We start from the raw sequence: 230,686 nt of genomic DNA on the forward strand, positions 1-230,686 counted from the left end.
TCGACAGCTTCAAACAGGCCGAGCATCAGGCGATTTCCGGCGGCCTCGGCGATGGCGCGGTGAAAGGCGCTGTCCCACAGTTCGTGCTGGTCGCCATCTTCTGGCGCGACAATGCCCTGCATGCGTTCAATCAGGCGTTTCATCAGGGCGATTTGTTCTTTGCTGGCGCGCAGTGCGGCGAGGCGCGCCAGCCCTGGCTCCAGTTGCAGACGCGCTTCCATCACCTCCAGCAGGTTCGACTGCTGCGGCAAATCCTGTAATACCAGCGGCTGCACCGGGGCGGCCGGGCCGACAAAGGTGCCTTTGCCCTGTTTACGCCAGATGCGGCCCTCTTCTTCCAGCACATCCAGCGCGCGGCGGATTTCGCGGCGACCCACGCCAAAGCGTTCGGCCAGTTCGCGCTCGGTCGGCAGTGCGCGATCGGGCGTGTGCTCCTGCTGCTGGATCAGCTGGCGCAATTGCTCCAGCGCCGAGCTGGAGTTGATGGCAGATTTTGGCGTGTCACTCATGATTGGTTCGCTTGTTTATTCATCAGTTGGAATCGCGTAAAGCCTAATGTCTGTCATAAACCGACAGCCTGCACAAACTCGTAGCGGCGCGATTTATCGCGCTGTTTATGCATGTTCTGTTAAAAGGCGCGCGATAAATCGCGCCGCTACAGCCTGTGCGTTCGTTAAACGAAGGCTGTTCTCAGCTTAGGCAAGAAGCGAACCAATATTTAATTGGTTCGGCGGCGGGGAAAGGGATTCAGGAATAACCCTATGATCGTTAAGTAAAACTTTTTTTCGTGCCAGGTGAAAACTGAGAGGTGCATCAACCTGGGCCTGGGGGGCCTGCGTCATGTTGGTGCGCGGATGCTGCACCGCTGTGCAGAACCTGACAGCCAGAGAACCTGTTTTTTATAAAAGTCCATATTTTTCATGGCTATATAATATTGGCACTTTTTTTGCCTGACTTTAGCCAGATGCAGGAGCGATAGCGGGTAACCGATGTCGCCAGACAATTTGCAATGGGTCACTAGGGTTCCGATCGCGAGATGCTGGTCCGAGAGTGACCGACCGTCCTCTGACGGTTACACGGCGGGATAAAAGCCCGGGAGGAAAGCGAGATCGTTACTCGCCGCCTCCTGCTTTTATTCGTCCGCTAACGTCAGAGGAACCACCATGATCAAAGCCTGCCTTCGCTTGCTGTTGCTTTGCACCATCGCGCTGTTCAGCGTTAACGCGCTTGCCGCCGCGAAACCTTCCTTCAAGATTTGCTGGTCCATTTATGCAGGCTGGATGCCGTGGGATTACGCCCAGCAGAATGGCATCGTCAAAAAATGGGCCGATAAATACGGCATCGACATTCAGTTTGTGCAGGTCAACGACTATATCGAGTCGGTCAACCAATACACCGCAGGCGGCTTTGACGGCTGCACCATGACCAACATGGATGCGCTGACCATTCCGGCCACCGGCGGCGTCGATAGCACCGCGCTGATCGTCGGCGACTACTCCAACGGCAACGACGGCATTCTGCTGAAAGGCGCGGACAGTGTGGCGGCGCTGAAAGGCAAACCGATCAATCTGGTGCAGCTGTCGGTGTCCCATTACCTGCTGGCGCGTGCGCTGGAGAAATCCGGCATGAGCGAAAAAGATGTCAAAGTGGTCAACACCGCCGATGCCGATCTGGTGGCCGCCTTTGGTACGCCAGACGTCAACTCCATCGTCACCTGGAACCCACTGCTGGCAGAAGCGAAGAAGGTGCCGAACAGCCATCTGATCTTCTCCTCGGCGCAGATTCCGGGCGAAATCCTCGACCTGCTGGTGGTCAACACCAACACCCTGAAGAAATACCCGCAGCTGGGCAAAGCGCTGACCGGCGCCTGGTATGAAACCCTGAAAACCATGTCCGGTCCGGGCGCGACCGCCGTCGCCGCACGCACGCAAATGGCGCAGGCATCCGGCACCGACCTCGCCGGTTTTGACCAGCAGCTGGCCGCTACCCATCTGTTCAGCGATGGCAAAACCACCCTCGATTTCGTTGATAGCCCGCAGCTGAAAGCCACGATGCAGCTGGTGGCGGAGTTCTCCTTCAAGCATGGCTTGCTGGGTGAGGCCGCACCGAGTGCCGATGTGGTGGGGGTGGAAACACCGGCGGGTAACTGGGGTAACGCGGGCAACATCAAACTGCGCTTTATCGATACCTACACCAAACTGGCGGCCGCAGGCCAGCTGTAAGCGGGAGCAAAGCCGATGCGTAAACTGATTAACTATCAACCGCTGCCGATGGGCCGCCTGTTGCTCGGTGTGCTGCCGCTGCTGGCGTTGCTGCTGGTGTATCTGTTCGCGTCGGATGCGCGTCTGAGCCTCAACGCGGCGGATAAATTGCTGCCGGGGTTTAACGCCATGGGCGACGCCATCAACCGGATGGCGTTTCAGCCCAGCCCGCGTACCGGGGAATATCTGCTATGGACCGACACCGCCGCCAGCCTGATGCGTCTGCTGAGCGGCGTGTTAATCAGCGCCATGCTGGCACTGGCGATTGGTCTGTTCACCGGCGCGTTGCCGGTGGTGCGTGCGGTGCTGGCTCCGCTGGTCACCCTGTTCGCGCTGGTGCCGCCGCTGGCGATTCTGCCGATTCTGTTTATCTGCTTTGGCCTCGGTGAAGTGTCGAAAGTGGTGCTGATTGTCATCGGCATCACCCCGTTGATTGCCCGTGATTTGCAACTTCAGGTGGAGAAAATCCCGCGCGAGCAACTGGTGAAGGCGCAGACGCTGGGCGGCAATAGCGCACAGATTTTGTGGCGGGTGATCCTGCCACAGCTGATGCCGCGTCTGTTCGATGCGGTGCGCCTGTCGCTTAGCTCGGCGTGGCTGTTCCTGATCGCCGCTGAAGCTATCGTCGCCACCGAAGGTCTCGGCTACCGCATCTTCCTGATGCGTCGTTATCTGGCGATGGATGTGATTTTGCCTTACGTCGCCTGGATTACCCTGCTGGCCTTTGCCCTCGACCTGCTGCTGCGGCTGATTAGCCGTCGCTGCTGGCCGTGGTATTACGCCAAATAAGGAACGCAGCATGCCCTTACTGCAACTGAAAAACCTTGAGAAGCACTATGGCCAGCAGGTGGTGCTGGAGCGTCTGAACATCAGCGTGGAAGAGGGAGAATTTGTGGCGATTGTCGGCGCTTCCGGCTGCGGCAAAACCACCTTCCTCAATATGCTGCTCGGCACTGAAGCCCCGACCAAAGGCGCACTGCTGCTGGATGGTGAACCGATCCCCGATGAACCGGATGCCCATCGCGGCGTGGTGTTTCAGCGCTACTCGGTGTTCCCGCATCTGACGGTGCTGGGCAACGTGATGCTGGCGGAAGAGTTCAGCACTGCCCGCTGGCTGGGACGCGTCTGGGGGCGCAAACGTCAGGCGATTCGCCAGCGCGCGCAGGCGATGCTGGCGCAGGTGGGACTCGAACATGCGCAAAGCAAATATCCGCATCAGCTGTCCGGCGGGATGCAACAGCGTCTGGCGCTGGCGCAGGCACTGATGAAGCGCCCGCGCATTCTGCTGCTGGATGAACCCTTTGGCGCGCTCGATCCCGGTATTCGCAGCGAGATGCATCAGCTGATCACCCAGCTGTGGCAGCAGCATGGCCTGACCATCTTTATGATCACCCACGATCTGAAAGAGGGCTTCAGCCTCGCCTCGCGCCTGCTGGTTTTCGACAAGCTGCGCCACGACCCCCACGCGCCGGAAGCCTGGGGTGCAACCATTACCTACGACCTGCCGCTCGATCGGCAACGGCCCGCTGATGCACCGCTGGCCGCATCGCAGGTCGCCTGAAGGAGAGAATCATGACTACCTCATACCAAACAACGTTACCGGCTGGCTCGCACTGGTCGTTTGTGATGCGCAGCGGCACCGCGCTGACCCTCACCGATGTGGCGGGCGGCGCGAATGTCGGCATGCTGTTTTACAACCCGGAAAACCTGCTGGAGCGTTATAACGCGCCGGACACCCTCAAGTGTCAGCACACCTTCCGTCTCACCGCCGGGCACTGCCTCTACTCCGACATGGGGCGCATCTTTTGCGGTATTGAAGCGGACAGCTTCGGCTGGCACGAGAGCGTGTGCGGCACGCTGAACGCCGCGCAAACCGCCGCGCGGTTTGGCGCCAGCGATTATCAGCAGGCGCGTAATCAGCGCCATCAGAATGGCTACGACAGTTTCCTCGTGGAGCTGGCGAAATATGGTCTCGGCAAGCGTGATATGGCCGCCTGCATCAACTTTTTCGCCCAGGTACGCGCCGACGATAACGGCACGCTGCAACGGGAACAGCAGGGTGCGGCTGGCGCTCAGGTGCGGCTGCGTTTCGCCATGGACACCCTGGTGCTGCTGCATACCTGCCCGCATCCGCTCACGCCCGCCGGTGATTATCCGCGACCGCCGGTGGAATTGCAGATCGATGCGCAGCGCGCGCCGCTGCCGGAGATTTGCCTGCAACGCGCCGAGAACCAGCGCGGCCTGCGTAATAACGCCCTTTATCAATTGCAGGGAGAATTGTGATGATCAAAGAAAGTTTACTGAATCCTGCCGGGGCGCATTTTCAGCAGCAGATTGGTGCCGGTGATTACTGGCTGCACCGCATCGAAAAAGGCGCAACGCTGCGCATCACCGATCTGGAAGGCAATCAGGCGGCGGATACGTTGTTCTTCAACGCTGACGACACCGCTGAACGCTACAGCATGACTGACACGCTGCGCGGCCAGCAAAATGTGTTTCTGACGGCGGGCAGCGTGCTGCGGTCCAATGACGATCGTCCAATGCTGACCATCGTCGCCGATACCTGTGGCCGCCACGACACCCTCGGCGGTGCCTGCGCCACCGAGAGCAACACCGTGCGTTATGACCTGGAGAAACGGCATATGCACGCCTGCCGCGACAGCTGGATGCTGGCGGTGGCGGAACATCCTGAATATGGCCTGACGCGCCGCGATATCACCCACAACATCAACTTTTTTATGAACGTACCGGTGACGCACGAAGGCGGGCTGACCTTTGCCGATGGGATTTCTGCGCCGGGTAAATATGTCGAGATGGTGGCAGAGATGAACATCCTGGTGCTGATCTCCAACTGCCCGCAGCTCAACAACCCCTGTAACGGTTACAACCCGACGCCGATTTTAGTCAGCGTGTGGTGATCTCCTGACGCAACGGGACGACCCGTTATTTGCCGTCAAGGCCAGCGCAGGACGACCTGCCGGAAAGAGAGTAGAAGTCATGATTGAGCGTGTATTGATTGCCAACCGTGGCGCAATTGCGGTGCGTATTATCCGCACCTTGCAGGCGATGAATATCCGGGCGATTGCGGTGTATGCCGAAGCCGATCGCCACGCGCGCCATGTGCGACTGGCGGATGAAGCCTGGTCGCTGGGCGAAGGCCAGGTGCGCGATACTTATCTGAACCAGGACAAGCTGCTGGCGATTGCCGCGCAGAGCGGCGCACAGGCGCTGCATCCTGGTTACGGTTTCCTCAGTGAAAACCCCGAATTTGTGAACCGCTGCGAGGCGGCGGGCCTGCATTTTCTTGGGCCGAATGCGCAGCAGATGGCGGCGTTTGGCCTGAAGCACCGTGCCCGCGCGCTGGCGCAGGACAATAATGTCCCGCTGCTGCCCGGCAGCGGCCTGCTGACGTCGCTGGAGCAGGCACAGGCTGCCGCACTCGACATCGGCTATCCGGTGATGCTGAAAAGCACCGCAGGCGGTGGCGGCATTGGCATGCAGCGTTGCGATGATGCGCAGCAGCTGGCCGATGCCTTTACCCGCGTAAAACGCCTCGCAGGCAATAATTTCGCCGACGATGGCGTCTTTTTAGAGAAATTTATCGCCAGGGCGCGCCATATCGAAGTACAGATCTTTGGTGATGGGGCGGGTGAGGTGATTGCGCTCGGCGAGCGTGATTGCTCGGCGCAGCGCCGTAATCAGAAAGTGATGGAAGAAACCCCGGCACCGGGCCTGAGTGACGCGGTACGCGCCGAATTGCAGGCGACAGCGGTGCGCCTGGGACGCGCGGTGCAGTATCGCAGCGCCGGGACGGTGGAATATGTCTATGACGAGGGCAGCCAGCAATTCTGGTTCCTCGAAGTCAACACCCGTTTGCAGGTGGAACACGGCGTGACCGAAATGGTGTACGGCGTGGATTTAGTGCGCTGGATGGTGGAGCTGGCACAGCAGACGTTGCCGCCGCTCGCCAGCTTGCCGCGGGTGGCAACCGGCCATGCGATTCAGGTGCGTTTGTATGCGGAAGATCCGGCGAAGCAGTTCCAGCCGAGTGCCGGTCTGCTCAGTCATGTCGCCTTTCCTGAGGAACTGACAGCCACCACTTTGCGGGTCGATAGCAGCGTTGAGAGCGGCATGGAGGTTTCTCCGTTTTACGATCCGATGCTGGCGAAAGTGATTGTGCATGGGGCGGACCGCGACCAGGCGCTGGCCGGGCTGGCACAGGCGCTGGACGCCACGGTGTTGTACGGCATCGAAACCAATCTGCTGTGGCTGCGCCATTTGCTGACTCAGGCGGCAGTGCAGCAGGGACGCATTATCACCGCCACCCTCGGGGGCGTGCAGTGGCAACCGCCGACGCTGGATATTATCAGTGGTGGCACCCTGACCACGGTGCAGGATGCACCGGGCCGTACCGGTTACTGGCATGTCGGCGTGCCGCCCTCCGGGCCATTCGACAGCCGCGCCTTCCAACTGGGTAACCGACTGCTGGGGAATGACCCTCAGGCGGCGGGACTGGAAATTACCTTGCGTGGCCCGACCTTACGTTTTAATCAGGCCTGTAGCTTTGTGCTGACCGGCGCACCGCTGGTGGCGCAGCTCGATCAAAAACCGTTGGCGATGAACCAGATTATCAGCGCTGAGGCCGGGCAAACCCTGACGCTCGGGGAAGTTCACGACGGCAGCCGCAGCTACCTGCTGCTGGCGGGCGGGCTGGATACGCCGCGCTACCTCGGCAGCCGCAGTACCTTTACGCTGGGCAAATTTGGTGGCCATGCCGGACGGGCGCTGCGCGCCGGGGATGTGCTGCACCTCGCCGCTCCTGCGCAGTTACCGCAGGCGGCGTTGCCAGAGGCGTTGCTGCCGGAACTCAACGGAAGCTGGCAGCTGCGGGTGATTTATGGGCCGCATGGCGCGCCCACTTTCTTTACCGATAACGACATCAGCGAATTCTTCGCCGCCGAGTGGCAGGTGCATTACAACTCCAGCCGCACCGGCATTCGCTTAATTGGGCCGAAACCCACCTGGGCGCGTAGCGATGGCGGCGAAGCGGGGATGCATCCCTCCAATATCCATGACAACGCCTACGCATTCGGCACCGTCGATTTTACCGGCGACATGCCGGTGATCCTGGGTCCGGATGGGCCGTCGCTCGGCGGTTTTGTTTGTCCGGCCACGGTGATCGAGGCCGATCTGTGGAAGCTCGGCCAGCTGAAAGCGGGCGATCGAGTGCAGTTTGTGCCGATCGATCTGACCAGTGCCGATCAACTGGCGCAGGCGCAACGGGCAGAGATCGCCACACTCCAGGCACAGCCGCTGAACGTAAGCGTAGCGCTGCCCCTGATTGATCCGGTGTTGCACCAACATGCAGCAACCGGGGGGTTGCCGTCGTTGTGCGTACGCGCCGCCGGTGACCGTTTTCTGTTGGTGGAATATGGCGATCTTCTGTTAGATATCGCGCTGCGTTTTCGTGTCCATGCGCTGATGCAATGGCTGGAGGCGCATCCGCTGCCGGGTCAGCTGGAACTCACCCCTGGGATCCGCTCGTTGCAGATTCATTATGACGCGCAGACCTGTGCAAGAAGTGAGCTCCTGGCGCAGATATTGCACGCTGATAACTTACTGGGAACCTTAGCAGATGCGGCTGTTCCTTCACGCACCTTGTGGCTGCCGCTCAGCTGGGATGATGAAGCCTGCCGTGTGGCGATTCAACGTTACAGCCAGTCTGTCCGCCCCAATGCACCCTGGTGTCCGAGCAATATCGAATTTATCCGTCGTATCAACGGGCTGGAAAGCGTTGAGGCGGTGAAAGACATTCTGTTCAGCGCCGCGTATCTGGTGATGGGGCTGGGCGATGTCTATCTCGGTGCACCGGTTGCCACACCGCTCGACCCACGTCATCGCTTAGTGACCACCAAATATAATCCGGCGCGTACCTGGACGGCGGAGAACTCGGTGGGGATCGGTGGAGCCTATCTGTGCGTGTACGGCATGGAAGGGCCGGGCGGTTATCAGTTTGTCGGACGTACCCTACAGATGTGGAACCGTGACCGTCAGACGTCAGTGTTCACCCAACCCTGGCTGCTGCGTTTCTTCGACCAGATCCGATTTTATCCGGTCAGCGCCGACGAGCTGCTACAGATTCGGGAACGTTTTCCGTGGGGGGATTATCCGCTGCGGATTGAGGAGGGAGAATTCCGTCTCGCCGATTATCAGGCGCTACTGACGCAGCAGGCCGACGAGATTTCTCACTTCCAGCAGCAGCGTCAGCAGGCGTTCGACAGCGAACTGGCGCGCTGGCGTGCCGAGGGGCAGTTTACCTTTGACAGCCAGCTGCCGGAGCAGAGTAGTGAAGAGACCAGCATCCCGGCCGATTGTTGTGGCGTGGAGAGCCAGGTGGCAGGCAGCGTCTGGCAGTGGCTGGTGGCAGCAGGCAGTGACATTGAAGCGGGAGCTACAGTTGGCATTCTCGAATCAATGAAGATGGAAATCCCGATCGTCGCGCCAGTCAGCGGAAAAATCCATAGTCTGCAACGACAGGTCGGGCAGCAAGTGCAGGCAGGACAGCTACTTATGGTGATTCAACCTGTTTAGCTATAATTAAGATTAAAAAATAATCAGGAATATGGCAGCAAAGCCGGGGTTCTGACCCATACTTAGAAACCCGGTCAATTGTTGCATTGCCCTGGCATCTTTTGCAGTGTGCACCCAGGCTGTGTCCCGTAACGGTTTCAAAAAAATTCTTCTTAAACCGTTGCGGGATGCAGCCTGAACTGGCCGGTTTCAGCGTCTGCGGACGCTTTACCTCTCTACTTTCACGTGATTCATAGTGAGTTTTAAGGAGTTCTCTATGGAAATAAAAGATCCAATGGTCGAGTTACTTAGTAGTCTTGAGCAGATTGTTTTGACACGTGATGCACAGCCTTCTGTATCTGAAATCGCCCTTCACAAGGCGTCAGTTCCCGAGCCGCAGCGTTTACGAGAGATGACCGGCATGCAGGTTGATGAATTCGCCCGCGTGATGGGGGTGAGCGTCTCTTCAGTGAAAAGCTGGGAGGCGCAACGCACGCGCCCTTCCGCTACGGCACGTAAATTGATGAAGCTGTTGCAGGCCAATCCCTATCTGGGTCGACAATTACTTGAGTAACACCGACTATTCGGTTCTGACCCGCCATCACGGCGGGTTTTTTTTAACTTAAACCGCCGTATTTGGCCGCCTGTTTGACAAACCAACTCTCCGGTACGCTGTGCGGTGGCTGCGCCAGCTGGGCAATGCCCTGACGAATAATGCTATCCGCCTGCCGCCATAAACGCTTGTCTCCTTCATTTAACAGCTGAATCTGCACCTGCTTCTCCACCAGGTAAACACGGGCGAAACTGGGATCAAATTGCACGATGGCACGGGTGTTATCGATGATGTCGGCCAGTTTGATGGTCTGCGCCTCGGGGGAGGCCTGTGCGGTATGGCGGAAGTGCGCCAGCTTACGGGCGGTGCGGTTTTTTGCCTGCGGCTGGGCGCTGTCAGTCAACATATCCACCAGTTCAGCCACGCGCGGGCCAAAGTGGCTTTCAATATCCTGTAATGTGCTGGGTGTATCTTCTACCGTGTCATGCAGCCAGGCGGCAGCCAGCATCGCTTCGTCATCCGTGACGCTGCGCACCAGCTCAGCGACCGCTGCCGGATGGACGATATAAGGCTCATCGGTATATTTACGACGCTGTCCGGCGGCAGCATGGGCCTGGGTGGCATAGCGGCGCGCCTGATCTTCCAGTGAATCCCGCATATTGTGTTCTCCGGGAAAAAGTAGCTTGCAATTGTCTAGCGCGCTATCTATATTAAATCGCATGAACAGTAACCAAGATGACAAAAAAGTGTCGCAGACGCCACTCCAGCTCGATCAGCATCTCTGTTTCGCTCTGTATTCGGCGAACCTGGCGATGCATAAAGTGTATCGGCAACTGCTGGCGCAGCTGGAAATCACCTACCCGCAATATCTGGTGATGCTGGTGCTGTGGACGCAGGACGACCTGACGGTGTCTGAGATTGGCGAGCAGCTTTTCCTCGATTCCGCCACCCTGACGCCGTTGCTGAAACGGCTGGAAAGCGCCGGGCTGTTGCGTCGTGCACGTTCGCGTCAGGATGAACGCCAGGTGGTGGTCACGCTGACGGATGAGGGACGCGCCTTACGCCAGAAAGCGGAATCCATCCCGGAAGCGATCAAATGTGCCTCAGCCTGTGATGATGACACGTTGCTGGCGCTGAAAAATCAGCTGGACGATTTGCGCGATAATCTGAATCGCGCTAAGTAAAAAAGGGCGGGTGCGATGCACCCGTGTCATGTGTATCAGGACAGTGCTAAATAAGTAGCACGCGATCATATAGCGAATTAGTGAGGTTATCATGTCTTTAGAGAAAGTTGTTTATACCGCAAAAGCCAAAGCCACCGGTGGCCGTGATGGTCGTGCCACCTCTTCTGATGGTGTGCTGGATGTGAAACTCGGCGTACCAAAAGAAATGGGTGGCGCAGGCGGTGAAGTGACCAACCCGGAGCAGCTGTTCGCAGCAGGTTATTCCGCTTGTTTCCTCGGCGCGATGAAGTTTGTCGCCGCGCGCGACAAATTCGCCATTGCTAAAGATGCGTTTATTGAAGGTGAAGTGGGTATCGGTCCGATCCCGAACGGCTTCGGCATTCAGGTGACCCTGAATATTAATCTGCCGGGTATGGACGCGGCTGAAGCACAGAAACTGGTGGATGCTGCGCATATCGTTTGCCCGTATTCTAATGCTACACGCGGCAATATTGACGTGACACTGAATATCATTAATTAATGACTCTTTTTAGTTATTCAGGCCATAAAAAAGACTCCTTGCGGGGTCTTTTTATTTTTGGGGATTTCATTTCCTGGGGTTTGATCAATTTTTTCTGTTGGGGAACACGATTTAATAGCCAGCATCATGGACAGCCGGTTACAGGGAGTAACTCCGCATGGCAATGGCAACCTTTCCGCAAACGATTTATACCACGCAACGTTCTTTTAATGACTATGGCGCAGATGATATGCGTTATGGCGATATGTGTGAAAAGCGTTTAAAGCATGAGTTTGGCCTTATTCATCTATCCAGCCAGGTCGATCCTTATACCCTGACACGGCTGACAACCTTCCATAATCCCCAGTCACGTTTCCATGGTGTTTACGGCGGCAAACGTGGAGCAGCGGTCAGCGTGCAGGAATGCGCCCGTATATTGTTTGAGGAGATGCAGGTGACTTCGCTACCCTATGCCTGTGTGGGGCCATATAAACACCTGATCAATAAAATGCTCAGGCATTTCCAGCAATCGACCGGAGCCCCGTTTCGCGATATGCAACTGGATATGGCGTACAGGGAGAGGATTCTGAGGGATAATTCTGACAGCAGTTCCAGGCTTGCTATCATTACAGGATTAAATACCTGTATTGATTATACTAATAAAGTACTTACTAAACAGAGTGTTGATGGTTTGGGTTTCTATATTCGAGACAGCATTTTGCCCAAGTTCGATTCATTGATACTCGATAAAATTAATGGAATGGGTATTACTGTACATGATGTTCATTCGACACGAATTGAGCTTTTGAACCTGGAAATTGATGGAAATCACTGGCGTGCAAAAGTGAAATATCTGGGGCAGGATCATTTTGGCCTGGATGTAAATGATATTCGAAAGAAAAAATTTAATCAGTTCCAATTTTTTCGCATTTGGTTCATCCTTCAACGTTTTGACAGGTTCGGTTTTCGTCCATTTTTAACAAATATGGAAGCAGTCATAGATATTGAAGGAGGACGTTGATGAGAAGAAGGTTTTTTCTATTAGCTGGTGTCGCCGCAGCTATCGCCGGATTCTTGTTATACCTGAACAATCGGGATGTCAGCATTATGGGGGGACATCATAATCAATACACTGCGGAAATTCTCGTAGATCACTTGCCTTTGTCGGAAGCGGCAAGCATTCAATGGTGGATGAAGAATCAGCGTGAAATTCGGTCAAAATATCAAATCGTTCCTGAAGATGAAGGGGGGCCAAGATTAATTTCAATTTTTGCATTTGGTGATGGTTATAAAGAATTGGGTAAAGAAGATCGTTTATGCTTCGATGATGTGCAGCCGCCTAAAAATTGTATTGATAAAAAAAGGCTTATGGCCGTTTATTTCACAAGAGATGGCATGACGCAGTTTAGATTTGATTATTCAACCTACCAGCTCACAGATGATGGCAGGATCATCAAAGTGAAGTAGGCACTCCCCCATAAATTAAAATTATCCAGGCCACGGTCAAAAAAATTCTCTGGTCTTACCTGTGGTGAAATGTTCTACTGCCTGGCTTCGCATCATCGTGTTTTCTCCGTTCAGATTCGTCCCGATCCTGCACGTTTCATCACGTTTTTAGCAAACTGTGCGAACTCTACTCTCTTTACATAGTCACATTTAGGGTTATAGCTCCGACACCAGGCCGGGAATAAGTAAATTCATGAATTATATTAAAACCTTAACGCAGCAGAAGCTGTCATTGCTGCTCGCGCTGTATATCGGCATCCTGTTGAATTTGCCGATTTTTTATCGACGTTTTGACAGTTATCTGACGAAATTCACACTAACCGAATGGGCCTCTGCTGTGGTAGAAGTGGTGGCGGCAGTGCTGCTGACCTTCTTCCTGATGCGGTTGTTGTCGCTGGGCGGTAAATGGGTTTATCGCGTGCTCGCCAGCCTGCTGGTGGTCATTTCCGTCGCCTCTGCCTATTACATGGCGTTTTTTAACGTGGTGATCGGCTACGGCATCGTCGCTTCGGTGATGACTACCGATGTTGATTTGTCGAAAGAAGTGATTGGCCTGCATTTTGTGCTGTGGATGGTGCTGGTCAGCGCCTTACCGCTGCTGATGATCTGGCGTAATAACCTGAGCCAGACACTGATTAATCAGTTGAAAACGCCGGGCCAGCGTCTCAAACCCACGGTGATTCTGCTGCTGAGCGTGGCGCTGGTGTGGCTGCCGATTCGCTATTTCGACAGGCTGCAAAAAGCCAATGAAGAGATCACCAATATCGATTTACCCAGCTATGGTGGCGTGGTGGCGCATTCTTATCTGCCTTCCAACTGGATTGCCGCGCTTGGATTGTTTGCCTGGACCAAAGTGGATGAGCAGTTGGATAGCCAGGAACTGCTCGACCCGGCAAAGCAGTTTACCTACGTAGCCCCTCCCGGCATTGATGATACCTACGTGGTGTTTGTGATTGGTGAGACCACGCGCTGGGATCATATGGGCATGCTGGGTTATTCACGCGATACCACGCCGAAGTTATCGAAAGAGAAGAACCTGGTGGCGTTCCGTGGCGAGTCCTGCGATACCGCGACCAAATTGTCACTACGCTGCATGTTCGTGCGCGAAGGTGGCACCATGGATAATCCGGGGCGCACCCTGAAAGAACAGAATGTTTTCGCGGTGATGAAAGAGCTGGGTTTCACATCGGAACTGTTCGCCATGCAGAGTGAAGTCTGGTTCTACGATAACGCCGATGTGAATAACTTCTCGTTCCGTGAGCAGATTGGTTCTGAGAAGCGTAACCAGGGCAAGGCGGTGGACGATATGCTGCTGGTGCCGGAGTTACAGGCGTCGCTGGAGCGTTTCCCGAAAGGTAAGCATTTGGTGGTGCTGCATACCAAAGGTTCGCACTACCTTTATTCGCAGCGTTATCCGCGCAGTTTCGCCCGTTATCAGCCGGAGTGCATGGGCGTCGATGAAACCTGTAGCAAAGCACAACTGATCAATGCTTATGACAACTCGATTCTTTATGTCGATACCATGTTGGATAGCGTGTTAGACCAGCTGCGCGACAAGAAGGCGATTGTGTTCTATGCCGCCGATCATGGTGAGTCAATTAGCGAGAATATGCATTTGCACGGTACGCCGCGCGAAATGGCACCGCCGGAGCAGTTCCGCGTCCCAATGATGGTCTGGGCCTCGGATAAGTATCTGGCTGACCCCACCAATCGCAGTAATTTCGAACGCTTGCAGGCGCAACAGCGCGTCGGCAAAACGCATCGTCATGTTGAGTTGTTCGACACCATCCTCGGCTGCCTCGGTTACAGCTCGCCGAACGGCGGGATTAAAGCGGTGAATAACTGGTGTCAGGCTCCGGCGACGACGACAGAAGCCAAAACGCTGTAATTTTTGCCTGGAATTTATTGAGCAGCAGAGGCTTTTTCCCTGCTGCCTGCTTTCCAGGCGATCGCGTGGATTTGCACAAAAAGGGATTGACGCTCCAGAAGTGGCGCAGTAAGATGCGCCCCCATCGGTGAGTGGCGCAGCCTGGTAGCGCACTTCGTTCGGGACGAAGGGGTCGGAGGTTCGAATCCTCTCTCACCGACCAGATTTAAGAAACCTGCTTGTAAAAGCAGGTTTTTTTTCGTCTGTCATTATCCGTAGCGGCGCGATTTATCGCGCGGTTTTTCCCGGTGCCGTACACAAAATTGCGCGATAAATCGCGCCGCTACGACCAGGTCGTGGCGAATGATGAAAGATCAAAAGTCCATAATTCACCCTTTACGTCCGCCATTTACAAAATAGTCGTCATTATTCCTGCTCACGGCTATCAATCCCTTGCCGTTACTTAGCTGTCTGCTTAATTCGCGACACATTCTTCTTATGACCGCTTTTTGCTTTTTGCTGATTTCTTATGCCAATAGTCCAGCATATTTCGCTGCCTGAACGTCATAACGCACGGGGAATCGTTCATATATTCAACATTTACTGGCAATATTTGTATGTTTTTTAGCGGTGATAATCACTGTCATTTGGCTATATATCCAGATAATCGCTCGGTGTAGATGGCTTTATCACCTTTTTAAATATTGGCTTACCGGTTGAAGGGTATTTTTTATCGTTGCTTGCGGTTACTCACACTCTCTGTAAATAACCCCACCTTGTATTGACGTTCTTTGCAACTGTTGACAAATTGATGCGTCAATAGATGCAGAGTCCGACGCATCTGGCAGATTCCACGGTGCCAGTGCAACAACAACAACGGCTCGCATTTTGGTCACAAACGTGACTTGCCTGAACCGCATAAAAAAATCAGAGGTCAGGCGCAACGCACACAACATCACATCACAATGGAGCAAAACATGATCAACTCCCTGGCTAAATCCAGGATGCTGAAGGTCGGTCTAAGCCTGATTGCTATGACCGTTGCCGCAGGTGTTCAGGCGAAAACCCTCGTTTACTGTTCAGAAGGTTCGCCGGAAGGCTTTAACCCTCAGCTGTTCACCTCTGGTACCACCTACGATGCCAGCTCCGTACCGATCTACAACCGTCTGGTTGAATTCAAAATCGGCACCACAGAAGTGGAACCGGGCCTGGCCGAAAAGTGGGATGTGAGCGCTGACGGCAAAACCTATACCTTCCATCTGCGCAAAGGCGTGAAGTGGCAAACCACCAAAGACTTCAAACCGACGCGTAACTTCAATGCTGATGACGTGATTTTCTCCTTCGAGCGTCAGCTCGATAAAAACAACAAGTACCACGGCGTCTCTGGCGGCAGCTACGAGTACTTCGAAGGCATGGACATGCCGAACTTGATCAGCAAAATCGAGAAAGTGGACGACAACACCGTGCGCTTCGTGCTGACACGTCCGGAATCACCGTTCCTCGCTGACCTCGGTATGGACTTCGCTTCTATCCTGTCCAAAGAGTACGCTGACAACATGCTGAAAGCCGGTACGCCGGAAAAAGTGGACCTCAACCCGGTCGGTACCGGTCCGTTCCAGCTGCTGCAATACCAGAAAGACTCACGCATCCTCTACAAAGCTAACCCGGATTACTGGGGCACCAAGCCGAAGATCGATCGCTTAGTCTTCTCCATCACGCCGGATGCTTCTGTGCGTTATGCCAAGTTGCAGAAAGGCGAGTGCCAGGTGATGCCGTACCCGAACCCGGCTGATATCGCCAGCATGAAGAAAGACAAAAACATCAATCTGATGGAGCAACCGGGTCTGAACGTCGGTTACCTGTCGTTCAACACCGAGAAAAAACCGCTGGATAACGTGAAAGTGCGTCAGGCACTGACCATGGCGGTGAATAAACAAGCCATCATTGATGCGGTGTACCAGGGCGCAGGCCAGGCGGCGAAGAACCTGATTCCGCCGACCATGTGGGGCTACAACGATGCGGTTAAAGATTATCCGTATGACCCGGCTAAAGCGAAAGAACTGCTGAAAGAAGCAGGCATGCCGAATGGCTTCACCATCGACCTGTGGGCGATGCCGGTTCAGCGTCCTTACAACCCGAACGCCCGTCGTATGGCGGAAATGGTTCAGGCTGACTGGGCGAAGATTGGCGTGAAAGCCAACATCGTGACCTACGAGTGGGGCGAGTACCTGAAGCGCGCCAAAGCGGGTGAACACCAGACAGTAATGATGGGCTGGACCGGTGACAACGGGGATCCGGACAACTTCTTCGCCACCCTGTTCAGCTGTGCAGCGGCGAAAGACGGTTCGAACTACTCACGCTGGTGCTACAAGCCGTTTGAAGATCAGATTCAGCCTGCACGCGCTGAAGCCGATCACAACAAACGTATTGAATACTACAAACAGGCACAGGTGATCATGCATGACCAGGCTCCGGCGCTGATCATTGCTCACTCGACTGTGTATGAGCCTGTCAGCAAGAAAGTGACCGGCTATGTGGTTGACCCGTTAGGTAAACATCACTTCGAAAACGTCGATATCCAGGAATAACCTTTCGGATTATGGCGGTCAGGGCCGACGCCGTCGGCCCTCGGGCGGTATCTTTACCGCCCGCACTCCGCACTTTTTTTCCGGCTAAATTTCTTATATTGAAGCGCTTCTGGCGTCGCGTTCGGCTATGTGCCGGATGCTTGTTTTGAGCAATGTAGTCCCCGGCGGCAACGCTGTGGGAAATGACTGAGAGTCCGGCTTATGCTGCAGTTCATACTCCGACGTCTGGGACTTGTCATCCCGACATTTATCGGTATTACCCTGTTGACCTTCGCATTTGTCCATCTGATCCCCGGTGACCCGGTGCTGATCATGGCGGGCGAACGCGGTATCTCGCCAGAACGCCATGCGCAGTTGATGGCGATGTTTGGTCTTGACCAACCCCTGTGGAAACAATATCTCACCTACATCAACGGTGTGTTGCACGGCGATTTAGGTATTTCATTGAAAAGCCGCATCCCGGTGTGGGACGAATTCGTGCCGCGCTTTAAAGCCACACTGGAGCTGGGCATCTGCGCGATGATTTTCGCCATTGCCGTCGGTATCCCGGTGGGCGTGCTGGCTGCGGTGAAACGCGGTTCGGTGTTCGATCACACCGCCGTTGGCATCTCACTCACCGGTTATTCGATGCCGATTTTCTGGTGGGGCATCATGCTGATCATGCTGGTGTCGGTGCAACTCAACCTGACACCGGTTTCCGGGCGCGTCAGTGACACCATCTTCCTCGACGATAGTCATCCGCTCACCGGCTTTATGCTGATTGACACCCTGTTGTGGGGTGAACCGGGTGACTTCAAAGATGCGGTGATGCACATGATTCTGCCCGCCATCGTGTTAGGCACCATCCCGCTGGCGGTGATTGTGCGTATGACGCGCTCCTCGATGCTGGAAGTGCTGGGCGAAGACTACATCCGCACCGCGCGCGCCAAAGGGCTGACGCGGATGCGCGTGATTGTGGTGCACGCGCTGCGCAACGCCATGTTGCCGGTGGTGACCGTCATCGGTTTGCAGGTGGGTACCTTGCTGGCGGGCGCGATTCTGACAGAAACCATCTTCTCCTGGCCGGGCCTTGGGCGCTGGCTGATTGAAGCGCTGCAACGCCGTGACTATCCGGTGGTGCAGGGCGGCGTGCTGCTGGTGGCGATTCTGATCATCCTGGTCAACCTGCTGGTTGATCTGTTGTACGGCGTGGTGAATCCACGTATCCGTCATAAGAAATAAGGGGGCATCATGTCTGCTGTTGATCCCGCAAGCGTAAGCGCTGCACCCAAGCCGATGACCCCGATTCAGGAATTCTGGCACTACTTCAAACGTAACAAAGGCGCGGTGATTGGCCTGGTCTACATCGTACTGATGCTGCTGATCGCCATCTTTGCTGAGTTTCTGGCTCCGCATGCACCTGCTGAACAGTTCCGTGATGCACTGCTGCATCCGCCGGTCTGGCAGGACGGCGGCAGCTGGAAATTTATCCTCGGCACCGATGACGTTGGTCGCGATATCCTGTCGCGCCTGATGTATGGTGCGCGCCTGTCGCTGCTGGTCGGCTGCCTGGTGGTGGTGCTGTCGCTGATCCTCGGGGTGGTGTTTGGTCTGATGGCCGGTTACCTCGGTGGGGTGGTTGACGCCATCATCATGCGCCTGGTCGATATCATGCTGGCGTTGCCGAGCCTGTTGCTGGCGCTGGTGCTGGTGGCGATTTTTGGCCCGTCGATTGTTAACGCCGGACTGGCGCTGACCTTCGTGGCGCTGCCGCACTATATCCGTCTGACGCGCGCCGCAGTGCTGGTGGAAGTGCACCGTGATTACGTCACCGCGTCCAGCGTGGCGGGTGCCGGTACGCTGCGCCAGATGTTCGTCAATATTCTGCCTAACTGCCTGGCACCGCTGATCGTGCAGGCATCATTAGGTTTCTCCAACGCCATCCTCGATATGGCGGCGTTGGGCTTTCTCGGTATGGGGGCGCAACCGCCGACGCCGGAGTGGGGCACCATGCTCTCCGACGTGTTGCAGTACGCGCAAAGTGCCTGGTGGGTGGTGACCTTCCCCGGAGTGATCATCCTGCTGACGGTTCTGGCATTCAACCTCATGGGCGATGGTTTGCGTGATGCACTCGACCCGAAACTCAAGCAGTAAAGAGGCACCGAGATGGCGTTATTAAATGTAGAAAAACTGTCGGTGCATTTTGGCGACGAAAAAACACCGTTCCGTGCGGTTGACCGCATCAGTTATCAGGTTGAGCAGGGCCAGGTGGTCGGGATTGTGGGTGAGTCCGGTTCCGGCAAATCCGTCAGCTCACTGGCGATTATGGGCCTGATTGATTATCCCGGTCGGGTGATGGCAGAGAAGCTGGAGTTTAATCAGCGCGATCTGCAACGCATCTCCGAAAAAGAGCGTCGTCAGCTGGTGGGGGCGGAAGTAGCGATGATCTTCCAGGACCCGATGACCAGCCTCAATCCGTGTTACACCGTGGGCTTCCAGATTATGGAAGCGCTGAAAGTGCATCAGGGCGGCAGCCGTAGCACCCGCCGTCAGCGGGCAATTGATCTGCTGGAGCAGGTGGGGATTCCCGATCCGGCCTCGCGTCTGGATGTGTATCCGCATCAGCTGTCCGGTGGTATGAGCCAGCGCGTGATGATCGCCATGGCGATTGCCTGCAAACCGAAGCTGCTGATCGCCGATGAGCCGACCACCGCGCTTGACGTGACCATCCAGGCGCAGATCATTGAACTGCTGCTGGAGTTGCAGAAGCAGGAGAACATGGCGCTGATCCTCATCACCCATGATTTGGCATTGGTGGCCGAAGCGGCTCAGCACATCATCGTGATGTATGCCGGCCAGGTGGTGGAAAGCGGCAAAGCGGTGGATATCTTCAAAGCACCGCGTCATCCCTACACCCAGGCGCTGCTGCGTGCGCTGCCGGAGTTCGCGGCAGATAAAGCGCGTCTGGCGTCATTGCCGGGTGTGGTGCCGGGCAAATATGACCGCCCGACCGGCTGCCTGCTGAATCCGCGCTGCCCCTATGTGACTGACCGTTGCCGTCGCGAAGAACCTGAGCTGCGCGATATTCCGGGCCGCCAGTCCAAATGTCACTTCCCACTGGATGATGCCGGGAGACCGACTTATGAGTCATGAAAATTCACAGCAGGATTACCTGCTGCAGGCGATTGACCTGAAAAAACACTACCCGGTGAAGAAAGGTTTGTTCGGCCAGGAACGTCTGGTGAAAGCGCTCGATGGCGTGTCGTTCAATCTGGAACGCGGTAAAACGCTGGCAGTGGTCGGGGAGTCGGGCTGTGGTAAATCCACCCTTGGCCGCCTGCTGACCATGATTGAAACCCCGACGGAAGGGCAGCTGTACTGGCACGGTCAGGATCTGCTGAAGCACGATCCTCAGGCGCAGAAACTGCGTCGCCAGAAAATTCAGATCGTGTTCCAGAACCCCTATGGCTCACTCAATCCACGCAAGAAAATCAGCCAGATTCTGGAAGAGCCGCTGGTGATCAACACCACGTTGACCAAAGCGGAACGTCGCGAGAAAACGCTGGAGATGATGGCGAAGGTCGGCCTGAAAACCGAACATTACGACCGTTACCCGCATATGTTTTCTGGCGGCCAGCGTCAGCGTATCGCCATTGCGCGTGGTCTGATGCTTGACCCGGATGTGCTGATCGCCGATGAGCCGGTATCGGCGCTTGACGTGTCGGTGCGTGCGCAGGTGCTGAACCTGATGATGGACCTGCAACAGGACCTCGGCCTGTCGTATGTGTTTATTTCCCACGATTTGTCGGTGGTGGAACATATCGCCGATGAAGTGATGGTGATGTACCTCGGTCGCTGTGTGGAAAAAGGCAGCAAAGAGGCGATCTTCAGCAACCCGCGTCATCCGTATACCCAGGCGCTGCTGTCGGCAACGCCGCGTCTCAATCCGGATGAGCGTCGTGAACGTATTAAACTGACCGGCGAGCTGCCCAGCCCGTTAAACCCACCGCCAGGCTGTGCTTTCAATGCGCGCTGTCGCCGCCGTTTTGGTACCTGCGTGCAATTGCAGCCGAAACTGAAAACCTATGGTGAACAGCAGATTGCCTGCTTCGCTGTCGATCAGGATGAGAACCAGCCCCTCACGGGCGCATAACAGCAGTATGATGATTGTTTAAGGCCCCGAATGGGGCCTTTTTCATTTGCTCGTCTATACTTCAAAAAAATTAACGGGCGAAGCATTCATTATGGAAAATCAGAAAAATTCATTACAGCATTTCATTCGTCTTCGGCTGGCCTTAAAAATTCTTTTCAGTGTTAAGACACATTCTGAATTTTATCAGGATTGTGTGAGGCGTATCACATTGGTGAAAAATCGGTAAATTGCAGAGGGTTGGTGATTTTTCAGTGAGTTATGAAAAGATTATCACCGTGATTATTTCAGTTAACCGATATTAATTAATTCCGGATAATAAGCTTATGGATCGTTATATTGCTACCTTTTTTTCAATCAGAAAGATAAAACTCTTTTATTGAATTCGACGTTTTAATAATCAGAATTCTCTCACTGTGTTTTAAGGTATGTGATATATTCGCGAAAATTTACCCCCTCCTTAACAGGCTCCCGGTCATGAAGAACTACGACGATTTGCAGCGTTTTAAGGAAAAAACGCAGACGCTGGATATCGCTTTTAAGGATATGTCTGGGCAAACGCAGGAAGCCGACCAAAGTCAGTGGGCGATTATCCGTCAGCTGGCTGCGGACGAAGAACAGGAAACCTTAGGTGGCGGCCAGCGTATTGATTTACCGCAGCCGCAGCCGATTCGTGGCAACGAATTTAGCGCGCCGCAGCCGTCGCCGCAGGTAACGCCTGTCGCCAGCAGCGTGCGGGGTTCAATTCTCGATAGCCTGGCAGCCACCCCGGTAGTGACAGCTGCGCCTGCGGTGGCTGAGCCTCAGCCAGCATCATCGCTATTTCCACCTGAAACATCCCGGCCTGCGCCATCGATCACACCCGTGGCACCCAAAGCGACCCATGTTGAGCGCCAGGCGACCACCTCGCTGTTTCCGCCTCCGCCAGCCAAACCGGCTGAAGCCCCGGCGGCTCCAGCTCCGGTTCAGGCTGTTGCGCCTGAACCTGCACCCTGGACGGCACCTGCTCCCGTTGTATCAGCCCCGGCTGCCGTTGCGCCTGTGCCAGCCTTTGTATCACCGGCCGCGCCTGCACCTCAGCCTGCTGCGGCACCGTCACGTTTTGGCGCGCTATTCCGTTCACGGCCAGCTGCGCCCGCGAACCTGTCGAAAGATACACCACTGAAACCGTTACTGGAGAAGATTGCGCTATGCCGTTAGTTTGTGTGTGCTCGCCTAAAGGGGGAGTAGGGAAAACCACAATGGCAGCCAACCTGGCCTGGAGTCTGGCCCGCGCAGGCAGCAAAGTTTTGGCAATCGATTTTGACGTACAAAATGCACTGCGTCTGCATTTTGGTGTGCCGCTGCATGATGGTCGCGGCTTTGTGGCGCGCTCGGATGAGCAGGCCGACTGGAGTCAGTCGATTCTCACCACCGGCGGCAATATTTTTGTCATGCCCTATGGTGACGTGACCGAAGAACAGCGTGAGCGTTTTGAAGAAAGGCTGGCAAAAGATCCGCATTTCCTGCGGCGTGGTCTGGATACCGTGCTGAATTATCCGGGACTGGTGATCATTGCTGATTTTCCGCCTGGTCCGGGTCCGGCATTAAAGGCAATGACGGCACTGGCCGATATGCATTTAGTGGTGATGCTGGCAGATACCGCATCCGTCTCGTTGCTGCCGCAAATTGAAAACGACCGCATGATTGGTCAGCCACTGAATAATAAACGTGGGCACTATTTTGTTCTCAACCAGAGCGATAACCGCCGCAATATAAGCCGTGATGTCACTGCTTTTATGCAGCAGCGTCTGGGGGACAATTTACTGGGTGTGGTGCACCGTGACGAAAGTGTCGCGGAGGCCAATGCGTCGCAGCAATCTGTTTTTGATTTCAGCCCTGCATCTGCGGCAGCGTTTGATATTGAGCTGGTTGCCAGACGTGTCTCCAATATTCTGAATATCACCGTGGGTAACGGCGAAGTTCAGGCACCCATTCGCAGCCATTATTAATAGCCTGACATTGTCAGGACGCGAATAAAAACAACACAGCTCCGCAGGTGAATCATGAGAAAACTCGGGTTTTACCTGCTGCTGCTGGTGCTTGCACCGGTCGCAGCGGTAATCATCATTACGCCGATGGATAGCCAGAAACAATATATCTTTGGCTTAATCAGCATCGCTATGATGTTTTTAATGGGCTTCAGTAAAAGCCGCAAAATAACGGTGGTGATGGTCATTCTCTCCGCGCTCATGTCAACCCGATATATCTGGTGGCGCACCACGGAGACTCTGCAATTTAATTCAGAGGTTGAAGCCATTCTTGGCATCGGCTTATATCTTGCCGAGCTTTATGTCTGGCTGATCTTAATTCTCGGTTTCCTGCAAACCACCTGGCCATTAAAACGCACCATCGAACCGCTGCCCGATGACACCAGCCTGTGGCCGACAGTGGACGTTTATGTGCCTTCGTACAACGAAAGTCTCGATGTGGTTCGCGATACGGTGCTGGCGGCACAATGTATTGATTACCCGCGCGACAAACTCAAAATCTATTTACTGGATGATGGCAAACGCAGCGAATTTGCCATGTTTGCTGCGGATGTTGGTGTCGGCTATATCACCCGTGACGACAACCGCCACGCTAAAGCCGGTAACCTTAACCACGCGATGAAAATCACCAAAGGTGAGCTGATTTGCGTATTTGACTGTGACCACGTTGCCACCCGCACCTTCCTGCAAGCGACGGTCGGCCCGTTCCTGAAAGATCCGAAACTGGCGCTGTTGCAGACGCCGCACTACTTCTACTCGCCGGACCCATTCGAGCGTAACCTGCGCGCTGCGCGCAGCATCCCGAACGAAGGTTCGCTGTTCTACGGCCCGGTGCAGCAGGGTAACGATAACTGGAACGCCACCTTCTTCTGCGGCTCCTGTGCGGTGATTCGCCGTAGCGCGCTGGAACAGATTGGGGGTTTTGCGGTAGAAACCGTGACCGAAGATGCGCACACCGCGCTGAAGATGCAGCGTCTGGGCTGGGGCTCCGCGTTCCTGTCGATTCCGCTGGCCGCCGGTCTGGCCACCGAGCGTCTTGGTTTGCACGTTATTCAGCGTACCCGCTGGGCGCGCGGTATGACGCAGATTTTCCGCGTCGATAATCCGCTGCTGGGCCGTGGTCTGAAATGGCAGCAACGTCTGTGCTACCTCAACGCCATGCTGCATTTCCAGTTTGGTCTGCCGCGTGTCGCGTTCCTGACCGCGCCGCTGGCGTACCTGCTGTTTAACCTGAACATCATTCATTCGTCGGCATCGCTGATCTTTGCCTACGTATTGCCGCATCTGGTGATGTCGTTGTACGTCAACTCCCGCATGAATGGCCGTTTCCGCTACACCTTCTGGGGTGAGATTTACGAAACGGTGATGTGTTTCCACCTGGTTATCCCGACCATCCTGACCATGTTTTCGCCGAAACACGGCAAGTTCAACGTTACGGATAAAGGCGGGGTACTGGATCAGGGCTTCTTCGATTTCCACATCGTGCGTCCCCATGTGATTGTGGCGACACTGCTGACGGTGGGCATCGTGGCAGGCGTGGTGCGTGCCACCATGCACAACTATTTTGGCGTGGACCCTTACGTTATCGCCCTGAACGTTGGCTGGGCGGTGTTCAGCCTGATTATCCTGATGGCGGCGATTGCGGTGGCGCGCGAAACCAAACAGGTGCGTAAAACCATTCGTATTGAGGTAGAAATCCCGGCGATTATTCACTACGCCAGCGGTATCTCATCGCGCACCATGACCAGCAACCTGTCGATGGGCGGCGCGCAGCTCGATGCCCCGGATGGTCGCCATGAATTTGATGAAATTGAAGAGATTGATCTGCTGCTGAAATCGGGTGCCATCACCATTCCGGTGAGCAAAATTTCCGGTGATGAAGAAACCATTCGTCTGCGTTTCGAAGCCATGCCGCTGTCGCGTCGCCGCGAACTGGTGCGCGTGGTGCTGGCGCGCGCCGATGCGTGGATTCAGCCGCAGTACAAGCAAGACAACCCGCTGCTGTCGATCGGCACCATTGTGCGTACCGTTTTTGAGCTGTTCTGGCTGACATGGAAAGATCGTCGCAACAAAGGCAAGCAGGACGCTCAGCCTGCCGTGAAAGAGGACAGCGCAGCATGAAGAATCTGACGCAAACGTTGCTGGCAAGTTCGCTGGCAACCGCGCTGTTGCTGGTGCCTGCCTGGGCGGATACCCCGGCAACGGTGACGCAGGATAGCTCTGCCCTGGGACAGGTGCCCCCGCCACAGGGGCTGGATAGCAACGCGGATGCCCAGCTGAAAGCGGCGGCAGGCAGCGCCCCTTACGCCCCGGCAGAAAATGCCCCGGCGACGGAAAACGATGCGCCTGCGGCAGCCAGCGGGGCACCGGCAGCGGATATCGTATTGCCGACCCCCGCGCCGCTTCCCGCTCCGGTAGCGGTACCGGAGGTGGTGGCGGCACCGCTGAATCAGCCGGTAAGTACGATGATTTCCGTGGCGCAGATGGGCCAGCCGCAGGGCATTGTGCTGACCGGTGGTCAGCTGCAATCCGGTATCGTCTTCACCCTGCCGGGTGATGAAGTGATCACCAATGCGCGCCTCAACCTGTCGCTGCGTGTCTCTGCGGCGCTGGCGTCACGTAATACCTCGCTGCAACTGATGCTTAACGGCCAGCCGCTGGGTACGCTGCCGCTCGGCTCCAGCGACAGCGATGTCAGTGATTATCAGCTCGATATCCCGGCAGCAATGGTGGTGTCCAGCAACAACCTGAGCTTCAAGATTAACGACGCCGACAAATTGCTGTGCGAGAAAGATAGCGCCCGCCAGTATCAGGTGACGATTCTGCCGAAAACCACCCTGAGTATGGAAGGGCAGCAGCTGAACATCGGCACCGCCCTGCGTAACTTCCCACGTCCGTTTCTTGATCCGCTGCGCATGACCCCTGCCACTGTCACCATTGGCTTTGCCAATGATGTGGCTCCGGATACCGTCAGTGCGGCGGCGCTGGTGGCTTCGTGGCTGGGTATTCAGTCAGATTACCGTGGCATTCGTTTCCCGGTGGTGCGCGGCGATCTGCCGGAGCACAACGGCATCCTGTTTGGCCATCCGGGCGATAAAATTGGCTCGCTGACCTTCCCGGCCGCCAACGGTCCGACCCTGCAAATGGTCGATAACCCGAACAACCCGGTGTACAAACTGCTGCTGGTGAGTGGCGCGGATGACGCGCAGCTGCGTCAGGCGGCGAACCGTCTCACCACGCATCCATTGACCACTGACGCCAGCAGCATGAATGTGCAGACGCAGCCAATTGCTTTGCGTAAGCCTTATGATGCGCCGCGCTGGATCAACACCAGCCGTCCGGTGCGTCTGAGCGAGCTGCTGCGTAAAGATCAGAGCCTGACCACCACCGGCATCTGGCACGACGCGCTGAGCGTGAACTTCCGCGCCGCGCCAGACCTGTTTATGTGGGACGGCGATACCATTCCGGTGAACCTGCACTATCGTTTCCCGTCAGAAAGCTGGATCGACGAGAACAACTCGTTCCTCAACGTGATGCTGAACGGCACCTTCCTGCGTAACCTGACGGTGAATAAAGTCGGCCTGCTGGAGAGCGCATGGCACCGCCTGGGTGGCGATGCGCGCCAGGAAAACTACACGCTGAAGCTCGATCCCTATCTGATTTACGGCGATAACCAGCTGGCGCTGTACTTCAACATCAAGCCGAAAGCGGATGCCCCGTGCGGCGTGTTGCTGAACAACAACATCAAGAGCCGCATTGAAGATGACTCGTCGATCGACCTGAGCCATACGCGTCACTTCACCATGCTGCCGAACCTGTCGTACTTCGTTGGTGCATCCTTCCCGTTCTCGCGTCTGGCCGATTTCTCCCAGACCACGCTGATGCTGCCGGAAAAACCGAGCGACGCGGAGATCTCGACCCTGCTGGATATGGCTGCCCGTGCCGGTAACGCCACTGGCGTACCGCTGGCGCAAAACCAGGTGTTGTTCGGCATGCCGAATGGCGGCACCAACCTGACACGTCTGGAGCATAGCGATCTGCTGGCAGTAAGCACCACGCAAAACAGCGCCTTTAACCAGGCGATGCTGGCGGGGACACCTTATGAGACCAGCGGCAATACGCTGGGGGTGAAAGAGCCGACCACCTGGGACAAGCTGCGTGGCTGGCTGACCGGCGACTGGTATCGCCAGCAGCTGGATGCCGATCGTTACTTCTCTTCGAATGAAGCCTGGCGCGGCTTTCTCAGCTATCGCTCACCGTGGAACCCGGATCGCCTGGTGGTGATGACGGTCGCCACCAGCGATGACCAGCTGACACGTCTGCATAACGACCTCAGCTCGGCACGGATTAACGCGGGTATTCGCGGCGATACCGCCATCATCACCGATGAGAACGGCATCCGCAGTTTCCGCGTCGGACCCCAGTTCCCGAGCGGTGAAATGCCCTGGTACATGATGGTGGTGTGGTATGCCAACCAACACTCGGTGCTGATGGCACTGGCCGCGCTGCTGGTATCGGCACTGGTGGGGGGAAGCGCCTGGGCGATGCTGAAACGTCATGCCTGGCGACGTCTCAATCCGCAGGGTGATAGCAAGTCCGGCAAGAAGTAAGGATAAAAACAATGAAAAAACATCTGATTAGCGCCGGTATTCGCCACGCCCTGATTCTCGGCGGGGCACTGACACTCTCTCAGCCGCTGCTGGCGGCCGAGAGCACCAATCCTGCGTTACAGGCGCTGTTCGATCAGGCGGCTTACTGGCATCAGAAAGCGCATGACGACCTGGCGCAGGCTTCGCTACAGAAAGTGCTGATGGTGGAACCGAATAACACCCAGGCACTGTATCTGCTGGCGCTTTACGCACAACAAAGCGGTGATAACGTGGCGGCTTCACAATGGCGCGCGCGCCTGAGCCAGGTGTCACCAAACGATAGCCATCTCACCGAGCTGGACAACGCGCGTCAGCTGCAAAGCATTCCGCAGTCGCAGCTGTCACTGGCGCGTCAGCAGGCGCGCAGCGGCAATATCGCCGCCGCGTTACAGACCTGGCGCAACACCTTCAGCGGCAACGAGCCACCGCCGAGCGTAGCAGCCGAATATTATCTGACCATGGCGGGTGACCGCACGCTGCTGCCGCAGGCGGTTGAAGCGCTGCGTCAGTTCGCGGCCGCGCATCCGCAGGATACCGGGGCCAAACTGGCGCTGGGCAAGGCGATGACGTATCAGGAGTCCACCCGTCGCGAAGGGATCGATGTGCTGGCAAGTATGGCGGATGGCAACAAAGATGCCGACCGTTCGCTGCGTCAGGCATTGTTGTGGCTGGGGCCGCAGGCATCTGATGCTTCTCTGTATCAGACCTGGCAGCAACGTCACCCGCAGGACAACGCGGTGCTGGATTACTACCGTAAAAATGTCGGCGGTGCCGAGAAAGGCGCAGGCTTTACCGCCCTCAACAGCGGTGATGTCAGCAGCGCCCAGAACAACTTCGAAAAAGTGTTGCAGGCGAACCCGCAGGATGCCGATGCGCTGGCCGGTATGGGTTACGTGGCGCAGCGTGCCGGACGTTATTCCGAGGCCGCCGATTACCTGACGCGCGCGGCGCAAATGGGCGGCGACCAGAGCGCAGAACGACAGAAGCAGGCTACCGATGCGCGTTTCTACGCGCAACTGGCAACCGCACAGCAGGCACTGAAAAATGGCGACAGCGCCCAGGCGCTGGCACTGAGTGAACCGCTGACTCAGGCCGCGGGTGAGCAGGGCACCTCGGCCAAACTGTTCCGTGCGGATGTGCTGCGCCGTACCAATCAACTGCCACAGGCAGAGCAGACTTACCGTTCGATCCTGCAAGGTGACCCGGATAACCGTAACGCCAAAGAAGGGTTGTTCTACGTGCTGCGCCAGCAAAACCGCAGCGCCGAGGCCAACACCCTGCTGGGATCGCTGCCGGAGAGCGTGCGTCAGAGCGTGGCACCGCGTGGCAGCAGCACCGACCCAATCCGTCAGCAGGCGAAGCGGGAGCTGGCGGCAGGCAACAACGCGGCGGCGATTGCCACTCTGCAACAGGGCATTGCCCGTTTCCCTAACGATGGCTGGCTGCGTCTCGACTTAGCGCGCATTTATCGTGGCCAGGGCGACAGCATGATGGCGGCAAATATTATGCAGCCAGCGATGCGTACCGGTGCCAGCACCAATGAACTCTACGCCGGTGCTTTGAATGCCAGCGAAAGCGGTGCCTGGCAACAGGCCAGCCTGTTGTTGTCGCGTATTCCCAACAGCAGCAAAAGCAGCGATATGCGTGAGCTGGCGCAACGCGTCAACTTCAACCTGCAAATGAACACCGCCGATCAATATCTGGCGCAGGGTTCCAACGCGGCGGCAGCCAATACGCTGCGCGCGCTGGCCTCCAGTCCGCCTGCTAACCCGGTGGATGCCGGTAATCTGGCGCAGAAACTGGCGAAAGCCGGGGACCTCACCACCGCAGTTTCCGTGGTGCGCAGCAATATGCAGCGTGGCGTGCAGGGCAATGCCGGTGATTATGCCGCCCAGGTGGCGGTACTGAATCAGGCTGGTCTGACTACCGAAGCGCAGAGCTTCCTCAGCAGCCCGGAATTGCAGGCGCGCAGTACGCCAACCCAGCTGGCCGGTATTCGTAACGGCTACGTTATCAACGAAGTGGATCGCCTGCGCGAGCAGAAACAGTACGCTGCCGCCTATGACAAGCTGGTGGGTGCGCTGCAACATGATCCGCAGAACCGCGATCTGATGTTTGCCATGGCGCGTCTTTATCAGTCCGGCAAGATGAATAAAGAAGCGGGCGTGGTGTATGACTACCTGATGACTCAGGACACCCCGACTCAGGATGCACGCGAAGGGGCTATCAACGTGGCGCTGGCGCAGAACGACGTGCAGCGCGCCAATACCCTGTCGCGTGGCCTGCGTAATGAACAGTCGCCGGATCGCCTGCTGTTGCTGGCGCGAGTGGCGGAAGCCAACGGCGAGCATAGTCAGGCGATGAGCTATCTGCGTAGCGCGCGCGGCCAGCTGATTGGCTTGCAGGGCGCGCAATCCGGCAGCGTACCGACCGTGGGTGGTCTGGCGCTGGCCGACAACCCGTTTATCAACCGCAGCACTTCACCGGTGGGGCGCACCCCGTCCAGCTATGGTGCGGTGATGCCGTGGCAATCCGCCCCGGATGCGACCAGCAGCGCCAGTGGCGTGACGCTGGCGAGCAATACTCCGGCGGTGCAGCAGAGCCGCACGCTGCGCCAGATCGACGATATGATGGACGATTTGCAGGAGAAAACCGGTACCTGGACGCAGGGTGCCGTGCAGGTTCGTGGGCGTGATGGCGAATCGGGTCTGAGTAAGCTGACCGAAGCCAAAGCACCGCTGACCTTCTCCACCGTACCGTTCGGCGATTCACGCTTCGACTTCACCATGACGCCAATTTCGCTGTCGGCAGGCAGTGCGGCGGGCGATGCATGGCGTCGCTTTGGTACTAACTCGCTGATTCAGGGCGCGGTGGTGGCGGCGGGTGATGCCGAAGTTACCGATGTGCCGTCCTCCTCGACCAATTCGCAGAAAGGCAACGGGGTTGAGCTGAATCTGGCACTGAAAGGCGACAGCTATAAAATTGACCTTGGCAGTACGCCGCTCGGCCAGGATCTGAGTACCATGGTAGGTGGCGTGCAATGGTCGCCGAAACTGACGGATTTCCTGACGCTGATCCTGACCGGTGAGCGTCGTGCGGTGACCGATAGCCTGCTGTCGTACGTGGGAGCAGAAGATACCGCCACCGGCAAGAAATGGGGTCAGGTGACCAAGAACGGCGGCAACGCGCTGCTGAGCTACGACAATGGCGACGCCGGTTTTTATGTTGGCGGCGGTGCCTACAGCTATCTGGGTGAGAACGTCGCCAGCAACAACAGCGTGCAGGCCACGGCGGGTGCTTATGTGCGTCCGTTCCACTACGATGACCGCGAACTGAAAGTGGGGATGAGTCTGTCGTGGATGGATTTCTCGAAAAACCTCAGCTACTTCAGCTATGGTCAGGGGGGTTACTTCAGCCCGCAGAATTACGCGTCGATCTCGTTCCCTATCGACTTCTCGCGTAAGTTTGACGACCTGAAGGTGAATATTGGTGGCTCGATTGGTTACCAGTCTTACAGCCAGGACCGGAGCGCTTACTTCCCGAACGATCCGACATTGCAGGCCGAGCTACAGGCCCTGGCGGATGCGGGAGACGTGAAAAGCGCTTACTACGATGGCGACAGCAAGAATGGTATTGGTTATAACCTGCACGCCGGTGCCGATTATAAGATCAATAGAGATCTCACCGTGGGTGGTCAGTTAGGTTATGACACCTTCGGCGATTACAACGAGACCACCGCGAATCTGTACTTCCGTTACATGTTCGGAGACAACTAATGAGTGAGCAATTGGCAGCGCGCGTCAGCCACCCGCATCAGCCGGGTTGGTTTGATCTGGTTAGCGTGATGATTGAAGGCATGCTGGATAATGCCGGTGAGGAAGCCGAAGGTTTCCTGAACCAGATGGGCGAATCGCTGGCTGCGCGCTATCCTTTGCCGGAGGCGCGCACCGTGCAGGATCTGGAGCGCGAAATCAATTTGCAGCTGGCGCGTTTTAGCTGGGGCTTTGCCCAGTTACAACCGATGGAAAACGCCATTCTGATTCAGCACCATGCGTTACCGGCGGGTGACAACCTGGTGGAAGCGGAACGCTGGCAGCTGGCTTTTAGCGCGGTACTGGCGGGTGTCTATGCCCAATGGTTACAGGCGCAGGGTGGCAGCGCAGCCGTTCCGGTTACCCTGGAAAAACTGGATGGCGGCACGCTGCACTACCGATATCAATAGGATGCTGAGATGAGAGTTAAGCCGTTCTGGCGTCAATGGATGCTGTGTTTGATGGTGATGTTTTTTAGCGCCCAGGCGGCCGCCAATGGCTGGAGTACCTTCAAGAGTCGCTTTATGAGCAGTGATGGCCGCATCATCGATACGGCCAACAACAATGTCAGCCATACCGAAGGCCAGGGCTACGGCATGTTACTGGCGGTGGCGAATGATGATCGCGCCACCTTTGATAAGCTGTGGCAGTGGACGCAGCGTCATCTGCGTAATCCGCAAAACGATTTGTTTTACTGGCGTTACACGCCGGGTGCTGCCGATCCGGTTGCCGATAAAAATAATGCCTCCGATGGCGATGTGTTGATTGCCTGGGCGTTGCAGCGTGCGGCGCAGAAGTGGGGCGGCAATTATCAGCAGGCCTCGGACCGCATCCAGCGCGCCATCGTGAAGGACAACGTGATCACCTATGCCGGGCATACCGTGATGTTGCCGGGCGCGCAGGGTTTCAATAAAACCAGCTTTGTCGTGCTCAATCCCTCCTATTTCCTGTTCCCCGCCTGGCGTGAGTTTGCCGAGCACAGTCATCTGCGCGTGTGGAACCAGTTGATTGATGGCGGCATGGATTTGCTGGGAAATATGCATTTTGGCAAAAGTGGTTTACCGCTCGACTGGGTGGCGCTGAATGCTGATGGTTCGGTGGCACCGGCGGTGGGGTATTCCAATCGCTTTAGCTACGACGCGATCCGTATCCCGCTCAATATCTGGTGGTACGACCCGCAGAGCCTGCATCTGGTGCCGTTCCAGCGCGTCTGGCAGGGCTATGGTCGCTTAACCACGCCAGCGTGGTTTGATGTGCTGGCGAACACGCCTGCGCCTTATAACCTTGATGGTGGTTTGCTGGCGATTCGTGATTTGACCCTGAGCGAAACCGGGTATCTCAGCGACCAGCTGGCCGCGGATCAGAATTACTTTTCGGCGAGTTTGCAGTTGCTGACGTGGATGGCGTATCAGGAGAGGCGCTGACGCTTAGGGTTTTTTTCGGATCGAGATAGTTTCGTTCGCTATAGGCACTGGCAGTTTCAGCTCGCCAGTGCGGCGACCGAGCAAAGGGGACCTGGCCGTCCCCTTTGCATTCCCCGGCCCTGCGCCGCCTTTTTTGCGCGATAAATCGCGCCGCTACACACTGGCTTTTTCGCGCGATAAATCGCGCCGCTACACGCCGCCTTTCGCCGCATCCTTGCGGCTCATCCTGGAATCGCTCCCGCGCTCAGCGAGTTCGGATGGCGCTCACACCCCCGCTGCACCACCGATGACTTTCTGGTTTTTTTCCGTTGTTGTTGTTGTTGTTGTTGTTGTTGTTGTTGTTGTTGTTGTTGTTGTTGTTGGTGTTGGTGTTGGTGTTGGTGTTTTTTTCTTTTTTCTTCGGGCTTGCAGACGGGGGGTGTGGGCGGCATTCGCAGCGCCGAGTGCAGAGGGAAGGCCAGGACGAGTCGCATGGATGCGACGAGAGCGCGGCATGAGCCAGGACGGCGAATCCGCGCGGTCCGTCAGGCCTGAGTGATAAGCGAGGGAACAGCGCGAAGCGCTGCGCGAGGACGCCGCAGGGCGCGGATTGCAAAGGTCCGCGCCCTCGGACCTTTGCCCGTCCGCCTGTACAGGTGGTCCTGAAACTGCCTAAAGCCTGGCGGGCGGAACCCCTGCGGAGCCAAACCGCTGCTGGCAGGCGGAACCCCTGCGGAGCCAGACTGCTGCATCGTTACTTAAAGTCCGCATAAGGGATCAACGGCTGTGGCGGCATATCCATATCACCGTTCCAGCCCGCCATCGAATACCTTACATACAACAACCCATGACTTGGGGTGTAATCCTTCGCCTGCTGAATATCCATCGCTACCCCGACAAACCAGTGCGGCGTTAAACGACGCTCAACAATCGCCTGCAAGGTATAACCAAAACCGCTGCCGGAGCTGCTGTCCGACATCGGGTTCGATGCCAGCACAAAGCCGGGATTGACCGGGTAGCGTTGCTGCGCGTCGGTCTGCGAATGCGACCACGACAGCGATCCGCCCAAATCAAATGACCAGTTTTCGGTGCGCTGACGCCAGGTGACCGGCACCGAAAACGACAAATATTGCTGCGGGCTATAGTAACCACCCTGACCAAAGGTGTAATCGCTTAAATCCTTCTGGTAGTGCCACAGCATCGTGTTCAGGCCAACCGTGGCGCGGCGATTGTCTTCGTTAATCAGCTTGTAGTAATAACCGGCCATCAAACGTTCACGGGTGTTATCCGCGACGTTTTCACCGGTGAGCTGATGCGCACTGAGATCGGCCCATACCCCGTTTGCGCCGCCCTGATCGTAACTCAGACCGAGCGAACCGCCGGTGGCGACCACGCCGCCCCAGGTTTTGCCGCCGTTGGTGGCCGGATCGCGCGCACCGGCATATGCCAGCAGCGAACTGGAAATCGGACGACGTGAAGCCGTCAGCGTCACGCCGATATCATCGACATCGGTTTTCCAGCTCAGGCCGCCAACCCAGTTGGTCACCTCAAAGCCGAGCGGGGTGGTGCCCAGGTCAGCTGACCAGCGATCGTTATGCCAGCCAACACCCAGTGCGGTGCCTTCGTCGCGCTGGGTAAAGTCACGGCGACAGCCGCCGGAGTTGTCATCGTTACAGCTGCCGAAACGATCGGTGTGGCTGCCGTTCTCTGTAGCGAAAGTGCCAGCCGAAACCAGCACATGATCGACGCGCACAAAGCTGCGACCATCGGCGAGCGGTGTTTCTGCCTGCATCATGGTGGTGTGGGCGGTGAAGTCTGAGCGTCCGCCGCTGCCTTTATCGCGCGAGTAATCCTGTTCCAGCGTGAAGGTGGTGTCCTGCTGGCGATAAAGATCGGCGGCGTCGCTGCGGATACCGCGCTTCAGCCAGTCATCGTCCGGCTGGTTACGGGTTAGCCGGGTGTAGCTGTCGTTATCTGTGGGGACGACATCGCTGATGCCGCTGGCGGCCATCGCCAGTCGATAGTCCTGCTGCGCCTGGGCGGGTTGCTGCAACTGCGTTTCCAGCCGTGCGGCATCGCGATACACCAGCGCTTTCCCCTGCGATGGCGCTTCGTTGGCCGCGCGGGTTTTCAGCTCGCTAAACAACTGCTGTGCTCGTGCGCTGTCGCCGCTGTTCTGCCAGGCAAGTGCCACGCGACGGCCGCTGTTGAGGCTTTCCTGCGCCACGCTGGGCGGTAATTGCTGCAACGCCTGACGCGCTTCCTGTGGGCGATGCAGTGCCAGCAAGGCTTCGATGCGTCCCAGCGCAGCGTCAGTGTTGTGTGCATCCTGTTGCAGCACCTGCTGATAAGCTGTCAGCGCACTGCGCGCATCGCCGCGCTCCAGCGCCCGGTCGGCGCGGGCGAGGACTTTCTGCTGATGAAGGCGCTCAGCCAGCCCACGCATATTGTCATCCCAGCGCGCCTGCGGCAGACGGTTGAGCGCCGCCAGTGCGGCGTCATCCTCATCACCGGAGGACAGCCACAGCGCCTGCGCGTAGGCAGCGCCGGGGTCCTGCGGATGCTGGCGCACCATATTGTCGATGACTGCGCGGCCCTGGGCAGTTTCCCCGCTGTTGCGCAGCGCCCCCGCCAGCCGGTACGACAGCCAGATGTCATCAGGATTGTCCTGCACTGCCTGGCGATATTTCACCACCGCCTGATGCCACTGACCCTGCTGCGCCAGTGCATCCGCTGCGGCGAGCAAGCGGTCGTTACGTAGCGTCGTCAGGCGGCGTTGCGCTGTGCTGTTGCTGCGATCGACCCGCAGCGCCTGCTGCCAGTATTGTTCCGCCAGCGCATCGTTGTGCCGTGCCTGCGCCACATCACCCAGGCCAATCAGCGCCCAGCTGTCTCGACTGTCGATGGCCTGGGCGTAGCGATATTGGCGCTCCGCCCCGGCGATATCGCCTTTCTTCAGGGCGTTATCCCCGTTGTTGATCGCCAGCCAGTAACGGTTGGTTTGCAGCAACGATTGCCATTTGCCGACCTGAGTACTGGACTGGCCGTTTTTGATCGCTTTTTCCAGCCAGCTAATAGCGGCGGCGCGGTTGTTGGCGCGTGCCTGGGCCTGGCCCATCGCACCCATCAGTTCGGCATCGTCAGGTGTGGCTTTCAGCGCTGCGCTCAATGAGGCAATCGCCCCTGCGCCACCGCCAGCATCGACCAGCGCCAGCCCACGCATGCGCTGACGGTACGCCGGATCGGCCAGCAGTTTTTGCTGCCGTGCCAGCTCCTGCTGTCCGCGCTGTTGCGCATCGCCGGAGGTAAAGATGCTGAGATATTGTTGCAGGCTGGCGACGCTGCGATCGCTGACCGGCTGATTCTGAATCTGTTGCAGCCAAAGCTCGGAAGCGGCATCACGGCCACCGTCGCGTTTGGCGAGGCTACGCAGCTGCGTCAGTGCTTCGCCTGGCTGATTGTTATCAAACGCCATGCGCGCCAGTTGCAGTTCCAAGCCAATATTGCCGGGGTAACGCTGCTCCAGCGCCTGCAATTGACGGTAGGCCGTCATCTGCTGGCCGGGCAGACGCGCCACCAGTTGCCAGTACTCCAGCTCGGTGGTGACATCCGGGAAGACGCCGTGAAAAAGCGCGTCCCAGGCGGCTTTGGCTTCAGGCAGGCGGCCCGCAGCGGCCAGCAGTCGTGCCTGTTGCAGCTGCTGGCGGCCAACGCTGGTGGTCAGCGCCAGACCGGCTGCGGATTCCCGGGCGGCAGCGGATTGTGGTGCCACGCGTTGCAGTTCATCCAGCAACTGCCGGGCTTTGGTTTGATCCCCCTGACGCAGCGCCATACGGATCTGCGCCGCTAATACCTGGGGATTATCCGGGTCGATTTTTTCCAGCCGGTACAGCGACTGCTGTACCAGGTCGTACTTGTTGGTCGATTCGCCGGTGCGAATCTGCATCAGCAGCCATTCGACCGGCGACACCTGCGGGCCAGCCGGGGCGGCGAGCGCACCTGCCAGCATGCCCAGCGTGCTGCTCAGCAGCAAGCTGACCCGCAACGCGCGTGTTTTATTCATCGTCTTCGTCTTCAGCCAGACGACGGCGACTCACCATGCGCATCAGACGCCATGTCATCAGCGCAAACAACAGCACAACCAGGGTCGCGCACACCGCCAGCCACACCGGATGGGTCGCCAGCATATTCCACAGACGCTCCCACCATGGCAGATGGCCGACGTAGTAGGTATCGCCGACGCGCAGGCTGTAAACGCCCGATTCACGGATGATCGAGGCGGCACCAAAAATGGCGGCGCGCTTGCCGCTATCCTGCATCGCGTTGTTGAGCAAATCCCAGCCGCGCGGGCTGTCGGCCAGCAGCGCCACCACGCTGCGCTGATCAAAGAACGGAGACTGGAAGCCGACAATCACCCCCATTGGCCCACGTGAGCTGATGGTGGTCTGGCTTTCGACTGCGCGGTCAGCGGCGGAGGCACGAATATTCGGTGCGCTGACCTGGCGGGTTGGCATATTGATCCAACTGCGGGCAGCAGCGACCAGCGCGTTGATCTTGCGGTCGTCCTGGAGATCGTCCGGGATGCTGCCGATCATCAGTAGATCGGCATCGGTGTTTTTCGCTTTGCTCCAGTCATCGCTGACCTGCACGCGCAGCGCCGGATAACCGGTTTGCGCACCGATGCTGCCAATCGCATTCAGCAGGGTAGTGACTTCGCTGTTGTTCGGTTTCGGCTGCACCAGTACCAGCGTTTGCGCCAGATCGGCATAGCGGCTGTACGGGAAACCCGCGTTGGCCCAGGCACGCAGCGACGGCATTTCGATGTAATGACGATAGCCGGAGAAATCGATGCTGGAGTGATCGTCAATCACCACATGATGGTCAACGGCGGTGACGGTTTCGCAGCGGCCATCGGCGGTGCCGCCAATAAAGGTATTGGCGTAGTCGAAGTTGAAACGCAGCTGGTTGACCACGCCAAGGCGCAACGCCGGGATGGTCAGCTGGCGGCTGCTATCCTGCAATCCCTGAATCAGCGGAATGTGCAGCATCTGTTTCGCCGCAGTGTCTTTCGGCGTCAGCGGGTAATCCTGCATAAACTGGTTGTTCAGATAGACGGCCAGACGCGAGCCATCCTGCTGAATCGGCGAGGTGTAGCGGTAAATCAGGTCCATATCGATACCGCGCGCCCGCACCAGGAACAAATCCGGCGGCAGGTTGAGCGTCAGGGCGATCGGGTTCGGTTGCAGGCCGTCTGCCTGGAGCTGGTTCTGGTACTGCGTCAGTTCGCCAAAGGTGGTACGACGGTCGGTGCGTACCCAGTTCGGCGCATCGTAGGCCTGGCGCGGTGCCAGCAGTTTGACGTTATCCACCGTCGAGCTATCGCCGCGCAGCAGCAGTTCACCCTGGGAAATACCTTCCACCGCCGTCAGCAAATCTTTGTCATCACGGCCAAGGATCAGCAACATTTTCTCATACGGATTATCCGGCTGGCTGACCATCATCACCGTGGGTTTATCCACCGGCGGCATATCCTTCAGGAAATCGGGGCGCTGATCGTTGGTGGCGAACACCACCGCGTGCTGTTCCTTCGGCAGCTGGTTATACAGCACCGGGAAGGTCTGGCCGCGCCATTGCGCTTTGCTGCCAAAGTAAGAGGCGAGGATGGCGGCGGCGCGCTGTTGTTGCAGGTCTGGTGCGCTGCTGAACACCATCGGCAGCTGCAACGGTCGGCTGTCGCGGCTATCAAAGAAGGGTTCCGGGAAATGCGACAGATCGTTTTTCAACGGCAGTTTTTGCAGCGTCAGGTCGAGCTTGCTCTCTTTACCTATATCCAGCCAGATGGTGCTGTTGGCCGGGTTTTCACACACGTTGGCGTAATGGCCGACCAGTTCCAGTCGTATGCGGTTAAAGTCGCCGATAAAGCGCGGATCAATCGCCAGCTGAGCCTGGTTCTCTTTGCCCAGCTGATCGGCGGTGAGGGTGATCAGGCTGACCAGTTCATCGTTGAGATAGACCTTAAGCTGCGACAGCGTCGGGATTAACGCCGGTGACGGACGATAGTTGAGGGTCAGCAGGGCGCGCGTCACCACTTCATCACTGCGCACGCCAAATTCTATCTGACCGGTCGGCCCTGTGCCGCGTAACGTCATGCTGCCCGGTGGTGGCGCAACCTGATTGAACAGCAACTGGCTGGCACGCAGCGGCGCATTCGGCATCAGCAGGTCATTTGCCACTGGCAGCGCGGTCTGAACGGCGGCCTGGGGCGCAACCGGGGCGGCGGGCTGCGGTACGGCCTGCGCCACAGTGGCGGTGCCCAGCAGCAAGGCGGTGAACCAACTCAGTTTTCTCGTCATGGTCATATCACTTAATGAGTGTTTTCTGTTTTCACGCGGCCAATACCCTGCGGCAGCAGTGATGCCAGCCAGCCCAGAAGTCGGGTGAGCAGGCTGAATAAACGACGCAGCGGCGGTGGCCCATACTCCGCCAGACGCAGATAGCCTTTAAAGCCCAGTACCATAATGTCGGCGAGGCTTTGCACCGGTTTGTCTTCCGGGAATCCGTCCTGCCACAGCGCCCAGGTATCGGCGCGGGCAAAGGTACATTGAATAAATTCAATGTGTTGTTCGGTGGTGAGTTGATGCAGGCGGATACCGGCGCGGCGACCGAATACGCGTTGCACCTGGCAGGGGAAGCTGAACTCCTGCTGACCGCGACGCAGCAGCAGCCATACCGGTTCCTCTTCCTGCAAGGCATCAGGCTCGCGTAGCTCGACGCCGACGCCACCGTCTGAATAGTCGCGCAGCGTGCACGGCACCATATGACCATCTTCACGCGCAATGGCGGCGGGCATGGCAATTTCGACGCGATGGGCTTCGCGAATCTGCCGGGCTTCAACCGATACCGCCACCGCCCCCCCAAGGATGATCATGTTGTAAATCACCCAAACCAGGCTGACCCAGATGGTGAGGATTTCGTTGGACGGGCCGTAAGCCATACGCCAGAAGGCCATCACGATGCCCGCCAGATTCAGCAGCACCAGAATCATGTAGGGTTTGGTGATCACCCAGTCGAGATGGCGTTTTTCCACCAGGCCACCCTTGGCGGTGACATTGAATTTACCTTTGTGTGGATTGAACAGCGCCACCGTGGTGGGGCGGGCGATATACCAGGCCAGCACCGTTTCATACACTTCACTCCAGAAGGAATGTCGCCAGCGTCCCTGAATGCGCGAGTTGGTCAGGCTGGTGTGCAGCATATGTGGCAGCACGTAGATAGCGATTGCCAGCGCCGGGGCGTAGATGATGTAGGCGTGACACAGCAGGAATGCCAGCGGGGCCAGCAGAAAGATCAAGCGCGGAATACCGGCGAGAAAATGCAGCATGGCGTTGGCGTAGCACAGGCGCTGCACCAGTTTTAACCCTTTGCCGAACAGCGGGTTATCCAGACGGAAAATCTGCACCATGCCGCGCGCCCAGCGAATGCGCTGACCGATATGCGCCGACAGGCTTTCGGTTGCCAACCCGGCAGCCTGCGGGATGCGGATATACGCCGAGGTATAACCGCGCCGGTGCAGGCGCAGCGAGGTATGCGCATCTTCGGTGACGGTTTCCACTGCGATGCCGCCAATCTCATCCAGCGCGCTACGACGCAGCACCGCACAGGAGCCGCAGAAAAACGCCGCGTCCCAGGTATCGTTACCATCCTGCACCAGACCATAAAACAGCGAACCTTCATTCGGTGTCTGACGGAAGCGTCCGAGGTTGCGCTCAAAAGGGTCGGGGGAGAAGAAGTGGTGCGGCGTCTGCAACATCGCCAGCTGGTGATCTTGCAGGAACCAGCCCATAGAAAGTTGCAGAAACGAACGGGTCGGCACATGGTCGCAGTCAAATATCGCCACGTAGTCGCCCCGGCAGCGGGTTTTCAGCGCATGGTTGATGTTGCCCGCTTTGGCATGTTCATGGGTCGGGCGTACCACGTATTGCACGCCGACCGTGGCGGCAAACTCGCGGAACTCGTCACGCGTACCGTCATCGAGAATATAGATATTCAGCTTATCGCGCGGCCAGTCGATGCCCATGGCGGCATAGATGGTCGGTTTCACCACGCTGAGCGGCTCGTTATAGGTCGGCACAAGGATATCGACGCTCGGCCAGCTGGAAATATCCGCAGGCATCGAAAGCGGCTGGCGATTGAGCGGCCATAATGTCTGGAAATAACCCAGCACCAGTACCGTCCAGGAGTAGGTCTCTGCGCCAATCAGCAGCAGGCCGAACGCCAGGCTGAGGGGATCATCCCAGTTAAGGGTTTCGGTATAGCGCCACCACAGATAGCGGCAGGAGACGGTGAGCGACAGCACAATCAGCATGATGGTCGACAGTCGCCCCGGTACGCGTCGCACCAGCATCGCCAGGCTCCACAGCAGCAGCACGAAAACAAACTGCGTCATGATGCCGAATGGCTGCGAAATACACAGCAGCGCCAGCAGGCTGGCAGCCATCGCGGCGGTAATAAACAGCAGCTGGCGCAGGCGCGGCGGCAAACGTTGCAGGCGCTGTTCGCAACGCAGGGTCAGGCGATGCTGCTCCAGCCTGGTCGGCAGCGCGCCAAGCCAGCGGTACAACTGCTGACGCCAGCGGAACAGCGGCCGAAACGCGTTGAAGCGCTGACGTTCGCTGCGTGGGTTGTCATCCAGCGGCAGTACCAGCAGCAGCCACAGGCTTTGCAACAGATAACGCAGGAAATCGAGCGGACGCGGGCGTTGTGGCGAAATCTGCGGATAGTAACGCTGACGCTGTTGCAAAATACGCTGCCAACCCGGCGTTTCCAGGCGCAGCAGCGACCAGGCCAGCACGCACCACATCAGATGTAAAATGATGGTCGGCCAGCTGGCACCCTGCTGGCGTGCGGAGCGGGCGCGCCGTTGCAGCGCCTGCCACGCCTGTGGCACCAGCAACCAACGCAGCGGATTCATTTATCCGTTCCCGCCACGTTGAGCAGCAGCCAGTTGGCCAGAGTGTTGATCTCTTCGCTGGCGAGGGCGTGCGGGCGATATTCACCCACCGGCTGCTTCATCATCAGCGCTTCTGCCAGCGCCTCATCCCGATGGATCACCTGGGGAATCAGGTTGTTTAGCGAACTGATCCACAGCTGATGCAGATCCTGCTGTAGCCTGCTATTGGCATTGAACTGGTTGATTAAAAACAGGGTGTGCGGCAAAAAATGTGGATGATGCAGACGCAGCTGGCAGTTGGCATCCGGGGTCAATACCTGCACCAGCCGGTCAGCGGCAGGCAAAAAAGGCAGATGCCAGAGCGACACATCCGCCGGGATATCCATAATCAACCAGCGGTATTGTGATTGCAGTGGCGGTAAAGCATTAAGCAACGGTTCAGCAAATTTCTCTCCGGCCGTGCGAATGCTTAACCCCTGCTGATGGGTTAATGCGCCGAATGGCAGAAAATCCAGCCCTGGCAGGTAACGCTGTGCCTGGTGTTGCCACGGCTGATTAGCGAGCCGTGCGGGTGCCCAGCCAGCCGGTTCTGTGACGGGAAGATTAAAGTGAGTAGCCAGTTGATTTGCAGGGGAAAGATCGATGACCAGCACCGATTCCTGCAATGCGTTCAGCGCCCAGCCGAGCGCGGCGCAGAGCGCAGTGGCACCGCAGCCGCCGCGCAGTCCCTGGAGAGCAATCACCGGCATTAGCGTTCAGGCTCCTGTGCGGCGGTTAATTCCTGAAGTAGCGGCCAGCATGACACCAGGGTATTCAGACGCTCTGCGCGGGCAATATCAATGTAGCGAAATGCCTTTAAAGAAAAGGCCTCACTCAGGGCATTTATGTCATCCTGCTCGCCACTGGTATGTGATACCAGCGAAAAGGCATTTTCTGTTTTCATTACTTTTTTGCCACCGGAAAAACGACAACGGATGAAAAATGATTATATTTATTTGAGATAAGTTTAGCGTTGACAAAAACGTTAAACACCCACACAGATCAATGTGATTTGAGTTAGTGCGCTTATTTTTTATTTCAACAGTTCCAATCGCTGCCGTCTATAATAAACTAGCCTGGATTGTACAGATCGCGAATCAAATATGAAAAATCTCTATGCGCTCGGCCTGCAACAGGTTCAGCAGGAATTAATTACGCTGCAAACGCCAGGGCTTTACTGGATAACCTGCCAAAGGCCGGAGGATGCGCGATCGTTGCTGCGTCAGGTGGTTAGTCACCAGCAGACGGTAACCCTGATAAGCTCGGGTGAGAAACCTCGTGCGTTGCTGACCCCGGACCCGTTAAGCGGACCGGCACGCATTCCGTTATTTTCGCTGCCGTCGAATAAATCCAGCTTGTTACAATTGGTTAATGATTTTGCGCGCGTGTTGAATAGAAAAAACGGGCTGCTGCTGTTTTTTAGTAATACTGCGCAATGGGAAAAATTATCGTCAGAGGAGTTGACGTTCTGGCTCAAACGTATGCGTCGTCTTTTAATGGAAAAACAAATGACGCTGCTGGTAATAACTTCCGGCACATCAATAATTAACCTGCGCAATCATTTGCAGCGTTATTTTCGCCAGATTGATGGTGTCGCGCATTTAGAGTATGAACAGGATAGCTGGCAATATCGAATTAACTGGTGGTATTCCGCCGATCGTTTGTTAGCCGACCGCGCTATCCGGCTCAATTTCGTCGATCAGCAATTTATTGCTGCCAGCGAGTCAGAACAAAATATTCCGCTGAGCCTCAATGATGAGAATCAATTTCTCGCCGAGGAGAGCGTGCTGGAAGGTGCGCCACCGCTGTCCGCCCAGTGGCGATTGTTTAGCAATAATGATGGGGTGTATACCCGTGCGCAGCAGGCCAATGCGGCCACGGTGATCTTCAGCCTCGCCAATAACCACGACATCAATACGCTGGCGAAGATGGTCCATAGTTTGCGTCGTTCACGCGGTAACGCCCTGAAAATTGTGGTGCGCGAGATGAACACTAGCCTGCGCTACAGCGATGAACGCCTGCTGCTGGCGTGCGGCATCAATGCCATTGTGCCGACAGCGGCAACCCTGTCGCGTTTTCTCACTACGCTGGAAGGCATTCAGGGCCAGCAATTTACACGCCATGTCCCGGCAGATCTCCCGGCGCTGATGCAGGCGTTGCAACCGTTACAGCAACGCGGTTATCTGCCGCTGGAAGTTTTTTGCGGTGCCGTGCAGAAACTGATGAAAAATACGCTGCTGCCGGAAAACGATAAAGGTTTGATGGTGGCGCTACGCCCGGTACCACAGCTGAAGCCGGAACAGGTCCTGACCCTGTGCAAACCACGTCGCTTTGGCGACCTGGTGACGCAGCGTGAGGATCGTATTTACCTGTTTCTTTCTTCCTGTCGCTTTAACGATTTGGATATTGCGCTGAAATCTATTTTTTCTCTGCCCCATGACGAGTTGTTCAGCAACCGTATGGTGTGGTTTGAGGACAACCAGATTGTGTCGGAAGTCCACAAAATGCGGCAGCTGACGCCGGTGACGCAGCATGATCTGCCTGCCGTGCCGGTGGCGGTAAACCCGGATCCGTCCCCCTCTGCGCCCCATGCACGCGCGGCGCAGGTTCCCCAGCCGATTAGCCTGAATATTGAGGGAGCGCCGCGCTGATGACACTAATGGACTGGGTGCAGGTCATCATCCTGCTGTTATTGATTCTGCTGTTTCTTAAATCCCTGTTGGCCCGCTGGCTGCCGCGCAGCAGCAATAGCCTGCTGATGCGCCTGCTGCCTGCTCGTGCGCTCAAGTCGGAAGGGGTCTGGCAACGGAATACGACGAAAACGGATACCAAACCGTAATGAGTGATAAAAAATCTTTGGCAAGCAGCGGGTGGCGTGGACTTGGCGGCTGGAATTTCTATTTTCTGCTTAAGTTTGGTCTGCTGTGGTATGGCTACCTGAACTTTCATGCGCTGAGCAACCTGGTGTTTCTCGCCTGGCTGCTGTTTCCGCTGCCGTCGCTGCGCTGGCACCGGCTGCGCAACTGGGTATCGATACCGATTGGCTTTGGCCTGTTCTGGCACGATACCTGGCTGCCGGGTCTGAGTTCGATTCTCAGCCAGGGTGATCAGGTAGCGGGGTTCTCCACCGCTTACCTGCTGGATCTGCTCGACCGCTTTATCAATTGGGAGATGATTGGTGCAGCCTTTGTGCTGCTGGTGCTGTATCTGTTTGTAGCCCAATGGATCCGTATCACGGTGCTGGTGGCGGTGGCGCTGATTTGGCTGAACGTGATCAACATTGCCGGTCCCTCTTTCAATCTGCTGCCCGGTAAAGCGGCGACGCCAGAAGTGGTGCTGAATAACCCACCCGCTGCTGGCGGTAAAACGCCGGATGCACTCGATCAATCTGCGCCGCCGACCAGCGCCAATCTTACCGCCTGGCTCAATCGTTTCTACGACAGCGAACGGCAGCGCGTTACCCATTTCCCGGACAGCCTGCCTGCGGATTCGCAGCCGTTCGATATTCTGGTGATCAACATTTGTTCGCTGTCGTGGTCCGATCTGGATGTGGCGCAGCTGCGCAATCATCCGCTGTGGCACCACTTCGACATCATGCTGGATAATTACAACTCGGCCACCGGCTATAGCGGCCCGGCGGGGATTCGTTTGCTGCGCGCCAGCTGCGGACAGACCTCGCACAGCAACCTGTATAAAGCCACCGATCAGCGTTGCTACCTGTTTGATAACCTGGCAAAACTCGGTTTCAAGCAGGAACTGATGATGGACCATACCGGCGTGTTCGGTAACTATCTGCAAGAGCTGCGTGATTATGGTGATATGCAGGCTCCGCTGATGTCGCAAAACGGCATCGCGCCGGAGCTGACCTCGTTTGACGGCTCGACGGTGTTTAATGATGGTCAGCTGATGCAGCGCTGGCTGGATGAACGCAGCAAGAGTAACGATGCGCGCAGCGCCACCTTCTATAACCTGATCCCGCTGCATGATGGCACACGCGAACTGGGCAGCACCCGCACCGCGCCCTGGCAACCGCGCGCCAAGGTGTTGTTTGACCAGCTCGACACCTTCCTGACCAATCTGGAGAAATCCGGGCGGCGTGTGATGGTGCTGGTGGTGCCGGAGCACGGTGCAGCGTTGCAGGGCGATAAGATGCAGATGTCCGGTTTGCGTGATATCCCCAGCCCGTCAATTACCCATGTGCCGGTGGGGATCAGCTTTGTGGGAATGAAGGCACCGCATCAGGGCCAGCCATTGACCATTAATACGCCCACCAGCATGCTGGCCCTTTCGGAGCTTATTTCCCGCGTGGTGGATGGTCAGGTATTTAATGCGCCGAATGTGAATATGTCAGCGCTGACCGATAATCTGCCGCAAACGCCGGTGGTATCGGAAAATGATAATGCGGTGGTGATGATGTATCAGGGCAAACCCTGGATTCGTCTTAATGGCGGTGATTGGGTAGCGTACCCGCAATAAATATATAACGGCACAACCAGCGCGATTTATCGCGCTGGTTGTGCCGGTACGTTAATTAGTCCGAATAATGTCTTTTATCCCCTCTCCAGCCGATTTTGCGACTTTCTCCCGGCGAAAAAAAACCGTGATCTGGGATATACTTGCTGCGCATTTTCCTGTCTGATAACACGGCTAAGAGTTGCCGGGAGAGATTTTGTTGCGCGTCAGTCGTTCCTTAACGATTAAGCAGATGGCCACAGTCTCCACCGTGGCGTTGGTTACCATCTGTATTTTCATCGTCATCCAGTTATTTCATTTTGTGCAGCAGCGCAGGATTGACTACGCCCAGCAGATGGAGAATGTGGCGCATACCGTGCGTCAGCCGCTGTCCGAAGCGGTGTTAAAAGCCGATATCCCCCAGGCAGAACGCATACTGAATACCCTGAAACCCTCCGGCATTCTGTCACGCGCCGATGTGGTGCTGCCCAATGCGTTTCAGGCGCTACACGCGGATTTTGAAGTTGAGAAACCAATTCCACGACTGGTGGCGCGTTTGTTTGAGTTGCCAGTACAAATTACGCTGCCACTGTATTCGGTAGAACGGACCGGGCTGCCGAAGCCGATTGCCTACCTGGTATTACAGGCAGATTCATCCCGGGTGTATCAGTTCATCCTCAGTACTCTGGCAACAATGATCACCACGTATCTGCTGCTGGCACTGATTTTGTCGGTATCCATCAGCTGGTGTATCAACCGGTTGGTGGTGCACCCGCTACGTAATATTTCGCGTGATTTGCAGGAGCTGCCGCCGCAGTCAATCCTGACGCATAAGTTGCCGCTGCCCAACAACCATCGCGACGACGAAATTGGTATGTTGATCCGCAGTTATAATCGCAACCAGCAGGTACTGGAGTCGATTCACGATGAAATGAGCCGACTGACGACGCACTTTGCCGTCACCGATTTACCGAATCGCGCGCTGTTTCTGGCGCTGCTTGATCAGCACCTCAGCCATCCGCATCGTCATAACCCCTGGGGGGTGATGGTGATCCGCATCGAAACCTTGCAGGATGCGAACGGGGTGTTGAGCGATGAGCAGCGCGATATCCTGATGCTGACACTGGTGGAGAAAATCCGCAGCACTATCGATGATCATACGCTGCTGGCACAAACCGGACCCAGCGACTTCGCGCTGCTGATGAAGCGCGCGCACAATCCTTTTCGATCGATGCGACTGGCGCGCAATCTGATGCTGCGCATCAACCAGCCGGTCAATCTGCAACAATTGCAGCTGCGGCCTAACGCCAGCATCGGTCTCGCGTTGCATGACGACACGCCCATTTCCGCCAGTGAACAACTTGATCGTGCCACTTCCGCGATGATGTCGGCGCGCCATCAGGGTAAAAACCAGATCCTGTTCTTCGACCCGGCACTGACTGAGCGGGCGCAGAAGCGCCTGACGCAGGAGCATGACATTTTGCAGGGGTTGCAGGATGAAGAGTTTGCGCTGTATCTGCAGCCGCAAATCAATATGGCGACCGGGGAGCTGGCCGGAGCGGAAGCGCTGTTGCGCATGCGTCAGCCAGATGGCAGCTGGGGGTTATCGGAAGAGTTTATCGCCAGCGCCGAGGAGATTGGCGTGATTGCGTCCATTGGCCGCTGGGTGTTTGAAGAATCCTGCCGCATTATCGCTGCGTGGCAGAAGCAGGGCATTAATATCCCGCTCAGTGTCAATATCTCGGCGGTGCAACTGCGCGACCCCAGCGTGGTCAGCCATTTGCAGGGGCTGCTGGCGCGTCATCGTATTACGCCGGGCAACTTTGTGCTGGAAATTACCGAAACCGCGCAGATTGGCGATGCTGAACAGGCGATGGCGTTGCTGCGCATGTTGCAGCAGACCGGGGTGGCCGTGGCACTGGATGATTTCGGTATGGGCTACTCCAACCTCAACTATCTGCATCAGTTTAAGGCGTTGCCGGTCAATAAGTTAAAGATGGACCGCAGCTTTGTCGCCGTCCTGCCGGATGATGACACCATGGTACGCATCGTGGCCGCCATCGCGGACATTATCCATCTGGATGTGATTGCCGAAGGGGTGGAAACCGCCGAACAACGTGACTGGCTGCTGGCACGCGGTATCACCATTGGGCAGGGCTATCTCTATGCCGAGGCGCTGCCGCTGAATGTCTTCAACCAACGCTGGCTTGACAAGTTATCACCCGCCGAATAATCACCTGATTTATTGATTTTCCTTGCGAAATTGCATAACTCTCGCTTGCTGAAGCGTTTCAGTTCATAGTTAGAGTTTTGTAACTTTTGTAAGGAATGTAACCCTATATTAATCCTGTTAACCGGATGTTATTTTCCCTGAGGTCGGCAGGGTCTTCCCGGACCCCGCAACGACCTCATCAAATTATTAAATAAATGACGGTGAAATCCGTCTTCACTGGACACCTGTTATGAAAACCTCGCTGTTTAAAAGCCTCTATTTTCAGGTGCTGGTTGCCATAGGCATCGGCGTTCTGTTAGGCCATTTTTATCCTGAGTTAGGCGCGCAGATGAAGCCGCTCGGAGATGGCTTTGTTAAGTTGATCAAGATGATCATCGCCCCCGTGATTTTCTGTACGGTGGTGACCGGTATTGCCGGCATGGAGAGCATGAAAGCAGTTGGGCGGACTGGCGCGGTTGCGCTGCTCTATTTTGAAATTGTCAGCACCATCGCGCTGATTATCGGCCTGATTGTGGTCAACGTGCTTCAGCCGGGTGCGGGAATGAACATTGACCCTGCCACGCTGGATGCCAAAGCGGTTGCGATGTATGCCCAGCAGGCGGAACAGCAGGGTGTGATTGCCTTCCTGCTGGATGTGATCCCGAACAGCGTGATCGGTGCCTTTGCCAGCGGCAACATCCTGCAGGTGCTGTTGTTTGCGATTTTGTTCGGTTTTGCCCTGCATCGTCTGGGAGATAAAGGCACGCTGATTTTTAACGTGATTGAAAGCTTCTCCAAAGTCATCTTCGGCATCATCAATATGATTATGCGTCTGGCCCCGATTGGTGCTTTCGGCGCGATGGCGTTCACCATCGGTAAATACGGTGTCGGCTCGCTGGTGCAGCTCGGCCAGCTGATTATTTGCTTCTATATCACCTGTATTTTGTTCGTGGTGGTGGTGCTGGGGCTGATTGCCCGCGTTGCGGGTTTCAACATCCTTAAATTCGTGGCTTACATCAAAGAAGAGTTGCTGATCGTGCTGGGCACCTCTTCTTCAGAATCTGCGCTGCCGCGTATGCTGGATAAGATGGAACGCCTCGGGTGTAAGAAGTCGGTGGTGGGGCTGGTGATCCCAACGGGTTACTCATTTAACCTCGATGGCACCTCGATTTATCTGACGATGGCCGCCGTGTTTATCGCTCAGGCGACCAACGCGCATATGGACGTCTTTCATCAGATCACCCTGCTGGTGGTGCTGCTGCTGTCATCGAAAGGGGCAGCGGGTGTGACCGGCAGTGGCTTTATCGTGCTGGCCGCCACCTTGTCGGCGGTGGGGCATCTGCCGGTGGCCGGTCTGGCGTTGATTCTCGGCATTGACCGTTTTATGTCCGAAGCCCGTGCATTAACTAACCTCGTCGGTAATGGTGTGGCGACGGTGGTGGTGGCGAAGTGGGTCGGTCAGCTGGATGAGAAGCAATTGCAGGAGACGCTTTCTTCAGCGAAAAAGGTAAAAAACGCGCCAGAATCTTCACTGTAAAGCAGCAATTGCGTTAATTTGCCGGGAAATGCCCGCTGTGACTTGCCCTCACAGCGGGCATTTGCATAATAAACCCCATTGATTTTTTTCCCGGTTTTTCACCTCGTTGCGCGACTTCCTGGCCATCTTGTGGTCAAAGAGTCAGTTGAAGAATAAACGTGGCGGTAAACTGCCGCACCGGTCGCGGTTATGTGCGACCGAACGTGCCGTGATAACGAGTGTTGATCTGTTTGATAGGGGTTCACATGCAGGGCACCAGAATTCGGCTTTTGGTTGGCGGATGGCTGCTGGCGGCATCCGGTTTCAGCGTACACGCCGAAACGCTCCAGCCTGATCCCGCCTGGCAGGAAGGCAAACTGGACAATGGTTTTAGCTGGCAGCTGCTGACTACGCCGCAGCGTCCCAGTGACCGTATTGAGCTACGCCTGATCGTTAATACCGGTTCGCTGGTGGAGAGTGCACAGCAAACCGGTTTCAGCCATTTGTTACCACGTCTGGCGTTGGTGCATAACACCGCGCTCGACACCAATCAGCAACGTGCGCTGTGGCAGCAGGCGATGGATCCCCATAGTCCATTGCCACCGGCGATTTCGTCGTATGATTTCACCCAATACAATCTGAGCCTGCCCAATAACCGGCCGGAATTGCTGAAAGAAGCGCTGAGCTGGCTGTCGGCAACCGCAGGCAAAATGACGCTGAATGAACAGGTGGTGGCAAGCGCTCTGAGCGCGTCCGATCCCATCGCCACCTGGCCACCCAATACCCAGGATGTCTGGTGGCGCTATCGTCTGAAAGGCTCCGCGCTGCTGGCGCACGACCCTGGCCAGCAGCCGCGTGCGCCGGTGGACATTGCGCAGCTGAAAACGTTTTATCAACAGTGGTACACGCCTGATGCTATGACGCTGTACGTGGTCGGTAATGTCGATAGCCGCGGTCTGGCGGAGCAGATTAATAAAGCGTTCTCGGCCTTACAGGGCAAACGGCTGTCACCGGCGGCGATGCCGACGCTGTCGCCGCTGCCGCATCAGCCAGTGAACCTGGTGAATGGTGGGATGAGTCAGGATCGCTTATCGCTGGTGTGGGACACCGCGTGGCAGCCGATTCGTGATTCGCAAAACCTGGAACATTACTGGCAGAGCGACCTGGCGCGTGAAGCGTTGTTCTGGCATGTGCAGCGTGCGCTGGGCGATAGCAAAGCGCAAAGCGTGCAGGTCGGCTTTGATTGCCGTGTGCTGTATCAGCGTGCGCAGTGCGCCATCAATATGGATAGCCCTAACGCCTCGCTGCAACAGAATATGAATCTGGTGGCGAAAGAGCTGGCGGCGGTACGTGATAAAGGCTTACCGCAGGACGAATTTGATGCGCTGATGGCGCAGAAACTGCTGGAGCTGAACAAGCTGTTCGCTACCTACGCGCGCACCGACACGGATATTCTGATGGGGCAGCGTCTGCGCTCGCAGCAAAATGCGGTGGTAGATATCGCGCCAGAGCAGTATCAGAAGCTGCGCCAGGCGTTTCTCGGCGGTTTAACCCGTGACCAGCTCAATCAGGAATTGCGTCAGCAACTGTCGCAGGAACTGACCATGGTGCTGATTCAGCCGGAAGGTGAAGCGGAAACCAATGTGAAGATGTTGCAGGAAGGCTGGGATAAAGTGATGGCCCCGCCAGCTACCCCGGCAACGCCTGTTAGCCCGGATGATGGCAAAAGCGACGGCAATGCCAGCGGTAGTGAACTGGCCCCGCCGTCGTCATAAGTTTCAGGTTTTGGCCCGCAGCCACTCGGTCACCAGCATTGGCCAGCTGGCTAACGGCAAATCAGCGACGCCACGGATGCCAAATCCGTGGCCGCCTTTCTGATAGAAATGAATTTCTGCCGGAACCTGGTTTTCGCGCAGCGCGCTAAAGAACACCATGCTGTTATTGACCGATACCGTCTCATCGTCCGCCGCGTGGATCAGCAACGTCGGTGGCGTCTGGTTGTGCACCCTGGTTTCCAGCGAATAAGCCTCAATGGTTTTCTCATCCGGCCAGGCGCCCAGCAGGCGGGTGCGCGAACTCTCGTGCGCCAGACCATCACGCATGCTGATCACCGGGTAAATCAGTACCATCGCGTCGGGCCGTGGGGAAAAGCTGTCCGCCTGATCCTGCACCGGATAAATCTTCTCGGCGAACCGCGTGCCGAGGCTGGCGGCGACATGTCCGCCTGCGGAGAAGCCCATCATCACAATATATTTGCCGTTCATCCCACGCTGCGCGCGTTCGCGCAATACCCGCACCGCCCGTTGCGCATCTGCCAGTGGGGCGTCGGGGCCTTCATGATGGCCGTCATAGGGTAAACGGTAGGTCATCACCGCCAGCGTATATCCCATCGAGGTGAAGAAGGTTGCCAGTGCGCTACCTTCCCGATCGATAAGTACCCGCTGATAACCGCCACCCGGTGCGACCAGCAGCGTGATGCCGTTGGAGTCCTGTGGATGCCAGATCGCCATTTCCGGGCAGCGTACGCCCGTGGCGGCGCGATCGTAGGGTTCATATTCTTTGGCGAGATCGACAATTTGCGGCTGTGCGCGTGAGTCGCTGGCACCGGGGGCATCACCGTGCGGCCAGATATTAATAATTTCTGTGTGCATAAATCAGTCCTGAGCGAGTTATGTTGTCTTTCTTGTTGTCGCGGCCGGATCAACAGCCTCCTGCTGTTGTTGATTAAAACATGGTCTTTTTTACGGCGATCGTCCAGCCGAAAACCGGCGATCAGCAGAGATTCGGACAAAACCTGGCGCACATTTTTTTTGCCATAACTCGTTGAATTTAAAATTAGATCTTAAGTATGGCTAAAGTGCTGTTACCCGTTCTGGCGGGGTTTTGGATTGCATCAGGCAATAAGCAAAATTTACCGGGATAAATGCGGATTTAAGGGAAATTTTCAGGGCGGTGTTGTTAGCCGGGATGATGATTGGTTGGCGAAAAAACGCCCTGGCTGGCAGGGCGTGGTCCTGTTACTGCGGCATGGCACTTAGCGGGATAATTGCGCCACGATGCTGAATCACCGTGCTGGCGGTAAGATGGCCGCGCGCGGCAGCCGCATCCGGGTCGGCACCCTGCAGGCGCAGCGCCAGATACCCCGCGCTAAATGAATCCCCAGCGGCAGTGGTATCGATCACTTTTTCTTTCGCCAGTTTAATGGCGGGCACATCAACCAGCGGCGCATCACCCACCGCCACCAGGCAGGATTCCGCCCCACGTTTGATGACGATTTCCGCGACACCCGCCGCGCGCGTGCGGGCAATCACTGTTTCCAGCGGCTGCTCGCCCCACAGCAGATGCTCATCATCCAGCGTCAGGAAGGCGATATCGGTGTTTTGCAGCATGGCGGCATAGGCCTGCTGCGCGCTGGCCTTATCTGCCCACAAGCGCGGACGATAGTTATTATCGAAAATCACTTTGCCGCCGTTGCGGCGACAGGCACTGAGCAGTGCCATTAACTTCTCGCGGCTGGCGGCAGGTAAAATCGCCAGACTGATGCCGCTCAGATAGAGGTAATCGTAATGTGCCAGCTGCTGGCAAATCGCGTCAGATTGCGGGCTATCGAGCCAGTAGCGTGCGGCGGCATCGCTGCGCCAGTACCAGAAGGTACGCTCGCCGTGTTCATCGGTTTCGATGAAGTACAGGCCGGGCATTTTATTGTCGAGCCGCTGGATTAAATCGGTCTGCACCTGTTCCTGTTGCCAGGCGGCAATCATCTGGTCACTGAAGCTGTCGGTGCCGAGTGCGGTAACGTAATCCACGCGCAGCTGCTCTGTGGCAGACTGGCGCGCCAGATATACCGCGGTGTTCAGCGTATCGCCGCCAAAACCGCGTTTGATGTTCTCACCTTTTTCGGACAGCTCAATCATGCATTCGCCAATGATGGCGATTTTCTTCTGCGTCATGGTCTTCGGCCTGTAGTGAATTCTGCCTCTAGTCTCGCGTCTGGTATGGCAGTCGTCAATGTTTTTCAAAACGGCGTTTTAATTCCACTTAAGGTTTCAAAGTGGGGTTTCTGCGGTGATTTAGCGGTCAAACCGCCGTTTGTTTTACCGATTAAGCGCGACATGCGCTGTTACACTCAAGAGCTCGTGTGGCTGCTCGGTTGATAAAGTTATCCAGGTGATCGCCGATAATTGCCGCTGAGATGCTATTTGCAGGCACTCACCACCTACCAGGAAAAAACCATGGTGATGAAGAAATTAAGTCATCGGCTGCCTTCTTCAATTGAACTGGAGCAACAACAGGAAACGCGTCTCTTCTGGCAGCAGTGCCAACGATTCTATACTTTCCAGCCGATCTACCAGGTCTCAGGCCGCTTGCTGGCTATTGAATTACTGACTGCGGTGACACACCCATCCGCACCAGAAAAAAGGCTTTCGCCGGAAATCTATTTTGACGCGCTGGATATTGCGCAGCGTCTCGACGTGGTGCAGGAACAGCTTGAGTTGCTGATGCAGTGGTCGGTGCTTTTTAGCCAGCGTCAGCTGGTGGCATCGGTCAATATTGATGGCCCGACGCTGCTGGCAATTCAGCAACATCCACAGATCCGCAGCCTGATTGCCCAACTGCCATGGGTACGTTTTGAACTCACCGAACACCATGTGTTGCCGCAGGAAGAGATGATCGCGCAAATGCCAGAACTTGGCCCGTTGTGGCTGGATGATTTCGGCTCCGGTATGGCGAACTTTTCAGCACTGACTGAACTGCGTTACGACTATATCAAGCTATCGCGTGAGCTGTTTATCCTGCTGCGTTCTACCGAAGAAGGGCGCACGCTGTTTTCCATGTTGCTGGCGCTGATCAATCGTTATTGCAACGGCGTCATCGTCGAGGGCGTGGAAACCGAGGAAGAGTGGCAGCAGGTGCGCAGTTCGCCCGCGATGGCTGCGCAAGGTTATTTCTTCTCCCGCCCGGTTCCGTTTAGCGAGCTGGAAAACATGGCCTTAGCGCTTCCCTGATGCGTTCCTTAACGTCTCGACTATCTTTAAATGAGACGTGGAAGGGCAAGGAGGAAGCAGCATGTCTCGAACAGGAAAAGTCCTGAGCTGGGTTATCGGGATTTTTTTGTTGCTGGTTGTGGTGGTCGTGGTTGTGATTACAACCTTTGACTGGAACCGCCTGAAGCCAACCATCAACCAGAAAGTCTCGGCAGAACTGAATCGACCTTTCGCCATTCGCGGCGATTTAGGTGTCAGCTGGGTGCGCAATCGCGCAGAACCCGGCTGGCGCAGCTGGGTGCCATGGCCGCAGGTCCATGCCGATGACATCATGCTGGGCAATCCCCCGGCGATTGCGGATGTCACCATGGTGCATTTACAGCGGGCCGAAGCGACCTTAGCGCCGCTGGCGTTGCTGCATAAGCAGGTTTATCTGCCGTGGATCAAACTGCAACAACCGGATGCCCGCCTGGTTCAAACCGCCGACAAACAAAACAACTGGACTTTCAACCTCGCCAGCAGCAGCAACAGCGATGCCAATGCTGCTCCTTCGGCGTGGTCGTTCCGCCTCGATAATATCCTGTTCGATCAGGGGCAGATTCGTTACCTCGATGCCATCAACAAAGCCGATGTCAGCGTCACCATCAACCCGCTGGGTAAACCGGTGCCTTACGCGCAGGTGGCGGGCGGCAATGATCAGCAGCAGGGTGCGGGTGACTTTGTGTTTGGCTGGAAAGCCAGCGGCACTTACAACAATCAACGCCTCGATGGTGAGGGCAAAATCGGTGGCATGCTGTCGCTGCGCAGCCAGACCACGCCATTCCCGTTGCAGGTTGATGTGCGTAATGGCACCACGCGGGTACGCGTCGATGGCACTTTGCAGGACCCGCTCAATCTCGGCGGGCTGGATGTGCGCCTGCGCTTCGCGGGCGACACGCTGGCGAATTTGTATGGTTTAACCGGCGTGTTGTTGCCGGATACGCCGCCGTATGAAACCGATGGGCACCTGATCGCGCGCTTCAACGAGGACAAAGGACCATCGTTCCGCTATGAAAACTTTAACGGTCATATCGGTGACAGCGATATTCATGGTTCGCTGGTTTATCGCCAGCAAAAAACGCGTCCGATGCTGACCGGCGAACTGTCCTCAAATCAGCTGCGCATGGCCGATTTGGGGCCGCTGATTGGCGTCAACTCTGGTAAGGGCAGCGAGAAAACGCAACAGGCGAAAGCGCAGCGTGGCGAAGCCTCTACGCAACCCGCCGATCGCGTGCTGCCGCATGACAAGTTTGCCACCAAAAGCTGGAACGCTATGGATGCCGATGTGAAGTTCAGCGGCAAACGCATCGAACACAGCAATTCGCTGCCGTTAAGCGATCTTTATACCCATTTGCAGCTGAATAACGGCGATTTACGTCTTGATCCGCTGCGCTTCGGTATGGCCGGAGGGACGCTTAACTCCACCATCCATCTGGAGGGCGATCGCACGCCGATGCGCGGTCGCGCGGATTTGCATGTACGCAAACTGAAGCTGCGCCAGCTATTTCCTGGCGTGCAGGCGATGCAGAAAAGCCTCGGCCAGTTAAATGGCGACGCGACGCTGAGCGGCACCGGTAATTCGGTGGCGGATTTGCTGGCAACCAGCAACGGTGAGCTGAAGCTGCTGATGAACGACGGGCTGATCAGCCGTAGCCTGATGGAAATCGCCGGGTTGAATGTCGGCAACTATGTGGTCGGTAAGATTTTTGGCGATGATGAAGTGCGTATCAACTGCGCTGCCACCGATCTCAACATCCGTAACGGGCTGGCGACGCCGCAGCTGTTTGTGTTTGATACCGAGAATGCGGTGATTAATGTGTCAGGCAGTGCCAACTTCGCCAATGAACGCCTCGATTTAACCATCGATCCTGAGAGTAAAGGCGTGCGTATCATTACGCTGCGTTCACCGCTTTACGTGCGCGGCACCTTTAAAAACCCCGACGCCGGAGTGAAAGCCGGGCCGCTGATTGCCCGTGGTGCCGCTGCCGTGGCGCTGGGTACGGTGCTGGCACCGGCTGCGGCATTGCTGGCGCTGGTTTCGCCGAGCGACACCGATAGCAATCAATGCAGCAATGTATTGCAGCAGATGAAGCAGAAGAAATGATCAGTTACGCCACAGCACCTTGATGATGTGGTAACCAAAGGCGGTTTTCACCGGTCCGTAAGGTTGCAGTAACGGGCAGCTGAACACCGCCTTATCAAAGGCTGGCACCATCTGGCCTTTGCGGAATTCGCCCAAATCGCCGCCGTTACGTCCGGAGGGGCAGGTGGAGTGTTTTTTTGCCAGCTGCTGGAAGTTTGCGCCTTTTTCCAGCTGGGCCAGCAGCGCTTTTGCCTGTGCTTCATCCTTCACCAGGATGTGTAAAGCCGCTGCAGTTTTCGCCATGATTCGGTCTCAGTTGTGTATAATCGTCGCGCATTATACCCGCCTCCTTCTGATTTAACTGAGTGAAATTCCGCTATGCGTTTAAACCCCGGCCAACAACGTGCTGTCGAATTTGTCACCGGTCCCTGCCTGGTGCTGGCCGGTGCTGGCTCGGGTAAAACCCGTGTAATCACCAATAAAATTGCCCATCTGATCCGCGAGTGCGGCTATCAGGCGCGCCATATCGCCGCCGTGACCTTTACCAACAAGGCCTCGCGTGAGATGAAAGAGCGTGTGGCGCAGACGCTGGGGCGCAAAGAGGCGCGCGGTCTGATGATCTCCACCTTCCATACCCTGGGGCTGGAAATCATTAAGCGCGAATATGCCGCGCTGGGCATGAAATCCACCTTTTCGTTGTTCGACGATCAGGATCAGCTGGCACTGCTGAAAGACCTGACCAAACAATGGCTGGAAGAAGACAAGACGCTGTTGCAGCAACTGATTTCCACCATTTCCAACTGGAAAAATGACCTGGTGGATCCGCAGGGTGCGGCAGGGCTGGCGAAGTCACAGCGTGACCAGATTTTTGCCCATTGCTACCAACTGTACGATCAACATCTGAAAGCCTGTAACGTGCTGGATTTTGACGATTTGATCCTGCTGCCGACGCTGCTGCTGAAACGTAATCAGGAAGTCCGCGAGCGCTGGCAGCAGCGCATTCGTTACCTGCTGGTGGATGAATATCAGGACACCAACACCAGCCAGTACGAATTGGTCAAACTGCTGGTGGGCGCCCGCGCGCGTTTTACCGTGGTGGGCGATGATGATCAGTCGATCTATTCCTGGCGTGGTGCGCGTCCGCAAAACCTGGTGCTGCTGAAAGAAGATTTTCCGGCGCTGGAGGTGGTGAAGCTGGAGCAGAACTACCGTTCCTCGCAGCGCATCCTCAAAGCCGCCAATATCCTGATCGCCAATAATCCCCATGTGTTTGAGAAGCGCCTGTTCTCCGAGCTGGGCGTCGGTAGCGAGCTGAAAGTGCTGATGGCCAATCATGAAGATCATGAGGCGGAGCGCGTGGCGGGAGAGTTGATTGCCCATCACTTTATCAATAAGACGCAATACAAGGATTACGCCATTCTCTACCGCGGTAACCATCAGTCGCGGGTTTTCGAGAAGCAGCTGATGCAGAACCGTATTCCCTATCGGATTTCGGGCGGCACCTCGTTCTTCTCGCGACCGGAGATTAAAGATCTGCTGGCCTACCTGCGTGTACTGACCAATCCCGAAGATGACAGTGCCTTTCAGCGTATTGTGAATACGCCGCGCCGCGAGATCGGACCGGCTACCCTGCAAAAACTCGGCGAGTGGGCCACGCTGCGTAACAAAAGTATGTTCAACGCCAGCTTTGATATGGGGCTGGGGCAAACCCTGAGCGGGCGCGGGCTGGAGCATCTGCAACGTTTTACCGGCTGGCTGAATGAGATGATTCAGCTGACGGAGCGCGAGCCGGTGAATGCGGTTCGTGACCTGATTCGCGGCATCGACTACGAAAGCTGGCTGTTCGAAACCTCTCCCAGCCCGAAAGCGGCTGAAATGCGCATGAAAAACGTCAATATGCTGTTCCAGTGGATGACGGAAATGCTGGAAGGAAACGAGCTGGATGAGCCAATGACGCTGGCGCAGGTGGTCACACGCTTTACCCTGCGCGACATGATGGAACGCGGGGAAAGCGACGAGGATGTCGATCAGGTACAGCTGATGACGTTGCATGCCTCTAAGGGGCTGGAGTTCCCTTATGTCTATCTGGTGGGAATGGAGGAAGGTTTGTTGCCGCACCAGAGCAGCATCGATGAAAACAATATCGAAGAGGAGCGTCGTCTGGCGTACGTGGGGATTACCCGTGCCCAGAAGGAGCTGACCTTCACGTTGTGCCGCGAGCGACGTCAGTATGGCGAGCTGGTACGCCCGGAGCCGAGCCGTTTTCTGCTGGAATTGCCGCAGGATGATGTGGTGTGGGAACGCGAGAAAAAAGTGGTCAGTGCCGAGGAACGGATGAAAACCGGGCAGACGCGTGTTGCCGGGTTACGGGCGATGCTGGAGAACGCGAAGAAGGGGTCGTAATGTCGCGACGCGATAAATCGCGTCGCTACGGGGTACATCAGGACAGGGTTAATAACCAATGTACATACGACTGATAATGACTCTCCTGCTCCAGCAACTCCGCTCTTAACGGATGCGCCTGCAGCCAGCCCGCTGGCAGCGTCAGATGCAATGCATCATCATCCGCCTGCAAACGTACCGCCGGTAAGGTGTCATCGCGACGACGGCTGGAGAAGATAATCGCCAGACGCAACAAACGGCACAGACGCTCAGCCAGGCGCGGTGGCACGGCATTTTGCTGCGTCAGTAGCGCGAGATCGATGCTGCCGCTCTGGTTCTGTAACAGGCAGGCCAGTAGTTTTTTCTGGGCGGGGGTAAAACCGGGAAGATCGAGGTGGCGAATCAGGTAAGCGGCGTGCTGTGAAGCCTGGCGGAAATCGACGCTCAGGCCAATTTCATGGATAGAGCAGGCACTGAGCAGGAGATCGCGACATCGATGATCCAGTTTCCAGCTGGTGCTCACCTGGCGAATAAAACTTTCCGCTAATTGCCGGACACGTTCGGCCTGATCAACATCGATGGCAAAACGACGCTGCACGTTTTGCAGGGTACGGCTGCGGATATCGCGATCAATCGGCAGATGAAGCATGCCATAGACCAGGCCCTCGCGCAGTGCGCCACCGGCCAGTGTCATGCTCTCGATACCGAGTTCCTGAAAGATAGCGATCAGGATCGACAGGCCGCTGGGGAAAACCAACGCGCGTTCCAGCGTCAGTCCCTCAATTTCCAGCTCTTCCAGCTTGCCGCACTGAATGGCGCGCTGTTTCAGCTGTTGCAGTTTGCTCAGGGTGATACGTTCATCCATCCCCTGCGCCACCATAATTTCCTGTAGCGCCTGCACGGTGCCCGAGGCACCCACACAAATCTGCCAACCTTTTTCGCGCAGAGACGCCACCACCGGACGAATCATTTCGCGCGCAGCCTGCTCGGCCTGGGCGAAATTCTCCTTTGCCAGATGACGATCGCTGAAGTAACGCTCCAGCCAGGTCACGCAACCCATCGACAGACTAAACAACGTCGTGGCATGGGAGCCAACGCCGGTGACCAGCTCCGTGCTGCCGCCGCCAATATCCACCACCAGACGTTGATCGGAACCGCCAGTGGTATGCGCCACGCCCTGATAAATCAGTCGGGCTTCTTCTTCGCCGCTGATCACATTGACCGGGCAACCGAGAATCTGCTCCGCGGTGGCGAGAAAATCCTGCGCGTTCGCGGCAAGACGCAGCGTGGCAGTCGCGACCACGCGGATCTGCTCAGCAGGAATATCCTGCAGTTGTTCGGAGAAAAGTTTCAGGCACTGCCAGCCGCGCTGCATCGCTTCTGCCGAGAGCTGGCTTTCTTTGTCCAGACCCGCAGCCAGGCGCACTTTGCGTTTAATACGCGCGACCGTCTGAATGCTGCCTGAGACTTCGCGCACCACCAACATATGAAAGCTGTTGGAACCCAGATCAATCGCAGCATAAAGTGACGATGCGCTTAGCATGGTGTGCTTAACCCGAACGTTTACGGTTGTTATTACGCGGTGCGCCACTGCGACGGTTGGCATTGTTGCCACCACGACGCGGGCCATTGCCAGAGCGGTTACGGGTCAAACGTTTCGGTGGCGGCAGATCGCTCAGCAGGGCTTCGCTGTTGTATTTGCTCACCGGAATACCGTGACCGATATACTCCTCAATGGCTGGCAGGTTCAGTGCATACTCTTCACACGCCAGGCTGATGGAGTGACCGCTGGCACCCGCGCGGCCAGTACGGCCAATGCGGTGCACGTAATCTTCACGATCGTCGGGCAAATCGTAGTTAAACACGTGGGTAACCGCAGGAATATGCAGACCACGCGCGGCGACATCGGTTGCCACCAGGATATCAACGTCACCTTTGGTGAAATCGTCGAGAATGCGCAGACGTTTTTTCTGTGCCACATCACCGGTCAGCAAACCGACGCGATGACCATCGGCAGCCAGGTGGCCCCAGATGTCTTCACAACGATGCTTGGTGTTGGCGAAGACGATGGCGCGATCTGGCCACTCTTCTTCCAGCAGGGTCTGCAGCAGACGCATTTTCTCTTCGTTAGAAGGATAGAAAAGCTCTTCTTTGATGCGATGGCCGGTTTTCTGCTCCGGTTCCACTTCCACGTATTCAGCGTTGTTCATATGCTCGAACGCCAGTTCGCGCACACGGTACGACAGCGTGGCGGAGAACAGCATGCTCAGACGCTGTGTTGCAGGGGGAATGCGGCGGAACACCCAGCGGATGTCTTTGATAAAACCGAGATCGAACATGCGGTCGGCTTCATCCAGTACCACCACCTGAATCGCGCCCAGGTTGATGTGGTTCTGTTTGGCGTAATCAATCAGGCGTCCGGTGGTACCCACCAGAATATCCACGCCCTGTTCCAGCACTTTCAGCTGTTTATCGTAACCGTCGCCACCATAGGCAAGACCCAGCTTCAGGCCGGTGGCGGCTGCCAGCGGTTCTGCATCAGCATGGATCTGCACTGCGAGTTCACGCGTCGGCGCCATGATCAACGCGCGCGGCTGATTAACCTGACGGCCTTCAGCAGCAGGGTGAGTAAGAAGATGATGAAACGTTGACGTCAGGAACGCCATCGTTTTGCCGGTACCGGTTTGCGCCTGACCCGCGACGTCACGCCCTGAAAGCGTAAGAGGCAACGCGAGCGCCTGAATGGGCGTGCAGTTATGAAAGCCTTTCTTATCAAGGGCTTCCACTACCTTTGGGTGCAGGGCGAAGTCGGAAAACTTCTGTTCTGTTAAGTGTGTTTTGCTCATAGTGTGGTAGAATATCAGCTTACTATCGCTTTACGAAAGCGTATCCTATGAAATAAAGTCAACCTACGTTGGTAAATTTTACGCCAATTCGCCAGGCATAATCTTGTGGAGTAATACATGAGCAGCGATAAAATCGTTCACCTGACCGATGACAGTTTCGACACTGACGTGCTGAAAGCAGAAGGTGTGACACTGGTAGATTTCTGGGCTGAATGGTGTGGTCCTTGCAAAATGATCGCGCCGATCCTTGATGAAGTCGCAGAAGAGTACGACGGTAAGCTCACCATCGCCAAGTTGAACATTGACGACAACCCAGGCACCGCGCCGAAGTATGGCATTCGCGGCATTCCGACCCTGCTGCTGTTTAAGAACGGCGAGGTGGCGGCTACCAAAGTTGGCGCACTGTCAAAAGGCCAGCTGAAAGAGTTCCTGAACGCTAACCTGGGCTAAGCCCAGCGCGGTGTTTCGTCCGCAGTGGCGAATTTTTTCTCCACTGCTGGACGTCTCCGTTTTAGCGTGATAAGTTGTCAATACTGCATTACGCACTTACCTTGTAGTTTGCATCTAAAGATTTCCCTTGTCAGACCCTATTCGCATTGAACGTTTTCGTGGTTTGGCAATCTGACGGCTAGTACCCCTGGCAACATTATCGACCGTCTCCTCGCTCCCTTATCGCCATCCCTGACGATATCCGTCGAGCAGAGTCGAATAAAGAGCCATTAAACAGGCATGGAATATTCGCCATACCATTCACGACAAACATTTCGAGAATTACCCCGAGTTTAAGAACCCATCATATGAATCTTACCGAATTAAAGAATACGCCGGTTTCTGAGCTGATTACTCTCGGCGAAAATATGGGGCTGGAAAACCTGGCGCGTATGCGCAAGCAGGATATTATTTTCGCCATTCTGAAGCAGCACGCCAAGAGTGGTGAAGACATCTTCGGTGATGGTGTGCTGGAGATACTGCAGGATGGATTTGGTTTCCTCCGCTCTGCAGACAGCTCCTACCTCGCCGGTCCCGACGATATCTACGTTTCTCCCAGCCAAATCCGCCGCTTCAACCTCCGCACAGGTGACACCATCTCCGGTAAAATCCGTCCGCCGAAAGAAGGTGAGCGTTATTTTGCCCTGCTGAAGGTTAATGAAGTTAACTACGATAAGCCGGAAAACGCCCGTAGTAAGATTCTGTTCGAAAACCTCACGCCGCTGCACGCCAACAGCCGTCTGCGTATGGAGCGGGGTAATGGCTCAACTGAAGATCTGACCGCACGCGTGCTGGATCTGGCTTCACCGATTGGCCGTGGCCAGCGTGGTCTGATCGTTGCACCGCCGAAAGCCGGTAAAACCATGCTGCTGCAGAACATTGCTCAGAGCATCGCCTACAATCACCCGGATTGCGTGCTGATGGTGCTGCTGATTGACGAACGTCCGGAAGAAGTGACCGAGATGCAGCGTCTGGTGAAAGGCGAAGTTATCGCATCAACCTTCGACGAACCGGCTTCCCGTCACGTGCAGGTTGCGGAAATGGTGATCGAGAAGGCCAAGCGCCTGGTTGAGCACAAAAAAGACGTCATCATCCTGCTCGACTCCATCACCCGTCTGGCGCGTGCCTACAACACCGTTGTTCCGGCTTCCGGTAAAGTGTTGACCGGTGGTGTGGACGCTAACGCCCTGCATCGTCCGAAGCGTTTCTTCGGTGCGGCACGTAACGTGGAAGAGGGCGGCAGCCTGACCATCATCGCGACTGCGCTGGTTGATACCGGTTCGAAGATGGATGAAGTCATCTACGAAGAATTTAAAGGTACAGGCAACATGGAACTGCACCTTTCCCGTAAAATTGCGGAAAAACGTGTGTTCCCGGCGATTGACTACAACCGCTCCGGTACACGTAAAGAAGAGCTGCTGACTTCTTCTGAAGAACTGCAGAAGATGTGGATCCTGCGCAAAATCATCCATCCGATGGGTGAGATCGATGCGATGGAGTTCCTCATCAACAAACTGGCGATGACCAAAACCAACGACGAATTCTTCGATATGATGAAGCGTTCCTGACGCGTCGGGTGCGGAGGGCGTCTCAGCCGTTCTTTCCGCACAAATTGCCAGGATTTATCACTAACGCCACGTCTTAACGTGGCGTTTTTCATTTCCGGGCATTAGGATTAGGCCTGTCGGGAGTATTTATAATGACTGTGGCAGAAGTGCTTATTTTTTAATCAAACGCACACTTCTGAGGCGGAATTAGGACTCGGGATCAACGGCAAAGGCGGAAAATTTGCTTATTGTTGTCCACGATTTTAGCTGAGAGCGTTAATGTGAATTTACTCACTATGAGTACTGAACTTGGTATAGTTTTTCTGTTTTCCTTAGCGTTCCTGTTTTTTGCTCGTAAAGCGGCTAAAAAGATCGGGCTGGTTGACACACCCAACTCCAGAAAACGTCACCATGGTGCCATTCCGCTTGTCGGAGGTATCTCCGTCTACGCGGGGATCTGCTTCGCTTTTATCATTTCCAACTACTATCTTCCCCATGCTTTGCTGTACCTCAGCTGTGCCGGTGTGCTGGTGTTTGTCGGCGCACTGGATGATCGCTTCGACATCAGCGTGAAGATTCGTGCTGCGGTACAGGCCGCGGTTGCCGTCGTGATGATGGCGGGTGCCAAGCTCTATCTGCTGAGTCTCGGCTTTATCATTGGACCGTTCGAATTGATTGTTGGCCCGTTTGGCTACGTGCTGACGCTGTTTGCCGTCTGGGCGGCGATCAACGCCTTCAATATGGTCGATGGTATTGATGGTCTGCTGGGGGGCTTATCCTGCGTCACCTTTGGTGCGATGGGCATCATTCTGTACTTTGATGGCCAAACCAGTCTGGCGATGTGGTGCTTTGCCATGATTGCCGCCACCATCCCCTATATTCTGCTCAACCTCGGTTTACTCGGGCGGCGCTACAAAGTGTTTATGGGGGATGCCGGTAGCACAATGATCGGTTTCACCATCATCTGGATTTTGCTGGAAACCACGCAGGGTCTGAGTCACCCGATTACGCCCGTGACGGCGCTATGGCTAATTGCCATCCCGCTGATGGATATGGTTGCCATCATGTATCGCCGTCTGCGTAAGGGGATGAGTCCGTTTTCTGCCGACCGCCAGCACATCCATCATCTGATTATGCGCGCCGGTTTTACTTCGCGGCAGGCATTCCTGTTGATTACCACGGCGGCGGCGATCCTCGCGGGTATCGGGGTATTGGGTGAGTATCTGGCCTTCATCCCGGAGTGGGTGATGTTGTTGCTGTTTCTGGTGGCGTTTTGTTTCTACGGCTATTGTCTGAAACACGCCTGGCGCGTCGCGCGTAAAGTTCGCCGTATCAAACGCCGCTGGCAGAGCGCGAGCGAAGTTAAAAAATAATTACTAAGAACCCGAATAAGGATTCCTTGTTATGACCTCTGTCGTTGTGGAGAACGAACTGGATATTCGCGGCCTGTGCTGTGCACTGTGGCGCGGCAAACGCTGGATTGTGGGTCTGGCGCTGCTGTTTGCACTGCTGGCATGGCTGGCTTCCATGCTGATGAAACAGGTATGGAGCACCACGGCGATTACCGATCGACCCACGGTCAACATGCTGGGCGATTATTTCGTCCAGCAACAGTTTATCAATAACCTTGATGCGCGTAACAACACGCTGAACCTGAATACACCCGCACCCACGGTGATGGACGAAGTGTATCAGGAGTTCACCATGCAACTGGCTTCATGGGATACGCGCCGCGAGTTCTGGTTACAGACTGACTATTATAAAAGCCGTAAAAGTGGCAATACCCGCAACGATGCGGCGTTGCTCGACGAGATGATCACCAATATCCAGTTCACGCCAGCTGATCCGGCGCATAACACCCTGGATAACATTAAACTGAACGCCGAAAGTGCCAGCGATGCCAATAATCTGCTGCGCCAGTACATTGCTTATGCCAGCGAACGGGCGGCACGCCACCTGGATGAGGAGTTGCAGGGAGCCTGGCAGGCGCGTAGCGAGCAGTTAAAGGCGCAGGTGAAGCGTCAGGAAGATGTGGCGCAGGCGGTATTCGAACGTCAGCGTCAGCGTATCGAGCAGGCATTGAAAATCGCCAGCCAGCAAGGCATTAAAGAAAACCGCACGGTTGCGAGTAGCGAGAACTTACCGGACAGTGACCGCTTCCTGCTGGGTCAGCAAATGCTACAGGCCCAGCTTGATACCCTGCAGGCAAGCGGACCCGCCTACGATTTAAGCTATGATCAAAATAGAGTGATGCTGGCGACGTTGCAGGCGGGACCCCAGCTGGATAAGCAATTCCAGACTTATCGTTACCTGCGTACACCGGAGGAACCGGTGACACGTAATAGTCCACGTCGGGCGTTTATGATGATCATGTGGGGCGTCATCGGCGCGCTGGTGGGTGCGGGGGTGGCATTGGTGCGCCGTCCGCGTCCGATGTTACCAACGAGTCATTAAGAGAAGCCGCGTGAAAGTTCTGACCGTATTTGGCACTCGTCCTGAGGCGATAAAAATGGCGCCCCTGGTGCAGGCGCTGGCGCAGGATGCTGCGTTTGAGTCGCGCCTGTGCGTCACGGCGCAGCATCGCGAAATGCTTGATCAGGTGCTGCGCCTGTTCAGCCTGCAACCCGATTACGATCTCAATATCATGCGCCCGGAGCAGGGCCTGACGGAGATCACCTGCCGCATTTTGCAGGGCATGAAAACCGTGCTGGCTGACTTCAGGCCCGATGTGGTCCTGGTGCATGGCGACACCACCACCACGCTGGCCGCCAGCCTGGCGGCGTTCTATCACCAGATTCCGGTGGGGCATGTGGAAGCGGGTCTGCGCACCGGTAACCTGATGTCACCGTGGCCGGAGGAAGCGAACCGCACCCTGACCGGCCATCTGGCAAGTTATCACTTCACGCCCACCGAAAACTCGCGCCAAAACCTGCTGCATGAAAATCTGCCGGATCAGCGTATTTTCGTCACCGGGAACACCGTCATTGATGCGTTGCTGTGGGTGCGCGATCGCGTGCTGGATGATGCCGACCTCAATGCCCGGCTGGCGGCGCGTTATCCGTTCCTCAACCCGGATAAAAAGCTGGTGCTGGTTACCGGCCACCGGCGTGAGAGTTTTGGCGGCGGTTTCGAACGTATTTGCAGTGCGTTGGCGCACATTGCCCGCCAGCATCCGCAGGTGCAAATCGTTTATCCGGTGCACCTCAACCCCAATGTCAGCGAACCGGTGAACCGCATTCTGAGTGGCATCGAAAATATCGTGTTGATTGAGCCGCAGGAGTACCTGCCTTTTGTCTGGCTGATGAACCGGGCCTGGCTGATCCTCACCGATTCGGGCGGTATTCAGGAAGAAGCTCCCTCACTTGGTAAGCCGGTGCTGGTGATGCGTGACACCACCGAGCGTCCGGAAGCGGTGGCTGCCGGTACGGTCAGGCTGGTTGGTACCGATGTTGACAAAATTGTCGCTGAAGTCAGCCAGCTGCTGGACAACGAAGACGCCTGGCTGGCGATGAGCCATGCGCACAACCCTTATGGCGACGGCCAGGCCTGCGCACGCATTTTGCAGGCCCTCAAAAATCACAGAGCATAACCATGAGTTTTCAAACCATTTCCGTTATTGGACTGGGCTATATTGGGCTGCCTACGGCAGCCGTTTTTGCTTCCCGGGGAATAAACGTGGTGGGCGTCGATATCAACGCCCGCGCGGTCGACACCATTAATCGTGGTGAAATCCACATCGTGGAACCGGAACTGGGTGACGTGGTACGTGATGCCGTCCACAGCGGCCATCTGCGTGCGACCATGCAGGCCGAAGCGGCCGATGCGTTCCTGATTGCGGTACCGACGCCTTTTATCGGCGATCATCAACCGGATCTCAGTTTTGTCCAGGCAGCGGCTGACGCCATTGCATCGGTGTTAAAAGCCGGGGACCTGGTTATCCTCGAATCCACATCACCGGTCGGCACCACCGAGCAACTGGCTGAATGGCTGGCGGCTGCGCGTCCGGACCTGCGCTTCCCGCAACACGGCGAGGCGGTGGATGTCGCCATCGCCTACTGCCCGGAGCGCGTGCTGCCAGGCAAAGTGATGGTGGAGTTGATTGAGAACGATCGGGTTATTGGTGGCATGACGCCCGCCTGTTCCGCGCGAGCCAGTGAGCTATACCGGATTTTCCTGCGCGGTGAGTGCGTGGAAACCAACGCGCGTACCGCCGAGATGTGCAAATTGACGGAAAATAGCTTCCGTGACGTCAATATCGCCTTTGCCAATGAATTATCGCTGATTTGCGCCGAGCAGGGGATTAACGTCTGGGAACTGATTGCGCTGGCGAATCGCCATCCGCGCGTCAATATCCTGCAACCTGGTCCCGGCGTTGGCGGCCACTGCATTGCGGTCGATCCCTGGTTTATAGTGGCGCAAAACCCGCAGCAGGCGCGACTGATCCGCACCGCGCGGGAAGTTAACGATGCCAAACCGCACTGGGTGCTGGACCAGGTAAAACAGCAGCTGGCGGAATGTCTGACGGCCAGCGGTAAGCGTGCCAGTGATCTCACCATCGCCTGCTTCGGTCTGGCGTTTAAACCCAATATTGACGATCTGCGCGAAAGCCCGGCGATGACGGTAGCGCATCTGATTGCGGAGTGGCACAGCGGTACCACTTGGGTGGTGGAACCGCATATCAGTGAGATCCCCGCACGCCTCAGCCGTGAAGCCACGCTGGTGACCACCACCACGGCACTGCAACACGCCGATATCCTGGTGATGCTGGTCGATCACGCGGCATTTCGCGCCATCGATACGGCGCAGGTGACGCAGTCGTGGATCGTCGATACCAAAGGAGTGTGGCGATGAAACAAGTTCGGGTTACCGGCTATGTCCGTCAACGTCAGTATTAAGCCCCTGCCGTGGGAAAGCGGCTTCTTCGCCGTGCAGACGGCGCGGCTGGATCCTGATGGCGATACGCCGCTGACGCAGGCGCTGCAACAGCCCTGCGCGCTGTGGCAAATGAAGGTGGCCGCTGAGCGCAACGATGTGATTGATGTCATCAGTCGGCACGGTTTCCAGCTGGTGGAAGGAGAAGCTGACCTTGCCATCAACATCAAACGTACCGAACGGCAAACCGGTGTGCGTATCGCGCGTGAAGCGCAGATCCCGCAGCTGCGCGCTGCCGCCGCGACGGCGTTCCGCCTGAGCCGTTTTCGTGCACCCTGGTTTCACGCCGATGACAGCAGCCGCTTCTATGCGCAATGGATTGAAAACGCGGTGCGCGGCACCTTTGATAACCAATGCCTGATCGCCTGCGATGAACAGGGCGCGTTGCAGGGATTTGTCTCGATACGCGAACAGAACGACGATGCGCGCATCGGCCTGCTGGCGGTGTTGCCTGAAGCGCAGGGCAAAGGGATTGGCCAGCGGCTACTGCTGGCGGCAGCGGACTGGGGGCGGGTGCGCCAGCTCAATCGCCTGCGTGTTGCCACCCAGCTCAGTAATCTGGCGGCGATGCGCCTCTATTTACGCAGCGGTGCGCGGCTCGAAAGCACCGCCTACTGGTTTTACAGGAACGCACATGATCCCATTTAATGCCCCGCCGGTGGTGGGCAGCGAAATTGAATATATGCAGTCGGCGATGGCCAGCGGCAAACTGTGCGGCGATGGTGGCTTTACCCGGCGCTGTCAGCAGTGGATGGAACAACACTTCGGCAGCAAAAAAGTTCTGCTGACCCCCTCCTGCACCGCCTCGCTGGAGATGGCGGCGCTGCTGATTGATATCCAGCCCGGTGATGAAGTGATCATGCCGAGCTACACCTTTGTGTCCACAGCCAATGCCTTTGTGTTGCGCGGTGCGACCATCGTTTTCGTTGATGTGCGGCCCGATACGCTCAATATCGATGAAACCCTGATTGAAGCGGCGATTACCAGCAAAACCCGCGCTATCGTGCCGGTGCATTACGCCGGGGTGGCCTGCGAAATGGACACCATCATGGCGCTGGCGGCGAAGCATAAATTGTATGTGATTGAAGATGCCGCGCAGGGCGTGATGTCGCAATACAAAGGGCGCGCGCTGGGTACCATCGGCCATATTGGTTGCTTCAGCTTCCATGAAACCAAAAACTACACCGCGGGCGGTGAAGGTGGCGCGACGCTGATTAATGAGGCAAAACTGGTAGAACGTGCGGAGATCATCCGCGAAAAAGGCACCAACCGTAGCCAGTTCTTCCGGGGTCAGGTGGATAAATACACCTGGCGCGATATCGGTTCCAGTTATCTGATGGCGGATTTGCAGGCGGCCTATCTGTGGGCGCAGCTGGAAGCCGCCGAACGCATTAACCAGCAGCGTTTACGCTTGTGGAACAATTACTTTGCGGCACTCCAGCCGCTGGCGGCAACCGGACGCATTGCGTTGCCGGTGGTGCCGGACAGCTGTCGCCACAACGCGCATATGTTTTACATCAAGCTGCGTGACAGCAACGATCGGCAGGCGCTGATCAACTGGATGAAAGAAGCGGAAATTCTCACCGTGTTTCACTATATCCCGCTGCATTCATCACCGGCGGGGGAGCGCTTTGGTCGCTTCCACGGTGATGACGTGTTTACCACGGCTGAGAGTGAGCGCGTGCTGCGTCTGCCGCTGTTCTACAATCTGTCGGACAACAATCAGCGCACGGTCATTAACTCTTTGCTGAGTTTCTTTGCCTGATGTCGCTGGCTAAAGCCTCGGTGTGGACCGCCTCGTCCACGCTGGTCAAAATTGTTGCGGGTTTGCTGGTGGTTAAACTGCTGGCCGTCAGTTTCGGGCCGGAAGGTGTCGGCCAGGCCGGTAACTTTCGTCAGATGATCACCGTGCTTGGCGTACTGGCAGGGGCGGGTATCTTCAACGGCGTCACCACTTACGTGGCGCAATTTCAGCAGCAGCCTGAGTCGTTGCGTGCCGTCACCGGTACCGCGTCAGCGCTGGTGCTGGGTTTCTCCACGCTGCTGGCGCTGGTGTTCCTGCTGGCGGCGGCTCCCATCAGTCGTGCTTTGTTCGGCCATGACCAATATCAGGGCGTGGTCAGGATCGTCGCATTTTTGCAGTTCGGCATCGCCTGGGCCAACCTGACGCTGGCGCTGCTAAAAGGTTTTCGCGATGCGCGTGGCAATGCGCTGGCGTTGATGGCGGGCAGCCTGATTGGCGTGCTGGCCTATGTGCTGTGCTGGTGGGTTGGTGGTTATGCCGGTGCGCTGGTTGGCCTGGCGCTGGTGCCCGCGCTGATCGTGATTCCGGCGCTGGTGATGCTGCACCGTCATCATCAGGTCTTGCCGTTGCGCTGGTTAAAACCGGTGTGGCAGCCGGAACTGGCGCGCAATCTGGCGAAGTATACTCTGATGGCGCTGATCACTTCGGTAACGCTACCGGTGGCCTGGGTGATGATGCGTAACCTGCTGGCGCAGCAGCAAGGCTGGGCACAGGTGGGGCTGTGGCAGGGGGTGACCAGTATCTCTGATGCCTACCTGCAATTTATCACCGCCACGTTTAGCGTCTGGCTGTTGCCCACTCTGGCACGGCTGGAGCATAAGCCACAGATCACCCGCGAAATCCTGCGTGCGCTGCGCTTTGTCCTGCCTGCCGTGGCGGCCGCCAGCTTTTGCGTCTGGCTGCTGCGCGACGTGGCTATCTGGTTGCTGTTTTCCACAAAGTTTGCCGCGATGCGCGATCTGTTCGTCTGGCAACTGTGCGGCGACGTGTTTAAAGTCGGCGCGTATGTTTTCGGCTACCTGGTGATCGCCAAAGCCTCGCTGCGCTTCTATATTTTGACTGAAGTCAGCCAGTTCATCTTGCTACTGGCTTTTTCCCACTGGCTGATTCCGTTACATGGCACAACGGGTGCCGCGCAAGCCTATATGGCGACCTATATCTGTTACTTCGCCCTGTGTTGTGGCGCTTTTACGATTTATTGCCGGAAAAAATGACGTTAACTCATGTGCTGGGATCGGATATCCCCCATCATAATCACACGGTGCTGCGCTTCTTTGATGAGGTGATCACCCCGCTGCTGCCGGTTAACACGCCGCGTCGGTTTATGGTGGTGACGCAAACCCCACAAGCATTGCAGGTGTATCAGTCACTGCAGATTGAAACCTTCCCGAACAAACGCGCGCTGGCGCAGGCAGTCATCGAACGCGCCGCCGATCGTCAGCAACGCTTCTTTTTCCACGGGCAGTTTAACCCAACGATCTGGCTGGCATTGCTGAGCGGTAAGCTACGGCGGCGGCAGGCGTTCTGGCATGTGTGGGGTGCCGATTTATACGAAGAGGGCAGTGGCCTGAAGTATCGGCTGTTCTATCTGCTGCGCCGCCTCGCTCAGGGGCGCATGGCGCGCGTATTCGCGACGCGCGGCGATTTGCACCATTATCAGCAGCGTCATCCGCATGTGCCGGGGTCGCTGCTGTATTTCCCGACGCGGATGCCGGAATGCGCGGTGCCGGTCGCGGCTGAACATGATGAATTGACCATCCTGTTGGGCAATTCGGGCGATCGCAGCAATCGCCATATTGCCGGTTTACAGGCAATCAGGGCACAGTTTGGTGAGCGGGTGAAGGTGGTGGTGCCGCTGGGCTATCCGGCTGATAACGATGTGTATATCGCTGAAATTGCTGCCGCTGCTGCACAGCTGTTCCCGCAGGAGCAGGTGACGTTGCTGCGCGATAAGATCGATTTCGATGCGTATCTGGCGCTGCTGAGCCGCTGCCAGCTGGGCTATTTTATGTTTGAACGCCAGCAGGGGATTGGTACCATCTGTCTGTTGATTCAGGCTGGCATTCCGTTTGTGCTCAACCGCAAAAACCCCTTCTGGCGCGATCTCAGCGAGCAGGGGGTGCCGGTATTGTTCAGCGACGATGCGCTTGATGAGGCGCGGGTCGCGGAGGCACAGCGCCAGTTAGCGCAATGCGATCCCTCCGCCATCGCCTTCTTTGCCCCTGGCTATCTGACAGGGTGGCGCGAGGCGCTCACTCTGAGTGAAACGGAGACATTATGACCCTCATGCAGTTTAGCGGTCTGCTGGTGGTGTATCTGTTCTCGCTGGGGTTCATTCTGACCCTCACCTGGCGGGAATTTAAACGGGTGCGTTTTAATTTCCACCTGTTCTTCACCTTATTGTTTTTACTGACCTTCTATTTCGGTTTTCCGCTCACCAGCATTCTGGTGTTCCGCTTTAATATGGCGGTGGTCCCGCCGGAGTATTTGTTGGAGGCGCTGCTGGCCGCTACCAGTTTCTATGCGATTTATTATGTCAGCTATAAAGTACGCTTACGCCCGGCCACTGCCGCGCCGCCGAAACCCTGGTTACAGATGAATCGGGTGGAAACGAACCTGACTTGCCTGCTGCTGGCGCTGGTGGCGATTGGTACAGTCACGGTGTTCTTTATGCACAACGGCCTGCTGCTGTTCCGGCTGACGGCCTACAACCAGATTTTCTCCAGTGAAGTGTCCGGTGTCGCGCTCAAGCGCTTCTTCTATTTCTTCATTCCGGCAATGCTGATCCGTTACTTCCTCAATCCCACGCAACGCCAGTGGTTGCTGTTTTTGCTGGTGTCGGTGGCTTTTGGTTTGCTGACGTATGCGCTGGTGGGCGGTACGCGCGCCAACATCATCATCGCCTTTGCGCTGTTCCTGTTTATTGGTATTACCCGGGGCTGGATTACCTTGTGGATGCTGGCGGGGGCGGGTGTGATGGCGGTTGGCGGTATGTTCTGGCTGGCGCTGCGTCGTTACAACCTCGATGTCATGGGGGAAGAGGCGTTTTACACCTTCCTCTATCTGACGCGTGATACCTTCTCGCCGTGGGAGAATCTGGCACTGTTATTGCAGCATTATCACAAGATCGAGTTCCAGGGCCTGGCACCGATGTGGCGTGACTTTTATGTGTTTATTCCCAGCTGGCTGTGGCCCGGTCGTCCTTCGATAGTGTTGAACAGCGCCAACTACTTTACCTGGGAAGTGCTGAATAACCATTCCGGTCTGGCGATATCGCCGACGCTGCTCGGGTCGCTGCTGGTGATGGGCGGCGTAGGGTTTATACCGCTGGGTGCCGTTGCCGTGGGGATGTTGATGAAAGGCTTCGATAACCTGTATGCACGCGGTCGTAATGAAACCAACCGCTATAGCGGAGCCATTCTGCAAAGCTTCTGTTTTGGCGCGGTATTCAACATGATTGTACTGGCGCGTGAAGGGCTGGATGCGTTCGGATCGCGTGTGGTGTTTTTCTGCATTATTTTTGCTGCCTGTTTGTTGGTGGCGAAGCTGCTTTACTGGCTGCTGGATCGTGCCGGACTGATTCGTCAGCGTGGTGAGCCGGTTTTACCCAGCCCCTCTTAACTCCGGGGCGTAACAGGAAGATGTTTGACGTTGAATAAGATGAATAAAGAGGCGTTGTGTTACCCCGTGCGTGGTGTCGATCTCTGCGCTTTCGGGGATATGGCCTCCTTTCTGCATTTTCTGCTGCCAGATGATAAACCGCGTTACGGTACGCTGGTGGCGATCAACGCAGAGAAAATGTTGACGCTGGAAAGCGACGCTGAAGTTCGCCAGTTGATTGAACAGGCCGAATTCAAGTATGCCGATGGCATCAGCATCGTTCGCTCGCTACGGAAGAAATACCCGCAACTCAAGGTGAACCGTATTGCCGGTGCCGATTTATGGGAAGCCCTGATGGAACGTGCCGGGCGCACTGGCATACCGGTATTTTTGATTGGTGGTCATCAACAGGTGTTGCAGGAAACCTGCGATAAGTTGCGCCAGCAATGGAATGTGAACATCGTTGGCAGCCAGGATGGCTATTTCTCCCCGGATCAACGCGAGACGCTGTTTGCGCGTGTGGCGGCAAGCAAAGCCCAGATTGTGACGGTGGCGCTGGGATCGCCGCGCCAGGAGCTGCTGATGCGCGATTGTCGCGTCCATTACCCCGATGCGCTGTATATGGGGGTGGGTGGCACCTACGATGTTTTCACCGGCCGGGTGGCGCGTGCACCTCGCTACTGGCAAAAAATGGGGCTGGAGTGGCTGTATCGTTTGATTCGTCAGCCATCGCGCTGGCGTCGCCAGATAAAATTACTTAAATATTTAGGTTATCACTGGCGCGGCGATCTCTGATATTGCTGATAAATGCAGCAATTCACGGTTGCAGGAAGGGGAAAGTGCCGCATTTATCGACGGAATGCACAAAGCGTAATCAAACGCGTTTTTTTATTAAAAAAGCACTGGACAGTCTGGTACCAAGCCCGTAGTATGCCCATCCGCAACGGCGCTACGCGCCCGTAGCTCAGCTGGATAGAGCGCTGCCCTCCGGAGGCAGAGGTCTCAGGTTCGAATCCTGTCGGGCGCGCCATTAAGTTTGTGCGCAAGAGCTTCGGTGGTTTTAAATACCGCGTTAGGTAGTAAAAAGATTTATGGTGGCTATAGCTCAGTTGGTAGAGCCCTGGATTGTGATTCCAGTTGTCGTGGGTTCGAGTCCCATTAGCCACCCCAGATTTTGCTGGGACATGCGAAGGTGGCGGAATTGGTAGACGCGCTAGCTTCAGGTGTTAGTGTTCTTACGGACGTGAGGGTTCAAGTCCCTCTCTTCGCACCAGGCAAAATATTAAGATAGATAAAAATCGGCGAGTAGCGCAGCTTGGTAGCGCAACTGGTTTGGGACCAGTGGGTCGGAGGTTCGAATCCTCTCTCGCCGACCATCTTAATATGAAAAACAACCTGCTAAGAGCAGGTTTTTTTTCGTCTATAGATCAGTGAATTTATCTGTTGTCTCCTGATGGCGACGTGTAGTTGTCTGATTTATAACGGTTTTACATATCCTTGCATTGACTGTCGCCCGACAGAGACAGCTTTATCCCGGCATGTCGCGCTTTCCCGACATGATGCGATAACACCAAAACCCTTCCATTTTTAATTCATTGATATAAAACGAATAAATTCATTTCCTGCCAACCTGGCACGACTTATGCAATAATGACACTGTAGATGCTCATTCCACCTCTTATGTCTGCTGATGCTGCATAAACCTGGGAATGATGCAGAGCCCCTTACGGTACCCGTTGTCCAGCCTGGCAGTATCGCGCAAGCCTTACTGCAGTTAGAAGGACATTACGTTGAGTCGGGTACCATCAGTTGTCTTACCGACCTGATCTTACACCTGCTTCTGGCAGGTGTTTTTTTATCTGCAAAATGCCAAATCCTGCGGTGGTCTCAATTTCGGCGCAAAAAAAAGCCGGGCGAACCCGGCGTGCACAAAAAAACAACCATAAAAAAATCAGGCGCTGGGATTGTTCTTCAGCGTCAGGAGCAGGCCCTCGCGGCGCATCTTAGCCGCCTCTTCCGGGCGATGCAGGCGATCATAAACATCGGCCAGCCATGCATAATCAAAGGCATCCGGGCGTTGTGCCAGCGCCGCCTGGAAGGCTTCTGCCGCCTGCTGCCATTCACCGTGGCGCATCAGCATCTGGCCCAGTGTGCTATGCAGCAGCGGTGTGGCGCCGTGTTGTTTGATCTGATTGCGCAGGGCTTTTTCCAGCGATTGTGGATCGCCGCTTTTGATGCGTGGCATCAGCAGCACCAGACGATCGTCATACTGACGTTTCAGGCCATCCAGCACGATAGATTGCGCGGTATCCGGATCATCACACTCAATCAAATGTTCCGCCATGGCGACCTGCAACGCGGTTTCCTGGCGGGTTTTGCGACTCTGATTTTGCCACCAGCGTTTCAGACCATCGCTGCCCTGATCGGCCATTGCCTGGTTCATCAGCCCCAGCCATGCCTGCTGCTGCAACGCTGCGCGCTGCGCGTCATTATTAATCTGCACTTTCTGCATCGATGGCAGGATATCCAGCAATGCACCCCAGGCTCCGGTACGGATGTAGGCCTGTTCAGCCAGACGCAACACTTCCGGGTGGCGCGGGGCCACTTCCAGCAGTCGATCGATACCATGACGTGCCGCGTGGTCCTCATTGCGCGCCAGTTGCAGACGAACGCGGGTGATTTCCACCGGAATGGGGTCGTTTTGCGCCAGTTCCGCTGCACGTTCCAGATGCTGGTTCGCACGGATTTCATCGCCGCGTTGCTGAGCGGCTTCGGCAGCCAGCAGATAGTTAGCAACCGGTTGATCGGCGTGGTCGGCATCTTTCGACAGCAGTTTCTCAGCCTGTTTGTAATCACCTTCCGCCAGCTTCATCAGCGCAGTTTGCGTCTGGCGCTGTGCACGGCGGCGCTTACGCCCGGTGAACCAGCCACGGGTGCGGACGCCGGTACGGAACAGACGGCGCAGTACCCATTCAACAAACAGAATCACCAGCAGGCTGAGGATCAGGATGATGCACAGACCGGTGACGCTGGTTTCAATATTCCAGTTGTCTGTCTGAATCAGCACATAACCCTGGTGACCAGCAATCATCGGGCCGAGCACTACCCCGGCAATCAGCAGCAGAAAAAGGATCAATACTTTCAGCATGCTTAGCCTCCCTGCTGATCAGCCGCAACTGATGGCTGCGCCAGCAAATTACGCACGCGGGTCTGCATCAGTTTTTCCAGCAGTGGCTGGCTTTCCAGCGTGTCCGGCACATCCATGGATATGCTCTGCTGGCTCAGCTCATCCAGCTGATCAAGGAAGGTTTTAGTGGCGGCATCGTTGGTGTCGTACCAGGCGCGTACCCAGGTGGACACCGCATCAATCGACTGTTTATAGATTTCGTCCTGATGACGTGGCACCGCCTGCGCGGCAATCAACAGGCGCGAACGGATGTTTTCGCGCAGATACACATCCTGATTGGGTGCCAGTAATGGCTGGGCGGTGTTGTCGCGACGACGGATGGTGATGAAGTCATCCATAAAGTTGTGCCAGCTTTTCGCCAGGTTTTGTCGCCACTCATGCAGGGAGCCGGAAAGCTCGCCGCCATCGGCATCCATCGGCGAATCATCGCTGTCGTTATCGGCCAGACGCAGATTATCGACACCGTTCGACAGTTGATTCAGTTTGAGAATGATGCCGTCGTAATCGACCTGACTGACCGCAGAGAGGGAACTGATATCCTGGGTCAGGGCGCGACGCACATTCATCACGCTGGGGTCGTTCATCTCAGCAAGGCTGGTGTCAGCACTTTTCAGCAGGGCAGCGGCGGTGGTGACATCCTGATCGCTCCACAGCTTACGACCCGCCAGTTTGACCAGATAGTCGGCCTGTGCCAGCAGCCAGGTGCGGGTATCGTTACCCGAAATAGTGGCGACTTTTTGCCGCAGCGCTTCAAGTTCCTTCGCGCTGGCGTCCTGTTGATTACGCGCCTCCTGTAAAGCGCTGTTGGCGCTCTCCAGTTGCTGCGTCAGCTGTTGTTTATCGCTGCCCAGTTGTTGTTGCAGCGCGCTCAGCTGCTCGTTCAGATCCTGGTTAGTCTGAGCCTGTAAGTCGGCCTGGTGTTTCCCATTCAGGTAAAGTCCCGCGCCAATCGCCAGCGCAATCACAATTGCTACCGCACCCAGTACCTTGCCATCGCTCTTTTTATTGCGAGGCGGTTTACCGGCCGGAGGGGTAGCGTTGTCACCCGCTGGGGTAGTCTCATCAACCATGGCGGAGGAGGCTTTTTGTTCCGTCATTGCGGCTCATCCCAATGTTAAGTTCAGCGTAACGCACGCAGCAGCGCATCGTTATCGGCACCATCGGCTACCTCAATATCCTGCCAGCCCATGCTGGCTGCCAGGGTAGCCAAACGTTCACTGACGACCAGCAGCCGACAGTGTAATAACCATTCCCGCCGATCGATTGGCGGAAACAGCCCAAACAGTTGTTGTAACATTTCGCCGCTGGTCACTACCAGCGTCGTAATCCCGCGATCGCGCCAGCGACGACCTTCAACCGCGCCGTCATAATACTTTTCACAGCGCTGATAACATTCACAATAACGGACATCGACACCGCGTTCCGTCAGAGTATCCGCCAGCAACTCGCGGCCTGGACTGCCGCGCAGAATTAAGGCGCGCTTGCCGCTGACTTTTTGCAGACGGTTCAGGCGCACCAGTTCTTCACTGGTTTCCCGCGCATGAGGATAGTCTACTTTCAGATTACTGACGGTATGCAGTGCCAGTGCGGTGCTGCGACCGATGGCGTAATAATCGAGCTGTGTGGGCCAGGCAAAACCCTGACGCTGCAAGGCGGGGTGGGCAAAGGTCACCACCTGCTGTGACAGCAAAAACACCAGGTCGTCAGGTTGCAGGTCAGAAAGTTGTTGTGGCAAATCATCGACATCGCGACCCGGCGTGAACTCAATCAGCGGCAGGCTCCACGCCAGTTTCCCCTGGGTTCGCAATCGCGCGACCAGTTCGCTGGCAGCAGGCTCGGGACGGGTCACGAGGATGGTCATGCGGGTGGCTGTCCCTGATAGACCTCGCGCAGAATGTCGCGTGCGCCATTTTCCAGCAGTTCTTCCGCCAGTGAAATGCCCATCTGTTCGGCCTGATCGCGCGGGCCACGGCGTTCACCGCTGATCATCTGGCTGCCATCGGGCGAACCGACCAGACCACGCAGCCACAACTGATCGCCTTCTTCCAGCACGGCAAAGCTGCCAATCGGTACCTGGCAACCGCCTTCGAGACGGGTATTCATCGCACGTTCGGCGCGTACGCAAACGGCGGTATCGCCATCATTCAGCGCCTGCAACAGGCCTATCAGTTCGGCATCGTCGAGACGGCACTCAATACCCACTGCGCCCTGGCCCACGGCAGGTAACGACAGTTCCGCCGGTAAGGCCAGACGGATGCGGTCTTCCAGCCCAAGGCGTATCAGCCCGGCCGCAGCGAGGATAATCGCATCATAGTCACCGGCATCCAGTTTGCTAAGGCGGGTACCCACATTGCCGCGCAACGAGCGAATCACCAGGTCGGGACGGCGGGCGCTGAGCTGGCATTGACGACGTAAGCTGGAAGTACCGACTACCGCGCCCTGTGGCAGGGCATCGATGGAGTCATAATGATTGGAGACGAAGGCATCGCGCGGATCTTCGCGCTCGCAGATGGTGACCAGGCCGAGTCCTTCCGGGAAATCCACCGGCACATCCTTCATAGAATGCACGGCGAGGTCGGCGCGGTTTTCCAGCATCGCCAGTTCCAGTTCCTTGACGAAAAGCCCTTTTCCTCCCACCTTAGCGAGCGGCGTATCAAGGATAACATCACCTTTGGTGACCATCGGAACCAGTTCCACGCGCAGACCCGGATGGGCTGCCATCAGGCGCTGCTGGACATATTGTGCCTGCCAAAGCGCCAGGGGACTTTGTCTTGTAGCAATTCTGAAAATTTTGTCTAACATGCTGTTAACCATTTTGATCGTTCACCGAATATCCTATCATCGATAACGGAATGCTGTCAGATTTCACCGCGTTCTCCGGGAAACATTCTGTGGTCTTAGTCCGAAAACACAGGGTAGAGTTCGGAACGTGCTAAACTGTTAGGTAGCGCAACTTTCTTTACGGTCAATCTGCCAGGTGTTAGATTGATCACGTTTCCAGCAATAATTTGCCCGACATCTTTATTATTAAGTGGCAGATTTCGGAAACAGGGTGCTTAACACTGGGACAATCAGGCGAAACGTCTTGTACCTCTACATTGAGACACTGAAACAGAGACTGGATGCTATCAACCAGCTGCGCGTTGACCGCGCGCTGGCTGCGATGGGACCTGCTTTCCAGCACGTCTACAGTCTGCTGCCGACATTACTACATTATCATCATCCGCTGATGCCGGGTTACCTTGAGGGTAACGTTCCACATGGCATCAGCTTTTACACGCCTGATGAAAACCAGCAGCAGCTGTTGCAGGAGCTGGCGGGTCGTCAGCCGCTCAACCTCAGCACTGATGCCAAAGGCGAAATGCCGATCACCGGCATTTATTCCATGGGCAGCACCTCATCGGTCGGTCAGAACAGCGTGTCCGATCTCGATATCTGGGTGTGCCACCAATCCTGGCTGGATAATGAAGAACGCCTCAACCTGCAACGTAAATGTACGCTGTTGCAGAAGTGGTGTGTCTCGATGGGCGTGGAAGTCAGCTTCTTCCTGATTGATGAGAACCGTTTCCGTCATAACGAAAGCGGCAGTCTCGGTGCGGAAGATTGCGGCTCGACCCAACATATTTTGCTGCTGGATGAGTTTTACCGTACCGCCGTGCGTATGGCGGGTAAACGCATTCTGTGGAACATGGTGCCCGGCGAAGAGGAGCACCATTATGATGATTACGTCATGTCGCTTTACGCGCAGGGCGTTCTGACGCCAAACGAATGGCTCGATCTCGGTGGCCTTGGCACCTTGTCGGCGGAAGAGTACTTCGGTGCCAGCCTGTGGCAGTTGTATAAAAGTATCGACTCCCCCTACAAAGCAGTGCTGAAAACCCTGCTGCTGGAAGCCTATAGCTGGGAATATCCCAACACCCAACTGCTGGCGATGGATATCAAGCAACGCCTGCACGATGGCGAAATCGTCTGCTTCGGCCTTGATCCTTACTGCATGATGCTGGAGCGCGTGACGCGCTACCTTACCAGCATTGACGATTTGGCGCGTCTCGACCTGGTACGTCGCTGCTTCTATCTTAAAGTCTGTGAAAAACTCTCCAGCGAAGAAAACCATCATCGCTCGGGCTGGCGACGTGAAATTTTATCGCAGCTGGTGCGTGAGTGGGGCTGGGATGATGAGAAGCTGACGGTGCTGGATAACCGTGCGCAGTGGAAAATCGAACGCGTGCGTGAAGCACACAATGAATTGCTGGATGCGATGATGCAAAGCTATCGCAACCTGATCCGCTTTGCCCGTCGTAACAATTTAAGTGTCAGCGCCAGCCCGCAGGATATCGGTGTGCTGACGCGTAAACTGTATGCCGCGTTTGAAGCGCTGCCGGGTAAAGTGACGCTGGTTAACCCGCAGATCTCCCCGGACCTGTCAGAACCGAATCTGACCTTTATTCATGTCCCGGCGGGCCGGGCCAATCGTGCGGGCTGGTATCTGTATAACCAGTCGCCGGATATGAGCTCCATCATCAGCCATCAGCCGCTGGAATATAACCGCTACCTGAACAAACTGGTGGCGTGGGCGTGGTTCAATGGGCTGCTGACCAGCAAAACCCGTCTGCATATTAAAGGCAACGAATTCTGTGACCTGCCGCGTTTGCAGGAGCTGGTGAATGATGTCTCGCATCATTTCCCGCTGCGCGTACCGGCACCGACGCCGAAAGCGCTCTATAGCCCGTGTGAAATTCGTCATCTGGCGATTATCGTCAACCTCGAACATGATCCCACCTCGGCATTCCGCAATCAGGTGGTGCATTTTGATTTCCGTAAGCTGGATGTGTTCAGTTTCGGTCAGCAGCAGCAATGCCTGATTGGCAGCATCGATCTGCTGTACCGTAACTCGTGGAATGAGGTGCGTACCCTGCATTTCAACGGTGAACAGGCGATGATCGAAGCCCTGAAAACCATTCTCGGTAAAATGCATCAGGATGCGGCCCCGCCGGATACGGTGGAAGTGTTCTGCTACAGCCAGCATCTGCGCGGACTGATTCGTACCCGTGTCCAGCAACTGGTGTCGGAATGCATCGAACTGCGCCTTTCCAGTACGCGTCAGGAGCCGGGCCGTTTCAAAGCGTTGCGCATGGCGGGACAAACCTGGGGACTGTTCTTTGAACGCATGAGCGTGTCGGTGCAGAAACTGGAAAACGCGGTCGAATTCTATGGCGCGATTTCTAACAACAAGCTGCACGGCCTGTCGATTAAAGTGGAGTCGAATCAGACGCCGCTGCCGCCAGTGGTGAATGGCTATGCCAGCGAAGGCATCATTCAGTTCTTCTTCGAAGACACCAATGATGACCGTGGCTTCAACATTTATATCCTTGATGAAAGCAATCGCGTTGAGGTGTATCACCATTGCGAAGGCAGCAAAGAGGAACTGGTGCGTGACGTCAGCCGTTTTTATTCGTCATCACATGACCGTTTCACTTACGGCTCCAGTTTTATCAATTTCAACCTGCCGCAGTTTTATCAAATTGTGAATACCGGCGATCGCTTTCAGGTGATCCCGTTCCGCAGCCAGACCCTGACGCAGCTTTGCGCCACACAGCCTGACAACGACAACGGCGATTTCCAGCCACGCTATCAAATGCACTGATCCTGCCCGCCCGCGCGTGGCAGGTGTCAGACCTGTAACGCGATTGCGGGTATTTCCTGTTGCTTTTACAACGTCAACTGCGATGATAAGCATCTAGGTAAGGACAGAAAGAGCAGACAGAATGAGACAATTGATAAGTCAGCTGGGTATGGTGCTGGCACTGGTCAGCCTGTCAGGCTGTGGCCTGAAAGGACCGCTGTATTTCCCGCCCAAAGATCAGCCGCAAAAGACCAACACACAGGTGACTGAGCAGCAGCAGAAAGCGGCTTCAGCTGCGGATGTGGGTGGTTTGGTCACCCAAAAATCAGGTATGCAGGCGAACTAATCTCCTATGAGTAATCCGGCGGAGCAGAAAATGCAGTTCTCGAAAATGCACGGTCTCGGCAACGATTTCATGGTTGTGGACGCCGTGACGCAAAACGTCTTTTTTTCGCCGGAGCTGATTCGCCGTCTGGCGGATCGCCACCTGGGGATCGGTTTCGATCAACTGCTGATCGTCGAGCCACCCTACGATCCGGACCTCGATTTCCACTATCGTATTTTCAACGCCGACGGCAGTGAAGTAGCGCAGTGCGGCAACGGCGCGCGCTGCTTTGCTCGTTTTGTCCGGCTGAAAGGTTTGACCAACAAAAGCGACATTCGCGTCAGTACGCAAACCGGGCGCATGGTGTTGAGCGTCACCAATGATGAACTGGTGCGCGTTAACATGGGTGAACCCAACTTCGACCCGCAGCAAGTGCCTTTCCGGGCCAACAAAGCCGAGAACCTGTATCTGCTGCGCGTGGCGGATCAGACGGTGATGTTTGGTGCTGTTTCGATGGGTAACCCGCACTGCGTGATCCAGGTCGAGAGCGTGAAAACCGCGCCAGTGGAAACGCTGGGTCCGATTCTGGAAAGCCATGAGCGTTTCCCGGAACGCGTCAACGTCGGCTTTATGGAAGTGGTCAATCGGGAACACATTCGTCTGCGCGTTTATGAACGCGGCGCGGGTGAAACTCAGGCATGCGGCAGTGGCGCTTGTGCTGCTGTCGCCTGCGGTATTCAGCAGGGCATTCTGGCGGAAAAAGTCCGTGTCGATCTGCCTGGTGGAACGCTGCATATTGCCTGGAAAGGGGCCGGTCAACCGCTGTTTATGACCGGGCCAGCCACACACGTCTACGATGGGTTTATTCATCTATGAAAAATGTCGAAGAGCAGACCGACAGCGCGGTGCTGCTGGACGATCAGGCGGTCAGCACGTATCTGCGTCAGAACCCCGATTTCTTTATTCGCAATGCGCGGCAGGTCGAACAGATGATGGTGCCGCATCCGGTACGCGGCAGCGTGTCGCTGGTCGAGTGGCATATGGCGCGGCAACGCAACCATATTCAGCAGCTGGAAGAGGAGATCACCCTGTTGATGGAACAGGCAACCGCCAACCATCAGCTGTTTGATCGCCTGCTGTCGTTGCAGGGCCATCTGGCCACTGCCGATAGTTTGCAGGATATGCTGACTCGTCTGCATCGCTGGGCGCGTGAGCTGGGTCTGGCGGGTGCCAATGTGCGGCTGTTCAGCGATAAATGGCACATTGGCGCGCCGTCCGATTTCACCCAACTGGGTCTGTCACGCCAGGCGTTTGAACCGTTACGGATTCAGCGCTTCGGTGACGAGCAGCATTATCTCGGCCACCTGAATGGCCCGGAACTGTTGCTGCTGTTGCCGCAGGCGAAAGCTATCGGCTCGGTAGCGATGTCGCTGATGGGCGATCGCGGTGAGCTGGGCGTATTAATCTTTAGCAGCCGTGACAACCAGCATTATCAGGCCGGGATGGGAACGCTGCTGCTGCAACATCTGGCGCTGATGCTGCCGGAATTGCTGTCACGCTGGGTAGAGCGTGCATGAGTAGTGACAGCCCGCTGCTGCCTGCCGTTGAGGGCTTTCTGCGTTACCTGAAAGTGGAGCGCCAGCTCAGCCCGTTGACGCAGGAAAATTATGCGCGCCAGCTTAAGGTGATTATCAGCCAGGCCGATGAGATGAAAATCACCGCCTGGAGCCAGCTGGAACCGGCGCAGGTGCGCAACATCGCCGCCCGCAGCCGTCGCGCGGGTTTAGGCCCGAGCAGCCTGGCGTTACGTATGTCGGCATTGCGCAGTTTTCTTGACTGGCAGGTCAGACAGGGCCAGTTGAGCGGCAATCCGGCAAAAGGGATCTCTACTCCGCGTAATGCGCGCCATCTGCCGAAAAATATGGATGTCGATGAGGTTAACCAGCTGCTGGAAATTGACCTCAACGATCCGCTGGCGGTGCGCGATCGCGCCATGCTGGAAACCATGTACGGCGGTGGATTGCGTCTGTCGGAACTGGTGAATATGGATCTGCGCCATCTCGATCTCGACAGCGGTGAGGTCCGGGTGGTGGGTAAAGGCAGTAAAGAGCGGCAGGTACCGATTGGTGGCACCGCCGTGACCTGGCTGCAGCACTGGCTGCCGTTGCGCGACAGCTTTGCGCCGCAGGATGATGCGGTGTTTGTCTCCAATCGCGGCAGCCGTATTTCTGCGCGTAACGTGCAGAAACGCTTCGCCGAATGGGGCATTAAACAGGGCGTTGCCAGCCATATCCACCCGCATAAACTGCGCCACTCCTTTGCTACCCATTTGCTGGAATCGAGCGGCGATTTACGCGCGGTGCAGGAGCTGCTCGGCCACGCCAATCTCTCGACCACGCAAATCTATACCCATCTTGATTTCCAGCATCTGGCAACGGTGTACGATTCAGCCCATCCGCGTGCCAAACGAGGAAAGTCGTAATGAAGTTTTATCGTCCGCTGCGTCAGATCAAAGCGATCACTTTTGATCTCGACGACACCTTATATGACAACCATCCGGTGATCCGCAAAACCACCGCAGAATCCCATGCCGCGTTGCAGGCTTATCACCCGGCATTGGGCGATTTCACTCCGGCGGATTACCAGGCGCTGCGTGGTGAATTGCTGGTACGCGAGCCGGAGATTTATCACGATGTGTCCGAATGGCGTCGTCGTTCGGTAGAACTGGCGCTGATCAATGTCGGTCTTTCTGCTGCGGAAGCCACCAAAGGGGCCAGTGAAGTGATGAGCGTGTTTCATCGCTGGCGGAGCGAGGTGGAGATGCCGGAAGAGACGCATGCGACGCTGACCGCGCTGGGCAACAAAGTCCCGCTGGTGGCGATCACCAACGGCAATGCCAATCCGGAAAAACTCGGCCTCTCCTGCTATTTTGAGTTCGCGCTGCGCGCCGGGCCGCATGGTCGCGCCAAGCCGTGGCAGGATATGTATCATCTGGCTTCGGAGCGGTTAGGCATTGCGCCGGAACATATTCTGCATGTCGGTGACGATCTCACCACCGATGTGGCTGGTTCACTGCGCGCCGGGATGCAGGCATGCTGGATTAACCTGCGTGACGGCAATCTGATGCAGATTGACGATGCGCGCCTGCTGCCGCACGTTGAAATTTCGCAGTTGGCATCACTGACCTCGCTGCTATAATGGCTGTAAATTCATCCAGTATTTGGATGTTCTCTTTTTAAAACGGTGCTTATGGACGTTTCTGATCTGCTTAACGGCTTAAATGACAAACAGCGCGAGGCGGTCGCCGCGCCGCGCAGCAACCTGCTGGTGTTGGCCGGAGCAGGCAGTGGCAAAACCCGTGTGCTGGTGCATCGCATTGCCTGGCTGTTGTCGGTGGAGAACTGCTCGCCTTATTCGATTATGGCGGTCACCTTTACCAACAAAGCGGCTGCGGAGATGCGTCATCGTATCGATCAACTGATCGGCACCAGCCAGGGCGGCATGTGGATCGGCACTTTCCACGGCCTGGCGCACCGTTTACTGCGCGCCCACCATCTTGATGCGGGGCTGCCGCAGGATTTCCAGATCCTCGATAGCGAAGATCAGCTGCGTTTGCTGAAGCGCCTGATCAAAGCGATGAACCTTGATGAGAAACAATGGCCTGCGCGTCAGGGCATGTGGTACATCAACGGCAAAAAAGATGAAGGTCTGCGGCCAAAACACATCGAAAGCTACGGTAATCCGGTCGAGCAAACCTGGCTGCGGATTTATCAGGCCTATCAGGAAGCCTGCGATCGTGCCGGGCTGGTGGATTTTGCTGAGCTGCTGCTGCGCGCGCATGAGCTGTGGCTGAACAAGCCGCATATCCTCAACCATTATCGCGAGCGTTTCAGCAACGTGCTGGTGGACGAATTCCAGGATACCAACAACATCCAGTACGCGTGGATTCGTATGCTGGCGGGTGACACGGGCCGGGTGATTATCGTCGGTGATGATGACCAGTCGATCTACGGCTGGCGCGGTGCCCAGGTGGAAAACATCCAGCGCTTTTTGCAGGATTTCCCCGGTGCGGAAACCATCCGTCTGGAGCAGAACTACCGTTCCACCAATAATATCCTGAAAGCGGCTAACGCCCTGATTGCCAACAACAACGGACGACTCGGCAAAGAGTTGTGGACCGATGGCAGTGATGGCGAACCGATTTCACTTTACTGCGCCTTTAACGAGCTGGACGAAGCCCGTTTCGTCGTCAATCGCATCAAAGCCTGGCATGAGAACGGCAACGCCCTGAACGACTGCGCCATTCTCTATCGCAGCAACGCCCAGTCGCGTGTGCTGGAAGAGGCGCTGTTGCAGGGCAGCATGCCGTACCGTATCTACGGCGGCATGCGCTTCTTCGAACGTCAGGAAATTAAAGACGCGCTGGCTTATCTGCGGCTGATGGCCAACCGCAACGACGATGCGGCGTTTGAGCGCGTGGTGAATACGCCGGTGCGTGGCGTCGGCGATCGTACCCTCGATGTGGTGCGTCAGACGGCGCGCGAACAGCAACTGACCCTATGGCAGGCGACGCGTGAACTGCTGCAAAACAAGGTGCTGGCTGGCCGTGCCGCGGCGGCGCTGCAACGTTTCTGCGAACTGGTGGACTCGCTGGCAAGCGAAACCGCCGAACTGCCGCTGCATGTGCAGACTGACCGGGTGATCAAAGATTCCGGTTTGTGGCTGATGTACGAGCAAGAGAAGGGCGAAAAAGGCCAGGCACGTATCGAAAACCTTGAGGAACTGGTGACGGCAACGCGCCAGTTCAGCTATCAGGATGAAGACGAAGATTTGATGCCGCTGCAGGCATTTCTCTCCCATGCCGCACTGGAGGCGGGGGAAGGCCAGGCAGACAAATGGCAGGACGCGGTGCAACTGATGACGCTGCACTCGGCAAAAGGGCTGGAGTTCAGCCAGGTCTTTATCGTTGGCATGGAAGAGGGCATGTTCCCCAGCCAGATGTCGCTGGACGAAGGCGGCCGCCTCGAAGAGGAGCGTCGTCTGGCCTACGTTGGCGTCACGCGTGCGATGGAAAAACTGACGCTGACCTACGCTGAAACCCGTCGTCTTTATGGTAAGGAAGTGTATCACCGCCCCTCGCGTTTCATTGGCGAGCTGCCGGAGGACTGCGTGGAAGAGGTGCGTTTGCGCGCCAGCGTCAGTCGTCCGGTCAGCCATCAGCGGATGGGAACGCCGGTGGCAAAAAATGACAGTGGCTTCGCGCTCGGCCAGCGCGTACGTCATGCCAAATTTGGCGAAGGCACCATTATTAACCTCGAAGGCAGCGGTGAACACAGCCGTCTGCAGGTCGCTTTTCAGGGGCAGGGCATCAAGTGGCTGGTGGCCGCCTATGCCCGCCTGGAAACGGTGTAGCGCGGTTGCGCTGCCTTGACGACTTTTTCGTCTCAGCGTAACATGCGCGCACTATTATCATGAGAGGACAACGCCTTGGACACGCCCAGTCGATGCTGGCTCAATAACCTGGTTCACAGGAATAACATCTAAGGCTACCTCTTAGCTGGTAGCCTTAGCGGTTATCAGCGACCTCCCTTTTTTTCCCGTCGCACGAGTCAGCACTGATGTACCCTTGAAGCGAAAGTTTCCGTGTTCAGGCTTTGCCGTGCCCGTTTAGCCTAAGCCAGACGGTTCACTGCCTTGTCCCATAAAGTCTGCAATGGGGAGTATTGCTATGCTGAGCGCATTTAAACTGGATCGCAGCCGCCTGACGCGCCTCGAACTGGATGACCAAAACGAAAAGCTCAACACGTCTGTGTGGGTCGATCTGATCGAGCCGGATGAAGGTGAACGCGATCTGGTGCAAAGCGAGCTGGGCCAGAGCCTGGCGACACGGCCAGAACTGGAAGACATCGAAGCTTCGGCGCGTTTTTTTGAAGATGAAGATGGTCTGCACATTCACTCATTCTTCTTCTATGAAGACGCGGAAGACCATGCCGGTAACTCGACGGTGGCGTTTACCATCCGTGAAGATCGCCTGTACACCCTGCGTGAGCGTGAATTGCCAGCGTTTCGCCTGTATCGCATGCGCGCGCGTAACCAGACGCTGCTCGACGGTAACGCCTTCGAACTGTTGCTCGACCTGTTTGAGACCAAAATCGAACAGCTGGCGGATGAGATCGAGAACATTTACAGCGCGCTGGAAAAACTCAGTCGCGTGATCATGGAAGGGCAGCAGGGCGAAGAGTATGACCTGGCGCTGTCACGTCTGGCGGAACTGGAAGATATCGGCTGGAAGGTGCGTTTGTGTCTGATGGATACCCAGCGTGCACTTAACTTCCTGGTGCGTAAAGCCCGTCTGCCCGCTAATCAGCTGGAGCAGGCACGCGAAATCCTGCGCGATATCGAATCTCTGCTGCCGCACAACGAATCGCTGTTCCAGAAGGTTAACTTCCTGATGCAGGCGGCGATGGGTTTTATCAACATCGAGCAGAACCGCATCATCAAAATCTTCTCCGTGGTGTCGGTGGTGTTCCTGCCGCCAACGCTGGTGGCGTCCAGCTACGGGATGAACTTCGAGTTTATGCCGGAACTGAAATGGAGCTTCGGCTACCCGGCGGCGATTGGTCTGATGATCCTCGCGGGACTTGCTCCCTACCTCTATTTCAAACGCAAAAACTGGTTGTAACAATTGGCGGGCCGTCTCTGCGGCCCGTAAAACTGGCGCGTTATCACATTTCTGCGTAATCTGTTCCCTCATTTTTATTAACATTTATCCTTCCACCCTATGGCGCGTCTCTCTTTGCGACAGCAGTGGACCATTCTGCTGATTGCTTCTCTGATTCTGGGCATTATCTTCCAGCTGTTTCACTTGCCTGCGGCATTGTTGCTGGGGCCGATGATTGTCGGCACCGTGATGGGACTGTCGGGTGCTGCGGTACGCATCGATAAACGCTTTTTTGTGCTGGCTCAGGCGGTTCTCGGTTGCATGATTGGGCAAACCTTATCGCCCGCCATTTTACCGCCACTGTTGCAAGACTGGCCGGTGGTGATGGCGGTGCTGGTGCTGACGCTGGCCGCCAGTGGACTGTCAGGCTTTTTGCTGGTCCGCTTCAGCAACCTTCCCGGACCTACCGGGGCCTGGGGATCGTCGCCCGGTGGTGCGTCGGCAATGGTGGCGATGGCCGGAGATTTTGGCGCAGACGTGCGGCTGGTGGCTTTTATGCAGTACCTGCGCGTGCTGTTTGTGGCGACGGCAGCCGCAGTGGTGGCGCGAATCGGTCTGGGTAACGGCGGTGGCAGCGCCGATTTGGTGTGGTTCCCGCCACTGCACAGCAGCTTTGCCCTGACATTGGTGGTGATGGTAGGCGGGGCCTGGCTGGGACAAAAACTGCGGATTCCATCCGGTGCATTGTTATTACCGGCGTTGATCGGCGCGACCTTGCAGGGAACGGGGGTGGCGACCTTGCAGGTGCCAGAGTGGTTGCTGGCGCTGGCTTATGCGCTAATTGGCTGGAGTGTGGGGCTGCGCTTTACCCGTCCGATTTTCCTGCTGGCGCTGCGTACCCTGCCGCAAATGGTGGTATCGATAATCGGCCTGATGCTGTTGTGTGGCGGGCTGGCGTGGATGCTGACGCGCGTGCTGCATGTGGATCTGATGACCGCTTACCTGGCAACCAGCCCTGGCGGGCTGGATACCGTAGCGATTATTGCGGCGGGGAGCCAGGTCGATATTGCCTTTGTCATGGCGTTGCAGACCTTACGCCTGTTCACCATTCTGCTCACTGGCCCGGCCCTGGCGCGTTTTATTTCACGCTATGCGCACGCGCGTGCGAGCTGAAACAACAACCGCATCGAGGATAAAAATGGCGAGAGCCAGCCAGATAAAGCCAAAGGTCACCAGCTTATCGGGCGTGACGGTCTCGCCATAAAACCCTACGGCCAGCAGGAACATCAGCGTCGGGCCGATATACTGGAAAAAGCCGATGGTCGATAAACGCAGGCGTGTACAGGCGGCGGCAAACAGCATCAGCGGGACGGTGGTGACGACACCGGCGGCCACCAGCTTCAGATTGAGGCTCAGCGGGTTGGCGCTCAGATGGCTGGTGGCGCTGTCGGCAAAACCAAACAGGTAGATTGCCGCTAGCGGGAACAGCCACAGCGTCTCAATCAACATGCCGCTCTGGGCATCAACCTGAATCTTCTTGCGCATCAGGCCGTAGAAGGCAAAGCTCAACGCCAGCCCCAGCGCGATGACCGGCACCGAGCCAAATTGCCACAGCTGCACCAGCACGCCAGTGGTAGCGAGAAACACCGCCAGCCATTGCAGACGGCGGAAACGCTCGCGCATAAACAACATCCCCAGCACCACGTTAATCAGCGGGCTAATAAAGTAACCCAGGCTGGCTTCGAGGATATGCTGATTATTCACGGCCCAGATATACAACAGCCAGTTGCCACCAATGGTCACGGCGGTGATCGCCAGCAACAGGACCTTCTTCGGCTGACGTAACACGCTGCACACCTGATTCCAGTTGCGGCTCAGGGTAATCAGCAGCAGCATAAACAACGCTGACCAGATAACGCGGTGCGTCATGATTTCCAGCGGGGGGACCACTTTGACCAGCTTAAAGTAGGCGGGAGCGATGCCCCAGAGAAAGTAGGCACCGAGCGCATAGCCAATGCCCTGGCGCGTTTGTTGCGTATCCATCATTTATTCCAGAAAAACGGCGATTCTCGCACGTCGTGGGTGATTAACCAATCAGGTAAGTTGCGGTAGCCGTGGCGATATAATCGCCCTGCTGGTTGTGCAGTTCTACCCGTGCCACTGCCACCTTGTTACCGGCACGCAGCAGGCTGCTGGTGGCGACGAAGCGCTCACCGCGCCCCGGGCGCAGATAATCGACACGCATATCGATAGTCCCCATACGCGACAGCCGCTGACGCAGCTCCTCTTCGCTGATACTTTCCTGACGCGTCAGCGAATGGCTGACACACACCAGGCCGGCAGCAACATCCAGCACCGAGGCGATCACGCCACCGTGCAAAATACGTTGTGCCGCATTGCCTACCAACATGGTTTTATTGGCAAAACCCAGTTCAGCGTATTCAGGCTCCAGCCGATCCAGCTCCAGCCCGAGCGCCTGATTAAACGGCATATGATAAACAAAAATTTCGCCAATCAGACGGCGTGCTTCCTGTGGTGTCAGCATGGGTGATGACATGGTGATGGCCTTCAAATGCCCCCGCATGGGGCAATAGATGTTAATGAGTTGTGTATATTATGCCGCGTTCGGGCTGCTTTCCAGTTTCAGAAATCGTCACTAATCAGGGCATCAGTTTGTGTGTAGAATGACCTGCTTTTTTAAACCGTTACTTAACGATTTTGCTATGCAGTGCCCACTGGAGAATTTTATGCGTAAGCATCGCGCCTTGCTGGCAGCGGCCCTGTTACTCCCTGCTTTGGCGCAGGCTGATGAAGCCACGGTTAAAGAGGTTCACGACGCACCGGCAGTAAAGGGCAGTATTATTGCCAATCTGCTGGAGAAACACGATAACCCGTTCGTGCTTTATCCTTACGAAAACAACTATCTGCTCTACACCTACACCAGCGACATGAATAAAGAGGCCATCTCCTCATACAACTGGGCAGACAAAGCGAAAAAAGATGAAGTAAAATTCCAGCTCAGTCTGGCCTTTCCGCTGTGGCGCGGTATTCTGGGCGACAATTCGGTACTGGCGGCCTCCTATACGCAACGTTCCTGGTGGCAGCTATCCAACCGTGGTGCATCATCACCGTTCCGTGAAACCAACTATGAGCCGCAGATTTTCCTCGGCTGGGCCACGGACTACACTCTGGGTGGCTGGACATTACGTGATGTGGAAATGGGTCTGAACCATCAGTCGAATGGTCGCAGCGATCCGACCTCACGCAGCTGGAACCGGGTGTATGCGCGCCTGATGGCGGAGAATGGCAATTTCCTCGCGGAGATCAAACCCTGGTATCGTATCCCGGAAAGCGCCAGCAATGACGACAATCCGGACATCACCAAATATATGGGCTACTACCGCGCGAAGCTGGGCTACATGCTTGGCGACAGCATCTTTAGCGTGGAAGGCAATTACAACTGGAACAGTGGCTACGGCGGTGCAACCTTCGCCTGGAGTTACCCGATCAGCGAGCATGTGCGTTTTTACACCCAGCTGTTTAGCGGCTACGGTGAATCGCTCATCGACTACAACCACCGCCAGACGCGCGTGGGTGTGGGCGTGACGCTCAACGATCTGTTCTGATAAGCAAAAAACAGGATTACCGTGGCAACATCGGCAGTGCTCAATCAGGAAACGCTGGCGCAGCAGGTATTACAGGATACCTTCGGCTACCAGCAATTTCGTCCCGGTCAGCAAACCATTATTGAAACGGCGCTGGCAGGGCGCGATTGCCTGGTGGTTATGCCCACCGGCGGTGGCAAATCGCTGTGTTATCAAATCCCGGCACTGGTGCGCGAAGGGTTAACCCTGGTGGTATCGCCACTGATCTCGCTGATGAAAGATCAGGTGGATCAACTGCTGGCGAACGGCGTGGCGGCTGCCTGTCTTAACTCGACGCAGACGCGTGAGCAGCAGCAGCAGGTGTTTGCCGACTGCCGCACCGGCCGTTTGAAACTGCTCTACATCGCGCCTGAACGCCTGATGATGGATAACTTCCTCGACAGCCTGCACCACTGGAATCCGGTGATGCTGGCGGTGGATGAAGCGCACTGTATCTCGCAATGGGGTCACGATTTCCGTCCGGAATATGGTGCGCTGGGCCAGTTGCGCCAGCGTTTCCCGGATCTGCCGGTGATGGCACTGACGGCCACCGCCGACGAAACCACGCGTAATGACATCGCGCATCTGTTGCAGATGGACGATCCGTTGATTCAAATCAGCAGCTTCGACCGTCCCAACATCCGCTACACGCTGGTGGAGAAGTTTAAACCCACTGAGCAGCTGTTGCGTTACGTGCAGGATCAGCGTGGTAAAAGCGGCATTATCTACTGCAACAGCCGCGCCAAAGTGGAAGACACGGCAGCACGCCTGCAAAGTCGCGGCCTGAGCGTAGGGGCCTACCATGCCGGTATCGACAGCGCCCAGCGTGCGCGGGTACAGGAAGCGTTTCAGCGCGATGATCTGCAAATCGTGGTGGCCACCGTTGCGTTTGGGATGGGGATCAACAAACCCAACGTACGTTTTGTGGTGCACTTTGATATCCCGCGCAATATCGAATCCTACTATCAGGAAACCGGTCGTGCCGGGCGTGATGGTCTGCCGGCAGAAGCGATGATGCTGTATGACCCGGCGGATATGGCATGGCTGCGTAAATGTCTGGAAGAGAAAGCACCGGGTCCGTTGCAGGATATTGAGCGGCATAAACTCAATGCGATGGGGGCGTTTGCCGAAGCGCAAACCTGCCGCCGTCTGGTGCTGCTTAACTACTTTGGTGAAGGGCGTCAGCAGCAGTGCGACAACTGCGATATCTGCCTCGATCCGCCACGCCGCTACGATGGCCTGGTGGAAGCGCAGAAAGCGCTTTCCGGCATTTATCGCACAGGGCAGCGTTTTGGTATGGGCTATATTGTCGAAGTTTTGCGCGGTGCCAGTAACCAGCGTATTCGCGATAATGGTCACGATAAACTGCCGGTGTACGGCATTGGTCGCGATCAAAGCACCGAACATTGGGTCAGTGTGCTGCGTCAGCTGATTCACCTCGGCATGGTGACGCAAAATATCGCCATGCACTCCGCCTTACAACTCACCGAAGCGGCGCGCCCGGTATTACGTGCCGAAGTGCCGCTGATGCTGGCGGTGCCGCGTATTGTGACGGTGAAAACCCGCAACAGTTCACCGAAGGTGTACGGTGGCAATTACGATCGCAAGCTGTTTGCCAAGCTGCGCAAGTTGCGCAAAGCGATAGCCGACGAAGAGAATATCCCGCCTTACGTGGTGTTTAACGATGCCACGCTGATTGAAATGGCAGAACAAATGCCGGTGAGCGCGTCAGAAATGCTGAGCGTGAACGGTGTCGGTCATCGCAAGCTGGAGCGCTTTGGTAAGCCATTCCTGGTGATGATCAAAGAACATCTTGATGAAGAGTAAAGGAAAAAAAGCATGTTGATGTTATTCGCTACCGTCGCGCTGGTGCACCTGGTGGCGTTGATGAGCCCCGGCCCGGACTTTTTCTTTGTTTCGCAGACCGCCGCCAGCCGTTCGCGTAAAGAAGCAATGATGGGTGTGCTGGGGATTACGCTGGGTGTGATGGTGTGGGCCGGTGTGGCGTTGATGGGTCTGCATCTGATCATGGAAAAAATGGCGTGGCTGCATCAGATCATTATGGTCGGCGGCGGCTTGTATCTGCTGTGGATGGGCTGGCAGTTGATGCGCTCGGCGCGTCAGCGTCATAAGCAACCCCAGGTTGATGCACCGGTGGTTGAGTTGCCAAAAAGGGGCATGAGCTTCCTGAAAGGTTTGTTGACCAACCTCTCCAACCCCAAAGCGATTATCTACTTTGGCAGCGTGTTCTCGCTGTTTGTGGGCAATGATGTGGGGGCACTGGAGCGTTGGGGATTATTCCTGCTGATTCTGGTGGAAACCTTTGCCTGGTTTACCGTGGTAGCGGCGATTTTTGCCCTGCCGTGGATGCGCGATAAATATCAGCGCATGGCGAAGTGGGTAGATGGTATGGCAGGTGTGTTGTTCGCCGGTTTCGGTATCCATTTAATCATTTCCCGATAAACCTGGTTTACTTGCCATTTTGGCACCGGGCAGTGCTCGCCCTCCTCACGTACTACGTGTACGCTCCGGGGGCTGTGCGCTGGCCGGCACCAAACTGGCTGCGACACCGACGGTTTCATGTTGGTGTTGTTTCTTAAGCGATACGGCGTGCGCTGGCTAACAATGCACCTACCGCCATAAACAATCCGCCGAAGGTGCGGTTCATCGCCTTCATCTGTTTCGGGCCTTTAATCCAGCCAGCAATGCGGGTCGCCAGTGTGGCGTAACCAATCATCACGATAATATCGACCACGACGGTGGTGACGCCGAGCACCAGATATTGCATCAGCTGCGGCTGGTGCGGCTGAATAAATTGCGGGAACAACGCAGCAAGAAACACGATGCTTTTGGGGTTGGTGAGGTTAACCAGCACCGCGCGCTTAAACAAACGGCGACGTGGCATCGCTTTGGCGACCGCATTGAGATCCAGCGCGCCACCTGAGCGCCACTGCTGAATACCGAGCCAGACCAGATAGGCCGCCCCTGCCCATTTCAGGATTTCGAACGCCAGCACCGACTGGGAAAACAGCGCGCCAAGACCTACGCCCACCAGCACGATATGCACGGAAAGACCAAGTTGCAGGCCGGAGATCGAGGCGACTGCGCCGCGATAGCCGTGGCTGATACCAGTACTCATGGTATTAATTGCGCCAGAGCCGGGTGACAGGCTCAGGATTGTTGTGGTTAACAGATAGGTTAACCACCATTCAATGGTCATGTGTGACATTCCCTGAAGTTAGCGAAGTGTGACACAATACGCCAGAAAATCGCGGCACGCTATGGAGTGGAGGTGCGGCGTTGACGTTTTTTTCAGGGGGGCGGATGCAGCAGATAAAACAGAGTTGGCTCAGGCGTGAAAAGGCGTTTGCTTCCTTTGCCACCGGTCCGCTGCTCGACTTCTGGCACCGTCGCGAAGAGCGTGAATTTACCGGTGTGGGCAATCTCACCATCCGCTATGTGCGCTTCACTTCTCCGCAACATCGCCGTGTCATTCTGATCGTTCCCGGACGCATCGAAAGCTATATCAAATACCCGGAACTGGCCTACGACCTGTTCCATTGTGGCTTCGATGTGGTGATCATCGACCATCGCGGCCAGGGACGTTCCGACCGTTTGCTGGAGGACTCCCACCGCGGCCATGTGGTGGAGTTCACCGATTATGTCGATGATTTGGAAACGCTGTACCTGAAAGAGATCGTCAGTGGTCATTACCGGCAACGCTATGCGCTGGCGCACTCAATGGGCGGGGCGATCCTTACGCTGTTTCTGGCACGTCAGCCACGGGCGTTTCATGCGGTGGCGCTGTCAGCACCGATGTTCGGCATCACCCTGCCGCTGCCACCGTTCCTGGCGCACCGTATCCTTGACTGGGCAGAGAAAATGCCTGCCCTGCGTGACGGTTACGCCCTGGGGACCGGGCGCTGGCGCGCGCATCCGTTCGGTATCAACCAACTGACGCACAGCCGGGAACGCTATCGCCGCAATTTACGTTTTTATGCCGATGACCCGGCAATTCGCGTCGGTGGCCCGACCTACCATTGGGTGAGGGAAGGGGTGCAGGCCGGACGCAACATCATCAGCCAGGTGAATAACATCACCACGCCAATGCTGCTGATGCAGGCCAGTGAAGATCGGGTGGTGGATAACCGCTCGCAGGATTTGTTTTGTGAGGCGATGGCGGCGGCAGGGCATCCCTGCGAAGGCGTCACGCCCTATGTGATTGAGGGTGCGCGACATGAGATCCTGTTTGAAACAGACGCGATGCGCGCCCAGGCGCTAAACGCCGTGGTCGATTTTTTTGCACGCCACGTTTAATTGATTATTGATACCTACAACCGAGGTTTACATGTACCACATCGTCGCATCCGACCTGGATGGCACGCTGCTTTCTCCGGACCATCGCCTGACACCTTTTGCCCGCAGTACCTTGCAGGAGCTGGTGGCGCGCGATGTTCATTTCGTCTTTGCCACCGGTCGTCACTATATCGATGTGGGACAAATGCGCGACAGTCTCGGCATCCCGGCTTATATGATCACCTCCAACGGTGCGCGGGTGCATAACGCCGACGGCGAACTGATTTTCAGCCACAATCTGGATGCCGATATCGCGCAGGATTTGTATGGCCTGAAATACCACGATGAGCAGGTGCTGACCCACGTTTACCGTGATGACGAATGGTTTATCAGCCGCCATCGCCCGGCCGAGCAGGATTATTTCCGCGAGTCGGTGTTTAACTACCAGGTGTATCAGCCCGGCATGTTGCCGACGGATGGCATCAGCAAAGTTTTCTTTACCTGCGACGAACCAGAGCATCTGATCCCGATGGAACAGGCGATTGAAGCGCGCTGGGGCGATCGGGTTAACGTCAGTTTCTCGCTGCCGACCTGTCTGGAAGTGATGGCGGGTGGCGTTTCCAAGGGACACGCGCTGGAAGCCGTGGCGAAACAGCTCGGCTATTCACTGAAAGAGTGTATCGCCTTTGGTGATGGTATGAACGATGTGGAGATGCTCAGCATGGCGGGCAAGGGCTGCATCATGCGCAATGCGCATCAGCGCCTGAAAGACACGTTGCCAGCGCTGGAAGTGATTGGCAGCAACGCCGAAGACGCGGTACCACATACGCTGCGTAAGCTGTTTCTGGCGTAAGTTTATCTGCGATCCGTAGCGGCGCGATTTATCGCGCTATTGCGCACTGTCCTGATTGCGCGATAAATCGCGCCGCTACGGCTGCCTGCATTTTGAACGCTTGTAAACCAGATAATTCAACCAGACAGCGACAGTTTGTTTACACTAGCGGCACTGTTCATTTTGGGGTCGTTACTGTGCCGTTATTGATCGTTACCACCATTCTGTGGGCTTTTTCCTTTAGTTTTATCGGGGAATATCTGGCGGGTCAGGTGGATTCCTGGTTCTCGGTGCTGATGCGTCTGGCACTGGCAGCCATTGTTTTTCTGCCCTTCCTGCGCTGGCGTGGTTATCGCGCCTCGACCATCCTGCTGTATATGCTGGTGGGGATGCTGCAATTGGGCATCATGTACCTGCTCAGCTTTGAAGCCTACCTCTATCTCAGCGTGACGGAATTCCTGTTATTTACCGTCATGACGCCGCTGTATGTCACCCTGATCTACGATCTGCTCAGCCGCCGACCGCTGCGAATTGGCTACGCCTTCAGTGCTTTGCTGGCGGTGGTCGGCGCAGCAATTATTCGTTATGACAAAGTCAGCGACCACTTCTGGTTAGGTCTGCTGCTGGTGCAGGCGGCGAATATCTGTTTTGCAATCGGCATGGTGGGTTACAAGCGTTTGCAGGAGACGCGCCCGATGCCGCAGCACACCGCGTTTTCCTGGTTCTACCTTGGCGCAGTGATCATTGCGGTGATTGCCTGGAGCCTGTGGGGCAACCCCAACAAGCTGCCAACCACTTCGCTGCAATGGGGCATTCTGGTGTGGCTGGGCGTGGCCGCGTCCGGGTTGGGCTACTTTATGTGGAACTATGGCGCTACCCAGGTGGATGCAGGCACGCTGGGTATCATGAACAATATGCATGTCCCGGCAGGATTGCTGGTGAACCTGGCGATCTGGCAGGAAAAACCACACTGGCCGAGCTTTATCGCCGGGGCCATTGTGATCTTCGCTTCACTTTATGTGCATAAACGCTGGGTGTTGGGAAAAACCGCGACCAGCCATTAAGCCTTTTTGGCAGGGGCCGGGCGCTGTATCAGCGTCAGCCCCTTTAAAAAGTTACGCAGAATCTGGTCACCGCATTCGCGGTAATTCTTATGATCCGGATTACGGAAAATTGCGCCGATCTCCGCCTGAGAAACCTTAAAGTTTGCCTTCAGCAAGATCTCGGGAATGTCCGTGGTTTTCAGGGCAAACGCGATACGTAACTTCTTCAGGAAGATATTATTGTTCATGCGGCGCTCAATCGATGGCGCAGGCGCATCTTCGCTTTTACCGCGACGATGGAAAATCAAACCGTTAAGGAAATAACCCATCAGCACGTCCGGGCAGGGACGAAAAGCGGCATCATCATCTTTCTTCAGCCACGCCTGCACATCTTCCAGCGGCACATCGCAACTCGCCAGGGCGAAAATCTCCACCACTTTGCTGTCGCTTAAATCCAGCATATAGCGCACGCTGCGCAGCACATCGTTATTGGTCATGGTGAAAATCTCCTGGTCACGGGTTGAGGCGGCGCATTATAGAGTAGGCCGTTTCAGGAAGACAGCGGTTGTAACGAACCGGGACGCGATGCATCGCGCACAAAAGGCAGATGATCACAGGCATGCTGGCGGGCAAAACGTGTGAACGCCTCCAGCACCGGCTGACGCTGCTCACCGTCACGCATTGCCGCGTACAAACGGCTCCACAACCCTTCACCCAGCGTTTTGGTCACCACCAATCCCTGATGCTCAAAGCTTTCCACAACCCAATGAGGCAACGCTGCAATCCCCATGCGTGCTGACACCATCTGGATCATCAGCAACGTATTATCGACGCTCTTCAGCGCCGGGCTGACTCCCGCAGGCTGCAAAAAATGCCGCCAGATATCCAGCCGCTGACGCTGCACCGGATAAATCAGCAGTACTTCATCCGCCAAATCGTCTGGTGAAATAGTCTCGCGCTGCGCCAGCGGATGATCCGGTGCCAGCACCAGCCGCACTTCGTAATCAAACATCGGGGAATAGAACAACCCGCTGCGCGGCAAAATATCGGAGGTCAGCACCACATCCAGCTCGCCCTGCTGCAACGCGGGTTGCGGGTCGAATGTCACGCCGGATTTAAAATCCATCACCACCTGCGGCCAGCTCTGACGGAAATTATTCAGCGCTGGCGTCAGCCACTGAATACAGCTGTGGCACTCAATGGCGATGCGCAGCGTCGTCTGATGCGGCTCATGGCAAGCCTGCAACGCCTGCTGAATCTGCGGCAGGATCTGCTCAGCCAGCTGCAACAGGATCTCCCCCTGTGGTGTAAACCGTAGTGGCTGGCTCTTACGCACAAACAGGCGAAAGCCCAGCCGTTGCTCCAGGTCGCTGAACTGATGAGATAACGCCGATTGCGTTTGATGAAGCTGAGCGGCGGCGGCGGCCAGAGAGCCGGTATGCCGTAACGCTTGCAGCGTCCGCAGGTGTTTGAGTTCGATCATGAGAATCCTTCACATCGAGATTGAACAATTTGCGCTTGAGGAACATACAGTACCCGCAGAAGATAGCGGTGTAAACATCTGGACGGCTAAACATCTGATTGTAACCTAAGCTGCTCAATAAAGAATACCTGGAGGACATCAAATGACCATTCTGAACCATACACTCGGTTTTCCTCGCGTCGGTCTGCGTCGTGAATTGAAAAAAGCCCAGGAAAGTTATTGGGCAGGTAACAGCTCTCAGGAAGATTTGCTTGCCGTGGGGCGTGAACTGCGTGCACGTCACTGGCAACAACAGAAAGAGGCGGGCGTGAACCTGCTGCCGGTGGGCGACTTCGCCTGGTACGATCACGTACTCACCACCAGCCTGTTGCTGGGCAACGTACCGGCCCGCCACCAGAATAAAGACGGCTCCGTTGACCTCGATACCCTGTTCCGCCTGGGCCGTGGTCGTGCACCGACTGGCGCACCAGCCGCCGCCGCCGAAATGACCAAATGGTTTAACACCAACTATCACTACATGGTGCCAGAATTCACCCAGGGTCAGCAGTTCAGACTGACCTGGACCCAGCTGCTGGACGAAGTGGACGAAGCGCTGGCACTCGGCCATAAAGTCAAACCCGTGCTACTCGGCCCGGTCACTTATCTGTGGCTGGGTAAAGTCAAAGGCGAACAGTTTGATCGCCTTTCGCTGCTGAAAGACATCCTGCCGGTTTATCAACAGGTGCTGGCTGAACTGAAAAAACGCGATATCGAATGGGTGCAGATTGATGAGCCAGCGCTGGCACTGGAACTGCCGCCGGAATGGCGTGCCGCGTTCAAACCGGCTTACGACGCGTTGCAGGGCAAAACCAAACTGCTGCTGACCACCTACTTCGACAGTATCGGCCAGAACCTTGATGTGATCAAAGCGCTGCCAGTGCAGGGGCTGCATGTTGACCTGGTGCACGGCAAAGATGATATCCAGCACATCAACCAGCAACTGCCAGCAGAATGGCTGCTGTCTGTTGGGGTGATCAACGGTCGTAACGTCTGGCGTGCCGACCTCAGCAACTGGTTCGAACGCCTGCAACCGCTGGTGGGAAAACGCAAGCAGCTGTGGATCGGCTCCTCCTGCTCGCTGCTGCACAGCCCGATCGACCTGAGCGTGGAAACCCGTCTCGATGACGAAGTGAAAAGCTGGTTTGCTTTTGCCCTGCAAAAATGTGCTGAACTGTCCCTGCTGAGTCACGCGCTGAACAGCAACGATGCAAAATCCCTTGAAGCCTGGAGTGCGCCAATCCGTGCCCGTGCCCACTCCAGCCGCGTACATAACGCCGCTGTGGCGGCGCGTCTGGCAAAAATCCAGGCCAAAGACACCGAACGTAACAGCGCCTACACCGAGCGTGCTCAGGCGCAGCGCAACCGCTTCCACCTGCCAGCATGGCCGACCACTACCATTGGTTCATTTCCACAGACCACTGAAATCCGCGGCCTGCGTCTCGACTTCAAAAAAGGCAACATTGATGGCGGTCACTATCGCACCGGTATCGCTGAACACATCAAACAGGCGATTGTGGAACAGGAACGCCTGGGGCTTGACGTGCTGGTACACGGTGAAGCCGAGCGTAACGACATGGTTGAATACTTCGGCGAAAACCTCGATGGCTTCGTGTTCACTCAGAATGGCTGGGTACAAAGCTACGGCTCACGCTGCGTAAAACCGCCGGTGATTATCGGCGACGTCAGCCGCCCGGCAGCCATCACCGTAGAGTGGGCGAAATATGCCCAGTCGCTGACCGATAAACCGGTCAAAGGCATGCTCACCGGTCCGGTCACTATCCTGTGCTGGTCGTTCCCGCGTGAAGACGTGACCCGTGAAACCATTGCCAAACAAATTGCGCTGGCGCTGCGTGATGAAGTGGCAGACCTGGAAAAAGCCGGTATCGGCATCATCCAGATTGATGAACCGGCGTTGCGTGAAGGTCTGCCGCTGCATCAGTCCGACTGGGCGGCCTACCTCACCTGGGCGGTCGATGCGTTCCGCCTCAACGCGGCGGTGGCGCAGGATGACACCCAGATCCACACCCACATGTGTTATTGCGAGTTCAACGACATCATGGATTCTATCGCCGCGCTGGATGCGGACGTGATCACCATCGAAACCTCACGTTCCGACATGGACCTGCTGGATGCGTTTAAAGAATTCGCCTACCCGAATGAAATCGGCCCAGGGGTGTATGACATCCACTCACCGAACGTACCCAGCGTGGCGTGGATGGAAGACCTGCTGCGTAAAGCGGCGCTGAGTATCCCGGAAGAACGTCTGTGGGTGAACCCGGACTGTGGCCTGAAAACCCGTGGCTGGACGGAAACCCGTCAGGCTCTGGCCAATATGGTGGAAGCGGCGAAAAAACTGCGCGGTGAAACCGCGTAATCGTTGGATAAAATGTTGTGTTGATACGTTGGGGCGCACAAGCGCCCCCTTTTTCATTACGCGTCTGGTGCAACGCCATACTGCTTAAACCAGGCAAGCATCCGCACCCAGCCATCCTGCGCCGATTCCGCGTGATAGCTCGGGCGATAATCAGCGTGGAAGGCATGGCCCGCATCCGGGTAGACCACGATCTCCGCTTTGGCATTGGCGGCACGCAGCGCCTGGCGCATTTGCTCAACGCTCTCCAGCGGAATCCCTTCATCCTGACCGCCGTACAGGCCCAGCACCGGCGCATTTAAATCGACGGCGATATCAATCGGATGCTTTTGCTGCTTCAGCGTCTTGTCGCCAATCAGGCGGCCATACCAGGCAACCGCTGCACGTACCTGCGGATTGTGCGCCGCGAACAGCCAGCTAATGCGTCCACCCCAGCAGAAACCGGTAATGCCCATACGACGGATATCACCGCCGTTGCGTGCGGCCCAGTTGGCGACGTGGTCGAGGTCCGACAGCACCTGGGAATCCGGCACCTTACTTACCAGCTCTTTAAACAGGGTCGGGATATCGCTGTAGTCGCTGGGATCGCCTTCACGGAAATACAGTTCTGGTGCCACCGCCAGATAACCCTCCAGCGCCAGCCGACGACAGACATCACGGATATGCTCATGTACGCCAAAAATCTCCTGCACCACCAACACCACTGGCAGTGTGCCTTGATACTCTTTTGGCCGGGCATAATACGCTGGCAGATTTTCCCCCTGGCTGGGGACCGAGGTTTCCCCGGTATGGATCGCCTCGCTGTGGGTAATAATGGTGGTGCTCGCGGTCGGTTGTACGGCGGGGGCAAAGCCGCCAGTTGCAGATTTTTGTGCCATATTGTCTTCGGTTTTCATTGTTCTCTCCGTGCTAACAATCGCGCAATCACGTAACTATAGCCTGGCCGCTGTGGCCGGGTGGGTGTAGGGAGCAGAGGGGTTACGCATCAGTTCTTCCTCTTCTATTAACATTGCCGTTTAAACTTACACAGCACAGCTTGTAGCAATTCAGAATGGCAGACGATTAATGTGTGATTTCGATCACGTTATGTTTTCCTGATAATGTAACTTTCATTATCGATAGTGAAATTAGTCACATATTTATCCCGCCTGCTGACGTAAAGTGGCGCGCATATCCCTTATCTACCAGGAGTCTGTTATGGCCCAGTCTGACGTTTTCCACCTTGGCATCACCAAAGCTGACCTGAAAGGAGCCACGCTGGCCATCGTTCCCGGCGATCCTGAGCGCGTAAAGAAAATCGCTGCGCTGATGGACAACCCGCAGCACCTGGCGTCGCATCGTGAATTCACCACTTACCTGGCCGAGGTGGACGGCAAACCGGTGGTGGTGTGCTCCACCGGCATTGGTGGTCCGTCAACCTCCATCGCGGTGGAAGAACTGGCCCAGCTCGGTGTGCGTACCTTCCTGCGCGTCGGCACCACCGGAGCCATCCAGCCGAATATCAATGTGGGTGATGTGCTGGTCACCACGGCTTCGGTTCGTCTGGACGGTGCCAGCCTGCACTTCGCGCCGATGGAATTCCCGGCGGTCGCGGACTTCACCTGTACCACGGCGCTGGTGGCAGCGGCAGAAGCCTGTGGTGCGAAAACCCACATTGGTATCACCGCCTCTTCCGACACCTTCTATCCCGGCCAGGAACGTTACGACACCTTCTCAGGCCGTGTGGTCAGCCGCTTCCAGGGCTCAATGAAAGAGTGGCAGCAAATGGGCGTCCTCAACTATGAGATGGAATCCGCTACACTGTTAACCATGTGCGCCAGCCAGGGGCTGCGAGCCGGTATGGTGGCGGGCGTCATCGTGAATCGTACGCAGAAGGAGATCCCGGACGCGGCGACCATGAAACAGACGGAAAGCGACGCGGTGAAAATTGTAGTCGAAGCGGCGCGTCGATTAATCTAGCGCGCCCGGTAACCGGCGATTTTCAGATTTCGTCGGTTACCTGAAACGGATGCGCGTAAATTCAGCGGATAACTGAGAATTTTCTATGCGCAAAACGGTTCCTGTTCAACGTCCTGCCTTTATGACCAGCCCCCAATCACGTGTCGAAGATGCGGCCGCGCGTTTCCGCCAGGCGATGGCGGCGGCTGATTTCCCTGTCGCGCGTCAGTGCTGTGAAGAAGTGTTGCGTGTCATGCCGCAAAACATGCAGGTGCTAAGCGATTATGCGCTGACGCTGATGCGGGTTGGCGAATACCAGAAATCCTGGAAAACCTACCAGAAAATCTATCAGGCTACGGCGGATAAGCGGGCGCAGGCGGCCGAAACCTGGCTCGACGGTTTCACCGAAGTCTGTGGCTGGCTTAACAAGCCGGATGAGGTGGCGCGTTACGGGCTGGAGTCGTTGCAGCAATCCGACCGGAAATTCAGCGCCGGGCAAAAGCACCCTCTGCCAGCAGAAGCACCACCGGCCTTTGCGGCGTCTCGCCCACAGGAAAATATCATTGCCTTCAGCCTGTATGGCGACCAGCCACGCTATTGCGAAACCCTGATAAAAAATGTCGAGGTGGCACGCGAGCTTTACCCGGCGTGGACCTGCCGTATCTGGCTGGATGACAGCGTGCCGCAGCATGTCTGGCAGCGTCTGGCGCAGCCCAATGTACAGCTGGTGGATATGTCGCACGAGAAAACGCTGTTTCCCACCCTGTGGCGTTTCCTGGTGATGGATGATGTCAGCGTAAAACGTTTTATCGTGCGGGATGCGGATTCGCTGCTTTCCGAGCGCGAAGTGGCTGCGGTCGAGGCCTGGCTGCAATCACCCTATTGGTTCCACCATATGCGGGACTACTTTACCCACACCGAATTGCTGCTGGCGGGAATGTGGGGCGGGTGTAGCGGCGTATTCAGCAATATCGAACAGCAGATGCGTGATTTTATTACCCGTTATCAGGGCAGCGAGCGTTTTACCGACCAGTATTTCCTCAAGCTGGCGTTGTGGCCAACGGTACGCGACAGCCTGCTCAGTCACGACGATATTTTTCATTTTCACCAGGCCCAGTCGTGGCCTGCCCATGATCCCATTCGCTGGCAGACCGATCGTTTTCACGTCGGCAGCAATGCGGGATTCTCCAGCATGGCAGGTAAAGCCAGCCATGCTGACGCGGCGATGCAGCAGATTGAGCTGACGTATGGTGGGCAGAGCTGGCGTTATCCGGCAAAAGTGCGTGGCGGTGAATGGGCGTTACCGATGCCTTTTTTCCTGATTGATGCATGGAAAGCGGGTGAACTTACGGTGCAGGCGCTATAAGCCTGCCATCCGGCAAAATTGTCTGGACATTTATACAGTGCGCCTCTACCTTTTCCCTCAGCGAGAGGATCCACGGGGGAATTATGGATCAGCAACTTATCATTATCAGCGGCGTACTGGCGCTGGCCGGGTTCGGCCTGGGCTGGATTGTGGCGCAGCTGCGCGCTGGCCATCAGCATGCCAGTTTTTTAACCGAACGCCGCTTGCTGGAAGATGCGCAGCAGCGTCAGCAGCAGCAACTGGAACAGACGCAACAGCAGGTACAGCAGCGTGAACAGGAGCTGCGTCAGCTGCATGGTGCGCTGAGCGGTGCGCAGGAGCGCCTGCAACAGCTTGACTACTGGCGTGGCGAAAGCGAACAGCTGAGCCGTGAACTGCGCAACCAACTGGAAGTGAACAGCGCGCAGGAAGCCGAGCTACGCGAAGTCACCATCCGTCTGGAAGAGACGCGTTTCGCCGCCGAGGAGAAACAGCGTTTGCTCACCAACAGCGAACAGCGCCTGAGCGCGCAGTTCGAAAATCTTGCCAACCGTATCTTCGAAAACAGCGGTCGTCGCGTTGATGAACAAAACCGTCAGAGTCTGAATAACCTGATCAGCCCGCTGCGCGAGCAGCTGGACGGTTTTCGCCGCCAGGTGAATGACAGCTTTGGTCAGGAAGCGCGTGAGCGCCATACGCTGGCCCATGAAATCCGTCAGCTGCAACAGCTGAATGCGCAGATGGCGCAGGAAGCGATTAACCTCACCAAAGCGCTGAAAGGTGACAACAAAATCCAGGGCAACTGGGGCGAAGTGGTGCTCAGCCGGGTGCTGGAGGCATCGGGCCTGCGCGAAGGCCATGAGTATGAAACCCAGGTTAACATTCAGCTGGAATCACAGGGCAGGATGCAACCGGATGTGATTGTGCGTCTGCCGCAGGGCAAGGATGTGGTGATTGACGCCAAAATGACGCTGATCGCCTACGAACGCTATTTCAATGCCGAAGATGAGGCCACGCGCGAGCAGGCGATTCAGGATCACGTCAATGCGGTGCGCGGCCATATTCGCCTGCTGGGACGAAAAGATTATCAACAATTGCCCGGTTTACGCTCCCTGGATTATGTGTTGATGTTTATCCCGGTTGAACCGGCTTTCCTGCTGGCGATCGATCGGCAGCCAGAGCTGATCAGCGAGGCGTTGCAACAGAATATCATGCTGGTCAGCCCCACCACCTTGCTGGTGGCGCTGCGCACCATCAACAATCTGTGGCGTTATGAGCATCAGAGCCGCAATGCGCAGCGCATTGCCGATCGTGCCGCACGGCTGTATGACAAAATGCGGCTGTTTGTTGATGACATGAGCGGCATTGGTCACAACCTGGATAAAGCGCAGCAAAGTTACCAGCTGGCGATGAAAAAACTGGCGGAAGGGCGCGGTAATCTTATCGCGCAAAGTGAAGCCTTCCGTTCGCTGGGCGTGGAGATCAAACGCCCCATCAATCCGCAGCTGGTGGCGCAGGCGCAACCGTCAGAGACAGAAGAAGATTGGGCCGATGACGACGAGCCTGATGAAAAAGCAGAAGATTCTGCCGCCGCTTCCCTGCGCCGTATCAACGAATAGCACGCCGGTCGCGTGCCCGGCCAGCGCAACTCTGATACACTTCGGGAAGAATTGTTTGTGGAACAGGTAAAACCCATGGCAGATGAATCACAGCAGGAAACTACCCACTTTGGCTTTCAGACCGTCGCGAAAAGCGAAAAGGCAGATAAAGTCGCCGACGTGTTTCACTCCGTAGCGGCAAAATATGACCTGATGAACGATCTGATGTCTTTCGGCATCCATCGTGTCTGGAAGCGTTTCACCATCGACAGCAGCGGCGTGCGCCGTGGTCAGCGTGTGCTGGATTTGGCCGGTGGTACCGGCGACCTGACGGCGAAATTCTCGCGTCTGGTGGGCGAAACCGGCCAGGTGGTACTGGCGGACATCAACAGCTCAATGCTGAAGATGGGCCGTGAAAAACTGCGTAACCTCGGCATTTCTGGCAACGTCAGCTATGTGCAGGCCAACGCCGAAGCGCTGCCTTTCCCGGATAACTATTTCGATTGCATCACCATCTCTTTTGGTCTGCGTAACGTAACGGAAAAAGAGAAAGCGCTGGCTTCTATGTTCCGCGTATTGAAGCCAGGCGGACGCCTGCTGGTGCTGGAATTCTCCAAACCGCTGATCGAACCGCTGAGCAAAGCCTATGATGCTTACTCGTTCCACATTCTGCCGCGTATTGGTCAACTGGTGGCGCAGGATGCCGAGAGCTATCGCTATCTGGCGGAATCGATCCGTATGCATCCCGATCAGGAAACCCTGAAGGCGATGATGAATGACGCGGGTTTTGAGAATACCACCTACTTCAACATGACTGGCGGCATCGTCGCGTTGCATCGCGGCTTTAAGTTCTGACAAATCATGGCCATGACTTTCACTCCTTTGATTACCGGCGGTCTTGAGACCGCCCTCAATCGTGTTTTGTATCGCGATCGCAGCCTGAAAGCGGCACGCCAGCGTCTGGCGGGCAAAGTGCTGATGTTACGGTTGCAGGAACTCTCATTCCCGCTGGTGCTGGTGTTCAGCGAAAATCAGCTGGATGTGCTTGGCGACTGGCAGGACAGCAGCGATTGCACTGTCAGCCTGCGTCTTAGCACCCTGCCGAAATTGCGTGACCGCCAGCAGCTCACCAGCCTGATTCGCAGCGGCGAGCTGGAAGTGGAGGGGGATTTGCAGGTGGTGCAGCAATTCTCGGCGTTGATGGATCTGGCAGAGCTGGATCCGGCGGAGTATCTCGCACCGTGGATCGGTGATATCGCCGCGCAGGGCATCAGCCAGGCCGCGCAGCGCGCGCTGAAGTTTGTGCAGCACGAGGTGACGCGTCGCCAGGATTACCTGGGTCAGACCCTCACCGAAGAGTGGCGACTGGCGCCGGGTGCGCTGGAACTTGCCTGGTTTTGCGAGGAAGTGGAAGCGATGGAACGTTCGCTCAATGCGTTAGAGGCGCGTTTAGCACAGCTGGAGGCGAAATGACGCTGGGAGAAATTCGGCGCTTATATTTTATCGTAAAGGTCTTTCTCAGCTATGGCCTTGATGAACTGATTCCCCACATGCGTATCACGCTGCCTCTGCGTTTATGGCGGCGCTGCATTTTCTGGATCCCTAACAAACACAAAAACGAATCGATGGGCGTGCGGATACGTCTGGCGATGGAGCAACTGGGGCCGGTGTGGATCAAGTTCGGTCAGATGCTCTCGACACGCCGCGATCTGTTTCCCCCGGCGATCGCTGATGAGCTGGCGATCCTGCAGGATCGCGTTGCACCCTTTGATGGTGTTAAAGCCAAAGCGCAAATCGAGAAAGCGATCGGCGGGCCGGTGGAAACCTGGTTTGACGATTTCGAGATCACGCCACTGGCCTCGGCGTCTATTGCTCAGGTCCATACCGCGACGCTGAAAGAGAATGGCCGTGAAGTGGTGATCAAAGTGATCCGCCCGGATATCCTGCCGGTGATCAAAGCGGATATGAAGCTGATCTACCGCCTGGCGCGTTGGGTGCCGCGTTTGCTGCCGGATGGACGTCGTCTGCGTCCGCAGGAAGTGGTGCGCGACTACGAAAAAACCTTGATTGATGAACTCAATCTGCTGCGTGAAGCTGCCAACGCGATTCAGCTGCGTCGTAACTTTGACCAGAGCCGCATGCTGTATGTACCGGAAATCTTCTCCGATTATTGCAGTGAATCGATGCTGGTGATGGAACGTATCTACGGCATTCCGATTTCTGATGTTGCCACGCTGGAGCAGCATGGCGTCAATATGAAGCTGCTGGCCGAGCGTGGTGTGCAGGTGTTCTTCACCCAGGTGTTCCGTGACAGCTTCTTCCATGCCGATATGCATCCCGGCAACATCTTCGTCAGCTACGACCATCCGGAAGATCCGCAATATATCGGCATCGACTGCGGTATCGTCGGTTCGCTGAACAAAGAGGATAAACGTTACCTGGCGGAAAACTTTATCGCGTTCTTTAACCGCGATTACCGCAAGGTGGCGGAGCTGCATGTTGATTCCGGCTGGGTGCCGCCGGATACCAACGTCGAAGATTTTGAGTTTGCGATTCGTACCGTGTGTGAACCGATTTTTGAGAAGCCGCTGGCAGAGATCTCCTTTGGCCATGTGTTGCTCAACCTGTTCAACACCGCGCGTCGCTTCAACATGGAAGTGCAGCCACAGCTGGTGCTGTTGCAGAAAACCCTGCTGTATATCGAGGGGATTGGCCGTCAGCTCTATCCGCAGCTCGATTTGTGGAAAACCGCTAAACCGTTCCTCGAAGACTGGATTAAAGATCAGATTGGTATTCCGGCCATCTGGCGCGCGGTGAAAGACAAGGCTCCCTTCTGGGCAGAAAAACTACCGGAGCTACCGGAACTGTTTTACGACAGCATGCGCCAGCACAAATTGTTGCAGCACAGCGTCGATAAACTGGTCACCGATCTGAATGCGCAACGCACCCGTCATAACAAGGCGCGTTATCTGTTCGGAGTAGGGGCTACACTGTTATTAAGTGGCACCGCAGTGCTACTGAGTCGGCCTGAGTGGGATTTGTTTCCCGCGATTTTAATGGCCGCAGGCATCGTTACCTGGCTGATAGGCTGGCGCAAGACAAACTGATTGTCAGCCAGATCTAAAACGCGTAATGTCGCATGCTAAGGCCCGAAATCATATGGGCTTTCTGTGTGTTACATTCAACAGTTTTTCACAGAATATTAGAGGCATATCTCATGGGCGGTATCAGTATTTGGCAATTGTTAATCATTGCCGTCATTGTTGTACTTCTGTTCGGTACCAATAAGCTACGCAATCTGGGTTCGGATTTAGGGTCTTCCATCCGTGGCTTCAAAAAAGCGATGGGTGACGAAGACGAGAAAAAGGATCAACCGAAAGAGCAGGACGCTGACTTCAACGCCAAAACCCTGGCAGATAAACAGCAAACCTCGGCTAGTAAAGACGACGCCAGGAACGACAAGCAGGTATAACTGTGTTCGACATTGGTTTTAGTGAACTGGTATTGGTGTTCGTTATCGGGCTGATTGTTCTCGGTCCGCAACGATTACCGGTTGCGGTAAAAACCGTAGTGGGCTGGATTCGCGCAATTCGCTCGCTGGCGGCTAACGTACAGAATGAACTGGCGCAGGAACTGAAACTGCAGGAGCTACAGGATAGCCTGAAGAAGGTGGAGGAAGCGGGCCGTGGCACGCTGTCACCGGAACTGAAAGAATCAATGGAAGAGTTGCGTAAAACCGCTGACTCCATGAAACGTTCTTATCAGCAGAGCATCGATGTAGAGAAAGCGGAAGATGAAGCCAATACCATTCATACGCCGCCGCCTGCTGCTCCTGTGCCACCGGTAACGCCTGCCACAGCAGTGACGCCCGCAACAGCAGAACATCAGGCCAGTGCGCCAGCACAGGCACCGCACGCTGCGCCGTCTGCCGTGGACAAACCCGATACCGCCAGTGCGCCTCGCAGCACAGCGCCAACTCCTTCTGCAAATGATGAACGATAAACATGGCCGTTGAAGATACACAACCGCTCATCAGCCATCTGATTGAGCTGCGTAAGCGACTGTTAAACTGCATCATCGCGGTATTTGTCATCTTTCTGGCGCTGATCTACTTCGCCAATGATATCTACCATATTGTGGCAGAGCCGTTGATCAGGCAGATGCCAGCCGGTGCCACCATGATTGCGACCGAAGTCGCATCGCCGTTCTTTACCCCGATAAAGCTCACCATCATTGTTTCGGTGTTTCTGGCCGTACCGGTGATTCTGTATCAGGTATGGGCGTTCATTGCGCCTGCGCTGTATCGCCATGAGCGCAAGCTGGTGATGCCGCTGCTGTTCTCCAGCACGCTGTTATTTTACGTCGGTGTGGCTTTTGCTTACTTCGTCGTGTTCCCGCTGGCGTTTGGCTTCTTTGCCAAAACCGCGCCGCAGGGCGTGCAGATCGCCACGGATATCACCCACTATCTCGACTTCGTCATGACCCTGTTCCTGGCATTTGGGGTGGCGTTTGAGGTGCCGGTGGTGATTGTGCTGCTGTGCTGGACCGGGATCACCACGCCGGAAGATCTGAAAAAGAAACGTCCCTACATTCTGGTTGGCGCGTTCGTTGTTGGGATGTTGCTCACACCACCGGATGTTTTCTCACAAACTTTGCTCGCTATTCCGATGTACTGCCTGTTTGAAGTCGGCGTATTCTTCTCCCGCTACTATGTGGGGAAAGGACGAAAGTCGGAGTCGGAGTCAGAATCGGTTGACGAGGAACATCACACCGAATCCTGATATCCAGGCTGAGTATCCCGCGTGCGAGCGGGATGATGATGAATCTGAACCGCCCGCTTGTTGGGCGGTTTTTATTTGGGAAAAAACATGTTTGATATCGGTGTAAACCTGACCAGCACGCAATTCGCTAAAGATCGCGAACAGGTGGTGACACGTGCGCGCGACGCAGGCGTCACCGGCCTGTTAATCACTGGCACCAACGCGCTGGAAAGCCAGCAGGCGCAACGGCTGGCTGCATTGCATTCTGGCTACTGCTGGTCAACCGCGGGTGTGCATCCGCATCATGCCAGCGAGTGGTCCGCAGAAACCGCCAACACCCTGCGCCGCCTGGCGGAAAGTGAGCAGGTGGTGGCGATTGGTGAATGCGGGCTGGACTTCAACCGCAACTTCTCCGCGCATGATCAGCAGGAATACGCCTTTGATGCGCAACTGCAGCTGGCGGCTGAATTACAGCTGCCGGTATTTCTGCATTGCCGCGAAGCGCACGCGCGTTTTGCGGCGATTCTGCAACCCTGGCTGCCGAAACTGGTGGGGGCGGTGGCGCACTGCTTTACCGGCACGCGTGAGGAACTGGAGGCCTGCCTGGATTTGGGGCTGTCAGTGGGAATTACCGGCTGGGTATGCGACGAACGCCGTGGCATGGAGCTGCGTGCAATGCTGCCATTGATCCCGGCCGACCGCCTGCTGCTGGAAACCGATGCGCCTTATTTACTGCCGCGTGATATGCATCCGCGTCCGACATCGCGTCGTAATGAACCCTGTTTTCTGCCGCACATCGTGCAGCAGGTCGCGTTATGGCGTAATGAGGATGCAGAAGCGCTGGGCGCACAGGTGGATCACAACGCGCGCCAGCTGTTCAGACTGGCTTAGACTTTGCGGAAAAGTTTGTTATCGACGCTGCGCATCACCTGTTTATTCAGCAGGTTCAGCAGCAGGATGGAACGGGTCTCGCCATCCGGCTCGGCAAAAATGGCTCGCAAACCTTCAAAGGTGCCATCGGTGATGATCACTTCATCACCGACCTGTGGCGTTTCCGGGTCCAGCAGGATCTGTGGCGCGTCACTTTGCAGTGCTTCGATCACTTCATACGGCACCGTCGCTGGCATCGCCCCGAAGCGCACGAAGTGGCTGACACCGCGCGTGCTGCTGATGGTGGTGGTATGAATCGCTTCCGGATCGAATTCAATAAACAGATAGTTGGGGAACAGCGGCTCACTTACCGTGGTGCGTTTGCCACGAACGATTTTTTCCAGAGCAATCATCGGGCTGAGGCAATTCACCTCCTGCCGCTCAAGATGCTCTTTCGCGCGCAATAGCTGTCCACGTTTGCAATAAAGTAAGTACCAGGATTCCATAACTGCTCCCAAAGAATGGACGCTAAGAATAGCAAACCTGCTTTCAGAGTTATAGCGCATCGGCCGGGGTAAACGCAGCTGTAAAACAAATTTCACTACGATTTTTCTGAGTCTGAGAGCTTTTTGATCGTTTTCTGTAAGAAAATTGACGTCTGGCAATCTTCTGTATCAGACTCCCTGACCATCTGATGAATGAAAGGACCGTCTGATGGAACTGTTCCTGTTAAGTAACGGCAAGCTGGCCGATGATGCTCCGTTGCTGAGTTATGCCCACCCACAGCTTCATGCGATGATTGCGCAGCGCGGTATTACTTCTGCGGTGCTGGTGCCCTACGCCATTATTCGTGGTGATCATGCCCAGCGCGCCCAGGACCTGAGCGATTCACTCGGCATTCAGGTGCGCACCGTGCATGAGTTCGCTTCTCCGGTTGCAGCGATTGAACAGGCAGAACTGATTCTGGTGAGCGGCGGCAACACCTGGCTGCTGAACCAGATGCTGCATGAGCATGGCCTGATTGTGGCGATTCAGCGTGCGGTGCGTGAGCGTCGGGTGCCTTACGTTGGCTGGAGCGCTGGTTGCAATGTGGCGACACCTTCCATCCGTACCACCAATGATATGCCGGTGCGCAGCAGCGTGGTGTTACCGGCGCTGGGGCTGTTCCCGGTACAGATCAATCCGCATTATCTCGATGCTCACGTCAGTGGCCATATGGGGGAAACCCGGGATGAACGCCTGGCGGAGTTCTGTGCGGTCAACCCGAGCGAGTCGGTGATTGCGCTGCGCGAAGGCAGTTTCCTGCATGTCAGCGAAGATCGTCTGCGTTACTACAGCGCGCGTGGTGAAGATTTTAAAGTTTTCCGCCACGGTGAACCCATTGCTGCGTACCACGATGTCCTGGCGTTGCAATCGCTGGTGCCATTCTCCTGTCAGCCCGCCTGACGCAGAAACCTCAACAAGCCTGCGGAATCGGCCCTATAATGGCCGATTATCTCAGGCCGGAAAGCTAACCCTACATGAAATATCAGGATTTACGTGATTTCCTTGCGCTGCTGGAGCAGCGGGGCGAGTTAAAACGCATCACTCAGGCGATCGATCCCGAACTGGAGATGACCGAAATTGCTGACCGTACCCTGCGTGCGGGCGGTCCGGCGTTGCTGTTCGAAAACCCGAAAGGCTACAACATGCCGGTGCTGTGCAACCTGTTTGGCACGCCGAAACGCGTGGCGATGGGCATGGGGCAGGAAGAGGTCAGCGCGCTGCGCGAAGTGGGTAAACTGCTGGCATTCCTGAAAGAACCCGAGCCGCCGAAGGGCTTCCGCGACCTGTTCGACAAGATGCCGCAGTTTAAGCAGGTGTTGAACATGCCGACCAAACGACTGCGTAATGCGCCTTGTCAGGAAGAAGTCTTCAGCGGTGATGAGGTCGATTTATCACGCATTCCGGTGATGAAATGCTGGCCGGATGATGCTGCGCCACTGATCACCTGGGGCCTGACGGTGACGCGGGGGCCGCATAAAGAGCGGCAGAATCTGGGGATTTATCGCCAGCAGGTGATTGGTAAAAATCGTCTGATTATGCGCTGGCTGTCGCATCGCGGTGGCGCGCTCGATTTCCAGGAATGGTGCAAGGCTCACCCCGGCGAGCGTTTTCCGGTTGCTGTTGCGCTGGGCGCTGACCCGGCAACCATTCTTGGCGCGGTGACGCCGGTACCGGATACTTTATCGGAATACGCCTTCGCGGGCCTGCTGCGTGGCAATAAAACCGAAGTGGTGAAGTGCCTCTCTAACGACCTCGAAGTCCCCGCCAGCGCTGAAATCGTGCTGGAAGGTTACATCGAGCCGGGCGATATGGCACCAGAAGGCCCGTACGGCGATCACACCGGCTACTACAATGAAGTAGATAACTTCCCGGTGTTTACCGTGACGCACATAACGCAACGTCGCAATCCGATTTATCACTCAACCTATACCGGCCGTCCACCGGATGAACCGGCGGTGCTGGGCGTGGCGTTGAATGAAGTGCTGGTGCCGATTCTGATCAAACAGTTCCCGGAAATTGTTGATTTCTATCTGCCGCCGGAAGGTTGTTCGTATCGCCTGGCAGTGGTGACGATGAAAAAACAGTATGCCGGTCATGCAAAGCGCGTGATGTTTGGCGTCTGGTCGTTCCTGCGGCAGTTCATGTACACCAAATTTGTTATTGTGTGTGACGATGACGTCAACGCACGCGACTGGAACGATGTGATTTGGGCGATTACCACGCGTATGGACCCGGCGCGCGACACGGTGTTGGTTGAGAACACGCCTATCGACTATCTCGACTTCGCCTCGCCTGTTTCCGGGCTGGGTTCGAAGATGGGACTCGATGCCACCAATAAATGGCCGGGCGAAACGACGCGTGAGTGGGGAACCCCGATTGTCAAAGATCCGGCAGTGACGGCGCGCATTGACGCCATCTGGGATGAGCTAGGTATCTTTGCCGAGCCGCCGCAGCGCTGACGGCGGTGAATAACCATAAAAACGACCCGACAGAGGGAACGCATGACAACGTTAAGCTGTAAAGTGACTTCGGTTGAAGCGATTACTGATACCGTCTACCGCGTCCGTTTAATTCCGGCCGCGAATTTTAGCTTTCGTGCCGGACAGTACCTGATGGTGGTGATGGATGAACGGGATAAACGCCCGTTTTCCCTGGCGTCCACGCCGATGGAAAAAGACATCATCGAGCTGCATATCGGCGCATCGGAGCTTAATCTCTATGCCATGGCGGTGATGGAACGTATCCAGAATCAGCGTGAAATCACCGTGGACATGCCGCATGGCGATGCCTGGCTGCGTGAAGATAGCGATCGTCCCATCATCCTGATTGCGGGAGGAACCGGATTCTCCTACGCCCGTTCCATTCTGCTGACCGCACTGGCGCAGCAACCCGATCGTGATATCGCGATTTACTGGGGCGGCCGCGAACTGACCCATCTCTATGATCTCGACGAACTGAATGCACTGGCGGTGAAACATCCCAATTTGCAGGTAATCCCGGTGGTTGAACAGCCGGAAGCGAGCTGGCAGGGACGTACCGGTACGGTGCTGACGGCAGTGATGCAGGACTATGCTTCATTGAGCGGGCACGATATTTATATCGCTGGCCGGTTCGAAATGGCGAAGATTGCGCGTGAACGCTTTTGTGCGGAGCGCGGTGCGCTGGAAGCACAGATGTTCGGCGATGCGTTTGCGTTTATCTGATTGGGAAAAAAGCCCGCCCGAAAGGGCGGGAAATCAAGCAGTGGTCAACGTATTACAGACGTTCGAATACGGTTGCGATACCCTGACCTAACCCAATACACATGGTCGCCAGGCCAAACTGTACATCGCGTTTTTCCATCAGATGCAGCAATGTGGTGCTGATACGTGCACCGGAACATCCCAGCGGGTGCCCGAGTGCAATCGCGCCGCCATTCAGATTCACCTTCTCATCTATCTGTTCCAGCAGGCCTAAATCCTTCAGGCAGGGCAGCGTCTGGGCGGCGAAAGCCTCGTTGAGCTCGAACAGGCCAATATCCTGCACTGTCAGACCGGCGCGCTTCAGCGCCAGCTTACTGGCTGGCACCGGGCCATAGCCCATAATGGAAGGATCGCAGCCGACCACTGCCATGCTGCGAATGCGCGCGCGGGGTGTCAGGCCCAGCTCGCGCGCCCGGCTCTCACCCATAATCAACATCGCGGCCGCACCGTCGGAAAGGGCCGAGGAAGTCCCGGCAGTGACGGTGCCGTTGACCGGATCAAATGCCGGTTTCAGTGCAGCTAATCCTTCCAGGCTGGCATCTTCGCGGATCACTTCATCGGCGTCATAGCGTTTCAGTACGCCATCAACATCGTGACCATAGGTCGGGATAATTTCGCGCTTAAAATCGCCGCGCTGGGTGGCCTGCCAGGCACGCTGATGTGAGCGCAACGCAAAGGCATCCTGTTGTTCGCGGCTGATATGATGCATACGCGCCAGCATTTCGGCGGTCAGCCCCATCATCCCGGCGGCTTTCGCCACCGTACGGCTCAGGCCGGGGTGGAAATCCACACCATGACTCATCGGGACATGCCCCATATGTTCGACACCGCCAATCAGGCAACTTTGCGCATCGCCCACCATAATGGCACGCGCCGCATCGTGCAGCGCCTGCATCGACGACCCACATAAGCGATTCACGGTACTGGCGGGTACGCGATGCGGGAGCTCTGCCAGCAGCGCCGCATTACGGGCAATGTTAAAACCCTGCTCCAGCGTTTGCTGTACGCAGCCCCAGATGATGTCATCCAGCGTGGCGGGATCGAGCGCCGGGTTGCGGCTGAGTAATTCACGCATCAGATGTGCTGAGAGATCCTCTGCACGTACCTGACGAAACGCACCGCCTTTGGAACGGCCCATCGGTGTGCGGGCGGCATCGATAATAACGACATTTTCCATTTTACCATCCTCAGGCAGTTTGCAGCGCGGCTTCATCAATCGGTTGAGCGGCGGGATACCAGCTTTGATGCTGATGGGCCATATGTACCAGTAACTCCGGCAGCGCATACAGCGGGCCGAGTGCGGTATAACGTTTCGCCTGATCCACCACCGTGCTGTTCCCCAGCGTATCCATATAACGGAAGGCACCACCGCGGAACGGCGGGAAGCCGAGACCATAGACCAGCGCCATGTCTGCTTCGGCGGGAGAGGCGATAATCTTCTCTTCCAGGCAGCGCACCACTTCATGCAGCATTGGCAGCATCATGCGGTTGGCAATCTCTTCATCGCTGAAGACGCGTTTCGGCTGGCAAACGTGCTGCAACAGGGTATCGACCTCGGCATCAGCTTGTTTCTGTGCCTTGCCCTTTTTGTCCTCTGTCCAGCGCCAGAAACCCAGACCGTTTTTCTGACCGTAGCGCCCGGCTTCGTAAAGTACATCGATGGCGTCGCGATAATCTTTCTGCATCCGTGACGGGAATCCTTGCGCCATCACCTGCTGGGCGTGATGGGCGGTATCAATGCCGACCACATCCAGCAGCCACGCCGGACCCATCGGCCAGCCAAACTGTTTTTCCATCACTTTATCGATCTGGCGGAAATCGGCACCGTCGCGCAGCAGCAGACTGAAGGCGGCAAAGTACGGGAATAGCACGCGGTTCACAAAGAAGCCGGGACAGTCATTGACCACGATGGGCGTCTTGCCCATTTTGCTGGCCCAGGCGACGACTTTACCGAGGGTCTCCTCAGAGGTTTTTTCCCCACGAATCACTTCAACCAGCGGCATGCGTGGCACCGGATTGAAGAAATGCATGCCACAGAAGTTTTCGGGACGTTGCAGCGCCTGCGCCAGCTGGCTAATCGGAATCGTCGAGGTGTTCGAAGCCAGAATGGCGTCATCACGCAGATGCTGCTCGGTCTCAGCCAGCACTTTGGCTTTGATTTGCGGGTTTTCCACCACGGCTTCAACCACCACATCGACGCGTCCAAATCCGGCGTAGTCCAGCGTGGGCTGGATAGTGGTCAGCACGCTGGCGAGTTTCGCACCATCAATCTTGCCGCGCTCCAGCTGCTTATTCAGCAGTTTGCTGGCTTCTTTCATACCGAGTGCCAGCGCCTGTGGATTGATATCTTTCATTTGCACCGGCACGCCTTTCCATGCCGACTGATACGCAATGCCGCCGCCCATAATGCCCGCACCGAGAACCGCCGCCTGCGCCGGGGTGCTGGTGGCATTACCGCGTTTTTTGGCTAATCCTTTGACGTATTGATCGTTAAGGAAGATGCCGACCAGCGCGCGTGCCACGTCACTTTGCGCCAGTGGCACAAAGGCAGCGGTTTCCAGTTGCAATGCATCATCACGGCCAAGGCCAGCGGCGGCTTCAATGGTTTTTACCGCCGTGATGGGGGCCGGATAATGTTTGCCTGCGGTTTGCAGCACCATGCTTTTGGCGATGGTGAAGCTCATGGCGGCTTCGATCGGGCTGAGTTTCAGCGGAGCCAGCTTCGGTGCACGACGCGCCTGCCAGCTGCCCTGGATGATGGCGTCCTGGAGTACAGTTAATGCGGCGCTGCGCAGTTTATCGCTGCTGACGACCGCATCGACCAGGCCCAGTTTCAGCGCGCTGATGCCATCGACATCTTTGCCAGCGGCGATAATCTCCAGTGCGCTGTCGGCACCCAGCAAACGCGGCAGTCGAACGCTGCCGCCAAAACCGGGCATGATGCCCAATTTGGTTTCCGGCAGACCAATGCGGGTTTGTGCGGTGGCGATACGGAAGTCGGTGGCCAGTACGCACTCGCAACCTCCGCCCAGCGCATAGCCGTCGATTGCAGCAACGGTGGGTACTGGCAGATCTTCCAGACGATTGAAGATGCTGTTGGCAAAGGCCAGCCATTGGCTCAGCTTTTCAACCGGGGCATCGAACAGGGAAAGAAATTCGGTGATGTCGGCACCAACGATAAACGCCGGTTTCGCCGAAGAGAGCAGCAGGCCGCGCAGCGCGGGTTGCTGTTCCAGTACACCCAGCGCCTCACCCAGGGAGGCAACGGTTTTGGTATCGAGTTTGTTCACCGAACCGGGTGCGTCAAAAACCAGCTCGGCGATGCCATCGTCAAGCCAGCGAACAGAAAGGGTATCGCCTTGGTAGAGCATATCCGTCTCCTGAAACCGCGAAAGTTGATCTGGTCATACCAGATGATCGTGAGTGTGGGTGTCATGTTAATTTTTTGCAAACGAGAGTTTGCTTATTTGATACAGCGATCACAGCGTGCGGGGGCACGGCAACAAGGACACGGCTATGCTACACTGCGGCCATTTTCGCGATATCGGAGACAAGTCCATGGATTCACTGAAGACCCTGTATCACGCGCATATCAACACGCTGCAACAGCGTGCGCAGCAGGTGCTGGCGCGTTTTAAACTTGATGCCATGCTGATTCATTCTGGCGAGTTGCTGACCGTGTTTCTCGACGATCATGACTACCCGTTTAAGGTGAATCCGCAATTTAAAGCCTGGGTACCGGTCACGCAGGTGCCTAACTGCTGGTTATGGATTGACGGTGTGAATAAACCGAAACTGTGGTTCTATTCGCCGGTGGATTACTGGCATAACGTGGAGCCGCTGCCCAATAGCTTCTGGACCGGGGACGTTGAGGTTATCGGCCTGAAAAATGCCGATGAGATTGGGCAACTGCTGCCAGCTCAGCGCGATAATGTGGCTTACATCGGGCCGATACCCGCGCGTGCCACGCAGCTGGGTATCAAAGCCGACAGCATCAACCCCAAAGGGGTGATCGATTTCCTGCATTACCATCGCAGCATCAAAACCGATTATGAACTGGCCTGCATGCGTGAAGCGCAAAAGCTGGCAGTGGCCGGGCATCGCGCCGCCAAAGAAGCCTTTTTCTCTGGCATGAGCGAGTTTGATATCAACATTGCCTATCTGAGCGCCACCGGCCATCGCGATATTGACGTGCCTTACGGCAACATCATCGCGCTGAATGAACATGCTGCCGTGTTGCACTACACCAAACTGGATCATCAGCCACCGGCGAAACGTCATAGCTTTTTGATCGATGCCGGGGCGGAATATCTGGGCTATGCGGCCGATTTGACCCGCAGCTATGCCGCACAGACGAAATCGCGCTATGCCGAAATGGTTGAGGCGATGAATAAAGAGGAACTGGCGCTAATCGCGACTCTCAAGGCTGGCGTGCGCTATACCGATTATCATTTGCAGATGCATCAGCGCATCGCGCGTATGCTGCTGAAGTTTGAGCTGGTGAAAGGGCTGAGCGAAGAAACGCTGGTGGCGGAAGATTTAACCGGTCCGTTTATGCCGCATGGTCTGGGTCACCCGCTCGGTTTACAGGTACACGACGTTGCTGGCTTTATGCAGGATGATAATGGCACGCATCTGGCTGCACCGGCGCAATATCCGTATCTGCGTTGCACCAGAGTGCTGGAGCCTGGCATGGTGATGACCATCGAACCGGGTTTCTACATTATCGATTCCCTGCTGTCGTCGCTGCGCAGCGGCAAATATAGCCAGCACTTTGACTGGCAGGCGATTGATGCGTTGAAACCTTATGGCGGGATTCGCATTGAGGATAATGTGGTGATCCATGCCAATCGGATTGAAAATATGACGCGCGATCTGCATCTGGCCTGATGAACGCTTATGACATTCCCGCTGAGGCTGTGAGTCTCAGCGAGGAAACCATCAAGAAAAGTCGCTTTATTACGCTGCTGGCGCATACCGATGGCGTAGAAGCGGCGCGTGCTTTTGTGCAGCAGATTAAAGCTGAACATCCCACGGCCCGCCATCACTGCTGGGCATGGGTAGCCGGTGCGCCGGATGACTCACAGCAGCTTGGCTTTTCTGATGATGGTGAACCCTCGGGGACGGCGGGAAAACCGATGCTGGCGCAGCTGATGGGCAGTGGTGTCGGTGAGATTACCGCTGTTGTGGTGCGTTACTATGGCGGCATTATGCTCGGTACGGGTGGGCTGGTGAAAGCCTATGGCGGCGGTGTCCAGCAGGGTTTAAAGCAGCTGACACGTTGCCGTAAAGTGCCGATGCAATCTTTTACTCTGCAATGCGAATATGCACAGTTCAGTGATATTGAACGTCTGCTGCAGCGCTTTGACGGCAGAGTGGAAGAGAGCCATTATCTGGATCGCATTACGCTGCAACTGGCATTACCGCATAGCCAGATCGAAGGCTTTCGGCAAAACCTCTCTGACTACAGTCGGGGCGTGCTGACGCTCATCCCGCTGGAAAACTAAGAATATCTCTTTGAAAGGAAACGGCTGAATGCATTTTCGCGCCATTACCCGCATTGTGGGCCTGCTGGTGATTCTGTTCTCAGTGACCATGATCGTGCCCGGTCTGGTGGCCCTGATTTATCGTGACGGTGCCGGACGGGCGTTCAGTCAGACCTTTATGATGGCGCTGGTGATTGGCTCATTGTTGTGGTGGCCCAATCGCAAGCAGAAAACGGAACTGAAGCCACGCGAAGGGTTTCTGATCGTGGTGCTGTTCTGGACCGTGCTGGGCAGCGTGGGGGCGATGCCGTTTATGTTTGCCGAGCAGCCCCATTTGTCGGTGACCGATGCCTTCTTCGAATCCTTTTCAGGATTAACCACCACCGGGGCAACAACGCTGGTGGGGCTGGATTCACTGCCGAAAGCGATTCTTTTCTATCGTCAGATGCTGCAATGGCTCGGGGGGATGGGGATTATCGTGCTGGCGGTGGCGATCCTGCCAATTCTTGGGGTAGGGGGGATGCAGCTGTACCGCGCTGAAATGCCGGGGCCGCTGAAAGATAACAAAATGCGCCCCCGCATCGCGGAAACGGCCAAAACCCTGTGGCTGATCTATGTGTTACTCACCGTAGCCTGTGCCGTAGCGTTGTGGCTGGCGGGGATGCCGGTGTTTGATGCCATCGGCCATAGTTTTTCCACCATCGCTATCGGTGGCTTTTCTACCCATGATGCCAGCATCGGTTACTTCAATAGCCCGACCATCAACACCATCATCGCGGTCTTCCTGCTGATCTCCGGCTGTAACTATGGCTTGCACTTCTCTTTACTAAGCGGGCGTAGCCTGAAAGTGTACTGGCGTGATCCAGAGTTCCGGATGTTTATCGGCGTGCAACTGACGCTGGTGGTGATCTGCACGGTGGTGCTGTGGTTCCACGATGTCTATTCCAGTGGCCTGCAAACACTGAATCAGGCCTTTTTCCAGGTGGTCTCCATGGCGACCACTGCCGGGTTTACCACCGATAGCATTGCCCGCTGGCCATTATTCCTGCCAGTGCTGTTGCTGTGCTCCGCCTTTATTGGTGGTTGCGCGGGTTCTACCGGCGGCGGTCTGAAGGTGATCCGTATTCTTCTGTTATGTAAACAAGGTTCGCGTGAGCTAAAGCGCCTCGTCCATCCGAATGCGGTTTACACTATTAAGCTAGGGAACCGTGCGCTGCCGGAACGTATTCTGGAAGCCGTATGGGGGTTCTTCTCCGCTTATGCGCTGGTGTTCCTGGTCAGCATGCTGGCGATTATCGCTACCGGCGTGGATGATTTTTCCGCCTTTGCTGCTGTCGCCGCTACCCTCAATAACCTCGGACCGGGCCTTGGCGTGGTGGCCGATAACTTTGCTTCTATGAATGATGTGGCGAAGTGGATTTTGATTTCGACCATGTTATTTGGTCGTCTTGAGGTGTTTACCTTATTGGTTCTCTTTACCCCAACCTTCTGGCGCGAATGATAAAGCAGGATTGTGTGATGAAAGCGTTGATTGTTTACTCCAGCCGTGACGGGCAAACCCAAAAAATTGCTGGACGCATTGCGCAAACCCTGGCGCCCCAGCAGCTGTGTGATGTGATTGATGTGCAGCAGACCACTTCCCTCGACTGGACGCAGTATGATCGCGTGCTGATTGGTGCATCAATCCGTTATGGTCATTTCCATCCTGCTTTAATGAAATTTGTCACGACGCATCTGACGCAGCTGCAACAGCGTGCCAGTGGTTTCTTTAGTGTGAACCTGACGGCGCGTAAAGCCGATAAATGCACGCCGGAAACCAATGTCTATACCCACAAGTTTCTGACACAGTCACCCTGGCAACCCGATTGCTGTGCGGTGTTTGCCGGAGCGCTACGTTATCCGCACTATCGCTGGTTCGATCGCGTGATGATTCAGTTGATTATGCGTATGACGGGGGGCGAAACCGATACATCGAAAGAAGTGGAATATACCGACTGGCAGAAAGTCGCTCTTTTTGCCCAGGATTTTGTGCATTTACCAGGCAAAATGTTCTGAAATAAGGCGTTTTGGTGAAATTTAGGCCGAACGATAATTTTTTTGCAATAAACGCTTGTCAGTCAGAATTATCTCCCTATAATGCGCCTCCACTGACACGGCAAAGCGGCAACGCAGACGGTCAGTGAGGGACGAAGTGATTCATCCCGCCGGAGAAAATCGCTGAAAAAAGTGATTGACTCTGAAGGAGGAAAGCGTAATATACGCCACCTCGCGACAGACGGTTAACCCGCTGCTCGCACTGCTCTTTAACAATTTATCAGACAATCTGTGTGGGCACTCGCAGGATTGATATCAAAAGTCTACGGACTTAAAAAATATCAAGTCTCAAGAGTGAACACGTAATTCATTACGAAGTTTAATTCTTTGAGCATCAAACTTAAATTGAAGAGTTTGATCATGGCTCAGATTGAACGCTGGCGGCAGGCCTAACACATGCAAGTCGAACGGTAGCACAGAGGAGCCTAGCTAGCTAGGTACCGTTGTTACCGGTCGTGTTGAGCGCGGCATCGTGAAAGTTGGCGACGAAGTTGAAATCGTTGGTATCAAAGCGACTGCAAAATCAACCTGTACTGGCGTTGAAATGTTCCGCAAACTGCTGGATCAGGGTCAGGCTGGTGAAAACTGTGGTGTTCTGCTGCGCGGTATCAAGCGTGAAGACATCCAGCGTGGTCAGGTACTGGCTAAGCCGGGCACCATCAAGCCGCACACTCAGTTCGAATCAGAAGTGTACGTACTGTCTAAAGATGAAGGCGGCCGTCATACTCCGTTCTTCAAAGGCTACCGTCCTCAGTTCTACTTCCGTACAACTGACGTAACCGGTTCAGTAGAACTGCCGGAAGGCGTAGAGATGGTAATGCCGGGCGACAACATCAAAATGGTTGTCACCCTGATTCACCCGATCGCCATGGACGAAGGTCTGCGCTTCGCAATCCGCGAAGGCGGCCGTACCGTTGGTGCGGGCGTTGTTGCTAAAGTTATCGCTTAATCTCGATAATATTTGACGCAATGCACACGGAAAGGGCATCATTTGATGCCCTTTTTGCACGCTGTTGTATAGAACCTGGCTCATCAGTGATTTTCGGTCATAATCATTGCTGAGACAGGCTCTGTTAAGCGGTGCAGGATACCGAGTTACGCTCTAAAAGCTCATTCGGTTTGGATGCCTCGCCATGCGGGGCACAACAGTTTCTGAATTATAGTGGCAGGTTGGTTTATGAGTGCGAATACCGAAGCTCAAGGGAGCGGACGCGGCCTGGAAACAGCAAAATGGCTGGCTGTTGCCGTATTACTGGTTGTCGCTATTGTTGGTAATTACTACTACCGCGATGTGACACTGCCGTTGCGTGCGCTGGCCGTAGTGGTTCTGATTGCAGTGGCAGGCGGCGTTGCGTTGCTGACCACGAAAGGCAAAGCGACAGTTGCGTTTGCGCGTGAAGCAAGAACCGAGATGCGTAAGGTCATTTGGCCGACTCGCCAGGAAACGCTGCACACCACGTTAATCGTTGCCGCGGTAACTGCCGTGATGTCACTGATTTTGTGGGGACTGGATGGTATTCTTGTCCGCCTTGTATCGTTTATCACTGGCCTGAGGTTCTGAGATGTCTGAAGCTCCAAAAAAACGCTGGTACGTCGTGCAGGCGTTTTCCGGTTTCGAAGGCCGCGTAGCCCAGTCGCTGCGTGAGCACATCAAATTGCACAATATGGAAGAGTTGTTTGGCGAAGTCATGGTGCCGACTGAAGAAGTCGTGGAAATCCGTGGCGGCCAGCGTCGTAAAAGCGAGCGCAAATTCTTCCCGGGTTACGTACTGGTTCAGATGGTTATGAACGATGCCAGCTGGCATCTGGTGCGTAGCGTACCGCGTGTTATGGGCTTCATTGGTGGTACATCAGACCGTCCGGCACCGATCAGCGATAAAGAAGTGGATGCGATCATGAACCGCCTGCAGCAGGTGGGTGATAAGCCGCGTCCAAAAACTCTGTTCGAGCCAGGCGAGATGGTACGCGTCAACGACGGTCCATTTGCCGACTTCAACGGCGTGGTGGAAGAGGTGGATTACGAGAAAAGCCGCCTGAAAGTGTCTGTTTCCATCTTCGGTCGTGCAACACCTGTCGAGCTGGATTTCAGCCAGGTGGAAAAAGGCTAACACCTTATACATTTTTGTAGTTGCAGCAGGCGCGGAATTTATCTACAATTTCGCGCCTTTTGTTTTTATGCGCTGGCAACAGCGTGTGAATTGTCATCACGGGGAGCCTGTTTTTCAGGCGCTATAACCCAATTGAGGAAATATCATGGCTAAGAAAGTACAAGCCTATGTCAAGCTGCAGGTTGCAGCTGGTATGGCTAACCCGAGCCCACCGGTTGGTCCAGCTCTGGGTCAGCAGGGCGTTAACATCATGGAATTCTGTAAAGCGTTTAACGCGAAGACCGAATCTCTGGAAAAAGGTCTGCCGACTCCTGTTGTTATCACCGTATACAGCGACCGTTCTTTCACCTTCGTTACCAAAACACCTCCGGCTGCCGTACTGCTGAAAAAAGCAGCGGGCATCAAGTCTGGTTCTGGTAAGCCGAACAAAGACAAAGTCGGTAAAGTAACCCGTGCTCAGGTACGTGAAATCGCAGAAACCAAAGCTGCGGACATGACTGGTGCTGACGTAGAAGCGATGACTCGCTCTATCGAAGGTACTGCTCGTTCCATGGGCCTGGTAGTGGAGGACTAAGAAATGGCTAAGCTGACCAAGCGCATGCGCGTGATCCGTGACAAAGTTGATGTGACCAAACAGTATGACATCAACGAAGCTGTTGCTCTGCTGAAAGAACTGGCTACCGCTAAGTTTGTAGAGAGCGTAGACGTTGCTGTTAACCTCGGCATCGATGCTCGTAAATCTGATCAGAACGTACGTGGTGCAACTGTACTGCCGCACGGTACTGGTCGTTCAGTACGCGTTGCCGTATTTACCCAGGGCGCAAACGCTGAAGCTGCTAAAGCAGCTGGCGCAGAGCTGGTAGGTATGGAAGATCTGGCTGACCAGATCAAAAAAGGCGAAATGAACTTTGACGTTGTTATTGCTTCTCCGGATGCAATGCGCGTTGTTGGCCAGCTCGGCCAGGTTCTGGGCCCGCGCGGTCTGATGCCAAACCCGAAAGTGGGTACTGTAACCCCGAACGTTGCTGAAGCGGTTAAAAACGCTAAAGCCGGTCAGGTTCGTTATCGTAACGACAAAAACGGCATCATTCACACCACCATCGGTAAAGTGGACTTCGACACTGACAAACTGAAAGAAAACCTGGAATCTCTGCTGGTTGCGCTGAAAAAAGCAAAACCTGCTCAGGCGAAAGGCGTGTACATCAAGAAAGTTAGCCTGTCCACCACCATGGGCGCTGGCGTTGCCATCGACCAGGCTGGTCTGAACGCAGTAGCAAACTAATTGCTGCTTGTAACGGGCGAAAAATTCATCTAGAATCTTACGCCCGTTGTTCTGGTTGATCATTCAATTCAGAACCCAGATTCATAGTGAATGGAGAGTAAAGGCTAACCCCTTTGTAATTCAGTCACTAAGGTTGGAGCCAGGCCTTATCCTGGCCTCCGTCCAAGACCGCAGGAGCGCAACATCTTTGGATGAAACGCTTAATCCCCTGCGTAGACGGTGACAGAACCAAAAAGAATTTTTTTCTTCACTGGATTCTGCTCACCGTGTAATAGCGCTTATTACCTTCGGGTAAATAGGTGAAGTGAGTTCCAGGGAAATCCTTCCCTGGTCAAATCCAGGAGCAAAAGCTAATGGCATTAAATCTTCAAGACAAACAAGCGATTGTTGCTGAAGTCAGCGAAGTAGCCAAAGGCGCGCTGTCAGCGGTTGTTGCGGATTCCCGCGGCGTGACCGTTGATAAAATGACCGAACTGCGTAAAGCAGGTCGTGAAGCTGGCGTTTACATGCGTGTTGTTCGTAACACCCTGCTGCGCCGCGTCGTTGAAGGTACTCCTTTCGAGTGCCTGAAAGACACGTTTGTTGGTCCGACCCTGATTGCATACTCTATGGAACACCCGGGCGCTGCTGCTCGTCTGTTCAAAGAGTTCGCGAAAGCGAATGCAAAATTCGAGGTCAAAGCTGCAGCCTTTGAAGGTGAGCTGATCACGGCGGCCAATATTGACCGTCTGGCAACTCTGCCGACTTACGAAGAAGCACTGGCACGTCTGATGTCGACCATGAAAGAAGCCGCTGCTGGCAAACTGGTCCGCACTCTGGCTGCTGTTCGCGATGCAAAAGAAGCGGCTTAAGGCCAGCTCTTTTCCTTCGTACTTTAACGCATAAACTTATACTGATTCTTAGGAACAATTGTTATGTCTATTACTAAAGACCAAATTCTGGAAGCTGTTGCAGCTATGTCCGTAATGGAAGTAGTTGAGCTGGTTTCTGCTATGGAAGAAAAATTCGGCGTTTCTGCTGCTGCTGCTGTAGCTGTTGCTGCTGGCCCGGCTGAAGCTGTTGAAGAGAAAACTGAGTTCGACGTTGTACTGAAAGCTGCTGGCGCTAACAAAGTTGCAGTAATCAAAGCCGTTCGTACCGCAACTGGTCTGGGCCTGAAAGAAGCCAAAGATCTGGTTGAAGCAACTGGCGTGATCAAAGAAGGCATCAGCAAAGCTGACGCTGCTGCTCTTGAAGCACAGCTGAAAGAAGCTGGCGCTGACGTTGAAGTTAAGTAAGACAACCTTCGGGTTGCAGTCTGAGTAGTTTCAGACTGATGGCTGGTGACTTTTTGGTCACCAGCCTTTTTGCGCTACAGAGCCGCAATGGGGTTTCGCATTGTTTGTCCATTGGTGCTCTTCAATATCTTTTTCTATCGACGACTTAATATACTGTTTTCCTGCGCGGGTTCCCTGCCCATGCTGAAGCAATGAAATGATTTAAGAGTGATAGAAAGATGTATTGCATGTGATGCCCCGCATCGCATGAGAAACAAAATAGTGTTGCATGAACTGTCCTTCAGGACGGACAGCGTGGGTCGACTTGTCAGCTAGCTGAGGAACCCTAATGGTTTACTCCTATACCGAGAAAAAACGTATTCGTAAGGATTTTGGTAAACGTCCGCAAGTGCTGGACATACCTTATCTCCTTTCTATCCAGCTTGACTCGTTCCAGAAGTTTATCGAGCAAGATCCAGAAGGTCAGTACGGGCTGGAAGCAGCATTCCGTTCCGTATTCCCGATCGCGAGCTACAGCGGCAACTCCGAGTTGCAGTATGTCAGCTACCGTCTGGGTGAACCTGTCTTTGACGTAAAAGAATGTCAGATCCGTGGCGTGACGTTTTCTGCACCGCTGCGCGTCAAACTGCGTCTGGTGATCTACGAGCGCGAAGCGCCGGAAGGCACAGTCAAAGACATTAAAGAACAAGAAGTTTACATGGGCGAAATTCCGCTCATGACCGAAAACGGTACCTTTGTTATCAACGGTACTGAGCGTGTTATCGTTTCTCAGCTGCATCGTAGTCCTGGCGTTTTCTTTGACAGCGATAAGGGTAAAACGCACTCTTCCGGTAAAGTGCTGTACAACGCACGTATCATCCCTTACCGCGGTTCATGGCTCGACTTCGAGTTTGACCCGAAAGACAACCTGTTCGTCCGTATTGACCGTCGCCGTAAGCTGCCGGCCAGTATCATTCTGCGCGCGCTGCATTACACCACGGAGCAGATTCTTGATCTGTTCTTTGAGAAAGTGGTGTTCGAAATCCGCGACAACAAACTGCAGATGGAACTGGTGCCTGAGCGCCTGCGTGGTGAAACCGCCTCCTTCGATATCGAAGCCAACGGTACGGTCTACGTTGAGAAAGCTCGTCGTATCACTGCCCGCCACATCCGCCAGCTGGAAAAAGACAATATCCAGCACATCGAAGTACCGGTTGAATACATTGCCGGTAAAGTGGTGGCAAAAGATTACATCGACGAGAACACCGGTGAGCTGATTGTTGCAGCGAACATGGAACTGTCTCTGGATCTGCTGGCGAAACTGAGCCAGTCCGGTCATAAGCGCATTGAGACCCTGTTCACCAACGATCTGGATCACGGTCCGTATATTTCCGAAACGCTGCGTGTTGACCCAACCAACGATCGCCTGAGCGCGCTGGTTGAGATCTACCGCATGATGCGTCCTGGCGAGCCGCCGACGCGTGAAGCTGCGGAAAACCTGTTCGAGAACCTGTTCTTCTCTGAAGATCGTTACGATCTGTCTGCGGTTGGCCGCATGAAGTTCAACCGTTCTCTGCTGCGTGACGAGATCGAAGGTTCCGGTATCCTGAGCAAGTCTGACATCATTGAAGTGATGAAGAAGCTCATCGATATCCGTAACGGTAAAGGCGAAGTGGACGATATCGACCACCTCGGCAACCGTCGTATCCGTTCCGTCGGCGAAATGGCAGAAAACCAGTTCCGTGTTGGCCTGGTGCGTGTAGAGCGTGCGGTGAAAGAACGTCTTTCACTGGGCGACCTCGACACCCTGATGCCACAGGACATGATCAACGCCAAGCCGATTTCTGCGGCAGTGAAAGAGTTCTTTGGTTCCAGCCAGCTGTCTCAGTTTATGGACCAGAACAACCCGCTGTCTGAAATCACGCACAAGCGTCGTATTTCTGCCCTCGGCCCAGGCGGTCTGACCCGTGAACGTGCTGGCTTCGAAGTCCGTGACGTACACCCGACTCACTACGGTCGCGTATGTCCAATCGAAACGCCGGAAGGTCCGAACATCGGTCTGATCAACTCGCTGTCTGTGTATGCACAGACCAACGAGTATGGCTTCCTGGAAACGCCGTATCGTCGCGTAGTTGACGGTAAAGTGAGTGACGAAATCCATTACCTCTCTGCAATTGAAGAGGGTAACTTCGTTATCGCTCAGGCGAACACCAACCTGGCCGACGACGGTTCATTCGTTGACGATCTGGTTACCTGTCGTAGCAAAGGCGAATCAAGCCTGTTCAGCCGCGACCAGGTTGACTATATGGACGTTTCGACCCAGCAGGTTGTTTCTGTTGGTGCGTCACTGATCCCGTTCCTGGAACACGATGACGCCAACCGTGCATTGATGGGTGCAAACATGCAACGTCAGGCGGTTCCGACTCTGCGTGCTGATAAGCCGCTGGTTGGTACCGGTATGGAACGTGCTGTTGCTGTTGACTCCGGTGTTACCGCCGTAGCCAAACGTGGCGGTACTATCCAGTACGTTGATGCATCACGTATCGTGATCAAGGTTAACGAAGATGAGATGTATCCGGGCGAAGCCGGCATCGACATCTACAACCTGACCAAATATACCCGTTCGAACCAGAACACCTGTATCAACCAGATGCCGTGTGTTTCTCTGGGCGAACCGATTGAGCGCGGCGACGTGCTGGCAGATGGCCCGTCTACCGACCTCGGTGAACTGGCGCTGGGCCAGAACATGCGCGTAGCGTTCATGCCGTGGAACGGTTACAACTTCGAAGACTCCATCCTCGTTTCTGAGCGTGTAGTACAGGAAGATCGTTTCACTACCATCCATATTCAGGAACTGGCTTGTGTGTCTCGTGACACCAAACTGGGGCCAGAAGAGATCACTGCTGACATCCCGAACGTGGGTGAAGCAGCGCTCTCCAAACTGGATGAATCCGGCATTGTTTACATCGGCGCTGAAGTGACCGGTGGTGACATTCTGGTTGGTAAGGTAACACCGAAAGGTGAAACCCAGCTGACGCCAGAAGAGAAACTGCTGCGTGCGATCTTCGGTGAAAAAGCCTCTGACGTGAAAGATTCGTCACTGCGCGTGCCGAACGGCGTTTCCGGTACGGTTATTGACGTGCAGGTCTTTACCCGCGATGGCGTGGAAAAAGACAAGCGCGCGCTGGAAATCGAAGAAATGCAGCTGAAGCAGGCGAAGAAAGACCTGTCTGAAGAACTGCAGATCCTCGAAGCTGGCCTGTTTGGTCGTATCCAGGCGGTACTGATCTCTGGTGGTGTTGAGGCTGAGAAGCTGGACAAGCTGCCGCGCGAGCGCTGGCTGGAGCTGGGCCTGACCGACGAAGAGAAACAGAACGCACTGGAGCAGCTGGCTGAGCAGTATGACGAGCTGAAGCACGAGTTTGAGAAGAAACTCGAAGCGAAGCGTCGCAAGATCACTCAGGGCGATGATCTGGCACCGGGCGTGCTGAAAATCGTTAAGGTGTATCTGGCGGTTAAACGTCAAATCCAGCCTGGTGACAAGATGGCAGGTCGTCACGGGAACAAAGGTGTTATCTCCAAGATCAACCCGATCGAAGATATGCCTTACGATGAGAACGGCACGCCGGTCGACATCGTTCTGAACCCGCTGGGCGTACCGTCACGTATGAACATCGGTCAGATCCTGGAAACCCACCTGGGTATGGCAGCGAAAGGTATTGGTGAGAAAATCAATGCCATGCTGAAGAAGCAGGAAGAAGTTGCCAAACTGCGTGAGTTTATCCAGCGTGCTTACGATCTGGGCACTGACGTGCGTCAGAAAGTTGACCTGAACACTTTCAGCGATGATGAAGTGCTGCGTCTGGCAGAGAACCTGAAAAAAGGTATGCCGATCGCAACGCCAGTGTTTGACGGCGCGAAAGAAAGCGAAATCAAAGAGCTGCTGCAGCTCGGCGGTCTGCCTTCTTCCGGTCAGATTACCCTGTTTGACGGCCGTACCGGTGAGCAGTTTGAGCGCCAGGTTACTGTCGGCTACATGTACATGCTGAAACTGAACCACCTGGTCGATGACAAGATGCACGCCCGTTCCACCGGTTCTTACAGCCTGGTGACTCAGCAGCCGCTGGGTGGTAAAGCACAGTTCGGTGGCCAGCGCTTCGGTGAGATGGAAGTGTGGGCACTGGAAGCATACGGTGCCGCTTATACCCTGCAGGAAATGCTGACCGTTAAGTCTGATGACGTGAACGGCCGTACGAAGATGTATAAAAACATCGTCGATGGCAACCATCAGATGGAACCGGGCATGCCGGAATCCTTCAACGTACTGTTGAAAGAGATTCGCTCGCTGGGTATCAACATCGAGCTGGAAGACGAGTAAGCACTCGCATTTGTACTGGTTATGGGATGTTCGGCTGATGTCGAACATCCCTGAGAGTCTCACTCCGACGGGAGCTAATCCGTGAAAGACTTACTTAAGTTTCTGAAAGCGCAAACTAAAACCGAAGAGTTTGATGCGATCAAAATTGCTCTGGCTTCGCCAGACATGATCCGTTCCTGGTCTTTTGGTGAAGTGAAAAAGCCGGAAACCATTAACTACCGTACCTTCAAGCCGGAGCGTGACGGTCTTTTCTGTGCCCGTATTTTCGGACCAGTAAAAGATTACGAGTGCCTGTGCGGTAAGTACAAGCGCCTGAAACACCGTGGCGTGATCTGTGAGAAGTGTGGCGTTGAAGTTACACAGACCAAAGTGCGTCGTGAGCGTATGGGCCATATCGAACTGGCTTCTCCGACTGCCCACATTTGGTTCCTGAAATCACTGCCGTCCCGCATCGGTTTGCTGCTGGATATGCCGCTGCGTGACATCGAGCGCGTGCTGTACTTCGAATCCTATGTGGTTGTCGAAGGTGGCATGACCAACCTCGAAAAACGTCAGATCCTGACTGAAGAGCAGTACCTGGACGCGCTGGAAGAGTTCGGTGACGAATTCGACGCGAAGATGGGTGCGGAAGCCATTCAGGCCCTGTTGAAAAACATGGATCTGGAGCAGGAATGCGAACAGCTGCGCGAAGAGCTGAACGAAACCAACTCCGAAACCAAGCGTAAGAAGCTGACCAAGCGTATCAAGCTGCTGGAAGCGTTCGTGCAGTCTGGCAACAAGCCGGAGTGGATGATCCTGACCGTGCTGCCGGTACTGCCGCCGGATCTGCGTCCGCTGGTTCCGCTGGATGGTGGTCGTTTCGCTACCTCGGATCTGAACGATCTGTATCGTCGCGTGATCAACCGTAACAACCGTCTGAAACGTCTGCTGGATCTGGCTGCGCCAGATATCATCGTACGTAACGAAAAACGTATGTTGCAGGAAGCGGTTGATGCATTGCTGGATAACGGCCGTCGTGGTCGCGCCATCACTGGCTCCAACAAGCGTCCGCTGAAATCACTGGCCGACATGATCAAAGGTAAGCAGGGTCGTTTCCGTCAGAACCTGCTGGGTAAACGTGTCGACTACTCTGGTCGTTCGGTTATCACCGTGGGTCCATACCTGCGTCTGCACCAGTGTGGTCTGCCGAAGAAAATGGCACTGGAGCTGTTCAAACCGTTCATTTACGGCAAGTTGGAACTGCGTGGCCTCGCCACCACCATCAAAGCCGCGAAGAAAATGGTTGAGCGCGAAGAAGCTGTCGTTTGGGATATCCTGGACGAAGTGATCCGCGAACACCCGGTACTGCTGAACCGTGCACCAACCCTGCACCGTTTGGGTATCCAGGCGTTTGAACCGGTTCTGATCGAAGGTAAAGCGATCCAGCTGCACCCGCTGGTTTGTGCGGCATATAACGCCGACTTCGATGGTGACCAGATGGCCGTTCACGTACCGCTGACGCTGGAAGCCCAGCTGGAAGCGCGTGCGCTGATGATGTCTACCAACAACATCCTGTCACCGGCGAACGGCGAGCCAATCATCGTTCCGTCTCAGGACGTTGTTCTGGGTCTGTACTACATGACCCGCGACAAAGTGAACGCCAAAGGCGAAGGCATGGTGCTGACTGGCCCGAAAGAAGCCGAGCGTGTTTACCGCGCTGGCCTGGCCGAGCTGCATGCCCGCGTAAAAGTGCGTATCACCGAGTACAGCAAAAACGAACAGGGCGATTTCGTTGCCAAAACCAGTCTGATCGACACCACCATTGGTCGTTCGATTCTGTGGATGATTGTGCCGAAAGGTCTGCCTTACTCCATCGTCAACCAGGCGCTGGGTAAAAAAGCTATCTCCAAAATGCTGAACACCTGTTACCGCATTCTGGGCCTGAAGCCGACCGTTATCTTTGCTGACCAGACCATGTACACCGGTTTTGCCTATGCAGCCCGTTCAGGTGCCTCTGTAGGTATCGACGACATGGTTATCCCGGCGAAGAAAGCTGAGATCATCGCGGAAGCGGAAGCTGAAGTTGCTGAGATCCAGGAGCAGTTCCAGTCTGGTCTGGTAACCGCTGGCGAACGTTACAACAAAGTCATCGATATCTGGGCCGCCGCTAACGAACGCGTTTCCAAAGCGATGATGGATAACCTGCAAACCGAAACCGTGATCAACCGTCATGGCGAAGAAGAGAAGCAGGTTTCCTTTAACAGCATCTACATGATGGCCGACTCCGGTGCGCGTGGTTCTGCGGCACAGATTCGTCAGCTGGCAGGTATGCGTGGTCTGATGGCGAAGCCAGATGGCTCCATCATCGAAACGCCGATCACCGCGAACTTCCGTGAAGGTCTGAACGTACTCCAGTACTTCATCTCAACGCACGGTGCGCGTAAAGGTCTGGCGGATACCGCACTGAAAACGGCGAACTCCGGTTACCTGACCCGTCGTCTGGTTGACGTGGCGCAGGACCTGGTGGTGACCGAGGACGATTGTGGCACCTTCGAAGGTATCATGATGACCCCGGTTATCGAGGGTGGCGATGTTAAAGAGCCGCTGCGTGAGCGTGTACTGGGTCGTGTGACCGCAGAAGACGTGCTCAAGCCGGGCACTGCAGACATTCTGATCCCGCGTAACACCCTGCTGGATGAGCATTGGTGTGACGTGGTTGAGCTGAATTCTGTCGACGCCATCAAAGTGCGTTCGGTTGTAGGCTGTGAAACCGACTTCGGTGTGTGTGCACACTGCTACGGTCGCGATCTGGCGCGTGGTCACATCATCAATAAAGGTGAGGCCATCGGCGTTATCGCAGCACAGTCCATCGGTGAGCCGGGTACTCAGCTGACGATGCGTACGTTCCACATCGGTGGTGCGGCATCTCGTGCGGCTGCTGAATCCAGCATTCAGGTGAAAAACAAAGGTACTATCAAGCTGACCAACGCGAAAACCGTTACCAACTCCACCGGTAAACTGGTTATCGTTTCGCGTAACGTTGAGCTGAAAATGATCGACGAGTTCGGTCGTACCAAAGAAAGCTATAAAGTGCCTTACGGTGCGGTGATGGCGAAAGGTGATGGTGAGCAGGTCAATGCGGGCGAAACCGTAGCGAACTGGGATCCGCATACCATGCCGGTAATCACTGAAGTGAGCGGTTTTGTCCGCTTCACCGATATGATCGACGGCCAGACCATTACCCGTCAGACTGACGAGTTAACCGGTCTGTCTTCGCTGGTCATTCTGGACTCTGCTGAGCGTACTGCTGGCGGTAAAGACCTGCGTCCGGCACTGAAAATTGTTGATGCCAATGGCGACGACGTTCTGATTCCGGGCACCGACATGCCGGCTCAGTACTTCCTGCCGGGCAAAGCGATTGTTCAGCTGGAAGATGGCGTGAAGATCAGCGCGGGTGACACCCTGTCGCGTGTACCGCAGGAATCTGGCGGTACCAAGGACATCACCGGTGGTCTGCCACGCGTTGCGGATCTGTTCGAAGCGCGTCGTCCGAAAGAGCCAGCAATCCTGGCGGAGATCAGCGGTATCATCTCCTTCGGTAAAGAGACCAAAGGTAAGCGTCGCCTGGTAATCACCCCGGTTGATGGCAGCGATCCGTACGAAGAGATGATTCCGAAATGGCGTCAGCTCAACGTGTTTGAAGGTGAGCGCGTAGAACGTGGTGACGTGGTTTCGGACGGTCCGGAATCTCCGCACGACATTCTGCGTCTGCGTGGCGTTCATGCTGTGACCCGTTATATCACTAACGAAGTGCAGGAAGTTTATCGTCTGCAAGGCGTTAAGATTAACGATAAGCACATTGAAGTTATCGTGCGTCAGATGCTGCGTAAAGCGACCATCGTTAGCGCAGGAAGCACTGACTTCCTGGAAGGTGAGCAGGCGGAGTTCTCTCGTATCAAGATCTCCAACCGCGATCTGGAAGCGAGCGGTAAGTTGGGCGCAACCTACATGCGTGACCTGCTGGGTATCACCAAAGCGTCTCTGGCAACCGAGTCGTTCATCTCTGCTGCATCGTTCCAGGAGACCACACGTGTCCTGACCGAAGCTGCGGTAGCGGGCAAACGCGACGAACTGCGTGGCCTGAAAGAGAACGTTATCGTGGGTCGTCTGATCCCGGCCGGTACCGGTTACGCTTACCATCAGGATCGTATGCGTCGCCGTCAGGTAGGCGAAGTGCAGGTTGCACCGCAGGTTACTGCGGATGAAGCCTCTGCAAGCCTGGCTGAACTGCTGAACGCCGGTCTCGGTGGTAGCGACGACGAGTAATCACTCGATTCGCTAATAAAAAACCCTGCCTCGGCAGGGTTTTTTTCGTCTGTATTCTCAGTTCCGGCGGTCTATGTCACCGCGTGTTAAGCCGATATCGCGCAGCTGCGTATCGCTCAGGTGCGACAGTATGCGTCGGGTTTCCCGGCGTAAACGCCAGGACTTCACCAGTTGCCGCAGTGCACGCAACATATCCAGCAACGTTATATTGAAGGGTCTTGCCGCACGGTTTTGATCGAATTCCATTATCCTGCCCTCGGTATGATGTCTGAGAAGCATTGTCCGGTTTTCGATCGTTTCAATACAGATTCAAAAAACACATTTATTCAACATACAGATTGCATTGTGATGGATCTGAATGGTAAAAATTAACCTCATCTGTACTGGTTTCTTCCCGCTGAAAATCATGTGAGGCATACGATGACGCGTTACCAGCATTTGGCTTGCCTGCTTTCTGACCGCATCGAGCAGGGGCTGTATCGTAGCGGTGAGCGACTGCCGTCAGTGCGTACGCTCAGCATTGAACACGGCGTCAGCATCAGTACCGTTCAGCAGGCCTATCATGTGCTGGAGGAGAAGCAGCTGATTGTGCCGCAGCCGCGTTCCGGTTATTTCGTTGCGAGCCGCAAAGCCACGCCGCCTGTTCCGGCCATCACGCGCCCCGCCCAGCGGCCGGTAGAAATCACCCAGTGGGAATCGGTACTCGAACTGCTCAGTAGCCGCATTGAGGGTGATGTCATTCAGTTAGGCAGCGGTATCCCGGACCTGACGCAGCCCACCCTTAAACCGCTATGGAAGATCCAGGCTCGTATGGCGCAGAAGCAGGATATTAACCTGCTGAATTATGACTCCCTGTTGGGTGTCACAGCGCTGCGCGAGCAGGTCGCCCGTCTGACGATTGATAGCGGCTGCCAGCTTACCGCTGACGATATCGTGATCACCACCGGCTGCCATGAAGCGTTGTCGGTATCTATCCGTGCCGTTTGCCAGCCTGGTGACATCATTGCGGTGGAATCGCCGACTTTCCACGGCACCATGCAGACGCTGCGTGGTTTTGGCATCCGCGTGATTGAAATCCCTACTGACTCGGTGACCGGCATCAGCCTCGAAGCGCTGGAACTGGCGTTTGAACAGTGGCCGATCAAAGCCGTGGTAGTGGTGCCCAATTGTAATAACCCATTGGGTTTTATCATGCCGGAAGCGCGTAAACGTGCGCTGCTGACACTGGCACAACGCTTTGATGCCGCGATTATTGAAGACGATGTGTATGGTGAGCTGGCGTGGGAATATCCGCGCCCCATCAGCATTAAATCGCTGGATATGGATGGGCGCGTGCTGTTATGTAGTTCATTTTCCAAAACATTGTCACCGGGCCTGCGTGTCGGCTGGGTTGCGCCAGGACGCTACCGCGAACGCGTACTGCATATGAAATATATCAGTACCGGTTCATCGGCCACCGTGACGCAGCATGTGGTGGCGGAGTTTATTCGCCAGGGGTATTACTTGCCGCACCTACGCCGCATGCGTCAGGTTTATCAACGCAATTACGAGACGTTGAGCTGCTGGGTTCGTCACTATTTTCCCTGTGGCATTTGCGTATCGCGCCCCCAGGGGAGTTTCCTGATGTGGATCGAACTGCCTGAAGCTTTTGATGCCGTACGCCTGAACGCTGAATTGCGAGAGTCAAAAATTCAGGTGGCGGTGGGTTCATTGTTTTCGGCCTCGGGTAAGTATCGCAACTGCCTACGCCTGAATTATGCCTTGCCAATTAATGAGGCGACTGAGCAGGCGATCGCGCTGGTGGGGGCTGCTGTGGAACATGCCATGACGATATGCAGCGTGGAAAACCCTGCGGGCACAATGCTGCATATTTCGTAGCAGCGCGGTTTAACGCGCTGCTACGTGCTTCAACTGAGCCTTACACCGCGGTTGTGGGTTCTGCCAGCTCCAGCAGCGCCTGGGTGGCGGCTCGCCAGTCCGGGGCCTGGGTGATGGCACTGACGACCGCGATACTGCCGACGCCGGTTGCCAAAACTTCAGGCGCGCGTGCCAGCGAGATGCCGCCAATCGCCACGGTTGAAATGCCTTCCAGCCGCGCCAGATGACGTTTCAGCTCGGTAATCCCCTGCGGCTCAGACGGCATCTCTTTGGTCTGCGTTGGGAAAATATGTCCCAGCGCGATATAAGAGGGGCGCACAGCCAGCGCCCGATCCAGCTCAGCATCGTCATGGGTGGATAAGCCAAGGCGTAGTCCCGCCTGGCGAATAGCATCCAGATCGGCCACATCCAGATCCTCCTGACCCAGATGCACGCCATAGGCGTTATAGCGAATCGCCAATCGCCAATAATCATTAATAAACAGCCGGGCGCGATATTGCTTACCGAGTGCGATGGCATCGCGCACCGCATCCTCAACTTCGTGATCCTCGCAATCCTTAATCCGTAGCTGAATGGTGCGTACACCCGCTTCCAGTAAACGGGCAATCCACTCAACACTGTCCACAACCGGATAAAGCCCTAAACGCGGTGCGGTACTGGGAAATGGGGTGGTCATACTTTTTCCTCTTTCAAAGCATCGGCAGCATGATACAGCTCGCCGCCACGGCTGCGGAAGGCGTCTGACATCTGTGCCATACCCACTTCAACCGGCTGGGCTTCAGCCTGTTGGCGGGCGGCAAAGTCGCGCACTTCCTGGGTGATTTTCATCGAACAGAATTTTGGACCACACATGGAACAGAAATGCGCCACTTTACCCGATTCCTGCGGCAGCGTTTCATCGTGATAGGCGCGGGCGGTGTGGGGGTCCAGTGCCAGGTTGAACTGATCTTCCCAGCGAAACTCGAAACGTGCTTTGGACATGGCGTTATCGCGAATTTGCGCGCCAGGATGGCCTTTGGCCAGATCGGCCGCATGGGCGGCGATCTTGTAGGTAATCAGCCCTTGTTTTACATCTTCTTTATTCGGTAATCCCAGATGCTCTTTCGGGGTCACGTAGCACAGCATCGCGCAGCCGAACCAGCCAATCATCGCGGCACCAATACCAGAGGTGAAATGGTCATAGCCGGGGGCGATATCGGTGGTCAGTGGGCCGAGGGTGTAGAACGGGGCTTCGTGGCAATGCTCCAGCTGCTCGGTCATGTTGCGGCGAATCATCTGCATCGGTACATGGCCCGGGCCTTCGATCATCACCTGCACGTCATATTCCCAGGCGATTTTCGTCAGCTCGCCCAGGGTGTGCAGCTCGGCGAATTGCGCTTCATCGTTGGCATCCTGAATCGAACCCGGACGCAGACCATCGCCCAGCGACAGCGCAACATCGTAGGCAGCACAGATCTCACAAATCTCGCGGAAGTGCAGATACAGGAAGCTCTCCTGATGATGCGACAGGCACCACTTCGCCATAATCGAACCGCCGCGTGACACAATACCGGTCAGACGCTTCGCCGTCATCGGGACATAACGCAGCAGCACGCCAGCGTGGATGGTGAAGTAATCCACACCCTGCTCAGCCTGTTCCAGCAACGTATCGCGGAAAATTTCCCAGTTGAGGTCCTCCGCAATACCGTTCACTTTCTCCAGTGCCTGATAAATCGGTACAGTGCCAATCGGTACCGGGCTGTTGCGCAGAATCCATTCACGCGTTTCATGGATATAGCGGCCGGTGGAAAGGTCCATCACGGTATCGGCTCCCCAGCGTGTTGACCACACCAGCTTTTCCACCTCCTCTTCAATTGAGGAGCTGACGGCCGAGTTACCGATATTGGCATTCACCTTCACCAGAAAGTTACGGCCAATGATCATCGGTTCGGATTCGGGATGATTGATGTTGGAAGGGATGATGGCTCGCCCGGCGGCCACTTCCTGACGCACAAACTCGGCGGTGATATTGGCAGGCAGATGCGCACCAAAGCTATAACCCGGATGCTGTTGCAGCAACACTTCACCCCGGATGCGCTCACGTCCCATGTTTTCGCGTAGCGCAATAAACTCCATCTCCGGGGTAATGACGCCCTGGCGTGCGTAGTGCAGTTGGGTAACGCAATGACCGGCTTTGGCACGACGCGGTTGTGGCAGATGTTCGAAACGCAGGTGATCCAGCCCTTCATCCGCCAGCCGTTGCTGGGTATAGCTGGAACTTAGTTGATCGATGGTTTCACTGTCGCCACGATCGGCAATCCAGCCTGCACGCAGTTTTGCCAGTCCCTGATGCACATCAATGGTCGCTGACGGATCGCCATAGGCACCGGCGGTGTCATACACCGGCACCGGTTCGTTCGGTTCATACTGCGGGTTATCTTTACTGCCGCCGGTCAGGGTAGGGCTGAGCTGAATTTCACGCATCGGTACGCGAATGTCATCACGGCTGCCGGTGATCCAGATACGTTGCGAGTTGGGAAACGCGGTACCTTGCAGTGAATCGATAAATTCCTGCGCCTGGGCGCGTTGTTCACGACGAGAAGTTTTTGCAACAGACATAGCAATTTTCCTGTAAATGATGGAAGTTGCTTGTCCGGAGTCCGGAAGGAGTAACAGAAACGATGCACGCATCGTACTGATGATGTTTACTCTTGTTCCCTTCGCAGGTACTAACCTGATCAGGTTCCGCGGATCCCGAATTAACGGTCTCAGCCCTAAGGGCACTCCGACAAGATGGTGTTTTGTGCTTAAACCGCAAAACATTTAAAGCCCACGTAGCATAGAAGGGCTTTTTGCGAATAACAAGTTTTTTACAAATGGGCGATTTAAGCCGGGCGGGCGATAGGACTCTCATTCGCTACCCGCGGATGCGCCAGCTGATTATCCCATGCCAGACGCACCAGCTTGTCTTCCAGCGTAAAACGCGACTCCAGCACTTCACCCACTTCAGATAGCGCCTGCTGGAAGGTGGTGCAGTTGTCATCGGTGATGGCTTGTTGCAGATGGCCATCATACAACTGCATCATCCGTTCGGTATTGGCTTCCAGCGACGGGTAAAGCTGCGCAGCAGCAATCATCGGGCTGTCGCCCTGCATCTCGCTGATAATATGTTCATACACGCTGAAATGACCGGCGGAGAGATAATCCACCAGATTGTGGCAAAAGGCATCCAGCGCCCGTTCGTCCAATGCGCTCAGCGCATCTTTCTTCGGCTTCATGCCAACCAACTGATAATAGGTCACGAGTAACTGACGACGCGCGTGTAGCCATGAATCGACTAATTCGTTGCCGCTGCCTACACGCTCGGTCAGGTCATCTAACTGAGTAAGCATACGAGGCTCCATGTGGGTTATAGTTGTTCATTCTGCGAATAGACGCTAAGGATGACGATTTAAATGCAACGTGAGATCTCAAGCGTAGACGCTGGCTGGTGGATTGTCAGCCATGAACAAAAACTTTGGCTGCCACAGGGTGAACTACCGCATGGTACTGCGGAACAATTCGGCCTGGCGGGCAGTGACGGCATGGTGATTGGTGAGTGGCAGGGCGAAAATGTCTGGCTGGTGCGCCAATCACGCTCCGATAACATGGGGTCTGTACGCCAACTGATTGATGAGGACGTTGGCCTGTTCCAGCTTGCCGGGCGCGGCGTCCAACTGGCGGAGTTCTATCGTTCCCATCGCTGGTGCGGCTATTGCGGCCACGAGATGCATTTAAGCAAACGTGAATTCGCCTGCCTGTGCGGCCATTGTCGCGAGCGTTATTACCCGCAAATCGCCCCCTGCATCATTGTCGCCATCCGCCGGGGTGATGAGATTTTGCTGGCAAACCATGCGAAGCATCGCAACAACGTTTATACCGTGCTGGCCGGATTTGTCGAAGTGGGCGAGACCCTCGAACAGGCGGTGGCACGTGAAGTGATGGAAGAAAGTAATGTACGGGTGAAAAACGTGCGTTACGTGACCTCACAACCGTGGCCGTTCCCCCATTCGCTGATGATGGCGTATATGGCGGAATATGACGGCGGAGAACTGCAACATGACGGCAAAGAGCTGCTGGATGCGGGCTGGTTCCGCTACGATGCCCTGCCATTATTACCCCCGCCTGGTACCGTGGCGCGACGTTTGATTGAAGATACCGTTGCCCAGTGTCGCGCCAGCGCGATGTGAAAATGCTACACTGGCGCCCTGCAAGTGAGAGAGCCAATTATGAGTGAACTGAAGAACGATCGTTATCTGCGTGCCCTGTTACGTCAGCCGGTGGATATCACCCCGGTATGGATGATGCGACAAGCCGGGCGTTATCTGCCGGAGTACAAAGCCACTCGTGCCGAGGCCGGTGATTTTATGTCGCTGTGTAAAAATGCTGAGCTGGCGTGCGAAGTCACGTTGCAACCGTTGCGTCGTTACGCGCTGGATGCGGCCATCCTCTTCAGCGATATCCTCACCATCCCCGATGCGATGGGGCTGGGCCTGTATTTTGAAACCGGTGAAGGCCCGCGTTTCTCTCACCCCATTACCTGCCGGGCGGATGTCGATAAACTGCCGGTGCCCGATCCGGAGCAGGAACTGGGCTACGTGATGAATGCTGTGCGTACCATCCGCCACAACCTGAAAGGCGAAGTCCCGTTGATCGGCTTTTCCGGTAGCCCGTGGACGCTGGCGACCTATATGGTCGAAGGCGGCAGCAGCAAGGCGTTTACCAAAATCAAAAAGATGATGTACGCCGAGCCGCAGACGCTGCATATGCTGCTGGATAAACTGGCAGACAGCGTGATCCTCTATCTGAACGCGCAGATCAAAGCGGGTGCCCAGTCGATCATGGTATTCGACACCTGGGGTGGCGTGCTGACCGGCCGTGACTACCGTGAATTCTCGCTTTACTACATGCACAAGATTGTCGATAGCGTGCTGCATGAAAACGAAGGCCGCCGCGTGCCAATCACCCTGTTCACCAAAGGTGGCGGGCAGTGGCTGGAAGCGATGGCAGAAACCGGTTGCGATGCGCTGGGACTGGACTGGACCACGGATATTGCTGATGCGCGTCGTCGCGTTGGTCATAAAGTGGCGTTGCAGGGCAACATGGACCCATCAATGCTGTATGCGCCTCCGGCCCGTATCGAGCAGGAAGTGGCGGGTATCCTCGAAGGTTTTGGTGCCGGGGAAGGCCATGTCTTCAACCTGGGCCACGGTATCCATCAGGATGTGCCGCCGGAGCACGCCGGTGCCTTTGTTGAGGCGGTGCATCGTCTGTCCCGTCCTTACCATCAGGGTTAACCATGGATTTAGCGGCGCTACGCAGGGAACAGCAACAGCGCGCGGCTGAAGTGGTGCGGCAGGACGATTTTGAGGTGCTGCCGCCTCGCTGGATTGCCGGTGCCGATGTGGGCTTTGAACAGGGCGGTGAGGTGACACGCGCCGCGCTGGTGATTCTGGAGTACCCCTCGTTACAGCTGGTGGAGCATCAGATCGCGCGCATCAGTACCACCATGCCGTATATCCCCGGTTTTCTCTCCTTTCGCGAAGTGCCCGCCCTGCTGGCAGCCTGGCAGCAGCTCAATCATCAGCCCGATTTGTTGTTTGTCGATGGACACGGTATCTCGCATCCGCGTCGGCTCGGCGTTGCCGCGCATTTCGGCTTGCTGGTGGATGTGCCCACCATTGGCGTGGCGAAGCGGCGTTTATGCGGGCATGTTGAGGCGCTGGATGAAGCACCGGGCAGCCGCCAGCCATTGCTGGATAAGGATGAGCAGATTGGCTGGGTGTGGCGCAGCAAGGCGCGCTGCAATCCGCTGTTTATCTCCACCGGCCATCGCGTCAGCACTGATAGCGCTCTGCAATGGGTGGAAAACTGTACCGCGGGCTATCGTTTACCTGAGCCGACTCGCTGGGCGGATGCGGTTGCTTCCGGTCGTCCGGCCTTTCTGCGCAGGCAAAATGCGCGTTGACGCTGTTTGCGCGCGGCTTTTGCGGTACACTGCCGCCAGCTAAATTATTGAGAGCAAGTTTGATGTTACAGAACCCCGTCCATTTACGTCTGGCGAAGCTGGAAAGCTGGCAGCACGTCACCTTTATGGCCTGTCTGTGTGAGCGTATGTTCCCCAACTACTGGGCCTTCTGTCAGCAGACCGAATTCGCCGATCCGCAGCTTTATCGTCGCATGCTCGATCTCGTCTGGGAAAGCCTGACGGTCAAAGACGCCAAAATCAATTTCGACAGCCAGCTGGAGAAACTGGAAGCGGCGATCCCCAATGGTGATGATTTCGATATCTACGGAGTGCATCCGGCGATTGATGCCTGTGTGGCATTGAGCGAAGTACTGCATGCGCAGCTGAGTGGGGAAACCCTTGAGCATGCCATTGAGGTCAGCCGGACGTCGATTACTACCGTCGCGATCCTCGAAATGACCCAGGCTGGACGCGAAATGAGCGATGAAGAGCTGCACGAAAACCAGGCAATTATTGACGAATGGGATCTGCAGTGGGAGATTTTTCGCCTGCTGGCAGAGTGCGAAGAGCGCGACCTTGAACTAATTAAAGGGTTACGTTCTGACCTGCGCGAAGCGGGAATCAGTAACATCGGTATAATTTTTCAGCAATAAGGCGAGAAAACGTGACTTCAGGCCCGAATTAGCGCGCCTGGAGGCTTCACATCAGCCCCCTGTCTGGTCTACATTTGGGGGGCTGAAAATTGTGGCTATCGGTGCGTGCAGGCTGAAGAGGGCCAGAATCTGGCTTTTCCCTCGCACTCGTTGCTTAGCAAGCGATAAATACACTTTAAGGATAACTTATGAACAAGACTCAACTGATTGATGTGATCGCGGAAAAAGCAGACCTGTCAAAAACCCAGGCTAAAACTGCACTGGAATCTACTCTGGCTGCGATCACTGAGTCTCTGAAAGATGGTGATGCTGTACAACTGGTTGGTTTTGGTACTTTTAAAGTGAACCACCGCGCTGAGCGTACCGGTCGCAACCCGCAGACTGGCAAAGAGATCAAAATCGCTGCGGCAAACGTACCGGCGTTCGTCTCTGGTAAAGCGCTGAAAGACGCTGTTAAATAAGTTTCCGCGACGCGGTATAGCTTTAAAAGAGGGGCGGCATCGCCCCTTTTTGTTGCCGGAGCCTGCCATGCTGAACCTTTTACATCAGCGCGTCTGCGCTCTGTTATGTGGTGCCCTCCTGGTAGGGTGCAGCTCCACTCCTGATCTTCCTGCCTTTACCGCCAGCGGCTACCTTGCCGACCGTGGCGTAGTGCGTATCTGGCGCAAAAACAGCGACCATCAGTCAATTCATATGCGTACCGTCTTCACCCCCTTTGATGGTGATGCGATGGAGACCACCGATTACAGCTGGCTGAATAACAATCTCACCAACGTGGAACGGCAGGTCGCGGGCAAGCAGCCGGATACCGTCACGCTGCGTTTCGATCAGCAAGGCAATCTCAATTTTATGCAGCGGCAGCTGGCCGGGCGACGTGAAGCCGTCAGCAGCGACAGCGTGGAACTGTACCGCTTCGATGCACAGCGCATGCTACAGCAGAGCAATGCGTTGCTGGATGGACGAGTGTTGCTGAGCCAGGGGCACTGGCTGGGCGGGATTCAGGTGCGAACCTGCGAAGGTAAAGTCATCAATGCGCCTTTCGATAGCAGCATGGTGGCAGCCCTGACCCAGCAACAGCAGCGCGATCCCGCGGTGTCGTTGATGGTGGCATGGCTGGAAGCGCCGGAAGGCGTACAGTTGCTCCATATCACCCCAACGGATGAATGCAGCTGGCAGCCGAAAGAGAGCGATTTCTGACGGGAATGAAGAAGGGGCACTGAGTGCCCCTGGTGATTATTTGCGGTTGATGGCGCGGTAGCCAATATCGTAGCGACAGAAACTGCCATCCCACGAGATAGGCTTAGCCAGCTCATAAGCGCGCTGCTGCGCGGCAGCCACATCTTCACCCAGCGCGGTGACGCACAGAACGCGTCCGCCATTGGTGACCACCAGATCATCTTTGAGCGTGGTACCTGCGTGGAACACCTTACCATCTGCAACTTCTTCCAGCGGCAGGCCATGAATCTGGTCGCCGGTGCTGTAGTCACCCGGATAACCGCCAGCCGCCAGCACCACACCCAGCGATGGGCGAGGATCCCATTGTGAGGTCTGCTGATCCAGTTTACCGTCACAGGCCGCCAGGCACAGCGCCACCAGATCGGACTGCAAACGCAGCATGATCGGCTGGGTTTCCGGATCGCCAAAGCGGCAGTTGAATTCGATCACCTTAGGCTGACCGGATTGATCAATCATCAACCCGGCATACAGAAAGCCGGTGTAAGTGTTGCCTTCGGCTTTCATGCCATTCACGGTTGGCCAGATGATCTGATCCATCACGCGCTGGTGGATCTCATCGGTCACCACCGGAGCCGGTGAATAAGCGCCCATACCGCCGGTATTCGGGCCGGTATCGCCATCACCCACACGTTTATGGTCCTGGCTGGTGGCCATGGGCAGCACGTTGTCGCCATCCACCATCACGATAAAGCTGGCTTCTTCGCCATCCAGGAACTCTTCAATGACGATGCGATGGCCGGCGTCGCCGAACGCGTTGCCTGCCAGCATATCCTGCACGGCATCTTCGGCTTCTTTCAGCGTCATCGCCACGATGACGCCTTTACCGGCAGCGAGACCGTCTGCTTTGATCACGATCGGTGCGCCTTTCTCGCGCAGGTACGCCAGCGCGGGCTCAACTTCGGTAAAGTTCTGATACTCAGCGGTTGGAATCTGCTGGCGGGCAAGGAAATCTTTGGTGAAGGCTTTGGAACCTTCCAGCTGTGCTGCCGCCTGCGTTGGGCCAAAAATTTTCAGACCTGCCGCGCGGAACGCATCCACCACCCCAATCACCAGCGGCGCTTCCGGGCCGACGATGGTCAGGTCAATGTTTTCCTGCTGAGCAAACGCCAGCAGCGCAGGAACATCGGTGGCACTGATTGCCACGTTCTGCAATGCCGGTTCCAGTGCGGTCCCCGCGTTGCCCGGTGCCACAAATACGGTTTCTGCCAGCGGAGACTGCGCAGCCTTCCACGCCAGGGCGTGTTCACGTCCGCCGTTACCAATCACTAAAATTTTCATCTGTAACGCTCCAAACGATTAATGGCGGAAATGACGCATGTCGGTAAAGATCATGGCGATGCCATGCTCATCGGCGGCGGCAATCACTTCATCATCGCGAATTGAACCACCCGGCTGGATGACGCAGGTGACACCGACTGAGGCGGCAGCATCAATACCATCGCGGAACGGGAAGAAGGCGTCAGAGGCCATAGCCGAACCTTTCACTTCCAGACCCTCATCACCGGCTTTGATACCGGCGATTTTCGCCGAGTAAACGCGGCTCATCTGGCCCGCGCCTATCCCGATAGTCATGTTGTCACGCGCATAGACGATGGCGTTGGATTTAACGAACTTCGCCACCTTCCAGCAGAACAACGCATCACGCAGTTCCTGTTCGGTCGGCTGGCGCTTGCTGACTACGCGCAACTGGCTGGCATCGACCATACCGAGATCGCGATCCTGCACCAGTAAACCGCCGTTAACGCGTTTGAAATCCAGCCCGGCAACGCGGCTCTGCCACTGACCACACACCAGCACGCGAACGTTCTGTTTGCTGGCGGTCACTTTCAGCGCGGCTTCGGTGGCTGACGGGGCAATGATCACTTCGACAAACTGACGACTGATGATGGCCTGAGCCGTCGCTTCGTCCAGCTCACGGTTGAAGGCAATGATGCCGCCAAACGCAGAAGTCGGATCGGTTTTATAAGCACGCTCGTAGGCATCCAGAATGGAATCGCCTACCGCCACACCACAGGGGTTGGCATGTTTCACAATCACGCAAGCGGCTTCGCTGAACTCTTTCACACATTCCAGCGCGGCATCAGTATCGGCGATGTTGTTGTAGGAAAGCGCTTTACCCTGTACCTGCTGTGCCGTCGCCACTGAGGCTTCCGCGACACTTTCTTCTATATAGAAAGCTGCATCCTGATGGCTGTTCTCGCCATAACGCATATCCTGTTTCTTAATGAAGTTAAGGTTCAGGGTACGTGGGAAGCGGCCTGCTGGCTCTTTGCTCTCGCCATGATAAGCCGGTACCAGGCTACCGAAGTAGTTGGCAATCATGCTGTCGTAGGCGGCGGTGTGTTCGAAAGCTTTGATCGCCAGATCGAAACGGGTTGCCAGCGTCAGGGAGTTCTCATTGGCATCCAGCTCCGCAATGATGGCGCTGTAGTCGCTGCTCTTCACCACAATGGCGACGTCTTTGTGGTTCTTCGCGGCAGAGCGCACCATGGTCGGGCCGCCGATATCGATGTTTTCCACCGCATCTTCCAGCGTACAACCCGGTTTTGCGACCGTCTGGGCAAAGGGGTAAAGGTTAACGACCACCATGTCGATGGGGCTGATAGCGTGCTGCGCCATGATGGCATCATCCTGGCCGCGACGACCGAGAATACCGCCATGCACTTTCGGGTGCAGCGTTTTGACGCGTCCATCCATCATTTCCGGAAAACCGGTGTAGTCAGACACTTCAGTGACTGGCAGGCCCGCATCTGCCAGCAGGCGAGCAGTACCACCTGTGGAGAGCAGCTCAACACCACGGCTGGAGAGTGCCTGAGCAAATTCGAGGATACCGGCTTTGTCTGAGACACTCAGCAGAGCGCGGCGTACAGGACGACGTTGTTGCATGGTGGTTTTATCCCTTGGCTTTGTTTCGCGTAAATAAGAGCGTTACATCAAGCTTAGCGTTTCTCTTCTATATAGAAGAAGCGGCTTGCTTCAGGTAACGCCCCAAAAGGGGCATCCTTGACGTCGCGGGGCATTGTAGCGAAAACGTTTGCGCGATGCTCGACTAAATTCATTTACCCGTCAGGATGTGGATAACTTTGTGTGTAAGTGGGTATAAGGCGGGGTTTTGCTGTGGAATGCAGCGAACGGTTGTTTTTATTGAAATTAGCGGTTGCGCATGCCGAACAACTCCCTATAATGCGCCTCCATCGACACGGCACAACGGCTTACGAAATGCGGTGTTGAGAGAGAAGTTCTGAAGGAACTCTCGCCGGGGAAAATCGCTGAAAAAAGTGATTGACTCTGAAGGAGGAAAGCGTAATATACGCCACCTCGCGACAGACGGTTAACCCGCTGCTCGCACTGCTCTTTAACAATTTATCAGACAATCTGTGTGGGCACTCGCAGGATTGATATCAAAAGTCTACGGACTTAAAAAATATCAAGTCTCAAGAGTGAACACGTAATTCATTACGAAGTTTAATTCTTTGTAGCATCAAACTTAAATTGAAGAGTTTGATCATGGCTCAGATTGAACGCTGGCGGCAGGACCTAACACATGCAAGTCGAACCTAGCTAGCTAGGAATTTGCCTGGCGGCTGTAGCGCGGTGGTCCCACCTGACCCCATGCCGAACTCAGAAGTGAAACGCCGTAGCGCCGATGGTAGTGTGGGGTCTCCCCATGCGAGAGTAGGGAACTGCCAGGCATCAATTTTAGTGTGCTGATATGGCTCAGTTGGTAGAGCGCACCCTTGGTAAGGGTGAGGTCCCCAGTTCGACTCTGGGTATCAGCACCAGTTATGGCATGAGTTCGGATTCAAAAGAATTTGCCTGGCGGCTGTAGCGCGGTGGTCCCACCTGACCCCATGCCGAACTCAGAAGTGAAACGCCGTAGCGCCGATGGTAGTGTGGGGTCTCCCCATGCGAGAGTAGGGAACTGCCAGGCATCAATTAAGTGAAGAAGCCCTGAACGAAAGTTCAGGGCTTTTTTACGTCTGAAAATCAGGAAAACTCACGGATGCATAACAGCACGATGAATCGCGCTGTTATAGATAGCCGGTTTTAGAAGGTTAAACTCGCGGTGATTCCCCCAACAAAAGCATCTTTGACGCTGCTATCCGCGCCTGGTGCGGCAACGTATTGAAGATTAGGGCGCAGTGACAACCACTGACGGACGTTCCAGGCATAGTAGAGTTCATAATCGTATTCTGAACCTCTGATTACCGGCAGATAAGTGGCGTCATTGACGCTCTGTACACCATTTTCTTCATTTTCCCGCTCCAGCATGCGGCTATAGGCTGAATTCACATGTAGCCGGGCCATTCCTAAGCCAATTTCATCCTGTGGACGAGCAGCAAAAAGCCCTTTCCAGGTCAATGCAACGGTCTGAGTATCATCAAGCTTTGAGGTCCGTTTATCGTGCATCACCTGGCTAAGCGTTAACGATAAGCCACGATGGTTGTCATGCTGCCAGGCGAATAACTGTTGCTGAACAATGGCATAAGCGCCATAACCGTGGGCAGTATCGCCATATTCACCGTGCTGCCAGCTATGATAAACCCCGCCCTGGGCTGAAGAGTAATAAGCACCCAGACGATAATTGCCTGGTAATGCATCTGCACCCAGTTTGGGCTGCCAACCGATTTCTACCGGGATAAGATTGCCATCGGAGTGTTTGACCGAGAAATGGAAACCGCTACCACGATTATCGTTGTCATCATTTTGGTTATAAAATCCAACCTTAACATAGATATCCGGTGTGATATTGAGCTGTAAACGTCCCATCCATTGTGACACTGGCCAGTTCATCCAGCGATCGCTACGTGACTTACCGGGAATACCGGGACCAAGTGCAAGGTTCTGGAAATGGGTTTCGATGGTACCGAAGTCCTCACCCACCGTTGCCCGGCCAAGTTTGAGATTGAAACGATCGTCACTAAAGCCAGTACGCAACCAGAACTGTGTCAGACGCCATGTTTGCCCGCGGCCATAGACTTCCTGCACTGAGGAGAGCATCGGTGCCTTAGGATTAGCGATCTGCTCAGAAAGGTTTTGTCCGTTGCGGTCGGTCACCGTCGCCTGGAAATCCGTATCCTGCCAGCCCAGCAATTTTTGCAGATCGAGATGAGTGCCAAACGCCCATTGGTCAGTGTAACGAGCGGTAGTTGCAGACTGATAACCTCCTGCCAGGTTTGCCGCACTCTCCATGACATAATTAACATTGAAATCAATGCCCTGTTGCTGAAGTGCGGTGCGCTGGCCATTCCAGTCACCCAACATCCACGGGGAGTCATTGGAAAAGGGGCTGGCGGCTGCGAACCCATTGGGTGCGGTAACAGCCAGCATAATGCCTGGCCAAATCAGGCTGGCGATTTTTACTTTATGCATAATAAACAACCTTACAGATATAATTTCCGAGCCAATAAAATGAAGCGTTAATATTGATATCTTTTTTAATAACAGGAATGACTTATACATCATCATGGATTTTATTTTATAAATATATAAATGTGATTTTTGATTGAAAACAATATTATTTACAACTGTATGAATTTATTGGTTTTAAAATTAAAAACAAACGAAATGTAATTTATTTATCTATTTTAATTGATGGTATTTAATCAACCAAAACGGTATGGGTAATAAACCAAATAAATATAGATCTATATCCTGACTGATTAAAATAAGCCGGGCGATACCTTAATTTAAGGCATCTGAAGTTTATTGCCGCTTATGCCTGCTTATGATGCATTAAGCTGAAACATTTTCATAAACCGCATGAAGACTCGACATTCTGACTGCACCAGGCTAATGTCAGGCATCTGGATGTCTAAACGTTTATACGGTTGTAAGAGGTGAGCAGGTTATGCCAATCAGGATCCCCGACGAGTTACCGGCAGTGAATTTTTTGCGCAATGAGAATGTCTTTGTCATGACGTCATCGCGCGCCCGTGTCCAGGAGATCCGTCCGCTGAAAGTGCTGGTACTCAATCTGATGCCGAAAAAGATTGAAACCGAAAACCAGTTTCTGCGTCTGCTATCCAACTCGCCGTTGCAGATTGATATTCAGCTGTTGCGTATCGACAGCCGTGAGTCGCGTAATACGCCAACCGAACACCTGAATAACTTCTACTGTAATTTCGATGATATTCAGCATGATAACTTTGATGGCCTGATTGTCACCGGTGCGCCGCTCGGCCTGGTGGACTTCAACGATGTGGCTTACTGGCCGCAGATTCAGCGTGTACTGCACTGGGCAAAAGAACACGTCACCTCGACGTTGTTTGTCTGTTGGGCGGTACAGGCGGCGTTAAATATTCTGTATGGCATTCCGAAGCAGACGCGCCAGCACAAGCTGTCTGGTGTCTATGAACATCAGATTCTGCATCCCCATGCGTTACTGACGCGCGGTTTTGATGACAACTTCCTTGCCCCGCACTCACGCTATGCTGATTTCCCCAGCCAGTTGATTCGTGATTACACCGATCTGGAGCTATTTGCCGAATCAGAAACCACCGGTGCCTACCTGATGGCGAGTAAGGATAAACGCCTGGCGTTTGTTACCGGCCATCCGGAATACGATGCACTGACGTTATCCGGTGAATACCATCGTGATTACGATGCCGGGTTGAATCCAGAGGTTCCGTGGAACTATTTCCCACAGGACAATCCCGAGCTGCCGCCACGTGCAACCTGGCGTAGCCATGGCAACCTGCTGTTCTCCAACTGGCTGAACTACTACGTGTATCAGATCACGCCGTTTGATCTGCGGCATATGAACCCGACTCTGGAATAACCGATACATCCCATTGACCATGCCGTGGCCGCCTCGTGTAGCCACGGCATTTTTTTTGCCTGAATCACAGGGTGGAAGTTATTGCCTTTATTTCGAGTCTTTAAATTACATAATAATCAGCATGATAAATGTATTTATTAGTAAAATGGAAATAGTTTTTGAAAATAAAATAAAAATCATTATGCTCTGATCTTGCAGGTTAAAAAACACCCTACAGCCGGATCCCTCAACTCAGAACGGGATCAACACAGGAGGCAGCCCGCATGACAGACTCGGTTATCAGCAGCACGTTAACCTTTAGCCAGCCCTTTACCCACGCGGAAAAGCAGCTGCTCACCCCGGAAGCCATCGACTTTCTGCACTCTCTGGTGGCGCGTTTTGCCCCGGAACGCGAGCGCTTGGTGAAAGCCCGTCAGCAACGCCAGCAGCGTTATGATCAGGGTGCATTGCCAGGCTTTGATTCGGAAACGGCTTCCATTCGTGAAAATGACTGGCAGGTACGTCCGATACCGCAATTGTTGCGCGATCGTCGCGTGGAGATCACCGGTCCGCCGGATCGCAAAATGGTGATCAATGCCTTGAATGCCAACGTGAAAGTATTTATGGCGGATTTTGAGGACTCGCTGGCACCGACCTGGGAAAAACTGGTCGATGGTCAACTGGCATTACGTGATGCAGTGAAGGGGACGCTGAGTTTCACCAGTGAAACCGGCAAGATCTACCAGTTACGATCCGATCCCGCGCTGCTGATGTGCCGTGTCCGCGGTTTGCATCTGGATGAAAAGCATGTGGAGTGGCGCGATCGCGCTATCCCCGCAGGGTTGTTTGATTTTGCTCTGTACCTGTTTCACAACGTCGACGCGCTGCTGGAGAAGGGCCACGGGCCCTGGTTCTATCTACCGAAAACCGAGCATGCCAGCGAAGTGGCGTGGTGGCGTGAGATCTTCCGGTTCAGTGAAGATCGCTTTGATCTGCCACGCGGCACCATCAAAGCCACGGTGTTGATTGAAACGCTGCCAGCGGTATTCCAGATGGATGAGATCCTGTGGGAACTGCGTGATCACGTCGTTGGGCTGAACTGTGGCCGCTGGGATTACATCTTCAGCTATATCAAAACCCTTGGTCAGCATGGTGAGCGCATTCTGCCGGACCGCCAGCAAATCAGCATGGATCAGCCGTTCCTCGATGCGTATTCGCGGCTGCTGATCAGAACCTGCCACCGCCGTGGCGCACTGGCGATGGGGGGAATGTCGGCGCTGATCCCGAGCAAAGACCCGCAACGCAACGCCTGGGTCACGCAGAAGGTGCAGGAAGACAAAGCGCGCGAAGCAGCGAACGGTCACGATGGCACCTGGGTGGCCCATCCGGGCCTGGCCGACATCGCGATGGCGGAATTTAATCGTCAGCTGGGTGATCAACCTAATCAAATGCATGTCAGCCGCGAGCAGGATAGCCCGGTCACCGCAGAACGGCTGCTGCTGCCTTGCCGTGGCAAGCGCACCGAAGCGGGGATGCGTGCCAATATTCGCGTGGCGCTGCAATATCTTGAAGCCTGGATCAGCGGAAACGGCTGTGTGCCGATTGATGGCCTGATGGAAGATGCGGCCACTGCCGAAATTGCCCGCACCTCGATCTGGCAATGGATGCACCACAAGCAAATTCTCAGCGATGGCCAACTGGTAACGGCGGCGCTGTTTGAACAGCTGCTGGATGAAGAACTGACTGCGTTACAGCACAGCCTCGGCGATGAACGTTTCCATAACGGGCGTTTTGCCGATGCCGCTGCGCTGATGGCGCAAATCACCACCGATGATGAACTGGTTCCTTTCCTCACCCTGCCAGGCTACCGCCTGCTGGCCTGACCCCAGGAGATATTGCTATGACGACTCGTACGCAACAAATCAAACAGCTGGAAACCACCTGGCAGGATGCACGCTGGCAGGGAATTACCCGACCTTACAGCGCCCAGGATGTGGTGAATTTACGCGGTTCCGTCAACCCGGCCTGTACCCTGGCGGAGCGGGGGGCGCAAAAGCTGTGGTCGCTGCTGAATGGGGAATCGCAGAAAGGTTATATCAACAGCCTGGGGGCATTGACGGGCGGGCAGGCGGTGCAACAGGCGAAAGCGGGTATTGAGGCCATCTATCTCTCCGGCTGGCAGGTGGCGGCGGATGCCAACCTTGCCGGACAAATGTACCCGGATCAGTCGCTTTATCCGGTGAACTCGGTCCCGGCGGTGGTGGAGCGCATTAACCAGAGTTTCCAGCGTGCCGATCAGATTCAGTGGGCCAGCGGCATGTCACCGGAAGTCGAAGGCTTTATTGATTACTACCTGCCGATTGTGGCGGATGCGGAAGCCGGGTTTGGCGGGGTACTCAACGCTTTTGAGTTGATGAAATCAATGATTCAGGCGGGTGCGGCGGCGGTGCATTTTGAAGACCAGCTGGCAGCGGTGAAGAAATGCGGCCATATGGGCGGTAAAGTGCTGGTGCCAACCCAGGAGGCGATTCAGAAACTGGTGGCGGCACGTCTGGCAGCTGACGTAATGGACGTCCCGACGGTGCTGATTGCCCGTACCGACGCTGATGCGGCCGATCTCATCACCTCCGACTGCGATGAATACGATCGGGCGTTTATCACTGGCGAACGCACCTCGGAAGGTTTCTTCCGCACCCGTGCCGGGATTGAGCAGGCCATCAGCCGTGGTCTGGCGTATGCGCCCTATGCCGATGTGTTGTGGTGTGAAACCTCCACGCCGGATCTGGCACTGGCGCAGCGTTTTGCCGAGGCGATTCATGCGCAGTACCCAGGCAAGTTGCTGGCCTACAACTGCTCGCCGTCGTTCAACTGGAAGAAAAACCTCGACGATCGCACCATCGCCCGCTTCCAGCAGGCGCTGAGCGAGATGGGTTACCGCTTCCAGTTCATCACCCTGGCGGGTATCCATAGCATGTGGTTCAACATGTTCGACCTGGCGCATGCCTATGCGCAGGGCGAGGGCATGCGCCACTATGTGGAGAAGGTACAGCAGCCGGAATTTGCTGCGCGTGATAAGGGCTACACCTTCTCATCACATCAGCAGGAAGTGGGGACCGGCTATTTTGACCGCATCACTACGGTGATCCAGGGAGGTAAATCGTCGGTTACCGCGTTAACCGGTTCTACCGAAGCCGCGCAGTTCTGAGTGGTGATGCTGGCCCACGGAGGGGCCATTTTGCCGGGAGATGTGCCGATGCCGCCGAGAGAATCCCTCATTGCTCACACCATCCTGCAAGGTTTTGACGCGCAGTATGGTCGCTTTCTCGATATTACCGCCGGTGCTCAGCAGCGTTTTGAACAGGCTGACTGGCATGCCGTGCAGCAGGCGATGAAAGCACGTATCCATCTTTATGATCATCATGTTGGGCTGGTGGCAAATCAGCTGCGCATCCTCAATGGGGCGGCCGACTGGGATGAAGGTTTCTGGCTGCGGGTGAAAAGCCATTACGAAACCCTGCTGCCGGGTTACCCGCGTCATGAGATAGCCGAGAGCTTCTTTAATTCGGTGTATTGCCGGTTGCAGGGCCATAGCCACCTGACGCCGCAGCGATTATTTATCTTTCCTTCGCAGCCGTTTGCCCCGGCCCCGGCGTCACCCCGTCCGCTGTCGCGCCTGTACCGGCCACAGCACAACTGGCAGGAGACGTTACGGCAGATCTTCAACGACATTCCGTTACGCTTGCCATGGCAGGATCAGGCGCGCGATATCAGCTGGATCGTGCGTCATCTGCATGAGCAATTCAGCGCAGCTCAGCTGGCGACAGCAACGCTGGATGTCGCCAGCGAGCTGTTTTACCGCAATAAAACCGCGTGGATTGTGGCGCGCCTGCAACTGGACGATGACACGCTGCCGTGCCTGTTACCGATTCAGCGCGATGAAGCCGGGCGGCTGTGGATTGATACCTGCCTTACCGACAGCAACGATGCCAGTATCGTCTTCGGTTTTGCCCGCGCCTACTTTATGGTTTACGCCCCGGTGCCCGCCGCGCTGGTGGACTGGCTGCAACCGATTCTGCCGGGCAAAACCACCGCCGAACGCTATATGGCGATTGGTTGCCAGAAGCACGGTAAAACCGAGTGCTATCGCGAATATCTGCATTATCTGACGCACAGCCAGGAAGATTTCACCATTGCGCCCGGCGTGCGCGGCATGGTGATGCTGGTGTTCACGCTGCCGGGTTTTGACCGGGTGTTTAAGGTGATTAAGGACCGCTTTGCCCCGCAGAAAGAGGTGACGGATGCGCAGGTACGTGATTGTTATCGGCTGGTCAAAGAGCATGACCGCGTAGGCCGCATGGCTGACACCCAGGAATTTGAACACTTTGCGTTGCCGCGCGAGCGTATTCCGGCGGCGTTGATGGCGGAGTTTGAACGCGATATCCCGGAGAAAATCTGTATCGAAGATAACGTGGTGATCATTCGTCATCTGTGGCTGGAGAGACGAATGCAGCCGCTGAATCTGTGGCTGATGCAGGCCAACCCGGCACAGCGTCAGCACGCGATTGAAGAGTATGGCGATGCCATCCGGCAACTGGCGGCAGCCAATATTTTCCCCGGCGACATGCTGTTTAAAAATTTCGGCATGACGCGCCACGGGCGGGTGGTGTTTTACGATTACGATGAAATCCGCCCGATGACTGAGCTTCAGTTCCGCGATGTGCCGCCAGCCCGTTACGAAGAGGATGAGTTGCAGGCCGAGCCGTGGTACAGCGTCGGACCGGACGATGTGTTCCCGGAAACCTTCCGCTACGCGCTGTGCAGTGAACCGGCAACCGGTAAGTTACTGCTGGCGCTGCACCCGGAATTGTTTGATCCCGGCTGGTGGCGCGCGCAGCAGGCGCGGATTCGTCAGGGGCATATTGAAGAGGTGATGGCGTGGCGAACGGCACAGCGCTTCAGCGTGCGCTATGCCACGATCGCGGCTTAACGACCGGCGTACGCCAGCGTTACCTGTTTCGCCGCACGGATCACCAGTGCGCCGAGTTCGGTGATGCGGTCATCGGTCATACGCGCGATCGGCCCGGAAATCGAGATGGCGGCGAAAGGTTCACCGTGTTCATCGTAAATCGGTGCCGCGACGCAGCGCAGGCCCAGCGCGTGTTCTTCATCATCATGGGAAAAACCCACTTTGCGAATCAGCGCCAGATTCTCTTTCAGGCTGTGCGGTGACATCAGCGTTTTCGGCGTGTAGTAATGCAGGCCTTTCTGATGCAGCAGCGTGGTGACCTGGTCATCACTCAGATGGGCCAGGAAGGCTTTTCCCGCCCCGGAGGCGTGCATCGGCAGCTTGCCGCCAATCGGCGCGGACATACGCATCAGCTGGGTGCACTGCACCTGGTCGATAATCACCGCCTGGTAATCGCTGAGATCCAGCACCGCCAGATTCACCGTTTCTCCGGCGTCTTCCATCAACTTGCGCAGAATCGGATGCACAATGACCAGCAGATTGCGGCTTTGCAGGAAACTGCTGCCGACCACAAAGGCATGCGAGCCGATGGCCCAGAAACCTAAGTCGCCTACCTGATGAACAAAGCCCTGCTGCTGCATGGTGGTCAGCAGGCGATGGGTGGTGGAGTTGGGCAGTCCGGCCTGTTGAGCCAGCTCGGTCAGCGCGACGCTGCCGTTCGATTCTGCAATCAGTTCCAGCAGACGCAGACCACGCGTCAGGGACTGGACCTGGCCGCCAGCCGGGGCCGCAGTAGCCGCCGCAGTACGGGGTTTTTTGCCGCGTTTCGCGGGCGCAGGGGTAGCCATGACTTCTCCATCGTCGCATCAGATATGGAAACCATTTTCGTTTTTCGCCCTGCGAATGCAAATGCTGACTTACTGGTCGGATCTGTAAGGGGTTCACTCTGAAAATGTCTCATCCGTCATAACTTTTACCCACCTTAAAGTTGTGCCAGTATGTCTGGCTGGCATTTCAGCCAACGTAATGACGTGGACGGGGCAACAGTGAGTAACAGAATAGAAGCGCTGCATCAGCAGCTCGCGCGACGCATCATGATTCTGGACGGTGGCATGGGCACCATGATCCAGAGCTATAAACTGGATGAGCAGGATTTTCGCGGTAGCCGCTTTGCTGACTGGCCGTGCGATCTCAAAGGCAATAACGATTTGCTGGTGCTGTCCAAACCCGAGGTAATTCGCGAGATCCATAACGCTTACCTCGCGGCAGGTGCCGATATTCTGGAAACCAACACGTTCAACTCCACCACCATTGCGATGGCGGATTACGAAATGGAAGCGCTGTCGGCGGAGATTAACCTTGAAGCCGCCCGGCTGGCACGCGCCTGTGCCGATGAGTGGAGCGCTAAAACCCCTGAGCGCCCGCGTTATGTGGCCGGGGTGCTTGGCCCGACCAACCGTACCTGCTCCATCTCACCGGATGTGAACGATCCGGCATTTCGTAACGTGACCTTTAATCAGCTGGTGGAGGCTTATCGCGAGTCCACCCATGCGCTGATCGCCGGGGGTTCTGACCTCATCATGATCGAAACGGTGTTCGATACCCTGAACGCCAAAGCGGCTATCTATGCGGTCCAGACCGAGATGGAGGCGATGGGCGTGAAGCTGCCGCTGATGATCTCCGGCACCATTACCGATGCCTCTGGCCGTACCCTGTCCGGGCAAACCACCGAAGCCTTTTATAACTCGCTGCGCCACGCCGAGCCGTTATCTTTTGGTCTTAACTGCGCACTGGGACCGGATGAACTGCGTCAGTACGTGGCGGAGCTGTCGCGCATTGCCGAAGGTTATGTCACCGCGCACCCTAACGCCGGTCTGCCGAATGCTTTCGGCGAATACGATCTGGATGCCGCCACCATGGCGGAGCAAATTGGTGAATGGGCGCGTTCGGGTTTCCTCAACATCATTGGTGGCTGCTGCGGCACCACGCCGGAGCATATTGCGGCGATGGTGGCGGCAGTGGACGGCGTTGCGCCACGTAAGCTGCCGGAAATTGCGGTTGCCTGCCGTTTATCGGGGCTGGAGCCTCTGAATATCAGCGCGGATTCGCTGTTTGTGAACGTCGGAGAACGTACTAACGTTACCGGCTCGGCCAAATTTAAGCGTCTGATCAAAGAAGAAAAATACAACGAAGCGCTGGATGTGGCGCGCCAGCAGGTCGAAAGCGGTGCGCAAATCATCGATATCAACATGGATGAAGGCATGCTGGATGCGGAAGCGGCGATGGTTCGCTTCCTGAACCTGATTGCCGGTGAGCCGGATATCGCCCGCGTGCCGATTATGATCGACTCCTCCAAATGGGAGGTGATCGAGAAAGGGCTGCAATGCATCCAGGGCAAAGGCATCGTTAACTCGATCTCGATGAAAGAAGGCATCGAGATGTTTATCGATCACGCTCGCAAAGTGCGTCGCTACGGTGCCGCCATGGTGGTGATGGCGTTTGACGAAGTGGGCCAGGCGGATACCCGCGCGCGCAAAATCGAGATTTGCCGCCGTGCTTACCAGATCCTCACCGAAGAGGTGGGTTTCCCGCCGGAAGATATCATTTTCGACCCGAACATCTTTGCGGTCGCCACCGGTATCGAAGAACACAACAACTACGCCATGGACTTCATCGGTGCCTGTGAAGACATCAAACGCGAACTGCCGCATGCGATGATCTCCGGCGGCGTCTCAAACGTGTCGTTCTCGTTCCGTGGTAATGACCCGGTGCGTGAGGCGATTCACGCGGTGTTCCTCTACTACGCGATTCGCAACGGTATGGACATGGGGATCGTGAACGCTGGTCAGCTGGCGATTTATGACGATTTGCCTGCCGAGTTGCGCGATGCGGTGGAAGACGTGATCCTCAATCGCCGTGACGATGGCACCGAACGGTTGCTGGAGCTGGCGGAGAAATATCGTGGAGCCAAAGGTGACGGCGAGCAGGAAAAGCAGCTGGCGGAATGGCGCAGCTGGGATGTGGTCAAGCGTCTCGAATATTCGCTGGTCAAAGGCATCACCGAATTTATTGAGCAGGACACCGAAGAGGCGCGCCAGGCCTCCGCTCGCCCGATTGAGGTGATTGAAGGGCCGCTGATGTCCGGCATGAACGTGGTTGGCGATCTGTTTGGCGAAGGGAAGATGTTCCTGCCGCAGGTGGTGAAATCCGCGCGCGTGATGAAACAGGCGGTGGCTTACCTTGAACCCTTTATCCAGGCCAGCAAAGAGGCGGGCCGCAGCAACGGTAAAATCGTGCTGGCGACGGTGAAGGGCGATGTGCACGACATCGGTAAAAATATCGTCGGCGTGGTGCTGCAATGTAACAACTACGAAATTATCGATCTTGGCGTGATGGTGCCGAGTGACAAAATCCTGAAAACCGCCATCGAGCAGAAGGCCGATATTATTGGCCTGTCCGGGCTGATTACCCCGTCGCTGGATGAAATGGTTAACGTGGCGAAAGAAATGGAGCGTCAGGGCTTCACCATCCCGCTGCTGATTGGCGGTGCCACCACCTCGAAAGCGCATACCGCGGTGAAAATCGAGCAGAACTACAGTGGTCCGACGGTTTACGTACAGAACGCTTCACGTACCGTGGGCGTGGTGTCATCGCTGCTGTCGCCTACCCTGAAAGAAGATTTTGTCGCGCGCACGCGCAAAGAGTACGACACCGTGCGCATTCAGCACGCGCGTAAAAAGCCGCGCACGCCGCCGGTCAGCCTGCAAACCGCGCGTGACAACGATTTCTCCTTTGACTGGGAAAGCTACACGCCGCCAGTGGCGCATCGGCTCGGCGTCAGCCCGGTGGAAGCCAGCATCGAAACGCTGCGTAACTATATCGACTGGACGCCGTTCTTTATGACCTGGTCGCTGGCCGGGAAATATCCCCGCATTCTGGAAGATGAGGTGGTGGGGGAAGAGGCGCAGCGCCTGTTCCACGATGCGAACGCGATGCTCGATATGCTGAGCCAGAACGGTACGCTGCAACCGCGGGGTGTGGTGGGGATTTTCCCGGCCAACCGCGTGGGGGATGATATCCAGATTTACAGCGACGAAAGCCGCAGCCAGATATTGTGTGTGAGCCATCACTTACGTCAGCAAACCGAAAAAACCGACTTTGCTAACTACTGCCTGGCGGATTTTGTCGCCCCGAAAGCAAGCGGCAAAGCGGACTATCTCGGCGCGTTCGCCGTGACCGGCGGGCTGGAGGAAGATGCGCTGGCTGAGGCGTACGACCAGCAGCATGATGACTACAACAAAATCATGATTAAGGCCGTCGCGGATCGTCTGGCTGAAGCCTTTGCGGAATACCTGCACGAACGCGTACGTAAGGTGCTCTGGGGCTTTGGTGCTAATGAGAATCTCAGCAACGACGAGCTGATTCGTGAAAATTATCAGGGAATCCGTCCGGCTCCGGGTTATCCGGCCTGCCCGGAACACACTGAGAAAGCCCAGATTTGGCAACTGCTGGATGTGGAGACCCACACCGGTATGAAGCTGACGGAATCCTTTGCCATGTGGCCGGGCGCGTCGGTTTCCGGCTGGTACTTCAGCCATCCCGACAGCCGTTATTTTGCCGTGGCGCAGATTCAGCGCGATCAGGTGGAGGATTATGCGGCACGTAAGGGGATGAGCGTCAGTGAAGTTGAGCGCTGGTTAGCACCTAACCTTGGGTATGATGCAGACTGATCGGTAGCGGCGCGATTTATCGCGCAATTCCGTCGTGAGAGAGGAAAAGCTTTGCCGGAAATCCGGCAAAGCTTTTTTATCAATTAATTAAACCGTCCATCGCGATCTGACGTCATATCATACAGCTGATATTTACGACCCAGCATCTGGCCGCCATCACGCGTCAGCGGTACCCAGTTCACCTGCGCACGGCCGCGTGTTGGCGTGACGGTAAACAGGTCCATCGGGATCGAGATATAGAAGCCTTTGGTGAAGCTGCCTTCGCCATACTCTTCCGACGAGACGTTGGTTTTGGTGGCATAGAAACCGACGATCACGCCGCTGTCGAATTGCTTCGACATATCCAGCGTCACACCTTTATCCTTCGCCAGATACTGGCCCACGCTCGCTTTCACCAGCACGTTCTGCATAAACCACGGACGCCAGTAAGCGGTCAGATTACCAACCGGCGCTTTGTAGTCGGTGAACTGCATCATGTTGTCCCAGTCACGCTGCTTGACGTAGTTGGCATCGACGCCAATCGCCCAGTTACTGTCCACCGGACGATACAACACTTCGCCACCTACGCCGCCGTACATGGTTTCCAGATAACCACCGTACACCTGGCCATAGAAGTCATTGCCGAGGTAGCGCATGTAGTTGGCCTGCAAGTCATTCACATACACGTTGTTCTCAACGTACTGGCGAATATGGGTACGCACGCGCGGCAGGGCGGAATTGGCCGTCAGGCCGTTGTAGTTAAACTTGTCGTAGTTATTGGCGAGGTTACCGAACAGGCTGCCACTCACCAGCAGGTGATCCGTCAGCTGGTAATCGACGTTACCCATCACGCCCAGCTGGTACATGTAGAAGCTTTCCGGTCCACCCACTGACTGATTCAGCACCGGCGACAGGCTGTAATTCAGGCGATCTCTGCGGATGAAATATCCCTGCTCGGTTGAGCCGGGATCGACCGGATTGATACGTGTCTGCTGCAACGGCTGTTCGTGGCCCAGTGGGTAGCCGGAGAGATCGTTTTTCAGGCTGGCGACATCGGTCCGCGTGGTCACCTGCGGCATATTGAAGCGCGACTCAGTCACATCAATGGTATTGATGCCTTCAGGCAGGTTATTGACGATGATGCGGTTAGCCCGATCGACACCTTCGCGCGTATCACGGTATTTGGTCTGCTCGCCAGAGACATACAGGGTATCGCCTTTGGTCTGAATCTTCGGACCATCAAGACCGGCATTGTATTTCAGGTCGGTCAGCTGGTTGGCGACCACCGTGGACTGCAACAGGTCGCCCTGCGGCTGCGGATTGTAAGCCGGTTTGGCGCTGTCGATATGCGGCTGGCGTAAATCGTCAAAGTTAGTGCGCAGCGTAAAGCCAAACATAAAGGTATTGCCGCGTTCGTAACTGGCGTTGATGTCTGCCCAGTCAGTGAGGCGATAAATCGCGCCAACGTTAACCTTGCTGTTTTGCTCCAGACGGCCCGCGAAATCGTCCTGATAATTGTTGCCTTCATATTCGACTTTCAGACGCAGCGGCTGCCACGGCGTTTGATACTCGATACCACCGAACAGCGCTGCCGGGCCGTGGAACATCTGGGAACCGTTAATCGACCCCGCCGTGCCGCCGCCGTTAGTACGGGTACAGAAGCTATCGCTGTAGGAACAGAACGGGTTTTTGATGGTGCCGCTGTTGCCGAGATAACCCCAGCCGATGCCGAAGGTGAAATCGAACGGCCCCCAGGCTTTGGTGCCCACCAGATATTCGCTGTCGAACAGGCCGGTACCGCCCAAATCGCGTGCACCGAATGACACTTCCGGCAGCCAGTAGCTTTCCTGCCACAGGCGCAGTTTCAGGTCGAAGGCTTTGTCTTTATAACTCTGGTCACCACTGAAGCTTTCCGAGGAACTGTAGCGACGGGTACGTACGTCGGTATAACGCACGGTGGTCTCCAGCCACGGGAACAGTTGCAGTGACGCGGAATAGTAGCGGTATTGATCGTTATTACGATAGTTAAGGCTGAACTCGCCATCACGGGACATACGCGCGGTAGGAACCTGCATCAGGCCCGCGCCGCCGAAGTCAGATTGTGACGGGCCAATCGGATCGTCATAGGTTGCCGCATGAGCATCACAGGCAGCGGAAACAGCCACAGCCAGCAGGCTGAGAAGTAATTGTTTTTTCATCAGTCTGGGATCCGGTGAGTCAGAACAGAAATCATGCGGTCATTCAGGTCGCTCTGGCCCCATGGCAGGCTCCAGGACGAGAAGCCGAGCCAGATAATGCTGCCCGGTTCTACCTCCACATGGCGCTGATTCCAGTAAGCAATGGGCACCTGCCGGGTCTGGCCGGATGGCGCAATGACCGTGGCAAAACTGCGGTCACCACCGGAAAGACGATCGTGGTCGTCAAGATAGTCACGCACCGTACGGCCCGGCTGCCAGAGCACTTTGCCGGGATTTTCCAGTGCGCCGAGTACCAGCACCTGAGTGGGCGGTGCCAGCGTGTAAAGGTCATAATTGCCCAGCAGGCTACGATTGGCTCCCGGGCGCAGGCGTACCCAGTCGGGGTCGAGCGGGGTAAATTGACGGCCTGTCACCGGCATCGCGGATAATTGCTGGATGACGGCACCAATTGCCGCCGCGCGGTCACCGCTGTTATCTGCCTGCCAGGCGCGCAAATCCGCCAGCAGTTGTTGCTGCTGCTGTTTCGCCACCGCCGTTGCGCCGCGTTCGGCAATGACCGTACCGGGCCACCAGGTGTGGATCGCCGGGTTAGTCACCAGTTGGCTGAGGTTTTGTGCATGATCGATCTGTAAAGTCGCGCGATTTTGCCCTTCGTGGACGATAACCTGGCTATCGGCCAGCGCGTTGCCCGCAGTGAACAGCGCCAGTCCCGCCAGCAAAGACGTTATTTTTTTCATGATTTCGCCGGTTTCAGAATGGTGGTTTCAATCGGGAATTCGCCAGCAGCCAGCATCTGGTTCGCCTGGACTACCGTGCCATCGCGGTTATCAATCCAGAAGGTGTTTTGCCACTCGCGTCCAATGCTGTCGATGCGTACGGTTTCGTGCCATACCCGGCAGGCTACGCTCTGTCCGGCAATCGTCAGCACCGTGTCGTCGCCACGCTGGAATTGCGAGACGGCGGTGGCGGCACGCGGTTTATCCTGCTCAGACCATTGCACGACACGCGTCCAGCTGGCTCCGTTTTGCAGATGCAGCGCGTCCGCCAGCGGGTCCTGCGCCAGATTGCTGACGTTCAACAGGTTGTCGGTCAGACCCACGGTTTTCACCAGACGACCATGCTGGAGTGCCAGCATCGCTTTATCCTGAGTGACCCATTTTTGCTGGCCATTTTCGTTGTAACCCAGCACCACAAAGATGCGTGGGCCTTCATTAATGCGGGCATAGAGGCTGGCGTAAGGCAGGTTTGCCACCTGCTCATTGGTCACCGTGACATCATCCGGCCCTTTAATGGCGAGCATGACGGTCTGTTCCAGACCTTTCTGGGTTTGTGTGCAGGCCTGTAGCAGCAGGCAGAGAAGCAGCAAAGGAAGTCGGCGCACTGTGTGTCCCTGATTAAATCGCATCAAAGCAAAAAATAACCACACGGCTGTGTGGTTATGTTTAAAGGTGCTACATCAACGAGTGGTACTCGTTGTGGTCGTGGTTGTTGTACCGGTATTTGCACCGTCACCACCGCCAGAAGCGGCAATGCCGAGACCTACCAACGCACCGAGAGCCCCGATACCCACAGCGGTGGACGCACCAGCGGACATTGCTCCCGCCTGCGCGCCTGCTGCAGCACCGGTTTCTTCCGGTGCGGCAATCGCAGCGGAAGAAACGGCAACGTAAAGTAAGGCTGCACCGGCAACCATAAGTTTTTTCATAACAACGTGTCCTGCATTTAAATGAATGAAGGATGTATACCCGTCATAGTTCAGGTTTCAGGTGCGTTAACCGCCCGCATGGCTGCAATCTGAATTATTTGGGGTATGCCCTTAACGGGCGCGTTCAGTATAGGGCAACAAATTACCAGAGTTCAGCGCGAGGGGAAGAGGACGAAAATTACACATGTTGCTGGTGATAAATAATGCAAATCAGCGATAGCTGCTTTTTTTAATTGCGCTTTTTATCAGGACTGGAATAACTACATAGTTGTGGCTGATTCGGCAGAATTTTTCACTTTTGCATTAAATATTGGTACGGAATCGGAATATTCAGAATTCCCTTAACATGAGTAAATAAAAAAAATCTATTTATCATGGTGATAGCTAATAATTTTGTGGGGAATAGATCCATTCAATTTAGAAATTGTGGGTAAATGTGCGATAAATCTTCGGATTAAGCCTAGATCATTTTAAGAATTATCTAACCATTGGCTGTCGATTAAATAACGAAATCTCCCGATTTATTGCATATTTGTCATAAAAAAAGGCAGCCATAAGGCCGCCTTATTACAAAATGGGTAAAAATTAACGCCAGGATTTATAGCGATTAATTAAACCATTGGTGGAACTGTCGTGGCTGGCAATTTTCGCGTCATTTTCCAGTTCTGGCAAAATACGGTTTGCCAGTTGTTTGCCCAGCTCAACACCCCACTGATCAAAGGTGAAGATATTCAGGATGGCACCCTGGGTGAAGATTTTGTGTTCATATAACGCAATCAACGTACCGAGGCTGAATGGGGTAATCTCACGCAGCAGGATAGAGTTGGTTGGGCGGTTACCTTCGAACACTTTGAACGGCACGATGTGGGCGACAGAGGCGGCAGACTTACCAGCATCGGTAAATTCTTTCTCCACCACGTCACGCGCTTTACCAAACGCCAGGGCTTCAGTCTGTGCGAAGAAGTTCGACAGCAGCTTCTGATGGTGATCCGCCAGCGCGTTATGGGTTTGTGCCGGAGCGATAAAGTCACACGGAATCAGTTTGGTGCCCTGATGAATCAGCTGGTAGAACGCATGCTGACCATTGGTGCCTGGCTCACCCCAGATGATTGGGCCAGTCTGGTAATCCACGGCGTTACCGTCGCGATCGACATATTTACCGTTGGATTCCATGTTGCCCTGCTGGAAGTAGGCAGCAAAACGATGCATGTACTGATCGTACGGCAGAATCGCTTCGGTCTCGGCACCAAAGAAGTTGTTGTACCAGATACCGATTAGCGCCAGCAGCACCGGCAGGTTCTGCTCGGCAGGCGTGGTGGCGAAGTGTTGGTCCATGGCGTGCGCGCCGCTCAGCAGCTGCTCGAAATTCTCGAAGCCGATGGACAGAATGATGGACAGGCCGATCGCTGACCACAGGGAATAACGACCCCCCACCCAGTCCCAGAATTCGAACATGTTAGCGGTGTCGATACCGAACTCGCCCACCGCTTTGCCGTTGGTGGAGAGCGCAGCAAAGTGTTTCGCCACATGCTGCTGGTCACCTGCGGTTTTCAGGAACCAGTCACGCGCGCTATGGGCGTTGGTCATGGTTTCCTGGGTGGTGAAGGTTTTGGAGGCCACGAGGAACAGCGTGGTTTCCGGGCTGAGGTCCTTCAGCGTTTCAGCAATATGCGTGCCATCCACGTTGGAGACAAAATGCATATTCAGGTGGTTTTTATAGGGACGCAGCGCTTCGGTCACCATGAACGGACCCAGGTCAGAGCCACCGATACCGATGTTAACCACATCGGTAATGGCTTTGCCGGTATAACCTTTCCACTCACCGCTGATGATACGCTCGGAGAAGCCTTTCATCTTCGCCAGCACCGCATTCACTTCCGGCATCACATCTTTGCCATCGACCACAATCGGCGTGTTGCTGCGGTTACGCAGGGCAACGTGCAGCACGGCACGATCTTCGGTGCGGTTGATTTTCTCACCGGAGAACATCGATTTGATGGCACCCGCCAGATCGGTTTCTTTTGCCAGCGCCTGCAGTTTGTCGAGGGTTTCCTGGGTAATACGGTTTTTTGAGAAATCCACCAACATCTGATCGTCGAAGGTGGCAGAGAATTTCGCAAAACGATCGGCATCCTGGGCGAACAGGTCGGCGATCTGCACCGATTTCATCTGGTCAAAATGCTGCTGCAGCGCTTTCCAGGCAGCGGTTTGTGTCGGATTGATATTTTTCATGGCAACACTCTTGTTGAAATAAAAAGAACTGTCATTCCATCCGGGCGCATCCAGCTGGCCCGGCTTGCTTAGCATTCTGGCGGCGGTTGAAGCGGCCGCAACGGGTTTCAGTATGACCACAGTTGCTACTGAAAGGAAAAAAATTGTGCCCTCCGCGAGCCGCTGACTGATGGCATCGACGGTGGTTGCTGCGATTGTTCTTAGGCATTTTCAGGAAAATCCGCCACGGATACCCTGTGCCGCATCAGCAAAAGGGCGGGTTGTTGGCAACCAGCCACTACTTTAGGCGTGAGTTTCGCCTGCTGTTTGTTCTGCGATGCTCACGGCAGGCAGCGAAAGTGAAAAATCCTCAAACATCAGGCGTTGACAGCGGAACAATTAACCGATATTTATGTGCGCGCTACTTACGCCCCAGGGCGTAAGCCAGAAGAGGCGCGTCGCCCAGGCAGTGTGTTGGAGGAACCGTATCCGGGGATAACACATCAGGGGGTGCGACGCCGAGGTGGGGCAACACGCGGCGTGTTGTGCTGTCGGCTGCAGGGGCTGAATCCTCTGGGTTGTCACCAGAAACGTCCACAGTCGGACGTTTCGCAAGGTGAAGCGCTTCTGGGTGACTCGTCTCATGATCTTGTCTGCCCATTTCTGCTCTTCTCTTGTGCCAAGGCTGATAGAATGTCTTCCGTCCCAATAAAGCGGGAGAAAGATAACCTGACACGAGGTTCGTTACATGTCTCAAACTCTGATCGTGGCGAAATTTGGCGGCACCAGCGTTGCCGATTTTGCTGCCATGAACCGCAGCGCCGATGTGGTGCTGTCCAATGCCAACACCCGCCTGGTGGTGCTTTCCGCCTCAGCAGGTGTCACCAATCTGCTGGTATCCCTTTCTGAAGGCCAGGAACAGGCGCAACGTGCGTACCTGCTGGATGAAATTCGCCGTATTCAATATGCCATCATCGATTGTCTGCAAGCGCCGGATGTGATCCGCGATGAGATTGATCGCATGCTGGAAAACATCACCATGCTGTCCGAAGCGGCGGCACTGGCAACGTCGAATGCGCTCACTGATGAACTGGTCAGCCACGGCGAGTTGATGTCTACGCTGCTGTTCGTGGAAATTCTGCGCGAGCGTAAGGTCAATGCCGAATGGTTTGATGTGCGTAAAGTGATGCGTACCAGTGACCGTTTTGGCCGTGCTGAGCCAGACGTTGCGGTACTGAAAGAACAATCTGCTGCGCTGCTGCAACCGCGCACCGAGCAGGCGCTGGTGATCACCCAAGGCTTTATTGGCAGCGAAAGCAAAGGCCGCACCACCACGCTGGGCCGTGGCGGCAGCGACTATACGGCGGCGCTGCTGGGCGAAGCCTTGCAGGCGGCGCGTATCGATATCTGGACTGACGTGCCGGGTATCTACACCACCGACCCGCGTGTGGTACCTGCGGCGAAACGCATCGATGAAATCACGTTCGAAGAAGCGGCAGAAATGGCCACCTTTGGTGCCAAAGTGCTGCATCCGGCGACGCTGCTGCCCGCAGTACGCAGTGATATCCCGGTGTTTGTCGGCTCCAGTAAGGATCCGGCCGCTGGCGGCACGCGTGTCTGCAACGAGACGCAAGACCCGCCGCTGTTCCGGGCGCTGGCACTGCGTCGTAAGCAAACCCTGCTGACGTTACACAGCCTGAACATGCTGCACGCGCGCGGTTTCCTCGCGGAAGTGTTCGCCATTCTGGCGCGGCACAGTATCTCCGTTGATCTGATCACCACCTCCGAAGTGAGCGTGGCGTTGACGCTGGATACTACCGGTTCCACCTCAACCGGTGACAGCCTGCTGACGCAGGCGCTGCTGACTGAACTCTCCTCCCTGTGCCGTGTGGAAGTGGAAGAGAACCTCGCGCTGGTGGCGATTATCGGTAACAGCCTGTCGAAAGCCTGTGGCGTCGGCAAAGAGGTGTTTGGTGTGCTGGAACCGTTTAACCTGCGCATGATTTGCTACGGTGCCAGCAGCTATAACCTGTGCTTCCTGGTGCCGGGCGGCGATGCGGAAGAAGTGGTGCGCACCCTGCATATGAATCTGTTTGGTTGCTAAAACCGAGTGGGTAGCGGCGCGATTGATCGCGCCGCACCCATTGCAGGCTGTATGAATCCCCGCCTTTTTCCGAAAAATGCAGAGTAATTTCGGCTAATTCCCGCGCTTCGGTAGCAGCCGATCCGCATTTTCCCTGCATCCTCACATCCAGCCTTACGTCACGATAACGAAATGTTATGATCCCGCGTCCGTCGTGGCAGCCGTTTCCTGCACGACGCTTTATCTGTGGCAACACTCCGTAATGACATAATAAAACCTGCATAAGGAAGTTCGTCCATGCTCGGCAAAATTACCCGCCTGTTCCCGCTGTGGGCTGTGCTGCTCTCCGTCGCGGCCTATTATTCACCGTCTACCTTCCTTGGCATTGGCCCGTGGGTGACGTATCTGCTGATGCTGATTATGTTTGGCATGGGCGTGACGCTAAATATCAATGATTTCAAACGCGTGCTGGTGCGTCCGGCTCCGGTTATTGCCGGGACTTTCCTGCATTATCTGGTGATGCCGCTGGCGGCCTGGGGTCTGGCGAAGTTATTCCAGATGCCGCCGGACCTGGCGGCGGGCATGATTCTGGTGGGCAGCGTTGCCAGTGGCACCGCGTCTAACGTGATGATTTATCTGGCGAAGGGTGATGTGGCTTTGTCCGTGACCATCTCCTCGGTCTCGGCGCTGGTGGGCGTATTTGCCACGCCGCTGCTGACGCGTTTCTATGTCGATACCCATATTCAGGTGGATGTGATCGGCATGCTGCTCAGTATCGTTAAAATCGTGGTGGTCCCGATTGGGCTGGGCCTGATTATCCATCACTCGATGAACAGCGTGGTACGTCGCGTCGAACCTTATCTGCCGGCGTTCTCCATGGTGTGTATTCTGCTGATCATCAGCGCGGTGGTGGCGGGCAGCCAGGGCTTTATCGGCTCAGTCGGCCTGGTGGTGATCGCTGCGGTGATTATGCACAACGCCATTGGTTTGCTGGGTGGCTACTGGGGTGGCAAGCTGTTTGGCTTTGACGAATCCACCTGCCGTACCCTGGCGCTGGAAGTGGGGATGCAAAACTCCGGTCTGGCGGCAACGCTGGGCAAACTCTACTTCTCGCCGCTGGCCGCGCTGCCTGGCGCGCTGTTCTCGGTATGGCATAACCTGTCGGGTTCGCTGCTGGCCGGTTACTGGTCAGGCAAACCCATCAAGAAGAAGTAAAAGATATCCAAACCGTCACGGCGCGACTTATCGCGCCGTTACAACTTCAGGTAAGCACGAATCCCATCCAGAAACATCTGCGTTGCCAGCATAATCAAAATCAACCCCATCAGACGTTCCAGCGCATTCACGCCTTTATCCCCCAGCAGACGCAGAAACAACCCGGACAGCAGCAAAATTACCACCGTGACGCCCCAGGCAATCATCAGCGCGCCCACCAGATGCAGCATTTGGTTGGGATATTGATGCGACAACAGCATCAGCGTCGCCAGCAGTGACGGCCCGGCAACCAGCGGAATTGCCAGCGGCACCAGAAACGGTTCTTCCCCGGCGGGCAAGCCGGTACTGCTGCTCTCCGCTGACGGGAAAATCATGCGAATGGCGATCAGAAACAAAATGATGCCGCCGGAAATCGATACCGTTTCCGTGCGCAGATTAAGAAAAAGCAGAATTCGCTCACCGGCGAATAAAAACAGCAGCATCAGTACCAGCGCAATCAGCATCTCGCGAATCAGCACCACCCGCCGCCGTTTGGGTTCCAGGTGCTTCAAAACCGACATAAATATCGGCAGGTTGCCCAGCGGGTCCATGATCAGCAGCAATAATATGGTGGCGGAAATCATTTCAGTCATTTGTGTTTAAGCATCTCTTTGCGGCGCAAAGCGCCGTTATTAGTTGCGCTGCTGAAAAACTTAGCGCAATCGAATTAATTCACTTGCCAGAAGTGCAGCATTTTGTAGAGTTGGAGGTCATAGGTAAACCTGATTATTACGCAGACCAGCGGGTTAATCCCGCAGGTTTTTTCCCTCGCACCAGACAGGGCCTCTGAAGAAGCGCCCGAGACGGACAGAAAATGAAGAATGTAGGTTTTATTGGTTGGCGTGGTATGGTCGGCTCCGTGCTGATGTCCCGCATGAGCGAAGAACGTGATTTTGATGTGATCAATCCGGTCTTCTTCTCCACTTCGCAACTTGGCCAGGCGGCACCGACCTTCGGTGGTAAGTCGACCGGCGCGTTGCAGGATGCTTTTGATATTGATGCGCTGAAGGCGCTCGATATTATTATCACCTGCCAGGGTGGCGATTATACCAGTGAAGTCTATCCGAAGCTGCGCGCCAGCGGCTGGCAGGGTTACTGGATTGACGCCGCTTCGACGCTGCGCATGAAAGATGACGCCATCATTATTCTCGATCCGGTCAACCATCAGGTGATTCGCCAGGGCCTCGACAGCGGTATCAAAACCTTTGTTGGCGGTAACTGCACCGTAAGCCTGATGCTGATGTCACTTGGCGGCCTGTTCGCGAATGATCTGGTGGAGTGGACCTCCGTGGCGACGTATCAGGCGGCTTCCGGCGGCGGTGCGCGTCATATGCGTGAGCTGCTGACCCAGATGGGTATGCTGCACGATCACGTGGCGAAATCATTGCAGAACCCGGCCTCGGCTATCCTCGAAATCGAGCGTAGCGTGACCGACTTCACCCGTTCCGGCACCCTGCCGACCGATAACTTCGGCGTACCGCTGGCGGGCAGCCTGATTCCGTGGATCGACAAACAGCTGGAAAACGGCCAGAGCCGCGAAGAGTGGAAAGGCCAGGCCGAGACCAACAAAATCCTCGGCAGCCAGAAAGTGATCCCGGTGGATGGCCTGTGCGTACGCGTGGGTGCACTGCGTTGCCACAGCCAGGCGTTTACGCTGAAGCTGAAAAAAGATGTGCCGCTGGCTGAAATTGAACAGCTGCTGGCTGCGCACAACGAATGGGTGAAAGTGGTGCCGAACGATCGTGACATCACCATGCGTGAACTGACCCCTGCGGCAGTCACCGGCACTCTGGCGACCCCGGTGGGTCGTCTGCGTAAGCTGAACATGGGGCCGGAATATCTCTCGGCCTTCACCGTCGGTGACCAGCTGTTATGGGGCGCGGCTGAACCGCTGCGCCGTATGCTGCGTCTGCTGGTGGACTAAGCGTAACGCGAGAATGGTGGCCGGGGATTTACCCGGCCTTTTTATGTTTTCAGGCTGCAACACTTAACCTAAATTACGCCTGACAAGTGATCGACTTCCCCTTTTTGCTCACCCGAAAATAATTTTTTGCGATCCTCCCTGGCTTCTGCCAGCCCCAAGCTATGATTTAACAATGATGTGCCGGTAGTTGGTTGTTTTGCTTTCCGTACTGAATGGTTGTTGTACATAGCAAAGATTTTTTCCACGGACGGTATCCTTCCTTGCTGTGTACTCATGGCTCAATGATGAGCAGCGCATCTGATAAGGCTTAATGTCTGACGCAGTTCGCCTGCCAAATGTCACAGGAAGAAATCATGTCAGAGCTTCCCGATCGCCAGGCGATCAATGCCCTGTTTGCGGGTAATTATTCCGATCCGTTTTCTCTACTGGGGATGCACCAGACTGCAGAAGGTCTGGAGGTGCGGGCTTTACTGCCTGATGCATCAGAGGTGTGGGTGATAGAAACCAACACCGGACGTAAATGCGCCCAGCTTGAATGTCTCGACTCACGTGGTTTCTTTTGTGGTGTGATCCCGCGCCGTAAAAATCTGTTTCGCTATCAGCTAGCGGTGAACTGGCATGGTCAGCAGAATCTGATCGACGATGCCTATCGCTTTGGTCCGCTGCTGGAAGAAATGGATGCCTGGCTACTGGCGGAAGGCACCCATTTACGACCCTATGAAACGCTGGGTGCCCACGGCACCACCATTGATGGTGTCAGCGGTACGCGTTTTTCCGTCTGGGCGCCGAATGCCCGGCGCGTCTCGGTGGTCGGTGAATTTAACTACTGGGATGGCCGTCGCCATCCGATGCGTTTCCGACGCGAACTGGGTATCTGGGAGCTGTTTGTTCCGGGAGCGTTTAACGGGCAGCTGTATAAATTCGAGATCATCGATGCCTTTGGCCAGATGCGTATCAAAGCCGATCCCTTCGCGTTTGAGGCCCAGATGCGCCCGCAGACGGCCTCGATGATCTGCGGTCTGCCGCCGAAAACCGAGATGACGCCGGAACGTAAAGCGGCGAATGGTTTCGATGCGCCGATTTCGATTTACGAAGTGCACCTCGGTTCCTGGCGACGCCATACCGAGAATAACTTCTGGCTAAGTTACAAAGAGTTGTCGGAACAGCTGATTCCTTATGTCAAAGAGATGGGGTTTACCCATATTGAATTGCTGCCGATTAACGAACATCCGTTTGATGGCAGCTGGGGGTATCAGCCACTCGGCATGTATGCACCCACCCGCCGTTTTGGCACGCGTGACGAGTTCCGCCAGTTTATTGCCAGCGCCCATGCGGCAGGCATCAACGTGCTGCTGGACTGGGTGCCAGGCCACTTCCCCAGCGATGACTTCGGTCTGGCGAAGTTTGATGGCACCGAACTGTACGAACACAGCGACCCGCGTGAAGGCTACCATCAGGACTGGAACACCCTGATCTACAACTTTGGCCGCCGTGAAGTGAGCAATTTCCTGTCCGGGAATGCGCTGTACTGGCTGGAACGCTTTGGCATTGACGGGTTGCGGGTCGATGCGGTGGCATCGATGATTTATCGCGATTACAGCCGCGCTGAAGGCGAGTGGATCCCCAATCAATACGGTGGTCGTGATAACCTTGAGGCCATCTCCTTCCTGCGTTACACCAACCGTATCCTCGGGCGCGCGGCACCCGGCAGTATCACGGTAGCGGAAGAGTCCACCGACTACCCTGGCGTATCCAGGCCACCGGAAGCCGGGGGGCTTGGCTTCTGGTTCAAGTGGAACCTCGGCTGGATGCACGACACGCTGGATTACATGAAGCATGACCCGGTGCACCGACGCTACCATCACAACCTGATGACCTTCGGCATGCTGTACAACTACACCGAAAACTTCGTGCTGCCGCTGTCCCATGATGAAGTGGTGCATGGCAAACGTTCCATTTTGGATCGTATGCCGGGTGATCCCTGGCAGAAGTTTGCCAACCTGCGCGCCTACTACGGCTGGATGTGGGCGTTCCCCGGTAAGAAGCTGTTGTTTATGGGCGGTGAATTTGCTCAGGGCAAAGAGTGGAACCATGACACCAGCCTCGATTGGCATCTGCTGGAAGGGGCGGATAACTGGCACCACGGCGTACAGCGGCTGGTACGCGATCTCAACCATACCTATCGCCACTACACGCCGCTGCATCAGCTCGATTTTGATGCGCAGGGTTTTGAATGGCTGGTGGTGGACGATCATGAGAACTCGGTGTTTGCCTTTGCGCGGCGCGATCGTGAGGGCAATGAAGTTATCGTGGTCAGTAACTTCACCCCGGTGCCCCGTCTCCACTATCGCTTTGGTGTGAATCAGGCCGGTAGCTGGCGCGAAGTGCTGAATACCGACCAGCATGACTATCATGGCAGCGACCTGCGTAATCATCAGGTGCATACCGACGACATTGAGAGCCATGGGCGTTCGCAATCCCTCAGTTTATCCCTGCCGCCGCTGGCGACGGTCTGGCTGGTGCGGGAGGGAGAATAATGCTGGAAAGCGGGCAGCCCGCACCGCTGGGCGCGAACTATGATGGTCACGGCGTCAACTTCACGCTGTTTTCCCGCCATGCGGAAAAAGTGGAGCTGTGCCTGTTTGACCATCATGGAGTGGAACGACGCTTCCCATTGCCGCAGCGCAGCGGCGATATCTGGCATGGTTACTTTCCCGGTCTGAAACCGGGGCAGCGTTACGGCTATCGTGTGCATGGCCCGTGGGTACCCGCGCAGGGACATCGTTTTAACCCGGCGAAGCTACTGGTGGATCCCTGTGCCAGAGCGGTGGTCGGTGATGTGCCGGACGATCCGCGTTTTTTCAACGGCAGTACCACGCCGGACAAGCAGGATAATGCGGCCATCGCGCCAAAATCGCTGGTGATCGCCGAAGATTTTGACTGGGATGAAGACCAGCCGCTGCGCACCCCCTGGGGCAAAACGGTGATTTATGAAGCGCATGTCCGCGGGTTAACCAAGCAACATCCGGAAATTCCGGAAAGATTGCGCGGGACTTATGCGGCGCTGGGGCATCCTGTTATGGTTAAGCACCTGCGCCATCTTGGCATCACGGCACTGGAACTGATGCCGATTGCTCATTTTGCCAGTGAACCGCGTCTGCTGCGGCTGGGGCTGAGTAATTACTGGGGCTATAACCCGGTGGCGCTGTGGGCGGTCGATCCGCGCTATGCCTCGGGTGAAGATGGCCTGACGCCGTTGCAGGAATTTCAGCAGGCAGTAAAACGGCTGCATGCGGCGGGTATCGAGGTGATTCTCGACGTGGTGTTTAACCACACCGCCGAGCTGGATGAAATCGGCCCGGTGATCGCGATGCGTGGCATCGACAACGCCAGTTATTACTGGCTTAACGGGCAGGGCGAGTACCAGAACTGGACCGGCTGTGGCAACACGCTCAATCTCAGCGATGTTCAGGTGATGGAATGGGTGCTGGAAGGGCTGCGCCACTGGGTGCGAGACTGCCACATTGACGGCTTCCGTTTCGATCTGGCCTCGGTGCTGGGGCGCACGCCGGAATTCCGTCAGGATGCGCCGTTGTTTGCGGCCATTAAAGCCTGCCCGATTTTGTCCAAAGTGAAACTGATTGCCGAACCCTGGGATGTCGGTCCCGGCGGTTATCAGGTCGGCAATTATCCGCCAGCGTTTGCCGAGTGGAACGATCACTTTCGTGATACGGCACGACGCTACTGGCTGCTCGGTGAGCTAAACAACGGTGATTTTGCCCGGCGTTTTGCCGCCTCCAGCGACGTTTTCCAGCATGCGGCACGTCTGCCGCACGCCAGTCTCAATCTGATCACTGCCCATGACGGCTTTACGCTGCGTGATGCGGTGAGTTTCAACCATAAACACAATCAGGCTAACGGCGAAGACAATCGCGACGGCAACAGCAGCAACTTCAGCAATAACCACGGTCATGAAGGGCTGCATGTCAGTTTCGATATTGTCGAGCGGCGGCGGCTCAGCGTGCATGCGTTGCTGACGACGCTGTTGCTGGCGCAGGGCACGCCGATGCTGCTGGCCGGTGACGAACGCGGTCACAGCCAGCATGGCAACAACAATGCGTATTGTCAGGACAACCCGCTGACCTGGCTGGACTGGCAACAGGATGATTCAGGACTGATCGACTTCACTGCCGCGTTAATCCATCTGCGCCAGCGCATTCCCGCGCTAACCGCAGATCGCTGGTGGCAGGAAGGCGATGGCAACGTGCAGTGGTTCAATGCCAGCGGCAAACCACTGGAGGATGAGGAATGGGGACAGGGGGCGCACAGAATGCAGATCCTGCTCTCCAGCCGCTGGTTAATAACAATTAACGCCACGGATACGGTGAGTGACCTCGCCTTACCAGACGGAGAGTGGCGCGCCATTCCTCCATTCGCCGGGGAAGATAACCCCATTTTGACAACTGTCTGGCACGGGCCCGCACACGGTGTGTGTGTGTTCCAAAAGCGATCATAAGGAGTCAGACATGGTTAATTTAGAGAGAACAGATCATCTGATGCTGGCACGCCAGCTCCCTACACAGACGGTGGCCCTGATCCTTGCCGGGGGCCGTGGTACTCGCCTGAAGGACCTGACAGCCAAACGCGCCAAACCTGCGGTGCACTTTGGCGGGAAGTTCCGCATCATCGACTTTGCGCTGTCCAATTGCCTCAACTCTGGCATCCGGCGCATTGGCGTGATTACGCAATATCAGTCACATACGCTGGTGCAGCATATCCAGCGTGGCTGGTCGATTTTCAACGAAGAGATGAACGAATTTGTCGATTTGCTGCCCGCACAACAGCGATTATCTACCGATCACTGGTATCGCGGCACGGCGGATGCGGTAACGCAGAACCTCGACATTATTCGCCGTTATAACGCGCAGTACATCGTGATCCTCGCCGGGGATCATATCTACAAAATGGATTACTCACGCATGCTGCTGGATCATGTGGATCGGGGGGCTAAATGCACCATCGCCTGCATGCCAGTGCCGCTGGAGGAAGCCACGGCGTTTGGCGTGATGGCGGTTGATGCCGAGAACAACGTCGTCGATTTTGTGGAAAAACCCCCCGTTCCCCCGTCAATGCCCGGCGATGACAGCAAGGCACTGGCCAGCATGGGGATTTATGTGTTTGACGCGGATTATCTCTACCAGCTGCTGGAAGAAGACGCGCAGATACCCGACTCCAATCACGATTTCGGTAAAGATTTGCTGCCGAAAATCGTGGCCAGGGGCGAGGGCTACGCGCACTCCTTCACCTTGTCCTGCGTGCAGAGTGACGAATCTGCCGAACCCTACTGGCGCGATGTCGGAACGCTCGAAGCCTACTGGCGTGCCAATCTGGATTTAGCTTCCGTCACACCGGAACTGGACATGTATGACCATACCTGGCCGATCCGCACCCACATGGAACCGTTACCGCCAGCGAAGTTCGTTCAGGACCGCTCTGGCAGTCACGGTATGACGATGAATTCGCTGGTTTCCGGCGGCTGCATTATCTCCGGTTCCGTGGTGGTGAATTCGGTGCTGTTCCCGCGCGTACGCGTCAATTCGTTTTGCAATATCGATTCTTCGGTGCTGCTGCCTGATGTGGTGGTTGGTCGATCCTGCCGTCTGCGCCGCTGCGTGATTGATCGCGCCTGCGTGTTGCCAGAAGGCATTGTGATTGGCGAAAACCCGGACGAAGACAGCCGCCGATTTTACCGTTCAGAAGAGGGCATCGTTCTGGTGACGCGCACCATGTTAGCCAGGCTGGCGGGTGCCGTAGGCAGATAACGAAAAAGCACACAGACAATCGACGCGTGGAGCGCGGGCGATAACACAAAAGGGGTCCAGGATGCAGGTTTTACATGTCTGTTCAGAACTTTTCCCGCTTTTGAAAACTGGCGGGTTGGCTGATGTTGTCGGCGCATTACCGCAGGCACAGATTGCCGGTGGTACGGATACGCGGGTACTGCTTCCCGCGTATCCTGACCTGCGTAAAGGGATTCCGGATACGGAAATTGTGGCGGAACTGCCCACCTTTGCCGGGTTTGTTCGTTTACTTTATGGACATTTCAACGGTGTTGGCATTTATTTAATTGATGCGCCGGGATTGTATGAACGCCCCGGCAGTCCGTACCACGACGAATCACAGTTCGCCTATGTCGATAACTATCTGCGTTTTGCGCTGCTCGGCTGGATGGGTTGTGAACTGGCTTGTGGGCTGGATACCTTCTGGCGGCCCGATATCGTGCATGCGCATGACTGGCATGCTGGCTTAACCTGCGCCTATCTGGAAGCGCGTGGCCGTCCGGCGAAGTCGGTGTTTACCGTGCACAACCTGGCTTATCAGGGGTTGTTCTCGGCCAATCATCTGGAACAGATTCAGCTGCCGCGTGCATTTTTCAATATGCACGGGCTGGAGTTTTACGGCCAGATTTCTTACCTCAAGGCTGGCCTGTTTTATGCCGATCATATTACTGCTGTCAGCCCGACTTATGCGCTGGAGATCACCCGGCCGGAGTTTGGTTACGGCATGGAAGCGCTGCTGGCACAGCGCCTGCGCGAAGGGCGATTGAGCGGCGTGCTTAACGGCGTCGATCCGGCAATCTGGGACCCGGCGCATGATCTGTTGCTGACCGCGCGTTACAACCGCGACACGTTAGAGAGCAAGGCCGAAAACAAACGTCAGCTGCAAATTGCCATGGGGCTGAAGGTGGATGACAAAGTGCCGGTATTTTGCGTCATCAGCCGCCTGACCCGGCAAAAAGGCCTGGATCTGGTGCTGGAAGCGTTACCCGGTTTGCTGGCGCAGGGCGGTCAGCTGGTGTTGCTCGGCCAGGGTGATGCAGAGTTGCAGCAGGGATTTCTGGCGGCAGCGGCGGAGCATCCTGGTAGCGTCGGCGTGCAGATTGGTTATCACGAAGCGTTCTCGCACCGTATCGTCGGTGGGGCGGATGTGATTCTGGTGCCAAGCCGTTTTGAACCCTGTGGTCTGACACAACTTTATGGTTTGAAATACGGCACGCTGCCCCTGGTACGTCGTACCGGCGGGCTGGCCGATACGGTGAATGACAGTTCGCTGGAAAACCTGGCTGATGGCATCGCCAGTGGCTTCAGCTTCGAAGACAGTAATGCCTGGTCGCTGTTGCGAGCGATCCGGCGCGCATTTGTACTGTGGTCCCGTCCTTCCCTGTGGCGCTTTGTTCAGCGTCAGGCGATGGGGATGGATTTTAGTTGGCAGGTGGCAGCACAAGCCTACCGCGATCTTTATCAACGTTTGCTGTAATGAGAGATTGGGATACTTGATATGAACGCACCTTTCACCTATGCCTCACCCACCCTGACGGTTGATGCGCTGAAGCACTCGATAGCCTATAAGCTGATGTTCACCATCGGCAAAGACCCTTCCATCGCCAATAAACACGAATGGCTCAACGCCTCGTTGCTGGCAGTCCGCGATCGTATGGTGGAGCGCTGGCTGCGTTCCAGCCGTGCGCAGCTGTCGCAGGATGTCCGCCAGGTGTATTACCTGTCGATGGAATTTCTGATGGGACGTACGCTGGGCAACGCCTTGCTGGCAATGGGGATTTATGACGATCTCAACCAGGCGCTGGATGAGATGGGGCTGGATCTCAGCGAACTGATGGAAGAAGAGAATGACCCAGGCCTGGGCAACGGTGGCCTCGGACGTTTGGCGGCCTGCTTCCTCGACTCGCTCGCCACGCTGGGCCTGCCGGGACGAGGTTACGGCATCCGCTACGATTACGGCATGTTTAAGCAGAATATCGTTGACGGGCAGCAGCGTGAATCGCCGGATTACTGGCTGGAATACGGTAACCCATGGGAATTTCAGCGCTTTAATACCCGCTACAAAGTGCGTTTCGGTGGCCGCCTGCAACACGAAGGCAGCCGGGTACGCTGGATCGAAACCGAAGAGATCCTGGCGATTGCCTACGATCAGATCGTGCCCGGTTACGATACCGATGCCACCAACACCTTGCGGCTCTGGGGCGCGCAGGCGAGTAACGAGATCAACCTCGGTAAATTTAACCAGGGGGATTACTTCGCCGCGGTGGAGGATAAAAACCACTCGGAAAACGTGTCGCGGGTACTGTATCCCGATGACTCAACCTACTCTGGCCGCGAACTGCGTTTGCGTCAGGAGTATTTCCTCGTCTCCTCAACGGTCCAGGATATCCTCCATCGTCACTGGCAAATGCACCAGACCTGGGACAATCTGGCGGACAAAATCGCGATTCACCTCAACGATACCCACCCGGTGCTGGCGATTCCCGAACTGATGCGGTTGTTGATCGACGAACAGAAATTCAGCTGGGATGATGCGTTTGAAGTGACTTGCCAGGTGTTCTCCTACACCAACCACACGCTGATGACGGAAGCGCTGGAAACCTGGCCGGTGGATATGATCGGCAAGATCCTGCCGCGTCATCTCAGCATCATCTTTGAAATCAATGACTACTTCCTGAAAACCATTCAGGAATATTACCCGGATGATTGGGATCTGATGTCGCGCATCTCGATCATTGATGAGAACAATGGCCGCCAGGTACGTATGGCATGGCTGGCGGTGGTGGTCAGCCATAAGGTCAACGGGGTTTCGGAGTTGCACTCCACTTTGATGGTGCAGTCGCTGTTTGCCGATTTTGCCAAACTGTTCCCGGGCCGGTTCTGTAATAAAACCAATGGCGTCACCCCGCGTCGCTGGCTGGCACTGGCCAACCCGGCGCTTTCTGAGGTGCTGGATGAGGCGATTGGCCGTACCTGGCGCACCGATCTCAGCCAGCTCAGCGAGCTTACGCCACAGATTGATTTCCCGGCGTTTATCGAACAAATCGCCGATGCCAAATTTGCCAACAAAAAACGGCTTGCCGATTGGGTGGCGAAAAACCTCGATATCGTGCTCGACCCGCACGCGCTGTTTGATGTGCAAATCAAACGTATCCATGAATACAAACGTCAGCTGCTGAATGTGCTGCACGTCATCACGCGTTATAACCGTATCAAGGCCGATCCCACTGCGGAATGGGTGCCGCGCGTCAATATCTTCGCCGGTAAAGCCGCGTCGGCGTATTACATGGCGAAGCACATCATCCATCTGATCAACGATGTCGCGAAGGTGATCAACAACGATCCCGATGTGAAGAACAAGCTGAAAGTGGTGTTTATTCCGAACTACGGCGTCAGCCTGGCGCAGATCATTATCCCGGCGGCGGATCTCTCCGAGCAGATCTCCACGGCGGGTACGGAAGCCTCGGGTACCAGCAACATGAAATTCGCGCTGAACGGGGCGTTAACCATCGGCACGCTGGATGGTGCGAACGTTGAGATGCGGGAACATGTGGGTGAGGAAAATATCTTTATCTTCGGCAACACCACGCCGCAAGTGGAGAAGCTGCGTCGTGACGGTTATAACCCGCGTAAATATTACGAAGAGGATGCCGAACTGCATCAGGCGCTGACGCAAATCGCCAGCGGTGTGTTCAGCCCACAGGAGCCAGGCCGCTACCGCAATTTGTTTGATGCGCTGGTTAACTTCGGCGATCACTACCAACTGCTGGCGGATTATCGCAGCTATGTTGATACCCAGGATAAGGTGGATAAGTTGTATCGTCATCCCGACGAGTGGCAACGGCGTGCGGCGCTGAATATCGCCAATATGGGCTATTTCTCGGCGGACCGGACCATTCAGGAGTATGCCGATGAGATCTGGCATATTTCGGCGGTAAGGTTGTAACAAGGTTGCGGCGCGATAAATCGCGCCGCGACAGGGTTTATTTCAGGGTGATGCTTTTCACGATGCTGTCTGCATCGCTTTGCGCCTGCTGCTGGTTATCCGCAGGCAGGGTGATTTGGATGGTCAGCAATTTGTCATCCACTTTCGCCATAATCACTGACGACCAGGAGGTCTGGTGATTGGCAGAAATCACCGTATCCAGCTGCTGAGCAGGCTGTCCGCTCAGCGTCACCGCTTTGTCCGACACCACCTGCAACTGTGGGTCGCGGCTGCGCTGCTGCTGTTCCAGACGCTGTGACAGCGTATCCAGCGCGTCGGTAGTCGGGTCACCGGCAATCACGATAATGGCACGAGCGCCGGTTTGATCGGCATACACATGCATATTGGCCGATTCTGAACCGAGTTTACCGCTCTTATCAGACATGCCCGCTGGCAGGGTAAAGCTCAGTTTGCCATCCAGCAGATTAACCGTTTGGCTTGACTGGCTGGCGCTGGCGCCATTGTCAGCCGCTGCTGCGTCATCTTTCTTCTGGTCACAGGCCGCGAGGCCAAGCACCAGCAGGCTAATGCCCGCATATTTCACTAAGTTACGCATTCCTATCCCTTTCACAAGATTCCAGTCGGATGTTATCAAATCGAAATCGGCGGCTAAAAGCAACCGCCGGTTTGTCAGGAAATCTTAGCGGGCAGCAGAGGATCGTACTACGTGCAATTAGCCGAAATTGAGCTGACGCTGGGCCGAACGTTCCGCCAGACGCTTTAACGCCGCATTGAGCAACACGCCATAGGCCGGCAGGAAGAAAATCATGCAGATCATCACTTTGAAGCTGTAATCCACCAGCGCGATTTCCACCCAGTGCTGAGCCATAAACGGATCCGGGCTTTTATAGAAAGCGATAAAGAAAAAGGCCAGCGTATCGCTGATATTGCCCAGGAACATCGCTGCCGCTGGCGCAATCCACCATTGTGGCAGGCGGCGCAGACGGTTAAAGACGTGCACATCCAGAATCTGCCCCAGCGCGTAGGCCATAAAGCTGGCGCTGGCGATACGCGCCACGAACAGGTTCACCTGCTCCAGCGCCGCCCAGCCTTGCCACTCGCCCTGATAAAACACGCAGGAGACGACATAAGAGATCACCAGCGCCGGGACCATCACCGCCAGGATAATACGACGGGCCAGCGGCGCGCCGAAAATGCGCACGGTCAGATCGGTGGCGAGGAAAATAAACGGGAAGCTGAAGGCACCCCAGGTGGTCTGGAAGCCAAAAATGGCCACCGGCAATTGCACCAGGTAGTTACTGGAGGTAATCACCAGCAGGTGGAATAGCGATAGCCAGAACAGCGCAAACATGCGCTGACGCGGAGAAAAAGCGATCATATTAAGCCTTTTTAGTGTTGGGGTGAGGGAACCCAGTTTCATACCCGTCATATTTCAAGCTGCCGCTGCGTTGGCTGCACTTGCTCACCCCAGTCACTTACTTGTGTAAGCTCCTGGAGATTCTCAAGTTTGCCGCCTTGCTGCAACTCGAAATATTTAGGGTATAACGTTAAATATGGTTAATAAAAAACGGCGGCATCTTATCGCGTTGTGCGATTTATGCAATGGTTAATATTAACGCAACCGTTATCGTCTTGCGCTGGTCATCGGGCGCGCTAGAATGAGCGGCCTTACTTGTTAGCAGACAGAGAATCATGAGCGATCTTTTTCCCGAGCCGGACCATACCCTCGATGCCCTTGGCCTGCGTTGCCCGGAGCCGGTGATGATGGTGCGCAAAACGGTGCGTCAGATGCAGGCGGGTGAAACCCTGCTGATTATCGCTGACGATCCGGCCACTACGCGTGATATTCCCGGCTTTTGCCGTTTTATGGAACATACCCTGCTGGCGCAGCAAACGGAAACCCTGCCGTATCAATATCTTATAAAAAAAGGAACGGATGCCTGATGTCAGGCATCCATTGCTGCTAGCGCGAACGCAGTAACCGCAGCGCATTGGCGGTAACCAGCGCGGTGGCACCAGAATCCGCCAGCACCGCCAGCCACAAACCGGTAAAACCGAGCAGCGTGGTGACCAGGAACAATGCCTTCAGCCCGAGTGCCAGCGCGATATTCTGACGAATAATGCGCCGCGTGCGGCGGGCGAGCGCCACGGTGCGTGGCAGAATCGCCAGGCGGTTTTGCGTTAGTGCCGCATCGGCGGCTTCCAGTGCCACATCAGTCCCGCTTCCCATTGCAATGCCCAACGTGGCGGCTTTCATCGCCGGGGCATCGTTGATGCCATCGCCAATCATCGCCAGCGGATGTTGGGTATCCAGCTCACGTACGGCAGTGACTTTGTCCGCAGGCAGCAGACCGGCGCGATAATCAATCTGCAACTCTGCCGCGATCGCCGCTGCGGCGCGCGGGTTATCGCCCGTTAGCATCAGGCTGCTGATACCGAGTTTTTGCAGCGCGGCCAGCGCGGTAACCGCCTCTGCACGCAACCGATCCTGCAACGCCAGCAGACCTAACGGGCGTGTATCCTGCAACAATACCACCACGGTTTTGCCCTGCGCTTCATACTGCGCAATGCTTTGCTGCTGTTCATCAGCCAGGTTTGTTACCTCACGCGGTGCCAGCAACTGATAGCTGATACCGTGAATATTCGCCTGAATCCCGCTGCCTGCCAGCGTCTGCTGATTGCTGGCGGCGGGCAGGGTAAGCCGCCGACGTACCGATTCCGCTACAATCGCCAGCGCCAGTGGATGGCTGGAACCCTGTTCAACCGCCGCGCTCAGCGCCAGCAATTGCTCTGGCTGCTCGTTGCTGAAAGCGACGATGTCGGTGACCTGTGGCTTACCTTCGGTCAGCGTGCCGGTTTTATCGAATGCCATCATCCTGACGCGGCTGAGTCGTTCCAGCGCGGCACCACCTTTGATCAATGCGCCCTGACGTGCAGCGGCAGCCAGGCCGGAGGTGATGGCCGCCGGCGTGGAGATCACCAGTGCACAGGGACAACCGATCAGCAGCAATGTCAGCCCTTTATAGATCCACGGCAACCACTCAGCGCCAGCCAGCAACGGCGGCAGCACCATCACCAGCAACGCCAGCAGCATAATCGCCGGGGTGTAGAGACGGCTGAAACGGTCAATAAAACGTTCCACCGGCGCACGATGGCTTTCCGCTTCTTCAATCAGTTGCAGGATGCGGTCAATGGCGCTGTGGCCTGGTTCCGAGAGCACTTTCAGCGTCACCAGACGATCAACGCTGGTGGCCCCGGCCATCACCGTTTCACCAGGCTGGCGTGCCACGGGTATTGATTCACCGGTGAGGGCGCTTTCGTCAAAGCTGGCGCTGTGGCTAAGCAGTTCGCCATCGGCGGGTAAGCGCCCCCCGGCAGCGACTTCAATCACATCGCCGGGCTGCAAATCCGCCAGCGCGACCTGCTGGCGCTGCGTGCCGCGCACACGGATGGCGGTGTCGGGACGCAGTGCCATCAGCGCAGTCACGCCACGGCGGGCGCGGGTGGCCGCATAGGCTTCCAGTCGTTCCCCCAGCTGGAACAGCAGCAGCACCATCGCCGCTTCGGCGTGTGCGCCAATCACCAGCGCACCGGCGGCGGCCAGCGTCATCAGGGTTTCGATACTGAAGGGGGAGCCGCTGCGCAGCAAACGCCAGGCACTGCGCGCGATCGGCAATAAACCGACCAGGGTGGTGGCAATAAACAGACGATCGCCCCAGACGGGCGAGACCTGGCTCAGCAGCCAGCTGGCGAGCATTAACACGCCCAGCAGCAGCAAACCGGCATTTTCCTGTAAACGGCTGGGCTGAATCTGTGGATCGGAGGAGATCAGGCTGAAACCAGCGTTTTTCACCGCCTGCTCAATGGCTGGACGAATATCGTTTTCAGCATCGACGACCAGTTTTTCACTGGCAAAGATCACGCGGGCGCTGTGCACCTGCGGCAGTTTTTGTACCGCGTTTTCGATTTTGCGGGCGCAGCTCGGGCAATCCATGCCAGCAATTTGCCAGCGGAATTGTTGGGTGCCAGGGCCGGGCCTGTCGCTTTCTTCGTCGGCGTCGCCACCGCCGGGACTGCCGCTGTCGTAGCAGTCACAGCTGCTTTCTGGCGTTACCGGTTGGGCGGCGGAAATTTGGAGCGTCACCGGGCGGGCGCTGCTGATGCCGCACAGTGGCTGCGGTTTGCTGTGGTTTTTAGTACAGCCGCAGGGGTGAGAATGTTGATGCATGTAACCTCCGGATTCAGGGACGGGCATTAACCCGTACCCTGATGCTACACTCTGGAGTGGACTCCAGAGTCAAGCGTTAAGGTTACTTTTTCTTCAGTTGATCCATAAAGAACGCACAATCATAAAGTGACCGGCGAAGTAGCAGGCCGCCACGATAGCACTGTCGGCACTGACCCGGCGGCGATAATGCGTGATAAACCAGATGATATTCGCCAGCAGCAACAGCCCGGCACCGACCAGCAGCGAGAAGCTGTAATCAGTCGGACGGAAGAAGTAGTTCTCGGCGGCCACCCAGTTCATCACCAGCGTCATACCGATAAAGGTGCAAACCGGCCAGCGCAGTTCCTCCAGTTTCGTCCAGATGATGCCAATCAGCACCACGCCAATGATCAAGAGCGTGAGCGGGATCGGCCAGAAGAAACTCACCGTCATATGCGCGGCGAAGCTGATGGTGTAGAGCAGATGCGAAAGAAAGAACGCCCCAAGGGCATACAGCATCTGCTGGCGCGGTAGCAGCGTCAGGGCATCGCCAAGCAGTGTGGCGACCAGACCAGCCACAATCAGATAGTCGGTGGTGTTGAAGGTGGGCGCTTGCCAGGCCCAGGCTAACAGCAGCAGCAGGGTGACGGGTTTAAATAACCAGCGCTGCCATTGGGGGCCACGGTAGGTTGCATCGACATAGAGCCAACCGGAAAAAAGTACGGCAAGGAAAGACCAAAGCATGTTTTCTCCCTTTTTCTGGACGTGTTGTCCGCCAGTCTGATGAATTTTCCCAAAATCGCCAACCCAGTGTATGTTACCGGCGATGAATGTGACAATCGGGCAACTCTGGTTGTATGCTTTGTCGTCTTTACCTTTCCGACACTAACGCAAAGCACGAGCGAAAACATGAGCAAACCACCGCTACTCTTTTTTATCGTTCTGGCGATTATTGCCGTTTTGGCGACCCGTCAGTTTATTAAACAGCGCCGCGAAACCGCGGTGAACGATGCTTCTCCGATCCGCTCCCTGAGTGTAGAGGTTAAAACCAAGCGTGAATATCCGTCACCCAATCGCCGCTCGCGTCAGCGCGAAGTGATTGCCGGGGAAGATATGCGTTATGAAGCCTGGTTCCATCCTCTGAATGGCGCCGGGGATTTCAAATTGATCATCAATGCTGGCGATTATCATCAGATGGATAAAGGCGTGAAGGGCGAGCTGAAAATGCAGGGCAGCCGGTTCGTGAGTTTTACGCCGGTGCCCTGATCGGTACGGGAAGCAACATTATCCTTTCGGGTAATGTTTCTTCTGCCATGCCAGCAGTTCAAATACGCCAAAAAAGAAAATCTTCCATTGCGTGGCTTGTCCCAGCTTTGGCGCTTCTTTCGGCTGCGTGGCGCGCAGCAACACCAGCTGCAATCCATGCATGATGATCATAAAGAACAGCGCGACATGCACAAAATAGCGCAGCGGCACAGGAAACGGGTGCACCAGATTCAGCAGTAAAAATGCCCAGACGCAGATCATCAATAAACGTCCCAGATTAAGCCACATCACGCATCTCCTTGTTGGCGTTGGTATAAGCGATAGGCGACTTGCCCGGCAATTTTCTCGCGATAAAGATCCCAGTTAGCAGGCACCGGTAACGCGCCATGTTCCACTTCGCTTTCGACATAGATTAGCGCTTCTTCCGCCAGCCAGCCGTTTTGCTCCAGCAGGGCCAGCGTCTCCTGTAATAACCCCTTACGAAATGGCGGATCGACGAACACCACATCAAAAGGCTCACCCGGCTGGCTCAGCCATTGCAGCGTATTGGTTTGTACGACTTTGCCGTTACTGGCACGCAGCGTTTGCAGGTTTTGCGTCAGTTGCTGCGCCACCGGGCGTTCCAGCTCCAGCAGCGTGGCGGAGGCGGCAAAACGCGACAGCGCTTCCAGTCCGAGCGCGCCGCTGCCAGCAAAACAATCCAGGCAACGCGCCTGCTGAATATCCGGGGCCAGCCAGTTAAACAGGGTTTCACGTACCCGATCGGTGGTCGGACGCAGGCCCGTGCTATCGGGGACCGGCAATTTGCGGCCGCGCCACTGGCCACCAATGATGCGGATCTGACCAGCAGCGCCGCTGCTGCGGGGGGATTTACTCATTTTGCTCACAACTCGTCATAATTTGTTGCGTAGTTTAACGGGCGTGGCAGGCAGAAGAAACGTAAAAAAGGGTGCTGTGGTGCGCTGGCTGGAAAGTGTTAGACTAGTGAGTTGGTATGGCACGCGTAATTCACTGATTTTTACGCGGCTCACAACCTGTAAATTGAATTTTTTATCCCCTGGGAACAGCGTGCTACCGGGAATAAGCCATCGAGGAGTGTAGTCACACAATGGCAAAAGAGAAAAAACGCGGCTTTTTTTCTTGGCTAGGTTTTGGCAAAGAAGAAGAGACGCAACAGCCAGCGGAAGATAAGCAGCAACCTGCTGAAGTCGCTCAGGAGCCAGCCGTTGAGGAGAGCGCGTTAGATCGCGCCGAAGCGCAGGCTGAAGCAACCGTCGCCGTCACTGAACAGGTGGCCGAACAGCAGGCCGAGCCGGTTATTGCCGTCGTTGAAGAAGAGGTTGTGCCGGTAGCGATCGCTCAACCGGAAGTTGCGCCGATTGAAGAACAGCCAGAGCCTGAAGCGCTGGCGCAGGACGATGACATCGCGCTGAGCGATGAAGAACTGGAAGCGCTGGCACTGGCTGAAACGGCGCCTGAGGAAGCGGCAGCGGAGGACACCGTCAGCGATCTGCCGCTGGCTGCCGCGCCGATTGTTCAGCAGGAGCAGGAGCGTCCAACCAAAGAGGGCTTCTTTGCCCGTCTGAAACGCAGCCTGGTAAAAACCCGTGAAAACCTCGGTTCCGGATTTATCGGGCTGTTCCGCGGCAAGAAAATCGATGACGATCTGTTTGAGGAGCTGGAAGAACAGCTGCTGATTGCGGACGTTGGCGTCGAAACCACGCGCCGTATTATCACCAATCTGACCCAGCAGGCGAACCGTAAACAGCTGCGCGATGCAGAAGCCTTATACGGTTTACTGAAGGCAGAGATGGCCGGCATTCTCGACAAAGTCGATGCACCACTGGATGTTGCGGGCAAAACGCCGTTCGTCATTCTGATGGTGGGTGTCAACGGCGTGGGTAAAACCACCACCATCGGTAAGCTGGCGCGTCAGTACCAGGCCGAAGGGAAATCTGTGATGCTGGCGGCAGGCGATACGTTCCGCGCCGCTGCGGTTGAGCAGCTTCAGGTTTGGGGCCAGCGCAATAACATCCCGGTTATCGCGCAGCATACCGGTGCCGATTCCGCGTCAGTGATTTTTGATGCCATCCAGGCAGCGAAAGCGCGTAATGTCGATGTCCTGATTGCCGATACGGCGGGTCGTCTGCAGAACAAATCGCACCTGATGGAAGAACTGAAGAAAATCACCCGTGTGATGAAAAAGCTGGATGAAGATGCGCCGCACGAAGTGATGCTGACGATTGATGCCAGCACCGGGCAAAACGCGATTAGCCAGGCCAAACTGTTCCATGAGGCGGTGGGTCTGACTGGCATCACGCTAACAAAACTGGATGGCACCGCGAAAGGCGGTGTGATCTTCTCGGTTGCCGATCAGTTTGGCATTCCGATTCGTTATATCGGTGTCGGGGAAGGCATCGAGGATTTACGGCCGTTTAAGGCCGCAGACTTTATTGAGGCACTGTTTGCCCGAGAGGACTAATTGGGATGATTCGCTTTGAAGAGGTCAGTAAGGCATATCTGGGCGGACGCCAGGCGCTCCAGGGGGTGGATTTCCATCTGCGCCCCGGCGAAATGGCGTTTCTGACCGGCCACTCTGGCGCGGGGAAAAGTACCTTACTGAAGCTGATTTGTGGCATTGAGCGCCCGAGCGCCGGGCAGATCTGGTTCAGCGGGCACGACATTACCCGGCTGCGGAATAGCGAAGTGCCCTTTTTACGTCGCCAGATTGGCATGATCTTCCAGGATCACCATCTGCTGATGGACCGTTCAGTGTATGACAACGTGGCAATCCCGCTGATTATCTCGGGTGCCAGCGGTGAGGACATCCGTCGTCGCGTGTCGGCGGCGCTGGATAAAGTCGGCCTGCTCGACAAAGCGAAAAGTTTCCCGATTCAGCTTTCTGGCGGTGAACAACAGCGCGTCGGGATTGCCCGTGCCGTGGTGAATAAACCCGCAGTTTTGCTGGCGGATGAACCGACCGGTAACCTTGATGAAGCGTTGTCAGAAGATATTTTGCGCCTGTTTGAAGAGTTCAATCGCGTGGGTGTCACGGTATTGATGGCGACCCATGATATGGGACTGATCGCCCGGCGTAACTACCGCATGATGACGCTCAATCAGGGACGCCTGCACGGAGGCCATGATGGTCAATAAACGCAATAAGCGCCCCCCTGCGCCGAAAGCGAAGCAACAGCCGAAAAGCAAAGCGCTGAAGGGCGGTTGGCAGGAACAATGGCGCTATGCGCTGCGCGGCACGCTGTCAGATATGTGGCGTCAGCCGCTGGCGACGCTGCTGACGGTGATGGTTATCGCTATTTCGCTGACGCTGCCGAGCGTCTGCTATATGGTGTGGAAAAACGTCAGTCAGGCGGCGACCCAGTGGTATCCGGCGCCGCAGCTGACGGTGTATCTCTCCAAAACGCTGGATGATACCGCCGCAGAAAACGTCACCGCACAGCTTAAGCAGCTGGACGGCGTGGATAACGTCAATTATCTGACGCGTGAAGAGGCGCTCAACGAGTTCCGCAACTGGTCTGGTTTTGGTGGTGCAATGGACATGCTGGAGCAGAATCCGTTGCCTGCGGTGGCGATCATCACCCCGAAGCTGAATTTCCAGAACTCCGATACCATGGCGAATCTGCGCGACCGCGTGGCGAAAGTGCAGGGCGTGGATGAAGTGCGGATGGACGACAGCTGGTTTGCCCGTCTGGCGGCGCTGACCGGTCTGGTCGGACAAATTGCCTCGATGATCGGCCTGTTGATGGTGATTGCGGTGTTCCTGGTGATTGGTAACAGCGTGCGCCTTAGCATCTTTGCCCGTCGCGATACCATTAATGTGCAGAAGCTGATCGGTGCCACCGACGGCTTTATTCTGCGTCCGTTCCTGTATGGCGGTGCCTTGCTCGGTTTTAGCGGTGCGGTGTTGTCGCTGATCCTGTCGGAAGTGCTGGTGCTGCGTCTGCAATCCGTGGTGGCGCAGGTGGCCACGGTGTTCGGCACCACCTTTGTTCTGGAAGGGTTTTCCTGGGATGAAGGGCTGCTGCTGCTGCTGATTGCTGCAATTATTGGCTGGATTGCCGCCTGGCTGGCGACAGTACAACATTTACGCCGATTTACGCCGCAGTAAACGTCTGACACATTTTTTTGGTATAATAGTCCTCTGCTGCCGACACTCGGGCGCAGAGGATTTTTTCTCCGCTTCCCTTCCTGTCATCTGTGTGTAAAATATTCACTGTTACTATGGAACTTGTGGATAACTTTGATCTCTAAGTTCGGTAGCACAGATTGCTTTCGGATTTCGGGTGACGTTGACATACTGTATCGTCTGCCCAAAGAAATGTGCGGCAATATTCAACTGAATTTGTGAGGGTTTGAATGACCAAAGAAATGCAAACTTTAGCTATTGCTCCTCTTGGTAACCTGGAATCGTATATCCGGGCCGCCAACGTCTGGCCGATGCTATCGGCAGAAGAGGAAAAAGCGCTGGCTGAACGGCTGCATTACCAGGGCGATCTGGATGCAGCTAAGACGCTGATCCTGTCTCATCTGCGCTTTGTTGTTCATATCGCTCGTAACTATTCCGGTTACGGCTTGCCACAGGCGGACCTGATTCAGGAAGGCAACATCGGCCTGATGAAGGCGGTGCGCCGCTTCAATCCTGAAGTGGGTGTGCGTCTGGTGTCGTTTGCCGTGCACTGGATTAAAGCTGAGATTCACGAGTACGTACTACGTAACTGGCGTATCGTGAAGGTCGCTACCACCAAAGCACAGCGTAAGCTGTTCTTTAATCTGCGTAAAACCAAGCAGCGTCTGGGCTGGTTTAACCAGGACGAAGTGGAAATGGTAGCGCGTGAGCTGGGCGTGAGCAGCAAAGACGTGCGCGAAATGGAATCCCGTATGGCAGCGCAGGACATGACTTTCGACATGTCGTCTGATGACGAAAGTGGCGAAAGCAAAAGCATGGCTCCGGTGCTGTATCTGCAGGATAAAACCTCTGACTTTGCCGACGGCATCGAAGAGGATAACTGGGATGCGCACGCCGCCGACAAACTGACCGACGCGATGCAGGGGCTGGACGAGCGTAGTCAGCACATTATCCGTGCGCGCTGGCTGGATGAAGAAAACAAAACCACGTTGCAGGAACTGGCCGACCAATACGGCGTTTCCGCAGAGCGTGTGCGCCAGCTGGAAAAGAACGCCATGAAGAAACTGCGTATGGCGATTGAAGCCTGATAAGGCTCAGAAAAACAGGCGACTCCCGGAGTCGCCTTTTTTATGCCCGCAATTTATCGAATCCAGCCATCAACCTGCGCACGAAAACCGCAAGCCTGCATAAACGCGGCGCGTATGCCCTGGTTGGCCTCGCCGTCATCAGCAATCCACCAATCCGCCAGTGAGCTGTTCTGCGCCAGCGTCTCTTCCAGTAAATATTTGCCCACCCCACGGCGACGCGTGACTTCACGCACGCTGAGATGGGTAATTTTTCCCTGAGTGCCCTGAATCGTCAGTTGCAGCGCCGCCAGCAGGCGGTCATTAAAACGCGCGGCATAGACACGCTGCGTTTCGCTGAGCTGAGCTTCCAGTTGCGAAATATCGAACTCAGGCCAGACTTTGGTCAGGTCGATACGATCCTGCGTCGTCAACGATGTTAAGCGCTGAATAGTGAGCTTCATTACCCGTACCTGTACTAGTGCAAAGGGCATAGTGTAGCGAATTTAGACAGTCAGAGCGCTGTCACTTTTTTTCGATAAAAACAGGTCAAACAACATCCGGTTTGCCAGGATTGTGGTTTAACAGTCCGAGAGTTGCGCATTAAGCCAGCATAATGAGCTGGTAAGGTGGCTAAAATGTGGCCATAACAACCAGAGTATTCTGCTGTCTGACTTGGTCATTACTGAATATGTCAGTTGATTTACAGAAGAAAGTTCCTGTTTAATAACCTGAAAAATAACACCTTATTACCTATAAATGCCAGAAAAGTGCGCTAACTCATTATTCCTGAATCAGTTTTCCTCTTTCACTGGCAGAAAATAAACCAACACACAACAGACACGACACAACAGATGGGGAAGTTCGCATGAAAATGAGTAAAGGACGCGCATTACTGGCGGGCTGCGTGGCGCTGGCGATGAGCCACGCGGCGCTGGCAAAAGACATCAAAATTGCCATCGTTGGTGCGGCAACCGGTCCGGTAGCCCAGTATGGCGACATGCAATTTACCGGTGCAGCGCAGGCCATCAAGGACATCAACGCCAAAGGCGGCGTCAACGGCGATAAGCTGGTGGGCGTGGAATATGATGATGCCTGTGACCCGAAACAAGCGGTAGCAGTGGCTAACAAAGTGGTTAACGATGGCATCAAATACGTTATCGGCCACCTCTGCTCCTCTTCAACCCAGCCTGCATCCGACATCTATAATGACGAAGGCGTGCTGATGATCACCCCGGCAGCTACCGCACCGGAACTGACGGCGCGTGGTTATGCTGATGTGATGCGCACCACCGGCCTCGACTCCGATCAGGGCCCGACAGCGGCTAACTACATCCTGGACACCATCAAACCGAAACGTATCGCGGTGGTGCATGATAAGCAGCAGTATGGCCAGGGCCTGGCGGAATCCGTGCAGAAAACCCTGAAAGCCAAAGGCGGCAACGTGGTGCTGTTCGAGGGTATCACCGCCGGTGATAAGGATTTCTCCACTCTGATTGCGCGTCTGAAGAAAGATAACGTCGATTTCGTTTACTACGGTGGTTACTACCCGGAGCTGGGCCAGATTCTGCGCCAGGCGAAAGCGGCAGGCCTGAACGCGGGCTTTATGGGACCAGAGGGTGTGGGCAACGCTTCGCTGTCTAACATCGCGGGTGATGCGTCTGAAGGCCTGTACGTGACGCTGCCGAAGCGTTATGACCAGCTGCCGGGCAACAAAGCCATCGTTGATGCTATCAAAGCCAACAGCGCACCGAACCGCAAAGATCCGACCGGTCCGTTCGTCTGGACCACCTATGCCGCGATTCAGTCACTGGTAGCCGGTATCGAACGCAGCAAAAGCGACGAGCCGGATGCTATCGCGAAGAACCTGAAAGAAGGCGCACCAGTGCCGACAGTGATGGGCGACCTGAGCTGGGATCAGAAAGGTGACCTGAAGGGCTTCGAATTCGGCATCTTCAAGTGGCACAAAGACGGCTCATCTACAGCGATTAAGTAATCGTTGCATCCAGCACGAAATCAGGGCGGCCTTCAGGTCGCCCTTCATCAAATCCGGTCAATTTACCGCCAGTCGCGGTAACGATTTACCATCACGGACGTGTTTCTAAGGTACTTGTTATGTCCGAGCAGTTCCTCTACTTCCTCCAGCAGATGTTCAACGGAGTGACCCTGGGCAGCACCTATGCGCTGATTGCCATCGGGTACACCATGGTTTACGGCATTATCGGCATGATTAACTTCGCCCATGGCGAGGTGTACATGATCGGTAGCTATGTTTCCTTTATCGTGATTGCCGCGCTGATGATGATGGGCATCGACACCACCTGGCTGATGATTGCCGCTGGGTTTGTCATGGCGATCATCATCTCCAGCGCCTACGGCTGGAGCATCGAACGTGTGGCTTATAAGCCGGTTCGTTCCTCGAAGCGCCTGATCGCGCTGATCTCCGCCATCGGTATGTCGATCTTCCTGCAAAACTACGTCAGCCTGACGCAAGGCTCGCGCGATCTCGCGCTGCCGAGCCTGATCACCGGCCAATGGACGCTGGGCGAAAGCAACGGCTTTGCCGCCACGCTCTCCACCATGCAGCTGATGATCTGGGTGGTGACCTTTATCGCCATGCTGGCACTGACGATTTTTATCCGTTATTCGCGCATGGGCCGCGCCTGCCGTGCCTGCGCGGAAGACCTGAAAATGGCCAGCTTGCTGGGCATCAACACCGACCGCGTGATTTCGCTGACCTTTGTGATTGGCGCGGCGATGGCGGCCGTTGCCGGGGTGTTGCTGGGGCAGTTCTACGGCTCCATCAACCCGTTTATCGGTTTTATGGCGGGGATGAAAGCCTTTACCGCCGCGGTGCTGGGTGGCATTGGCAGCATTCCGGGCGCGATGATTGGCGGCCTGGTACTGGGCATTGCCGAAGCGCTGACGTCGGCTTATCTCTCCACCGAATATAAAGATGTGGTTTCCTTTGCGCTGCTGATTGTGGTGCTGCTGGTCATGCCGACCGGCATCCTTGGCCGTCCGGAGGTGGAAAAAGTATGAAGCGCCTCGGTCTGGTTAACGCCGTTGTCTCAACGGTGATGTTGCTGGTGCTTGCCACCTTTTTTATGGGCATGCGCCTTGATCTTGATGGCACCAAACTGGTGGTGTCGAATGCCGGAACGGTGCGCTGGAACTGGATTTTTGTCGGTTGCGGCGTGGTGTTTTTGTTCCAGCTGTTGCGTCCGTTATTCCAGGGTGTGTTGAAACGTGGCGGCAACGGGCTGGTGCTGCCGGGCTTTGATGGTTCAACGCCGAAGCAGAAGCTGGTAATGGTGCTGTTTATCGTCGCGGCGGTGATCTGGCCGTTCCTGGTGTCGCGCGGCAGTGTGGATATCGCCACCCTGACGTTGATCTACGTGATGCTGGGGCTGGGTCTTAACGTGGTGGTGGGGTTGTCTGGCTTGCTGGTACTGGGCTACGGCGGCTTCTATGCCATCGGTGCTTACACCTTCGCCTTGCTGAATCACTACTACGGTTTTGGTTTCTGGCAGAGCCTGCCGCTGGCGGGGCTGGTGGCCGGGGCGTTTGGTTTGTTGCTCGGCTTCCCGGTGCTGCGTCTGCGCGGTGATTACCTGGCGATCGTCACCCTCGGCTTTGGCGAGATTGTGCGTATCCTGCTGCTGAATAACACCGCCATTACCGGTGGTCCGAACGGCATCGCGCAGATCCCGAAACCGACCTTATTTGGTCTGGAGTTTGGCCGTAAGGTCAGCGAAGGCGGCTGGGGCACCTTCCATGAGGTGTTTGGCCTGAAATACGACCCGAATGACCGCGTTATTTTCCTCTATCTGGTCGCGCTGCTGCTGGTGGTGCTGACGCTGATTATCATCAACCGTCTGCTGCGCATGCCGCTGGGACGTGCCTGGGAAGCGCTGCGCGAAGATGAAATCGCCTGTCGTTCCCTCGGCCTCAGCCCGACGCGTATCAAGCTGACGGCGTTCACCATCAGTGCGGCCTTCGCCGGGTTTGCCGGTACGTTGTTTGCCGCGCGCCAGGGCTTTGTCAGCCCGGAATCCTTCACCTTTGTCGAGTCGGCGTTTGTGCTGGCGATTGTGGTGCTGGGTGGGATGGGATCGCAGTTTGCCGTGATCCTCGCGGCGGTGCTGCTGGTGGTGTCGCGCGAGCTGATGCGCGATCTGAATGAATACAGCATGCTGGTGCTGGGTGGCTTAATGGTGCTGATGATGATTTGGCGTCCGCAGGGTCTGCTGCCGATGAAACGTCCGCATCTGAAACTGAAACAGGGTAAAGCGGGAGAGCAGGCATGAGTCAGCCTTTATTAGCGGTAGAAGGCCTGATGATGCGCTTTGGTGGCCTGCTGGCGGTGAACAACGTAGCGCTGGAACTGCGTGAGCAGGAAATCGTGTCGCTGATCGGCCCGAATGGTGCCGGTAAAACCACGGTGTTCAACTGTCTGACCGGTTTCTACAAGCCAACGGGTGGCAGCATCAAACTGCGCGACCAGCATCTGGAAGGATTGCCGGGGCAGAAAATCGCGCGCATGGGCATTGTGCGTACCTTCCAGCACGTGCGTCTGTTCCGTGAGATGACGGTGATTGAAAACCTGCTGGTGGCGCAACATCAGCATCTGAAAAGCGGCGTGTTCTCCGGGTTGTTTAAAACCCCGGCTTTCCGCAAAGGGGAAAGTGAAGCGCTGGACCGTGCCGCGACCTGGCTGGAGCGTATTGGTCTGCTCGAACTGGCGAATCGCCAGGCGGGTAACCTGGCTTATGGTCAGCAGCGTCGGCTGGAGATTGCGCGCTGTATGGTGACGCGTCCGGAAATCCTGATGCTGGATGAGCCTGCCGCCGGTCTTAACCCGAAAGAGACACACGAACTGGACGAGCTGATCGCGGAACTGCGTGGCGAGCATAAGGTGTCGGTGTTGTTGATCGAACATGATATGAAGCTGGTGATGGGGATTTCTGATCGCATCTACGTGGTCAATCAGGGAACGCCGCTGGCCAATGGCACGCCGGAAGAGATTCGTAACAACCCGGACGTGATCCGTGCCTATTTAGGAGAGGCATAACATGGCCAACCCGATGTTAACTATTGAAAACGTCAGCGCGCATTACGGCAAAATTCAGGCGCTGCATAACGTCAGCCTGTATATCAATCAGGGAGAGATTGTCACCCTGATCGGTGCCAACGGTGCGGGTAAAACCACGCTGCTCGGCACGCTGTGCGGCGAGCCGCGCGCCACCTCGGGTGCCATCACGTTTGATGGCAAAACCATTACCGACTGGCAAACCGCGCGCATTATGCGCGAGGCGATCGCCATCGTGCCGGAAGGGCGGCGGGTGTTTTCGCGCATGACAGTGGAAGAGAACCTGGCAATGGGTGGCTTCTTTGCCAGCCGTAGCCAGTATCAGGAGCGTATTGAACGCGTTTATGATCTGTTCCCACGTCTGGCAGAGCGTAAGGTGCAGCGTGCAGGCACCATGTCGGGCGGTGAGCAGCAGATGCTGGCGATTGGCCGTGCGCTGATGAGCCAGCCGCGTCTGCTGTTGCTGGATGAACCGTCACTGGGCCTCGCGCCGATCATCATTCAGCAGATTTTCGACACCATCGAACAGCTGCGTAAAGAAGGGATGACCATCTTCCTGGTGGAGCAGAACGCCAACCAGGCGCTGAAACTGGCCGACCGTGGCTACGTGCTGGAGAACGGGCATGTGGTGCTGGAGGATACCGGCGAGGCGTTGTTATCCAACGAAGCGGTACGTAGTGCATATTTGGGTGCCTGACCTGTAGCTACCGTCTTGAGCGTCAATCCCTGGTGCGAATAAATTCGCACCCTACAGATGTAGGGTCGGCATTAATGCCGACCAGGCCAGGAACCGCACGGAGCCGTAGCGGCGCGATTTATCGCGCTGTTTTTTTGCCACCGTAACGGCTGAACGGCGCGCGATAAATCGCGCCGCTACACCAGGTACGGTTGGCAAAATCGCGCCAATCTAAACTCTTGTCCCTGTCATATTCCCGTCATTAACCTGTTATTTTTCCGTCATTTTCCCGTGTCATGTTACTTCGCGAACAAAAAATGCGTGATTTCGCGCGTATCTAACAGCACAGGAAAACTTTATGTCCGCTTTTACGCTTCGTCCCCGCCTGATGAGTGCTCTGCTCGGTCTGGCGCTCAGCGGTAATGCGCTGGCTGCTACCGAAATTCCTTTCTGGCACTCAATGGAAGGCGAGTTAGGCAAAGAAGTTGATTCTCTGGCACAACGTTTTAACCAGGCTCACCCAGACTACAAAATCGTCCCGGTCTACAAAGGCAACTATGAACAGAGCCTGGCGGCGGGGATTGCAGCAGTACGTACCGGCAAAGCACCGGCCATTTTGCAGGTGTATGAAGTGGGTACCGCGACCATGATGGCATCGAAAGCCATTGTGCCGGTGCACCAGGTTTTCCAGGATGCCGGTATCGCTTTCGATGAAAAACAGTTCGTCCCAACTGTGGCGGGCTACTACAGCGATTCAAGCGGCCATCTGATCTCCCAGCCGTTTAACAGCTCCACTCCGGTGCTGTACTACAACAAAGACGCCTTCAAAAAAGCCGGTCTGAACCCGGATCAACCGCCGAAAACCTGGCAGGAACTGGCGAAAGACGCCGATGCGCTGCGTAAAGCAGGCATGACCTGTGGTTACGCCAGCGGCTGGCAGGGCTGGATTCAGATTGAAAACTTCAGCGCCTGGCATGCTCTGCCGGTAGCGACCAAAAACAACGGCTTTGACGGCACAGACGCGGTGCTGGAATTCAACAAGCCGGTGCAGGTTCGTCATATCCAGATGCTGGAAGATATGAACAAGAAGGGTGATTTCACCTACTTTGGCCGTAAAGATGAATCAACCGCCAAGTTCTATAACGGCGATTGCGGCATCACCACAGCCTCTTCCGGTTCACTGGCGGATATCAAACATTACGCCAAATTCAACTTTGGTGTCGGCATGATGCCGTATGACTCCACCGTACCGAACGCACCGCAGAACGCCATCATCGGTGGTGCCAGCCTGTGGGTGATGAAAGGCAAAGATGCCAACACCTACAAAGGTGTCGCGGAGTTTATGCAGTTCCTGGCCCAGCCGGAAATCGCCGCGGAATGGCACCAGAAAACCGGTTATCTGCCGATCACCACCGCCGCTTATGAGCTGACCAAACAGCAGGGCTTCTATGACAAGAACCCAGGCGCAGACATTGCGACGCGTCAGATGCTGAACAAAGATCCGCTGCCGTTCACCAAAGGGATGCGTCTGGGCAACATGCCGCAGATTCGTACCATTGTGGACGAGGAGCTGGAAGGCGTGTGGACTGGCAAACAGTCACCGCAGGCAGCGCTGGATAACTCAGTGAAACGCGGAAACGAACTGCTGCGCCGTTTTGAGCAGCAGGTGAAGTAACCGCCGTAACGGGGCAGATCTGCGCGATCTGCCCCGATCTTTTTGCCTGACCGAGTCTGCTATGTCCTCATCACGCCCCGTATTCCACTCCCGTTTGTTACCTTATTTGCTGGTGCTGCCACAGCTGGTGATTACCGCCATCTTCTTTTTGTGGCCAGCGGGTGAAGCGCTATGGTATTCGCTGCAAAACCTTGATCCCTTTGGTATTTCCAGCACTTTTGTTGGGCTGGATAACTTCCGTCGCCTGTTTAACGATGAATACTACCTGGCGTCTTTCTGGACCACCATTGAGTTCAGCACGCTGGTGACGGTATGCGGCATGCTGTTTTCGCTACTGCTGGCGGCGCTGGTGGATTACGTGATACGGCTGAAGAAGCTGTATCAAACCCTGCTGTTGCTGCCCTATGCGGTGGCTCCGGTCGTGGCGGCGGTGCTGTGGATGTTCCTGTTTAACCCTGGACTCGGTCTGTTCAGCCATCTTCTGAACCAAATCGGCTACGACTGGAACTACGCGCAGAACAGCGGCCAGGCGATGTTCCTGATTGTTCTGGCGTCGATCTGGCAGCAGATGAGCTACAACTTCCTGTTTTTCTTTGCGGCGCTGCAATCGATCCCTAAATCGCTGGTGGAAGCCGCGGCGATTGATGGAGCCGGACCGGTGCGTCGTTTCTTTAACCTGTCCCTGCCGCTGATCACCCCGGTGAGTTTCTTCCTGCTGGTGGTCAACCTGGTATACGCCTTCTTCGATACCTTCCCGGTGATCGATGCGGCGACCGGCGGCGGCCCGGTGCAGGCCACCACCACGCTGATCTATAAAATTTATCGCGAAGGTTTTACCGGGCTGGATCTCTCCTCGTCGGCGGCGCAATCGGTAGTACTGATGTTGCTGGTGATTGGCCTGACTATCCTGCAATTCCGCTTTGTCGAGCGTAAGGTGCAATACCAATGATTGAGAACCGACGCGGGCTGGATATCTTCAGCCACACGCTGCTGGTGCTGGGCGTGCTGACCATTCTGTTTCCGCTGTATGTCGCTTTTGTCGCGGCTACGCTGGATAACAACGCGGTGTATCAGGTGCCGATGACGCTGATCCCTGGCACGCATTTATGGGACAACATTTCCCGCATCTGGACCCAGGGGGTGAACGGCAGTGGCCCGGCCTTTGGTCTGATGCTGCTCAACAGCCTGTTGATGGCTCTCGGCATTACCGTGGGAAAAATTACCGTCTCGATGCTGTCGGCATTTGCGCTGGTGTGGTTCCGCTTTCCGCTACGCTCGTTATTTTTCTGGCTGATCTTCATCACCCTGATGCTGCCGGTGGAAGTGCGTATCTTCCCGACGGTGGAAGTGATTTCGACGCTGCATATGCTCGACAGCTACAGCGGTCTGACGCTGCCACTGATGGCGTCTGCCACCGCCACCTTCCTGTTTCGTCAGTTCTTTATGTCACTGCCGGATGAATTGATTGAAGCCGCGCGTATCGACGGTGCCAGTCCGATGCGTTTCTTCTGGGACATCGTGCTGCCGCTGTCGAAGACCAACCTGGCGGCGCTGTTCGTGATCACCTTTATCTACGGCTGGAACCAGTACCTGTGGCCGCTGCTGATTATCAACGACGCCAGCCTCGGCACCGCAGTCGCTGGGGTGAGAAGTATGATCAACACCAGCGGCGGACCGACGCAGTGGAACGAAGTGATGGCGGCAATGTTATTAACCCTGATCCCACCGGTGGTGGTGGTTTTAGTCATGCAGCGTGCCTTTGTGCGTGGCCTGGTGGAGAGTGAGAAATAAAATGGCAGGCGTAACCCTTCAGACCGTCACCAAATCGTATGACGGCAAAAATCAGATCATTCAGCCGCTGAATATCACCATCAATGACGGTGAATTTATGGTGATGGTGGGGCCTTCCGGCTGCGGTAAATCGACGCTGCTGCGTATGGTTGCCGGGCTGGAGCGCGTCACCTCCGGCGATATTTATATCGACGACAAACGCGTGACCGACCTTGAACCGAAAGATCGTGGTATCGCCATGGTGTTCCAGAACTATGCGCTCTATCCGCATATGACGGTGGAAGAGAACATGGCCTATGGCCTGAAAATCCGTGGTATGGGCAAAGAACAGATTCGCCAGCGCGTGCTGGAAGCAGCACGCAGCCTGGAGCTGGATCACCTGCTGACGCGTCGTCCGCGCGAACTGTCCGGCGGCCAACGCCAGCGTGTGGCGATGGGACGCGCTATCGTGCGTGAACCGGCGGTGTTCCTGTTCGATGAACCTTTGTCGAACCTCGATGCCCGCCTGCGCGTGCAAATGCGTCTGGAGTTGCAGCAGCTGCATCGCCGTCTGCAAACCACCAGCCTGTACGTGACGCACGATCAGGTCGAAGCGATGACGCTGGCACAACGGGTGATGGTGATGAACAAAGGGGTCGTTGAGCAACTGGGCACGCCAGTTGAAGTGTACGAGCGCCCCGCCAGCCAGTTTGTTGCTGCCTTTATCGGCGCACCGGCGATGAACCTGCTGCCGGGGCAAATCAACAGCGACGGCACGCGTTTCAACCTTGATGCGCTGCACGCGTTGCCGCTTGGGGAAAGCAAAGCGAAATGGGCCAACCGTCCCCTGACGCTGGGCATTCGCCCGGAGCATATTCAGCTCAGCAGCCGCGAAGAAGGTGGCATTCCGCTGGTGGTGGAGACGCTGGAAATGCTCGGTGCCGATAATCTGGCGCATGGTCGTATCGGTGACGCGCGATTGGTGGTACGTTTGCCGCACAGCGAACGCCCGCAGGCGGGCAGCACCCTATGGCTGCAACTCCCGGCGGATGCGTTACATTTCTTCGATTCAACCCATGGAAAGCGTCTGGAATGAGTAAGCACAACTGGCCTTATCCGCATATCGTTGCCCATCGTGGCGGCGGGAAACTGGCCCCGGAAAATACCCTCGCCGCCATTGATATGGGCGCGCATTATCGTCACCAGATGATTGAGTTTGACGCCAAACTCTCCGACGATCGGCAGATTTTCCTGTTACATGACGACACGCTGGATCGTACCAGCAATGGCTGGGGCGTGGCGGGCGATCTGCCCTGGGACAAACTGGCGCAGCTGGATGCTGGCAGCTGGTTTAGCAACAAGTTTGCCGGTGAACCGCTGGCGTTGCTGAGTGATGTGGCGGCGCGTTGTCGTCAGCATCAGATGATGGCGAATATTGAAATCAAACCGACCACCGGCAAAGAGGTGGAAACCGGGCGTGATGTGGCATTAGCCGCGCGCGAACTGTGGCAGGGGCAAACTGCGCCACTGCTGTCATCTTTCTCTTATGACGCGCTGGAAGCGGCCATGCAGGCGGTACCGGAACTGCCGCGTGGTTTACTGCTGGATAGCTGGCATGACGACTGGCAGGCGCTGACAGCAAGCCTCGATTGCGTATCGATACATCTCAACCACAAGTTGCTGGATGCCGAACGCACCGCGCAGCTGAAGGCGGCGGGTCTGCACATTCTGGTGTATACCGTGAATCAGCCCGAGCGGGCGCGCGAGCTGTTGAGCTGGGGTGTCGATGCGATCTGTACCGACCGCATCGATATTATCGGTCCCGACTTCCGTTAGTAGCCATTCTGTTGCTGCTGTTGCTGGCCCGGCTGCGATTTGATGACGCGCTGCTGGGCGCTATCGCGATGTTCCTGCATTTTGCGCTGCAAATCCTGTTTCTGCTGCTGCTGATCCTGTTGCAGTTTCAGCTTCTGCTGTTGCTGCTGAATTTGCATCTGCGTCTGCATCCGTTGCTGACTTGGGTTATAACCGGGTTCGAACGGTTGATTGGTGTTATTCAGCATATTCGCCATGCTGCTTAACGGCAGCAGGGTCGCGAAAACGATTAGCCATTTTTTCATGGTTGTTCCTCCATTAGTACCGCTGTGCTGTGTGTCACTCATGCCTTTCAGGCACAAACGCGGTAACCATAAGTTTATGCGATATTAAAAAGTAGCTATCCAGGAGTGCGCCGAATTTACCGAAGCTGCTAATCTTTTTCATTCTTTGTAAACACTTGCATCAATGTAAACAACTGAAAAGGATGGTGGCGGCATGAGGATACAAGGCAGTGTGCGTCGGTTTGGCTGGGCGTTGTTGTTGAGTTTTACCGTGGTTCAGGGAGGGCAGGCGGCAGCGCAGAGCGCACCACCGGTTTCTTACGGTGTGGATAGCGACACATTTCATCCGGTGAAGGCGAAACACGGCATGGTGGCATCGGTGGATGCGACGGCCACGGAAGTGGGGGTGCAGATTCTCAGGCAGGGCGGTAATGCCGTCGATGCCGCTGTGGCGGTCGGTTTTGCGCTGGCGGTCACCCATCCGCAGGCCGGTAACCTCGGCGGCGGCGGGTTTATGCTGCTGCGTACCGCTTCCGGCCATACCACCGCCATCGATTTTCGTGAAATGGCCCCGGCACGCGCTTCGCGTAATATGTTCCTCGATAAGCAGGGCAATGCCGACAGTAAGTTATCACTCACTTCCCATCTGGCCTCCGGCACGCCGGGCACCGTCGCCGGTTTTGCACTGGCTGCGCAGAAATATGGCACGTTACCGTTAAGCACCTTGCTGGCTCCGGCGATCAAGCTGGCGCGTAACGGTATCATCGTCAATGATGCGCTGGCAGATGATCTGGCCACCTACGGCAAAGAGAACCTGATCCACCATGACAATAGCCGCGCCATTTTCTACAAAGCGGACGGCCAGCCTTACCAGCAAGGCGATCGTCTGGTGCAGAAAAACCTCGCGCACAGCCTGCAACTGATTGCCCAGCAGGGGCCGGATGCTTTTTATAAAGGCAAAATCGCGGACGAAATCGCCGCAGAGATGGCGCAACACGGCGGCCTGATTGGCAAGGCCGATCTCGCGGCTTACCGGGCTGTCGAGCGTAAACCGGTGAGCGGTAGCTACCGTGGCTATGAAGTGTTTTCAATGCCGCCACCGTCCTCCGGTGGCATCCATATTATTGAGATCCTCAATATCCTGGAAAATTTCGATCTGGCAAAAATGGGTTTCGGCAGCGCGGATGCGATGCAGGTGATGGCTGAGGCGGAAAAATATGCCTATGCCGACCGCTCGGAATATCTCGGCGACCCGGATTTCGTCAAGGTGCCGCAGCAGGCACTGACCAGCAAAGCTTATGCGAAATCGCTGGCACAGCAGATCGACATCAACAAAGCGCGTCCATCAAGCGAAATCAAACCGGGCAAGCTGGAGCCGTATGAAAGCAACCAAACCACTCACTTCTCGGTGGTGGATAAAGACGGCAACGCGGTGGCGGTGACTTATACCCTGAATACCTATTTTGGCAGCGGTATCGTCGCGGGCCAGAGCGGCATTCTGATGAACAACGAAATGGATGATTTCTCCGCGAAGCCGGGTACGCCGAACGTATATGGCTTAGTCGGTGGTGACGCTAACGCGGTACAGCCTGCCAAGCGCCCGCTTTCCTCGATGTCGCCGACTATCGTGGCGAAAGATGGCAAAACCTGGCTGGTCACCGGCAGTCCGGGAGGCAGCCGTATTATCACTACTGTGCTGCAAATGGTGGTTAACAGCATCGATTTTGGTATGAACGTCGCGGAGGCGACCAATGCACCGCGCTTCCATCATCAGTGGCTGCCGGATCAGCTGCGTGTGGAGAAGGGGTTTAGCCCGGATACTTTGCGTTTGCTGGAGAGCAAGGGGCAGCATGTGAAGGTCATGCCGGCGATGGGTAGCACCCAGAGTATTATGATTGGGCCGGATGGCATGCGTTATGGGGCGTCAGATCCGCGCTCAGTGGATGATTTAAGTGCCGGGTATTGAACCCCGTTCAGAGGTGATTTCGTTCGCTTCCGAGGGGGTTTCGTTCGCTACAGGCACTGACAGTTTCAGTTCGCCGGTGCGGCGACCGAGCAAAGGGGACCTGGCCGTCCCCTTTGCATTCCCCGGCCTTGCGCCGCCTTCCTCGCCGCTTCGCGGTCCCTTCGCTTACTCACGCTTCCGACGGACCGGCGTCGATTCGCTCCTGCTCAACGCCGCCTTTCGCCGCATCCTTGCGGCTCATCCTGGAATCGTTCCCGCGCTCAGCGAGTCCGGATGGCGCTCACCCCCCCGCTGCACCACCGATGACTTTCTGGTTTTTTCCTTTGTTGTTTGTTGTTTGTTGTTTGTTGTTTGTTGTTTGTTGTTTGTTTTTGTTTTTGTTTTTTCTGCGGGTTTTCAGGCGGGGGGGTGGGCGGCATTCGCAGCGCCGAGTGCAGAGGGAGGGCCAGGACGAGGCGCATGGATGCGGCGAGAGCGCGGCATGAGCCACGGAGGGCGAATCCGCGCGGTCCGTCAGGCCTGAGTGATAAGCGAGGGAACAGCGCGTAGCGCTGCGCGAGGACGCCGCATGGCGCGGATTGCAAAGGTCCGCGCCCTCGGACCTTTGCCCGTCCGCCTGCACGGCGGCCCTGAAACTGCCTAAAGCCTGGCGGGCGGAACCCCTGCGGAGCTAAACCGCTGCTGGCGGGCGGAATCTTCTCAGAGCACAACCGCTGCTAGCGGGCGGGCGGAACCCCTGCGGAGCCAACCCGCTGCCAGCGGACATTACCCCTTTAAGCGCGCCATATAATCGGTATCCACCAGCTCGCCGTTACGCATTGCGTGGCGGCGCGCGGTGCCTTCCCGCTCAAAACCGAACTTTTTATACAAACCAATAGCGGCAGCATTGTCGGCAAACACCGTCAGCTCAATGCGCGTCACCTGCAACCAGTTGTCGCAAAGATCCACCATCGCCGCCATCAGTGCAGATCCCACGCCACGGCGATGAAACGCCGGATCGACGCCCATCCCCAGGGTGGCGGTATGGCGACGGCGTGCCTGTTCCAGCACGCTGAGCGTCAGTTGTCCCACGATCTGCCCATCAATGCAGGCCACCAGCCGTTGCTCACCCGGACGCATCGTTTGCAGTCGTTCCTGCCACAGTGCTGGCGATTGCAGCGGCAGATGCAGGGTATTCGCCTGGGTTTCTGCGTGGCTATACAGCTGGAACAACGCGGTGGCATCAGCGGGTGTGGTGTGGCGGACAACGATGGGACTCATGGTGCGGCTCCTTATACAAAATGGAAAAATCCCCTTTAACATCAAGGATTTTATGTGTGGCGTCAATGTGAAATAATTCGCGAAAGAGCTTTACAGACGAGAATGATAATGATTATTATTGCGATGCGGTCCCGGGAAGTCCTCCTGACAAACCGGGAAAGCACGACATTGCTCACATTGCTTCCAGTATTACTTAGCCAGCTCGGGTGCTGGCTTTTTTTTGCCTTTTTTCCGTCATTTGGCCTCGATCCCGCTTCCGGCGCCCCGTTTACAAACGTATGACAATTTAATGATAGACTCAGCGTATCTCTGACCTCAGGCGCTTACGATGAAGAAGAAAAGACCGGTACTACAGGACGTTGCCGATCGCATCGGCATCACAAAAATGACTGTCAGCCGCTACCTGCGCAATCCTGAACAGGTCTCCGTTGCGCTGCGCGACAAAATCGCCATCGCGCTGGATGAACTGGGTTATATCCCGAACCGCGCGCCCGACATGCTCTCCAATGCCACCAGCCGCGCCATCGGCGTCTTGCTGCCGTCACTCACCAACCAGGTTTTTGCTGACGTGCTGCGCGGCATCGAAACCGTCACCGATGAGGCGGGTTATCAGACGCTGGTGGCGCACTTCGGCTACAACGCGCAGAAAGAAGAGCTGCAACTGCGTTCGTTACTGGGCTGGAACATCGATGGGGTGATCCTGACAGAGCGCAGCCACACGCCGGGCACGCTGCGGATGCTGGAAGTGGCGGGCATTCCGGTAATCGAAATGATGGACTCCGTTTCACCGTGCCTCGATATGGCTGTCGGCTTTAATAACGTCGAAGCTGCGCGCCAGATGACCCATGCTATTCTGAAAAAAGGCCATCGGCACACCGTTTATCTCGGTGCACGCCTTGATGAACGTACTCTGCAGAAACAGCAGGGCTATGAGCAGGCGATGCGTGAAGCGGGTTTAACGCCGCACAGCGTGATGATGGAAGATGCTTCATCGTTCAGCGCCGGATCCTTGCTGCTGCGTGAGGCACAAAAGCGCTATCCGCAAACGGACAGCCTGTTCTGTACCAACGATGACCTTGCCGTCGGCGCGATGTTTGAGTGTCAGCGTCAGGGATTGCGTGTGCCTGACCAGATGGCGATCGCCGGTTTCCACGGTCACGATATCACCCAGGTGGTAAATCCGCGTCTGGCGACGGTGCTGACCCCGCGTGAGCGTATGGGACGGGAGTCAGCGGCGATGCTGCTGGCGCGCATTGGTGGCGATCGATCCGTCACCGCACCGCTGGATGTCGGCTTTGAAATTGCCGAAGGCGGCAGCATCTGATTCTGGCGATTTTTTGAGTCAGTTCACACTTTCGTGCTTTTCCCGGTAAAAGGGTTGCCAGCCTGTGACCGGGTGCCGACAATGATGATCGAATTTGTTATCGGTAACATTGGCAGAAATCACTGCCGGAGCGCAAAAAAATGACAACGCCATCCCCGTCGCACCATGTTTTTATCCTGATGGGTGTGTCCGGCAGCGGAAAGTCTGCCGTCGCCAATCAGGTTTCACACCAACTTAACACCGCCTTTCTCGACGGTGACTTTCTGCATCCACGCAGCAACATCATGAAAATGGCAGAAGGTCATCCGCTGGATGACAACGATCGTCGCCCGTGGTTACAGGCGCTGAACGATGCCGCTTTTGCCATGCAGCGTACCCAGGCCGTCTCCATCATTGTTTGTTCGGCGCTGAAAAAGTCCTATCGCGACATTCTGCGTCAGGGCAACCACAACCTGAAATTTGTCTATCTGAAGGGCGATTTTGAAACCATCGAATCCCGCCTGAAAGCCCGCAAAGGCCACTTCTTCAAACCACAGATGCTGGTAACGCAGTTTGCCACGCTGGAAGAACCCGGCGCGAACGAACCCGATGTACTGGTGGTTGATATTAATCATTCACTGGATGAGGTAGTTGCGGCCACGGTTGCGACCATCAAGGGAGCAATCAACAAGGGTTAGTCATGAGTACCGCAACGCTGGTGTTAACCGCAGCAGGCTCTGTCCTGCTGCTGCTGTTTTTGGTGATGAAAGCGCGTATGCACGCCTTTGTCGCCCTGATGTTAGTGTCTATTGGTGCCGGTTTGTTCTCCGGTATGCCGCTCGACAAGATTGCCGATACCATGCAGAAAGGCATGGGCGGTACGCTCGGTTTCCTCGCGATTGTGGTGGCGCTGGGCGCGATGTTCGGCAAAATCCTGCATGAAACCGGCGCGGTCGATCAGATTGCCATCCGCATGCTGAAAACTTTTGGTGAAAGCCGCGCGCATTACGCGATGGGCATTGCCGGGTTGATCTGCGCGTTGCCGCTGTTCTTCGAAGTGGCGGTGGTGTTGCTGATCAGCATTGCCTTTGCTGTGGCGCGTCGTACTGGCGACAACCTGGTGAAGCTGGTGATCCCCTTGTTTGCCGGGGTGGCGGCGTCTGCCGCGTTCCTGCTGCCGGGGCCAGCGCCAATGCTGCTGGCATCACAGATGCACGCTGATTTTGGCTGGATGATTTTGCTGGGCCTGTGCGCCGCTATCCCTGGCATGCTGATCGCCGGTCCGCTGTTTGGCAATCTGATCGCTAAGCATGTGACCTTTAGCTCGCCGCCGGAGGATCATCAGCCAGATGTGGAAGAGGGCAAGCTGCCATCGTTTGGCTTCAGTTTGTCGCTGATCCTGTTCCCGCTGCTGCTGGTGGGGCTGAAAACCATTGGCGCACGTTTCACCACGCCGGGCACCAGTCTGTACCAGTGGCTGGAGTTTATCGGCCACCCGTTTACCGCGATTCTGCTGGCCTGTCTGGTGGCGATCTATGGTCTGGCGTATCGCCAGGGCATGGATAAAGAGAAGGTGATGCAGGTGTGCGGCAGCGCGCTGCAACCGGCAGGGATCATTCTGCTGGTGATCGGTGCCGGTGGCGTGTTCAAGCAGGTGCTGGTGGATTCCGGGGTTGGCCCGGTGCTGGGGCATGCGCTGATTGGCGCGGGCCTGCCGATTGCGCTGGCCTGCTTTATCCTCTCCGGTGCGGTACGTGTGATTCAGGGATCGGCAACGGTTGCCTGTCTGACCACCGTCGGCCTGGTGATGCCGGTGATCGAACCGCTGCATTACAGCGGCGCGCAGCTGGCAGCACTGTCGATTTGTATCGGCGGCGGCTCCATCATTATCAGCCACGTTAATGACGCTGGCTTCTGGCTGTTTGGCCGTTTCACCGGAGCTTCCGAAGGCGAGACGCTGAAGACCTGGACAATGATGGAAACCATCCTCGGCACCACTGGCGCGATTGTCGGCATGATTGCGTTTACCTTATTGTCATAACAACCCTGCGCAATAAATTGCGCCGCGACAAACTGCAGAGGTCTGTAGCGGCGCGATTTATCGCGCTGGCTTATTCATCATCCCGATCGTCATCCGGCTGCTCCAGCACCGTATAAGCCACGGCACAGAACAGCGAGTTCAGACGTTTCATATCCCCCAGTAACCCAAGATGCAGCGAACTGGTTTCGATACTTTGCACATTTTGCTGGTGCAGACGTTCGACATGGGCATGGGAAAAACGACGAATCAGGATCCGGAAGCGGTGTTTGGCACGGCGCAGACGTTTGGCACTGGCGATATCGTGTGACAAAAACACTGACAGGCTAAGCCGCAGATTATTCAGAATCTGCTCCTGTAACGTCTCCAGTTCCTCCAACCCCTCGGGTGAGAAGGCCCGACGCGCCGCCAGCGCTTTATCGGCAACGTCAGCGCTCATGCGTTCAATGATATCTCCCGCCTGTTCCAGGTTCAGCGCCATCTCAATGATCTCAGCCCAGCGGTGTGAATCCTCTTCCGGCAAATCCTCTTTCGGCATGCGCGCCAGGTAGAGTTTGATGGCGGTGTACAGCACATCGACGTCATCGTCCAGCCTGCGCACCGCACGCTCCTCGCGCAGATCGCCATGCACCACTTTGCTGAAGGTCTCCACCATCTGCTCAACCACATCACCGATACGCAGCGTTTCACGCGCCGCATTAACCAGCGCCAGCGCCGGGGTGTCGAGGGCGCTGCTGTCGAGGTGTTTTGGTTTCAGGCGGGCATCGACTTCCGTGTCATCGCCGATCATCCGGTGGCACAGACGCGCCATCGGTTCAGCGAATGGCACCATCACCAGACAACGAATCAGGTTGTAGAACACATGGAAGAAGATCACCAGTTCTTCATCATGCACCGGCAGCTTGTCCAGCAAATCGGCAATTGGATTGACGAACGGCAGGATGGCGACGCAGCCAATCAGTTTGAACAGTAGGCTGCCGAGCGCCACGCGTTTACCCGCTGCATTGGAGCCGCTGGCGTTAATCATCGCCAGCAGGCCGCTGCCGAGGTTGGCACCAATCACCAGACACAGCGCTACCTTGAAGGAGATCACTCCGGTGGCAGTGAGGGTCGCGGTAATCAGCACGGCGGCAAGGCTGGAGTAACTAATAATGGCGAACACCGCACCAATCAGGGCATCCAGCATCACATCGCCTGTCAGGGTGGCGAACAGCACATGGACGCCCGCCGCCTGGGTGATCGGGCGGGCGGCTGCCACGATCAACTGCAACGCCAGCAGAATCAGACCGAGACCAATGCTGGCCCGTCCCAGCTGGCCGATGCGCATCTGCTTGCGGCTGAGGAACGCGATCACACCAAACAGAATAAACAGCGGCGAGAGCCAGGAGAGATCGAAGGTCAGGATACGCGCCATGATCGCCGTACCGACGTCCGCACCGAGTACCACCACCAGGGCGGGTGTCAGGCTGACGAGGTTCTGGGCGACAAACGACGTAACCAGCAGGGTGGTGGCATTGCTGCTCTGAACCAGCGCAGTGACGCCAATACCGGCGAGAAATGCCATCGGTTTTTTTTCAACGCTGCGACTGAGTACGCGGCGTAAGTCGGCACCGTAGACCCGCATGATCCCGGTTCGGACGATGTGGGTGCCCCAGACCAGCAGGGCCACGGCAGATAAAAGGTTTAACAGGGTTAACACGTAAGCAGGCTCCTTAACCGTCAGGCTTTAACAGCAGGCTGCGAGCCTGACGGATAGCGCAACCTGTACAAGGTAATGCCGCGCTGCGTTGCCAATTTTTCCTGTAATTTAAGCGACCTGGCGCAACGTCGACATCTCTAACTGTAGCCCAATCTGCATCCCGGTGGGGTGTAAATCAGCGACGCTACGGTTCAAAACATCAACTGAAAGCTCGACATTGTGCGCCAGCACACGATAACGGATCACGTTGCCCAGCAGGCTATGGCTGAGAATAGTGGCCGGAATACCCGCTTCCGGGGCGCAGATCAGGATCGATTCCGGACGAATCGCCACCTGGCCGCTGAAGGTGTGCCCGGTCAGTTGGGTTGCCTGCTCGGCGCTCAGCAGGTTGTAGTTGCCGATAAAACCGGCAGCAAACAGGTCGGCGGGTTGGGTATATAAGGCTTCGGCGTTGCCGTTCTGCACAATTTTACCGCGATTCATCAGCACGATACGGTCGGAGAGCGTCAGCGCTTCTTCCTGATCGTGAGTCACGAAGATAGTGGTGAGCTTCAGTTCCTGCTGAATATTACGGATCTGTTCGCGCAGATGGCGGCGAATACGCGCATCCAGCGCCGACAGCGGTTCATCCAGCAGCAGCAAGCGCGGACGCGTCACCAGCGAACGAGCCAGCGCCACACGCTGACACTGGCCGCCGGACAGCTGATGCGGGTAGCGGCGAGCGAAATCGGTCAGTTCAACCAGCGCCAGCGCTTCCATCACCCGTTGCTGGATTTCGCTTGCTGCCAGTTTCTGCATCTTCAGACCAAAAGCGACGTTCTTTTCTACCGTCATATTCGGGAACAGCGCATAGCTCTGAAACACCATACCGATGGTACGCTTCTGCGGTGGCAGCGGCACGATATCCTGGCCCTGCAACAAAATCTGGCCGCTATCGACCGAGGTCAACCCGGCGATACAGCGCAGCAGCGTGGATTTGCCGCAGCCGCTCGGGCCGAGCAGGGTGACAAATTCGCCTTCATCGGCGCTGAAATCGATATTTTCGAAAATGGTGGTTGGGCCGTAGCTTTTATTCAGCTGTGTGACGTTCAGATAACTCATGGTCAGCCTCGTTCAGGATTGAGGGCGTTCGCCAGCCAGGTGACCAGCAGGACGACAACAAAATAGGAGATCACCAGTGCGCTGGTGAAATGGCCGCTGCCATTGCGCATGTTGTAGAGATAAACCTGTAAGGTTTCATAGCGGGTGCCGACCAGCAGGTTAGCGAAGACAAACTCACCTATCAGGAAAGAGAAGGAGAGCAGCACGGCGATAAACACCCCTTTGCGCAGGTTGGGCAGCACCACAAACAGCGCGGCCTGCCAGGTGCTGGCACCGAGCAGGTGTGCGGCATCAATCAACTCCCGCAGGTTGATGGCCTGCATATTGTTGGAGATGGCGCGATAGATAAATGGCAGCGCGATAGTGAAGTAACACCCCACCAGAATCCACGGCGTACCGGTCAGCATCAGCGGCGATGACGAATAGAGCTGCAATAAACCCACTGACGAGACCACCGGCGGTACGGCAAACGGCATCAGGATCAACACGTTCATTACCGCGTCCAGCTTCGGAAAATAGTAAGCGATCACAAACATCGCAGGCAGCACCAGCACTAACGAGAACAGCAGCGCACCAAAGCAAATCAGCAGCGAGTGGCCGAGCGCGGTCAGGAAGCGGCTGTCGCTCCACAATTCAAAGAACCACTTCAGCGTGTAGCCCTGCGGCAGAATGGTATCGCTCCATTCTGAGGAGAGCGCATACAGTAAGGTCGCGATCAGCGGCGTGGCCAGGATAATCAGCAGCAGCCAGACAATCAGGCGATGATAGAGTTTTTCTACGCGAGACATGGGCCGCTCCTCAGGACGGTTTTGCGTTGAGATAACTGCGGCGCACCAGATATTGCTGCACCACGGTAATCAGCGCCATCAGCAGCACCAGCAGCATCGCCAGCGCGCCGCCGGTGTTAGGATCAAGCGAGATATCGCCCGATACCAGCGCGGCAATACGCACCGGCACCACGTTAAAGTTACCGGTGGTGAGCGCATAAATGGTGGCGTAAGCACCAAGGGCGTTCGCCAGCAGAATCACAAAAGTGCCGAGCAGGGCCGGGAACAGAATCGGCAGGCCGATATGCCACCAGTAGCGCCAGCGGCTGGCCCCCAGCAGTGCCGCAGACTCCTGCCAGTCCTGACGCAGACCATCAAAGGCCGGGTAAAGCAACAGAATGCCGAGCGGGATCTGGAACCAGGTGTAGACAATCACCATGCCGTCGCGCGAGAACAGTTTGAAGCTCTCCAGCAAATTGTAATGACGCAGCAGCAACGTCAGGCAGCCGTTCAGGCCCAGCAAAATGACAAAGGCAAACGCCAGCGGGACGCCGGCGAAGTTACTGGTCATGTTGGTAAACGACATCAAAAAGCGCTGAAAACGTCCGCTGCCCAGCTGATGCAGCGAATAACCTGCAACCAGCGCGATCAGCAGGCCGTAAATGCTCGACCAAATGGAGATATCCAGCGACAGACGAAATGCCTGTAAATAGAAGGGTGAGGTCAGGATATCGGTGTAATTATCCAGCCCCCAGGCTTCATTCATATCGCTCCAGAAGCTGTTGATGGCGATCCACAGCAAGGGCGCGAGCTGGAATGCCACCCAGAACAGGGCAAAGGGCAGCAACAGCAGGAGCGCGAGGCCTTTACCTTTCATGAACGCGGCTCCGCCAGCAGGCCGCGGCAGACCGGTTTATCATGCTCAACCCCCAGCAGGGTGCAGACGATACCGCACAGCTCCGTCTGTTGTGGTTCCAGATCAGGCTGCTTTGAGAAGCCCTCACCAAACACAAACAGTGGAACACGGGTTTCTTCCGGCAAAATGCCGCCGTGCGAACGGTCGTCGTTCATGCCGTGATCGGCGGTGACAATCACCTGATAACCGGCGGCCAGCCAGCCCGGCATCCAGTGCGACAAATAGCCATCGGCCATACGTGCGCGGTTGCGGTACTGCGGCGATGACAGGCTATGTTTGTGCCCGGCATCGTCGATGTTCATCGGGTGGATCAACAAAAAGTCAGGGTCGTGACGCAGACGCAGGCTTTCCGCGTCTTCAAACAAATGGGAATCCGGGTAGCCGTCGTCCCAGTAAAAGTGCCCGTATTGAATGGGCAGATCAGGCGCGACCGTGTGCCGGTCGCGCGCTGCGTTGAAGGGGGTTTGGTTATAGAGTTCACTCACCCAGTGGTAGGCGGCAGCGGCGGTGGTTAAACCGGCGGCGCGCGCGTAATGGAAGATGCTGCGCTCTTTACTCAACCGGCTGACGCCGTTATGAATAATACCACTGCGCACCGGCGTGATGCCGGTGAGAATGCATTCATACAGCGGGCGCGACAGTGACGGCAGTTCGCAGGTCAGCGTGTAATATTGACCGTTGCCCTGCGCGCATTCGGCAAACAGGTAGCCCATCGCATGTTGTGCGACCTGATTGCTCAACCCATCCAGTACCACCAGGATCGTTTTCATCCCCTTCTCCTTACTGCTGCATATTGATGATTACGTTCTCCTGCCACAGACGCGGCAGTGCTTTTGACGTTTTGTCCCAGGCAGCCTGGTCTTTGATCGGGCGGGCATTTTTATATTCAGACTGCGGCAGCAGTTTGGCCTGCACGTCTGCTGGCAGCGTCAGGTATTGCGCGCGAATCGGGCGTGCATAACCTTTCGCCAGGTTGGTCTGGCCAGCATCAGAGAAGATATATTCACGCGCCAGTTTGGCGGCGTTCGGGTGTTTGGCGTATTTGTTGATGATGGTGGTGTAACCCGAGGTCACGGAGCCATCAGACGGGATCACCACTTCATAGCGGTTTTTGTCGATCTGGTCACGATAGTTCAGGCCATTAAAGTCCCACACCACAGCAACCTGGATTTCGCCTTTTTCGATGTTGGCAATCACCGGATCGGTCACGCCCAGGCGACCCTGTTTGGCGAGATCAGCAAAGAAACCCAGTGCCGGTTTCAGGTTCTTTTCGTCACCGCCCAGCGCATAGTTAGCCGCCAGTACGCCGTTGGCAGCCTGAGCAGCCACGCCGACATCACCGATAGTGACCACATACTTACCTTTCTTCAGATCGGCCCAGCTGTGCGGCACATCTTTCACCTGCTGTTTGTCGACCAGGAAAGCGATGGTGCCGGTATAAGCCAGCATCCAGTTACCTTCTTTATCTTTCGCCCAATCCGGGACCTGATCCCAGTGCGTTGGCTTATAAGGCTGAGCCAGACCTTTCGCGACCGCAACAGGACCGAAAGCGGCACCCACGTCACCGATATCGGCGCTGGCGTTCTCTTTCTCTGCGGCAAACTTCGCCAGTTCCTGCGCCGAAGACATATCGGTATCGCTGTGCTTCAGGCCATATTTGCTGCTGATGTCATTCCATGTGTCTTTCCAGTTGGCCCAGCTATCTGGCATACCGACGCTGTTGATTTGACCTTCGCTGCGCGCGGCTTTTTCCAGCGCGGCAAGATCGTTGTCGGCAGCTTGCGCGGCGGGCAGCGCAAGCAGTACGGCACTGGCTACTACAGAGGCGATTAACGCTTTCATCTCAGTTGCTCCCGGTGTAAGTTGAGGGACATCTTGGTCTAGTCCAGCAAGAACCGAGCCAATGTAGCCTTTGCATATGAAGGTTTTATGACTAAGGCGGTGAAATGTGGTGTGGCGAGCAAATCCACATGCCATGCTGGAGCGCAATGATGTCGGGCTTAGCTTGTCACTGGATTGTCATCGAACTGTCATAGTGCAGCTTCGCCCCAAAATGAGGCTTTATAGATGTCGTCGAAAACGGCGGACGTAATTGCAGCCGCGCTGCACAGTCGTATTGATGCAGGGGAGTTCGCCAGTGGGCGCTTACCGGCTGAACGCAGCCTGAGCGAACAATATTCCACCACGCGTATTACCCTGCGTGAAGCACTGGGATTGCTGGAGGCGCAGGGTATTATCTACCGCGAGCTGCGTCGTGGCTGGTTTCTGGCACCACCAAGGCTGGTTTATAACCCGCTGCATCACAGTCATTTCCACGCGATGGCGGCCCAGCAGGGGCGTATTGCCAGCACCGAAGTGATTGAGGCGCGTCAGGTACCAGTGCTGCAATCGGTCGCGCAACAGTTGCAGCTGGTGGAGGGGGATGATGTTTATCTGATTCGTCGTCTGCGGCGCATTGATGGCCGTGCGGTGTTGTATGTGGAGCACTACCTCAATCCACATTATTTTCCCGGCCTGCTCGAAGAAGATCTCACCCGTTCCCTGACGGATCTCTACAACCAGCGCTACGGCATTCGTTACGGCGGTGCGCGCTTTACTATTTTGCCAGGGCCATTGCCCGCGCGCGCAGCGCCTGCGCTGAACGTTGCCAGCGGGACACCGGGATTGCTGATCACCCGTATCAACCGTGACCAGCATAAACGGGTGATTGACTGTGACTGTGAATACTGGCGCTACGATGCACTCTGTGTGGATGTTGATGTCTGAGTATATTGTGAATTTGATCACACTATCGCATGATAGCGCCAGAGATAAGGCGTTCTATTAAGGCGAAGAAATGACTGAAAAATCAATGGCGGGACAACTGATTGCCCGAGGATTGCAATGGGTGCTGAACCTCGGGTTGGTGATCTTGGCAATCATTCTGGTGGTGTTTCTCGGTAAAGAAACCATCCATCTGGCAAATGTGTTGTTCAGCACTGGCGAGCAGGCATCGTCATTCCTGCTAATCGAAGGGATTGTTATCTATTTTCTCTATTTCGAGTTTATCGCGTTGATTGTGAAGTATTTTCAGTCGGGTTATCACTTCCCGCTGCGCTACTTTGTCTATATCGGTATTACCGCGATTATTCGTTTGATTATTGTCGACCATAAAAATCCTTTCGATACGCTGTGCTATTCGGCGGCGATTCTGATTCTGGTGATTACCTTGTGGCTGGCGAACAGCAACCGCCTGAAACGCGAGTAATCCACCTGCTATAGCGGCGCGATGTTTTATTTTGCCTTCGGGTGCCGAAAACCGCGCCGTTACCAATTCGTGCAAGCACGCAGCGGCGGTGGTGCGTTACACTGAGACACTTTTTTCTGTGGAGTGTTTTTATGTCTCAGGATGCGCTGGCGCAACTGCGCGCGCTGCACTGGCTACCCGCTTCTTCCCCTTTGCTTTCCGCCCCTTTGCTGGACTGGCTTATGGAAGAAGATTCAATGACCCGGCGCTTTGAGCAGCATTGCCAGCAGGTCACCGTTGAGATTGTGCGTGAAGCTTTTATCCCGGCCAGTGAGCTGGAGGATGAAGGCCAGCAGCTGCCAGAGGATGAGCGCTTCTGGCTGCGGGAAATTATCCTGTGTGGCGACGGTATCCCCTGGTTGGCGGGACGAACACTGGTGCCCGAAAGCACGCTAAATGGACCTGAGCAAATGCTACAGCAGCTCGGCACACGACCTCTTGGCCGTTATCTTTTTGCTTCCTCAACGCTGACACGCGATTTTATCGAGCCCGGCCAGGTTGATGAATTATGGGGACGGCGTTCTCGTCTGCGCTTATCGGGTAAGCCACTGTTGTTAACTGAACTGTTTTTACCTGCGTCGCCGCTGTATCGCGCGCTGGTTCAAGGATAAAGATTGTGCAAAAGACTCTGGGAATAAATAAATTACAGGCGTACAGCCGCCTGATGCGTATAGATAAACCCATAGGCACCTTGCTGTTGTTGTGGCCCACACTCTGGGCGCTGTGGTTATCGGGTATGGCGATCCCGCCGTTATCGGTACTGCTGGTGTTTGTGTTGGGTGTGATCGTGATGCGTGCTGCCGGTTGTGTGATCAATGATTACGCTGACCGTAAAGTCGATGGGCATGTGAAACGCACTGCCGCCCGCCCGCTGGCCAGTGGCCTGGTGTCGGAGAAAGAGGCGAAGCTGCTGTTTGTTGGCCTGGCGTTGCTGGCATTTGTGCTGGTACTGACCATGAATCGTATGACGATTCTGCTGTCGGTTGTCGGGCTGGCACTGGCCTGGGTCTATCCCTTTATGAAGCGCTATACCCATCTGCCGCAGGTGGTGCTGGGAGCGGCATTTGGCTGGGCGATTCCGATGGGCTGGGCGGCGGTTAGTGAGTCCTTACCACTGGTTTGCTGGTTGGTCTTCATTGCTAACCTGTGCTGGACCGTCGCATATGATACGCAATATGCCATGGTGGACAGGGATGATGACCTGAAGATTGGGGTGAAATCGACGGCGATTCTGTTTGGTCGTTACGACAAGCTGATCATCGGCCTGCTGCAACTGGCAACGCTGGGTTTGATGGTGGTGGTGGGATTACTGCTGAATCTGAATGGTGCATTTTACTGGTCGCTGCTGCTGGCTGCAGGCTTGTTTGTCCATCAGCAGAAACTGATTGCCCGGCGTGAGCGCGATGCCTGCTTCCAGGCGTTCCTCAACAATAACTACGTTGGTCTGGTGCTGTTTATTGGCATTTTGTTGAATACCTTACCGTTTATTGATTTGATGTAGCGGCGGTATATCAGACGAAAAAAAAAGCCGTCATCGGTAAACGATGACGGCTTTTTGATTTCTGGCTGGCGTTAATCGTGAGCGGTGGCGCTTTCAATGGTCAGGCGTACATCGCTGGTGACCAGCTCTGCCAGCATCTGCCACATAATTTGCGTGCGTTGCACATCGGCATCGCCGCTGTCGTTGATATAGCCCTCATCACGCAGGGTCATCACCAGTGTCGAGAATACCGCTTTATCAAAGAACTCTGGGGCGTTAATGCCATGGAGCACGGATAAACGCTGTGCCAGCGTACGGCTCTCTTTCTCCAGCGTGCCACGGTTGATACCGGGTTTGGCGCTGAGGATGGAGAAGGTAATGGCAAAGCGCTGTAAGGTTTCACGAATTCCGGCCGCCAGCAGTTGAAGGGTGCGGTAGCGTGCGGCACTCAGCTTCAACAGACCATCCTGTTGGCTAACCAGACCCTGGCGCGCCATTTCAGCACAAAGATTCTGTAGCAAGCCAGGTAACTCTTCGTTGCTCCAGCGCAGGAACAGTTCACTCTTCAGCATGGGATACACCAGGCTCACCTGACGCAGTAACTCCGCTTCATTGATTTCCCGGTGCTGCTGCACAATCGCGGCAATCAATGATGGCATAACCAGCATATGCTGGATGTTGTTGCGGTAGTAAGTCATCAGTACCGCCTGCTCACGCGGCAGAATGATGATGTCACCAATGTTGTCCTGCTCGGTCTCAAACTTGTTCATGCCCATAGCGTGATCGAACAGCGCTTCTGCATTGAGGTTTGGCACAGTGGCTTCTGACGAGTAAGGGACGTTGCGCAGCAACTGGGTATAGCATTCCAGCTGCTCAATCAGTTGCTCGCGGGTAAGCGAACGCTGACGAGAGGCCAGCAGTGCGGTAACGCACAGGTTCATCGCATTGGCGGCACCGGCTTCGTTAATCCGCACCATCAGACGGTTGGCGATGTCATTTACTGCGGGAGTCATCCATGCCTGACGTGGCGGCTCAATCGGATCGATGGACTCACGCCATTCTGGTACATGTTTGTTCAGGTAATTCACCAGCGGCAGCGGTTCGCCGAAGTTGACATAACCCTGGCCCAGATTGCGCAGCTTACGCAGGCCGCGCACCATCTGCATAAAGCCTTCTTTTTCTTTCACCGCCCCGCGCAGTTCTTTGGCGTAGGTCCCGACTTCCATCACATGCTCGTAACCAATGTAAATCGGCACGAAGGTAATTGGACGGCTGCTGCCACGCAACAGCGCCTGTAACGTCATCGACAGGGTGCCGGTTTTCGGTTCCAGCAGGCGGCCGGTACGTGAACGTCCGCCCTCGACAAAGTATTCAACCGAGTAGCCGCGATTAAACAATTCGCCAAGATATTCACGAAACACAGTGGAATAGAGCTTGTTGCCTTTAAAAGTACGGCGAATAAAGAATGCGCCCAGGCGACGGAAAATCGGACCGGCAGGCCAGAAGTTAAGATTGATACCGGCCGCGATATGCGGTGGTACCAGACCCTGGTGGTAAAGCACATAAGAGAGGAGCAGGTAATCCATATGGCTGCGATGGCAGGGAACATAGACAATCTCGTGACCATCCTGTGCCAGCTGACGCACACGCTCGCCGCCATTGACGTTGATACCCTGATAAAGTCGGCTCCACATCCAGCCCATCACGCGGTCAGTGACGCGGATAGCCTCATAGGAGAAGTCAGCCGCAATCTCTTCCATCATTTCAATGGCGTTTTGCTGCGCCTTCTCATGGGAAATCTTTTTGCTGCGCGCTTCATCTTCCACAGCCTTTTCAATGGCTTTTGATTGCAACAGCTTGTTGAACAGATCCTGGCGGGCAGGTAAGCGCGGGCCGATGGCGGCCAGACGCTGGCGAGCGAAGTGAATACGCGCCACGCGGGCCAGTTTTTGCGCAATTGACTTGTCCGTTCCGTGCTCGGTTGCCATTTGACGCAGCGACACCGTCGGCGAGAAGCGGACAAAACTGTCGCGGCCATGCCAGAGAATGGCAAAGAACTTCTGTACACCGTTAAGAATGCGCAGATGTGGTGTCTGCTCGCCCTGAACTTCACGCCCAGGTGCGCGTCCAAACATCACCGACACTGGCAGCATTTGCACATCCAGCTCGGGGTTGCTGCGATGCAGATCGAGATAGTCATGAAATAGCTTCACTGACTCCACATTCGGCACGAAATAAGGGAAAACGCGCGGACCGTCGTGGATAAACACATAGCGAGGCAGCAATGTGCCATCGATTTCCAGCGGTGTAAGCGGATCCGGCAGATCGTGTTTCACACATTGCGAACGCAGGGTGAGCAGATCGGCCTTGGAATCGTAAGGCAGCACATATAGGATTGGCCGCGTTGAATCTAACCCATGCTCAGACACGGGATCCGACGGAATAGCCTTACTCTTTACCAAAATGGAGAGTGGTAAATTCAATAATTTATAATAAAGTTTACGCCAACCTGACATAGACAACTTTAAGCCTCTTGTTAGCAAAGCGCGGCAAGCATACCAGAAAGTGCCGCGAAGATCTGTGGCCGTGCCATTCCCGGCTGCCCAGACATTGACGTCAAAACGAGTAAAGGGTTCAACGACATGGCAAATAACGTCACCGGTATTCTCAGGATAGTGAAAGCTGCCGGTTATTCCTGGCAGGGATTGCGCGCCGCCTGGCAACATGAAGCGGCATTTCGCCAGGAGGCCATCGCCGCGCTGGTGGCGATTGTGGTGGCATGCTGGCTGGATGTTGACGCTATCTCCCGCGTACTCATGATCGGTTCTGTGGTGCTGGTGGTCATTGTAGAGATAATGAATAGTGCCATTGAAGCCGTCGTCGACCGCATTGGTCAGGAGCGTCATCCGCTGGCCGGACGCGCGAAAGATATGGGGTCGGCTGCCGTACTGTTAGCTATCTTACTGGCTCTTTTCGTCTGGATCGCGCTGCTTTGGTCGCATTTGCGATAAGGATTCCGGATTCATCAACTCGCTGATTTTTCCCTCAGTTTTGGTTTCCATTTCGCCAATACCTGTATATACTCACAGCGACTGTATAAACAACCAGGGGGCGGGATGAAAGCGTTAACCAGCAGGCAGCAACAGGTCTATGATCTGATTCGCGACCATATCAACCAGACGGGCATGCCGCCAACGCGTGCGGAAATTGCTGCTCAACTGGGCTTCCGCTCACCGAATGCGGCAGAAGAACATCTGAAGGCCCTGGCACGTAAGGGCGTAATTGAAATCGTCTCCGGTGCGTCGCGCGGTATTCGTTTATTAATGGAAGAAGAAGCCAGTGAGGGGCTGCCGCTGATTGGCCGTGTCGCCGCGGGTGAACCGTTATTGGCACAGGAGCACATCGAGGCCCATTACCAGGTTGATGCCAACCTCTTCAAACCTACCGCTGATTTCCTGCTGCGCGTTAGCGGCATGTCGATGAAAGATATCGGCATTATGGATGGTGACTTACTGGCGGTACACAAGACTCAGGAAGTGCGCAATGGCCAGGTTGTGGTGGCGCGCATTGATGATGAAGTCACAGTGAAACGCTGGAAAAAGCAGGGTGCGATTGTGCAGCTGCTGCCAGAAAACAGCGACTTCCAGCCGATTGTGGTCGATACACGTGAGCAGTCACTCACCGTTGAAGGGCTGGCTGTGGGTATCGTGCGTAACGGCGAATGGCTTTAATCCTTTAAATCCCCCACTACGGTAGCGCCTCTGCGCTGCCGTGGTTTGATTTGCCAAAATAACTGTAGCGCAGCACAAACCGGGACGGGCTGATGCAGCTGTTTTCCTCCTCTGATAAGACACTCTGGCGGCTGGCGCTGCCGATGATCCTCTCGAATATCACGGTGCCATTGCTTGGCGTGGTAGATACCGCAGTGATTGGCCATCTCGATAGTCCGATCTATCTCGGTGGCGTGGCTGTGGGTAGCACTGCAACCAGCTTCATTTTTATGCTGCTGCTGTTTTTACGCATGAGTACAACCGGACTGACTGCCCAGGCATTTGGTGCCAGCGATAAAACGGCGTTGGCGCGTGCGCTTACCCAACCGTTGCTTATCGCATTGATCGCAGGCGTGTTGTTTATGTTGCTGCGCACACCTGTCGGCAATCTGGCGGCTGCGCTCATGGGGGGCAGCGTTGCGGTACAGCAGCAGGCACAACTGTTTATTCAGATTCGCTGGCTCAGTGCTCCCGCCACACTGGCTAATCTGGTGCTCCTCGGCTGGTTGCTGGGCGTGCAGTATGCGCGTGCGCCCGTTGTTTTGCTGGTAGTGGGCAACCTGGTCAATATTCTGCTGGATCTGCTGTTTGTGCTCGGCCTGCACTGGGGTGTGGCAGGCGCTGCTGCGGCTACGGCACTGGCTGAATATGTCACCCTGGGTGTCGGGCTGTTAATGGTCGCGCGCGTATTAAAGCTACGTGGCATTGATTTCACCCTGCTGAAAGAGAGCTGGCGCGGTGGCGCCGCTCGCCTGTTTCGTCTCAATCGCGACATTATGTTGCGCTCATTTCTGCTGCAAATCTGTTTTGCTTCTCTGACCATCTTTGGCGCGCGCATTGGGCCGGATGTGGTCGCAGTCAACGCGGTTCTGCTGATGTTTCTCACTTTCACAGCCTACGCACTGGATGGCTTCGCTTATGCGGTTGAAGCCTGCTCTGGTGAAGCGGTTGGTGCGAAAGATCGCAGCCAGTTGTTGCTGGTCTGGCACGCGGCCTGCCGTCAGGCGGGTCTGGTGGCGTTGCTGTTCGCCATGATGTATGCCCTGTGCGGGGTGCAAATTGTCGGGTTGCTGACCTCGCTGGACGAACTCCGCGAAGCCGCCGATCGTTACCTGGTGTGGCAGGTGGTGATGCCCCTGGTGGGGGTATGGTGTTATCTGCTGGATGGCATGTTTATCGGCGCGACGCGTGGCAGGGAAATGCGTAACAGCATGGCGCTGGCGGCGCTGGGTTATGGCCTGTCGTTGCTCACCTTACCCTGGCTGGGAAATCATGGTTTGTGGCTGGCGGTGACGGTATTTCTGGCATTACGCGGACTCACGTTGTGGCTGGTCTGGCGCCGTCACTGGCGTCATGATACTTGGTTTTCGTATAGTGGAATATAACCTGTTAATTACAGATTAATCCGTAAGTGTGCTACCTGATATTCATTGCCTACTATAATTATCCTTAACAACGCAATTAAGTAGCGTGTTATATCGGTTTTTACCTTCAGGAAATGGGTATGCCGTCAACTCACTGGAAACGACATGGAGTACGGTTATGAACAAAGACGAAGCGAGTGGAAACTGGAAGCAATTCAAAGGGAAAGTGAAAGAAAAATGGGGCAAGCTGACCGATGATGATATGACCGTCATCGAAGGGAAACGCGATCAGCTTGTCGGTAAAATTCAGGAACGCTACGGTTACGCGAAAGATCAGGCCGAGCGTGAAGTGAAAGACTGGGAAGGTCACAACAAGGATTATCGCTGGTAACGGACCCGTTTAAGGACGATGCTCCTAAGCTCCGATCCTGATGATCGGGATGGCACAAGGAGGTGCCATTTATCCCTTCCTCAACCGCTTTTTACCCTCAACCTGATGATCGTGATCGCAGCTGTCATGATGAGTACAGGCTTCCACTTCGGCACAATTTTCACACAGCCCGTGCGCTTCAATCACGCTATGGCGTAACGTAAAACCGGCTTGTTCAGCCAATCCGGAAATGATCTTTTCGACACCATGCGCATGTTTTTCACTGACGGCGGCACAGCGGTCACAAACCAGCATTACTGAGGTGTGTGCAGGTTCATCAAAATGATGGCAGACCACGTAGCTGTTGTTGGATTCAACGCGA

193 protein-coding genes, 6 tRNA genes, 2 rRNA genes, 1 pseudogene and 3 riboswitches (2 of these 205 only partly in view) are annotated in these 230,686 nt (G+C 55.7%); of the genes and pseudogenes, 144 read left to right on the forward strand and 58 right to left on the reverse strand.

The genetic code is table 11. The annotated features are described in order from the left end of the window. A protein-coding gene (locus HA50_RS00265; protein WP_084871655.1) for a FadR/GntR family transcriptional regulator crosses the window boundary here: on the reverse strand, positions 1–509 show its 5' portion. The gene continues 214 nt to the left of window position 1, outside the view; only the first 509 of its 723 coding nucleotides appear in the window; its start codon is at positions 507–509; the stop codon falls past the left edge of the window. A gap of 497 nt (positions 510–1,006) precedes the next feature. Continuing rightward, positions 1,007–1,101: riboswitch (guanidine-I (ykkC/yxkD leader) on the forward strand. A 62-nt stretch (positions 1,102–1,163) separates the two neighbouring features. Between HA50_RS00265 and HA50_RS00270 the strand changes: the two genes are divergently transcribed. The 7 genes from HA50_RS00270 (at position 1,164) to HA50_RS00300 (ending at position 9,405) form a co-directional block, all read left to right on the forward strand. Further along, positions 1,164–2,222 carry a putative urea ABC transporter substrate-binding protein gene (locus HA50_RS00270; protein ID WP_084871656.1) on the forward strand — a complete coding sequence of 353 codons (1,059 nt, stop codon included), beginning with the start codon at positions 1,164–1,166 and terminating at the stop codon, positions 2,220–2,222. A 15-nt stretch (positions 2,223–2,237) separates the two neighbouring features. Continuing rightward, positions 2,238–3,050: an ABC transporter permease gene (locus HA50_RS00275; RefSeq protein WP_084871657.1), complete on the forward strand. Its 813-nt coding sequence runs from the start codon at positions 2,238–2,240 to the stop codon at positions 3,048–3,050. Positions 3,051–3,060: 10 nt separating this feature from the next. Further along, positions 3,061–3,822 carry an ABC transporter ATP-binding protein gene (locus tag HA50_RS00280; RefSeq protein WP_084871658.1) on the forward strand — a complete coding sequence of 254 codons (762 nt, stop codon included), beginning with the start codon at positions 3,061–3,063 and terminating at the stop codon, positions 3,820–3,822. Between the two features lie 11 nt (positions 3,823–3,833). Beyond that, a complete protein-coding gene (locus tag HA50_RS00285; protein ID WP_084871659.1) occupies positions 3,834–4,544 on the forward strand; it encodes an urea amidolyase associated protein UAAP1 in 711 nt (236 codons plus the stop codon). Continuing rightward, the gene (locus HA50_RS00290) at positions 4,544–5,179 is read left to right on the forward strand and encodes an urea amidolyase associated protein UAAP2 (RefSeq protein WP_084871660.1); all 636 of its coding nucleotides are present in this window, start codon (positions 4,544–4,546) and stop codon (positions 5,177–5,179) included. Before HA50_RS00285 ends, HA50_RS00290 begins: the two co-directional genes overlap by 1 nt. A 79-nt stretch (positions 5,180–5,258) precedes the next feature. Continuing rightward, complete coding sequence (gene uca, locus HA50_RS00295; protein WP_084871661.1) at positions 5,259–8,852, forward strand: urea carboxylase; 3,594 nt, start codon at positions 5,259–5,261, stop codon at positions 8,850–8,852. A gap of 256 nt (positions 8,853–9,108) precedes the next feature. Further along, complete coding sequence (locus tag HA50_RS00300; RefSeq protein ID WP_084871662.1) at positions 9,109–9,405, forward strand: HTH-type transcriptional regulator; 297 nt, start codon at positions 9,109–9,111, stop codon at positions 9,403–9,405. A gap of 43 nt (positions 9,406–9,448) precedes the next feature. Here the strand turns inward: HA50_RS00300 and HA50_RS00305 are convergent, their stop codons facing one another. Then, the gene (locus HA50_RS00305; RefSeq protein ID WP_084871663.1) at positions 9,449–10,042 is read right to left on the reverse strand and encodes an HD domain-containing protein; all 594 of its coding nucleotides are present in this window, start codon (positions 10,040–10,042) and stop codon (positions 9,449–9,451) included. A 61-nt stretch (positions 10,043–10,103) separates the two neighbouring features. Here HA50_RS00305 and HA50_RS00310 point away from each other — a divergent pair, with 61 nt between their 5' ends. The 18 genes from HA50_RS00310 to HA50_RS00395 all read left to right on the forward strand — a co-directional run bounded on the left by HA50_RS00310 (position 10,104) and on the right by HA50_RS00395 (position 33,072). Next, positions 10,104–10,568: a MarR family winged helix-turn-helix transcriptional regulator gene (locus tag HA50_RS00310; protein ID WP_084871664.1), complete on the forward strand. Its 465-nt coding sequence runs from the start codon at positions 10,104–10,106 to the stop codon at positions 10,566–10,568. Positions 10,569–10,659: 91 nt separating this feature from the next. After that, entirely contained in the window at positions 10,660–11,088 is a 429-nt protein-coding gene (locus HA50_RS00315; RefSeq protein WP_084871665.1) for an organic hydroperoxide resistance protein, read from the forward strand. Positions 11,089–11,245: 157 nt separating this feature from the next. After that, positions 11,246–12,088 (forward strand): YPO3983 family protein, encoded by an 843-nt coding sequence (locus HA50_RS00320; protein WP_084871666.1) that lies wholly within the window; start codon positions 11,246–11,248, stop codon positions 12,086–12,088. Then, complete coding sequence (locus tag HA50_RS00325; protein WP_084871667.1) at positions 12,088–12,534, forward strand: DUF943 family protein; 447 nt, start codon at positions 12,088–12,090, stop codon at positions 12,532–12,534. The genes HA50_RS00320 and HA50_RS00325 overlap by 1 nt, the downstream gene beginning before the upstream one ends. A 232-nt stretch (positions 12,535–12,766) precedes the next feature. After that, complete coding sequence (gene eptB / locus HA50_RS00330; protein ID WP_084871668.1) at positions 12,767–14,461, forward strand: kdo(2)-lipid A phosphoethanolamine 7''-transferase; 1,695 nt, start codon at positions 12,767–12,769, stop codon at positions 14,459–14,461. A gap of 125 nt (positions 14,462–14,586) precedes the next feature. After that, positions 14,587–14,663: transfer RNA gene (locus HA50_RS00335), tRNA-Pro, on the forward strand. A 754-nt stretch (positions 14,664–15,417) separates the two neighbouring features. Next, positions 15,418–17,028 carry a dipeptide ABC transporter periplasmic-binding protein DppA gene (gene dppA / locus HA50_RS00340; RefSeq protein ID WP_084871669.1) on the forward strand — a complete coding sequence of 537 codons (1,611 nt, stop codon included), beginning with the start codon at positions 15,418–15,420 and terminating at the stop codon, positions 17,026–17,028. 201 nt (positions 17,029–17,229) lie between these two features. After that, positions 17,230–18,249: a dipeptide ABC transporter permease DppB gene (gene dppB / locus HA50_RS00345; protein WP_084871670.1), complete on the forward strand. Its 1,020-nt coding sequence runs from the start codon at positions 17,230–17,232 to the stop codon at positions 18,247–18,249. Between the two features lie 9 nt (positions 18,250–18,258). Continuing rightward, positions 18,259–19,161, forward strand: coding sequence for a dipeptide ABC transporter permease DppC (gene dppC / locus HA50_RS00350; protein ID WP_084871671.1), 903 nt, complete (start codon positions 18,259–18,261; stop codon positions 19,159–19,161). Between the two features lie 12 nt (positions 19,162–19,173). Further along, the gene (dppD, locus tag HA50_RS00355; protein WP_084871672.1) at positions 19,174–20,160 is read left to right on the forward strand and encodes a dipeptide ABC transporter ATP-binding protein; all 987 of its coding nucleotides are present in this window, start codon (positions 19,174–19,176) and stop codon (positions 20,158–20,160) included. Further along, positions 20,150–21,160: a dipeptide ABC transporter ATP-binding subunit DppF gene (gene dppF / locus HA50_RS00360; RefSeq protein WP_084871673.1), complete on the forward strand. Its 1,011-nt coding sequence runs from the start codon at positions 20,150–20,152 to the stop codon at positions 21,158–21,160. Before dppD ends, dppF begins: the two co-directional genes overlap by 11 nt. A gap of 474 nt (positions 21,161–21,634) precedes the next feature. Further along, positions 21,635–22,357 (forward strand): cellulose biosynthesis protein BcsO, encoded by a 723-nt coding sequence (gene bcsO / locus HA50_RS00365; RefSeq protein WP_084871674.1) that lies wholly within the window; start codon positions 21,635–21,637, stop codon positions 22,355–22,357. Continuing rightward, complete coding sequence (gene bcsQ / locus HA50_RS00370; RefSeq protein WP_084871675.1) at positions 22,348–23,148, forward strand: cellulose biosynthesis protein BcsQ; 801 nt, start codon at positions 22,348–22,350, stop codon at positions 23,146–23,148. The genes bcsO and bcsQ (HA50_RS00370) overlap by 10 nt, the downstream gene beginning before the upstream one ends. A gap of 54 nt (positions 23,149–23,202) precedes the next feature. Further along, positions 23,203–25,308, forward strand: a complete 2,106-nt coding sequence (gene bcsA, locus HA50_RS00375; RefSeq protein ID WP_084871676.1) for a UDP-forming cellulose synthase catalytic subunit — start codon at positions 23,203–23,205, stop codon at positions 25,306–25,308. Continuing rightward, complete coding sequence (gene bcsB, locus HA50_RS00380) at positions 25,305–27,797, forward strand: cellulose biosynthesis cyclic di-GMP-binding regulatory protein BcsB (protein WP_084871677.1); 2,493 nt, start codon at positions 25,305–25,307, stop codon at positions 27,795–27,797. Before bcsA (HA50_RS00375) ends, bcsB (HA50_RS00380) begins: the two co-directional genes overlap by 4 nt. Before the next feature lie 11 nt (positions 27,798–27,808). Continuing rightward, positions 27,809–31,612, forward strand: coding sequence for a cellulose biosynthesis protein BcsC (locus tag HA50_RS00385; RefSeq protein ID WP_084871678.1), 3,804 nt, complete (start codon positions 27,809–27,811; stop codon positions 31,610–31,612). After that, complete coding sequence (gene bcsD, locus HA50_RS00390; RefSeq protein WP_084871679.1) at positions 31,612–32,058, forward strand: cellulose biosynthesis protein BcsD; 447 nt, start codon at positions 31,612–31,614, stop codon at positions 32,056–32,058. Before HA50_RS00385 ends, bcsD begins: the two co-directional genes overlap by 1 nt. Before the next feature lie 9 nt (positions 32,059–32,067). After that, entirely contained in the window at positions 32,068–33,072 is a 1,005-nt protein-coding gene (locus HA50_RS00395) for a family 8 glycosyl hydrolase (RefSeq protein WP_084871680.1), read from the forward strand. 221 nt (positions 33,073–33,293) lie between these two features. On the opposite strand, the gene HA50_RS00400 is transcribed toward HA50_RS00395, so the two are convergent. The 6 genes from HA50_RS00400 to bcsR all read right to left on the reverse strand — a co-directional run bounded on the left by HA50_RS00400 (position 33,294) and on the right by bcsR (position 42,944). Continuing rightward, positions 33,294–33,503, reverse strand: coding sequence for a hypothetical protein (locus tag HA50_RS00400; protein ID WP_167379230.1), 210 nt, complete (start codon positions 33,501–33,503; stop codon positions 33,294–33,296). A 302-nt stretch (positions 33,504–33,805) separates the two neighbouring features. After that, positions 33,806–37,114 carry a cellulose synthase complex outer membrane protein BcsC gene (gene bcsC / locus HA50_RS00405; protein ID WP_084871682.1) on the reverse strand — a complete coding sequence of 1,103 codons (3,309 nt, stop codon included), beginning with the start codon at positions 37,112–37,114 and terminating at the stop codon, positions 33,806–33,808. Beyond that, entirely contained in the window at positions 37,107–39,404 is a 2,298-nt protein-coding gene (bcsB, locus tag HA50_RS00410; RefSeq protein WP_084878252.1) for a cellulose biosynthesis cyclic di-GMP-binding regulatory protein BcsB, read from the reverse strand. The genes bcsC and bcsB (HA50_RS00410) overlap by 8 nt, the downstream gene beginning before the upstream one ends. 11 nt (positions 39,405–39,415) lie before the next feature. Further along, positions 39,416–42,022: a UDP-forming cellulose synthase catalytic subunit gene (bcsA, locus tag HA50_RS00415; RefSeq protein WP_084871683.1), complete on the reverse strand. Its 2,607-nt coding sequence runs from the start codon at positions 42,020–42,022 to the stop codon at positions 39,416–39,418. Beyond that, complete coding sequence (bcsQ, locus tag HA50_RS00420) at positions 42,019–42,750, reverse strand: cellulose biosynthesis protein BcsQ (RefSeq protein ID WP_084871684.1); 732 nt, start codon at positions 42,748–42,750, stop codon at positions 42,019–42,021. Before bcsQ (HA50_RS00420) ends, bcsA (HA50_RS00415) begins: the two co-directional genes overlap by 4 nt. Beyond that, the gene (gene bcsR, locus HA50_RS00425; protein ID WP_084871685.1) at positions 42,750–42,944 is read right to left on the reverse strand and encodes a cellulose biosynthesis protein BcsR; all 195 of its coding nucleotides are present in this window, start codon (positions 42,942–42,944) and stop codon (positions 42,750–42,752) included. The genes bcsQ (HA50_RS00420) and bcsR overlap by 1 nt, the downstream gene beginning before the upstream one ends. A 199-nt stretch (positions 42,945–43,143) precedes the next feature. On the opposite strand from bcsR, the gene bcsE reads away from it, so the two are divergent. The 6 genes from bcsE to HA50_RS00455 all read left to right on the forward strand — a co-directional run bounded on the left by bcsE (position 43,144) and on the right by HA50_RS00455 (position 51,995). Next, positions 43,144–44,691 carry a cellulose biosynthesis protein BcsE gene (bcsE, locus tag HA50_RS00430; RefSeq protein ID WP_084871686.1) on the forward strand — a complete coding sequence of 516 codons (1,548 nt, stop codon included), beginning with the start codon at positions 43,144–43,146 and terminating at the stop codon, positions 44,689–44,691. Next, positions 44,691–44,879, forward strand: a complete 189-nt coding sequence (bcsF, locus tag HA50_RS00435) for a cellulose biosynthesis protein BcsF (protein ID WP_084871687.1) — start codon at positions 44,691–44,693, stop codon at positions 44,877–44,879. The genes bcsE and bcsF overlap by 1 nt, the downstream gene beginning before the upstream one ends. Then, a complete protein-coding gene (bcsG, locus tag HA50_RS00440) occupies positions 44,879–46,516 on the forward strand; it encodes a cellulose biosynthesis protein BcsG (RefSeq protein WP_084871688.1) in 1,638 nt (545 codons plus the stop codon). The genes bcsF and bcsG overlap by 1 nt, the downstream gene beginning before the upstream one ends. Positions 46,517–46,712: 196 nt before the next feature. Continuing rightward, positions 46,713–48,725: a biofilm formation regulator HmsP gene (gene hmsP / locus HA50_RS00445; RefSeq protein WP_208617303.1), complete on the forward strand. Its 2,013-nt coding sequence runs from the start codon at positions 46,713–46,715 to the stop codon at positions 48,723–48,725. Between the two features lie 229 nt (positions 48,726–48,954). Further along, positions 48,955–50,241 (forward strand): dicarboxylate/amino acid:cation symporter, encoded by a 1,287-nt coding sequence (locus HA50_RS00450; protein ID WP_084871690.1) that lies wholly within the window; start codon positions 48,955–48,957, stop codon positions 50,239–50,241. Positions 50,242–50,486: 245 nt separating this feature from the next. Next, a complete protein-coding gene (locus HA50_RS00455; protein ID WP_084871691.1) occupies positions 50,487–51,995 on the forward strand; it encodes a M16 family metallopeptidase in 1,509 nt (502 codons plus the stop codon). Between the two features lie 3 nt (positions 51,996–51,998). On the opposite strand, the gene HA50_RS00460 is transcribed toward HA50_RS00455, so the two are convergent. Continuing rightward, on the reverse strand, positions 51,999–52,871 hold the full coding sequence (locus HA50_RS00460; RefSeq protein ID WP_084871692.1) for an alpha/beta hydrolase: 873 nt from the start codon (positions 52,869–52,871) through the stop codon (positions 51,999–52,001). Positions 52,872–53,237: 366 nt separating this feature from the next. Further along, on the reverse strand, positions 53,238–54,170 hold the full coding sequence (gene kdgK / locus HA50_RS00465) for a 2-dehydro-3-deoxygluconokinase (RefSeq protein WP_084871693.1): 933 nt from the start codon (positions 54,168–54,170) through the stop codon (positions 53,238–53,240). Between the two features lie 282 nt (positions 54,171–54,452). On the opposite strand from kdgK, the gene pdeH reads away from it, so the two are divergent. Continuing rightward, positions 54,453–55,226 (forward strand): cyclic-guanylate-specific phosphodiesterase, encoded by a 774-nt coding sequence (gene pdeH / locus HA50_RS00470; protein ID WP_084871694.1) that lies wholly within the window; start codon positions 54,453–54,455, stop codon positions 55,224–55,226. 61 nt (positions 55,227–55,287) lie between these two features. Then, positions 55,288–57,348, forward strand: coding sequence for an AsmA family protein (locus tag HA50_RS00475; RefSeq protein ID WP_084871695.1), 2,061 nt, complete (start codon positions 55,288–55,290; stop codon positions 57,346–57,348). Here HA50_RS00475 and ppiC read toward each other — a convergent pair whose 3' ends face one another. Further along, positions 57,349–57,630, reverse strand: coding sequence for a peptidylprolyl isomerase PpiC (ppiC, locus tag HA50_RS00480; protein WP_084871696.1), 282 nt, complete (start codon positions 57,628–57,630; stop codon positions 57,349–57,351). Between the two features lie 75 nt (positions 57,631–57,705). On the opposite strand from ppiC, the gene rep reads away from it, so the two are divergent. Next, a complete protein-coding gene (gene rep, locus HA50_RS00485; protein ID WP_084871697.1) occupies positions 57,706–59,730 on the forward strand; it encodes a DNA helicase Rep in 2,025 nt (674 codons plus the stop codon). Between the two features lie 37 nt (positions 59,731–59,767). Here the strand turns inward: rep and gppA are convergent, their stop codons facing one another. Together gppA and rhlB are read right to left on the reverse strand one after the other, a co-directional pair. After that, a complete protein-coding gene (gene gppA, locus HA50_RS00490; RefSeq protein ID WP_084871698.1) occupies positions 59,768–61,252 on the reverse strand; it encodes a guanosine-5'-triphosphate,3'-diphosphate diphosphatase in 1,485 nt (494 codons plus the stop codon). Positions 61,253–61,259: 7 nt separating this feature from the next. Next, positions 61,260–62,555 (reverse strand): ATP-dependent RNA helicase RhlB, encoded by a 1,296-nt coding sequence (gene rhlB, locus HA50_RS00495; RefSeq protein ID WP_084871699.1) that lies wholly within the window; start codon positions 62,553–62,555, stop codon positions 61,260–61,262. Positions 62,556–62,672: 117 nt separating this feature from the next. Between rhlB and trxA the strand changes: the two genes are divergently transcribed. The 16 genes from trxA to HA50_RS00575 all read left to right on the forward strand — a co-directional run bounded on the left by trxA (position 62,673) and on the right by HA50_RS00575 (position 76,303). Further along, positions 62,673–63,005: a thioredoxin TrxA gene (gene trxA, locus HA50_RS00500; protein ID WP_013507336.1), complete on the forward strand. Its 333-nt coding sequence runs from the start codon at positions 62,673–62,675 to the stop codon at positions 63,003–63,005. A gap of 347 nt (positions 63,006–63,352) precedes the next feature. After that, positions 63,353–64,612, forward strand: a complete 1,260-nt coding sequence (gene rho / locus HA50_RS00505; RefSeq protein ID WP_013507337.1) for a transcription termination factor Rho — start codon at positions 63,353–63,355, stop codon at positions 64,610–64,612. Between the two features lie 275 nt (positions 64,613–64,887). Further along, complete coding sequence (wecA, locus tag HA50_RS00510; RefSeq protein WP_084871700.1) at positions 64,888–65,964, forward strand: UDP-N-acetylglucosamine--undecaprenyl-phosphate N-acetylglucosaminephosphotransferase; 1,077 nt, start codon at positions 64,888–64,890, stop codon at positions 65,962–65,964. Between the two features lie 31 nt (positions 65,965–65,995). Next, positions 65,996–67,045, forward strand: a complete 1,050-nt coding sequence (gene wzzE / locus HA50_RS00515; protein WP_084871701.1) for an ECA polysaccharide chain length modulation protein — start codon at positions 65,996–65,998, stop codon at positions 67,043–67,045. A 10-nt stretch (positions 67,046–67,055) separates the two neighbouring features. Beyond that, positions 67,056–68,180 carry a non-hydrolyzing UDP-N-acetylglucosamine 2-epimerase gene (gene wecB, locus HA50_RS00520; RefSeq protein ID WP_084871702.1) on the forward strand — a complete coding sequence of 375 codons (1,125 nt, stop codon included), beginning with the start codon at positions 67,056–67,058 and terminating at the stop codon, positions 68,178–68,180. Positions 68,181–68,182: 2 nt separating this feature from the next. After that, positions 68,183–69,442 (forward strand): UDP-N-acetyl-D-mannosamine dehydrogenase, encoded by a 1,260-nt coding sequence (gene wecC, locus HA50_RS00525; RefSeq protein ID WP_084871703.1) that lies wholly within the window; start codon positions 68,183–68,185, stop codon positions 69,440–69,442. 21 nt (positions 69,443–69,463) lie between these two features. Beyond that, positions 69,464–70,171, forward strand: coding sequence for a dTDP-4-amino-4,6-dideoxy-D-galactose acyltransferase (gene rffC / locus HA50_RS00530; RefSeq protein ID WP_084871704.1), 708 nt, complete (start codon positions 69,464–69,466; stop codon positions 70,169–70,171). Continuing rightward, positions 70,158–71,288 carry a dTDP-4-amino-4,6-dideoxygalactose transaminase gene (gene rffA, locus HA50_RS00535; RefSeq protein WP_084871705.1) on the forward strand — a complete coding sequence of 377 codons (1,131 nt, stop codon included), beginning with the start codon at positions 70,158–70,160 and terminating at the stop codon, positions 71,286–71,288. The genes rffC and rffA overlap by 14 nt, the downstream gene beginning before the upstream one ends. Beyond that, on the forward strand, positions 71,288–72,541 hold the full coding sequence (gene wzxE / locus HA50_RS00540; RefSeq protein ID WP_084871706.1) for a lipid III flippase WzxE: 1,254 nt from the start codon (positions 71,288–71,290) through the stop codon (positions 72,539–72,541). Before rffA ends, wzxE begins: the two co-directional genes overlap by 1 nt. Next, positions 72,538–73,608, forward strand: coding sequence for a TDP-N-acetylfucosamine:lipid II N-acetylfucosaminyltransferase (wecF, locus tag HA50_RS00545; RefSeq protein WP_084871707.1), 1,071 nt, complete (start codon positions 72,538–72,540; stop codon positions 73,606–73,608). Before wzxE ends, wecF begins: the two co-directional genes overlap by 4 nt. Then, positions 73,605–74,948 carry an ECA oligosaccharide polymerase gene (gene wzyE, locus HA50_RS00550; RefSeq protein ID WP_084871708.1) on the forward strand — a complete coding sequence of 448 codons (1,344 nt, stop codon included), beginning with the start codon at positions 73,605–73,607 and terminating at the stop codon, positions 74,946–74,948. Before wecF ends, wzyE begins: the two co-directional genes overlap by 4 nt. 39 nt (positions 74,949–74,987) lie before the next feature. Continuing rightward, entirely contained in the window at positions 74,988–75,722 is a 735-nt protein-coding gene (gene wecG, locus HA50_RS00555) for a lipopolysaccharide N-acetylmannosaminouronosyltransferase (RefSeq protein ID WP_084871709.1), read from the forward strand. 158 nt (positions 75,723–75,880) lie between these two features. Continuing rightward, positions 75,881–75,957: transfer RNA gene (locus HA50_RS00560), tRNA-Arg, on the forward strand. Positions 75,958–76,021: 64 nt separating this feature from the next. Next, positions 76,022–76,097, forward strand: a tRNA-His gene (locus tag HA50_RS00565). Between the two features lie 16 nt (positions 76,098–76,113). Next, positions 76,114–76,200: transfer RNA gene (locus HA50_RS00570), tRNA-Leu, on the forward strand. A gap of 26 nt (positions 76,201–76,226) precedes the next feature. After that, positions 76,227–76,303: transfer RNA gene (locus HA50_RS00575), tRNA-Pro, on the forward strand. Positions 76,304–76,878: 575 nt separating this feature from the next. Here HA50_RS00575 and hemY read toward each other — a convergent pair. Genes hemY through hemC form a run of 4 tightly spaced genes read right to left on the reverse strand, consistent with a single transcriptional unit; the run spans position 76,879 to position 80,916 of the window. After that, entirely contained in the window at positions 76,879–78,075 is a 1,197-nt protein-coding gene (hemY, locus tag HA50_RS00580; RefSeq protein WP_084871710.1) for a protoheme IX biogenesis protein HemY, read from the reverse strand. Positions 78,076–78,077: 2 nt separating this feature from the next. Continuing rightward, complete coding sequence (gene hemX / locus HA50_RS00585; protein WP_084871711.1) at positions 78,078–79,211, reverse strand: uroporphyrinogen-III C-methyltransferase; 1,134 nt, start codon at positions 79,209–79,211, stop codon at positions 78,078–78,080. Between the two features lie 23 nt (positions 79,212–79,234). Beyond that, positions 79,235–79,975 (reverse strand): uroporphyrinogen-III synthase, encoded by a 741-nt coding sequence (hemD, locus tag HA50_RS00590; protein WP_084871712.1) that lies wholly within the window; start codon positions 79,973–79,975, stop codon positions 79,235–79,237. Next, on the reverse strand, positions 79,972–80,916 hold the full coding sequence (gene hemC / locus HA50_RS00595; RefSeq protein WP_084871713.1) for a hydroxymethylbilane synthase: 945 nt from the start codon (positions 80,914–80,916) through the stop codon (positions 79,972–79,974). The genes hemD and hemC overlap by 4 nt, the downstream gene beginning before the upstream one ends. 283 nt (positions 80,917–81,199) lie before the next feature. Here hemC and HA50_RS00600 point away from each other — a divergent pair, with 283 nt between their 5' ends. The 10 genes from HA50_RS00600 to HA50_RS00640 all read left to right on the forward strand — a co-directional run bounded on the left by HA50_RS00600 (position 81,200) and on the right by HA50_RS00640 (position 91,896). Next, entirely contained in the window at positions 81,200–83,758 is a 2,559-nt protein-coding gene (locus HA50_RS00600; RefSeq protein WP_084871714.1) for a class I adenylate cyclase, read from the forward strand. 121 nt (positions 83,759–83,879) lie between these two features. Then, the gene (lptM, locus tag HA50_RS00605) at positions 83,880–84,083 is read left to right on the forward strand and encodes an LPS translocon maturation chaperone LptM (protein WP_084871715.1); all 204 of its coding nucleotides are present in this window, start codon (positions 83,880–83,882) and stop codon (positions 84,081–84,083) included. Positions 84,084–84,113: 30 nt separating this feature from the next. Next, entirely contained in the window at positions 84,114–84,938 is an 825-nt protein-coding gene (gene dapF / locus HA50_RS00610) for a diaminopimelate epimerase (RefSeq protein ID WP_084878255.1), read from the forward strand. Further along, positions 84,935–85,639 (forward strand): DUF484 domain-containing protein, encoded by a 705-nt coding sequence (locus HA50_RS00615; protein ID WP_084871716.1) that lies wholly within the window; start codon positions 84,935–84,937, stop codon positions 85,637–85,639. Before dapF ends, HA50_RS00615 begins: the two co-directional genes overlap by 4 nt. Beyond that, positions 85,636–86,544, forward strand: coding sequence for a tyrosine recombinase XerC (gene xerC, locus HA50_RS00620; RefSeq protein ID WP_084871717.1), 909 nt, complete (start codon positions 85,636–85,638; stop codon positions 86,542–86,544). The genes HA50_RS00615 and xerC overlap by 4 nt, the downstream gene beginning before the upstream one ends. Next, complete coding sequence (gene yigB / locus HA50_RS00625) at positions 86,544–87,260, forward strand: 5-amino-6-(5-phospho-D-ribitylamino)uracil phosphatase YigB (protein ID WP_084871718.1); 717 nt, start codon at positions 86,544–86,546, stop codon at positions 87,258–87,260. The genes xerC and yigB overlap by 1 nt, the downstream gene beginning before the upstream one ends. Positions 87,261–87,311: 51 nt before the next feature. Continuing rightward, positions 87,312–89,474 (forward strand): DNA helicase II, encoded by a 2,163-nt coding sequence (uvrD, locus tag HA50_RS00630; protein ID WP_084871719.1) that lies wholly within the window; start codon positions 87,312–87,314, stop codon positions 89,472–89,474. A 75-nt stretch (positions 89,475–89,549) separates the two neighbouring features. Further along, complete coding sequence (gene ysgD, locus HA50_RS32095; RefSeq protein WP_415860461.1) at positions 89,550–89,606, forward strand: YsgD/CorL family protein; 57 nt, start codon at positions 89,550–89,552, stop codon at positions 89,604–89,606. Positions 89,607–89,790: 184 nt separating this feature from the next. Next, positions 89,791–90,744: a magnesium/cobalt transporter CorA gene (gene corA, locus HA50_RS00635; protein WP_084871720.1), complete on the forward strand. Its 954-nt coding sequence runs from the start codon at positions 89,791–89,793 to the stop codon at positions 90,742–90,744. 99 nt (positions 90,745–90,843) lie between these two features. Further along, positions 90,844–91,896 (forward strand): AbrB family transcriptional regulator, encoded by a 1,053-nt coding sequence (locus HA50_RS00640; RefSeq protein WP_084871721.1) that lies wholly within the window; start codon positions 90,844–90,846, stop codon positions 91,894–91,896. On the opposite strand, the gene rarD is transcribed toward HA50_RS00640, so the two are convergent. Next, complete coding sequence (rarD, locus tag HA50_RS00645) at positions 91,867–92,766, reverse strand: EamA family transporter RarD (protein WP_084871722.1); 900 nt, start codon at positions 92,764–92,766, stop codon at positions 91,867–91,869. The two genes, HA50_RS00640 and rarD, sit on opposite strands and share 30 nt — an antisense overlap. Before the next feature lie 43 nt (positions 92,767–92,809). Beyond that, complete coding sequence (locus HA50_RS00650) at positions 92,810–93,280, reverse strand: thioesterase family protein (RefSeq protein WP_084871723.1); 471 nt, start codon at positions 93,278–93,280, stop codon at positions 92,810–92,812. Positions 93,281–93,470: 190 nt separating this feature from the next. Here HA50_RS00650 and pldA point away from each other — a divergent pair, with 190 nt between their 5' ends. From pldA to rhtC, 3 genes are read left to right on the forward strand one after another with little or no spacing between them, the layout of a single operon-like run. Further along, positions 93,471–94,349: a phospholipase A gene (gene pldA, locus HA50_RS00655; protein WP_084878257.1), complete on the forward strand. Its 879-nt coding sequence runs from the start codon at positions 93,471–93,473 to the stop codon at positions 94,347–94,349. Between the two features lie 21 nt (positions 94,350–94,370). Beyond that, on the forward strand, positions 94,371–96,194 hold the full coding sequence (recQ, locus tag HA50_RS00660) for an ATP-dependent DNA helicase RecQ (RefSeq protein WP_084871724.1): 1,824 nt from the start codon (positions 94,371–94,373) through the stop codon (positions 96,192–96,194). Positions 96,195–96,206: 12 nt separating this feature from the next. After that, a complete protein-coding gene (gene rhtC / locus HA50_RS00665) occupies positions 96,207–96,830 on the forward strand; it encodes a threonine export protein RhtC (protein ID WP_084871725.1) in 624 nt (207 codons plus the stop codon). Between the two features lie 133 nt (positions 96,831–96,963). On the opposite strand, the gene rhtB is transcribed toward rhtC, so the two are convergent. Then, the gene (rhtB, locus tag HA50_RS00670; RefSeq protein ID WP_084871726.1) at positions 96,964–97,587 is read right to left on the reverse strand and encodes a homoserine/homoserine lactone efflux protein; all 624 of its coding nucleotides are present in this window, start codon (positions 97,585–97,587) and stop codon (positions 96,964–96,966) included. Between the two features lie 104 nt (positions 97,588–97,691). On the opposite strand from rhtB, the gene pldB reads away from it, so the two are divergent. The 3 genes from pldB to HA50_RS00685 all read left to right on the forward strand — a co-directional run bounded on the left by pldB (position 97,692) and on the right by HA50_RS00685 (position 100,559). Beyond that, complete coding sequence (pldB, locus tag HA50_RS00675) at positions 97,692–98,684, forward strand: lysophospholipase L2 (RefSeq protein ID WP_084871727.1); 993 nt, start codon at positions 97,692–97,694, stop codon at positions 98,682–98,684. Positions 98,685–98,715: 31 nt separating this feature from the next. Continuing rightward, positions 98,716–99,516 (forward strand): sugar/pyridoxal phosphate phosphatase YigL, encoded by an 801-nt coding sequence (gene yigL / locus HA50_RS00680; protein WP_084871728.1) that lies wholly within the window; start codon positions 98,716–98,718, stop codon positions 99,514–99,516. Positions 99,517–99,692: 176 nt separating this feature from the next. Then, complete coding sequence (locus HA50_RS00685) at positions 99,693–100,559, forward strand: carboxylate/amino acid/amine transporter (protein ID WP_084871729.1); 867 nt, start codon at positions 99,693–99,695, stop codon at positions 100,557–100,559. Here the strand turns inward: HA50_RS00685 and HA50_RS00690 are convergent. Both HA50_RS00690 and metR read right to left on the reverse strand, forming a co-directional pair. Further along, positions 100,556–101,035, reverse strand: a complete 480-nt coding sequence (locus tag HA50_RS00690) for a YehS family protein (protein WP_084871730.1) — start codon at positions 101,033–101,035, stop codon at positions 100,556–100,558. The two genes, HA50_RS00685 and HA50_RS00690, sit on opposite strands and share 4 nt — an antisense overlap. 53 nt (positions 101,036–101,088) lie before the next feature. Continuing rightward, positions 101,089–102,021: an HTH-type transcriptional regulator MetR gene (metR, locus tag HA50_RS00695; protein ID WP_084871731.1), complete on the reverse strand. Its 933-nt coding sequence runs from the start codon at positions 102,019–102,021 to the stop codon at positions 101,089–101,091. 142 nt (positions 102,022–102,163) lie between these two features. On the opposite strand from metR, the gene metE reads away from it, so the two are divergent. After that, on the forward strand, positions 102,164–104,434 hold the full coding sequence (gene metE / locus HA50_RS00700; RefSeq protein ID WP_084871732.1) for a 5-methyltetrahydropteroyltriglutamate--homocysteine S-methyltransferase: 2,271 nt from the start codon (positions 102,164–102,166) through the stop codon (positions 104,432–104,434). A gap of 56 nt (positions 104,435–104,490) precedes the next feature. On the opposite strand, the gene HA50_RS00705 is transcribed toward metE, so the two are convergent. Next, the gene (locus HA50_RS00705; RefSeq protein ID WP_084871733.1) at positions 104,491–105,327 is read right to left on the reverse strand and encodes a dienelactone hydrolase family protein; all 837 of its coding nucleotides are present in this window, start codon (positions 105,325–105,327) and stop codon (positions 104,491–104,493) included. Between the two features lie 301 nt (positions 105,328–105,628). Here HA50_RS00705 and udp point away from each other — a divergent pair, with 301 nt between their 5' ends. From udp to tatD, 10 genes are all read left to right on the forward strand, one after another. Next, on the forward strand, positions 105,629–106,390 hold the full coding sequence (gene udp / locus HA50_RS00710) for a uridine phosphorylase (RefSeq protein ID WP_084871734.1): 762 nt from the start codon (positions 105,629–105,631) through the stop codon (positions 106,388–106,390). An 85-nt stretch (positions 106,391–106,475) separates the two neighbouring features. Beyond that, positions 106,476–107,735: a tetratricopeptide repeat protein gene (locus HA50_RS00715; RefSeq protein ID WP_084871735.1), complete on the forward strand. Its 1,260-nt coding sequence runs from the start codon at positions 106,476–106,478 to the stop codon at positions 107,733–107,735. An 83-nt stretch (positions 107,736–107,818) separates the two neighbouring features. Continuing rightward, positions 107,819–109,333 carry a DNA recombination protein RmuC gene (rmuC, locus tag HA50_RS00720; RefSeq protein WP_084871736.1) on the forward strand — a complete coding sequence of 505 codons (1,515 nt, stop codon included), beginning with the start codon at positions 107,819–107,821 and terminating at the stop codon, positions 109,331–109,333. Positions 109,334–109,408: 75 nt separating this feature from the next. Further along, entirely contained in the window at positions 109,409–110,167 is a 759-nt protein-coding gene (gene ubiE, locus HA50_RS00725; RefSeq protein WP_084871737.1) for a bifunctional demethylmenaquinone methyltransferase/2-methoxy-6-polyprenyl-1,4-benzoquinol methylase UbiE, read from the forward strand. A 12-nt stretch (positions 110,168–110,179) separates the two neighbouring features. Then, a complete protein-coding gene (gene ubiJ, locus HA50_RS00730) occupies positions 110,180–110,785 on the forward strand; it encodes a ubiquinone biosynthesis protein UbiJ (protein ID WP_084878260.1) in 606 nt (201 codons plus the stop codon). Further along, positions 110,782–112,419: a ubiquinone biosynthesis regulatory protein kinase UbiB gene (gene ubiB / locus HA50_RS00735; protein WP_084871738.1), complete on the forward strand. Its 1,638-nt coding sequence runs from the start codon at positions 110,782–110,784 to the stop codon at positions 112,417–112,419. The genes ubiJ and ubiB overlap by 4 nt, the downstream gene beginning before the upstream one ends. 110 nt (positions 112,420–112,529) lie before the next feature. Next, entirely contained in the window at positions 112,530–112,784 is a 255-nt protein-coding gene (gene tatA, locus HA50_RS00740) for a Sec-independent protein translocase subunit TatA (RefSeq protein ID WP_084871739.1), read from the forward strand. Positions 112,785–112,786: 2 nt separating this feature from the next. After that, a complete protein-coding gene (gene tatB / locus HA50_RS00745; RefSeq protein ID WP_084871740.1) occupies positions 112,787–113,314 on the forward strand; it encodes a Sec-independent protein translocase protein TatB in 528 nt (175 codons plus the stop codon). 2 nt (positions 113,315–113,316) lie between these two features. Next, on the forward strand, positions 113,317–114,093 hold the full coding sequence (gene tatC / locus HA50_RS00750; protein WP_084871741.1) for a Sec-independent protein translocase subunit TatC: 777 nt from the start codon (positions 113,317–113,319) through the stop codon (positions 114,091–114,093). Between the two features lie 87 nt (positions 114,094–114,180). Next, positions 114,181–114,963, forward strand: coding sequence for a 3'-5' ssDNA/RNA exonuclease TatD (gene tatD / locus HA50_RS00755; protein WP_084878263.1), 783 nt, complete (start codon positions 114,181–114,183; stop codon positions 114,961–114,963). Here tatD and rfaH read toward each other — a convergent pair. Continuing rightward, positions 114,960–115,448, reverse strand: a complete 489-nt coding sequence (gene rfaH / locus HA50_RS00760; RefSeq protein WP_084871742.1) for a transcription/translation regulatory transformer protein RfaH — start codon at positions 115,446–115,448, stop codon at positions 114,960–114,962. The two genes, tatD and rfaH, sit on opposite strands and share 4 nt — an antisense overlap. 208 nt (positions 115,449–115,656) lie before the next feature. Between rfaH and pepE the strand changes: the two genes are divergently transcribed. The 3 genes from pepE (at position 115,657) to fre (ending at position 118,691) form a co-directional block, all read left to right on the forward strand. After that, on the forward strand, positions 115,657–116,388 hold the full coding sequence (pepE, locus tag HA50_RS00765; RefSeq protein WP_084871743.1) for a dipeptidase PepE: 732 nt from the start codon (positions 115,657–115,659) through the stop codon (positions 116,386–116,388). A gap of 74 nt (positions 116,389–116,462) precedes the next feature. Further along, positions 116,463–117,947, forward strand: coding sequence for a 4-hydroxy-3-polyprenylbenzoate decarboxylase (gene ubiD, locus HA50_RS00770; protein WP_084871744.1), 1,485 nt, complete (start codon positions 116,463–116,465; stop codon positions 117,945–117,947). 42 nt (positions 117,948–117,989) lie between these two features. Further along, the gene (fre, locus tag HA50_RS00775) at positions 117,990–118,691 is read left to right on the forward strand and encodes an NAD(P)H-flavin reductase (RefSeq protein WP_084871745.1); all 702 of its coding nucleotides are present in this window, start codon (positions 117,990–117,992) and stop codon (positions 118,689–118,691) included. Between the two features lie 52 nt (positions 118,692–118,743). Here fre and fadA read toward each other — a convergent pair whose 3' ends face one another. Further along, entirely contained in the window at positions 118,744–119,907 is a 1,164-nt protein-coding gene (gene fadA / locus HA50_RS00780; protein ID WP_084878265.1) for an acetyl-CoA C-acyltransferase FadA, read from the reverse strand. 10 nt (positions 119,908–119,917) lie between these two features. Continuing rightward, complete coding sequence (gene fadB, locus HA50_RS00785) at positions 119,918–122,101, reverse strand: fatty acid oxidation complex subunit alpha FadB (RefSeq protein WP_084871746.1); 2,184 nt, start codon at positions 122,099–122,101, stop codon at positions 119,918–119,920. A gap of 187 nt (positions 122,102–122,288) precedes the next feature. Between fadB and pepQ the strand changes: the two genes are divergently transcribed. The 13 genes and pseudogenes from pepQ (at position 122,289) to rpoC (ending at position 139,639) form a co-directional block, all read left to right on the forward strand. Then, positions 122,289–123,620, forward strand: a complete 1,332-nt coding sequence (gene pepQ, locus HA50_RS00790) for a Xaa-Pro dipeptidase (RefSeq protein ID WP_084878268.1) — start codon at positions 122,289–122,291, stop codon at positions 123,618–123,620. Next, complete coding sequence (locus HA50_RS00795) at positions 123,620–124,237, forward strand: IMPACT family protein (RefSeq protein WP_084871747.1); 618 nt, start codon at positions 123,620–123,622, stop codon at positions 124,235–124,237. The genes pepQ and HA50_RS00795 overlap by 1 nt, the downstream gene beginning before the upstream one ends. A 28-nt stretch (positions 124,238–124,265) precedes the next feature. Further along, positions 124,266–125,717, forward strand: coding sequence for a Trk system potassium transporter TrkH (gene trkH / locus HA50_RS00800; RefSeq protein WP_084871748.1), 1,452 nt, complete (start codon positions 124,266–124,268; stop codon positions 125,715–125,717). A 17-nt stretch (positions 125,718–125,734) separates the two neighbouring features. After that, positions 125,735–126,271, forward strand: a complete 537-nt coding sequence (gene hemG / locus HA50_RS00805; RefSeq protein WP_084871749.1) for a menaquinone-dependent protoporphyrinogen IX dehydrogenase — start codon at positions 125,735–125,737, stop codon at positions 126,269–126,271. A 475-nt stretch (positions 126,272–126,746) separates the two neighbouring features. Continuing rightward, positions 126,747–127,259: pseudogene (locus HA50_RS00810) on the forward strand (EF-Tu C-terminal domain-related protein); the annotation flags it as partial. Between the two features lie 228 nt (positions 127,260–127,487). Next, the gene (secE, locus tag HA50_RS00815) at positions 127,488–127,871 is read left to right on the forward strand and encodes a preprotein translocase subunit SecE (RefSeq protein ID WP_084871751.1); all 384 of its coding nucleotides are present in this window, start codon (positions 127,488–127,490) and stop codon (positions 127,869–127,871) included. Position 127,872: 1 nt separating this feature from the next. Beyond that, positions 127,873–128,418: a transcription termination/antitermination protein NusG gene (gene nusG / locus HA50_RS00820; RefSeq protein WP_013507400.1), complete on the forward strand. Its 546-nt coding sequence runs from the start codon at positions 127,873–127,875 to the stop codon at positions 128,416–128,418. Between the two features lie 145 nt (positions 128,419–128,563). Beyond that, positions 128,564–128,992 carry a 50S ribosomal protein L11 gene (gene rplK / locus HA50_RS00825; protein WP_013507401.1) on the forward strand — a complete coding sequence of 143 codons (429 nt, stop codon included), beginning with the start codon at positions 128,564–128,566 and terminating at the stop codon, positions 128,990–128,992. A 3-nt stretch (positions 128,993–128,995) separates the two neighbouring features. Then, complete coding sequence (rplA, locus tag HA50_RS00830; RefSeq protein WP_084871752.1) at positions 128,996–129,700, forward strand: 50S ribosomal protein L1; 705 nt, start codon at positions 128,996–128,998, stop codon at positions 129,698–129,700. Positions 129,701–130,053: 353 nt separating this feature from the next. Then, positions 130,054–130,551 carry a 50S ribosomal protein L10 gene (gene rplJ, locus HA50_RS00835; protein ID WP_084871753.1) on the forward strand — a complete coding sequence of 166 codons (498 nt, stop codon included), beginning with the start codon at positions 130,054–130,056 and terminating at the stop codon, positions 130,549–130,551. A 63-nt stretch (positions 130,552–130,614) separates the two neighbouring features. Continuing rightward, positions 130,615–130,977 (forward strand): 50S ribosomal protein L7/L12, encoded by a 363-nt coding sequence (gene rplL, locus HA50_RS00840; protein WP_084871754.1) that lies wholly within the window; start codon positions 130,615–130,617, stop codon positions 130,975–130,977. Positions 130,978–131,305: 328 nt separating this feature from the next. Then, positions 131,306–135,334 (forward strand): DNA-directed RNA polymerase subunit beta, encoded by a 4,029-nt coding sequence (gene rpoB / locus HA50_RS00845; RefSeq protein WP_084871755.1) that lies wholly within the window; start codon positions 131,306–131,308, stop codon positions 135,332–135,334. Between the two features lie 81 nt (positions 135,335–135,415). Continuing rightward, complete coding sequence (rpoC, locus tag HA50_RS00850; protein WP_084871756.1) at positions 135,416–139,639, forward strand: DNA-directed RNA polymerase subunit beta'; 4,224 nt, start codon at positions 135,416–135,418, stop codon at positions 139,637–139,639. Positions 139,640–139,696: 57 nt separating this feature from the next. Here the strand turns inward: rpoC and HA50_RS00855 are convergent, their stop codons facing one another. Beyond that, positions 139,697–139,885, reverse strand: a complete 189-nt coding sequence (locus HA50_RS00855) for a DUF1127 domain-containing protein (protein WP_084871757.1) — start codon at positions 139,883–139,885, stop codon at positions 139,697–139,699. 174 nt (positions 139,886–140,059) lie between these two features. On the opposite strand from HA50_RS00855, the gene HA50_RS00860 reads away from it, so the two are divergent. Next, positions 140,060–141,517 (forward strand): aminotransferase-like domain-containing protein, encoded by a 1,458-nt coding sequence (locus HA50_RS00860; RefSeq protein ID WP_084871758.1) that lies wholly within the window; start codon positions 140,060–140,062, stop codon positions 141,515–141,517. Between the two features lie 40 nt (positions 141,518–141,557). Here the strand turns inward: HA50_RS00860 and thiE are convergent, their stop codons facing one another. The 3 genes from thiE to rsd all read right to left on the reverse strand — a co-directional run bounded on the left by thiE (position 141,558) and on the right by rsd (position 144,888). Further along, on the reverse strand, positions 141,558–142,193 hold the full coding sequence (thiE, locus tag HA50_RS00865) for a thiamine phosphate synthase (RefSeq protein ID WP_084871759.1): 636 nt from the start codon (positions 142,191–142,193) through the stop codon (positions 141,558–141,560). Next, positions 142,190–144,115, reverse strand: a complete 1,926-nt coding sequence (gene thiC / locus HA50_RS00870) for a phosphomethylpyrimidine synthase ThiC (protein ID WP_084871760.1) — start codon at positions 144,113–144,115, stop codon at positions 142,190–142,192. The genes thiE and thiC overlap by 4 nt, the downstream gene beginning before the upstream one ends. Before the next feature lie 79 nt (positions 144,116–144,194). After that, a riboswitch (TPP riboswitch) is annotated at positions 144,195–144,294 on the reverse strand. Between the two features lie 87 nt (positions 144,295–144,381). Further along, on the reverse strand, positions 144,382–144,888 hold the full coding sequence (rsd, locus tag HA50_RS00875; RefSeq protein ID WP_084871761.1) for a sigma D regulator: 507 nt from the start codon (positions 144,886–144,888) through the stop codon (positions 144,382–144,384). 63 nt (positions 144,889–144,951) lie between these two features. Between rsd and nudC the strand changes: the two genes are divergently transcribed. The 6 genes from nudC (at position 144,952) to HA50_RS00905 (ending at position 149,353) form a co-directional block, all read left to right on the forward strand. Continuing rightward, positions 144,952–145,725 (forward strand): NAD(+) diphosphatase, encoded by a 774-nt coding sequence (gene nudC / locus HA50_RS00880; RefSeq protein WP_084871762.1) that lies wholly within the window; start codon positions 144,952–144,954, stop codon positions 145,723–145,725. 39 nt (positions 145,726–145,764) lie between these two features. Next, the gene (gene hemE / locus HA50_RS00885; RefSeq protein WP_084871763.1) at positions 145,765–146,832 is read left to right on the forward strand and encodes a uroporphyrinogen decarboxylase; all 1,068 of its coding nucleotides are present in this window, start codon (positions 145,765–145,767) and stop codon (positions 146,830–146,832) included. Positions 146,833–146,834: 2 nt separating this feature from the next. Continuing rightward, positions 146,835–147,503 carry a deoxyribonuclease V gene (gene nfi, locus HA50_RS00890; protein WP_084871764.1) on the forward strand — a complete coding sequence of 223 codons (669 nt, stop codon included), beginning with the start codon at positions 146,835–146,837 and terminating at the stop codon, positions 147,501–147,503. A 62-nt stretch (positions 147,504–147,565) separates the two neighbouring features. After that, positions 147,566–148,156, forward strand: a complete 591-nt coding sequence (locus HA50_RS00895) for a YjaG family protein (RefSeq protein WP_084871765.1) — start codon at positions 147,566–147,568, stop codon at positions 148,154–148,156. A gap of 188 nt (positions 148,157–148,344) precedes the next feature. After that, positions 148,345–148,617 carry a nucleoid-associated protein HU-alpha gene (gene hupA / locus HA50_RS00900; protein ID WP_013507416.1) on the forward strand — a complete coding sequence of 91 codons (273 nt, stop codon included), beginning with the start codon at positions 148,345–148,347 and terminating at the stop codon, positions 148,615–148,617. Between the two features lie 67 nt (positions 148,618–148,684). Continuing rightward, positions 148,685–149,353, forward strand: a complete 669-nt coding sequence (locus tag HA50_RS00905; RefSeq protein WP_084871766.1) for a DUF1481 domain-containing protein — start codon at positions 148,685–148,687, stop codon at positions 149,351–149,353. Between the two features lie 36 nt (positions 149,354–149,389). Here the strand turns inward: HA50_RS00905 and purD are convergent, their stop codons facing one another. Together purD and purH are read right to left on the reverse strand one after the other, a co-directional pair. After that, a complete protein-coding gene (purD, locus tag HA50_RS00910) occupies positions 149,390–150,670 on the reverse strand; it encodes a phosphoribosylamine--glycine ligase (protein ID WP_084871767.1) in 1,281 nt (426 codons plus the stop codon). A gap of 18 nt (positions 150,671–150,688) precedes the next feature. Then, the gene (gene purH, locus HA50_RS00915; protein WP_084871768.1) at positions 150,689–152,278 is read right to left on the reverse strand and encodes a bifunctional phosphoribosylaminoimidazolecarboxamide formyltransferase/IMP cyclohydrolase; all 1,590 of its coding nucleotides are present in this window, start codon (positions 152,276–152,278) and stop codon (positions 150,689–150,691) included. 690 nt (positions 152,279–152,968) lie between these two features. Between purH and rrf (HA50_RS00920) the strand changes: the two genes are divergently transcribed. The 3 genes from rrf (HA50_RS00920) (at position 152,969) to rrf (HA50_RS00930) (ending at position 153,323) form a co-directional block, all read left to right on the forward strand. Then, positions 152,969–153,084: ribosomal RNA gene (gene rrf / locus HA50_RS00920) — 5S ribosomal RNA — on the forward strand. A 14-nt stretch (positions 153,085–153,098) separates the two neighbouring features. Beyond that, positions 153,099–153,174: transfer RNA gene (locus tag HA50_RS00925), tRNA-Thr, on the forward strand. A 33-nt stretch (positions 153,175–153,207) separates the two neighbouring features. After that, positions 153,208–153,323 (forward strand): 5S ribosomal RNA (gene rrf, locus HA50_RS00930). Positions 153,324–153,439: 116 nt separating this feature from the next. Here rrf (HA50_RS00930) and HA50_RS00935 read toward each other — a convergent pair. Beyond that, positions 153,440–154,765: a carbohydrate porin gene (locus HA50_RS00935; protein WP_084871769.1), complete on the reverse strand. Its 1,326-nt coding sequence runs from the start codon at positions 154,763–154,765 to the stop codon at positions 153,440–153,442. A 478-nt stretch (positions 154,766–155,243) separates the two neighbouring features. On the opposite strand from HA50_RS00935, the gene metA reads away from it, so the two are divergent. The 4 genes from metA (at position 155,244) to aceK (ending at position 161,139) form a co-directional block, all read left to right on the forward strand. Then, positions 155,244–156,173, forward strand: a complete 930-nt coding sequence (metA, locus tag HA50_RS00940; protein ID WP_084871770.1) for a homoserine O-acetyltransferase MetA — start codon at positions 155,244–155,246, stop codon at positions 156,171–156,173. A gap of 263 nt (positions 156,174–156,436) precedes the next feature. Beyond that, positions 156,437–158,035: a malate synthase A gene (gene aceB, locus HA50_RS00945; protein ID WP_084871771.1), complete on the forward strand. Its 1,599-nt coding sequence runs from the start codon at positions 156,437–156,439 to the stop codon at positions 158,033–158,035. A gap of 17 nt (positions 158,036–158,052) precedes the next feature. Beyond that, a complete protein-coding gene (aceA, locus tag HA50_RS00950) occupies positions 158,053–159,357 on the forward strand; it encodes an isocitrate lyase (protein ID WP_084871772.1) in 1,305 nt (434 codons plus the stop codon). 48 nt (positions 159,358–159,405) lie between these two features. Continuing rightward, positions 159,406–161,139: a bifunctional isocitrate dehydrogenase kinase/phosphatase gene (gene aceK, locus HA50_RS00955; RefSeq protein ID WP_139810885.1), complete on the forward strand. Its 1,734-nt coding sequence runs from the start codon at positions 159,406–159,408 to the stop codon at positions 161,137–161,139. Here aceK and iclR read toward each other — a convergent pair. Next, positions 161,136–161,966, reverse strand: a complete 831-nt coding sequence (iclR, locus tag HA50_RS00960; protein ID WP_084871773.1) for a glyoxylate bypass operon transcriptional repressor IclR — start codon at positions 161,964–161,966, stop codon at positions 161,136–161,138. The two genes, aceK and iclR, sit on opposite strands and share 4 nt — an antisense overlap. 150 nt (positions 161,967–162,116) lie before the next feature. Here iclR and metH point away from each other — a divergent pair, with 150 nt between their 5' ends. Then, positions 162,117–165,848 (forward strand): methionine synthase, encoded by a 3,732-nt coding sequence (gene metH, locus HA50_RS00965; RefSeq protein WP_084871774.1) that lies wholly within the window; start codon positions 162,117–162,119, stop codon positions 165,846–165,848. An 83-nt stretch (positions 165,849–165,931) separates the two neighbouring features. Here the strand turns inward: metH and HA50_RS00970 are convergent, their stop codons facing one another. The 5 genes from HA50_RS00970 to pgi all read right to left on the reverse strand — a co-directional run bounded on the left by HA50_RS00970 (position 165,932) and on the right by pgi (position 171,962). Beyond that, positions 165,932–168,025 carry a YjbH domain-containing protein gene (locus tag HA50_RS00970; RefSeq protein WP_084871775.1) on the reverse strand — a complete coding sequence of 698 codons (2,094 nt, stop codon included), beginning with the start codon at positions 168,023–168,025 and terminating at the stop codon, positions 165,932–165,934. Then, positions 168,025–168,762 (reverse strand): capsule biosynthesis GfcC family protein, encoded by a 738-nt coding sequence (locus tag HA50_RS00975; protein WP_084871776.1) that lies wholly within the window; start codon positions 168,760–168,762, stop codon positions 168,025–168,027. Before HA50_RS00975 ends, HA50_RS00970 begins: the two co-directional genes overlap by 1 nt. Beyond that, entirely contained in the window at positions 168,759–169,406 is a 648-nt protein-coding gene (locus HA50_RS00980) for a YjbF family lipoprotein (protein ID WP_084871777.1), read from the reverse strand. The genes HA50_RS00975 and HA50_RS00980 overlap by 4 nt, the downstream gene beginning before the upstream one ends. A gap of 75 nt (positions 169,407–169,481) precedes the next feature. Then, the gene (yjbE, locus tag HA50_RS00985) at positions 169,482–169,730 is read right to left on the reverse strand and encodes an exopolysaccharide production protein YjbE (protein ID WP_084871778.1); all 249 of its coding nucleotides are present in this window, start codon (positions 169,728–169,730) and stop codon (positions 169,482–169,484) included. A 585-nt stretch (positions 169,731–170,315) separates the two neighbouring features. Then, on the reverse strand, positions 170,316–171,962 hold the full coding sequence (gene pgi, locus HA50_RS00990; protein WP_084878271.1) for a glucose-6-phosphate isomerase: 1,647 nt from the start codon (positions 171,960–171,962) through the stop codon (positions 170,316–170,318). A gap of 419 nt (positions 171,963–172,381) precedes the next feature. Continuing rightward, positions 172,382–172,576: riboswitch (Lysine riboswitch) on the forward strand. 113 nt (positions 172,577–172,689) lie between these two features. On the opposite strand from pgi, the gene lysC reads away from it, so the two are divergent. Continuing rightward, positions 172,690–174,045, forward strand: a complete 1,356-nt coding sequence (gene lysC, locus HA50_RS00995) for a lysine-sensitive aspartokinase 3 (RefSeq protein ID WP_084871779.1) — start codon at positions 172,690–172,692, stop codon at positions 174,043–174,045. Positions 174,046–174,321: 276 nt separating this feature from the next. Beyond that, on the forward strand, positions 174,322–175,239 hold the full coding sequence (panS, locus tag HA50_RS01000) for a ketopantoate/pantoate/pantothenate transporter PanS (RefSeq protein ID WP_084871780.1): 918 nt from the start codon (positions 174,322–174,324) through the stop codon (positions 175,237–175,239). Between the two features lie 38 nt (positions 175,240–175,277). Here panS and HA50_RS01005 read toward each other — a convergent pair whose 3' ends face one another. Continuing rightward, a complete protein-coding gene (locus tag HA50_RS01005) occupies positions 175,278–175,871 on the reverse strand; it encodes a YhgN family NAAT transporter (RefSeq protein ID WP_084871781.1) in 594 nt (197 codons plus the stop codon). 221 nt (positions 175,872–176,092) lie between these two features. Here HA50_RS01005 and asd point away from each other — a divergent pair, with 221 nt between their 5' ends. Further along, positions 176,093–177,202, forward strand: a complete 1,110-nt coding sequence (gene asd / locus HA50_RS01015) for an aspartate-semialdehyde dehydrogenase (RefSeq protein WP_084871783.1) — start codon at positions 176,093–176,095, stop codon at positions 177,200–177,202. Positions 177,203–177,270: 68 nt separating this feature from the next. On the opposite strand, the gene HA50_RS31360 is transcribed toward asd, so the two are convergent. Next, positions 177,271–177,447, reverse strand: a complete 177-nt coding sequence (locus HA50_RS31360; RefSeq protein ID WP_158087391.1) for a hypothetical protein — start codon at positions 177,445–177,447, stop codon at positions 177,271–177,273. 108 nt (positions 177,448–177,555) lie between these two features. Between HA50_RS31360 and glgB the strand changes: the two genes are divergently transcribed. The 5 genes from glgB (at position 177,556) to glgP (ending at position 186,988) form a co-directional block, all read left to right on the forward strand. Continuing rightward, positions 177,556–179,739, forward strand: coding sequence for a 1,4-alpha-glucan branching enzyme (glgB, locus tag HA50_RS01020; RefSeq protein ID WP_084871784.1), 2,184 nt, complete (start codon positions 177,556–177,558; stop codon positions 179,737–179,739). Then, positions 179,739–181,718, forward strand: coding sequence for a glycogen debranching protein GlgX (glgX, locus tag HA50_RS01025; RefSeq protein ID WP_084871785.1), 1,980 nt, complete (start codon positions 179,739–179,741; stop codon positions 181,716–181,718). The genes glgB and glgX overlap by 1 nt, the downstream gene beginning before the upstream one ends. Before the next feature lie 10 nt (positions 181,719–181,728). Beyond that, a complete protein-coding gene (gene glgC / locus HA50_RS01030; protein WP_084871786.1) occupies positions 181,729–183,024 on the forward strand; it encodes a glucose-1-phosphate adenylyltransferase in 1,296 nt (431 codons plus the stop codon). Between the two features lie 61 nt (positions 183,025–183,085). Beyond that, positions 183,086–184,519 carry a glycogen synthase GlgA gene (gene glgA, locus HA50_RS01035; protein WP_084871787.1) on the forward strand — a complete coding sequence of 478 codons (1,434 nt, stop codon included), beginning with the start codon at positions 183,086–183,088 and terminating at the stop codon, positions 184,517–184,519. Between the two features lie 21 nt (positions 184,520–184,540). Continuing rightward, positions 184,541–186,988, forward strand: a complete 2,448-nt coding sequence (glgP, locus tag HA50_RS01040) for a glycogen phosphorylase (RefSeq protein ID WP_084871788.1) — start codon at positions 184,541–184,543, stop codon at positions 186,986–186,988. Between the two features lie 37 nt (positions 186,989–187,025). Here the strand turns inward: glgP and HA50_RS01045 are convergent, their stop codons facing one another. Both HA50_RS01045 and HA50_RS01050 read right to left on the reverse strand, forming a co-directional pair. Further along, entirely contained in the window at positions 187,026–187,583 is a 558-nt protein-coding gene (locus HA50_RS01045) for a DcrB family lipoprotein (RefSeq protein ID WP_084871789.1), read from the reverse strand. A gap of 117 nt (positions 187,584–187,700) precedes the next feature. After that, entirely contained in the window at positions 187,701–188,366 is a 666-nt protein-coding gene (locus HA50_RS01050; RefSeq protein ID WP_084871790.1) for a 7-cyano-7-deazaguanine/7-aminomethyl-7-deazaguanine transporter, read from the reverse strand. Positions 188,367–188,680: 314 nt separating this feature from the next. Here HA50_RS01050 and tusA point away from each other — a divergent pair, with 314 nt between their 5' ends. Next, entirely contained in the window at positions 188,681–188,932 is a 252-nt protein-coding gene (gene tusA, locus HA50_RS01055) for a sulfurtransferase TusA (RefSeq protein ID WP_084871791.1), read from the forward strand. Positions 188,933–188,951: 19 nt separating this feature from the next. Here the strand turns inward: tusA and HA50_RS01060 are convergent, their stop codons facing one another. Continuing rightward, on the reverse strand, positions 188,952–191,216 hold the full coding sequence (locus HA50_RS01060; RefSeq protein WP_084871792.1) for a zinc/cadmium/mercury/lead-transporting ATPase: 2,265 nt from the start codon (positions 191,214–191,216) through the stop codon (positions 188,952–188,954). A gap of 93 nt (positions 191,217–191,309) precedes the next feature. After that, on the reverse strand, positions 191,310–191,939 hold the full coding sequence (locus HA50_RS01065; protein WP_084871793.1) for a lysoplasmalogenase: 630 nt from the start codon (positions 191,937–191,939) through the stop codon (positions 191,310–191,312). A gap of 165 nt (positions 191,940–192,104) precedes the next feature. Between HA50_RS01065 and HA50_RS01070 the strand changes: the two genes are divergently transcribed. Beyond that, positions 192,105–192,461 (forward strand): DUF2500 domain-containing protein, encoded by a 357-nt coding sequence (locus tag HA50_RS01070; protein ID WP_084878273.1) that lies wholly within the window; start codon positions 192,105–192,107, stop codon positions 192,459–192,461. 18 nt (positions 192,462–192,479) lie between these two features. On the opposite strand, the gene HA50_RS01075 is transcribed toward HA50_RS01070, so the two are convergent. Together HA50_RS01075 and rsmD are read right to left on the reverse strand one after the other, a co-directional pair. After that, on the reverse strand, positions 192,480–192,749 hold the full coding sequence (locus HA50_RS01075) for a DUF1145 family protein (protein ID WP_084871794.1): 270 nt from the start codon (positions 192,747–192,749) through the stop codon (positions 192,480–192,482). Then, complete coding sequence (gene rsmD, locus HA50_RS01080) at positions 192,749–193,339, reverse strand: 16S rRNA (guanine(966)-N(2))-methyltransferase (RefSeq protein ID WP_084871795.1); 591 nt, start codon at positions 193,337–193,339, stop codon at positions 192,749–192,751. The genes HA50_RS01075 and rsmD overlap by 1 nt, the downstream gene beginning before the upstream one ends. Positions 193,340–193,569: 230 nt before the next feature. Here rsmD and ftsY point away from each other — a divergent pair, with 230 nt between their 5' ends. The 4 genes from ftsY to rpoH all read left to right on the forward strand — a co-directional run bounded on the left by ftsY (position 193,570) and on the right by rpoH (position 197,696). Next, the gene (gene ftsY / locus HA50_RS01085) at positions 193,570–194,943 is read left to right on the forward strand and encodes a signal recognition particle-docking protein FtsY (RefSeq protein ID WP_084871796.1); all 1,374 of its coding nucleotides are present in this window, start codon (positions 193,570–193,572) and stop codon (positions 194,941–194,943) included. A gap of 5 nt (positions 194,944–194,948) precedes the next feature. After that, positions 194,949–195,617 (forward strand): cell division ATP-binding protein FtsE, encoded by a 669-nt coding sequence (ftsE, locus tag HA50_RS01090; RefSeq protein WP_084871797.1) that lies wholly within the window; start codon positions 194,949–194,951, stop codon positions 195,615–195,617. Next, a complete protein-coding gene (gene ftsX / locus HA50_RS01095; RefSeq protein ID WP_084871798.1) occupies positions 195,607–196,590 on the forward strand; it encodes a permease-like cell division protein FtsX in 984 nt (327 codons plus the stop codon). The genes ftsE and ftsX overlap by 11 nt, the downstream gene beginning before the upstream one ends. A 248-nt stretch (positions 196,591–196,838) precedes the next feature. After that, positions 196,839–197,696, forward strand: coding sequence for an RNA polymerase sigma factor RpoH (rpoH, locus tag HA50_RS01100; protein ID WP_084871799.1), 858 nt, complete (start codon positions 196,839–196,841; stop codon positions 197,694–197,696). 53 nt (positions 197,697–197,749) lie between these two features. Here the strand turns inward: rpoH and panM are convergent, their stop codons facing one another. Beyond that, positions 197,750–198,136, reverse strand: a complete 387-nt coding sequence (gene panM, locus HA50_RS01105; RefSeq protein ID WP_084871800.1) for an aspartate 1-decarboxylase autocleavage activator PanM — start codon at positions 198,134–198,136, stop codon at positions 197,750–197,752. A 404-nt stretch (positions 198,137–198,540) separates the two neighbouring features. Between panM and HA50_RS01110 the strand changes: the two genes are divergently transcribed. The 10 genes from HA50_RS01110 to ugpQ all read left to right on the forward strand — a co-directional run bounded on the left by HA50_RS01110 (position 198,541) and on the right by ugpQ (position 208,721). Next, positions 198,541–199,668 carry a branched-chain amino acid ABC transporter substrate-binding protein gene (locus tag HA50_RS01110; protein WP_084871801.1) on the forward strand — a complete coding sequence of 376 codons (1,128 nt, stop codon included), beginning with the start codon at positions 198,541–198,543 and terminating at the stop codon, positions 199,666–199,668. A 119-nt stretch (positions 199,669–199,787) separates the two neighbouring features. Continuing rightward, positions 199,788–200,714, forward strand: a complete 927-nt coding sequence (livH, locus tag HA50_RS01115; RefSeq protein ID WP_084871802.1) for a high-affinity branched-chain amino acid ABC transporter permease LivH — start codon at positions 199,788–199,790, stop codon at positions 200,712–200,714. Continuing rightward, positions 200,711–201,982, forward strand: a complete 1,272-nt coding sequence (locus HA50_RS01120) for a high-affinity branched-chain amino acid ABC transporter permease LivM (RefSeq protein WP_084871803.1) — start codon at positions 200,711–200,713, stop codon at positions 201,980–201,982. Before livH ends, HA50_RS01120 begins: the two co-directional genes overlap by 4 nt. Beyond that, the gene (gene livG, locus HA50_RS01125) at positions 201,979–202,746 is read left to right on the forward strand and encodes a high-affinity branched-chain amino acid ABC transporter ATP-binding protein LivG (RefSeq protein ID WP_084871804.1); all 768 of its coding nucleotides are present in this window, start codon (positions 201,979–201,981) and stop codon (positions 202,744–202,746) included. Before HA50_RS01120 ends, livG begins: the two co-directional genes overlap by 4 nt. Before the next feature lies 1 nt (position 202,747). Continuing rightward, a complete protein-coding gene (livF, locus tag HA50_RS01130) occupies positions 202,748–203,461 on the forward strand; it encodes a high-affinity branched-chain amino acid ABC transporter ATP-binding protein LivF (RefSeq protein ID WP_084871805.1) in 714 nt (237 codons plus the stop codon). A 337-nt stretch (positions 203,462–203,798) separates the two neighbouring features. Then, the gene (gene ugpB, locus HA50_RS01135) at positions 203,799–205,115 is read left to right on the forward strand and encodes a sn-glycerol-3-phosphate ABC transporter substrate-binding protein UgpB (protein WP_084871806.1); all 1,317 of its coding nucleotides are present in this window, start codon (positions 203,799–203,801) and stop codon (positions 205,113–205,115) included. A gap of 61 nt (positions 205,116–205,176) precedes the next feature. Next, positions 205,177–206,064, forward strand: coding sequence for a sn-glycerol-3-phosphate ABC transporter permease UgpA (ugpA, locus tag HA50_RS01140; protein WP_084871807.1), 888 nt, complete (start codon positions 205,177–205,179; stop codon positions 206,062–206,064). Beyond that, positions 206,061–206,906, forward strand: coding sequence for a sn-glycerol-3-phosphate ABC transporter permease UgpE (gene ugpE / locus HA50_RS01145; protein ID WP_084871808.1), 846 nt, complete (start codon positions 206,061–206,063; stop codon positions 206,904–206,906). Before ugpA ends, ugpE begins: the two co-directional genes overlap by 4 nt. A gap of 1 nt (position 206,907) precedes the next feature. Then, complete coding sequence (locus HA50_RS01150) at positions 206,908–207,981, forward strand: sn-glycerol-3-phosphate import ATP-binding protein UgpC (RefSeq protein WP_084871809.1); 1,074 nt, start codon at positions 206,908–206,910, stop codon at positions 207,979–207,981. Next, entirely contained in the window at positions 207,978–208,721 is a 744-nt protein-coding gene (gene ugpQ, locus HA50_RS01155; protein ID WP_084871810.1) for a glycerophosphodiester phosphodiesterase, read from the forward strand. Before HA50_RS01150 ends, ugpQ begins: the two co-directional genes overlap by 4 nt. On the opposite strand, the gene HA50_RS01160 is transcribed toward ugpQ, so the two are convergent. Next, on the reverse strand, positions 208,718–209,005 hold the full coding sequence (locus HA50_RS01160) for a DUF2756 domain-containing protein (RefSeq protein WP_084871811.1): 288 nt from the start codon (positions 209,003–209,005) through the stop codon (positions 208,718–208,720). The two genes, ugpQ and HA50_RS01160, sit on opposite strands and share 4 nt — an antisense overlap. 193 nt (positions 209,006–209,198) lie before the next feature. On the opposite strand from HA50_RS01160, the gene ggt reads away from it, so the two are divergent. Continuing rightward, a complete protein-coding gene (gene ggt / locus HA50_RS01165) occupies positions 209,199–210,950 on the forward strand; it encodes a gamma-glutamyltransferase (protein ID WP_084871812.1) in 1,752 nt (583 codons plus the stop codon). Positions 210,951–211,715: 765 nt separating this feature from the next. Here the strand turns inward: ggt and HA50_RS01170 are convergent. Next, a complete protein-coding gene (locus HA50_RS01170; RefSeq protein WP_084871813.1) occupies positions 211,716–212,210 on the reverse strand; it encodes a GNAT family N-acetyltransferase in 495 nt (164 codons plus the stop codon). A gap of 328 nt (positions 212,211–212,538) precedes the next feature. Between HA50_RS01170 and gntR the strand changes: the two genes are divergently transcribed. The 3 genes from gntR (at position 212,539) to gntU (ending at position 215,554) form a co-directional block, all read left to right on the forward strand. Then, positions 212,539–213,534 (forward strand): gluconate operon transcriptional repressor GntR, encoded by a 996-nt coding sequence (gene gntR, locus HA50_RS01175; RefSeq protein ID WP_084871814.1) that lies wholly within the window; start codon positions 212,539–212,541, stop codon positions 213,532–213,534. A gap of 140 nt (positions 213,535–213,674) precedes the next feature. Continuing rightward, the gene (gene gntK / locus HA50_RS01180) at positions 213,675–214,211 is read left to right on the forward strand and encodes a gluconokinase (protein ID WP_084871815.1); all 537 of its coding nucleotides are present in this window, start codon (positions 213,675–213,677) and stop codon (positions 214,209–214,211) included. A 2-nt stretch (positions 214,212–214,213) separates the two neighbouring features. Continuing rightward, positions 214,214–215,554, forward strand: coding sequence for a gluconate transporter (gntU, locus tag HA50_RS01185; RefSeq protein WP_084871816.1), 1,341 nt, complete (start codon positions 214,214–214,216; stop codon positions 215,552–215,554). A gap of 70 nt (positions 215,555–215,624) precedes the next feature. Here gntU and HA50_RS01190 read toward each other — a convergent pair whose 3' ends face one another. The 6 genes from HA50_RS01190 to HA50_RS01215 all read right to left on the reverse strand — a co-directional run bounded on the left by HA50_RS01190 (position 215,625) and on the right by HA50_RS01215 (position 221,876). Beyond that, positions 215,625–217,250 (reverse strand): Na/Pi cotransporter family protein, encoded by a 1,626-nt coding sequence (locus tag HA50_RS01190; RefSeq protein ID WP_084871817.1) that lies wholly within the window; start codon positions 217,248–217,250, stop codon positions 215,625–215,627. A 108-nt stretch (positions 217,251–217,358) separates the two neighbouring features. Further along, entirely contained in the window at positions 217,359–218,351 is a 993-nt protein-coding gene (locus HA50_RS01195; protein ID WP_084871818.1) for an ABC transporter ATP-binding protein, read from the reverse strand. 2 nt (positions 218,352–218,353) lie between these two features. Beyond that, complete coding sequence (locus HA50_RS01200; protein ID WP_084871819.1) at positions 218,354–219,139, reverse strand: ABC transporter permease; 786 nt, start codon at positions 219,137–219,139, stop codon at positions 218,354–218,356. A 10-nt stretch (positions 219,140–219,149) separates the two neighbouring features. Next, positions 219,150–219,995: an ABC transporter permease gene (locus HA50_RS01205; protein ID WP_084871820.1), complete on the reverse strand. Its 846-nt coding sequence runs from the start codon at positions 219,993–219,995 to the stop codon at positions 219,150–219,152. Beyond that, positions 219,992–220,804, reverse strand: a complete 813-nt coding sequence (locus HA50_RS01210; RefSeq protein ID WP_084871821.1) for an alkaline phosphatase family protein — start codon at positions 220,802–220,804, stop codon at positions 219,992–219,994. Before HA50_RS01210 ends, HA50_RS01205 begins: the two co-directional genes overlap by 4 nt. A 10-nt stretch (positions 220,805–220,814) precedes the next feature. Beyond that, positions 220,815–221,876: an ABC transporter substrate-binding protein gene (locus HA50_RS01215; protein WP_084871822.1), complete on the reverse strand. Its 1,062-nt coding sequence runs from the start codon at positions 221,874–221,876 to the stop codon at positions 220,815–220,817. A 225-nt stretch (positions 221,877–222,101) separates the two neighbouring features. On the opposite strand from HA50_RS01215, the gene HA50_RS01220 reads away from it, so the two are divergent. From HA50_RS01220 to ubiA, 4 genes are all read left to right on the forward strand, one after another. Then, positions 222,102–222,800 carry a UTRA domain-containing protein gene (locus HA50_RS01220; protein ID WP_084871823.1) on the forward strand — a complete coding sequence of 233 codons (699 nt, stop codon included), beginning with the start codon at positions 222,102–222,104 and terminating at the stop codon, positions 222,798–222,800. 70 nt (positions 222,801–222,870) lie between these two features. After that, entirely contained in the window at positions 222,871–223,281 is a 411-nt protein-coding gene (gene psiE / locus HA50_RS01225; RefSeq protein WP_084871824.1) for a phosphate-starvation-inducible protein PsiE, read from the forward strand. A gap of 131 nt (positions 223,282–223,412) precedes the next feature. Beyond that, positions 223,413–223,931: a chorismate lyase gene (ubiC, locus tag HA50_RS01230; RefSeq protein WP_084871825.1), complete on the forward strand. Its 519-nt coding sequence runs from the start codon at positions 223,413–223,415 to the stop codon at positions 223,929–223,931. Between the two features lie 5 nt (positions 223,932–223,936). Further along, complete coding sequence (ubiA, locus tag HA50_RS01235; protein WP_084871826.1) at positions 223,937–224,821, forward strand: 4-hydroxybenzoate octaprenyltransferase; 885 nt, start codon at positions 223,937–223,939, stop codon at positions 224,819–224,821. 71 nt (positions 224,822–224,892) lie between these two features. Here the strand turns inward: ubiA and plsB are convergent, their stop codons facing one another. Continuing rightward, positions 224,893–227,316 (reverse strand): glycerol-3-phosphate 1-O-acyltransferase PlsB, encoded by a 2,424-nt coding sequence (plsB, locus tag HA50_RS01240; RefSeq protein ID WP_084871827.1) that lies wholly within the window; start codon positions 227,314–227,316, stop codon positions 224,893–224,895. Positions 227,317–227,442: 126 nt separating this feature from the next. Here plsB and HA50_RS01245 point away from each other — a divergent pair, with 126 nt between their 5' ends. The 4 genes from HA50_RS01245 (at position 227,443) to HA50_RS01260 (ending at position 230,325) form a co-directional block, all read left to right on the forward strand. Next, positions 227,443–227,811, forward strand: coding sequence for a diacylglycerol kinase (locus tag HA50_RS01245; protein ID WP_084871828.1), 369 nt, complete (start codon positions 227,443–227,445; stop codon positions 227,809–227,811). Positions 227,812–227,916: 105 nt separating this feature from the next. Beyond that, positions 227,917–228,531, forward strand: a complete 615-nt coding sequence (gene lexA / locus HA50_RS01250; RefSeq protein WP_013507486.1) for a transcriptional repressor LexA — start codon at positions 227,917–227,919, stop codon at positions 228,529–228,531. A gap of 92 nt (positions 228,532–228,623) precedes the next feature. After that, complete coding sequence (gene dinF / locus HA50_RS01255; RefSeq protein WP_084871829.1) at positions 228,624–229,955, forward strand: MATE family efflux transporter DinF; 1,332 nt, start codon at positions 228,624–228,626, stop codon at positions 229,953–229,955. A 157-nt stretch (positions 229,956–230,112) separates the two neighbouring features. Next, the gene (locus HA50_RS01260; RefSeq protein WP_084871830.1) at positions 230,113–230,325 is read left to right on the forward strand and encodes a CsbD family protein; all 213 of its coding nucleotides are present in this window, start codon (positions 230,113–230,115) and stop codon (positions 230,323–230,325) included. A gap of 69 nt (positions 230,326–230,394) precedes the next feature. On the opposite strand, the gene zur is transcribed toward HA50_RS01260, so the two are convergent. Further along, a protein-coding gene (gene zur, locus HA50_RS01265) for a zinc uptake transcriptional repressor Zur (RefSeq protein WP_084871831.1) crosses the window boundary here: on the reverse strand, positions 230,395–230,686 show its 3' portion. It continues 230 nt past the right edge of the window; the window shows 292 of its 522 coding nt (coding positions 231–522); the start codon falls outside the window, past its right edge — the gene reads right to left on this strand; it ends in the stop codon at positions 230,395–230,397.

It is taken from the genome of Pantoea cypripedii (assembly GCF_002095535.1).
Taxonomy (GTDB): Bacteria; Pseudomonadota; Gammaproteobacteria; order Enterobacterales; family Enterobacteriaceae; genus Pantoea; species Pantoea cypripedii.

Coding starts and splice junctions, on each gene's coding strand:
- HA50_RS00290 (WP_084871660.1), top strand. CDS start 4,544: ATGATCAAAGAAAGTTTACTGAATCCTGCCGGGGCGCATTTTCAGCAG.
- HA50_RS00285 (WP_084871659.1), top strand. CDS start 3,834: ATGACTACCTCATACCAAACAACGTTACCGGCTGGCTCGCACTGGTCG.
- HA50_RS00705 (WP_084871733.1), bottom strand. CDS start 105,327: ATGAAAACCGAAGACAATATGGCACAAAAATCTGCAACTGGCGGCTTT.
- purH (WP_084871768.1), bottom strand. CDS start 152,278: ATGCAACAACGTCGTCCTGTACGCCGCGCTCTGCTGAGTGTCTCAGAC.
- wzyE (WP_084871708.1), top strand. CDS start 73,605: ATGACCCTCATGCAGTTTAGCGGTCTGCTGGTGGTGTATCTGTTCTCG.
- ftsY (WP_084871796.1), top strand. CDS start 193,570: ATGGCAAAAGAGAAAAAACGCGGCTTTTTTTCTTGGCTAGGTTTTGGC.
- hemG (WP_084871749.1), top strand. CDS start 125,735: ATGAAAGCGTTGATTGTTTACTCCAGCCGTGACGGGCAAACCCAAAAA.
- HA50_RS01195 (WP_084871818.1), bottom strand. CDS start 218,351: ATGAGTTATCTGAACGTCACACAGCTGAATAAAAGCTACGGCCCAACC.
- hemC (WP_084871713.1), bottom strand. CDS start 80,916: ATGTTAGACAAAATTTTCAGAATTGCTACAAGACAAAGTCCCCTGGCG.
- yigB (WP_084871718.1), top strand. CDS start 86,544: ATGAAGTTTTATCGTCCGCTGCGTCAGATCAAAGCGATCACTTTTGAT.
- rarD (WP_084871722.1), bottom strand. CDS start 92,766: ATGGATACGCAACAAACGCGCCAGGGCATTGGCTATGCGCTCGGTGCC.
- glgP (WP_084871788.1), top strand. CDS start 184,541: ATGAACGCACCTTTCACCTATGCCTCACCCACCCTGACGGTTGATGCG.
- dppC (WP_084871671.1), top strand. CDS start 18,259: ATGTCTGCTGTTGATCCCGCAAGCGTAAGCGCTGCACCCAAGCCGATG.
- gntR (WP_084871814.1), top strand. CDS start 212,539: ATGAAGAAGAAAAGACCGGTACTACAGGACGTTGCCGATCGCATCGGC.
- ugpQ (WP_084871810.1), top strand. CDS start 207,978: ATGAGTAAGCACAACTGGCCTTATCCGCATATCGTTGCCCATCGTGGC.
- nudC (WP_084871762.1), top strand. CDS start 144,952: ATGCAACGTGAGATCTCAAGCGTAGACGCTGGCTGGTGGATTGTCAGC.
- hemE (WP_084871763.1), top strand. CDS start 145,765: ATGAGTGAACTGAAGAACGATCGTTATCTGCGTGCCCTGTTACGTCAG.
- wecG (WP_084871709.1), top strand. CDS start 74,988: ATGAATAAAGAGGCGTTGTGTTACCCCGTGCGTGGTGTCGATCTCTGC.
- livF (WP_084871805.1), top strand. CDS start 202,748: ATGGCCAACCCGATGTTAACTATTGAAAACGTCAGCGCGCATTACGGC.
- HA50_RS00895 (WP_084871765.1), top strand. CDS start 147,566: ATGTTACAGAACCCCGTCCATTTACGTCTGGCGAAGCTGGAAAGCTGG.
- HA50_RS01075 (WP_084871794.1), bottom strand. CDS start 192,749: ATGTGGCTTAATCTGGGACGTTTATTGATGATCTGCGTCTGGGCATTT.
- rfaH (WP_084871742.1), bottom strand. CDS start 115,448: ATGGAATCCTGGTACTTACTTTATTGCAAACGTGGACAGCTATTGCGC.
- HA50_RS00855 (WP_084871757.1), bottom strand. CDS start 139,885: ATGGAATTCGATCAAAACCGTGCGGCAAGACCCTTCAATATAACGTTG.
- HA50_RS00640 (WP_084871721.1), top strand. CDS start 90,844: ATGGCGCGTCTCTCTTTGCGACAGCAGTGGACCATTCTGCTGATTGCT.
- fadB (WP_084871746.1), bottom strand. CDS start 122,101: ATGCTCTACCAAGGCGATACCCTTTCTGTTCGCTGGCTTGACGATGGC.
- fadA (WP_084878265.1), bottom strand. CDS start 119,907: ATGGAAAATGTCGTTATTATCGATGCCGCCCGCACACCGATGGGCCGT.
- gppA (WP_084871698.1), bottom strand. CDS start 61,252: ATGCTAAGCGCATCGTCACTTTATGCTGCGATTGATCTGGGTTCCAAC.
- hemY (WP_084871710.1), bottom strand. CDS start 78,075: ATGCTGAAAGTATTGATCCTTTTTCTGCTGCTGATTGCCGGGGTAGTG.
- bcsD (WP_084871679.1), top strand. CDS start 31,612: ATGAGTGAGCAATTGGCAGCGCGCGTCAGCCACCCGCATCAGCCGGGT.
- ubiD (WP_084871744.1), top strand. CDS start 116,463: ATGAAATATCAGGATTTACGTGATTTCCTTGCGCTGCTGGAGCAGCGG.
- HA50_RS00935 (WP_084871769.1), bottom strand. CDS start 154,765: ATGCATAAAGTAAAAATCGCCAGCCTGATTTGGCCAGGCATTATGCTG.
- bcsG (WP_084871688.1), top strand. CDS start 44,879: ATGAGTGATAAAAAATCTTTGGCAAGCAGCGGGTGGCGTGGACTTGGC.
- metA (WP_084871770.1), top strand. CDS start 155,244: ATGCCAATCAGGATCCCCGACGAGTTACCGGCAGTGAATTTTTTGCGC.
- metE (WP_084871732.1), top strand. CDS start 102,164: ATGACCATTCTGAACCATACACTCGGTTTTCCTCGCGTCGGTCTGCGT.
- HA50_RS01150 (WP_084871809.1), top strand. CDS start 206,908: ATGGCAGGCGTAACCCTTCAGACCGTCACCAAATCGTATGACGGCAAA.
- bcsB (WP_084878252.1), bottom strand. CDS start 39,404: ATGACGAGAAAACTGAGTTGGTTCACCGCCTTGCTGCTGGGCACCGCC.
- ftsE (WP_084871797.1), top strand. CDS start 194,949: ATGATTCGCTTTGAAGAGGTCAGTAAGGCATATCTGGGCGGACGCCAG.
- plsB (WP_084871827.1), bottom strand. CDS start 227,316: ATGTCAGGTTGGCGTAAACTTTATTATAAATTATTGAATTTACCACTC.
- hemD (WP_084871712.1), bottom strand. CDS start 79,975: ATGACCATCCTCGTGACCCGTCCCGAGCCTGCTGCCAGCGAACTGGTC.
- wecF (WP_084871707.1), top strand. CDS start 72,538: ATGACGTTAACTCATGTGCTGGGATCGGATATCCCCCATCATAATCAC.
- HA50_RS01260 (WP_084871830.1), top strand. CDS start 230,113: ATGAACAAAGACGAAGCGAGTGGAAACTGGAAGCAATTCAAAGGGAAA.
- xerC (WP_084871717.1), top strand. CDS start 85,636: ATGAGTAGTGACAGCCCGCTGCTGCCTGCCGTTGAGGGCTTTCTGCGT.
- thiE (WP_084871759.1), bottom strand. CDS start 142,193: ATGACCACCCCATTTCCCAGTACCGCACCGCGTTTAGGGCTTTATCCG.
- tusA (WP_084871791.1), top strand. CDS start 188,681: ATGAGCGATCTTTTTCCCGAGCCGGACCATACCCTCGATGCCCTTGGC.
- HA50_RS00300 (WP_084871662.1), top strand. CDS start 9,109: ATGGAAATAAAAGATCCAATGGTCGAGTTACTTAGTAGTCTTGAGCAG.
- corA (WP_084871720.1), top strand. CDS start 89,791: ATGCTGAGCGCATTTAAACTGGATCGCAGCCGCCTGACGCGCCTCGAA.
- lptM (WP_084871715.1), top strand. CDS start 83,880: ATGAGACAATTGATAAGTCAGCTGGGTATGGTGCTGGCACTGGTCAGC.
- rhtC (WP_084871725.1), top strand. CDS start 96,207: ATGTTGATGTTATTCGCTACCGTCGCGCTGGTGCACCTGGTGGCGTTG.
- glgA (WP_084871787.1), top strand. CDS start 183,086: ATGCAGGTTTTACATGTCTGTTCAGAACTTTTCCCGCTTTTGAAAACT.
- aceB (WP_084871771.1), top strand. CDS start 156,437: ATGACAGACTCGGTTATCAGCAGCACGTTAACCTTTAGCCAGCCCTTT.
- rhlB (WP_084871699.1), bottom strand. CDS start 62,555: ATGAGCAAAACACACTTAACAGAACAGAAGTTTTCCGACTTCGCCCTG.
- ubiB (WP_084871738.1), top strand. CDS start 110,782: ATGACGCTGGGAGAAATTCGGCGCTTATATTTTATCGTAAAGGTCTTT.
- uca (WP_084871661.1), top strand. CDS start 5,259: ATGATTGAGCGTGTATTGATTGCCAACCGTGGCGCAATTGCGGTGCGT.
- wzzE (WP_084871701.1), top strand. CDS start 65,996: ATGACCTCTGTCGTTGTGGAGAACGAACTGGATATTCGCGGCCTGTGC.
- purD (WP_084871767.1), bottom strand. CDS start 150,670: ATGAAAATTTTAGTGATTGGTAACGGCGGACGTGAACACGCCCTGGCG.
- HA50_RS00715 (WP_084871735.1), top strand. CDS start 106,476: ATGCGCAAAACGGTTCCTGTTCAACGTCCTGCCTTTATGACCAGCCCC.
- rplK (WP_013507401.1), top strand. CDS start 128,564: ATGGCTAAGAAAGTACAAGCCTATGTCAAGCTGCAGGTTGCAGCTGGT.
- HA50_RS00905 (WP_084871766.1), top strand. CDS start 148,685: ATGCTGAACCTTTTACATCAGCGCGTCTGCGCTCTGTTATGTGGTGCC.
- trxA (WP_013507336.1), top strand. CDS start 62,673: ATGAGCAGCGATAAAATCGTTCACCTGACCGATGACAGTTTCGACACT.
- HA50_RS01205 (WP_084871820.1), bottom strand. CDS start 219,995: ATGAAAGGTAAAGGCCTCGCGCTCCTGCTGTTGCTGCCCTTTGCCCTG.
- HA50_RS00305 (WP_084871663.1), bottom strand. CDS start 10,042: ATGCGGGATTCACTGGAAGATCAGGCGCGCCGCTATGCCACCCAGGCC.
- HA50_RS01070 (WP_084878273.1), top strand. CDS start 192,105: ATGAGCAAACCACCGCTACTCTTTTTTATCGTTCTGGCGATTATTGCC.
- HA50_RS00275 (WP_084871657.1), top strand. CDS start 2,238: ATGCGTAAACTGATTAACTATCAACCGCTGCCGATGGGCCGCCTGTTG.
- hupA (WP_013507416.1), top strand. CDS start 148,345: ATGAACAAGACTCAACTGATTGATGTGATCGCGGAAAAAGCAGACCTG.
- lexA (WP_013507486.1), top strand. CDS start 227,917: ATGAAAGCGTTAACCAGCAGGCAGCAACAGGTCTATGATCTGATTCGC.
- ugpE (WP_084871808.1), top strand. CDS start 206,061: ATGATTGAGAACCGACGCGGGCTGGATATCTTCAGCCACACGCTGCTG.
- pldB (WP_084871727.1), top strand. CDS start 97,692: ATGCAGCAGATAAAACAGAGTTGGCTCAGGCGTGAAAAGGCGTTTGCT.
- pldA (WP_084878257.1), top strand. CDS start 93,471: ATGCGTAAGCATCGCGCCTTGCTGGCAGCGGCCCTGTTACTCCCTGCT.
- HA50_RS01005 (WP_084871781.1), bottom strand. CDS start 175,871: ATGACTGAAATGATTTCCGCCACCATATTATTGCTGCTGATCATGGAC.
- bcsF (WP_084871687.1), top strand. CDS start 44,691: ATGACACTAATGGACTGGGTGCAGGTCATCATCCTGCTGTTATTGATT.
- kdgK (WP_084871693.1), bottom strand. CDS start 54,170: ATGACGCAGAAGAAAATCGCCATCATTGGCGAATGCATGATTGAGCTG.
- nusG (WP_013507400.1), top strand. CDS start 127,873: ATGTCTGAAGCTCCAAAAAAACGCTGGTACGTCGTGCAGGCGTTTTCC.
- bcsE (WP_084871686.1), top strand. CDS start 43,144: ATGAAAAATCTCTATGCGCTCGGCCTGCAACAGGTTCAGCAGGAATTA.
- glgB (WP_084871784.1), top strand. CDS start 177,556: ATGTCAGAGCTTCCCGATCGCCAGGCGATCAATGCCCTGTTTGCGGGT.
- rmuC (WP_084871736.1), top strand. CDS start 107,819: ATGGATCAGCAACTTATCATTATCAGCGGCGTACTGGCGCTGGCCGGG.
- ubiJ (WP_084878260.1), top strand. CDS start 110,180: ATGACTTTCACTCCTTTGATTACCGGCGGTCTTGAGACCGCCCTCAAT.
- rsmD (WP_084871795.1), bottom strand. CDS start 193,339: ATGAGTAAATCCCCCCGCAGCAGCGGCGCTGCTGGTCAGATCCGCATC.
- HA50_RS00400 (WP_167379230.1), bottom strand. CDS start 33,503: ATGCCGCCCACACCCCCCGTCTGCAAGCCCGAAGAAAAAAGAAAAAAA.
- rep (WP_084871697.1), top strand. CDS start 57,706: ATGCGTTTAAACCCCGGCCAACAACGTGCTGTCGAATTTGTCACCGGT.
- wecA (WP_084871700.1), top strand. CDS start 64,888: ATGAGTACTGAACTTGGTATAGTTTTTCTGTTTTCCTTAGCGTTCCTG.
- HA50_RS01220 (WP_084871823.1), top strand. CDS start 222,102: ATGTCGTCGAAAACGGCGGACGTAATTGCAGCCGCGCTGCACAGTCGT.
- HA50_RS00690 (WP_084871730.1), bottom strand. CDS start 101,035: ATGACCAATAACGATGTGCTGCGCAGCGTGCGCTATATGCTGGATTTA.
- dppF (WP_084871673.1), top strand. CDS start 20,150: ATGAGTCATGAAAATTCACAGCAGGATTACCTGCTGCAGGCGATTGAC.
- HA50_RS00970 (WP_084871775.1), bottom strand. CDS start 168,025: ATGAAAAAACAATTACTTCTCAGCCTGCTGGCTGTGGCTGTTTCCGCT.
- rplJ (WP_084871753.1), top strand. CDS start 130,054: ATGGCATTAAATCTTCAAGACAAACAAGCGATTGTTGCTGAAGTCAGC.
- rplL (WP_084871754.1), top strand. CDS start 130,615: ATGTCTATTACTAAAGACCAAATTCTGGAAGCTGTTGCAGCTATGTCC.
- gntU (WP_084871816.1), top strand. CDS start 214,214: ATGAGTACCGCAACGCTGGTGTTAACCGCAGCAGGCTCTGTCCTGCTG.
- iclR (WP_084871773.1), bottom strand. CDS start 161,966: ATGGCTACCCCTGCGCCCGCGAAACGCGGCAAAAAACCCCGTACTGCG.
- tatA (WP_084871739.1), top strand. CDS start 112,530: ATGGGCGGTATCAGTATTTGGCAATTGTTAATCATTGCCGTCATTGTT.
- psiE (WP_084871824.1), top strand. CDS start 222,871: ATGACTGAAAAATCAATGGCGGGACAACTGATTGCCCGAGGATTGCAA.
- HA50_RS01245 (WP_084871828.1), top strand. CDS start 227,443: ATGGCAAATAACGTCACCGGTATTCTCAGGATAGTGAAAGCTGCCGGT.
- tatC (WP_084871741.1), top strand. CDS start 113,317: ATGGCCGTTGAAGATACACAACCGCTCATCAGCCATCTGATTGAGCTG.
- ugpB (WP_084871806.1), top strand. CDS start 203,799: ATGTCCGCTTTTACGCTTCGTCCCCGCCTGATGAGTGCTCTGCTCGGT.
- bcsA (WP_084871683.1), bottom strand. CDS start 42,022: ATGAATCCGCTGCGTTGGTTGCTGGTGCCACAGGCGTGGCAGGCGCTG.
- HA50_RS01215 (WP_084871822.1), bottom strand. CDS start 221,876: ATGAAAGCGTTAATCGCCTCTGTAGTAGCCAGTGCCGTACTGCTTGCG.
- HA50_RS01200 (WP_084871819.1), bottom strand. CDS start 219,139: ATGTCTCGCGTAGAAAAACTCTATCATCGCCTGATTGTCTGGCTGCTG.
- rpoB (WP_084871755.1), top strand. CDS start 131,306: ATGGTTTACTCCTATACCGAGAAAAAACGTATTCGTAAGGATTTTGGT.
- HA50_RS00270 (WP_084871656.1), top strand. CDS start 1,164: ATGATCAAAGCCTGCCTTCGCTTGCTGTTGCTTTGCACCATCGCGCTG.
- glgX (WP_084871785.1), top strand. CDS start 179,739: ATGCTGGAAAGCGGGCAGCCCGCACCGCTGGGCGCGAACTATGATGGT.
- bcsO (WP_084871674.1), top strand. CDS start 21,635: ATGAAGAACTACGACGATTTGCAGCGTTTTAAGGAAAAAACGCAGACG.
- HA50_RS00450 (WP_084871690.1), top strand. CDS start 48,955: ATGAAAACCTCGCTGTTTAAAAGCCTCTATTTTCAGGTGCTGGTTGCC.
- bcsQ (WP_084871675.1), top strand. CDS start 22,348: ATGCCGTTAGTTTGTGTGTGCTCGCCTAAAGGGGGAGTAGGGAAAACC.
- metH (WP_084871774.1), top strand. CDS start 162,117: ATGTCTGGCTGGCATTTCAGCCAACGTAATGACGTGGACGGGGCAACA.
- bcsR (WP_084871685.1), bottom strand. CDS start 42,944: ATGAAAACAGAAAATGCCTTTTCGCTGGTATCACATACCAGTGGCGAG.
- HA50_RS00385 (WP_084871678.1), top strand. CDS start 27,809: ATGAAAAAACATCTGATTAGCGCCGGTATTCGCCACGCCCTGATTCTC.
- pepE (WP_084871743.1), top strand. CDS start 115,657: ATGGAACTGTTCCTGTTAAGTAACGGCAAGCTGGCCGATGATGCTCCG.
- HA50_RS01050 (WP_084871790.1), bottom strand. CDS start 188,366: ATGATCGCTTTTTCTCCGCGTCAGCGCATGTTTGCGCTGTTCTGGCTA.
- uvrD (WP_084871719.1), top strand. CDS start 87,312: ATGGACGTTTCTGATCTGCTTAACGGCTTAAATGACAAACAGCGCGAG.
- ubiC (WP_084871825.1), top strand. CDS start 223,413: ATGTCTCAGGATGCGCTGGCGCAACTGCGCGCGCTGCACTGGCTACCC.
- rsd (WP_084871761.1), bottom strand. CDS start 144,888: ATGCTTACTCAGTTAGATGACCTGACCGAGCGTGTAGGCAGCGGCAAC.
- dapF (WP_084878255.1), top strand. CDS start 84,114: ATGCAGTTCTCGAAAATGCACGGTCTCGGCAACGATTTCATGGTTGTG.
- trkH (WP_084871748.1), top strand. CDS start 124,266: ATGCATTTTCGCGCCATTACCCGCATTGTGGGCCTGCTGGTGATTCTG.
- ggt (WP_084871812.1), top strand. CDS start 209,199: ATGAGGATACAAGGCAGTGTGCGTCGGTTTGGCTGGGCGTTGTTGTTG.
- rffC (WP_084871704.1), top strand. CDS start 69,464: ATGTCCGTCAACGTCAGTATTAAGCCCCTGCCGTGGGAAAGCGGCTTC.
- HA50_RS01060 (WP_084871792.1), bottom strand. CDS start 191,216: ATGCATCAACATTCTCACCCCTGCGGCTGTACTAAAAACCACAGCAAA.
- rho (WP_013507337.1), top strand. CDS start 63,353: ATGAATCTTACCGAATTAAAGAATACGCCGGTTTCTGAGCTGATTACT.
- rpoH (WP_084871799.1), top strand. CDS start 196,839: ATGACCAAAGAAATGCAAACTTTAGCTATTGCTCCTCTTGGTAACCTG.
- dppB (WP_084871670.1), top strand. CDS start 17,230: ATGCTGCAGTTCATACTCCGACGTCTGGGACTTGTCATCCCGACATTT.
- HA50_RS00615 (WP_084871716.1), top strand. CDS start 84,935: ATGAAAAATGTCGAAGAGCAGACCGACAGCGCGGTGCTGCTGGACGAT.
- HA50_RS01210 (WP_084871821.1), bottom strand. CDS start 220,804: ATGAAAACGATCCTGGTGGTACTGGATGGGTTGAGCAATCAGGTCGCA.
- HA50_RS00795 (WP_084871747.1), top strand. CDS start 123,620: ATGAACGCTTATGACATTCCCGCTGAGGCTGTGAGTCTCAGCGAGGAA.
- ubiE (WP_084871737.1), top strand. CDS start 109,409: ATGGCAGATGAATCACAGCAGGAAACTACCCACTTTGGCTTTCAGACC.
- pepQ (WP_084878268.1), top strand. CDS start 122,289: ATGGATTCACTGAAGACCCTGTATCACGCGCATATCAACACGCTGCAA.
- HA50_RS00320 (WP_084871666.1), top strand. CDS start 11,246: ATGGCAATGGCAACCTTTCCGCAAACGATTTATACCACGCAACGTTCT.
- HA50_RS00860 (WP_084871758.1), top strand. CDS start 140,060: ATGACGCGTTACCAGCATTTGGCTTGCCTGCTTTCTGACCGCATCGAG.
- HA50_RS00325 (WP_084871667.1), top strand. CDS start 12,088: ATGAGAAGAAGGTTTTTTCTATTAGCTGGTGTCGCCGCAGCTATCGCC.
- metR (WP_084871731.1), bottom strand. CDS start 102,021: ATGATCGAACTCAAACACCTGCGGACGCTGCAAGCGTTACGGCATACC.
- aceA (WP_084871772.1), top strand. CDS start 158,053: ATGACGACTCGTACGCAACAAATCAAACAGCTGGAAACCACCTGGCAG.
- HA50_RS01120 (WP_084871803.1), top strand. CDS start 200,711: ATGAAGCGCCTCGGTCTGGTTAACGCCGTTGTCTCAACGGTGATGTTG.
- bcsQ (WP_084871684.1), bottom strand. CDS start 42,750: ATGCCGGTGATTGCTCTCCAGGGACTGCGCGGCGGCTGCGGTGCCACT.
- lysC (WP_084871779.1), top strand. CDS start 172,690: ATGTCTCAAACTCTGATCGTGGCGAAATTTGGCGGCACCAGCGTTGCC.
- HA50_RS01160 (WP_084871811.1), bottom strand. CDS start 209,005: ATGAAAAAATGGCTAATCGTTTTCGCGACCCTGCTGCCGTTAAGCAGC.
- ftsX (WP_084871798.1), top strand. CDS start 195,607: ATGGTCAATAAACGCAATAAGCGCCCCCCTGCGCCGAAAGCGAAGCAA.
- hemX (WP_084871711.1), bottom strand. CDS start 79,211: ATGACGGAACAAAAAGCCTCCTCCGCCATGGTTGATGAGACTACCCCA.
- HA50_RS00455 (WP_084871691.1), top strand. CDS start 50,487: ATGCAGGGCACCAGAATTCGGCTTTTGGTTGGCGGATGGCTGCTGGCG.
- eptB (WP_084871668.1), top strand. CDS start 12,767: ATGAATTATATTAAAACCTTAACGCAGCAGAAGCTGTCATTGCTGCTC.
- ugpA (WP_084871807.1), top strand. CDS start 205,177: ATGTCCTCATCACGCCCCGTATTCCACTCCCGTTTGTTACCTTATTTG.
- HA50_RS01065 (WP_084871793.1), bottom strand. CDS start 191,939: ATGCTTTGGTCTTTCCTTGCCGTACTTTTTTCCGGTTGGCTCTATGTC.
- bcsA (WP_084871676.1), top strand. CDS start 23,203: ATGAGAAAACTCGGGTTTTACCTGCTGCTGCTGGTGCTTGCACCGGTC.
- gntK (WP_084871815.1), top strand. CDS start 213,675: ATGACAACGCCATCCCCGTCGCACCATGTTTTTATCCTGATGGGTGTG.
- tatD (WP_084878263.1), top strand. CDS start 114,181: ATGTTTGATATCGGTGTAAACCTGACCAGCACGCAATTCGCTAAAGAT.
- wzxE (WP_084871706.1), top strand. CDS start 71,288: ATGTCGCTGGCTAAAGCCTCGGTGTGGACCGCCTCGTCCACGCTGGTC.
- rffA (WP_084871705.1), top strand. CDS start 70,158: ATGATCCCATTTAATGCCCCGCCGGTGGTGGGCAGCGAAATTGAATAT.
- yigL (WP_084871728.1), top strand. CDS start 98,716: ATGTACCACATCGTCGCATCCGACCTGGATGGCACGCTGCTTTCTCCG.
- rhtB (WP_084871726.1), bottom strand. CDS start 97,587: ATGACCATTGAATGGTGGTTAACCTATCTGTTAACCACAACAATCCTG.
- rplA (WP_084871752.1), top strand. CDS start 128,996: ATGGCTAAGCTGACCAAGCGCATGCGCGTGATCCGTGACAAAGTTGAT.
- aceK (WP_139810885.1), top strand. CDS start 159,406: ATGCCGCCGAGAGAATCCCTCATTGCTCACACCATCCTGCAAGGTTTT.
- thiC (WP_084871760.1), bottom strand. CDS start 144,115: ATGTCTGTTGCAAAAACTTCTCGTCGTGAACAACGCGCCCAGGCGCAG.
- panM (WP_084871800.1), bottom strand. CDS start 198,136: ATGAAGCTCACTATTCAGCGCTTAACATCGTTGACGACGCAGGATCGT.
- HA50_RS01045 (WP_084871789.1), bottom strand. CDS start 187,583: ATGCGTAACTTAGTGAAATATGCGGGCATTAGCCTGCTGGTGCTTGGC.
- dinF (WP_084871829.1), top strand. CDS start 228,624: ATGCAGCTGTTTTCCTCCTCTGATAAGACACTCTGGCGGCTGGCGCTG.
- bcsC (WP_084871682.1), bottom strand. CDS start 37,114: ATGAATAAAACACGCGCGTTGCGGGTCAGCTTGCTGCTGAGCAGCACG.
- glgC (WP_084871786.1), top strand. CDS start 181,729: ATGGTTAATTTAGAGAGAACAGATCATCTGATGCTGGCACGCCAGCTC.
- nfi (WP_084871764.1), top strand. CDS start 146,835: ATGGATTTAGCGGCGCTACGCAGGGAACAGCAACAGCGCGCGGCTGAA.
- pdeH (WP_084871694.1), top strand. CDS start 54,453: ATGGTGATGAAGAAATTAAGTCATCGGCTGCCTTCTTCAATTGAACTG.
- livG (WP_084871804.1), top strand. CDS start 201,979: ATGAGTCAGCCTTTATTAGCGGTAGAAGGCCTGATGATGCGCTTTGGT.
- secE (WP_084871751.1), top strand. CDS start 127,488: ATGAGTGCGAATACCGAAGCTCAAGGGAGCGGACGCGGCCTGGAAACA.
- HA50_RS00315 (WP_084871665.1), top strand. CDS start 10,660: ATGTCTTTAGAGAAAGTTGTTTATACCGCAAAAGCCAAAGCCACCGGT.
- HA50_RS01110 (WP_084871801.1), top strand. CDS start 198,541: ATGAAAATGAGTAAAGGACGCGCATTACTGGCGGGCTGCGTGGCGCTG.
- dppA (WP_084871669.1), top strand. CDS start 15,418: ATGATCAACTCCCTGGCTAAATCCAGGATGCTGAAGGTCGGTCTAAGC.
- panS (WP_084871780.1), top strand. CDS start 174,322: ATGCTCGGCAAAATTACCCGCCTGTTCCCGCTGTGGGCTGTGCTGCTC.
- yjbE (WP_084871778.1), bottom strand. CDS start 169,730: ATGAAAAAACTTATGGTTGCCGGTGCAGCCTTACTTTACGTTGCCGTT.
- ppiC (WP_084871696.1), bottom strand. CDS start 57,630: ATGGCGAAAACTGCAGCGGCTTTACACATCCTGGTGAAGGATGAAGCA.
- livH (WP_084871802.1), top strand. CDS start 199,788: ATGTCCGAGCAGTTCCTCTACTTCCTCCAGCAGATGTTCAACGGAGTG.
- HA50_RS00395 (WP_084871680.1), top strand. CDS start 32,068: ATGAGAGTTAAGCCGTTCTGGCGTCAATGGATGCTGTGTTTGATGGTG.
- HA50_RS00650 (WP_084871723.1), bottom strand. CDS start 93,280: ATGTCATCACCCATGCTGACACCACAGGAAGCACGCCGTCTGATTGGC.
- HA50_RS00475 (WP_084871695.1), top strand. CDS start 55,288: ATGTCTCGAACAGGAAAAGTCCTGAGCTGGGTTATCGGGATTTTTTTG.
- wecC (WP_084871703.1), top strand. CDS start 68,183: ATGAGTTTTCAAACCATTTCCGTTATTGGACTGGGCTATATTGGGCTG.
- HA50_RS00975 (WP_084871776.1), bottom strand. CDS start 168,762: ATGAAAAAAATAACGTCTTTGCTGGCGGGACTGGCGCTGTTCACTGCG.
- pgi (WP_084878271.1), bottom strand. CDS start 171,962: ATGAAAAATATCAATCCGACACAAACCGCTGCCTGGAAAGCGCTGCAG.
- asd (WP_084871783.1), top strand. CDS start 176,093: ATGAAGAATGTAGGTTTTATTGGTTGGCGTGGTATGGTCGGCTCCGTG.
- HA50_RS00460 (WP_084871692.1), bottom strand. CDS start 52,871: ATGCACACAGAAATTATTAATATCTGGCCGCACGGTGATGCCCCCGGT.
- bcsB (WP_084871677.1), top strand. CDS start 25,305: ATGAAGAATCTGACGCAAACGTTGCTGGCAAGTTCGCTGGCAACCGCG.
- HA50_RS00280 (WP_084871658.1), top strand. CDS start 3,061: ATGCCCTTACTGCAACTGAAAAACCTTGAGAAGCACTATGGCCAGCAG.
- fre (WP_084871745.1), top strand. CDS start 117,990: ATGACAACGTTAAGCTGTAAAGTGACTTCGGTTGAAGCGATTACTGAT.
- HA50_RS00310 (WP_084871664.1), top strand. CDS start 10,104: ATGAACAGTAACCAAGATGACAAAAAAGTGTCGCAGACGCCACTCCAG.
- HA50_RS01170 (WP_084871813.1), bottom strand. CDS start 212,210: ATGAGTCCCATCGTTGTCCGCCACACCACACCCGCTGATGCCACCGCG.
- dppD (WP_084871672.1), top strand. CDS start 19,174: ATGGCGTTATTAAATGTAGAAAAACTGTCGGTGCATTTTGGCGACGAA.
- udp (WP_084871734.1), top strand. CDS start 105,629: ATGGCCCAGTCTGACGTTTTCCACCTTGGCATCACCAAAGCTGACCTG.